Origin of the sequence: Novosphingobium sp. SG754 (genome assembly GCF_013149315.1) — a bacterium.
In the GTDB taxonomy this organism is placed as follows: domain Bacteria; phylum Pseudomonadota; class Alphaproteobacteria; order Sphingomonadales; family Sphingomonadaceae; genus Novosphingobium; species Novosphingobium capsulatum.
The window spans coordinates 460,902-634,945 of record NZ_JABGCC010000003.1 but is presented as its reverse complement, the minus strand read 5'-3'; the positions used below and the strand labels follow the sequence as shown (position 1 = coordinate 634,945).

Sequence of the window (174,044 nt, the reverse complement as noted above, 5' to 3'; positions counted from 1 at the left end):
GATCAACGGGCTCTACAAGGCCGAGGTGATCTGGCGCCAGCGCTCCTGGTCGGGCGCATCAGCCGTCGAAATGGCCACCCTGCGCTGGGTGGACTCGTTCAACAATCAACGCCTTTTCGGCCCCATCGGCTACATCCCGCCCGCCGAGGCCGAAGCCAATTACTATGCAGCACTTGAGAACCGCGATATGGCTGCATAACCCTATTGAAACTGCCTCCGGAAAACCCGGGACGGTTCAATCGTTTCCCATCCGCCCTCGGTGGGCTTCTATGAGGCGATGGGCGCGGTCGTCGTCGGTACGAAACCACTGACTGCCAAGGCAACGTGGAGCCGCCCGATCCTGTCGCTGGCGATCTAGCCGCTTTTCTCGATATTCGATCCTTTTCGGGAACGGCAATTATCGCCACCAGCCTCCTCAAAGCTGCCTGTCCGTTCCCCACCATTTTTCGACGCTAAGCGCCGTTCCGGACACGGAGTCATAGCCGTCATTTCAATTTCGACGGTGGCCAATCTGACGTGCTCCCCTGATTGTTACCAGTCAGAGGTAGAGTCCGGCCCCCTTCATGATCCGACACCGTTCTCTGGTCAGCCACTTCACGGACGTCTACGGACGTCCGTGGAATGAGAGATGGTGCCCAGGGTGGGCAACGAATGGGTCGGGCGGCTGTTCCGCCAGCTTTTCCCGACGCAGGAATAACATGAAAGCACAGGCAAATGCCTATACGAGATAGCGTGCGATCGAGGGGAGGGCATAGCATGGGGGCAAAGAACACAGGGCAGCGCGCCAGGAGGATCATGTCACAGGAAACCGGGAAAACCGGTACAGTCGGCGCCGGTGCGCGCCGGGCAAGGCGCCTGATGCGTGCCAGCGCGCTGCTGGGCCTTGCCATGCTGACTGCCGCCGCTGCGCCGCCTGCCAGCAATGCGCCGGGCAAGCTGGCCATCGGCCTGGATCAGCCAGAGCCCGGCCTGCCCGAACTGGCTGCGCCTGGCCCCTATGTACCGGGCACCATGACGCGCACGATCGTGGCCTCGGGGCAACTGGATGCGACGGCGTCGGTCGCGGCGGGGCAAGTCGTGCGCGGCACGCGCACCCTGCCGTTGCGCATCTGGTATCCCGCGCGCGGCGCGGCCGGCGCGCACACCGTGACCTATTCTGCCAGCCTGACGGCAGAGCCGCCGCAGCCGCCGGTGCACTTCACCATAGCCGGGCGCGCGGTGGCCGATGCGCCGGCGGCGGGCCAGGGCTTTCCCCTGGTGCTGCTCTCGCATGGGTTTGACAACGATCCGGTGATGCTGCGCTGGCTGGGCGAAAACCTGGCGAGCAAGGGCTATGTCGTGGTGGCCATCGCCCATCATGATGGGCCGATCACCGATCCGCGCGGCGCCGTGCCGATGATGCTGCGCCGCCCGCTCGATATCGTGCTGACGCTGCAGCGCCTGCGCGCCGGGCTGCTGGGGCCGCTGGCCGATCCGGCGCAGGTGGCGCTGATTGGCTATTCGTTTGGTGGCTATGGCGTGTTGACGGCGGCAGGCGCCCGGCTCGATCCCGCAGCCGCGTGGCTGGCGCGCATGCCGGCCGCCCTGCGCGCCGCCTATGCCGGCAATGGCCCGGCCGCGGCCGATCTGCGCGCCGATGGCATTGCTGCTGTCGTGGCGATTTCGCCTGCTGGCGGCGGGCCATCGCCGGTGTGGGGCAGCGGCGTGGCGCAAATCCATGCGCCGCTCATGGTGGTGACCGGAACGGCCGATCGCACGGTCGGCTTTGATCCCGGCCCGGCCACGATCTTTGCCGGCGCCACGGGCAGCGATCGCACCATGCTGGCGTTCGAGGGGGCCGGCCATTCGATCGGCACCGATCCCGCGCCGCCGCAGATGCGCCAGGCCTTGTGGGACATGGACTGGTTCGAAGATCCGGTGTGGCGCAAGGCGCGGCTCAACGGCATCAGCCTGCATTTCATTACCGCCTTTCTGGCGGTGCATCTCAAGCATCAGGCGGCGATGCAGGCCTATCTCACCGTGCCGGCCGAACGCTCTGACCGGGCGGGGTGGACTGGCCCTGGCACACCCTATGCAGCGGTGAGCCAGGGGGGCGACAACCCCACCTGGAAAGGCTTTGTGCGCAACCATCAGGACGGCCTGATCCTGCGCCACCTGGCCCCCGCGCCATGAGCCTGGCGCGCGCCAAGGCCCTGCTGTCCAGCGATCCTGCCCAGGCGCGCGATCTGGCCCTGGCGGCAGGGCAGGGGTTGGAGGCGCGCTTCGTGGCGGCGGCTGCCATGCGCCGCTGCGGCGATGCCACTGGGGCGCTGCGTCTGCTGGCGCCGCTGGCGCAAAGCACGGCCTGGGGCGTGCACTATGAACGCGGTGCTGCCCATGCCATGGCGGGGGAGGATGCCGCTGCGCTGGATGCTTTTAGTCTGGCACATCGCTTCAACCCGCAATCGGCGATCGCAGCCCATGCCCTGGCCGGCCAGCACGCCGTGCTGGGCCAGGCGCTGCCCCCGGCGCTGGCGCAGGCACAGCAACAGATCGTGGCGCAGGGCCATGCGCTCGCGGGGATAGACCGCGCCGATCCATGCTGGCTGCGCCTGCTGGCGGCGGCAAGCCTGGTCCAAGGTGGGCAGGATGCCGCCGAAGAATGGCTGCTTGCCGCCCTGGCCCGCGCCCCGGCCTTTTCTGCCGCCGCGCTCGATCTGGCGCTGCTCTATGAACGGCAGCAGCGCGGGCCAGAGGCGCTGGCCCTGGTGGCGCCGCTCGCCGCTCGCCATCCCGGCAATCCGGCACTACACGGCCTCGTGGCGGCAGCGCAGCTGCATGGCGGCGATGTCGATGCCGCCCTCGCCGCGCTGGATGCGGCCCTGGCATTGTCGCCTCATGACGCCGGTTTTTGGCACGTGCGTGGCCATGCCCTGGCCGCAGCCGGCGATGTGGCCGGCGCGGTCTTGGCCTACCGCCGCGCGCTGGCGCTGCGACCCGATCAGGCAGAGCCGTGGTGGAGCCTGGCCAATCTCAAGACCTTCCGCTTTGCGCCCGAGGATCACGCCGCGATGACAGCGGCACTGGCCGCGCCGGGCCTGGCGCCGGCCCAGGCCGCGCATCTCCATTTCGCGCTGGGCCGCGCGCTGCTCGATGCGCAGGAGCCGGCCGGGGCAGTGGACCATCTGCACTGCGCCAATGCTCTGCGCCGCGCGCAGGTGCCGTTCGATATCGCCGCGCACGAGCGCTTTGTCGCCGATACGATCGCCGCCACTCCCGCGTCGTTTTTCGCCGCGCGCGCCACCTGCGGCGATCCGCGCCCTGGCCCGGTATTCATCGTCGGCCTGCCGCGCAGTGGGTCAACCCTGATCGAACAGATCCTGGCCAGCCACCCGGCGGTCGAAGGTCTTTCCGAGCTGGCCGATTTCACGCTGCTGGCGCGGCAATGGACCACGCGGCTGATCCGCGAAGGGCGCGCCCACGATCGCGCGTCGGCCCTGGCGGCACTGACCGCACCCGAAGCGCGCGCGCTGGGCGAAGCCTATCTGGCGCGGGTGGCGCGCGTGCGGCAGACCGATCGGCCGCTGTTCATCGACAAGGCGCCGGGCAACCTGTTCAACCTGGCGCTGATCCGCGTGGCGCTGCCCCAGGCGCGCATCATCCACGTTTCGCGCGATCCCATGGCCTGTGGTTTCTCGCTTTATGCCCAGGATTTCGCGGACGGGCAGGGCTATAGCTATGATCTTGTCACGCTGGGCCGCTATTGTCGCGCCGCTGCCGCATTGGCGGCGCATATGCACAAGGGTTTGGGCCAGGCGATGATGGCAGTTGCCTATGAAGAGCTTGTCGAGGACGCGGAAGGCACGGTACGCCGCCTGCTGCGTCATTGCGGGCTGCCCTTTGCGCCCGAAACCCTGCACTTTTTCGACAATCCGCGCGCCGTGCGCACGATCAGCGCGCAGCAGGTGCGCCAGCCGCTGCACCGCCAGGGCCTGTCGCGCTGGCAGGCCTGTGCGCCCTGGCTTGGCCCGCTCGCTCAGGCGCTTGGCCTGGCGGATGACAAAATCCGATGAGCGCATGCGATTAACACAGTTGTTGCACGCCAGCTTGGTGCGAAGCTGGCAAGGCTCAAGACGAGTACCGGCCCAGACGCGGTCGAGCGGGTGGCGAGCGCCCGCACGGGGAGTCAAATCAGAAAGTGCGAGGGGTATAATGAACAATAGCGACCTCCTGTCCGCCATGCACCGTGCGCGCCTGTCCGCGCGGCTCCTGGCATCCACCGCCGTGGTTTCCGCCGCGATGCTGGCCACGGCGCCCGCCTGGGCCGATGAACAGGCCACCCAGCCCAGCGGCAAGATCGAAGACATCGTCGTCACCGCCAGCCGTTCGGGCGCGGAATCGGTGCAGAAGGTGCCGATCGCGATTTCGGTGGTGAACGTCGACACGATCACCAAGTCTGGCCAGGGCAACCTGTCTGATCTGCAGCGCTTTGTCCCCTCGCTCTCGATCACCGAAAGCGCGCCGGGCTTCAACAAGTTCAACATGCGCGGCCTGTCGACCGGCGGCTATCGCACGTCCGACACCTCGGACCGCTCGCTCGTGGCGGTCTATCTCGATGATACGCCGATCTCGGTGCAAGGGCAGACGCCCGATCTCAAGGTCTATGACCTCGAACGCGTGGAAGTGCTGCGCGGCCCGCAAGGCACGCTCTACGGCGCGGGCTCGATGGCCGGTACGGTGCGCTTCGTCACCGCCAAGCCGCGTGCCGATGAAGTGTCCGGCTCGATCGAAGGCACGGCGGCTTCCACCGAGCACGGCGCGGCCAGCGGCAGCGTGCGGGGCATGATCAACCTGCCGCTGGTGAAGGACCAGCTGGCCGTGCGCGCCAATGTCTATGTCGGCCGCGATGGCGGGTTCATCGACAATGTCGGCGCCTATGCCGGGCAGAACCGCAACAGCAACACCACCGAACAGGCGCGCGTTGCCCTGCGCTGGACGCCCAGCACCGCCTTCACCTTTGACGCCGCGTTCACCTATGAACACAGCAAGGCCAATGGCCTCAACACCGGCATGAGCGGGTTGGCGGACTACACCACCTTCACCAACGGGCCGGAAGGCACCAGCGACAAGTTCCGCCTCTACCAGGCCTCGGGCGATTATGACCTGGGCGGCGTGCACCTGATCATCAGCGGCGCGCATACCGATCGCGAGGTTGGCTATCTGGCCAGCACCGAGCCGACCATCGGCTATTTCTTCCAGGATTACAGCGGCGGTACGCTGCCGGTCAGCAGCACGACCTATCCGCTCTACAAGGCGCCGACCAGCTTCGATCCGGCGGTCAGCAAGCTGATCCCCTATGAACAGTATTCGATCAACCAGAAGATCAAGGACACCATGCTGGAAGCGCGCCTCGCTTCCGACAATACCGGCCCGGTGAAATGGACCGCCGGCGTGTTCTATGAAAAGCAGATCCGCCACCTGGTCCAGGACATTCCCGTCGCCGGGTTCGATACCCTGTCGTACATGAACTATTTCTATGGCCCGTTCCCGCAGACGGCCAATGGCCTTTATGATTCCAAGGCTGTGGACAAAGCGTTCAATTCCAATGACATCTTCTCGGGTCTTCAGGATACGGACGAACATCAGTTCGCCGCTTATGCCGATGCCACCTGGCACATCACCGACAAGCTCGATCTGTCGGGCGGCCTGCGCTACTTCAACTTCAAGGAAAAGTATTACCTGTTTGAAAGCGGCGTCTATGGCGTGATCAATCACGTGCCGCTGGAACAGAACGCCACGCTCAAGTCAAACGGCGTGAACCCGCGCGCCAACGTGTCGTACAAGGCCAGCCAGGACTTCATGGTCTATGCCGAAGTCGCCAAGGGCTTCCGCTATGGCGGGGCCAACCAGCCCGTGCCGATCGGCGACACCGGCATCTCGCAGACCTGCAAGAACAACCTGGCGTCCTATGGCTATTCCTCGGCCCCCAGTACGTTCGGCCCGGACAAGCTGTGGAACTATACTATTGGTGAAAAGGCGCGCCTGGCCGATGGCAAGGTGACGTTCAACGCCAGCGCGTTCTGGATCGACTGGAGCGACGTGCAAACGCGCCTGCTGCTCGATTGCTCGTACTTCTTCACCGACAACAAGGGCAAGATCCGCTCCAAGGGCCTGGAGCTGGAAACCACGGTGAAGCTTAGCCCGGAAATCACCTTCTCGGGCTTTGCCTCCTACACGGACTCGCGCGCCAACGGGAATATCCCCACGGTCGGCGCGTTTGACGGCAACCGCACGCCCTATTTCCCGCAATGGACCGCGTCGGCCTCGCTGTTCTATGATGCCAATGTTGGCACCGATCAGTCGATCCACCTGCGCGCCAGCTATCAGTACCAGGGCGACCAGTTCACCACGTTCAACCCCTACAAGACCACGATCACCAATGGTCAGCTGGTGACCGATGGCCCCAGCGCCACTTATGCGCGCATCCCCGCGCAGAACAATGTCAGCGCCTCGATCAGCTATGACATCGGCCGCCTGGAAATTGGCCTGTTCGGCAACAACCTGATCAACGGCGTGAAGTATGTCGATGTGGCACGGGCAACCTATTACAAGGTCTATCAGCCCGGCGACCGCATCTCGTGGGCACGTCCCCGCACGATCGGCGTGCGCGCGCGCTACGCGTTCTGATGATGTGATCGGGGGAAGCGGCTTGTGCCTGCTTCCCCCTGACATTGCCGCCGGCCGGGCCTTGGCATAGGGTCAGGGTCATGCCGGCGCCCGATCCTTTGCTGCCCAATCCCTTGTTTGCCACCCAGGTCGATTGGAACCTGCTGCGCCTGTTTGCCGATATCGTGAAGGCAGGCGGCATCGGCGCGGCGGCGCGCCGCCTCAACAAGCAGCAGCCCACAATCAGTGCCGCGCTCAAGCGGCTGGAAGAGCACGCTGGCGCGCGCCTGCTGCATCGCAGTGCCAGTGGCGTGGAACTGACCGCAGCCGGCCGCGCGCTTTATCTGCTGTGCGAAGACATGGCGCAAGCGGCCCGTGCCGCGCCCCATCGCATTGCCCAGGCGCTGCAGCAGGTCGAAGGGCTGGCGCGCATCCAGGTCGTGTCCTCGATCGTGTCGCCCGCCTTTGACGCCGCGATCGCCAGTCTGCATGCCCGCCACCCCGCGATCCGCATCGAAATCCGCGTCTCGCCCTGGCGCAGCGTGCTCGATGTGCTGGAACGCGGCGAGGCGGAACTGGGCGTGGGCACCGACAGCGGCGTGCGCGCCGGGCTGACCTACGAGCCGCTGTTTACCGAAACCCAGCAACTCTACTGCGCGCGCAGCAGCCCGCTCTACGGCACGCGCGTGGCGACCATGGCCAGCCTGCGCGAACAAGGCTTTGTGCTGACCGGGCAGGACGAGGTCGACACGATCACCCACCTGCGCCAGCGCTATCGCCTCGGCACGGTGGTGACGGGCCTGGCTGAAGACATTCACGAGGCACTGCGCCTGATCCGGCTGGGCACCGGCATCGGCTTCCTCCCGACCCTCGCCGCCGCGCCCGCCGTGGCGAGCGGGGACTTGTGGCCGCTGCTGCCCGACGACCTGGCGCCATCCTATCCGATGTACCTGCTCACCCGCCAGGCGCCCGAGCGCGGCACGCCGGCGCAGCTGTTCCTCGACGAGATCACCGGCCACCTGCGCGCGCGGGAGGTCTAGGTAGCAAGGCAGCGGGACGCCGTATCAAGTCCGGGGTGACGTAGGTGCATGTAATATATTGTATTTTTCGTCACCCCGGACTTGATCCGGGATCCCGCTTTCTCAACGCAAAACCCGCGCATTGCGCTCCAGATGCCCGCGTTCGGCCTCCAGCCAGGCTTGCCCCTCGGGTGTGGTGGGCGTCTGCGTGACAAAGGCGAAGTCGGGCTCGTGCACGTCGATGGTATAAGCCAGCGTGCAGGCCATGCCGTCGATCGTGCAGTGCTGGTGCACCTGGCCATCGGCCTGGAGCGCGAAGTCACCGTGGAGCAGCAGTGCCCCGTGCCGCGCCGGGATGGTGGTATGCGTGATGTGGGCGCCGTCCAGCGCGACCGAGACTTCGTAGCTGGCGACCTGCGCCGCGCTGGCGATGCCCTGGGCCAGGGCGTGGTCCAGGCTCGGGGTGCTGGAGAGCGCGGCGTCGATCGCTGGCAGGCGTGATCGCGCGAGGGCCATGTGCGCGCCGGCCACGATCAGCCCGCCGTCCATGGCATGGTCTGTCCCGGTGGCATGCTCGCGCAGCAGATGCAGCCGCAGCCCAAGCAGCCGGCCAGGCGCGGCGAGTTGCCGCCAATCCTCGACATAGGCGCCCGATGGCGCAAACTCGAGCACGCTGTTGCCGATGAACGCCAGGCGCGCCGGTTCGGGCCACTGGTTGCGCGGTTGATAGCTGCGCGCCACCGACCACGACATTTCGCCGCGCTGCGCATCCCACAGCGTGTCGCCCACCCAGCCCTGGCGGTGGGTCAGTGCCGTGTCATCTAGGCCGGGCAGGCGCAGGTCGAGCGTGAAGCTGCGTGACTGGAACCAATAAACCGGCGTTACCTCGTCAGTCAGCCCGGTGCAGAAGGTGATGCTCTTGCGCCGGAACGCGCCGAGCAGGTGGCGCGGAAACGGCACCGCGCCCAGCGGCCGGGGCGGCAGCGCGGCCAGTAGATCGGCAACTTTCATGCACCGGCCTCTGGCCGGCCGAACGAGGCCAGTGGCACTGGATCGTTGAGCGCCAGGTCGCCGCGCGCAATGCGCTGCTTGAGATAGGCGAAGGTCTGCGCCGTCTGGTTGAACAGGTGTTCCCCGCCCTTGATCGGGCGATAGCGCGGGGCTTCGCCGCGCACCACCGGGGCGATGACGTGATCGTAATCGCACGAGCAGAACAGCGGGAAGGAATAGCGCTCCTGCGCCACGGTCTTCACCCGGTGCTTGGTGGCCAGATAGCGGCCGTTGGACATGATCTCCATCATGTCGCCTACGTTCATGATCAGCGCGCCATCGATCAGCGGCACATCGAACCAGGCGCCGTGCCGATCCACCACCTGCAGCCCCGGCGCGGTAACGTGCAGCAGGGTGAAGCATTCGTAATCGGTATGCGCGCCAATCCCGGGGCGGTCTTGCGCGGCGGGATCGTGGGGATAGTGGATCAGCCGCAACTGGCTGGGCGGGTGGCGCAGGTGCGCGTCGAAATGCGTTTCATCAAGGCCCAGCGCCAGGGCAAAGGCACGGAACAGCTGGTGGCTGATCCCGGTAAGATGGGCATACCAGGCCTGCACATCGGCGCGAAAGCCGGGCATCGCCGGCCACAGGTTTGGCCCCAGCAGCGGGCGGCGCTCGCTGCCGTGATAGTCTATGTTGATGTCATAGGCTTCCTTGAGATCGGGCGGGCCGCTGCCGAAATGTTCCTCGCCCATCGGCACATAGCCGCTGTGGTTGTGCGACAGGCCGATATAGCCTTGCATCTTGGTGGCGAGATCCTGCGCGAAATAGTCCTGCGCCCGCGCCACCAGCCGCGCGCGCAGCCCGGCGTCGATCTGCGATCCGGTGACGTAGAGAAACCCCGCCTCGACACAGGCGCGGTCCAATTCCTGCGCCACGGCCAGGCGATCGGCGCGGTCCGGGCTTTGCAGGCGGGAGATATCGACAAGGAGCAGGGCGTGATCGGGCATGGCCGATCTTCTTCCCCTTCTGCCTGCCCCACGCCAGCCGGCAAATGCCGATGCCGGCCATCAATCTGGTCTATGGGCTCAGGCGGCCGCGAAATAGGCGGTGCACATCCGCCCGAGCTCACGCTTGAGCACGTTCCAGTCATAGTTGGTGACCGACTCGCTGCTCGAACCCAGGCTCAACTGGCGGGCAAGGGTGGCAAAGATGATATGGTGCGCGGCCTTGGCGCACATTTCCGGGTCTGGCCCGGCAATTTCATCGCGATAGCGCATGAACGCCGCCAGCGCCTTTGATTCGGCGAGCAGCGCGGCGCGCTTGCCCAGCGCGGAAATGGGCGGGTCGTGCTCGGCCCGCATCATCGTCAACCGCAGCAGCGGCGCGTTGCGGCGCAGCACTTCGGAATAGGCTTCCACATAGTGCGGAACGAATTCCTTGAGCGTGGCGCACGAGGCGGCCAGCGCGGCCTGCATCGTGTCTTCTTCCTGCGCCAGGGTCTGCGTCGCGCGATAGAGCACGGCGCGCACCAGGCTGTCCTTGTTCTCGAACCGCAAGTAGATCGACCCGATCGAGACCTTGCCCCGGCTGCTCACCTCCTGCAGGGTGAAATCCTCGTTGCCGCGCTCCACCATCAGGGTTCGCGCGGTGGCCAGCATACGCTCGAGCGAGGCCTTGCTGCGCCCCTGCAACGGCGCACGGCCCATGGATTCAAGCGACAACTCGACGGCATCCGCCAAGGCGGACATGTCCTGCGGCATCAAGGCAACCCCATGCTGGCACACGCTGAAACGGCGCGCGCATCCCTCTGCGCCTTAAAGGCATTTGTGGCGAACGCCAACCGGCCTGTCATACCGCTGCCACAGGACGCCGCCAGGCCCGGCCCAAGCCCATGCCCAGGCCCGGTGCGCCGCGTGGCTGCGGCGCTCAAGCGGGCTGCAACGCTGCTGGCCGGCGCAGGCCCAGGACGCCGCCCGCAATGGCGGCGATCAGCGCGACCACGCCGGCGACCAGGAACGCACCCTGCATCGATCCCGCACCCCGCGCCACCAGGCCCACCACGACCGGCGAGACGGCCTGGCCCAGGAAGAAGCAGCTGGTCCACACCCCCATGCCCCGGCCGCGATGGCGGAACGAGAACTTGGTCTGTGCCCAGGCGATCAGCGCCGGCACGGCCATGCCCGCGCCGGTCTGCTGCACCGCCAGCGCCAGCTGCATTTCCAGGATCGAATGCGCCAGGCCCACGCCAGCCAGGCCGAGGGCGAACAGCACCAGGAACGTGGCGATCTGCACCGCATTGCCAAAGCGCGAGACGATGCGGAACAGCACCGCGCCGGCCAGGATGAAGAAGCTGGGCACGAAGGTGGCCTTGCTGACCGCCATCGGGCTGGTCACGCCCACTTCGGCCCAGGCGATGCTGCCATTGACGATGAACACGTAATAGAGAACCGAGCAGAACAGCGTCAGCCCGCCGACCAGGAAGGCCGTGCCGAACGGGAACGGGCCATCGGCCGCCGTGGTCGCCGGTGCACCGGCCGTACGAGTCTTGTCCTTAGCCTGGTCGGGCTCGAAAATGCACAGATACATCGCAACAAAGATCGGCAGGGCGATGAGATAGACCAGGAAGCTGCCGTTCCAGCGCCACGCCGCCACCGCTGCCACCAGCAGGAACACCATGGACTGGAACGCCGGACCGACCAGGCCCTGCAGCATCAGCCAGGTGCGGCGCTGGCCATCTTCCCAATAATCCGCGATCAGGGTGTTGACGATGGTGAGGATGCCGGCCTCGCACACGCCCAGCAGCAGGCGCGTGGCAAAGATCACATCAAGGTTTTCCAGGAAGAACGGCAAGGTGCCGACGATGCCGTAGAAAAACGTGCAGATCAGCAGCAGCGGCCGCCGGCCAAAGCGATCGACGAACAGCCCGGCAAACGGCGCCAGCACGGCAATGGCATAGCCGGGTGCGGTGACCATGGCCGGCACGCGGATCGCGGCATCGGGCACGTTCTTGAAATGGGTGATCATCGCGGCAACCACCGGGAACATCGCGATGATGGCAAAGACCGGCAGGAAGCCCGCCACGATCATCGTGGCGCCCTGGGGCTTGAGCGTGAGCGAGCCGTAAAACTTGCGGGCGAGCTGCATTCGATATTCTCCCGTCGGGGCCGTTCAGCCGCGGCCATTCCTGCTTGACGACGCAGGCCCTATCAAACTAGAATTTGGATTACAAACGAAACTGCGCGGGGAGAGTGACTTGCAGCGTCTGCGAATGGGCATGATCGGGGGTGGGCCAGGCGCCTTCATCGGGCCGGTGCACCGCTATGCGGCGGAAATGGACCGTGAGATCGAGCTGGTTGCCGGGGTTTTCTCCAGCGATGCCGCGCGTGGCAAGGCTGCCGCCGATGTCTATCGCGTCGATCCGGAACGCGCCTATCCCACGCTTGAGGCGATGTTTGCCGCAGAACGCGAGCGGACCGATGGCATCGATTTCGTGGCGATCGTCTCGCCCAATCACCACCACTTGCCCGCCGCCCGCGCGGCGCTGGTCGCAGGCCTGCCGGTGATGACCGACAAGCCGCTGACCGCCACGCTGGACGAGGCAGACGAACTGGCTGGCCTGGTGCGTGCCGCCGGGCTGCCGTTCGGCGTCACCTATACCTATTCCGGCTATCCCCTGGTGCGCGAGGCGCGGGCGCGGGTGGCGTCGGGCGCGCTTGGCACCGTGCGCAAGATCGTGGTGGAATATCCCCAGGGCTGGCTTGCGACGGAGGCCACCGGCAAGCAGGCCGAATGGCGTGTCGATCCCGCGCGCGCCGGGCTGGGCGGCTGCATCGGCGACATCGGGGTTCACGCGTTTCACCTGGCTGAATTCATCAGCGGGCTGAAAGTCGCCTCGCTGCTGGCCGATCTGGGCACTGTGGTGCCGGGCCGCGCGCTGGATGATGATTGCACGGTGCTGCTGCGTTTCGACAACGGCGCGCGCGGCGTGCTGCTGGCCAGCCAGATCGAAGTGGGCGAGCGCAACGGCCTGCGCATCCGGCTCTATGGCGATCGCGGCGGGCTGGCCTGGCGCCAGGAAGTGCCCAACATGCTGGAACTGACCACGCTGGACGGGCGCACCGAAATCGTTCACGCCGGCAGTGGCCAGTTGGGCCCCGATGCCCTGGCCCGCACGCGCACGCCGGCTGGCCATCCCGAAGGCTATCTCGAGGCCTTTGCCAATCTCTATCGCGATTTTGCCGCCCGGCTGCGGGGCGAACCCGCGCCCTTGCTGCCCGGCCTCGATGACGGGCTGCGCGGCATGGCGTTCATTGCCACTGCCGTTTCCGCCAGCCGCGCCGGTGCCGGCTGGGTGCCCCTGACTGTTCGACGGAGCCTGACACCATGAAGACCATCAAGGGGCCAGGCATTTTCCTGGCCCAGTTCGCCGGCGACGCCGCCCCGTTCAACAGCCTGGATGCGATCGGCACCTATATGGCCGGGCTGGGCTACAAAGGCGTGCAGATCCCCAGCTGGGACAAGCGCCTGTTCGATCTCGACCTTGCTGCGGAAAGCCAGACCTATTGCGACGAGGTGAAAGGCATGCTGGCCGACAAGGGGCTGGCGATCACCGAGCTTTCCACCCATTTGCAGGGACAGTTGGTCGCGGTGCATCCCGCGTTCGATGCGCAGTTTGACGCCTTTGCCCCGGCTGCCGTGCATGGCAACCCGGCCGCGCGCCAGGCCTGGGCGGTGGACCAGGTGAAGAAGGCGGCGATCGCCAGCCGGCGCCTGGGCCTGTCGGCCCATGCCACCTTTTCCGGGGCACTGGCCTGGCCCTATTTCTATCCCTGGCCGGCGCGCCCAGCGGGGCTGGTCGAGGATGCGTTTGACGAACTGGCGCGACGGTGGAAGCCGATCCTGGATGTGTTCGAGGACAATGGCGTTGATGCCGCCTATGAAATCCATCCCGGTGAAGACCTGCACGATGGCGTGACGTTCGAGATGTTCCTGGAACGCACCGGCAACCATCCGCGCGCCAAGATCCTCTATGATCCCAGCCACTTCGTGCTGCAGTGCCTGGATTACCTGGCCTACATCGACATCTATCACGAACGCATCGCCTGCTTCCACGTCAAGGATGCCGAATTCCGCCCCAGCGGCCGCAGCGGCGTCTATGGCGGCTATCAGGCCTGGGTCGATCGGCCCGGCCGGTTTCGCAGCCTCGGCGATGGGCAGGTCGATTTCCCCGCGATCTTTTCCAAGATGGCGCAATACGATTTCGCTGGCTGGGCCGTGCTGGAATGGGAATGCGCGCTCAAGCATCCCGAACAGGGCGCGGCCGAAGGCGCCCCGTTCATTGCCCGCCACATCATTCGCGTGACCGAGCATGCGTTTGATGATTTCGCCGCGGGTGGGGCCGATCGCGCGCTCAATCGCCAGCTGATGGGCTTTTGAGCGCGCCACGATCAAGTGCCTGTCATGCAAGCGTTTGCCCATTTGTGTCGGCGGGGCAGGCTTGACAGGCATGATGCAGAACAATAATTGAAATTCTAATTAAACGGGCGCACGTGCCGCGCTGGCGCCCGCACGATCGTACACCGGGAGGATGCATGACTGTCGCCGCCGATTCTCCACATCCAGCCGATACGGGATGGCAGCGCCGGGATTTCCTCGCCGGGTTGGTGTTGCTGGGCCTTGCCGTTGGGCCGGCCGCTGCAGCCGTCGCCGCTTCTGCGCCGCAGGACGCGAACATCGTGCGCTACCAGGGCCTGATGCGCGATGTGGCACAGATCGTCATTCCGCGTACCGACACGGCGGGCGCGGGGGATGTGGGCGCAGGCGCTTTCGTCTTGCTGGGCCTGGCGCACGGGCTGGGCGGCGCGCACCAGCCGGTGACCACATCGGGGCTGGAGGGCTTTTCCAGCGCCGATGGACGCTTTGACCATGCACGCTGGCTGGCTCTCGAACTCGATCGCCGCGCCGGCGGTGATTTTGCCCATGCCGGGTTGCCGGCGCGGCAGGCGGCCGTGGCGGGCCTGGATCGCGATGCCTTTGCCGACGCGCCGATGGCGCAGCCCTGGCACACCATCAAGAACCTCGTTCTTACAGGCTATTACACCTCGGAAATCGGCGGTTCCAAGGAACTCAACTATGAACTCGTGCCCGGCCGGTGGGACCCCGACGTGCCCGTGACGCCCACCACGCGCGCCTATTCCAGCGACTGGACGGCGATCGACTTCGGCTGATGAGCAGACAGGATTTTCCCATGGATTTCGATGCAATTGTGGTGGGCTCGGGGATCAGCGGCGGCTGGGCGGCCAAGGAGCTGACCCAGGCCGGGCTCAAGGTGCTGATGATCGAGCGGGGGCGCGAGATCCGGCACCAGCAGGACTATGACACCGAGATGAAGGCGCCGTGGGAGATGCCGTTTCGCGGGGAGGGCGATACTGCGCTCTATGAACGCGAATATCCCGTGCAGATGCTCAACCGCCATTTCAACGAATTTACCGAAGGCCACTTCGTCAACGACGCGCAGAACCCCTATCAGACCGGGGACGGCACCGATTTCACCTGGTTTCGCAGCTATCAACTGGGCGGGCGCTCGCTCACCTGGGGGCGGCAGTGCTATCGCTGGTCAGACTATGACTTTGGCGCCAACGCGCGCGACGGGCACGGCACCGATTGGCCGATCCGCTATGCCGATCTGGCGCCGTGGTATGACAAGGTCGAGCGCTTCGTGGGCGTTTCGGGCGCGAACGAGGGCCTCAAGCAATTGCCCGATGGGCAGTTCCAGCCGCCCATGGCGCTCAACGTGGTGGAACAGCACGCCCGCGCCGAAATCGCCAAGCGCTGGCCCGAACGCTGCCTGACCGTGGGGCGGACCGCCAACCTGACCGAGGCCAAGACCGAGGAAGGGCGCGCGCCGTGCCAGTATCGCTCGATCTGCGCGCGCGGCTGCTCGTATGGCGCCTATTTCTCCACGCAATCGAGCACGTTGCCTGCCGCGATGGCCACCGGCAACCTGACCGTGATCACCGACGCCGTGGTAGAGGCGGTGGATTTCGATCCCGCGACCCAGCGCGCGCGGGGCGTGCGCTATTTCGATACCAAGGCCCGCGTGCACAAGACCGCGAGCGCGCGGCTGGTGTTCCTCAACGCCGGTGCGTTCAATTCGGTGCACGTGCTGCTCAATTCCGCCACCGATGCCATGCCGCAGGGCCTGGCCAATTCCAGCGGCGTGCTGGGCACGCACATCATGGACCACGCCAATACCCTCTCGGCCGCGGCGATCATGCCGGGGTTCGAGGGCCATACTTCGTTCGGCAATCGCCCGACCGGCATCGTCATCCCGCGCTACCGCAACATGGACACGCTGGACGGCATTGGCCACACGCGCGGCTATTCGTTCCAGGGTGGCGCGCTGCAAAGCACGTGGACGCAGGGCAAGCGGCTGGCGGGCACCGGCACCGATTACAAGAACACGCTGCGCAAGCCCGGGCCGTGGCGCATGGTGTTGGTGACCTTTGCCGATTGCGTGCCGCGGCCGACCAACCGCCTCACGCTTGATCGCGCCAAGACCGACGCCAATGGCCTGCCGCAGCTCAAGGTGGACTTTGCCTATGGCAAGGAAGAGCATGCCGCCCTGGCCCAGGCCAAGGCCGATGCAGCCGAAATGCTGACGGCGGCCGGCGGCCATGTGATCATGGGCTTTGACCGGCCGGGCGCGGGCGGCAGTTCCATCCACGAGATGGGCGGCGCGCGCATGGGCCGCGATCCCAAGACCAGCGTGCTCAATCAGTGGAGCCAGGCCCACGACGTGGCCAACCTGTTCGTCACCGATGGCGCGCAGATGAGCTCTTCGGCATCCCAGAACCCGTCGCTCACCTATATGGCCTTGACCGCGCGCGCGGCCGATGCCGCCGTATCGATGTTGCGCGAAGGCAAGATCTGAGCGTGATCGACCCCCATAGCCTGACCCACCGCCAAAAGACCCTTGCGCTTGCCACCCTGATCATTGCCCTGGTGCTTGAGATCGTCGACATGACGATCGTCAACACCGCGTTGCCGGCAATCAAGGCCAGCCTGGGTGCCGATGCCCAGGCATCGCAGTGGATTGTGGCGGGCTATTCGCTGGCCTTTGCCGTGCTGCTGATGGCTGGCGGGCGGCTGGGAGATACCTTTGGCTATCGCCGCATGTTCCTGGTGGGGGTCACCGGTTTTACCCTGGCCTCGGCCGCCTGTGGGCTGGCGCATACCGGCACTGCCCTGGTGGCGGCGCGCCTGTTGCAGGGCGCGACCGGGGCGGTGATGGCGCCCCAGGCGATGGCCATGGTGCAGGTGATGTTTTCCCCGCTGGAGCGGGTGTCGCGCATGGCGCTGTTCGGCGTGATCGGCGGGCTTGCCGCCATTGCCGGGCCGGTGCTGGGTGGCCTGCTGATCGAGGCTAACCTGTTCGATCTGGGCTGGCGCGCGGTATTCCTGATCAACCTGCCGGTGGGCGTGGGCGCGGTGATCGCCGGGCTGGTATTCCTGCCCGAGGCGCGTTCGGGCCGGCCGGCGGGGTACGACCTGATCGGCATGGCGCTGTTCGGCCTGGCCATGGCGGCGCTGCTTCATCCCCTGATCGGCGCGGCGGAAACCGGGCATGGCGGCGCCATGCTGTGGCCCCTGGTGGCGGTGGTGCCGTTGGGCGTGCTCGCCTGGCGCCACGCCGGCAAGCGTGTGCGCGCCGGGCGGCCGGCGCTGTTCGATCCGGCGCTGTTCACCATTGCCAGCTTTCGCCAGGGGCTGGCGCTGGCCATCGTGTTCGGCGCGGTGGGCGCGGGCTTTCTGCTGGTCTTTGCCTTTGCCATGCAGGCCGAACGCGGCCAGACGCCGCTGTTCACCGGGCTGCTCCACGTGCCTTATGGGCTTGGCGCGATGTTTGGCATCGGGGTGATGAGCCGCAATCTGCTGCCCCGCCTCGGCCGTTGGGTGCTGGTGCTGGGTGCAGGCGTGATGCTGCCGGCAACGGCGCTGGTGCTATGGGGGATTACCATGGCGCACTTGCCCTGGCTTGCCGTGGGGCTGTGCCTGATGCTGGCAGGCGCAGGCATGGGCATGACCTCGGGTTGCGTCGGCCCCGTCGTGGTCTCGCGCGTCGATCGCGATCATGCGGGGGCGGCCAGCGCGCTGTTGAAGACCAGCCAGCAGTTTGGCGCGGCATTGGGCGTGGCCCTGGTCGGCAGCCTTTATTTTGCTGCCGGCGCAAGGGCATTCGCCCCGCCCGCCATGGCCGCCCTGGCCGTGATCGCGGCATTGCAACTGGCGTGCATCGGCCTTGCCTGGCGCCTACCGCACCGGCTGTTCGACTAGGCCGAAAAACGCCGGGATCGGCCTGCGCCCTGGGGCATTGAAGCGGCCATGGACAAGCAAGCGGCAGACCCGTCGATCGAGCAGGAGCGCCTGCGCCACATCATTGGCGGCCTGAGCGAGGGGGTGCTGCTGGTTGACGCGGAGCAGCGCATCGTCTGGGCCAACCCCGCAGCCCTTGTCATGCATGGCGTGGAACGGCTGGCAGATCTGGGCGCGGACGTTGACGATTATCGCCGCCGCTTCCAGCTGCGCTATCGCAACAACCACCGCCTGGAGCGCGGTGACTATCCGCTCGATCGCGTGATCGCCGGCGAGGCGTTCGACGAGGTGGTGGTCGAGGTAATCCCGCAAGGCGAGGACGAGCCGCGCTGGATCCACCAGATCCGCAGCCTGATCCTGTCTGACTCTGGTGGCACACCCGATCTGCTGGTGCTGATCATCCAGGACGTGTCCTTGCGGTATGAGGCCGAGTTGCGGTTCGAACGGGCATTCAACGTCAACCCCGCGCCGGCGGTGATCATGCGGCTGTCTGACCTGCGCTATGTCAAGGTCAACCAGGGTTTCCTCGATCTGACCGGCTACCAGAAGGACGAAGTGCTGGGCCGCACGCTCTATGAGATCGACGTGCTCAAGGACGCGGCCGATATCGACACGGCCAAGGAGCGCATCCGCGAAGCGCGCACCGTGCCGCAGATGCAGGCCGATTTGGAATTGCCCGATGGCGGGCGCAAGCTGGTGATCGTGGCCGGGCAACCGGTGGACCTGGGCGACGAGCCCTGCATGCTGTTCTCGTTTGCCGACCTGGAGCCGCGCCGCCAGGCCGAAAACGAACTGCGCCACAGCGAAGAACGCTTTGTCACCACGTTCCGCCTAGCGCCGGTGGCCATGGCGATCACCACGCGCGGCGATCACACGCTGTGCGATACCAACGATGCGTTCCACCAGTTGACCGGGTGGTCATCGGACGAGGCGATGGGCAAGACCATGCCCGCGCTCAAGCTGTGGGCCGATGCCACGTTCCTGTCGTCGGTGGCCGAGCAACTGGTCGAACGCAGCGCCTTTCGCGGGCGCGATGCGCAAGTGCGCGGCAAGGATGGCGGGGTAACCGACTGCCTGGTTTCGGCCGCCGCGATTCCCTTGCGGCGCGATACCTGCACACTGTGGGTGATCCAGGATATTCACGAACGCCGCCACAGCGAGCTGGAACTGATCGGCGCGATCGAGGCGGTGATGAAGGACACCAACTGGTTCAGCCGCACCGTGGTGGAAAAGCTCGCCAACCTGCGCGCGCCGCACGGCAGCGAGCGCCCTGCCGAAACCAGCGAACTGACCCGGCGCGAAAAGGAGGTGCTCAGCTTGCTATGCGAAGGTGGCGACGATGCCACGATCGCACGCGAAATGGGCGTCTCGCGCAACACGCTGCGCAACCACGTGGCGCGGGTCTATGCCAAGATCGGCGTCAACCGCCGGGCGCAAGCGGTGCTGTGGGCACGCGAGCGCGGCTACCCGCTGCAGCGCCCGATCCGCTGACTCAAAGGATAGCGGGACCCCGGATCAAGTCCGGGGTGACGGCAATCTATAGCTAGATGTTCTTCGTCACCCCGGACTTGATCCGGGGTCCCGCTTGATGTTTCGCAGAACGGCCGCCAGCACCAAACCCGCCCCGCCGATTTGGCCAGTTTGTACCATACGATTTGGTACTTCTGCATCTCTCGCGGGCGATTGGGGCGGCTTATCTCTCCATCATCGGCGCGATGGTCGCGCTACGTGATGGGAGGTTCCCATGAACGAAGACCGCATCGAAGGCGAAGTGCGCAGGTGAAGGGCTCGATCCTGGAAGCGATCGGCAAGATCACCGGCAATGACCAGACCCGTGCCCAAGGCACGGCGGAAAAGCTGGCCGGCAAGGTGCAGGCCAAGGCGGCCAGCGCCGCCGAGACCGTGCGCAAGCGCACCGGCAAGTAAGCCGCGGCCACGCCGCGCACCCTTTTTACCACCACACGAAGATACCTACCTTCCCGCAGGAGATTTGCATGGCAACGACCATGATTGACGGTCGCATTGACGACCGTCTGGCCCCGCGCATGAACTGGTCGGCCCTGATGGCCGGCACCGTGATCGCGCTGGCCATTGAAGTGACGCTGGGCCTGCTGGGCGCCGGCATCGGCTTTTCGGCGATCAATCCCGGTTCGGCCAGTGGCGCGAGCGCCGGTGGGCTTGGCCTGGGCGCGCTGGTCTGGTGGACGGTCAGCAGCATTCTGGCGCTGGCCGCCGGTGCCTATGGCGCCACGCTGGTATCGCGCAGCCGCCGCCCGGTCGATGGCGTGATGCATGGCCTGGCAATTTGGGGCCTGACCCTGTTGCTGACCTTCTACCTGCTTTCTTCGGCGGTGGGCGGCATCGTTGGCGGGGCGTTCCGCGCGGTGGGCAGCGTGGCCACGGCAGCGGCCAGTGGTGCCAGCGCGGTCACGCCCACGGTGGCCAAGGCGGCCGGCGTGGACCAGGCCGATGTCGACGCGCAGGTTTCTGCGCTGCTCGATACCACGCCCAACGATCCGGCCGCGATGACGCCGGAACAGGGCCGCAAGGCGATCCTGGCGGAACTGCCGGCCATGGCCAAGGGCGGTGAAGAGGGGCGCGCGGCCGAACAGCGCGTGGCGATGATCGTGGCGGCGCAGAACAAGATCTCGCCCGACGAAGCCATGGCGCGCGTCGAAAAGGCCCGCCAGCAGTTCCTGGCCGCCAAGCAGAGCGCGATCGATACCGCGATCGACGCTGGCAGCAAGGGCGCCGATCTGGCCGCCGGCACGGCCTTTGCCCTGTTCGTGGTGATGATGCTGGGCGCCAGCGCTGCCGCCGCCGGGGGTGTTGCCGCCACCCGCCGCAACGACGCCTGAGCCAAGCCATCACGACTTTGACCAACGTTCCAGCGCAAGGAGCATGATCATGAACGAACATCGCATTTCCGGCGCGATCGAGGAAGCCGCCGGCACCATCGAGCAGGGCATCGGCACGGTTACCGGTGACGAGGGCACCCGCCTGCGCGGCCAGAGCCGCCGCATCGAAGGCCGCGTGGAAGGCCTGGTCGGCAAGACGATCGACCGGGCGATCGACCGGGCAGTGGTTCTGATCGAACGCGGCGAGCAGCTGGTGCGCAACCATCCCCGGGCCAGTGCCATCGTTGCCGGCGTGGTCGCGCTTTCGCTCGGCCGCCGGTTGAGCGCGGCAACGCGGGGCTGATTGACGGAACCAGCGCGGCGGCGCGGAAGGGAGCGATCCTTTCCGCGCCGCTTTGCGCATGGTCACTGCACCGGTTCGAGCGTCGCCAGCGTGACATCGTTGCTATGCATCGCAACGTCGCGCATCAGTTGGCCATCGGCGCTGACGGTCACCGTCTCGCTCGCTTCGGGCTTGTCCTGGGCCAGCGCGGCCAGGCTGGCAAGCTGGGCCGGGGTCAGCCGCTCGGGCGCGCCCATGTCGATATAGGCGGAATAGGCATCGTTGGCGCGATAGCCGGTGCGATGCAGGGTATAGCGATAGCGACCGGGCGCGAGGTGGCTGAACGCCAGGCGCACCGGCGCTGCCGGATGATTGGGCACCAGCTTGCCAAAGAAGCTGCGGTTGCTGGTCGGCTGGGCGGGCTGCTCGAAATCCCACACCACGGCGGCCACCTTGCGTCCGTCGCGCGCGATCCAGCTTTGCGCGTCGTCAGCCGGCACGCGGCGGCCCTGCAGGGCATGGAGGTATTTGTAAGCAAACCATGCCGGCTTGCGGATGCCGTCCTTGGTCATCAGGCCAAAGCCGCCGTGAAATTCGGTGGTCGGCGGGCCCGGCTCCTCGAACAGGTCGGAGTAGACCCAATAGCTCATCCCTTGCGCCGCGCCTTCCACGCTTTTGAGCTTGGACAGGATATAGGGCGCGCTGACGTAGGAATCGTGCACCAGGTCGCGCGGGGTATAGCTGGTGCTCCATTCGGTGAAATAGAGCGGCAAGCCGGGAAAGGCCGAGGCGTCGATCTGCTGGCGCACACGCCGCACATCGCCGGTGATCGCCTGCGGGCTGGGATCGAGCTTGGTATCGTCCTTGCCCATTTCATCCAGGAAGCCGCCATTCACGCCATAGGTGTGGGTGGTGACGAAATCGATCGTGCCGCCCTTGGCTTTCACTGCGGCGAGAAGTTCGGGCACCCAGGCCGCGCCGGCGGTGGACGGGCCACCAACCCTGAGCTGGGGATCGATCGCCTTGATAGTCCTGGCAGTCAGCAGATAGAGATCGAAATAGGCCTGTTGATCGGCGTTTTCCCAGAAGCCGGCCAGGTTTGGCTCGTTCCACACCTCGAAATACCATTGCCGCACGTCGTCCTGGCCATAGCGCGCGATCATGTGCCGCACGAAGGCATCGACCAGATCGCGCCACGGGCCGGGCTGCGGGTGCGAGGTATTGCCTTTCCAGTAGAAGATCGTCTGATCAGAGGTTTTCAGCGCATCGGGGGTAAAGCCAAGTTCCACGAAGGGGCGCAGGTGCCGCGCCTTGAGATCATCGTAGAGCGCGTCGATCGCGGTCCAGTCATAGACGATCTTGCCGTTGACGCGCTTTACCGTGCCCAGCGCATCGTGGAAAATGTCGTGGAAGCGGATGGTGCGAAAGCCCAGTTCTTCGCTCGCGAGCTTGAGCTGCGCCATGTTTTCCGGGCGACGCAGCGTGCCGGGATAGTCTGACCCGATCGAGAGATCGAAGAACCGATCGATCGGCCCACCATCGCGCGCCACGTCAACGGCGATCTGGCGAGTGGCGGTGGCGGCAGGGACGGAGGCAGATGCGGCGGCTGCACCCGGTGCCGCGCCGGCCACGGGCAGCGGCTTGTTGGCCGGCATGCCCACCATGATGCCGCGCCCATGCGGCGCCAGATAGAGCGTGCCGGGATCGAGCATGTCCCCCGCGATCGCGCGCAAGGTGCCGAACTGCTGGTCCGGGCTGTTGATCCGCACCCAGTTGGCGCCGGCATCGTCAGACCGCCACAGCCCTTCCTGGCCCATGACCTTGCCCCACAGGAACACCGCGGGATACGCGTCCTTGACCACCGGCGCGCCAAAGCTGACGAGCCAGGCCTCGGTCACCTTGCGCATTTGGGTAACCTTGGTCTTGCTGTCGGGCGAATGGAACAGCCCCATCGGCAGCGCCAGCCACAGGTCTCTCACCAGGCCGGGCACCACTGCCAGCGTGCCCTTCTGCCAGCTTTCCACCTTGGGCAGGCCTGCGATCAGGGTGGTAAAGCTGCTGCCGCCATCGCCGCTGGCCAGCACCGCCGAACTGGCCTGGTCATAGACATAGAACAGCCCATCGGCGGCCTTGTCGGCCACGGGCAGATAGGACGTATCGGCCCGCGCGGCGATGCCGGTGGAAGGCTGCCAGGTCTTGCCCATGTCTTTCGAGACATAGAGCCCATCCTTCTCCGGCGCCCAGACCAGCGTGGTGCCCTTGGCCGATATCGCTGCCACGCCCGGCCTGCGCCAATCGCCGCCAGGGGCGGGCGGGTGATAGGCGGCGCTGGCAAACGGTGTCCACGTCGCGCCGCCATCGGTGGTGGTATAGCCATAGCTGGGACCATGATCGACCAGGCGCACCATGCTGCCCGGCTTGGCCCCGGCATAGTCGATGCTGAAATTGGTCTCGCTTGCCGGGGTGAACAGGCCCTTGCGCGGCGGGGTGCGCGCCAGGTCTTCCCAGGCGCCGCCACCCACGTCGCCAAAGGCGGCCAGCACGGCCGCGCCGCCGGTGGGAGAGGCCATCTGCAGCGTGGCGGCCTCTTCCAGATTGCCCACGGTAAAATCGAACGTCACCGGCTCGCCCGGCTTGGCCGAAGCAAGGTTGCGGCTGATCCACAGGCCATAGCCGGTGCCATAGATCATCTCGTCGGACTTGAACGGGTTGAATTTCAAATCGGCCAGCCAGTGGCCCATGGTGTCGCGGCCCTTCATGTAATCGACCAGCCAGGGATAGGCACCGGGATCGTGCCGCGCATGGGCCGAAAGCGCATCCCAGTGCGCGCCGCCATCGCGCGAAAGGTAGATATCATCGCCCGGCGCCCAGCGATCGATGGTCGAGACCGCCAGCGTGCCGTCGCTGGCGAGGTCCACGCCGGAAAAGCCGCCAGGCAGGCCAGGCGCGGGCGGGGTGGGGGTGATGTCGTGCCAGCGCCTATCGCGGCCATCACGCTTCCACACGGCGCCGGTCTTGATATTGCTGGGGTTGAGCGTGCTGGCCTGGTCACCGCCGGCAAAGGTGACATAGAGGCTGCCATCGCGGCCGAACACCAGGTGTTGCGGCACCATCGCGGGCAGGCCCGGCACGGCGGAAAAGCTGGCGCCGCCATCGCGGCTCAGCATCAGCGCGCCGGTACCATCGGTCGATCCGGCCCAGACCTGGCCGGGCACCGCGGGATCGACCGCCACCAGGCTAAACCCGCCGACCTTTGCGCCGGTGCGGGCGAAAGTAAGGCCGCGATCGGTGCTCTTCCACAGGCCGTCGCGGTTGGAGCCGAAATAGAGCACGTCGCCCTGGCGCGGATCGACCGCCAGCCGCTCCCCCGTGCCGCGCCCGTCGCTGTTGCCACCTACGCCGATCGGCAGTTCGGTTTTCTGCCAGGTGCGGCCGCGATCGTCTGAGCGCAGGATCGCGCCCTTGCGGCTCCACTGCGACAGGTAAAGCCCGGCAGCGGCATAGACGCGGTCGGGCGCGTTGGGATCAACGGCAAAGCTCAGGATGCCCATCAGATCGCCATCGTCGCGGCCCAGGTGATCGAGCAGGGGAATCCAGCGTTTGTTCTCGAAATCAAAGCGGTACATGCCGCCGATATCGGTGCGGGCATAGAGAATGCCCGGCGTGCGCGGATGATAGAGAAACCCGTCGACAAAACCGCCCGCGCCAAATGGCACTGTCTGCCAGTGATAAGGCCCGCTCGCCAGCGGCGTAGCGGCGGCGTTGGCCGCAGCCGGCGCTTGCGCGTGGAGCGGCGCGGCCACGCCGAGCGCCAGGACGCTGGCCAGGGTAGTGCAGGCCAACCGGCGCGCGCCACGGAACGGGATTCCAGGCATGACATTCTCCTTCCCTGGCGGTGGCTGGGCGAGCGGTGCGCTGCCTGGCCTTTGCCGTTGTGTTTTTGTTTGCGGGGACGAGGCATAATTTGCGCTCGAAATGCCGTCAAGATAGCGCTAACAATTCCGCTACAAGCAAACTGCCCCGGGCCGCCATAACGATGGTGGCGGCCGGGCGGTAAGAGAGGAGCCCTGTCGGCCATGCGTCCATTTCGCCTTGCGGTGCCTGTCATTGCCGCCGCCGTTCCGCTGCTGGCCTGGCCCGTGGCGGCGCAGGCCGCGCCCTTTGCCCTGGCACCGGTCCTGACCGACAACGTGGTGTTGCAGCGGGGCAAGCCGGTGCCCCTGCGCGGCATGGGGGAGCCGGGCAGCGTGGTCCATGCCAGCCTGGACGGTGGCGCGCTGCCCGATGCGACCGTGGCGGCCGATGGAACATGGCAGATTGCCTTGCCGCCCCAGGCTGCGGGCGGCGGCCACCACCTTCGCTTTGCCACGTCGACCGGGCAGCAGACGCAGCTTGCCAATGTGGCATTTGGCGACGTGTTCCTGTGTTCGGGCCAGTCGAACATGGAGTTCACGCTGCGCCATGCCACCAATGCCGACGTGGTGATTGCGGGCAGCGCCAATCCCGATCTGCGCCTGTTCAACGTGCCCAAGCAAAACAGCCTGACACCGCAGCCGCAATTCGGTGCGGGCGTAGCCTGGGCACCTGCTGGCCCGGCAAGCACGCCGGATTTTTCTGCCGTCTGCTATTTCATGGGCGCCAGCCTTCAGGCGACGCGCAAGGTGCCCGTGGGCCTGATCGCGGCATCGTGGGGCGGTTCGATCATCGAGGATTGGATGTCACTGGCGGCCGTGCGCCAAGCTGGTGGGCACGACGATGATTTGGAGTTGCTGGCCCTGCGCCGGCGCGATCCGGCTGCGGCCGAGCAGGCCTGGGGCAAGCAGTTGCGTGCCTTTTTCGCGCGCACGGCGGGGAAGGGGGCGGCCCGCAGCGCCGACGTGGGCAAGCTGTGGGAAGACTGGGGCGATCCAGCCTATGCCCGGTTTGACGGCACCGCCACCTATACCGCCACGGTCAGGCTCAGCGCGCAACAGGCCCGGGCCGCCCGCGCGCTGCGTCTGGGCGTGGTCGACGATATCGACCAGACGCTGGTCAACGGCGTGGCGGTGGGCGCGGGGGTGGGCTGGAACACGCAGCGCCACTATGCGCTGCCGGCCGGCAGCCTGCACGCTGGGACCAATACGATCACGGTCAACGTGCTCGATACCGGCAGCGGCGGCGGCCTGCATGGCGATAGCCTGCCGGCCCTGGAACTGGCCGATGGCAGCATCCCGATTGCCGGATGGCAGGTGGTCCAGGGCATGCCGCTGGCGCGCGCCGGCAAGATTCCGATGCCGCCCTGGATCGCGGCGAGCGGGCTGACCACGCTGTACAACGGCATGATCGCCCCGCTGGGCGATATCCCGCTGGCCGGCATCGCCTGGTACCAGGGGGAATCGAATGCCGGCGATGCAACCGGCTATCGTGGCTTGCTGCGCGCGCTGATCGCCGATTGGCGCAGCCGCTTTGCCACGCGGCCTTTCGGTATCGTGCAGATTGCCGGTTATGGGCCACTGGTGGCTGGCCCAACCGATGCCTTCTGGCCCCGGATCCGCGAGGCGCAGCGCGAGGTAGCGGCCAGCGATCCCGACGCCGGCCTGGCCGTGGCGATCGACGTAGGTGACCCTGACGATATCCACCCCACGCGCAAGAAGCCGGTGGGTCAACGGCTGGCCCAGGCCCTGGCCGGCAAGCCGGTTGCCGCGCTGCCGGTGGTGCTGCGCGAGGGCAACGACCAGGTGCGGCTGCGCTTCAACCGGCCATTGCGGGTGATCGGCGATGCCGTGCCGATCGGCTTTGAGCTGTGCGATGCGGCAGGCCATTGCCGGTTTGCCCCGGCAAAGCTCGACGCCCCCGATACGGTGGCCATCCCCGTGCGCACTGGTGACGTGACGCTGCGGTATCTCTGGGCAGATAGCCCGGTCGCCAACCTGTTCGATGCCGATGGCAGCCCGCTGAGCCCCTTCACCATGCCGATACCCTGATCGCCCCGTCTCTCGCCTGGTCGATACGCGCCGCGCGATAGCGGTATCAATTTGGTATCGGGTTGGCCGTTTCGCTTGCATGCCGCATTGGCGGGGCTTAGGACGGCGGGGATGACTGATCAGGACAACGGCCGCGTCAAGCGTGGGCAACGCCGGGGGGCGCGTGGGCCGACGGTGGCCGATGTCGCGCGCCTGGCGCAGGTTTCGCCGATGACGGTGTCGCGCGTGGTCAACAGCGATCCCAAAGTGCACGAGGCCACCCGCGCCAAGGTGGAAAAGGCCATTGCCGAACTGGGCTATGTCCCCAATCTTGCCGCGCGCAGCCTGGCCGGCGGCCGGCAGTGCCGCATCGGCCTGCTCCATTCCAACCCGAGTTCGGCCTATCTCAGCGAGTTCCTGGTCGGATCGAACGAGCAGGCCAACGCCATGGGCGCGCAGTTGCTGGTCGAGCATTTCGAGGAAGAGGCCAGCCGCGAAGCGCTGGCAGCCAAGCTCTTGTCGCACCGTGTCGATGCCGTGCTGCTGCCGCCGCCCCTGTCTGACGATGTGCTGCTGCTGGAATGCATCAACCGCGCCGGGCTCGTCATGGCGCAGGTCGCCACCGGGGCACCTTCGCCGCTGGCCCATGCCGTAACCATCGATGACGAGGCGGCCGCCTATGCGCTGACCGCGCGGCTCACCGGGCTGGGGCATCGGCGGATCGGCTTTATCGGCGGCGCGCCCAACCAGACCGCCAGCGCCCTGCGCCGCAACGGCTATCGCCGCGCCTTGGCCGAAGCGGGCATCGATGGCGATCGGCGCCTGGAAACCACCGGCGATTTCACGTTCCGTTCGGGCATGGATTGCGCGCTGGCGCTGCTCTCGCTCGACGAGCCGCCCACGGCGATCTTTGCCAGCAACGACGACATGGCCGCCGCCACCGTCGCCGCGGCGCACCGTATGGGGCTGGACGTGCCGCGCCAGCTATCGGTCTGCGGGTTCGACGATACGGCATCGGCGACCAATGTCTGGCCGGAACTCACCACCGCGCGCCAGCCGGTGGCCGATATGGCACGCGAAGCCGTGCGCCTCTTGGTGGACAGCGTGTTTGACCCCAAGGCCCGCGCGCCGCGCCATGTGCGGGTCGATTTCTCGCTGGTGCTGCGCGCATCCGACGCCACGTTGACCGCGCCTCGCGCCGGTTAATCCGTACCCGGCCATCCCGCGCAATGCGGGGGAACGGATCACGCCATTTTCGCTACGCGCGCTTGCGGTGACCACGCACGAATAGTGGGTGACCGTTGCGGCTTTGCCACAGTCCTGCAATCGTTTTAGCGCTATCGCCAGGCCATTTGCTGCGCCTCTCGCACCGCAAAAGAGCGTGCGATAAATCCTAGTTATCTCATTGATACGATAATTCTAAGTAATTGAATTAAAACAAATGATGCAAAGCGGCATAAATTGCCGATTTGTTGCCGAATGCGGCTGTCCAGCGGCAAGCCCGCAGCACGGCGGGCGTTTGGCAATAATCCGGTTTGCGAATCGTGTGTTGAAATGGTAGCGTTAACGCAGATGAGGTGCTCTGACACACGGAGCAATCAGGAGGGGGCTCTAAGGGAAATAGATCTGTTTCTCGCCATTGCCGCGCGTCTCTCACGACGCTGAGATCGGCATGGAAATATCTGTAAAAACTACATTTCTTTAGAGATAGCCTTAATTGGGAGGGGTTATGCACAACGTTTTCGGGCGCAGCACGCGCCGCAATGCGCGCAAGATCGGTTTTCTTGTCACGTCCAGCATGGTGATGGCCGCCTCGCTGGTGGCCGGCACCGCCCATGCGCAGGAAGCCGCTGCCGCCACAGACGCCGGCAAGGCCGCCGCTGCCGATGAGCCCGGCGTGCCGTCGATCATCGTTACCGGTATTCGCGGCTCGCTGAGCAACGCTCTCAACACCAAGCGCAATTCGCAGGTGATCGTGGACTCGATCTCTGCCCAGGACATCGGCGCGCTGCCCGACCGCACCGTTTCCGAAGCCCTGCAGCGCGTGCCCGGCATCACCCTGCAGCGTACCGGTGACGTCAACACCCTGGAAGGCAGCGACCCCGGCCGCGTGCCGGCCGAAGGTGGCGGCGTGTTTATCCGTGGCCTTTCCTGGACGCGCAGCGAAATCAATGGCCACGACGTGTTCTCGGCCAACAGCGGCCGTGGCCTGAGCTTTGAAGACGTCTCGCCTGACCTGATGGGCGCGGTCGACGTCTACAAGACCCCGTCGGCCGACATGGTCGAAGGCGGCATTGCCGGCATCGTCGACCTGCGCACCCGCAAGCCGCTCGACAGCAAGAACTTCGTCGCCGTTTCGGGTGACTGGAACTATGCCGACAAGCGCAAGGAAGGCTTCTTCTCGGGCAATGCCGTGGTAAGCCACCGCTGGGACACGCCCGGCGGCACCCAGATCGGCCTGCAGCTTTCCGCATCCACCGGCAAGACCGGCAACCGCACCGATGCGATCCAGACCGGATCGATCAGCACGACAACGCTGCCAGCGGCGCAATCGGGTCTCCCGGCCGGCACCACCGTGGCCCTGCCCAGTGGCCTGGGCTATCGCTCGGTCGAATGGACGCAGGTGCGCCACTCGTATGACGCGGTGCTGCAGATCAAGCCGTCGTCCAGCCTGCTGTTCACCTTTGAAGGCATGATTGCCAAGGTGACGCCGCGTGACGCTGAAAATGCCGTGCAGATCAACGACCAGAACGGCGGTTTCAGCCTCGATCCCAGCTTCACCTTCACTGGGCCGCAGCACACCCTGGCCTCGGGCACGCTAAGCAACGCGCAGCTGGTCTATGACAGCCGCGTTGGCCAGCAGGACAAGGTCACCCGCGAATTCTATGGCAGCATGTTCTGGACGCCGACCGATCACCTGACGGTGAGCGTCGATGTCGATCACGTCAACTCGCACGCCAGCGTTTACAGCATGACCGCGTTCGACGGTTTCGGCCTGAACGGCGGCCGGCCCAACGTGGCGTTCAACCTGACTGGTGACCGGCCCAGCCTCACCTTCAGCGAAAATGGCCTGAGCCTGAGCGATCCGGCTAACTATTTCTGGTACGCTGCCATGCAGCACAACGAGAACAACCGCGCCTCCTCGTGGGCGGAGCGTGCCGACGTGACCTACACGCTCGATGACGGCAACTTCTTCAAGTCGTTCAAGGTTGGCCTGCGAAACACTGCCAAGGACTTGGTCACCCAATCGACCAACTACAACTGGGGCCTGCTCAGCACCGCCTATTGGGGTGGCGGCACGCCGATCTACCTTAACCAGGACCCGGGCAACGTGGGCCTGCCGGGCCAGACCACGCGCCTCAATTTCGGCAACTTCATGGGCGGTAACGTCAATGTGCCGGGCGGCTGGTTCCCTTCGGTTGGCTTGCTCGACAAGGGGGCAGCCAATGCCTACAAGTATCTGGTTACCACGCAGAGCGGCAATGGCGGCTGGTCGCCGCTGACCGATGCGGCCTTCAATGGCAGCGCTGGCAACAACAACGCCTATGGCACCAATACCCAGACCGAAAAGACGCTGGCCGGTTATGCCATGGCGAGCTTTGGCGAAGACAGCGGCCTGCTCGGCCGGTTCGATGGCAACATCGGCGTCCGCGTGATCCGCACCCGCACCACGGCGGTTGGCGCCATCTTCCTGCCCTCGCTCAGCTCTTCGTCGTCGAACTCGCAGACGGCGGCGGCGTGTATCGCCACCAATGGCGCCGCGGCGTGCCAGGCGCTGGTCAATGCCGCGACGTTCGTGGGCGATGGCAGCAAGACCCCGGTCGACGCGCGCAACAGCTATACCGACGTGCTGCCGACGCTCAACACGCGGTTCTACCTGAACGACAAGACCATCCTGCGCTTTGCGGTGGGCAAGACGATTTATCGCCCGAGCTTCACCGACCTGCAGGCCAACCAAACCTATGCCTATACCTTCCAGGCGGACGGCTTCACCCCGGCGGTGGTCGCCCCCCGTACCCTGACGGGCGGCAACCCCTATCTCAAGCCGATCCGCGCCTGGAACTTTGACGCCAGCTTCGAATACTATTTCGGCAAGGCCAATGCCGTGACGCTGGCCGCGTTCTTCAAGGACGTGTCGAACTACATCAGCCCCCAGGCATCGACCGTTACGCTGACGCGCAATGGCGTGACGCAGGATTTCCAGGTCAACATCCCGGTCAACGGCGGGCATGGCACGATCAAGGGCGTGGAAGCGGGTTACACCATGTTCTTCGATAGCCTGCCCGGTGCGCTGTCGGGCCTGGGCTTCAACGGCAACTATACGTTCATCGCCAGCACCGGTGGGCGCAACCCGTCCAACCCGCAGCTGGCGCCGGGCAGCCTGCTGCCGGGCAACCTGCCGATGCAGGGCCTGTCCAAGCATTCGTTCAACGCGGCGCTGCTCTATGAAAAGTATGGGGTTTCGGCGCGCCTCGCTTACAACTGGCGCTCGGAATACTTGGCCAACGCCAACGGTGCCAACGTCAACCAGCCGGTATGGAACGAAGCCTATGGCCAGCTCGACGCATCGTTCATCGTCGATGTAAACAGCCATCTCAAGGTCGGCCTCCAGGCGCAGAACCTGCTCAAGGCCAAGACCTATATCGATGTCGGCCCGGCGAGCCTGCACCCGCGCTATGCCTGGGAAGAAACCGACCGCCACATCGCGTTCCTCGTCCGCTCGAAGTTCTGATAGCGGCGGTATCTTGCTCCACACGGCCGGCTCCGGTTATCTCATGCCCCTGTTCCGCACAGGCGCATGAGACCGGGGCCGGAACGGGGAAGAGGATGTGATGAACGAGGCAGCGATCCGATCGATCACCATCCTGGGCGGTGGCACGGCCGGTTGGATGGCGGCCACGCTTCTGGCCAAGGCGTTCGATGGGCAACCCTTGCGCATTACCCTGGTGGAATCCGAAGAGATCGGGATCATCGGGGTGGGCGAGGCGACCGTGCCGCTGTTCCGCCTGTTCAACGACAGGCTTGGCCTGGATGAGCATGCCTTCCTGCAGGCGACGATGGGCAGCTACAAGCTGGGCATCGAGTTCTGCGATTGGGGGCAGGTGGGCAATACCCACTTCCATGGCTTTGGCGATTATGGCGAGCCGATCGGCGGGATTGCCCCGCACCATCATTGGCTGCGCCTGGCCCGATCGGGCGAAACCGCACCGATCGAAGATTATTCCGCGCCCTATGCCCTGGCGCAGCGTGGCAAGTTCACGCCGGCCGACCCGCGCCAGCCGCGCTATGCCCACGCCTATCATTTCGATGCGGTGCTCTATGCCCGCTATCTGCGCAACCTGGCGGAAAGCTGGGGCGTGACGCGGGTGGAAGGGCGCGTGGTCGATGTGCCGCTCGATCCGCAGACCGGGCATATCCGCGCCTTGCACCTGGCCGATGGGCAGGTGGTGGATGGCGAATTCTTCATCGACTGCACCGGCTTTGCCGCCGAGCTGATCGGCAAGCGCCTGGGCACGGGCTATGTCGATTGGTCGCACTGGCTGCCGTGCGACAGCGCCATTGCGGTGCCATCGGCGCGGCACGATCCGCCCGCGCCGTTCACCCGCTCCACCGCGCTGGCGGCTGGCTGGCAATGGCGCATTCCGTTGCAGCACCGCGAGGGCAACGGCATCGTCTATGCCTCGGCCCACATGAGCGATGCCGCCGCGGAGGACGCGCTGCTCGGCAGCCTGGGCGGCGCGCCACTGGCCAATCCGCGCCGCTTCCGCTTTACCGCCGGGCGGCGCGAGGCATTCTGGCAGCGCAATTGCGTGGCGCTGGGTTTTGCCAGCGGGTTCTTGGAGCCGCTGGAATCCACCGGCATCCAGCTGATCCAGAACGGCATCGGCCGCTTGATCGAGTTTTTCCCCGACAAGCATTTCGATCCGCGCGTGGCGGCCGAATACAACCGCGTGTGCCAGGTGGAATGGGACCGCATCCGCGATTTCATCATCGCGCACTATTGCGTGTCGCAGCGGCCCGAGCCGTTCTGGCAGGCGGTGCGCGCCATGGACCTGCCCGATACCCTGCAGCAAAAGCTCGATAGCTGGCACGCGACGGGCAAGATCCCGCTGCTCGATGGGGAATCCTATCAAGAGCCGAGCTGGGCGGCGATCCTGCTGGGCAATGGCGTCTGGCCACAGCGCCACGATCCGCTGATCGACGCGCTGCCGATCGACATGCTGCGCGCGCACATGGCACGCCGCCGCGAGGATCTGGCGCGCATGGGCCGGTCTGCACCCGATCACCGCTTTTACCTTGCCCGCCATTGCCAGGCCGCGGCCTGACCGATCGGATCACCCCATGCCGCACGACACCGCGCCTTCCCACATCCGTTCCATCGTCATCGCCGGTGGCGGCACCGCTGGCTGGATGGTGGCTGCCGCGCTTTCGCGCACGATTGCCCCGCACCGTTGCCGCATTACGCTGGTCGAATCCGAAACCATCGGCACGATCGGGGTGGGCGAAGCGACCATCCCGCCGATCCAGACGTTCAACCAGGTTATCGGGCTGGACGAGGCGGCGTTTCTCCAGGCGACCAAGGGTACGTTCAAGCTGGGCATCGAATTTGCCGGCTGGCGCGCCAGGGAGCACCGCTATTTCCATCCGTTCGGCCGGCAGGGCAACGATTTTGGCGGCACGCAATTCCACCAGCACTGGTTGCGCGCCCAGGCGCTGGGTGATGATACCCCACTCGGCGCGTTCTCGCTCAATGAACAGGCCGCCTATGCCGGCAAGATGCGGCAGCCCGATGGCGATCCACGCTCGGTCTATTCGACATTTTCCTATGCCTATCATTTCGATGCCACGCTCTATGGCCAGCATCTGCGTACCTTGGCCGAAGCGCGCGGGGTGGAGCGCCGCGAAGGGCTGATCGAAGAGGTCGTGCTCGACGGCGAGAGCGGCGGCATCGCCAGTCTGCGGCTGGACGATGGCGGCATGCTGGATGGCGATCTGTTCATCGATTGCACCGGCCTGCGCAGCCTGTTGCTGGGCGAGGCGCTAGGCGTGCCTTTCGAAGACTGGACGCACTACCTGCCGTGCAACCGGGCCTTGGCCGTGCCGACCGACTGCGTTGATCTCATGCGCCCTTATACGCGCTCGACCGCTCATGAGGCCGGCTGGCAATGGCGCATTCCGCTGCAACATCGCATGGGCAACGGCATGGTCTATAGCGCCGAACATTGGAGCGATGACCAGGCCCATGCCGCGCTGATGGCCAATTTGGATGGCCAGCCGCTGGCCGATCCGCGCCTGATCCGCTTTACCACCGGCCGCCGGGTGGAGAGCTGGGCCAAGAACTGCGTGGCGATCGGCCTTTCGGCCGGATTTCTGGAGCCGCTGGAATCGACCAGCATCCATCTGGTCCAGATTGCCGTGGCCAAGTTGCTCAACTGGTTTCCCGACATGGGCTTCGACCCCATGACCATGGCCGAGTTCAACCGCCAGATTGCCAACGAATACGACCGTATCCGCGATTTTCTGGTGCTGCACTATCACGCCAACGAGCGCGAAGGGGAACCGTTCTGGGACCAGTGCCGGACCGGCGCGATCCCGGATTCGCTGGCGGAAAAGATCGCCATGTTCCGCCGCAGCGGGCGGCTGCTGTCACGCGAAACCGATCTGTTTCAAGACGCCAGCTGGCTGGCGGTGCTGCTCGGCCAGGGCGTCATGCCCCAGGCCCACGATCCGCTGACCGAAAGCCTGCGCCCGCTGGAACTGGACCAGATGCTGCGCGGCATGCGTGACCTGATTGGGCGCGCAGCACAGGCCATGCCCAGCCAGGCCGATCACCTTGCTAGGATCGGCGGGACGATCGCCAACGCCCAGCGGGAAGCGGCGCTGGGCTGACCACCGGCCGGGAAAAGGCAAGGCGCGATAACCAGTTGCCAAGCCAGCATCGGCACCATAATGATAGCGCTATCACTCGACTGCGCGGGTTGAACCACGGTTTGGCTGCGACAGAATTAACGAGACGGGAAGGGACCAATCGCATGAAGGCCAAGGCACGTATTTTCACCCTCGCGCTGCTGTTGCAGGCCGGTTGCGCGGTGCCGGCCCTGGCCGCGCCGCTGGCGGTGCTCGATCGCAACGGCGCGGCGGTGAGCATCGAACCCTATGCCCCCAATATCGTGCGCGTCACCATCGCCACTGATCCCGACGTGGCGCGTAGCGCGCCGGGCGAAGGGCCCAATGCCACGCCCGATGCCGCTGGCTGGACCCATGCCAGCGACAACGGGGCTGACGTGTTCCGTTCCGGCGACCTGGAAGTGCGCGTCGATGCGCAGCCCTGGCCCAGCGCGCCGACGATGATGGCCCGCTATTTCGCGCCGTCGCTGCCCAGCGTCTCGATCGGCTTTGCCAAGCCCGGCGGCGCCGCGCTCACGCGCATGAACAGCTGGGAAATGAGCCCGCACGATGTTTCGGGCGAGCACACGTTCCGCGTGGGCGCGAGCTTTTCCACCACGGCTGATGAGCATTTCTGGGGCCTGGGCCAGAACCAGCAGGGCTTTGCCGATCTGCGCGGGCGCACCATCGATTGCCGCCACAACTATGACGCGCCCGAGGGCGAAAGCGTGTGCGTGCCCTTCATGGTCACGAGCAAGGGCTATGGCATCGTCTGGGACAATCCTTCCGCCACCACGGTTTCGGCCGGGGTCAACGGCAAGACGCACTGGCAATCCAACGTGGGTGAGCGCGTCAGCTTTTTCGTGATCACCGGCAAGACCACCGACGAGATCTATGCCGGCTATGCCCGCCTGACCGGCACCACGCCGCTGCCGCCCAAGGCCGCGCTGGGCCTGATCCAGTCCAAGGCGCGCTATGAAACGCAGGCCGAGCTGCTCGACATTGCCAAGGGCTATCGCGCGCGCAACCTGCCGCTCGATATCATGGTGCTCGACTGGTTCTATTGGACGGCGCTGGGCAACCTCGACATCGATCGCAGCGCCTTTCCCGATCCCAAGGGCATGAATGCCCAGCTCAACGCCATGGGCATGCGCTCTTTGATCAGCGTGTGGCCGCGTTTCGAAAAGGTTTCCAAGAACTTCGATACGCTCGCCGCCAAGGGCTGGCTGCTGCACGACAAGGATGGCAAGCCGGTCGATGGCCTGCCGATCCGCTCTGACCGGGCGGGCGCGCTGATCGATCCCACCGTGCCGGCCGCGCGCAAGTGGTTCTGGAGCCAGATCCGCGACAATATCCTGAGCCAGGGTTTTGACTGGACCTGGCTGGACGAGACCGAGCCCGATCTGGTGCCGGACGGCTATTTCTATTCGATCGGTTCGGGCGATCGCTATCACAACCTGTTCCCGCTGTTGCACACGCAAAGCGTGGCCGATGGCTCGGCGCAGGACCGGCCCAACAAGCGCAACATGATCCTGTGTCGCGCGGCCTATCTCGGCGCGCAGCGCAATGGCTGCCTGTTCTGGTCGAGCGACGTGGACGCCACGTGGGAAGCGCTGCAGCGCCAGATCCCTACCGGGATCAACGCCGCCGCGTCGGGCATGACCTATTGGAGCAGCGACACCGGCGGCTGGCAGTATCCCGGCGGCGCGGGCGAAGCGACGACGGCGCCGCTGGTCGATCCGGCCGGCGCCACGGCGATGGCGCCCGATTACAAGGACTATCCCGAGCTATTCGTGCGGTGGTTCCAGTACAACACCTTTACCCCCACGCTGCGCATCCATGGCCAGCGGCCGGGCACGGCGCTGTGGCAATATGGCCCGGCGGCAGAGGCGATCCTGGCTGACACGCTGCGCCTGCGCTATGCGCTGCTGCCCTATACCTATGCCGCCGCGCGCCATGCCTATGACACCGGCGCGCCGATCATGCGCGGGCTGTTCATGGATTTCCCCGGCGATGTCCAGGCCTTGACGGTGAAGGATCAATATATGTTCGGCCCGGCGTTCCTGGTGGCGCCGGTCACGCGGCAGGGGCAGACCCACCGCCCGGTCTATCTGCCCAAGGGCACCGACTGGTATGACTGGTGGACCGGGCGCAAGTTTGCCGGCGGGCAGACGATCGAGGCCGATGCCCCGATCGCCCATATCCCGCTGTTCGTGCGCGCGGGCAGCTTGGTGCCGCTGGGCACGCCGATCCTTTCCACCGTGGAAAAGCAGGGCATTGCCAAGCTGCGCGCCTTTGCCGGCGCCAATGGCGAGGCCACGCTCTATGACGATGATGGCCAGACCAATGCCTACAAGACCAGCCAGGCCGGCAAGACCGTGGTGCGCTGGAACGATGCCAGCGGTCAGGTGGAATGGCCCGCCGGCATGAAGGGCAGTGCGGCGCGTCCGCCGGTCGAGGTGGTGCGCTGATGGCCGGGGGATGGCTCGGCGCCAGCCGGCGCGGCGTGCTCGGTGGCGGGCTGGCGGCGCTGGCCGTGGGTGGCGCGGGCCAGGCGCGCGTTGCTGCCGACCATCGCGCCCGGTCGGGCACCCTGGCGCCCGACTGGCAGTCTCTGGCCGCCGGCTATCAGGTGCCGGCGTGGTTCAGGGAGGCGCGCTTTGGCATCTGGGCGCATTGGGGCCCGCAGTGCCAGCCCGAGCGTGGCGACTGGTATGGCCGCTCGATGTATATCCCCGGGACGCCGGCCTATCAGCATCAGGTTGCCACCTACGGCCATCCCACGGCCCACGGTTTCATCGACGTGATCGGCGACTGGCGCGGTGAGCATTGGGATCCCGATTTCCTCGTGCAACGCTACAAGGCGGCGGGTGCACGCTATTTCATGGCGATGGCCTGCCACCATGACAACCTGGACCTGTTCACCAGCGATCATCATGGCTGGAACAGCACCCGTGTGGGGCCAAAGCGTGATCTGATCGCCGGCTGGGAAAAGGCGGCACGCGGGGCGGGCCTCAAGTTCGGCGTGTCGAACCATGCCAGCCACGCGTGGCACTGGTGGCAGACCGCCTATGGCTATGATGCGCAAGGGCCCCATGCCGGGCAGCGCTATGACGCCTGGCACCTGCGCCGCGAGCACGGGCAGGGTACCTGGTGGCAGGGCCTCGATCCGCAGGCGCTTTACACCGGGCCCAACATGGCCCCGCCCGATGGCATCACCAGCGATGCCGCGATGGACAAGTGGCACCAGGCCAACGATGGGCAGTGGCTGGAAACCGTGCCGCCGCGCAACCCGGCCTTCGCCGCGCGCTGGCTGGCGCGGCAAAAGAACCTGGTGGAGCGCTACCGCCCCGACATGGTCTATTTTGACGATTACGGCCTGCCGTTCGACCACTACGGCCTGGAAGCCGCCGCGCATTTCTACAACCAGGCGACTGCCTGGCACGGCAGCCCCGACGTGGTGCTGACGGCCAAGCGGCTGAGCGAGGACCAGCAGCGCGCCGTGGTGGAAGACGTGGAGCGCGGCTTTGCCGCCGATATTCGCCCACGCCCGTGGCAGACCTGCACCTGCATCGGCGATTGGCATTACAACCGCGACCGGTTCGCGCAGAAATCCTATGTGCCGGCCCATCAGGTGATCCAGCGCCTGGTCGACGTGGTATCGAAGAACGGCAACCTGCTGCTGTCGATTCCGCTACGCGGCGATGGCACCTATGATGCCGAAGAGAGCAAGATCCTGGACGGCATCACCGCCTGGATGGCGGTGCACGGCGATGCCATGATTCATGGCAGCCGCCCGTGGCGGCGCTATGGCGAAGGGCCGACCAAGCTGGACACCGGCATCATGGCAGAGGGCAAGTCTGGCCCATTCACCGCGCAGGATATCCGCTTTACCACCAAGGGCGGCGCACTGTTTGCCGCGATGCTGGAATGGCCCGGCGCGCCGGTGCGGATCGCATCACTGGGGCCGCAGGCCGGCCAGGTCTCTGCCGCGCGCCTGCTTGGGGGTGGGCCGGTGCCGTTCCGCCAGGATGCCAATGGCCTGGTCCTGACCCTGCCGCCGCGCCCGGCAGGCGGCATGGTGCCCGTGGTGCAGTTGGACGGGGCCGGCCTGATCTGACGCATCAACGTCTGTGGCCGGCCGCCTGCCTCAATGCTCGGCGCCGGCTGCGATCACGCCGGTGCCTTTCATCCGCGCATAGCGCACCTTGAGCACCTGGCCGATGCTGGTGAAGTTGAAGCCATAGTCAATCTGATCACCGTTCCACACCCGATCGAACACCCAGGTCTGCCCGCCCTTGCCGTCCGGGGCGTAATGCCCTTCCTCGGCACGCAGCAGGGTTAGCGTTTCGCCGGGCGCGGGCGTGGCGAGGTTGAGCGTGACGCGGGTATCGAACCCGGTGATCAGGAATTCATCCGGGCCAAGCTGGGCAATGGCCGCGCCGCCGGTGGGATGCGGATTGCCGCGCGGCGGATCGAAACCAAACGCATCCTGGCCAAAGCCCAGCGTCGCCTTGTAGCGGCCGATCAGCAGTTCGCGCTTGTGGCCCGCCGCCGGATCGGCCGGTTCGCTGGCCGCGTGCACCAGTCCTTGCGCCGCCGCCTTGGCCCAGACCGCCTGCATCGGGGCAAACAGGTGATAGATGCGGGCAAAGCCGTTGATCGTGTCGTCGATCCCCTTGGCGCCCAGCGGAAAGTTGTAATAGCCGGTCTGGTCCATCCCGAACGGGGAATAGCCGATCGTGCCCTTGCCCAGCGCGTCCCAGAAAAAGCGCGCATATTCCGCGTCGTTGCCGATTTCGGGGACCATCAACGGGTTGTCTGGCCGGTCATAGAGATCGAGATAGGCGTGCACCGCCTTTTCGTCGCGGTTATAGATATCGGGCGCCACCAGATCGAGCGCGGGCGCGGCCACCTTGTAGATATCGATCACGTGGTGCACCGGTCCGCCGCTGGAATAGGTCGTCGCGCTCTGTCGGCCAAATGCCGATGCGAGCGCGGCATTGGCGTACATCGGCAGGTTCTTTTCCGCTTTGCCGGCCTTGGCCACGGTATTGAGATAGCTGGCGACATACCACGCCTGGAAATATTCGTCGGCATCGCTGCCAAAGGCCTGGGCCCAGCTCGATCCAGCCGGCTTGCCATAGTGCTTGAGCAGGGCCTGCGGCGCCGGGCCGGCAAACAGCTTTTGCGCCATCGGCGAAAAGTCGCGCACGTTGCCATAGCTGCCGACCTCGTTTTCCACCTGCATCATGATGACGGTGTTCTGCGGGTCGATCTGGGCGATGTGGTGCATCAGCGCGGTAAAAGCGCGGGTATCGGCCTTGAGCGTTTCGCTGCCCAGCGGGCTCATCGCATAGTGCACATCGCCCTTGGCCGTGAGCATATGGGGAAAGCGCTTGGGATCGAGCTTGACCCATTCCGGGGCATAGGCCGGCGCAGTGTTCTTCCACGTGGCAAACCACAGCAGGATCAGGCGCTTGTCATGCTTGCGCGCCTCCCCCACGACATGATCGACCCAGGAAAAGTCGAACTGTCCCTCGCGCGGCTCGATCTGCTCCCAGGCGACCGGGATTTCCAGCGTGTTGGCGCCCATGGCATCGATCGTGGGCCACACTTTCTTGAGCGGCTCGGGATAGTTGCTGGAATTGTTGGCCTGGGCGCCCAGCATCAGGAACGGCGCGCCATCGACCATCAGCATGGCGCCCTTTGCCGTGCGCTCTATGCGGGGAAGGGGGGCGGCGGCCGGCGAAGCAGCGCCTTGCGCGTGCGCCGCCATCGGCGCCATCAGGCTGGCCAGGGCCGCGATCAGGGTCTTGGCCGCGCGCCGGCGAGGCCGAATTTCCGTTTGGCTGTTGGGCACAACACAAAGCATCGTCTTCTCCCTGTTGGTAAGTTCGGCTCTGGCCCAGGGCGGACCGGCCGTGTTCTTTGCCGTGCCAATTCAAAACCACTTGACAGCGAGCCGCATTGCATGATGGTAGCGCTATCAGAATTTGTCAACGATTGCCCGAGGGTTGGGGAGAAGGAAATGGACGGGGTGTCATCCATCGCAGCGCTGCTGCCGGCAGACTGGGAATCCGGGCGATTCCTCGGGCGGGTGGAAACCGCGGCCGGGCCAAGCCCGATTCTGGTGGAACAGGGCGTGGCCTATGACATGGCCGGCGTGGCGCCCACCGTTGCCCAGCTCGTCGACATGCTGCCGCTCGACGCCAGCGCCGGGGTGGCGCTCGGCCGGCTCGATTCGCTGGCGCTGCCGCTGCTCAGCCCGATCGACCTGCAGTGCGTGAAAGCCTGCGGGGTGACTTTCGCCACCTCCACCCTGGAACGCGTGATCGAAGAGCGCGCGCGCGGCGATGCTGGCAAGGCGCAGGAAATCCGCGCCCGCATCGAAGACCGCGTTGGCGGCTCGATCCGCTCGGTCGTGCCCGGCTCGGCCGAGGCCGAGGCGCTCAAGGCGCTGCTGATCGAGGATGGCCTGTGGTCGCAATACCTGGAAGTGGCGATCGGGCCCTATGCCGAGGTATTTACCAAGGCGCCGGTTCTCGCGACCGTTGGCCCGCTGGCCGAAATCGGCGTGCGCAGCGATTCGACCTGGAACAATCCCGAACCCGAAGTGGTCCTGCTGGTCAATGCTGCCGGCACGGTGGTGGGCGCCACGCTGGGCAATGACGTGAACCTGCGCGATATCGAAGGGCGCAGCGCACTCTTGCTGGGCAAGGCCAAGGACAACAACGCCTCGTGCTCGCTCGGGCCGCTGGTGCGCCTGTTCGACGCCGGCTTCACGCTCGACGATGTGCGCCAGGCCGAAGTGGACCTGCTGATCGAAGGTACCGATGGCTATCGCCTGGAAGGCCATTCCAGTATGAACCAGATCAGCCGCGATCCGCTCGACCTGGTGCGCCAGACCTTGAGCGAACATCACTATCCCGATGGTTTCTGCCTGTTCCTGGGCACGCTGTTTGCCCCGGTGCAGGATCGCGACGATCCCGGCCGCGGCTTTACCCACAAGGTGGGCGATGTGGTGACGATCGCCACCCCGCGCCTGGGCAAGCTGGTCAATACCGTGGTCACCTGTCCGCAGGCCGCGCCCTGGACCATGGGCATCACCGCGTTTTATGCCAACCTGGCGCAGCGCGGCCTGCTGGGGCGCGCGGCATGAGCGGCGCCAACGGCGCGCTCAACGGTGCATCCCAGCGCGCGATCTATCCGAGCCTGGCGGGCAAGCGCGTGTTTATCAGCGGTGGCAGCAGCGGCATCGGGGAAGGCCTGGTCGAAGCCTTCGTGGCCCAGGGCGCACATGTAGCGTTCTGCGACATCGCACAGGAGCAGGGCGAGGCCGTGGCAGCGCGGCTGGGCAACAGCGCCGCGCCCGCGCCGCTGTTCCTGCCCTGCGACTTGCGCGATGCCGATGCGATCGCCGCGATGATGGCGCAGGTAGAGGCGCAGTTGGGCGGGATCGACGTGGTGATCAACAACGCCGCCAACGATGATCGCCATGCCGTGGACGAGGTTTCGCCCGCCTATTGGGACGAGCGGATGGCGGTGAACCTCAAGCACCAGTTCTTCGTGACCCAGGCCGCCGTGCCGGCGATGAAGCGCGCCGGTGGCGGTGCCGTGATCAACCTCGGGTCGATCAGCTGGCACCTGGGCCTGCCCGATCTGGTGATCTACCAGACGGCGAAAGCAGCGATCGAGGGATTGACCCGTGGCCTGGCGCGCGAGCTGGGCCGCGACAACATCCGCGTGACCGCGATCATTCCCGGCAACGTCAAGACTCCGCGCCAGGAACAGTGGTATACGCCCGAGGGTGAGGCCGAGATCGTGGCCTCGCAATGCCTTGATGGGCGGCTGATGCCGGCCGATGTGGCGGCGCTGGCGCTGTTCCTGGCCTCTGACGATGCGCGCCTGATCACCGGGCACGAATACTGGGTCGACGCCGGATGGCGCTGAGCGCAGCGCACGTTCCGGCCCATATCCCGGTCATCGCCGGGGCGACGCCGCAGGCGGTGTGGCCACTGGCGGCCACGCTGGGTGAAGGCCCGGTATGGGCCGCGCACGAAGGCGCGCTGTGGTTCGTCGATATCAAGGCGCCGGCGATCCATCGCTTTGTCCCGGCAAGCGGTGAAACCGCCACGTGGCCGGCGCCCGCGCAAGTGGGCTGGGTGTTGCCCTGCGCCGATGGCACGCTGCTGGCCGGCCTGCAAACCGGCGTGCACCGCTTCGATCCGGCAAGCGGCGCCTTTACCCTGCTCTGCGCGCCCGAGGCGCATCTGCCGGGCAACCGCCTCAACGATGCCACGGTCGCGGCCGATGGCGCGGTGTGGCTGGGCTCGATGGACGATGCCGAAACCGACGAAAGCGGGCGGATCTATCGCCTCGATCAAGATGGCTGCAACGATAGCGGGCTGCCGCCGGTTTCGATCACCAATGGGCCCGCCTTTTCGCCCGATGGGCACACGCTCTACCACCACGATACGCTGGGCCGGCGCATCTGGGCGAGCACGGTGCACGACGGGCGCGTGACCGGCACCCGCCTGTTCGCGCAAATCGAGGACGGCGCCGGCTATCCGGATGGACCGGTGGTGGACGCGCAAGGCTGCCTGTGGGTGGGCCTCTTCGCCGGTTGGGCCGTGCGCCGCTATGACCCGGCGGGGAAATTGATCGGCATCGTGCCATTTCCCGTGGCCAACGTGACCAAGGTTGCGTTCGGTGGCCCGGATCTGCGCACCGCCTATGCCACCACGGCAACCAAGGGCCTGAGCACGGCAGAGCGCGCAGCCCAGCCATTGGCGGGTGCGCTCTTCGCCTTCGATCCCGGGGTGGCCGGCTTACCGGCCCATCTCGCGCGGGTATAAAAAGACATATGGGAGAGGACAGGATGAACGATTTGGCACCAGGCGCGGTCAACATGCGCCTGATCGGCGCCATCGTGGCGGTGGCCACGATCGGCGGCTTCATGTTCGGCTATGATTCCGGGGTGATCAACGGCACGCAAAAGGGCCTGGAGGCTGCGTTCGAACTGGGCAAGGTGGGCATCGGTGTCAATGTCGGCGCCATTCTCGTCGGCTCTTCGATCGGCGCATTCGGGGCCGGGCGCCTGGCCGACAACATCGGCCGGCGCGGCGTGATGAAGCTGGCGGCAGTGCTGTTTCTGGCCAGCGCGATCCTCGCCGGGGCTGCCGGCTCTTCGCTCATCTTCATCATCGCACGGGTGATCGGCGGGCTGGGCGTGGGCGCGGCCAGCGTGATTTCGCCGGTCTATATTTCCGAAGTGGTGCCCGCCAACGTGCGCGGGCGCCTGTCGAGCGTGCAGCAGGTGATGATCATCACCGGGCTGACCGGCGCCTTTATCGTCAACTATATCCTGGCGCATGTTGCGGGAGAATCCACGGCGATCCTATGGGCCGGGCAGCCGGCGTGGCGCTGGATGTTCTGGCTGCAGGCGCTGCCGGCGGCGATCTATTTCCTCGCGCTCATGGGCATTCCGGAGAGCCCGCGCTATCTGGTGGCCAAGGACGAGGAAGCTGGCGCGCATGCCGTGCTCACCCGCCTGCTCGGCGCCGCCAGTGCCACCCGCACCGTTGCCGAAATCCGCCAGAGCCTGGCAGCAGACCACCACCGTCCCAAGCTTTCTGACCTGATCGACCGCGCCACCGGGCGCATCCGTCCGATCGTGTGGACGGGCATCGGCCTGGCCGTGTTCCAGCAGCTGGTCGGCATCAACGTGGTGTTCTATTATGGCGCCACGCTGTGGCAGGCCGTGGGCTTTTCCGAAAGCTATGCGCTGCAAACCAACATCATTTCGGGCGTGGTGTCCATCGCGGGCTGCCTCGCCACGCTGCTGCTGGTCGATCGCATCGGGCGCAAGCCGCTGCTGCTCACCGGCTCGGCCGGCATGGCGGTGACGCTGGGGATCGTTGCCTGGGCGTTTTCGACGGCGGTGCATGGCGCCGGTGGCGCGGTGTCGCTGCCGGGCAACAATGGCGTGATCGCACTGCTGGCCGCCAATGCCTATGTCGTGTTCTTCAACATGAGCTGGGGACCGATCATGTGGGTCATGCTGGGTGAAATGTTCCCCAACCAGATCCGTGGTTCGGGCCTGGCGGTTTCGGGCTTTGCCCAATGGATCGCCAACGCCGCCATTTCCGTCAGCTTCCCGGCGCTGGTCGTGTCGCCGGGCCTGGCGGTCACCTATTCGTTCTATGCGGCGGCGGCGGCCGTGTCGTTCTTCTTCGTGCGCGCCATGGTCAACGAAACCAAGGGCGTGGAGCTCGAACAGATGCAAGGCTGATTGCCGCGCGCCGGGCCTGTTTCCGCCATGTGGAGCAGGCCCGGTCAGCGCTTGGGGCTGGTTTCCTGCAGACCGATCGCGCCGCGCAGGCCGGGAATCCATTGCCCCTTGTGGGAATCGAAAAACGGAAACGTGTTGGTATAGGCCCAGACGCAGATCGGCACGCCCAGCGGGCGGAACGTTTTGAAAACGCTGCGGTAATAGGCGATGCGCTGATCTGTGGGAATGGATTCGAACGCACCGGTTTCGCCCATCAGCGGGATCTTGCCGGTGCGCGCGACATAGGCCTTGATCCGCTGCACATCCACCGGCAGCCGGGCAAGATCGACCGGCGTGCCATAGACGCGGCCCAGCGGCGGGGAGGGCGACACCCAGGTGGCGCCCTGGTGGGTGAAGGCAAAGGGTTCGTAATAGTGGAACGTGGGCCAGACCTGCGGATCATCGGGCAGGTTCAGCGTGGCGAGCGAGGTGATATTGCTCCATTTCTCGCCGCCGATGATCACCGGGCGATTGGGATTGTGGCGGCGAATAGCTGCCAGCGCCGGCGCAAACGTGGCCACCAGGTTGGCGTTGTCGAGCGCATCCTTGGGTTCGTTCTCGATCTCGAACCACAGCGTCTGGCGCGAGCGGTTGGCATAGTGATCGGCGATCTGCTGCCAGACGGCAGTAAACCACGGTTGGGCGCCAACCGGATCGGTGTTGATCGCCTCGAAATTGTGGCTGTTGAGAATGACTTTGAGCCCGGCGTGCAGGGCGCCATCCACCACCTGGTCCACCCGCACAAACCACGCCGGATCAATCGTGTAGGGCGGCGTTACCAGGCTGTGGCTCGACCAATTGACCGGCAGGCGCACCGTGTCGAAACCGGCTGCCTTGATCCGTACGAAATCGGCCGGGCCAAGGCGATTGTGCTGAATTTCCCCGCCATGGGCCATGTCCAGGTGGTTGCCCAGGTTGATGCAGGTGGCTATCGGCAGGCTGGCCGGCTTGCGGGCCATGGCGATGTGCGGGACAAGCGCGGCACCGGCGAGCAGCAGCGTGGCGAGAGCCTGGCGCATCGGCGCAGGAAAGCGAGGCATTGCAGGCATCGTCATTCGCCTCCATCATCGCTGGACAGCGGCCACGTGGCCGGTCGGCGGGTTTGCAGTGCCAGCTATGGCGTGCCAAGCCTGTGACGGCAAAGGATTATGTGGCAAAGTCAGGCCGGTGCCACATGACATAGCGCGCGCCGCAAGTTCCATAATAAAGGTTATGTTAAATGGAGCTTTTGGTCAGTTGCATGCCGTGCAACCGCACTGGCCTGTTTCGCACTTGCGGAATATGCTGAAATCACCCATTTGGAACGGGCCTTTCAGGCATCCTCTCCCAAACTTTCAAAGGCCAGCCTTCGGGCTGGCCATTTTTTTGTCTGCAGCACGCGTCAATCAGGTGTTGGTGGTTCAGGCCGCGTGGCCAAGCGCGCGTTTGACCGCTGGTATAATAGTATAAACCGCTTCGCGCTGCGCGCCGCGGTTTTCATGGTCGACGCAATAGCCCTGATAATGCCGCCGGATCAGCCCTGCGCGCACCAGATCGGACACTGCACGGCTGACATTGGTTCGCCCGGAATGGCGCAGCCGATCCCGCAATTCGGTAGCGATGGCCTGTTCGGCCTGCGCCGGATCAGCCGGCAATGTCCCTTTCCGCGCCAGTTGTGCGCGCACTTCTTCCACCACCGCGCGCCGCCGGGCATCACGCTGTGCCATCGGGATCAGGGCATCGCTCAACCAGTCGCGCACGGGAATGGCCTGGCCCCCTTCGCGCACATAGGGGCCGGCGCTGTCTGACGTGCCGGCGGCTCGGGCAATCAGATTCAGTACCATGAAGGTATAGCGCGGCCGGGTGGATACTTCGGCCAGCTTTTCCAGTACGGCCGGCAGATCGATGTCATGCGGCGGCTGGACCCGCGCCGCATCGGCGCCGCCATCCGGCCCAGCCACGGGCGCGCCCTTCCCCGCCAGCGCACGCCTTGGCCGCCGTCCGGCCCGTGAGGGCGGCAGCGACGTGGCAGGCTCCGAGGCAAAGAGATCGGGCTGAAACATGCGAACATTTCAAGCACAAACCGCCGCCCTTGTGAATCCCCTGGATGCACGCGCGGCCGGGCCCATGTCGATTAGCCAGTGGTGACACTTTACCCAAGCGCCTGGGTAAAGTGTCAGTCGTGGCGCTTCGCGGGGCGCGCTGCTGCCAAACATGGTGGCCGCGCAGCCAAACTGGGCGCCTGACCTGCTGCGCCCTTGACGGCGGCCGGCGTAGCGGCCAGTCCGCGATCGGTTTGGTTTCGATAGAGGGCAGCGCGGATATGGGTTTCAAGGTCTTGGCGCAAAGCCTGGCGACCGCGATGGTTGCAGCGCTGCTCGTTCCCGGTGCGGCCGGGGCCGAACCGCTGCTGGTCGGTGGCTATACCGGCGGGGGCGGCCAAGGCATTGCCGTCTATGATTTCGATGCCCGCACCGGCCATATCGCCGCACGGCCGCAGCAGGTCATGCCGGCGAGCAATCCGTCGTGGCTGACGCTTTCGGCAGACAAGCACCACCTCTATGCGGTGAACGAAAACAGCGACGGCCAGCCCGATCCGGTTGGCCGGGCATCGGCCTATCGCGTCGATCCGCGCAGCGGGCGCCTCGCGTTCCTCAACCGCGTCGGGTCACTGGGTGCAGAACCCACCCACGCCAGCCTCAGCCGCGATGGCCGTTTCCTGTTCATTGCCAACTATTCGGTTTCGGCCGATCCGGGCGGCACGCTGGCCGTGGTCCCGGTCCTCGCCGATGGCCGCCTGGCGCCAGTGGTGCAGGTCAAGACCCACCGCGCCAGCATGGTCGACGTCGATCGCCAGGCCTCGCCTCATGTTCACTCGGTGGTCTCGTCGCCGGATGGCCAGTTTGTGTTTGCCCAGGATCTGGGCGCCGATCGCATCCAGATCTACCGCTATGACGCGGCGCATGCCGAGCATCCGCTCAGCGCGCTGCCGGGGCAGCCGTTCCTGGCCCTGCCGCCGGGTTCGGGGCCGCGCCACATGGTCTTTGCCCCCGGTGGGCGGCAGGCCTATGTCACGCTGGAAATGGCCGGCGCGGTGGCCGTGCTCGATCATGCCGATGGGCATCTTACCCTGCGCAAGGTGATCCCGCTCACCCCGCCCGGCTTTGCCGGCAAGGTAGGCGCTGCTGCGCTGCATCTCTCGCCCGATGGCCGCTTTCTGGCTGTAACCGATCGCGGCACTGACAACGTGCTGGTCAGCTTTGCGATCGACCCGGCCGATGGCAGCCTGCGCCAGGTGGATCGCCACGCGGTCGATGGCGTGCAGCCGCGCGAATTCACCTTTTCGCCCGACGGGCGCTTCGTGCTGGTGGGCAACCAAGGCAGCGATGCCATTGTCGTGTTCCGCCGCGATCCGCAGACCGGGGTGATCGGCGAAAAGGTCCAGACGGTGGCGTTCAGTCAGCCGTCGGCGCTGTTGTTCCTGCGCTGAAACGCCAGCGCCACACTAGCGCGGGCAAAAGCAGCAGGGTCAGCAGCAGCGAGGTGGCCAGCCCGCCCAGGATCACCACGGCCATCGGTCCCTGGATCTCGCGGCCGGATTGGCCGGTCTCGATCGCCACGGGCAGCAGGGCAAAGGCGGTGACCAGCGCGGTGAGCAGGATCGGCGTCACCCGCTCGCGCGTCGCTTCCAGCAGAGTGTCGAGCGTCCATGGGCGCCCTTCGCCCAGCACCAGTTGATCGACATGGGCGACCAGCAGGATGGCATTGCGCGCCGAAATCCCGAACAGCGCGATAAAGCCAACCAGCGCGCCCAGCGAAACCACGCCCCCGGTCAGCGCCACGGCCAGCACGCCACCGGCCATTGCCGGCGGCATCCCCGCCAGGATCAGCAAGGCCGGCCGCACCCCGCCAAAGGCCAGGATCAACAGCGCCACCATCGCCACGCCGGCCAGCGCGACATGCGCGAGCAACTGGCGCTGCGCCGCAGCCGCACCTTCGGCCGTGCCCGCCCAGGACAGGAACACGCCGGGCGGCAAGGCCACATCGCGGGCGATGCGGCCTTGCGCGGCCTTGACCACATCGGCCACGGCATGGCCGGGCACGACATTGGCCGTGACAATCTGCCGACGCAGCCCGCCCTCATGGGCGATCAGCGCGCGCGCCTCCCCCGGTGAGATCGTGGCGATATCAGCGAGGCGCACCGCGCCGCCGCTGGCCCCGCCGGCCGAGGCGCGCACCAGTGTGTCGCCCAAGGCCTCGGGATCGCGGCGCAAGTCTGGCGGCAGCGTGACGGCAACATCGATCGCGCGATCGGCCAGCACGACCTGGCCCACCGTCTGCCCGGCGAAGGTGGCGCGAATGGCATCGCCAGCATCGGCCGCGGTCACGCCATGCAGCGCCATGCGTGCCGGATCGAGCGTAACCCCCAGCATCGGCGTGCCGGGTGCAGCCTTCATCGTCACATCGGTGGCGCCGGGCACGCCGCGCAGCGCCGCGGCAATCGTGGCCCCGGTGCGATCCAGAGTGTCGAGATCGGTCCCCTGCACGCTGATCGCGATGGCGGCGGTTTCGCCCGAGAGACTTTCGCTGATGCGGTCACCCAGGAATGTCGTCACTTCGCCCTGCAAGGCCGGGGTGGCGGCCAGGGCGGCGCGAATTTCAGCGAGGGCAGCGTCTTCGCCGCGCCCGCCCACCGATTTCAGGCGCAAATGGAACTCGCCCTGGCTCGGCGGCCAGGTATCCTCCCCGGCTTCGGCGCGGCCGATCTGTTCTTCCACACTCAAGACTTCGGGAATGGCGAGCAGGCGGCGCGACAGCTCTTCCCCGGTGCCGCGCATCCAGGCGAGCGAGGCGCCCGGCGGCCCGCTCCCCTGCAAGACATAGTGCCGCTCGCGAAACGTGGGCAAAAGCTCGCTGCCGAACGACAGCGTTCCGACGAGTGCAAGCGCGCCCAGCGTCGCAATCGCCCCCGCGGCCACGCCGGGCCGCGCGCAAAGCCGGCGCATCAGCCTTTCGTGCCAGTTCTTGAACCGTTCGAGCAGCGCCGGTTCGGCCACCGGGTTGCGCCCGCGCAATAGCATCAGCGCCAGCGCCGGCGTTACCGACAGCGCGACCACCAGCGAGGCCATCGTGGCGAGCAGGAACGCCAGGCCCAGCGGCGCGAAGAATGCGCCTTGCAGGCCGGTCAACAGGATAACCGGCAGCATGGTCAGCGCCAGGACGAACGTGGCATGGACCACCGGCGCGCGCACCTCGATCGAGGCGGCGGCGATGATCGCGCGGCGGTCGGCCTCGTCCGTCACGCCGCGCAGCCGGCGCACGATATTCTCGATATCGACGATGGCGTCATCGATCACCACGCCCAGCGCCACGGCCAGGCCTCCCAGTGTCATCGTATTGATGGTCTGCCCCGTGCGATCGAGCACGATCAGCGCAGCCAGCAGCGACAGCGGGATCGACACGAACGCGATCATCACCACGCGCACATCGCGCAGGAATACCAGCAGCACGACAAAGACCATCACCGCGCCGATCGCGAGATCGACGGTGATGCCCGAAAGCGCCACTTCGACGAAGTTGGCCGGGCGATGCAGCGCCGGGTAAAGTGTCACGCCCTGCGCGCGCAAGGCGGGGGCGAGGTCATCGATCGCCCGTTCGAGCGCGCGCGTGGTGTCGAGCGTGTTGGCGCCATACTGGCTCGACAGCGTCATCAGCACGCCGGGCTTGCCCATGATCAGCGCATCGCCCACCGGCGGCGCAGCGGCGTCCGCCACTTGCGCGACATCGCCGATGCGCACGGTTCCGCCCGGGCCAGTGGTCAACACGGCAGCGGCAATCTGCGCGCCGGTGGTGGCGCTGGGGCCGGGATCGACCAGGATGCGCTGGTTGGGCGTATCGGCAAAGCCGCCGCCGTTGACATTGACCGCCGCGCTCACTGCCTGGCCCAGATCGGCAAAGGTGATGCCGCGCGCGAGCAGGCGGGCGGGATCGGCGCGGACCTCGATGCGGCGCTGTTCCCCGCCAAACACGTTGGCCCGCGCCACGCCCGGCACCGAAAGCAGGCGCGGCTTGATCGTCCATTCCGCCAGATCGCGCAGCTGCATCGGCGACAGGCGCTGGGACACCAAGCCGATCTTGAGCAGGTCCATCGTGGACGACACCAGCGGCGTCAGGCGCGGGGTATCGACGCCGGGCGGCAGGCGCGGAATCGCATCGGCCAGTGCTTCGGAAACCTGCTGGCGCGCGCGATAGGCGTCGTTGCCCTCGCGGAAGGTGATGTCGATTACCGACAGGCCCTGGATCGATTGCGAGCGCACCGTCTCCACGCCATTGGCGCCGTTGATCACCGCCTCGAGCGGGCGGGTGACCAGCATTTCCACCTGTTGCGGCGAAAGGCCCGGTGCCTCGGTCTGCACGCTGGCCTGGGGCGGCACGAATTCGGGAAACACGTCATAGGCTGCGCTGCGCAGCGTGGTCACGCCCAGCGCCAGCAGCACCACCGCGCCCAGCAGCACGAGCCAGGGATGGCGCAGCGATTGCCTGACCAGCGCCGACAGCATCAATCGTCCCCGCCGTCGGCCGAGGGCTGCGGCGCGGCGTGATCCAGGCCGAGCAGCGTGCCGGCGCCGGCGACGACCACCTGATCGCCGCCGTGCAGGCGCCCGATCGGCACGAACCAGCCGGGTGCCAGGGCGCGACCGTCTTCCAGCGGCACGCGTTCAAAGCGATCGGGGCTAGTGGCGCGCCACACGAACAGGCCGGCATCGGTGCGCACGATCGCGCTGCGCGGCACGATCACGCCCTGCCGCACCGGCCCGGTGGCCGAGGTGGTGGCCGCCAGAATGCGGCCCACGCCGATGCGCGGCGCTTGCGGGCCGGTCAGCAGCGCCAGCGCGCCGCCGCTTTGCAACTGGGTGTCCCCCGCTGCGGCCGGGCCAAGCACGCGCACCTGCGCGGCGCTTGGCGCCAGGTCGATCTGCACCATGGCCCCCGCAGGCGGCGCGCCAGCGGGGAAATCGAGGCGCAGGATCGCGACCTCGCCCCGGCTGGCCTGCCGCGCCAGTGCCTCGGCCGCGCCGCAGCCCAGGTGCGACAGGCCAGCCCCGAATTCAAAAGTCACGCGCTGGCACGCCAGGTTGAGGCGGGCGGCGTCGGCGCGGGCCTGGGCGCGCGCGCTTTCCACCTCGCGCTGCGCGGCGCCGGCATCGGCCCCCGCCAATGCGGCCAGACGCGCGGCCTCCCTGGCAGAGGCGGACGCGGCCGCCCGCGCGCTGTCGATTTCTGCCCCGATAGCGGCCAGCGGGCCCAGATCGAGCGCGCGGGCATAGCCGGTTTCGCCCTGGCTCTGCGTCGTGGTGGCAAGCGCTGCGGTCACGATCCCGGCGCGCCGGCGCGTGGCATCGTCCACCACGAGTGCGCCCGTCGTGTTGGCGGGTGCGGCCGGCGCCGCGTGGGGCGCATCACCGCCATCGGGCGCCGCGAAATGGGCATAGCCCCACCCGCCCAACGCGCCCAGGGCAATGCCCAGCAGCAGCGCGGAAAAGGCGCCGCGACCTAGAGCCATGGCTGCACCAGTGCGGGGTCGATCATCGTTTCGGGTCCATCAAGCGGGCGCCGCAGCGCGTCTTCCAGGGCAAGATCGGCGCTGCGCACGCGGGTAAGCGCGTCGACCTGAGCCAGTTGCGCTTCCTGCGCGGCAATCTGTGCGGCGGCCCAATCGGCCGTGCCGATCGCGCCGAGTTTCAACTGCAGGTTGGCCTTGTCCGCCGCGCGGGCCGTGGCGGGCAGCTCTTCCCCGCGCAGTCGGGCGAGCGCGCCTTGCGCGGCCGTGCGCTCGGTCTGCGCCGCCTCGATCGCGGCCTGGGCGTTGGCCAGCGTGGTCTCGATCGTGGCGCCGGCCTGGGCACGGTGCGCTTCAGCTGCGGCAATGGCAGCGCGGTTCAAGTCCCACGAGGGCAGCGAAAGGTTGAGCGCGAACGGCAGCTTCACCAGCCCACGCTCCCAGGTATAGCCCGGCCCCAGGCTGACGGCGGGATAGCGCTGCGCCACTTGCGCGCGCAGGTCAGCCTCGGCCTGGTCATAGCTGGCGAGCGCGCGCAGCACATCGGCGCGCGCGGCAATCGCCCTTGCCCGCTCCGCCGCCGACAGCGCCGGCAGGTTGGCCTGGGGCTCGGTGAAATCGTTCCACAGCAGCGCTTTACCATCAAGCGCACTGACTGGCACGCCCAGCACGCCGGCCACGGCCGCGCGCCCGCCAGCGGCCCGTGCGTGCGCATCATTGAGCGTGCGCAGCGCCGCCGCCCGGGCCGCGCGATAGGGATAGAGGTCAAGACTGGCGATCTCCCCGCGCCGCGCGCGGTCTTCCAGCACGGCCAGCTGTCGATCGCGCAGCGCCAGGATGTCGGTGCCCAGCCGCACTTGCTCGGCCCCGGCCATGGCATCGATCAAGCCGCGCTGCAGCGCCACGCGTTCCGACCAGACCATTTCGGCCAGATCCTGCCGCGCCACCAGCACGGCCAGGTCGGCTTTGGCCAGGCGCGCCGATCGCCGCCCGCCGATATCGAGCGGCAGGTTGACCGATCCGCCCAGCAGCCACGGGGAAGATGTGCTGGGATCGTTGGCATATTCGCTCGACAGCGTGAACGTGGGCGCGGCCACCTTGTGCGCGGCGCGGGCATCGCGCTGGGCGGAAAGCACCGCCGCGCGCGCTTCGGCCACGCGCGGGTCTTGCGCCAGGATCGCGGCGAAGAGGTCGAGCCGGTCGAGGCCATCGGCCATATGCGGCGCGGCAGGGGCAATGCCTTGGGCGATCTGGCGCAGCTTTGGCTCTTCAAGCTGTGTTGTAACCCGCGCTGCGCTGCGGGCCGTCAGGTTGACCGGCGCGGGCGGCACCGGCGCGCAGCCGGCCGTGGCGGTGAGCAAGGCAGCGGTGATGGATAGTCTGCGCCTCACTGGTTTCGCTTTTCGTATGTCGCGCATGGCCCAGCACCACCCCCAACCCCCTCCTCTGAAGAGGAGGGGGTTGGGGGTGGTGAGAAGCCTCACGCAATGTCTGCCATTCCGTAGCAACAAGGCGTAACCGCCCTGCCGCTTCAAGAAAAGTGACCATTGCGCAACATTGGCCCGATCAGAACGTGATGCGCGCATCCACCATGAATGAGCGCGGCGCCAGGAACTGGAACTGGTCGTCCACGCCATAGGTCTTGCCATTGGCGATCGAGGTGATCGCGCGGTTGTTGAACACGTTCGACACCGTGGCGCCGATGCGGAAGCGGTTGGCGATCATCTGGCTGATGGCAAACTCGCCCACGCCATAGGGCGCAATGCGATAGCTGCGTGGGCCAGTGGCGCCAGCGGTCGCTTCGGTGGCGTATTGCGGGCCGGTGAACTTCTGGCTGAACGATACGCGCGTGCCGTTGTGGTTGTAGAACGCACCCAGCGCGGCAGTGGAGAACGGCGCGCTGGCGATCTGTGCCCCGCTCGTGACCGAATGGGCATAGTTGTACGAACCATTGGCAAACAGCGTCAGGCCGGTGACGGGCACGAAGCTGACCTGGCCTTCCACACCCTTGTAGCGGACCTGGCCGATATTGACGAGCGCGTTGGAGGGCGCCCCGGTAGAGGTATCGGCGGCGATCTTGTTGTTGACGTTGATGATATAGCCATCGACGTCAACCGAGACGTGGCTGCCGTGCCACACCGTGCCGACCTGATAGTTGGTGGAGGTCTGCGGTTGCAGCTTGGCCAGGTTCTGCTGCTGCACGGCCTGGTCGGTCGAGGTGCCCGACGGCGTGTAGAAGCTCGACAGGTCAGGCACATACATGCCTTGCGCATACTGGCCGTAGAACGACCAGTTCTCCTTGGCCTGCCAGTTGATCGTAGCGAACGGCAGCGTCTTGGTCCAGGTCGCGGCCGTGTCGATCGGGTTGCGGCTCTTCTGGTTGACCGGCCCGCTGATCGAACGGTTGAAGTGCACGTATTTCACACCGGGCGTGATCGACAGCGCCTCGATCGGGTGGAACTCGAACTCGGCAAAGAGTTGGTACTGGTTCCACTTGGAATATTGCAGGTAGTTGATGTTGGCATAGGCCGCGCTGGGCAGCGTGCCGACGCCGGTTACCGGCGCAAACTTTTCATTGTACGAGGGCATGCCGGTGGTGCGATCGAGGTCAAACCGCGCGCGGTCGGTATCGGCGTGTTCGTACCAGCCGCCCACGCGGATCTTGCCGAGCGCGAAATCATAGTTGACCTGGCCGATATAACCCAGCACGCGATACTTGTTGAGCTTGTAGTACCCCGGAATATCGCCCGCCACCGTCGTGGTCTTGTAGGGCGAAGCCACCGTGCCAGCGCCGCTCAGCGCCAGAACCGAGCCGGTGTTCCCCGACAGCGTGTTGTTGGTATAGCCATACATATAGGCGCGGTTGTCCATCGACAGGCCGGGCGCCAGCTTGCTCTGCAGGCGGATGTACGAGAAATCGGTGGTCTTGTCGGTACGGTTGTACTTCCAGTAATCCTGCTTGGTCGGATCACTGCCCAGGCCATAGTTGAGGCCATATTGCCCGATCTGCGAGGTGGGCGTGCAGTTGTCGGCGGTCAGCTGCGTGCCGGCGGCCAGCGCCGTGCCGCCGGTGCCACAGGTGGCGCCCTTCTGCAGATCAGACTGGTAATAGAAGTTGCGGTTCCACGTGCTGAGCAGCGTCAGCGTGTTGGCCGTGCCGATCGGGATCACCGCCTTGGCGAACAGGTTCTTGGAATTGACCGGCGAATTGGTCAGCGCGCCGTCCGAACGCAGGAACTGGCCAGCGACCACGAACTTGGCGCCGCCCAGCTTGTCGATCGCGCCGCTCTGGAATTCGGCGCGGCCGATGAAAGTATTCCAGTTGCCGAGCAGGCCCTGGACCTGGCCGCCCATCTGGTCGCTTACCGCGCGCGAATACATGTTGATGTTGCCGCCATAGGTGGCCTGGCCCAGTTGGCTGGCGTTGCCCGGGCCGCGATCGACCACCACGGTTTCGATCGTGGTGGTGGGGAAGAACGCGGTGGAATGGTGCGTCGGGTTGTTGGTGTCGGCAAACGGGATCGAGTCATAGGTGACGTTGTAATCGCCATCCTGGAAGCCGCGGATCGTCGCCTTGGTTTCGGTAAAGCCGGTGCCGTTGTTGCTGCCCGAAATGCTCACGCTGGGGGTCAGCGCGATCAGCTGGTTGAAATCCGACGCGGCGTTGGCGTTGTCGATGAATTCGCGGCTGACCGCGGCCTGCGGCTGCGTGGTGGTGAGCGAGGCGGTGATCGGCGCCACTTGCGCGGCGCGGCTTCCGGTCACGATGATGTCGGACGAGGTGAGCGACTGCGCGTCGTTGGCCTGGCCGGCCTGGTTGGCGGTGGTTGATTGCGGATCGGATGCGGCCGGGGCCGCTTCTGCGGCAGCAGTGGCAGGGGCATCGGCAGCGTGGGCCGTGCAGGCGAGCAGGCTGGAGGCGGCCAGCAGGGCGGCGCGCAAGGGGTGCTTGATCATGATGTTCCTCAATTTATCATCAGGAAGAAGGGGATCGGGTGTCAGTGCGCCGGCCACTCGGCGCGGGCAGCCGCAACCATCGGGGCAAGGCGGGGATCGGAAAGCAGCGCCTGCGCGGCGGCGGTCGCCATGCCGTGGGCGGCCTCTACGTCGGTGGCAAAGTGCACGCCGCAGATCTCGCGGCTCAGCGTGTAATCCTGCGCCTTGGCCATCAGTGCGGCAGCGCGGTCGGGCGCGAGCTGCGCCAGGGTCCAGGCGACCGACCAGGCAAAGGCGGAATGCCCGCTGGGATAGGCCTTGAGCGCCTGTTCGCCTTTGCCGCAATGCGGCAGCGCGGGATCGACCATGAACGGACGGGCGCGGTGGAAATGGTGCTTGGCAGCAGCGACCACGCGCTCCACTTCGTCCTGCACTAGGTTGGCCAGCGCCAGGGTGTGGGGCAGCGTGGCAATGTCCCTGCCCAACGCCTTGTCAAAGATCGCCGGCTCCTTGTGCTCGCCATCCCAATCGGCCTGGGTGATCCGCGCGGGCGAAGACGCCGCGATCAGCGCGCGCAGGCGATCGAGATCGAGCTTTTCCTCCAGCGAGCCGGGCGCGGGCGGCGGGGCAAAGGCATGGTCGGGCGCAAACGTCGTTGCCGAAAGCCAGCGCGGCGCGGGATCGGCATGATCGGCCGCGTGGGCCGCAGGCACGACCATGCAGGCAGCCGCCAGCGCGGCCACAGACCGGAAGAATCGCATCGTGTGAAACCCCATGGGCGCCGGGCCATTCCCGTTGCGCCTGCCGACCCGCTAGGCACCGTCCATGACATTTGTGCGACAAGTTCCGCACCTGGCATGATTTGCCCGCAACATTGCAAATTGAGAATGTTTTGGAGCGTGGGTGTCAGGGTTCGCACCACCCCCCGACCCCCTCCTCTGAAGAGGAGGGGGAGAGCCACTTTAAGCCCCATCCTCTTTAGAGGAGGGGGTTGGGGGTGGTGGAAACCTAACGCAAACGCCGCAATCACCCAGGAAACATCATCCGCACTTCCAGCCCCGGCGCATTGTCGGCCAGGGCCAGCGTGCCGCCGTGAAAGCGCACGATGGCTTGGGCGATCGACAGGCCCAGCCCGCTGCCGCGCCGGCCGGCAGTTTCCGGGCCGCGTTCGAACGGGCGCACCACGCGGCTGCGATCCTCCGGGGCCAGGCCGGGGCCATCGTCGGCCAGGATCACCATCGCGCCTTCCGCGCGCTGCTCCACCCGCAGCGTGGCCGTGGTGCCCGGCGGGGTGTGCGTCGCCACGTTTTCAAGCAGGTTGACCAGCAACTGGTTGACCAGCCCGGCATCGGCCCGCACCACCGATGAGTCCACCCGTCCCAGGCGCAGCGCGCCGCCGTGATCGGCCAGCACCGGCTCCATCGTTTCGGCCACGTCGGCCACCAAGGCACCCAGGTCGAGCGGGGCGACGGCAGTGGGATGGCGACCCGATTCCAGCTCGGCCAGGCGCAGCAGCGCATCGAAAATGGCGATGACCGAGGCGCACTCGCGCTCTGCCCGCTCGACCAGCGCATCGGTATCGGCAGTGGCATTGGCCGCGGCCAGCAGGCCGCGCAGCCGGGTCAGCGGCGTGCGAAGATCGTGCGCCAGGGCGCTGGAAAACTGGCGCTGCGCGTTGACCAGTTCCTCCATGCGATCGAGCATGCGGTTAAGGCTGGCCGCCTGCTGGGCAAACATGCCATCAAGCCGATCGGTGGCAATGCGGCGGGAAAGATCGCCGCGCGCGATGGCATCGGCTGCGGCCTGGGTTTCCGCCAGGCGCAGCGCGGTCTGCCGGGCAAACAGCATCGTCGCGGCGAGCCCCGCCAATAGCGCACTGGCAAAGATCGCCACGATCACGCCAGGCAGGATCGCCTGCAGGCTTTCGGCCGCCTCGCTGTGCTGCACCACCACGAACAGCGCGCCATCGGGCAGCCGCGTGGCCAGCGCCCGCCCCTTGTGCACCACATGCGCGCGGCTGACATAGCGCACCGGTGAAAAGCCCGGCGGCGGCGGCGGAATGCGCAGCCGCCCGGCCAAGAGGCGGCCATCGGCGGCAAACAGGATATAGGTGCGCTCGCTCAGCGCCTTCTGCTGCTGCCACGCCTCGATCCGCGCGGCGACGATCGCGGCGTTCACCGACTGGCCGTTCTCCGGCGCCAGGTACTTGCTGCTGTGGTATTCCAGCGCGTCATCGATCCGCCGGGCAATGCGCTGTTGTGCCACGGCAAAGACCACCAGCCCCATCGCCAGCATGGCCAGCGCAAACAGCGCGCCGAACTGGATTGCCAGGCGGCCCATACCCAGTGGGAACGCCGCCGCGCGCCCGCCGCGTGCGGAAGCGATGCTGCCGGCGATCACGTGCACAGCCCGCTGCGCAGCACATAGCCATGCCCGCGCTGCGTCTCGATCGGATCGATGCCCAGGTCGAGCAGGCGGGTGCGCAGCCGGCTCATGTTGCTTTCGACGATGTTGGTGGTGGGCGCAAAGGCATATCCCCAGACATGTTCGAGCAGCATGTCGCGCGTCACTACCTTGTCGGCATGGCGCATCATGTGGGCCAGCAGCGAATAGAGCTTGCGGTTGAGCAGCGCCTGTTGCCCGGCGAACGCCGCGCTATGGCGCGAGGGATCGAGTTCCAGCCGCCCCACGGCCAGGCGCGCCGCCTCGGCCGGGCCTGGTCGCCGCCGCGTGATGGCATTGAGGCGGGCGAGCAGTTCTTCCATGGCAAAGGGTTTGGCCAGGTAATCGTCTCCGCCCGCTTCCAGCCCCTCGATCCGGTCGGCCAGGGAGCCAAGCGCGCTCAGCACCAGCACCGGCGGCCGCGCCTCTCCGGCCGCACGCATCGCGCTCAACACCTCCAGCCCGCCCAGATCGGGCAACATGCGATCAAGCACCACGGCGTCATAGCGCCCGTGTGACAGCCGCTCCAGCGCAGCACGCCCGGTCGCGGCATGATCGGCCGATCGCCCCGCCGCACACAAGCCGTCGAGCACGTGCGCGGCAATTACCGGATCGTCTTCCACCACCAGGCAATGCATCGCCACCCCCCATGGAAAAGGCGTGACCTAGGGCGGGAATGTTGCCGTGGTATGACGACAATCGAACGATTGCGCGCGATCCCCGCCGGTCAACGCCAAATGCCCGGCACCGATCATGTTTTGCTGCGTTATCTGGCGCATGACCTCCCCCACACCGTCTTTTCGCCCCGCCTCCGTCGCCATCGTGACCGGAGGGGAATCCGGTATTGGCCGGGCCACCGCGCTCAAGCTGGGCAAGGCCGGCGTGCCGGTGGTGCTGACCTATTTCAAGGATGCCGATGCCGCCGATGCGGTGGTGGGCGCCATTGCCGAGGGCGGTGGGCAGGCGGCCGCGATCGCTGCCGATGTCGGGCAGGAAGACGCGGTGGAACGCCTGTTCGATCTGGCCGAGCGCCGCTTTGGCCCGGTCAATCTGCTGGTCAATTCCGCCGGCCTCAACATGACCGGGGTGATGATCGAGGATATGGCGCTGGCCCAGTTCGATCGCTTGATCCGCGCCGATCTCTATGGCCCGTTCCTGACCTGCCGGCGCCTGGTGCGCGGCTTGGCTTCGGCCGCCCCGCCGCACGGCGGGCGCATCGTCAACATCTCGTCAATCCACGAAAACGCGCCGCGTCCCGGCGGGGTGGATTATGACGCGGCCAAGGGGGGCCTGGCCCAATTGACCAAGACCCTGGCGTTGGAACTCGCGCCCAAGGCCATCGCGGTCAACGGCGTGGCGCCAGGCATGATCCTGACCCCGATGAACCAGTCCGCGCTCGATCACCCGGATGAATTGCGGCGCAAGCAGGCGGCCATTCCCTGGGGCCGCGCCGGCACGCCAGAGGAAGTGGCCGATCTCGTGCTGTTCCTGCTCTCGCCGCAGGCCGATTACATCACCGGCACCACCGTCACCATCGACGGCGCGCTGTCGCTCACCGTTGCGCAGGGAGCCTGAGCCATGGTTGCCTATGTGGTGGAAGAACTCCAGGACGTGACGCTGGATATCGCCGGGCCGGAAGGCCGGCTTGCGCATTACGATCTGATGAGCCCGTTCGTCTGGACCGAAGGCAGCACTTACCGTCTCTTGGTAAGAGTGCTGCCCAATCCATTGGAACAGCACGATCCCACCGGTATCATCTGGGCGGGCGATTCCACCGATGGGCGCTGCTTCAGGATGCGGGACGCCCCCGCGATCGTGCCGGGCCCCCACCCCGACGACGCTGGCGGATGCGAAGATCCCACCGTGGTGCATGGCGAAGACGGCAACTATACGATCTTCTACACCGGCGTGGACGCCAAGCGGTCGCAAGGATCGCTGCTGGTGGCGCAAGGGCCCTCACTGACTGACCTGCATGAGCATCGCGTGCTGCTCAAGGCGCCAGAGGGCGAAGGCAACATCAAGGAAGCCACCGTCGCCCAGGCGCCGGACGGCACGTTTCGCCTGTTCTACGAATATGCCAAGGACAATGCCTCGCGCATTGGCCTGGCCACCGGGCCATCGCTGGAAGGGCCGTGGACGGTGATCGACGATCCCTTCACCGTGCGCGACGACAGCTGGGACAATTGGCACCTGTCGACCGGGCCGATCGTGCAGCGCGATGGCCAGGACCCGGTGATGTTCTACAACGGCGCCACCGCCGATGCGCGCTGGCGCATTGGCTGGATCAGCTTCTCGCCGGATTTCTCGCACGTCACCGGCCGCGGGATCGAGCCGATCCTGCTGCCTCCGCCTGCGCGCAGCCGCGACGCGACCGACATTGCCTTTGCCGCTTCGTGCCTTGTCATGGGCGATGCAATCTGGCTCTATTATTCGTTGGAAGACAAGATCCTGCGCCGCGCGCGCATCGCCTGCTACGGCTGATCGCGGTCAGTCTATGGCGATGCCCTGCTCGGCAAAGAACGCCGCTACTTCGCCTAGCGCATCCTCGTGTCGTTTCCATCGCGCCAGGGCATCGCGATAGATCGGGCGGCGGACCTGGGCCGCGCTGGGCGTGGAAACCGGGGCCTGGTTGCGGTGGAAATCGAGGCAGGCCGCGTCCCACGGCAGCCCGGCGTGATCGAGCATGCGGCGCGTCACGCCTTCCTGGTCTGCCACGAGATCCTCGTAGGACACCTCCAGGATGCGGCCGGGCATGGCCGCTTGCCAGAAGCGCATCAGCCGGTCGAAGCGCGCATAATAGCGGGCGATGTCCATCAGGTCATAGCTGTAGTCGTAATAGCGCGAGGTGATCGCAAACAGGTTGCGGAAGTTGCTCAGCACCGTGTCCATCGGATGGCGGCGCAGGCATATGATGCGCGCGTTTGGCAAAGAACCGGCCACTATTCCGGCATAATGGAAATTTCCGGGAAATTTGTCGACAAAGCGCCGCGTCGTGTCGCGCCGGTGATGGCGCGCGCGGGCCAGGTAATCATGGCCGATGGCGCCCAGATCGGCTTCACGCAGCGCGGCGATGGTTTCGGGATCGAGCACGGTGCGCGTGCGCGTGCCGGCGGCGTGCTTCACCGCCAGCGGCATGGCCTGCAGTTCGCCGGCGCTTTCCACTTCAGGATGCGAAGACAGGATGCGATCGACCAGCGTGGTGCCGGTGCGCGGCATGCCAATGACGAAGATCGGCGCCTCTGTCGGCGCACCAGTAACGGTCGCGTGCGCCAACGCCGGCCAGGCCGCCTCGATCGCGTCGAAATTGGCGGCATCGCTGGCAAAGCGATAGGGCAGCCGGGCGCGATGCTCCGCATTGGCAGCGGCCAGCGCGGTGAACGCGGCGTCGTGCTCGCCAAGATCGTCAAGCTCCTTGGCCAGGGCATAGCCCAGCAGCAGCCGATCGCGCGGATCGTGCGCCGCGTCCAGTTGCGCGCGCAGGCGTGGCACATGGTGGCTGTCTGCCGTGTGCCGCTTGAGGCTGGCCAGCAGATGGTGCGCGCGGCCATGGCCCGGCGCGCGCGCGATGAGCGCTTCGAGCGCGGCCTCCGCCTCGCTCACCTGCCCGACGAAATTGAGCGCGGCAGCGTGGTTGTAGCGGTATTCGAGAATGTCGGGCGCCTGTGCCACGGCATGGGCAAAATGGGGCAGCGAGGCGGCATGGTCGCCCAGGCGGGCATAGACGCAGCCCATGGTATCGCGGCTCAGCGCATCATCGGGCAGTGCGTGTTCGGCCTCGGCCAGGGCCTGCGCGGCGGCGCTGTCCTGCCGGGTCATGATCAACAGGCGGGCAAGCTGCGCGCGGTATTCGCCCTGGGGATCGCGCGCCACGGCCTGGCGCAGCAGGGCGGTCGCGGCGCTGATCCGTCCCTGCCCGGCTTCGGCCAGGCCCAGCAGGAACAGCGCCTCCGCCCGCTGCGGGGCCGCATCGCCAACCATCTGCGCCGCGCGCGCAACGGCCGGCCAATCACCCCGCGCCAAGGCGGCACGCGCGGTGGCAATCTGCGGATCGGTCTTGCTCATCCCGCCCTGTGCCATGGGCGCGGTGGAACTGGCAAGCGTCGCCACGGGGTCAGCGCTGCACCGCTTCCTCATTGCCCGCGCGGCGCTGCTTGATCGCATCGATCACCGGCACGAAGGGAAACATGAACTGTTCGCGGATGGTCAGGCGGCGTCGCTCGTCCTGGCCAACCAGGATCCCCTCGCCCTCGCGATAGGTGCCCAGCACGCGATCGATCAGGATCATCGAGTTGGCATAGTTGCAGCGGGTTTCTTCATAGCCGACCGAATGGTGCAGGCTGTGATGGCGGATCGTGGTGAAGAAGAACGAATAGAACCACGGCGGGTCAGACTTGACGTTGGCATGGGCAAAGCCAGCCACCACGTTGCCCACGCTCGCCGCACACAGGATCGCCACCGGGCTGAAATCGAGCAGCGTAATCACGCCCAGGCTGATCAAGAACAGCTCCAGCGGATTGCCGACATAGCCTTTCAGCGCGTTCAACTGGGTAATATGATGGTGCGGCGCATGGGTCAGCCACAGCGGCGTCCAGTTGTGCATCGCGCGATGCATCCAGTATTGGCCAAATTCGAACAGGAAGAAGATCAGCCCCACCTGTGCCAGGAACGGCAGGTGTTCCAGCCAGGGCGTGGCCAGCCCGGCGCTGGCCTTGGCGGCCTTCATCGGCGCATCGGCAAAGAAATCGGTGGCACGGGAAATCACGGTGGAACTGAGCACGACATAAAAGGTGTCGGTAAAGAACTCGCGCCAGTTCATCCGCCAATCGGCGTGGCGTTCGAACAGCCATTCCAGCAGCAGCAGCCAGGCGGAAATCGCCGTGGCCACGATCGTGAGAGTCCACGGGTAATCGATCACGCTCTTGGGCGCATAGGCCCAGAACAGGATCACTGCCAAAAGCGTGGCGGGCGGAATCAGCCCGATCAGCCGCTGTTTCATGTCTGTCCCATCCATGGCGAAGCTCTGTTACGAAATTCTGGGAAATAGCGGGACCCCGGATCAAGTCCGGGGTCCCGCTTCCTGTCGTCACGATCCATTCACGCAGCAACAGGAAGCGGGCTTTTCACGTCACTTGTAGTGGAAGGTCATTTCCAGGCCGACACGGCGCGGCGTCAGGACACCATAGGCATAGAACCGTTCCACCACGCCGCTGCGGGCGCGGTTGTAGGAACTGGTGTCGTTCTCCACCGCCGTCACGGCATACTTGTCAAAGATATTGTCGGCATAGACGCCCACATCGAACATCGGGCTGTGATAGGTGACCGAGGCGCGGTGCGTGGTATAGGCCGGGATGACTTCGCCATTGCCGCGCAGGCCGACGCGGGAATAGATGTCGCCGGTATAGGTCATCGCCCAGGTCGCTTCGATATCGCGGCCCTCGGTCAGCGGGTAGGTATAGGTGGCCCCAACGCTGCCCGAATGCTTGGTCGAACCCGGCAGACGATCGCCGGCAAAGGCATCATAGTTGACCCCACTGCTCACCACGATGCCCGGGGCATCGGCGGTAAGGTGCGCGTCGTTGTAGGAATAGGTGCCATCGATCGTCAGTTGCGGCGTGATCTTGAGGTGGCCCGAGAAATCGATGCCCTTCGACACGGCGGTGCTGCCGTTTACAGTGATGCCCACCGCGCCGTTGACCGTCTGGCTGGGCACCTGCACGCCCGCCCAGGTGACGATGAAGCCGCTCAAGGTGAACTGGAACTTCCGGTCAAACAACGACCCGCGCAGGCCCAGTTCACGGTTGCGCGTCTTGTCCGGGCCATAGGCCAGCTCGTTGGGCAGTGCGCAGACGTTCTGCACCTTGGGATCAAGCGGCAGCACGCATGGCGCCACGCGGTTCACGTTGCCGGTGCGATAACCCGTGCTGTAGGTGAAATAGGCCATGAGATCGGGGCTGAACTTGTAAGACGTGTTGGCCTTCCAGACAAAGCCGTCCTTGCCCGTGCTGCCCGACTTGATGCGCTGCGGGGCGAAGACCACCAGCGGATACGGCGTATATTTGCTGAACAGCGGCGTATCCGTGCCGCCCTCGGCAAAGGCGTCATACTTGAAGTAGCGCAAGCCGCCGGTAACCTGCCAGTCCTTGGTGATGTGGAACGTGCCTTCGCCATAGGCCGCCTTTTCCTTGGTGCGGGTGTTGACGAACGACATGTATTCCAGGTTGTCAGGCCGATAGATGCCGGCCCAGTCGGGATAACCGGGCACATATTCGCGATACTGCGAACCATAGCGCATATTGTTGTAAAAGCCGCCAAGCACCCAGCTGAACGGGCCGCCATGGGTCGAAACCAGGCGCACTTCCTCGTTGAACTGGTGATACTTCGAGGTCGCCTGATTGTAGGACGAAAACTCTGGAAAGGCTTCATAGCCATAGTCCAGGTCCAGCAGCAGGTCGGTGTTGTCGCGCTGGGTATAGATCTTCTGGTTGGTAAAGGCCGTGGTCGCCACCAGCTGGGCCACGTCGAACACGTTGACGTTGAACTCGGCCGAATAGAGGTCCGACGTGCGGTTGGTCGGTTCCAGATAGCGCCAGGGCGCTTCATACTTGCCAGTGCCCAGCACGCCAGCGCCGTTGGCCTGGCGGCCCTGCGTCTTGGTGATCTGGTGGGCGTAGGTCAGATAGACCTTGAAGTCCGGGCTGGCTTCCAGCAGCAGCTGGTTGCGCGTGGTGAAGGTGTGTTCATAGTTCACATCCTTCTTGGAATAGAAGTTCGCGGCCTGCTGGGCCGGTGTGCCAAACGAGCCATCGGCCGCCGTCGTGCCGCGCACCGGCTGCGGGTTGGACACGCCCGGCTGGCGCAGCAGGTAGTTGTAATCCATGAAACCGGGGTTGTCGTAATACCCCACGGTGCTGCGCAGCGCGATGTGGTCCTTCACGATCGGGATATTGACCGTGCCATCGGCATTCACGCCCGCTTCGCTGCTGTGGCTTTCGCCGAACCAGCGGCCGTGCAGATCGACGCTGTAGTGGTCGGTATCGGGTCGGTTGGGCATGTAGCGCACCGCGCCGGCCAGCGTACCCAGGCCATAGAGCGTGCCCTGCGGGCCCTGCAGCACTTCAACGTGGTCGATATCGAGCAGCTTGAAATCGAGATAGAGCGGCACTTCGCCGAGATAGACACCCACCGCGCTGTTGGCGCTAGCGCCTTCCACGCTGGAATCGCCCGAATTGATGCCGCGCAGCACGATCTTGCCGGTGGAGCCTGGCCCGGTATCGGCCACAGTCATGCCCGGCGTGAACGCGGCAAGCGACTTGACGTCGTCGATACGCTGGCGGGCAAGTTCCTGCGGGCTGACCGCGCTGATGTTGATCGGCGCATCCTGCAAGGTGGTGGCACGCCGCGTGGCCGTCACCACGATGTAGTTGGCGTCGCTGCCAGACGCGGCCGCGGCATCGGCCGCTGGCTCTCCTTGCGGTTGCGGGGCTGCCTGCGCGTAGGCCGAATTCGGCGCCAAGGCCGGGATGAGCAGCATCGTGGCGCCCAGCAGGTTCGTTCGGAAAGATCGCTTGGTCACTTCAGCCCCTCGCTTTGTTCTCAAAAAGCCTGTGCTGTGACATCCCCTCCCAGGGATCAGCCCGCTTGCCGGGCAAGTGCCGACCGCTAACCGGCCTGGCACCAAGATTTGCGTGGCAAGCGAACCCATCCGGCTCACTTGCGCCTGCCTTGCCAAAAGTGGTCGGGATCAAAACGCGGCGCCAGGCCCTGGCAGGGTGGGAGCGCTTGCTGTCGCTCCGGCAGTCAACAACCGGCCTGAAATCCGCACTATTACCCATCGCCCGCACCGCAACGCGGCGTGGCTCTGGTGACCCGCTCTTGGTATATTTATTGTGTCGCCCTGAACTATCGACACCTGCCACGGTACCGATATTACATAATCGGTCAAGCGTAATAATTTTCGTGGCATTCAGTATGATTCACTCACAGGAAATACGAGGAAACCCGCCATTTTTCCTCGCACTTGCGGCATAGCGGGGTACCGTCACCGCACACGCACGGCCCACAGCGATGCCATTGCTGGCCCAAATTGCCGCTTGATTCGCGACTCAACCTGGCGTCAAAGTGTGATCGCTGCACAGCATGCAGCTCACGCGATATCGCGATGAACGCTGGATAGGCGGCGTATATGTCGCTTCCAGCATGGCGATGCCAGAACGCGTGGCTGCATTTCTCACCCATGGGGCGCGTTATTACAAAAATGACGATGGGTAATATTTTTGCCATGGACAAGGGTGGGCTTTGCAACCATGGTGCAGTGCGAAAGGGGCGCGAATCATGATGAAGATGATCGGCACGGCGGGTAAGATCGCACTTCTGGCCAGCACACTGATGATGGCGTCATGCTCCTCGGCACCCGATGCCGGAGCCGCGAAGAAAACCGAATTCAATATCGGCTGGTCGATCTATGCTGGCTGGATGCCATGGCCCTATGCGCAGCAGGCAGGTATCGTCAAGAAATGGGCCGACAAATACGGCATCAAGATCAATATTGTTCAGGTGAACGACTATGTCGAATCCGTGAACCAATATAACGCCGGCAAGTTTGATGGTGTTACCGTCACCAACATGGATGCGCTGACCATCCCTGCCGCCGGGGGCAAGGATACCAGCGCGATCATCGTCGGTGACTATTCCAACGGCAACGATGGCGTCCTGCTCAAAGGTGCCAATTCGGTTTCCGCCCTCAAGGGCAAGCAGATCTACTTGGTCGAGCTCTCGGTGTCGCACTACCTGCTCGCCCGCGCCCTGGGATCGGCCGGCCTGTCGCTCAGCGATGTCAAGACAGTCAATACGTCAGACGCTGATATCGTGGGCGCCTTTTCCAGCCCCGATGCCCAGGCCGCAGTGGCCTGGAACCCGCAGCTGTCGGTCATGCGCGGGCAGCCTGGCGCCAACGAGGTGTTTTCCTCAGCCCAGATTCCGGGCGAAATCCTCGATCTGATGGCGGTGGACACCGCCACGCTCAAGGCCAATCCCGCGCTGGGCAAGGCACTGGCCGGCATCTGGTATGAAACCATGGCGCTGATGAAACGCCAGGACGCCCAGGGCAAGGAAGCGCGCGCCGCCATGGCCAAGCTGGCCGGGACCACGCCCGATGTGTTTGACAAGCAGCTGACCACCACGTTCCTCTATGACCAGCCTACAGCGGCGGTGGCTGCGGCAGACAGCCCGGCGCTGGTCACCACGATGACGCGGGTGCGCGATTTCAGCTTTTCCAAGGGTCTGTTCAAGGGCGCCAGTTCGGCTGACGCGGTTGGCATGGCCTTTCCGGGTGGCAAGACGCTGGGCGATCCCGCCCATGTCACGCTGCGCTTTGACGACAGCTTCATGAAGCTGGCAGCCGCCGGCAAGCTCTGATCCGGCGGTTCTAATCCGGCAGGCCCGGCACGCTGCCGGGGCTTGCCGTCTGTTTCCAAGGGGTTCACGCGATGCGCTGGGTCAACCGCAAGATGCGCCGCAATGACAGGATGATCGCTGGCGCGGTCCCGATCCTGGCGCTGCTGGTGCTCTATCTCGTCATGGCGGCGCAGCGCCACGCGATCAACCCCAGTGACAAGATCCTGCCGCTGCCCGACGCCATGGCGCGCGGCCTTTCGGCCCTGCTGTTTCAGGCCGATCCGCTTTCGGGCCATTTCCTGTTCTGGACCGACACGTTCGCCAGCCTTGAGCGCCTGGGGCTGGGCCTGGGCATCGCCACGCTGGGCGCGCTGGTCGCCGGGCTGGTGCTGGGCGTGTTACCGCCGGTGCGCGCCACGCTGGGGCCACTGGTCACCGCGATTGCGGTGATCCCGCCAATCGCGCTGCTGCCGGTCTTGTTCATCGCGCTGGGCCTGGGTGAAACGGCCAAGGTGGCGCTGATCGTGGTGGGCATCGCCCCGCCGATGATCCGCGACATCACCGATCATATCGCCAGCCTGCCGCGCGAACAGATTATCAAGGCGCAGACCCTGGGGGCCAGCAGCTGGCAGATCATGATCCGCGTTGCCCTGCCCCAGGCCATGCCGCGCCTGATCCAGGCGGTGCGCTTGGCGCTTGGGCCGGCCTGGGTGTTCCTCATCTCGGCCGAGGCGATCGCCGCCGATACTGGCCTCGGCTATCGCATCTTCCTGGTGCGGCGCTACCTCGCGATGGACGTGATCATCCCCTACGTCGCGTGGATCGCGCTTCTGGCGATTACCCTGGACTTTGCCCTGTCCCTCGCCAGCCGCCGCCTGTTTCCCTGGGCTCATGGAGCAAGCCATTGACCGCGCTCCTTTCCCTTCGCGATATCTGGGTCGAATTCGGGGACAAGATCGTCCTGGAAAAGATCAATCTCGATGTGGCGGCCGGCAGTTTCGTCTCGATCGTCGGGCCATCGGGCGCGGGCAAGAGCAGCCTGCTACGCCTGGTCCTGGGGCAAGAGGCGCCAAGCCGGGGCACGATCAGCCTGGATGGCGCGGTGCTGCCGCCCGAATGCGGCCCCGATCGCGGTGTGGTGTTTCAGCGCTATTCGGTGTTTCCCCATCTCACCGCCTTGCAGAACACCATGTTCGGCCTGGAATGCGCGCAAGCGCCGCTGCTCGCGCGCCTGTTTGGCAGCGCCCGTCGCGCTGCGCGCGACGAGGCTGTCGCCATGCTCGAGGCGGTTGGCCTGGGCGATGCACTGCAGCTCTATCCGGCGCAGATGTCGGGCGGGATGCAGCAGCGCCTGGCGATTGCCCAGGCCCTGCTCAAGCGGCCGCGCATCCTCTTGCTGGATGAGCCGTTCGGCGCGCTCGATCCCGGTATCCGTGCCGACATGCACGTGCTGATCCGCCGTCTGTGGCGCGAACACGCGCTGACGGTGATCATGGTCACCCACGACATCCGCGAGGCGTTCTCGCTCGGCACCCGCGTGCTGGCGCTCGACAAGCGGCGCCACGATCCCCACGCCCCGCACCGCTATGGCGCCACCGTGGTCTATGACCTGCCGCTGCGCCCGCGCGAAGACGAAGCGCCGGCCGAAACCGCCGCGCCGGAAGACAAGACGCCGCCGCAAAAGGTGGCCGTATGACAAGAGAGGAACTCGCATGAGCAGCGAACCCGCCAGCCTGGCGCGGCTCAGCATGAGCTTGCCGGCCGATCTGTTCCGCAAGCTCGACATGATGGTGGAAGAGCGCCAGCTGCCCTCGCGCTCGCAACTGATTGCCGAGCTGATCCGCCATGCCCTGGCCGACCACGAAGCGCTGACCCGCCCGGACGAGATGCTCGCCGGCACGATCACCATGGTCTATCGCGGCGACCGGGGCCGGGTGCGCCACCAGTTGGCGCAGACCCAGGCCGATTACCTCAAGGAGGTGATTTCCGCCCAGCACGTGTTCCTGGAAGACGACCAGAGCCTGGAAGTCTTGCTGGTGCAGGGCCCGGCCGTGCGGCTGAAAGAACTTTCCGATGCGCTGCGCCGCGTGCGCGGCGTGCAACAGCTCGAACTCGTCACCACCACTGCCCTGCTGCCGCCGATCTATGTTCAGGACGACGGCAAGAGCGCCAGCAATGGAGCGGCCGCATGACCGATACGCTCACCCCTTCCCCGGCCCCAACCCCGGCAGCCGCCGGAGCCAACCTCGCCAACCCGCTCGCCGCGCGCGATCATGCCCGCAGCATGGGCGGCACGGTGGTGGAAACCATGCCGGTGCTGCCGCCCAAGGCTGATGATCTGCCCGAGGGTGTCGATCCGGCAGACCTGGTGTGGGAAGAAACCATCGCCGCCGGCGGCTATGCCACGCGGCTTCTGGCACGCGGCACGCGGCTGCGCCTGATCGATACGCGTGGCGATGCCTGTGCCGGGCTGCAGGTCTTCAACGCCGCCATGCCGACCGAGCGGCTCAACGTGGCCGATACGGTCAAGGTGCAGTGGAACGCCTATCTCGGCGCGGGCAAGCTCTTGCTGTCGGACATGGGCCGCGTGCTGCTCAGCATCGTGGAGGATGATGCCGGTACGCACGATTGCTTTGCCGGCACATCGAACGCGGCCAGCAATGCTGCCAAATATGGCGAAGGCCGCAACAGCGGCGCCTGCCCCAACGGGCGCGACCGGTTCCTGCTCGGCGCAGCCAAGCATGGCCTCACGCGGCGCGACGTGCATCCCTGCATCAACCTGTTCAAGGGCACGCGGATCGAGGAAGACGGCACGATCACGCCGCTGGTCGGCCCGTTCGCGGCCGGCCGGCAGGTGCTGCTGCGCGCCGAAATGGACGTGATCGTGGTCATTGCCAATGTGCCCCACGTGCTTGATCCGCGCGCGGAATACAGCGTCACGCCGCTGCGCGCCACGGCCTGGCGCGGGCCTGCAACGCTGGGCAACGATCCCATCCGCAACGCGACACCCGAAGGCCTGCGCGCCTTCCTCAATGTCGAAGACTATTTCCGCCGCTAAACGCGAAGGACGGATTGCGATGTCAACCGATACCCACCTTGCCGGCCTGTCCGGCACTATCGTTCACGACGAGATCGTGCCGGCCCGCGCCCCCTGGCTCTATCATGTCGCCAAGGGGCAGACGCTGCGCATCGTCGATCTGGAGGGCAACCAGGCGGTCGATTTCCTGCTCTACAGCGCGGCCGACGATGCCGAACGCTATTCCGCGCAGGATACCGTGGCGGCGCAGGGCAACCTGTTCCTGCGCACGGGCACCACGCTCTTGTCCAACGAAGGGCGCCCGATGATGACCATCGCGGCCAGCGCGGTGGACTATCACGATACGATTGGCGGGGCCTGTTCCTGTGAATCCAATACCTTGCGCTATGGTCATCATACCAAGTGGCAACATGCCTGTGTCGAAAACTTCCTGGAGGCCAACCTGTGGGAAGGGCGCGGCAAGCGGGACATCGTGTCGAACATCAACTTCTTCATGAACGTGCCGGTGGAAGCCGATGGCGCGCTGGGCATCGTCGACGGGATTTCCGCGCCGGGCCTAACGGTGGACCTCAAGGCCGAGATGGACGTGGTCGTGGTGGTGTCCAACTGCCCGCAGATCAACAATCCCTGCAATGCGTTCAATCCCACCCCCGTGCGCATGATCGTGGCGGCATGATGTTCGATACCGTCCTCATCGCCAATCGTGGCGCGATCGCCACCCGGATCATCCGCACCCTGCGCCAGCTGGGCCTGCGCTCTGTCACTGTCTATTCCGAGGCGGACGAGGGATCGGCCCATGTCGCCCTGGCGGACGAGGCCGTGTGCATCGGCCCGGCACGCGCCAGCGAAAGCTATCTCAACATTCCCGCGATCATCGCTGCGGCCAAGCAGACCGGCGCCGGCGCGATCCACCCCGGCTATGGCTTCCTGGCGGAAAACGTCGAATTTGCCGATGCCTGCGCGGCAGAGGGCATTGTCTTCATCGGCCCCACGCCCGACAATATCCGCACTTTCGGCCTCAAGCACAGCGCGCGCGAACTGGCCAAGGCCCATGGCGTGCCGCTGGCGCCGGGGAGCGACCTGCTGACCAGCGAGGACGAGGCGGTGGAGGCGGCTGAGGCCATCGGCTATCCCATCATGCTCAAGGCCACGGCGGGCGGTGGCGGCATCGGCATGCGCGTGTGCGAGACCGAGGCCGACGTGCGCGAGGGCTTTGCCACCGTGGCGCGCCTGGGGCAGAGCAATTTCGGCGACGCCGGCGTGTTCCTGGAACGCTATGTGCGCCGCGCCCGCCATGTCGAAGTGCAGATCTTTGGCGATGGCGCGGGGCGCATCGTCGCCCTGGGGGAGCGCGATTGCTCGCTGCAACGCCGCAACCAGAAGGTGGTGGAAGAAGCCCCCGCGCCGCTGCTGCCCGAAAGCGTCCGCGCGGATCTCTATGCCGCCGCCATCCGCCTGGGCGAGGCGGCGCGCTACCGCTCGGCCGGGACGGTAGAATTTCTCTACGATGCCGATCGTAAGGAGTTCTTTTTCCTGGAAATGAACACCCGGCTTCAGGTCGAACACGGCGTGACCGAAGAGGTTATGGGGCTAGACCTGGTCGCATGGATGGTGCGCGGCGGCGCGGGTGACTTCACGTTTCTGGACAGCGCACCCACCACGCCGTCGGGCCATTCGGTGCAAGTGCGCCTCTATGCCGAGGATCCCGCGCTGGACTACCGACCAACCTCCGGCACGCTGACGGCGGTGGAATTTCCCGCCGATATCCGCACCGAAACCTGGGTGGTCGCGGGCACCGAAGTGAGCGCATGGTACGATCCCATGCTGGCCAAGCTGATCGTGCATGCCCCCACGCGCGAAGCGGCCGTGGCGGCGATGCAGCAGGCACTGGCCGCCACGCGCATCGACGGCATCGAAACCAACCTGCGCTGGCTGCGCCAGGTGGTGGCGAGCCCGGCGTTCACCAGCGGGGAGGTTTCGACCCGCGTGCTCGACACGATCAGCTTCGTGCCCGCCAGCCTGCGCGTGATCGCCGGCGGCACGGCCACCACGGTGCAGGACTGGCCGGGCCGCCAGCACCTGTGGGCCGTGGGCGTGCCGCCCTCGGGGCCGATGGACGATCAATCGTTCCGCCTGGGCAACCGTCTGCTCGGCAATCCCGAAGGCATGGCTGGCCTCGAAATGACGCACACCGGGCCAACCCTGGCGTTCACCGCACCGGCGCGTATCTGCCTGACCGGGGCCGATTTCGGCGCGACGCTCGATGGCGTGGCGGTGCCGCTGGGCGAGGTTATTGCCGTGGCCGCCGGGCAGACGCTGGCCACCGGCCGCACGCGCGGCGGTGGCATGCGCGGCTATCTGCTGATCGGCGGTGGCCTCGATATCGCGCCCTACCTGGGCAGCCGCGCCACGTTCGAACTGGGCCAGTTCGGCGGCCATGCCGCGCGGCGCCTGGTGGCAGGCGATGTGCTGCACCTGGGCGACGAGGAAACCGCTGCGCCGCTGCCGGCGGTGGCCCTGCCCGCCATGGGCAGCGAATGGACGCTGCGCGTGCTCTATGGCCCGCATGGCGCGCCCGATTTCTTCACCGATGAAGACATCGCGATGGTGGTGGGCGCCGATTGGCAGGTCCACTACAACTCCAACCGCACCGGGGTGCGCCTGATCGGCCCCAAGCCACAATGGGCGCGCGCCGATGGCGGGGAGGCCGGACTGCATCCCTCGAACATCCACGACAATCCTTATGCCATCGGCGCGGTGGATTTCACCGGCGACATGCCGATCATCCTTGGCCCTGATGGCCCCTCGCTCGGCGGCTTCGTCTGCCCCTTCGTGGTGATCGCGGCCGATCGCTGGAAGATCGGGCAACTCGTGCCGGGCGATCGCCTGCGCTTCGTGCCGGTATCCATCGCCGATGCGCAGGCCGCCGATGCGGCGCAGCGCGCGCTGGTGGCCGATGGCACGCCCCCGGCGCCGCGCCCCGCGCGCGAGATCGAGACGCTTTCGCCTATCCTGGCGGAGATCGCCGGGCACGGCACGCGCCCGCGCACGGTCTATCGCCAGCAGGGTGATCGCAATATCCTGGTCGAATACGGCCCGATCACGCTGGATATCGAGTTGCGCATCCGCGTGCATGCCTTGATGACCGAGCTGGAACGCATGGCGTTGCCCGGTGTGATCGACGTTGTGCCGGGCATCCGCTCGCTGCAGGTCCATTTCGACGGGCAAAGCCTCGATCAGCAGGCCATGCTCGCCGCGCTGGTGGAGGCGGAGGAGCGCCTGGGCGATCTGGAAGATTTCACCATCCCCTCGCGCATCGTCCACCTGCCGTTGAGCTGGCGCGACCCCGCCACGCTGGAAACCATCCAGAAGTACATGGGCGCGGTGCGCGACGATGCGCCTTGGTGCCCCGACAACATCGAGTTCATCCGTCGCGTCAACGGCTTGCCCGATGCCGCCGCCGTGGAGAACCTGATCTTCGAGGCTAACTACCTCGTCATGGGCCTGGGTGACGTGTACCTGGGCGCGCCGGTGGCCACCCCGGTCGATCCACGCCACCGCCTGGTTACCACCAAGTACAACCCCGCCCGCACCTGGACCCCGCCCAATGTGGTTGGCATCGGCGGCGCCTATATGTGCATCTATGGCATGGAGGGGCCGGGCGGATACCAGCTGTTTGGCCGCACCATCCAGGTGTGGAACACCCACCGCCAGACCGACGCCTTTATCGAGGGCAAGCCCTGGCTGCTGCGCTTCTTCGACCAGATCCGGTTCTATCCGGTGAGCGCCGATGAACTGGTGGAATGGCGCCGCGACTTTCCCACTGGGCGCCGGTCGATCCAGATCGAGCCATCGGAGTTTCGCCTCGCCGATTACCGCCAGTTCCTGGCCGACAATGCCGCTGAAATCGCCGCGTTCGAAGCCCAGCGCGTGGCCGCTTTCGACGCGGAACGCGCCGATTGGCAGCGCCGTGGCGAGTTCGACCGCGTGACGGACCTGGCCGATGCCGATGCCCCCGTGGCCGGCAGCGTGGACGTGCCCGATGGCGCCGATCTGGTGGAAGCGCCCTTTGGCGGCAGCGTGTGGAAGCTGCTCGTCGCCGAAGGAGACGAGGTCAAGGCTGGCGATACCATCGCCGTGCTGGAGGCGATGAAGATGGAGTGCGCGGTGGAAAGCCCCGGCAGCGGCGTGGTCGCCGCGCTCTACATGCAGGAAAAGCAGGCCCTGCAACCCGGCGCGCCGATGCTCGCCCTGCGCCGGCACGCGGCATGAGCGGGCCGGCACCGCGCCTTTCGGCCGCCGCCCTCGCCCAGGCGGTTGGCAGCGGGCAAACCACAGCGCTCGCCGCGATGGAGCAGGCACTGGCGCGCATCGCGGCCTATGATGCCGTGCAGCCGCAGATCTGGATCAGCCGCCCGGCCGATGCCGCCCTGCTGGACGCTGCCCGCGCCGTCGATGCTCGCGTGGCGGCGGGCGAACACCTGCCGCTGGCCGGCGTGCCCTTTGCGGTGAAAGACAATATCGACGTGGCGGGCCTTGCGACCACCGCCGCCTGCCCGGCCTTTGCCTATAGCCCATCAGGATCGGCGACAGTCGTGGCCCGGCTTGAGGCGGCCGGCGCGATCTGCGTGGGCAAGACCAACCTCGATCAGTTTGCTACCGGCCTGGTCGGCACGCGCAGCCCCTATGGCATTCCGCGCAATGCCAGCAACCTCGCCTATGTCTCGGGCGGGTCCAGTTCTGGCTCGTCAATCGCAGTGGCCGCTGGACTGGTGCCGTTCGCGCTCGGCACCGATACTGCCGGTTCGGGCCGCGTGCCCGCCGCGTTCAACCATCTTATCGGCATGAAGCCCAGCAAGGGGCGCTGGTCCACATCTGGCCTCGTGCCAGCCTGCCGCTCGCTCGATTGCATTTCGGTTTTCACCGGCGATACCGCCGATGCGCGACTGATCGATCATGTCGTCGCCGGCTATGACGCCGCCGATCCCTGGTCGAAATCGCTGGCCGACAAGCCGATTGCTGGCCGCGTGATCGGCGTGCCCAGGCGCGCACAGCGCCAGTGGTTTGGTGATGCGGAATCGGAATTTCTCTATGACCGCGCGCTGGGTCAGCTTGCCGAAATCGGCACCTTGGTCGAAATCGACTATGCCCCGCTGCAAGAGGCCGCGCTGCTGCTCTATGGCGGGCCGTGGGTGGCGGAACGCACCGCCGCGCTGGCGTCGCTGCTGGCCAGCAATCCCGGCGCGATCGATCCCACCGTGCGCGCCGTGGTCGAACCCGGCCTGGAAAAAAGCGCGGTCGAGCTGTTCAACGGCATCTATCGTCTGGCCGAATTGAAGCGCCATGCCGACCAGCTGTGGGACGAGATCGACGCACTGGCGTTCCCCACCACCGGCACGGCCTATCGCGTCGCCGAATTGCAGGCCGCGCCCATCGCGCTCAACAGCAACCTTGGCGCCTATACCAACTTCGTCAATCTGCTCGACATGGCGGCGCTCGCCGTGCCGGCCGGGGTGCGCCACAACGCCACCGGCTTTGGCATCACGCTGATCGGCCCGGCCGACAGCGACCGCGCGCTGCTCGATCTGGCCGATGCCTATCTTTCGGTGGCGCAGCTGCCACCCCCACCCCCGCTCGATCTGGAGGGCAAGATGCAGACCGTGAAACTCGCCGTGGTTGGCGCCCATTTGAAGGACATGCCGCTGCACTGGCAGCTGACCAGCCGCAACGCCACTTTCGTGGAAGCGACCACCACCGCGCCCAGCTATCGCCTCTATGCCATGGCCGACAGCGTGCCGCCCAAGCCGGCGCTGATCCATGCCGGAGACGAAGGCGCGGCGATTGCGGTGGAAGTTTACGAGTTGGGCGTGGCCGAGTTCGGCAGCTTTACCGTCGAAGTGCCCGCGCCGCTGGCGATCGGTACGGTCACCCTGGCTGATGGCAGCAGCGTCAAAGGCTTCGTTGCCGAACCGCGCGCGATCACCGGCGCGCAAGACATTACCGACCTGGGTGGCTGGCGCGCCTTCATCGCGCAGAAGGCCTGACCACCATCATATTTCGTCACCCCGGACTTGATCCGGGGTCCCGCTTCCTTTGAGCGGCGGGAAAGGAAGCAAGCTGGACCTCGGATCAAGTCCGGGGTGACGAAGAGGAGGAAAGCCGATGAAGCGCTTTGTTGCCGCCACGCTCCTGGCGCTCGCCCCATTTGCGGCCCCCATTGCCGCCCACGCCGCCCCCAAACCCAAGGTCATCGCCGTCCCCGGCTTTGCCGATTTCCTCGCCGTCGATGGCGACACCGTCTGGGCCACCAATCGCGGCCGGGTGGAGCAATGGTCACTCACCGGCATGAAGGCGACAGTGCCGCTGGCCCATCCCTGCGGCGGCATGGCTATTGCCGATGGCGCACTGTGGGTGGCCAATTGCGCCGATCGCACCGTCAACCGCATCGACACCGCAACGGGCAAGCTTGTCGCCACGATTGCCAGCGGCATTGCCAACGACAAGGAAGGCGAACTCAATGTCGTGGCCGGCGCAGGCTCGATCTGGGTGGCGAGCGATGCCAAGGGCGTGGTCTCGCGCATCGATCCGGCCACCAACACGGTGATTGCCACCGTGCCGGTCGATCCCGGCAGCTGGTACATGGCCGCTGGCGAAGGCGCGATCTGGGTGGTCAGCGCCGCGCAACAGAGCCTGCAGCGCATTGATCCGGCCACCAACACCGTCACCGCGCGCACCCCGCTGGGCAAGGCGCCGGGTTTCCTGGCGGCCGGCAAAGGCAGCGTCTGGGTGCAGGAACAGGGCGATGGCACCCTGGCGCGCATCGACCCGAAGACCGGCGCGCTGCTTGGCCGGGTAAAGGTGGGCGAAAATCTCAAGTGGGGGGATATCGATACCGGCGCCGGCAAGGTGTGGCTGCGCACCACCGATGATCAGGTCTTTGCCGTGATCGACGCGCAAACCATGGCGATCGACGCCCGCGTGGGCAAGCCTGCCGGCAGCGGTGGCCTGCGGTTCAGCCCAGCCGGCATCTGGACCTCGGCGCATGATGCCCACACGCTAACATGGTGGCCAGAGCCGGGTAGTTATGGGAAGTAGGCGCTAGGGTTCCACCACCCCCCGCCCCCCTCCTCTGAAGAGGAGGGGGAGTTAACATCCTGTTTTTAAGCCCCATCCTCTTTAGAGGAGGGGGTAGGGGGGTGGTGGAAGCCACACACCAACATCACCCATCACTCCGTCACCCACCCCCCAGCCGTCGCCACATAAAGCCGCGCGACATTGAGGAACTGCTGCGCGCGCGCCTGCACCAGCGCGGTGCTGGCGCGCTGCCAGGTGCGCTGGCTGTCGATCACCTGCAACACGCCGCTGTTGCCCACGTCAAAGCTCTTGCGCGACAGCGTGCGGGCGCGATCGGCCACGGCCAGGGCATCCTGCTGCATCGCCACGCCTTGCGCATCGTTGTCGAGCGCGTGGAGCAGTTCCGCCACCTGGGCAAAGGCTGTTAGCACCGTCTGGCGATAAGTGTGGTCGGCCGCCCGCGCCCGCGCCACGGCCGCCTCGCGCTGCGCCTTGAGCGTGCCGCCGTGAAAGATCGGCGCAGTAAGCCCGGCGAAGATATCATATCCGCGAAAGGCATTGGCGGTAAGATCGCCCAGCCCCGGCGCACCCTGTTCCAGCGTCGCGCCCAGGGTGATGTTGGGATAGAGCCGCGCAGTGGCCACGCCAATCTCGGCCGTCGCGGCATGCAACTGCGCCTCGGCCGCGAGGATATCGGGCCGCTTGTGCACCAGCGCCGAAGGCAGCGAGACCGGCACCTGCGCCGGCAGGGCAAACTGCTCCAGCGTGAAATCGGTGGCACCCAGCGCATCGGGCGTGATGCCCAGCAATGTCGACAGCATCGCCCGCGCCTGGGCCAGTTGCTGCTGCAAGGCAGGCAAGGCCGGCCGGTCTGCGGCGAGCTGCGCCTGCGCGCTCAGGACTTCTACCGCCGTGCCCTCGCCCCCCTGCTGGCGCTTTTGCATGAGGTCGAGATTGCGCGCGTCATCGCTGAGCAGCGCCTGCTGCGCGGCCATCTGGCTGCGGATCGCGGCGATGGTCAGCACCTGGTTCACCACCTGGCCGGCCAGCGCCAGATGCGCGGCCTCGGTCTGGCGCTGCTGCGCCAGGGCCAGCGCGCCGCTTTGTTCAGCCTGGCGCTTGAGGCCACCGAACAGATCGAGGTCATAGCTGACGCCGCCGCCCACCGAATAGAGATGGAAATCGGGATTGCCATCCAGCCCCAGCGCGGGTGACGCGCCAAATCCGAACGCCGCCAGGTTCACCTGCTGCTGTTCCGCGCGGGCATTGGCATCGATCTGCGGCGCGCGGCGGCCCAGCACGGCGCGCCATTGCGCCTGCGCCGCCGCCAATGTCGCATCGCTGGCGGCCAGGCTCTCGTTATGGGCCAGCGCCTGATCGACCAGCTGGTCGAGCGCATCGGAACCGAACGCGCGCCACCATTGCGCCTGCGGCCCTTCGCCCAGCGTGGCCTGCGGCGCGGCGCCCGCAGCAGGCGCGACATCGTCGGCCGCACGATAGGCCGTGGCCACAGGGGCGGCCGGACGATGGAAATCGGGGCCGACCGTGCATCCGGCGACCAGCGCAGCCGGGAAGAAAGCCAACGGAACAAGGCATCGTCTGGCGCGCATCGGTCAATCCATGTGCAGATGAAGATCGTCACCATCCCGGCTGCGGCGTGGCCCGCGCAGGAACAGCAGCAGCGGAATGGCCAGCAGCGTGACCAGGAACAGTGCCCAGAACGCATCGATATAGCCGACCATGGCTGCCTGGTTGGTGATTGCCGCGTTGATCCGCGCCACCTGGTCTGCCGCATGGAAATCCAGCCCCGGCGCTGTCCAGGCCAGCACGGGGTTGTCGGGCCGCACGCCTTCGACCAGGCGGGCATGCACCGTGGCGGTGTTGCGCACGGTCATCGCCTGCAGCACCGAAATGCCGATGGCCGAGCCGATGTTGCGGATCAGCGTGAACATCGCCGCACCTTCGTTGCGGAACCGGGGATCGAGCGTGGCAAACGTGATGGTGGACAGTGGCACAAAGATCATGCCGGTCCCCAAACCCTGGATGAAGCCCGACCAGATCATCAGGCTTTCATCCATGCCCAGCGAAAACGCGCTCATCCGATACATCGACCAGGCGCTCAGGATAAACCCGATCAGAATCAGCAGCCGCGCATCGACACGCTTGATCAGCCGGCCGGCCAGCATCATCGCGATCAGCGACCCCACCCCGCGCGGCGCGGTGACGAGGCCGGTCAGCACCACGGGATAGTGCATCAGCCCTTCCAACATGGGCGGCAGCAGGGCGAGCACCGAAAAGACCAGCACGCCCAGGAAAAAGCCGAAGATCGAACCCAGCGTGAAATTGCGGTTGGCAAACAAGGCCAGATCGATGAACGGGCGCCGCGCTGTCAGGATGTGCACCACGAACAGATAGGCAAAGAGCAGCGCGAGCATGGCCTCGACCACGATCTCGGTGGCACTGAACCAGTCCTTGGTCTGTCCGCGATCAAGCATCAGTTGCAGCGAACCCACCGCCAGGCCCAGCATGGCAAAGCCGAACAGGTCGAGCCGGGTCTGCGTACGTTGCGGGCTTTCCTTGAGGAATAGCGACAAGCCGGCAAAGGCCAGCGCGCCGATCGGCAGGTTGATGAAAAACACCCACCGCCACGTCAGGTTATCGGTCAGCCAGCCACCCAGCGCCGGCCCCACGATCGGTCCCAGCACCGCGCCCATCGACCACACCGACATGGCCGGGCCATGGCGTTCGGGCGGGTTGATATCGAGCAGGATGGCCTGGCTCATCGGCACCAGCGCCGCGCCGAACACGCCCTGCAACAGGCGGAATCCCACGATTTCGGTAAGATTGGTGGCCATGCCACACAGGCCCGAGGCGATGGTGAACCCCACGATCGACCACAGCATCAGCCGCCGTCGGCCAAACCGTCCGGCCAGCCACCCGGTCAGCGGCGTGCAGATCGCGGCGGCGACGATGTACGACGTCAGCACCCAGGTGATCTCGTCGGCCGAGGCCGAAACGCTGCCCTGGATATGCGGCAGGGCGACGTTGGCGATCGTGCTGTCCAGCGAGTTCATCACCGTCGCGGCCATGACCGAGGCGGTGACCATGCGCCGCACCCCGGCCGGCGGATAGCCCGCGGTCATCGCCGTGGTCATGGGCGCGCGGCCTGCCCGCTGCCGGCACCCCTGGTATCGACCGTCACTTCCGCGCTCAAACCGGCATGGAGCGGCACCCCGGCCGGCGGGTTCTCGATCTCGAACTCCACCGGCAGGCGCTGCACCACCTTTACCCAGTTGCCCGTGGCGTTTTCGGCCGGCAGCAGGGCAAAGCTGTTGCCCGTGCCGGGACTGAAGCTGGCCAGGCGCGCGCGCAGGTGGAGCGAGGGGAAAGCATCGAGCCGGACCGTCGCCCGCTGCCCGATGCGCATCTGATCAAGCTGGTTTTCCTTGAAATTCGCCTCGATCCACAGATGCGTGCCGGCCAGGGTGAACACCGGCTTGGCTGCCGTGACATAGCTGCCCACCTGCAATTGCGGCACCTTGGTCACCACGCCATCCTGCGCGGCGCGCACCACCGTGTAAGACAGGTTGAGCCGCGCCTGGTCGAGCGCGGCCTGCGCGCGGCGGACGGCAGGTTGGTCGGCGATCGGCGCATCGACCTTGCCCGAAAGCCCGGCGGCAAGGCTGGCATTATGCTGTTGCGCGGCGGCCACGGCGGCGCGCGCGGTGCGCTCGGCCAGCACGGCCTGATCGGCCTGGTTCTGCGACGAAATGCTCTGCGCCAGCAAGGCCTTCTGCCGCGCCGCCTCGCGCATGGCATAGTCCAGTTGGGCGCGCGCCGTCGTCAGTTCCGATTGGCCTTGAGCATAAGTGGCGCGCTGCGCCTCTACCTGGGTGCGGGCATTGGCCAAGTCTGCCTCGGCCGCCGCCACGGCCACCTGGAACGGCGCGGGATCGATGCGGAACAGCACGTCGCCTTTCTTGACGCGGCTGTTTTCATGCACCTCCACCGCGATCACCGGCCCGCTGACGTTGGCGCTGACGGCAACAAGGCCGGCCTGGATATAGGCGTTGTCGGTGGTTTCGTGCCCCTGGCTGCCCAGATAGAGCCAGGTTCCCACCGCCGCTGTGATTACCACCCCGCCGATCAACAGGGGCAGGCGCCACCGCTGCCGCCGTGCCGGCGGTGCCGGATCTGCCACCACGCTGGCGTTCGGGCCACTGCCCGCCACATCATCTCGTGCCATTCTTTTGCCCACATCGCGCCCCGGCGCGCAAAGACGCCGTTTCGGGGCTCTCGTATCGCTGCATGCCCATAAGTCGAATGATTATTTGGCGATTTAGATATAAGCAGTGTGCATGATGGCTCTCGACCTCAACCTGCTGCGCGTGTTCGATGCGCTGATGGAAACCCGCAGCGTGACCCGCGCCGCGCGCCAGCTCGGGCTGACCCAGCCCGCGGTCAGCCATGCCCTGGCGCGCCTGCGCCGCGCGATGGACGATCCGCTGTTCCTGCGTCAGCAAAGCGGCTTGCAACCCACTGCGCGCGCAGAGGAAATTGCCGGCGGCGTGCGGCGCGGCCTGGTCCAGTTCCAGGCCGCCCTGGCCCCCACTGCGTTCGAACCGGCGCGCGCCGATCGCACGTTCACCTTGGCGGCCAGCCCCTATTTCTGCCACCTGATGGTGCCGGCCCTGGTGGCGCATGTGCGGCAGGTCGCGCCCGGCGTCAGCCTGCGGATCGTCCCTTCCGGGGAGGCGGTGGTCACCCTGCTGGACCACGGCACGGCTGATCTGGCCCTAGGCGCCGCGATGAGCCTGCCCGAACGGATCGTGGTCGAACCGTTTTACGAAGAACAGATGGTGTGGATCGCCGCGCCGGATAATCCCGTGGTGACCCAGCGCCTGCCACTGGCCGCGATCGATCCGGCCGCGCGGATCACCATTACGCCCGGCGGCCCGGCGCCGCTGCCGGGCTTTCCCGCCGGGATCGGCGCCACGGCGCAGGCGGATCTGGGCGATTGGCGCACCACCCCCACCGTACCCAGCCGCATCACCGTCTATGAATCGCAGACCGCCGTGGCCCTGGTGGCGCGCACCGATCTGGTCGCCCGCGTTTCCGCGCGCATCGCCGCGCCGGCGGTGGCGCGCGGCGATGTCGTCGTGCTCGATCGGGTGGATGAGGAAGTGCGCATTCCCATCGCGTTGATCTGGCACGCCCGCCAGCGCGCAGACCAGGGCCTAGCCTGGCTGCGCGCGACGATCCGCGCCTTATAGCTTAGACCAGGCGCTCCACGATCGTGACGTTCGCCACCCCGCCGCCCTCACACATGGTCTGCAGGCCATAGCGACCACCCGTGGCCGACAGGGCGTGCAACAGCGTGGTCATCAGCTTGGTGCCCGACGCCCCCAGCGGATGGCCCAGGGCAATCGCGCCGCCGCGCACGTTGAGGCGCGCCGGATCGGCCCCGAGCGCGGCCAGCCACGCCATCGGGATGGAGGCAAACGCCTCGTTCACTTCGAACAGGTCGATGTCGCCCAGCGCCATGCCGGCGCGTTGCAGCGCGCGGCGCGTGGCCGGGATCGGTTCTTCCAGCATGATCACCGGATCGCCGGCGGTCACCGTCAGGTTGACGATCCGCGCGATAGGCGAAAGATTGTAGCGCTTGAGCGCCGCTTCGCTCGCCACCAACACGCCCGATGCGCCATCGGTCATCTGGCTGGCGTTGCCCGCCGTGAGCGAGCCGCCTTCGGTCAAGGGCTTGAGGCCGGCCAGCGCATCCAGCGAGGCATCGGCGCGCACGCCTTCGTCGCGTGCAAACGGGCCCTCTGCCGTCATCACCGGCACGATTTCAGCGTCGAAATGCCCTGCCGCGATCGCTGCAGCGGCCTTCTCGTGGCTGGCCAGGGCATAGGCGTCCATCGCCTCGCGGCTGAAGCCATACTTATCGGCAATCGCCTGGGCGCCATGGAACTGGTTGAAGGCCGGCACGCCAAAGCGGCTCTGCACCGATTCCGGCCAGGGGCCCTGGCCCAGCCCCGCCGCTGTGTGCAGCGCCACGTTCGACCCCATCGGCACGCGAGTCATGCTTTCCACGCCGGCCGCGATGACCACGTCCTGGGTTCCGCTCATCACCGCTTGCGCGGCAAAGTGCAGCGCCTGTTGCGACGATCCGCACTGGCGATCGATCGTCACGCCCGGCACCGATTGCGGCAGGTTGGATGCCAGCACCACGTTGCGGCCCAGGGCCGAACCCTGCTCGCCCGCCTGGGTAACGCAGCCCAGGATCACGTCATCCACGCCGGCCGGGTCCATCCCCGCGCGCGCGATCAGGGCATTGAGCACCACGGCGCCAAGATCGGCCGGATGCACGCCAGACAGCGCGCCCTTGCGCCGGCCGCCGGCAGTGCGCGCGGCGGCCACGATATAGGCTTCAGGCATAAGTCATCTGTCCTTGTTGCTCGGGAAAAGGCACGCCGCCACTCAGCGCGGCGCCATGCGGATGCCGCCATCGAGGCGCACATCCTCACCATTGAAATAGCTGTTTTCGATCAGCCCGATCGCCGCCGCGGCGTATTCGGCCGGCATGCCAAAGCGCTTGGGAAACGGCACCGATGCCGCCAGCGTTTCCTTCACCGCGTCGGGCGCGGCATTCATCAGCGGGGTATCGAAAATGCCCGGCAGGATAGTGTTGATCCGCACGCCATCGCCCATAAGATCGCGTGCAATGGGTAGGGTCATGCCGACGATGCCACCCTTGGAAGCCGAATAGGCGGCCTGGCCCACCTGGCCATCCTCGGCCGCGACCGAGGCGGTCATCACGATTGCGCCGCGCTCGCCATCCTCGCCAGGTTCCAGCGTAAGCATGCCGGCTGCCGCCTTGGCAACGCAGCGGAACGTGCCGACCAGGTTTACCTGAATAACCGAATTGAACGCATCGAGCGGGAAATGCCCGATCGTGCCATCCTTGCGCGATCGTGCGGCGGTCTTGGCGGGAAAGCCGATGCCGGCGCAGCACACCAGCACGCTTTCCTGGCCATGGGCGGCGCGTGCGGCGGCAAACCCGGCATCGACCGATGCTTCGTTGGTCACGTCAACCTGCGCGAAATGGCCGTCGATTTCCGCCGCCAGGCTGCTGCCCAGGGTTGCATTGAGATCGAACAGCGTCACCTTGGCGCCGCGTGCTGCCAAGGCGCGCGCAGTCGCGGCGCCCAGGCCCGATGCGCCGCCGGTGACCACGGCAACAGTGGATGGTCCAATTTTCATCTGATCGGCTTCCTCTCGATTAGGCGTAAGCGGTAATGCGCTCGATGATGATCGCCGGGGCCATGCCGCCGGCCGCGCACATCGTGGCGAGGCCCAGGCGCTGGCCGGTGCGCTCCAGCTCGTCCAGCAACGTGCCCACCAGGATAGCGCCGGTCGCGCCGATTGGGTGGCCCAGCGCGATCGCCCCGCCGTTGACGTTGACCTTGTCGCGATCGAGCCCCAGGTCGCGGATGACCTTTTCCGGCACCACGGCAAACGCCTCGTTGATTTCCCACAGATCGATGTCCGCCACGCCCAGGCCAGCACGGGCCAGGGCCTTGCGGGCGGCGGGCACCGGCGCGTTGAGCATCAGCGTGGGATCATCGCCCGCGTTCACCGCCGCCACCACCCGGGCGCGGGGCACCAGGCCATGACGCTCGCCAAATGCGCGCGAGCCGACCAGTACGGCTGCGGCGCCATCGACCACGCCCGAACTGCTGCCGGCATGGTGCACCGGCACGATCTCCAGATCGTGATAGCGCCGCGCGATCTGCCGGCGAAAGGTATCGCCGGCCTCATTGTAGGGCATGTCCATCAAGTCGGCGAAGGCAGGCTTGAGCTGTGCCAGGCTTTCGGCCGTGGTCTGCGGGCGGGGAAACTCCTCGTGGTCGAGCACCACCGCCCCGGCGTCGTCGCGCACGGGCACGACCGAACGGGCAAAGCGCTTTTCGGCGATGGCAATCGCCGCGCGACGCTGGCTTTCGGCAGCAAATGCGTCAAGCGCCTCGCGCGTGATCCCCTCCATGCTGGCGACCGCATCGGCACACACGCCCTGGTGTGATTGCGGATGCCGCTGGTCGAGCCGGTCATTACCCGCCCCCATCATCGTCGGGCCAAGCCCGGCCGCCACTTCGGCCCTTTCGCGATCGGCGGTGAAGCTCATCATTTCGGTGCCGCCGGCGATCACCGCGTCTTCCAGACCGGCCATCACCTGCCCGGCGGCGAGCGCTATGGCGGTGATCCCCCCACCGCAGAACCGATCGAGCGTCATGCCCGAGGTCTGCACGTCCATCCCGGCGTCGAGCAGGGCCATGCGGGCAAGGTCGCCGCCCTGCTTGCCGCGCTGCGAGGAGGTGGACCAGATCACATCGTCGATCACGGCGCCCGCGAGACCGTTGCGGGCGACGAGAGCCTCAAGCACTGTTGCCGCGAGGTGCTGCGGGTGAAGATGGGCGAGTGCGCCCTTGCCCGACTTGCCGATGCCGCGCGGCGTCCGCACCGCGTCAAAGATATACGCATTGCCCATGGCGAGTCGGTCTCCTCTGGCTGCATCGATCTTTATTAATCGATTGATTGGTTTTGTAGAGCGCCTTTTACGCAAACCGCGTCGCTTGTAAACCGCCTTGACGCGCGCATTCGCTCCCGACGCGCGCAGTCGAGGAAAAAAGATCAATTTCTCAGCGGTTCAGTCTTTGTCCGGGCGCAGTCCGCGCAGGAACAGGTCGCGCAGCAGCGTGGCGTAGGCCTGCTTGATTCCCACGTCGACCTTGGCCACACCCAGCGTGGTGGGCACGGAATAGGCGGCGAAGAAGATATGATCGGCCGCGCCGACCAGCGCGTAATAGAGCAAGGCCGGATCGACATCGACCATTGTGCCTTCGCGCACGCCCTGGGCCACGATCTGGCGATAGGCGGCCATCATCGGCGTGATGAACATGTCCGACACGCGCGCGCTGGCTTCCGGTCCGCCGGCTTCGACCATGTAATGCACCAGCCGGTTGAGATAGGGCGAGCGGTAATAGGCGTTGACGATCCCCTCGACGTGGATCGTCATCTTGCGCTCGGCCGAGACATCCATCGCCACCAGCGCGTCGAGACCGCTCATTTCCCGTTCGGCCTCGCGCTCCAGCAAGGCCATCAGCAGTCCCTGCTTGTCGCCGAAATAATACTTGATCATCGCGGAGTTGACGCCGGATCGCCGCGAGATTTCGCTCAGCGATGCTTCGATCTGGGTGGCTTCAGACAGGATTCCTGCCGTGGCATTGAGCAGCGCGGTACGTGCCGTCTCGCGCCGAGCGGCACGCAGGGTTCCTTCGCGGGCGATTTCGGATGCCGTCGTCATCCCAGCAGTCATAAACCGATCAATTAACATCGCAAGGGGGGATGCAGGCGGGCGCTTCGGAGAATACTCCGAAGCAGGCGTATTGACACCGCCGCGCGACCGCCGATAGAAGTTAGCCAATCGATCGATTAACTTTGACGAATGGGCGCGCCGGACTTCCTGCCGATCAGACGCCCGCCATACCGAGAGAGGATACCCCATGAGGCTTCAGGTGGTTACCGCGCGACTCGCATTCCTGCTAGGATGTGCATGGTCCCCCGCTTTGGTTCACGCGCAAGCTATGCCTGAGGCGTCGGCCGAAGCCACGCCCGCAGCCGCGCCCGGCGACATTATCGTCACCGCGCAGCGGCGCTCGCAGTCGATCCAGACCGTGCCGATCGCGATCACCGCGCTCAGCGGCGACCAGTTGGGCAACAAGGGCGTGACCAATGCCAATCAGCTTGGCCAGATCGTGCCCAACCTGCAGATCAACAGCGCCATGGGCGATACCCAGCCCAACTTTGCGCTGCGCGGGGTCAGCGTGGCCAACGAATATAACCCGAACCAGGTCTCGCCGATTGGCGTCTACATCGACGACGTCAACATGGTGAACCGCGTGGGCCAGGGCGGCGGGCTCTATGATCTTCAGCGCGTGGAAGTGCTGCGCGGGCCACAGGGCACCCTGTTTGGCCGCAATACCACAGGTGGTGCGATCAACTTCATCACCAACACCCCGACGCTGTCGGGCAATCGCGGCTATGCCGAAGCCGGATATGGCAATTTCAACACGTTCAAGGCGCAAGGCGCGCTCGAAACGACGATGGTGGAAGACGAACTCGGCTTCCGCGTGGCCGCCACTTATGAAAAGGGCGACGGCAAGTTCCGCAACATCTATCCCGGCCAGCCCGACGCCGGCTCGGTCGATAGCCTCCAGGTGCGCGGCACGCTGCATATCCGCCCCGGCGCAGGCCCGCTGGATATCGTGATCAAGGCCTATGCCAGCCGCGCCAATGGCACGCAGCAGCCGATCAAGGGGCTTGCCGCCACCGCCGCGCCCGGTTTCTTTGAAATCAACGAAAATCGCATCGGTCAAAACCGCACGCGGCAATACGGCACCTCGGCCAAGATTTCCTACGAACTGTCGCCGCGCCTCTCGTTCACGTCGATCACCGCCATCGGCAATGGCCTGCTCGACGCCGCATTCGATGCCGACGGTTCGCCGCTCGATATCCTCGATCTTCAACAGAAGGCCAAGTTCGACCAGTTCAGCGAGGAAGCCCGCTTCAACTACGAAGGCAAGGCGGTCAAGGCCGTGGCCGGCGTGTTCTATGGCTGGGACAAGACCGTCTCTGACAACGGCTTCGATATCGGCAGCGCCATCGCGCCAGGCGTGGACGGTGGGTTCTTCCAACATTTCCGCCAGGTGCGGCGTACTTATGCGGTGTTCGGGCAGACCGACGTGAACCTGACGCCCAGGCTCGTGGCCACGATCGGCCTGCGCTACAGCGCCGATCGCTCGGCCTATGACGATGGCTACGCCTATCTCTTCATGGGCGCTTTCGGCGGCACGCGCACGCCGCTGTTCACCACGGTGCCCTGCACCACCGGCGTCGGCACCTGCCCTTATGACGCCAACGCGCGCTATGCCATCAAGGGGCGCAACAACGCACTTACCGGCCGCGCCGCGCTGACCTATACGTTCGACAGCGGTACGCTGCTCTATGCCAGCTATAACCGCGGCTATCGTTCCGGCGCGTTCAACGGCGGTGGCTACACCAATTCGGCCGGGATTACCTATATCAAGCCGGAATACGTCAACGCCTATGAAATCGGCGCCAAGGGCCGTTTCCTCGATCGCCGGCTGTCCCTCGCCCTCGCCGCCTTCTATTACGATTACCAGAACCAGCAGTTGCAGGATACGCGGACTGGCCCGGTCTCGTTCCTGCTCAACGCGCCCAAGTCGGAAAGCTATGGCTTCGAAGGCGAGGCGACCTATCGCGCCTCTTCGCGCTTCTCGGTCAATGCGTCGGTCGGCTATCTCCACGCCACCTACAAGGAACTCACGCTTTCCGGCACGAACCTTGCCGGCAACGACCTGCCTTTCGCGCCGCGCTGGACGGCGCAGGGCGGGTTTGACTGGGCACCGCTCGACATTGCCGGCGGGCCGCTGACCTTCTCTCCCAACCTCAACTACGTCAGCCGCCAGTTCTTCTCGCCGTTCAACGCCGTCAACGCCGCTGGCGGTGCCCAGGTCAATTCCGAATTGCAGCAGGGTGCCTACGTCAAGGTCAACGGCGCGATCACCTGGACGCGCGGCAATGTCACGCTGCGGGCCTGGGTGCAGAACCTGTTGCAGGAAAAAACCCTGGCTTACGGCCTCGATCTGCGCGGAGCCGGCTTCCCGTTCAACTATCTCGTCCCGGCCCAGCCCCGTACCTATGGCGGGTCGGTTCGTTTCACGTTCTGATCCCGGCACCAGGAGCCTTCATGATCCCTATCGAGACCCGGCCCGCCGCCAGCGACGAACTCGCGCTGTTCCGTGATGCCGTGCGCAAGTTCTTCGTCGCCCACTTGCTCCCCAACCTTGACCGTTGGGAGGAGCAGGGCATTGTCGACCGCGCCTTCTGGCACGCTGCCGGGGAAGCGGGCCTGCTCTGCCCCACCGCGCCCGAAGACCATGGCGGGCTGGGTCTCGATTACCGTTACAACGCCGTCATCGGCGAGGAACTGGCCTATACCGGCAGTTCGGCGGGCCTGGTCCTGCAATCGGACATCGTGCTGGACTACATCGTCCACTATGCGTCCGACGAACTCAAGGCACGCTGGCTGCCGCGCATGATCACCGGAGAAGCGATCGTCGCCATCGCCATGACCGAGCCGGGCACGGGCAGCGATCTTCAGGGCATCCGCACCACGGCGGTGCGGGATGGCGACGCCTATGTGATCAACGGCAACAAGACCTACATCACCAACGGCCAGCTCGCCGACCTGGTGATCGTGGTGGCCAAGACCGATCCCGCGGCCGGGGGCAAAGGCATTTCCCTGATCCTGGTGGAGGCCGAGCGGCCCGGTTTTTCCCGTGGGCGCAATCTCGACAAGATCGGCCAGCATTCGGCCGATACTTCCGAACTGTTCTTCAGCGATGTGCGTGTGCCGATCGAAAACCGGCTGGGCGAGGAAGGCGCCGGCTTTGTCTATCTCATGGCCCAATTGCCGCAGGAACGCCTGTCGATCGCCATCAGCGCGCAGGCCCTGGCGCAGCGCGCGTTCGACGAGGCTGTGGCGTTCACCAAGGATCGCAAGGCTTTCGGCAAGACGGTGTTCGATTTCCAGAACACCCGGTTTCAGCTGGCAGCGCTTCAGGCAGAACTGCAAGTGGGCTGGAGCCATATCGACTGGGCGCTGGATCGCCACGTGGCGGGGAAGCTGACCACGGCCGAGGCTTCTGCGGCCAAGCTCTATCACACCGAGTTGCTCGGCCGCGTGGCGGACGAGGCGCTGCAACTGCATGGTGGCGCGGGCTACATGAACGAGTATCCGATCGCCCGGATCTGGCGCGACGCGCGCGTGATGCGGATCTATGGCGGCACGTCGGAAATCATGAAGGAGTTGATTGCCCGCAGTCTTTGACGGCTGTTCGGCAATCCGGGAAAAAGGCGCCGCCCGATCGTTGCATCGGGCGGCACCTTCTTGCGTTCAGAGGAAAGTTTCGCCAGCAGCGGCCTTGGTGCGCAGCAGGTTGGACACCGTGATCGGCGCACCTTGGGCAATCTGCTCGTCCAGCGCGGCCACGATCCGCGCCAGGCCGCAGTGGTCACCCCAGATCATCGGCCCACCGGTATAGACCGGCCAGGCATAGCCCGCCACAAGCGCCATATCGATGTCTGACGCGCGCAGCGCGATGCCTTCTTCCAGCAGCTTGGCCCCTTCGTTTACCACCGGGAAGAGCAGGCTCTCGATGATATCCTGCGCCGACAGCGTGGGTACAGGCTGGCCCGAGCGCGCGGCAAAATCGCGGATCGTGGCTTCGGCGAAAGCCGAGGGCGTGCCACGCCGCTGCGCGTCATAGTCGTAATAGCCGCTGCCCGATTTCTGGCCCAGGCGTCCGGCTTCGCACAGCACTTCCTGCACCGTGCGCCCGGCGGTGTTTTCCTTGTCCCAGCCGATCACATCCAGGCCAACAAGGTCCATCATCTGGAACGGCCCCATCGGAAAGCCATAGCCGACCATGGCCGCGTCCACGTCCCACGGCATTACGCCCTGCTCCAGCAGGCGATCGGCCGCTTCGCTGCGACGCGCCATCGCCCGGTTGGCAATGAAGCCATCACACACACCCGACAGCACCGCCACCTTGCCCAGCTTGCGGCCCAGCGTCATGGCGGTCTGGATCACGCGGTCGCTGGTCCTGGCCCCGCGCACCACCTCGAGCAGGCGCATGATGTTCGCCGGCGCAAAGAAGTGCAGCCCGACCACGTCCGCCGGGCGGGCGGTGACGGCGGCAATCGCGTCAAGATCGAGGAACGAGGTGTTGGACGCCAGCACCGCGCCCGGCTTGGCCAGCGCATCGATCTGGCGGAACACCTGCTGCTTCAAGTCAAGCCGTTCGAACACGGCTTCCACCACCAGATCGGCATGCGACACGGCATCGAGCGCCGCGGCCGAGGCAAAGGCGGCCAGGCGCGCGTCGCGCACGCCTGGCGTGATCCGGCCCTTGCTGGCCAGCGCCTCCAGCGTGGCGCGCACATGCGCGGCGCCACGCTCCAGCGCTGCCGGGTTCACGTCGATCATCGTCACCGGAAAGCCGGCGTTGAGGAACGCCAGCATGATGCCGCTGCCCATCGTGCCCGCGCCCACCACCGCGACCGAGGCGATCGCCACTTCGCCGCAATCGCGTGCCACCGGCACTTTGGCGGCGGCGCGTTCGGCGAAGAAGATGTGGCGCTGGGCGGCCGATTCCGGGCTGGCCATCAGTTCATCAAACAGTTCCCATTCGCGGGTCAGCCCGGCCTCGAACGGACGGTCGGTGGCCGCCTCGATCGCGCGCACGATGTTGCCCGGCGCCTTGAAGCCGACGAAGCTTTTCGCATGGCGGGCGCGATAGTCGGCGATCGTGGCGGAGGCCTCCTGCGGGGTAAGGTCGGCCGGCAAGTCGCGCGTGCGGCGCAGCGGGGCGCCGCTTGCCACCAGTTCGCGGGCGTAGGCCACGGCCTCGGCGCGCATGTCCTGGCCTTCCAGCACGCGATCGATCAGGCCGATGCGCAGGGCCTGCGCCGCACCGACCGGTTTGCCGCCGACGATCAGGTCCAGCGCATGGGCCACGCCGATCAGACGCGGGGCGCGCTGCGTGCCGCCGGCGCCAGGCAGCAGGCCTAGCGCCACTTCGGGCAGCCCGAGCTTGGCGGTGGGCACGGCGACGCGATAATGGCAGGCCAGCGCCAGTTCCAGCCCGCCACCCAGCGCCGTGCCATGGATCGCGGCGACGATCGGTTTGCTGGCACCGTCGAACCGGTCGAACATGTCATGCAGGCCAGGCGCGGCAAAGGGCTTGCCGAACTCGGTGATATCGGCCCCGGCAAAGAACGTGCGACCCGCACACAAGATCACCACGGCGGTCACTGACGGATCGGCCAGAGCCTTGCCCATGGTTTCGTGGATCGCCTGGCGCACCGCCTGGCCCAGCGCATTGACCGGGGGCGAATCGATGGCGAGCACGGCCACGCCGTCCTCGTGCGACAGGGTGCAAAGCGGATTGGTCATCGATCGGAAAGCCTCTCACCATGGCGGCCGGAAACAGCCCCAGCCTGCCTTGATGGCTGGCTTAAAAACTCCACATGACGAAGTCAATTGATCGATCAGTTAAGTTCATGGTTGCACCCCCGGCCCGGTCATGGCTATGCTGCTGTGCAGACGATCGCCGGCCACGGCGCGCGTCCGCAACGGCGCTCCTGCAAGAAACCGCGCCGCCCGAAACGAGAGGTTGTCGATGCACCCCAGCGAGTTTGCCCGCGCCATGCCGGACAAGGCAGCCATCATCATGGCCGGCTCGGGCCAGACCATCACCTTCGCGCAGCTGGAAGCCCGTTCCAACCAGGGCGCACATCTGTTGCGCGGCGCCGGGCTGCAACAGGGCGCGGTGGTGGCGATCATGCTGGAAAACGACGCGCGCTATCTCGAGATTACCTGCGCGGCCCATCGCGCCGGGCTCTATTTCGTGTGCCTGTCCACCCGTCTCGCCCCTGCCGAGATCGCCTATATCCTGCAGGACAGTGGTGCCCAGATGCTGATCGCCTCAGGCACGCTGGCGCCGCTGCTGCAGACGCTGGGTGATGCCGCGCCAGCCTTGCGCTATACGCTTGGGCCGGCTGTTCCGGGCTGGCAGACTTGGGAAGACGCTACCGCCTCGCTGCCCACCACGCCGATCGCGGACGAGCGCGCCGGGATCGACATGCTCTATTCCTCGGGCACCACCGGCCGTCCCAAGGGCATCAAGCCGCCCCTGCCGAGCGATCCCGCGATCACCACGCCCTCTCCGCTGGGCACCGTCTGCGCGCGCCTGGGGTTCGGGGTGGAGACGGTCTATCTCAATCCCGCGCCGCTCTATCACGCTGCGCCGCTGCGCTGGTGCCGCGAAGTGCTGGCGCTGGGCGGCACGGTGGTGATCATGGAAAAGTTCGATCCCGAAGCGGCCCTGGCGCTGATCGCGCGCTATCGCGTCACGCACAGCCAGTGGGTGCCCACCCATTTCGTGCGCATGCTCAAGCTACCGGACGAAGCGCGCGCGCGCCACGATTGCTCGTCGCTGCGCCTCGCGATCCACGCCGCTGCACCCTGCCCGGTGCCGGTCAAGCAGGCGATGATCGACTGGTGGGGCCCGATCCTGTTGGAATACTATTCCGGCACCGAGGCGATCGGCATGACACTGATCACCGCGCCCGAATGGCTGGCCCATCCCGGTTCGGTAGGACGCGCGATGATCGGCACGCTGCACATCTGCGATGAGGACGACACCCCCCTGCCCCCGCGCCAGGAAGGGCTGGTGTGCTTTGCCGATGGCCCGGCCTTTTCCTATCACAACGATCCCGAAAAGACCGCCGCAGCCCACAATCGCCATGGCTGGGCCACGTTTGGCGACGTGGGCTGGCTTGACGAGCACGGCTATCTCTATCTCACCGATCGCAAGAGCTTCATGATCATCTCGGGCGGGGTCAACATCTATCCGCAGGAAATCGAGAACGCCCTGGTGGTCCACCCGCGCATCGCCGATGCTGCCGTGGTTGGCGCGCCCGATGCGGAAATGGGCGAATGCGTGGTCGCGGTGATCCAGCCCATGGACATGGCCGATGCCACCCCGGCTTTTGCCCGCGCGCTGATCGACTGGCTGCGGCCACAGCTTTCCGGGGTCAAGATCCCGCGCCGCGTGGAATTCATGGCCGAACTGCCGCGCCATCCCACCGGCAAGCTCTACAAGCGCCTGCTACACGATCGCTATCGCCAGCCTGACGCCGCACTGCCGGCGCTGCTGGCATAGCAGCCTGCCAATTTGACCAGACACAAGACCGGAGAGTGCCAAGATGAGCGGGTTTGTCGTCAACCAGATCGCCGATCCCACGTTGTATGGAGACCCGCAGCGGCTGCACCAGTTCTATGACTGGCTGCGCCGCGAACATCCGGTCGCCTGGGCCGATCCCGAGGGGTTCCGCCCGTTCTGGGTGGTCTCGCGCCACGCCGATATCCGCGAACTGGAACGCCAGCCCGAAATCTTCAACGCCGGCCCGCGCATGACTCTGCTGCCGATCCCGGTGGAGCAGGCCAACGTCGCGATCTTCGGCGTCGAATCCGGGGTTTTCCCACTCACCGCGATGGACGGCGCCCACCACCAGGCGATGCGCGCGCTGACCCAGGATTTCTTCCTGCCCAAGAACATCCGCAAGCTGGAAAGCGCCATCGCGCAGCATGCTGCCGCGTTTGTGGCGCGCATGGCGCAGGATGAAGGGCAATGCGACCTCGCCACCGATATCGCCTTCTGGTATCCGCTGCGCGTCGCCATGGCGATCCTGGGCATCGACGAGCAGGACGAAGCGCGCATGCTGCGCCTCACCCACGAGTTGTTCGGCGCGTCCGATCCGGCAGTGCGCCGTCCCGGCCTGACCGAGGCCGAACATATCGTGGCGGTCAAGCAGGACTACATCGCCTTCTTCGATGCGATCACGCGCGATCGCCAGGCCAACCCGCGCGATGACGTGGCCACGCTAATCGCCACCGGCATGCCCGGCGGCGCCGAGATGAGCGCGGAAGAGCGCTTGGGCTATTACGTGATCGTTGCCACGGCCGGCCACGATACCACCGCTGCCTCGATCGTGGGCGGCATGCAGGCGCTGCTCGACAATCCCGAGCAGATGGCCCTGCTCAAGGCCCATCCCGAACTGATGAAGACTTTCGTCAACGAGGCGATCCGCTGGACCGCGCCGGTCAAGCATTTCATGCGCAATGTGACGCAGGACTATACGCTGCACGGCCAGACCTTGCGCGCGGGCGATCATGTCTTGCTCTCGTTCGGCGCGGCGACGCGCGATCCCGAGGCCTTTGGCGATGCCGACCAGTTCCGCATCGATCGCGCACTCAACAACCACCTCGCTTTCGGACACGGCCCGCACACCTGCCTTGGCCAATATCTCGCCAAGCTGGAGATCGAGGCGTTCTTCACGGCCTTCTTCGCGCAGATCGCCACGATCGAGCCGGCCGGCCCGCCGATCTATACCGAAGGCTCTTTCGTCAGCGGCATCCGCGCCATGCCGGTGCGCTATTCCCGCCTGCCGCAGCCGGTGGAACCGGCATGACCGCCGCCGCATTCGAACAGATCACGCTCGCGGTTGACCAGGGCGTCGCCACGCTCACGCTGTACCGGCCGGACAAGCTCAACGCCTTCACCACGCAGATGATGCACGAGATGGTCGCAGCGTTCGACGCGATCGATGCCGATGACGCGATCCGCGCGGTGATCGTCACCGGCAGCGGCCGCGCATTCTGCGCCGGGGCAGACATTTCCGGCGGTGCCGCCAACTTCCGGGTCGACGCCAGCGCGACCAGCGCGCCCGATTACAGCGATCCGGCCACGCGCGATGGCGGCGGCATTCTGGCCCTGCGCATCTTCCAGCTGAAGAAGCCGATCATTGCCGCGATCAACGGCCCGGCGATCGGTATTGGCGCCACCATGCTGCTGCCGATGGACCTGCGCATTGCCAGCGACACCGCGCGTTTCGGTTTCGTCTTTGCGCGGCGTGGCATCGTGCCCGAAGCGGCATCGAGCTATTTCCTCCCCCGCCTGGTCGGCATCAGCCGCGCGCTGCGCTGGTGCTATACTGGCGCGGTGTTCGGCGCCGATGAGGCGCTGGCAGGCAGCCTGGTGGAACAGGTCGTGCCGCCCGCAGACCTCTTGCCCACCGCCCAGGCCCTGGCGCGCGAGATTGCCGACAACGCCGCGCCAGTTTCCGTCGCGCTCACCCGCCAGATGCTATGGCGTGGCCTCGGCATGAACGATCCGATGGAAGCCCATCGCATCGAAAGCCGTGGCATTCTCACCCGTAGCCAGAGCGCCGACGCCCAGGAGGGTGTCGCCGCCTTCCTCCAAAAGCGCCCGGCCCGCTTCCCCGACCGCGTCTCGGCCGACATGCCGGACTATTTCCCGTGGTGGGAAGAAATGCCCTATGGCTGAGGCGCGATAAGCGCGAGCGCCTGCGCTTCGTTCACCACCTCGGCATACTTCGCCTGCAGATCGAACAGATTGGCCTGGTGCGGCGCGGGGTGGCGGTCGCCGCAGGCATCGGCCACTACGAACGGCAGGAAACCATGCTGGCACGCATCGAGCGCGGTGGCGCGGATGCAGCCGGAGGTGGAGGTGCCGCAGATCAGCACCGTATCCACGCCCATCGCCGTCAGCGTGGCGGCCAGATGCGTGGCGAAAAACGCCGAGGCATAGCGCTTGGTGATCACCACATCACCCGCCTGGGGCGACAACACCGCGGGAAAGGCGCCCAGCGGAGAGCCCTTTTCGAACACCTTGAGCGCGGGCACCTTGCGATAGAAGACCCCGCCATCGGCCCCGCCGGGCTGGTATTCCACGTTGGTGAAAATCACCGGCAGCCCGGCAGCGCGTGCGGCGGCCGTAATCCGCACGGCGCTGTCCAGCGCGCTTTCGATCCCGGCATAGAGCGGCGATCCCGGCTGGAGATAGGCCTCCACCAGATCGACTAGCAGCAGCGCCGGGCGCTTTCCGAACGGCAGGCGTCCATCAAACGCGCCGGCATAGTTGGCATCGAGATCACCGGCGTCGCGGGCCATCGCCTCAGATCACCCCGCGCGCGGCCAGGTCGACCAGGTCATCAGTGCCCAGGCCCAGCAATTCGCCATAGATTTCCGCATTATGCTGCCCCACCACCGATGGTGCGGGGCGGCGAACGCCGCCGGGCGTGGCGGAAAACTTGGGGAACGTCGATTGCATCTTGAGCGGGCCGAACCGCTCGGTCTCCACCTCGATGATCGCCTCGCGCGCCTGGAAATGCGGATCGTCCAGCATGTCGGGGGCGCGATAGACGCGGCCGGCGGGGATCGAATGCGCGATCATCAGCGCGTCCACCTCATCCATGGTCAGCGTGCTGGTCCAGGCATTGATCAGCGCGTCCAGTTCGGTCTGGTTCTCGCCCCGCGCCAAATGCGTGGCATAGCGCGGATCATCGCCCAGTTCCGCCCGGCCCATCGCCGTGGCCAGGCGCTTCCACAGCGAATCCTTGTTGGCCCCGATCATGAACTCGCCGTCCTTGCAGGAATAGACGTTGGACGGCGCGATACCCTTGAGGATGGAGCCCGATCGTTCGCGGATCAGGCCCATGCGATCGTATTCCGGCACCAGGCCTTCCATCACCTGCAGCACGCTTTCATAGAGCGCGGTGTCGATCACCTGGCCCTGCCCGGTCTTGTCCTTGACGTGCAGCGCCGCCAGCACGCCCATGCAGCCATAGGTGGCGGTCAGCGTATCGCCGATCGAAACGCCCATGCGGCTGGGCGGCCGATCGGGTTCCCCCACGATATAGCGCCAGCCGCCCATCGCCTCGCCAATCCCGCCAAAGCCGGCGCGATCGGAATAGGGGCCGGTCTGGCCATAGCCAGACATGCGCGCGATGATCAGATGCGGGAATTCAGCCAGCAGCACGTCAGGCCCCATGCCCCACTTTTCCAGCGTGCCGGGCTTGAAGTTCTCGATCACGACATCGGCGTGGGCGATCAGCCGCCTGACCAGCGCCTGGCCTTCGGGCACGCGCAAGTTGGCGCTGACCGAGCGCTTGTTGCGCGCGATCACTTCCCACTGCACCTTTTCGTTGCCCTGGCCCCACTCGCGCATGGGATCGCCGGTGACGGGCGGTTCCACCTTGATCACGTCGGCGCCCATGTCGCCCAGCAACTGGCCGCAGAATGGGCCGGCCAAAAGCTGGCCCAGTTCGACGACGCGGATATCCTGCAAAGCACCTTTGGTCATGTTCACTCCGCCGCTTCTGCTTGCGGCCACACCGGCGGGATGGGCGCCGGCAGCCCGGTTTCCGCCTGGCAGGCCGCGCGCAGGGCATCAAGCCCCGGCCCGGTGTTGAACACCGGCAAGGCGCCGCCACGGTCGGCCGTCATCGCGTCGCGCAGGGCTTGGGTTGCTGCCGTGTCAACCACGCCGGCGTCATCGGCCACCACGCCATAGGCGCGCGCGCCATGCGGCGTGACCAGCCCCTGGACGATCTCCTTGCCCACCAGCGCCGGATCGCGCGCCAGCGGGTCGCCCCAGCCACCGCCACCCCAGGTGATGAAGTGCAACTGGTCGCCTTCCTCCACGGCCAGGTCCTCCACCTTGTTGCCCACGATCACCTGGCTGCCATCGGCCTTTTCCAGGATCTTGCGCGCGCGCTTGCCCGGATCGCCGCCGTTCACGCCCCAGGGCGGCACGAACCAGCGATCGTCATGGATGGCGATCGTGCCCGCGCTCAGAAAACGATAGGTCATGTGAATGCCGTTGCCGCCGCGATGCAGCCCCGCCCCGCCCGAATCCGGCTCGGTGGAATAGCGCTCGATCATCATCGGGAAATAGCGTTCGAGGAACTCGTTGGGCACGTTGGTAAACCCCGGCCACAGCGAATGGCCATCCGGCCCATCGCCAAGCGGCCGGCCGGGAATGCCGCCAAAGCCGATCTGGAAGAGCTGGAACCAGGCGTGCCCCTTGCCCGGCCGCGTATCGTTGCCGGCATAGAACAGGTGCGGCGACGACGAGAACCCGGCGGCGTTGAGAAACTCTGGCGTCTTCTGCCCCAACAGACCCCCCAGGATATCGAAAATCCGGCCCAGCGCATGGGTGCGGCCCGATAGCGCGGCCGGAAAGCGCGGCTTGAGCAGGCTGCCTTCGGGAATGCGCACATCGATCAGGTCATAGAACCCGTCGTTGAACAGGATCTGCGGATCGAACACCATGATCATGTAGATGCCGAAGAACATCTTGAACATGTTTTCATTGAGATAGAAATTGATCGAGGCCACGCTCTGCGGATCGGTACCATCGAAATCGAGCACGACGGTCTCGCCATCGCGCCACATCGTGCACTTGATGCGATAGGGGCCAAAGCCCATGCCATCGTCGCAGATATAGTCTTCAAAGCTGACCGGCTCTTCGCTCACCGCCTGGCCCAGCAAGGTCTTCATGGCGCGGTGGTTGCGGGCCAAGAGTTCCTGCGTCGCCGAAACATATACATCGTCGCCAAACCGCTCGGCCATTTCCACCACGCGGCGCGCGGCCACCCGGCAGCTGGCGATCAAGGCATTGAGATCTGCCGCGCACCAATCGGGCTTGCGCGTCTGGTGCATCACCAGCTTCATCAAGTCGGCGTTGTATTCGCCCTTTTTCCAGATCTTGACCGGCGGAATGCGCACCCCTTCTTCATAGATGGAGCGGGCGTTGATCGGCATCGATCCCACCACTTTGCCGCCGATGTCGCTCTGGTGCCCGAACATCGAGGTATAGGCGATCAGCCGCCCGTCCTTGAACACTGGCAACAGCACCAGCCAATCGTTGGAATGGCTGATCGCTCCATCCACCGAATAGGGATCGGACAGGAAGATCATGTCGCCATCTTCCAGCGTCCCGTCATAGTTGGACAGGAACCCGCCGATGAAGCTGCCGAACTGGCCAACGATCATCTTGCCGGTGTGATCGGCAATCAGCGGAAAGGCATCGCCCTGCTCGCGAATGCCCGGTGACATCGCGGTGCGCACCAGGGTGGCATCCATTTCCACGCGGGCATTGCGCAGCGCGTTTTCGATGATGTCGAGCGTGACCGGATCGATCGCCACCTTGGCAAACGGGGTGTGGTTGGTCTGGACGATTGTTGCAGGCATCGGGCTTCCCTTTCGTCAGGCCAGGGTGATGAGGATATTGCCCACGGTATCGACCGTGGCGATGCAGCCGGTCTCGATCAGCGTGGTCGAATCCATTTCGCACACGATCGCCGGGCCATGAATCACGTCACCGGCCTTGAGCCGCGCGCGGTCATAGATCACCGCGGCCTGCTCGGTCCCATCCATCCACAGCACATGATCGCGGATCTTGGCGGCGGCAGGATCACCGTTGCCCTGCTCGAGCGGTGCTGCCGGCAGATCGAGCGCGCGACCCAGTGCCACGGCGCGCAGGTTCACGATCTCGTGCGGGGTGTCCATGTTGAACGTGAACAGTCGCTTGTGCTCTTCGTCAAAGCGGGCGAGCACGCCGGCAATGCCATCGTCGGCCAGGGTCTGCGCGGTGATCGACAGCGGCACTTCAAAGGCCTGGCCGGCATAGCGCACGTCGATTTCAAAGCTGGTGGTGATTTCCGCCTCGGGCACGCCATCGGCGAGAAGCTCGCCGCGCACGTGGGTGGCCATTTCCTCCAGCACCGCGACCAGATCGGCCGGCGCGGTATCGCGCGCCAGGCGCGACCACGATCGCGCGGTTTCGGTGCGCATGCGCGTGGTGGCATCGCCCAGCGCACACAGCACGCCGGGGCTGACCGGCGACACCGCCGGCCACGATCCCATCAGCCGCGCCACGGCGTTGACATGCAGTGGACCCGCGCCGCCAAACCCCATCAGCGCAAAATCGCGCGGGTCATAGCCCTGCTGCACCGAAATCATCCGCAGCGCGCCGAACATGTTCTCGTTGACGATATCGATGATGCCGCGCGCCGCTTCCATCAGGCCAATGCCCAGCGCATCGGCAATGGTCTGCACCGCCGCCTTGGCGCCCTCCCGATCGAGCTGGAATGTGCCGCCCAGCAGGTTTTCCGGCAGATAGCCCAGCACAACATTGGCATCGGTTACGGTGGGGGCCGTGCCGCCTTTTCCATAGGCGACCGGCCCCGGCACCGCTCCTGCGCTCTGTGGCCCGACCCGAAGGGCTCTGGTCAGCGCGGGAACATAAGCGATCGAGCCACCCCCGGCGCCCACCGTCTTCACGTCCAGCGCCGAGGCGCGAACAGACAGGTGGCCCACTTCGGTGGTGCGCTGGCGGCGCGGCTCGAGGTTTTCGATCAGGGCAACGTCGGTGCTCGTGCCGCCCACATCGAGCGTAAGGATATTGCGGATACCGGCATTGCGCCCCACCCAGATCGCCCCGGTCACGCCGCCCGCCGGGCCCGACATGAGGATGTTGACCGGATGCTCCTCGGCCTTTTGCGCACTCATCAGCCCGCCGTCCGAGCGCAGCAGCGACAGCTTGCCGGTCATCCCCTCGGCCGCCAGGCGATTGCGCAGGTTGGAGACATACTTGCCCACCACCGGGCGCACGCTGGCATTGGCCACCGTGGTCAGCGTGCGTTCGTACTCCTGCATTTCGGGCAGCACTTCATGGCTGAGCGACACCGGCACGCCGGGCAGCACCTGCGCGGCCAATTCGCCGATCCGCGCCTCGTGCGCGCCGTTGGCATAGGCGTTGATCAGGCTGACCGTCACGGCCTCCACGCCTTGCGCCTTGAGCCTGGCCAGCTGCGTGCGCACGTCCGCCTCGTCCAGCGGGCGCACTTCGTGGCCTTCGGCGTTCATGCGGCCTTTCACCGTCACGGTATCTTCCAGCGCGGCGAGCGGCTGTGGCTTGGGCCAGATGATCCAGCCCGCCAGGCCGCCGGGCACATAGCTGCGCGCGATCTGCATGATATCGCGATAGCCTTCGGTGGTGACCAGGCCGACGCGCGCACCCTTGCCTTCCAGCACGGCATTGGTGGCAACGGTGGTACCGTGCAGGAAATAGTCGATCGCGCCGGCGGTGATCCCCGCCTTGGCGCAAACGGCGGTCACACCGTTGAGAATGCCTTCGGAACTGTCGTGCGGGGTCGATGGCGTCTTGTGCCGCCAGAACGCGCCGCTGTCGGTGTCGAACAGCAAGAGGTCGGTAAACGTGCCGCCAACGTCGACGCCAAGCCGGTAACCCATCGATCAACCACCCTTTCCAAAAAGCGTTCGTGCGTGCCAGTGCATCCTGCGGTTCAGGCTTGCGCCGGCCGGGGGAACGGCGGCGCCTTGGCCACCATGCCCGGAAGCGTGCGATCCATCACCGTGCCCAGCCAGTGATTGGCCTCGACCAGCGCGGCCAGGTCCAGCCCGGTGCCCACTCCGGCGCGTTCGAGCATGTAGACCACGTCCTCGGTCGAAACGTTGCCGGCCGCGCCCGGCGCAAACGGGCAACCGCCCAAGCCACCGATCGCGGCATCGACCGTCACGGCGCCCGCGCCGATCGCCGCCCAGACATTGGCCAGACCTGTGCCGCGCGTATTGTGGAAATGCACCCGCACCGGAATGGCCGGCACCGCCGCACGCACTTTGCCCACCAGCGTGGCGACGTGAGCCGGGTTGGCCACGCCGATCGTATCAGCCAGCCCGATCTCAACCGGAGCCGCCTGCGCCAGCGCCACGGCCATGGCCACCACGCGGTCCTCGCTCACTTCGCCTTCGAACGGGCAGCCAAAGGCAGCGGCAATGGTCACCTGGCCGGTCTTGCCTGCCTGGCGCGCCATGGCGATGATCTCGCTGGCGGCCACCACCGAGCCGTCGCTGGTCTGGCCCTGGTTGGCCTTGGCAAAGGTGTCGGTCGCCACCGAGACCGCGCCCAACTGGTCGATCCGCCCGGTCTCGATCGCGCGGGCCGCGCCGCGCGCGTTCATCACCAGACCGATATAGGTCACGTCGTCGCGGCGTGGCAGGCCGGCGCAGACCGCCTCGGCATCGGCCATCTGCGGCACCGCCTTGGGATTGACGAAACTGGTCACCTCAATCCTCCGCGCGCCGGCTGCGATGGCGCGCTCCACCAGCGCGATCTTGTCGGCGGTGGAAATCAAGGTCTTCTCGTTCTGCAGCCCGTCTCGCGGGGCAACCTCGACCATTTCGATGGATTCTGTATACATTACTCGGCAGCCTCCCGCTGGGCCTGCTCCGCCAACCCACGATGGGCATCGGCATAGGCGTGATAGGCACGCAGGATGTGCCCGGTCATGATCGCCTCAGCCCAGGGGCCATCGCGGCGGGCAAAGGCAGCGATCAGTTCCTCGTGCTCGCCATAGGAGCGGTGCAAGGCCTCGGGCCCATAGTGATGCGCCGTGCGCCACACCACCGGCTGCTCGATCAGCGTGGCCAGCAGCGCGGCCAGGCGGCGCGATGCCGCCACGTCCAGGATCGCCGCATGGAAATCGCGATTGCCTTCAAGGAACCCGGCCACATCGGGCACGGGCTTGCGAATCGCCTCGCCCAGCCGGCGATTCGCCGCCCGGATGCGCTCCAGCGCTTCATCGCTCATCCGCTCGGCGGCGCGGCGCGCGGCCTTGCCTTCCAGCATCGCGCGCAGCTCGAACGCATCGGCCACATCGTCGATCGACCAATCCGCCACAAAGCTGCGCTGGGTATCGGTGCGCGTCACCAAAAGGTCGGACTCCAGCCGGCGCAGCGCCTCGCGCACCGGGGTGCGCGATACGCCGCAGCGCTCGGCCAGCGCCTCTTCCGCCAATTGCGCGCCGGCGGGCAGTTCGCCCGACAGGATCATGCTGCGGATCGCCTCATAGGCGCGGTCAGAAGCGCGTGACACATCCTTCTCCAAAGACCTTGACCTGAGATTTGTATACAATACTATTTGTATCCATCAAGCCGCGTCAGCCATGGGGGCACGAAAAAGACCGGCGGGTGATATCGGCGCCAAGCCCTGGGTGGGGCCGCGCCAGCGAACAGGGAGAATGCAATGCGACTTTCCCACTCGAGCTTCCTTGCCACCGTTTCGGTGCTGGCCGCCATGGCCACCACAACGCCCGCTTTTGCGCAAGAGGCGCCACAGTCTGGCGCCGCGTCTGGCGACGATAGCGGCATCATCGTCACCGCGCGCCGCCAGAACGAGCGCCTGCAGGACGTGCCCGCCTCGGTGGCGGTGCTCACCGCCGATGCCCTGCAGCGCACCGGCGCCGTCAAGGCCGAGGATTTCGTCAAGCTGACGCCCGGCGTCACCATCGTCACCGGCACTGCCGAGGCTGGCGATACCCAGATCAACATCCGCGGTATGAACGGCGCGCGCGACGCGGAAAGCTCGGTCGCGCTGGTGGTCGATGGCATCCTCAAGACCAATACCGCCCAGCTCAACCAGCCGCAGGGCACGCTGCAGCAGGTGGAACTGCTCAAGGGGCCGCAGGGCGCGCTCTATGGTCGCAACGCGGCCGCCGGCGCCATCGTGATCCAGTCGCTCAAGCCCACCGACACGATGACCGGCGCGGCCAAGCTGTCCTATGCCGATTATAACACCTGGGAAGCGAGCGCGCACATCGCCGGCCCGGTGGCAGACAATGTCGGCTTCGTACTGGCGGGCTATTACTACAAGACCGACGGGTTCTACAAAAACACCTTCACCAATTCCAAGACGGTGGATGACAAGGAAAACTGGGCGGTCGATGGCCGCGTGATGGTGGGCCAGGGCGGCCGCACGCAGCTGGATATCAAGGCGCGCTACAGCGAGTTTCACGGGGCCTCCTTGCCATTCAATGCCGCGTTCCACCTGCCCAATTTCGGCGGGGCGTTCTATGAAAACGTCAACACCCACCCGTTCCATTTCTACAACAACATCCGCCCCACCAACGACCAGACCAGCTTTGACGCCTCGATCAAGCTGGACCATCAGCTGACCGACAAGATCAAGCTGGTGGGCTGGGCGCTCTATTCCAACGTCAACCAGGATCTGGTCGCCGATGGCACCTCGGCCGATTTCGGCCGCTTCCTCAGCGCTGCCAATCCCCAGGCGCAGGCCGCGGTCAATTCCTGCTTTTCCAGCACGGCCGCGCTTACCGGTTATCCGGTCAATCCGCCCGGCTTCATCGGCCAGACCCCGGTGCCGTTCATCTTTGCGCCGACCACGGGTTCAACCTTTGGCCCCTATAGCCCGACCACCTGCGACGGCACGCAGTATCAGGTGCGCAAGCAGCAGGATTTCAGCACCGAATGGCGCCTGATCGGCGATGCCGGCGCGATCAACTGGCAGCTGGGCGGCTATTACCTGCACATCAAGCGCACGGTCGGCGTCAGTCTGGGTGCCGATACCGGCAACGGCGTGATCAAGCAGCTCTATAATGCGCCCGATTCCACCAACCCCACCACGCTGCTGCTGGCTGACCGGTTCAAGACCAATGTCTATGCCGCGTTCGGCTCGGTGGAGTGGAAGCCGAATGACAAGTTCGATGCCGGCCTCGCACTGCGCTACGATATCGAGGATCGCAAGTCGTCCTCGCTGGTGCCCACCGCCACCGATCCGTTCACTGGCGGCCCGATCAATCCGGGCCAGGCATTCGGCCCGCTGACCGACAAGCATGCCCGCTTCGAACAGTTCGAGCCCAAGGTCACGGTCAGCTACAAGCCCACCCGCGAATTCAACCTCTATGCCAACTGGGGCATCGGCTTCAAATCCGGCGGGTTCAACAACCAGGGTTCGGCGCAGATCATCAAGGACAACTTCGTCAACGCCTTTGGCGCCAATGTCACGGTCAACGACCAGTATCGCAAGGAATGGTCGAGCGCGTGGGAGGCCGGCCTCAAGGGCAATCTGCTCAATGGCGCGCTCACGTTCGACCTGGCCGGGTATTACACCCAGGTCCACGACATGCAGTTCTTCGAATTCTTCGTCGGCAGCTTCGGCCTGCTGCGCGTGGTCTCGAATATCGATCGGGTGGACCTCAAGGGCATCGAGGCCAGCGTCACGGTCAAGCCGGTCAAGGGCGTCAAGCTGTTCGGATCGTTCAACTATACCGACAGCGAGATCAAGAAGAACTCCTCGCGGCCCTATACCGTGGGCAACAAGTCTCCCTATACCGCCGATTACACGCTCAACGTGGGGGGAGAGTTCGAGCAGGCAATCAGCAGCGGCGATCTGCGCTTCTTCACCCGCGCCGATTATCGCCTGACCGGGCCCACCTGGTTCCACACCGTGCAGAACCAGTCGGTGCCCACGGTGTTTTCGGGCCTGCTGCCGATTTCGGCGCTGCAGCTGCCGGCCTTTGTCGGCGATGGCAAGTATGACGTGGCGCGGCGCGATGCCTTTGGCATCGTCAACCTGCGCGCTGGCATCCAGACCGACCGCTTCAGCCTGGCGGTCTTCGCCAACAACCTGCTCGACAAGCAATATCTCAATGAAGTGATCACGGCGGTGGAATTTGGCGGGTCGTTCATCACGCCCGGCACCCGCCGCCTGGTCGGCGTGGAAGGCAGCGTGAAGTTCTAAGGTTTCCCCAACCCTTCATGCCTGCCAACCATGAACCCGGCCGCATCCGGATCGGTGCGGCCGGGTTTTTCCTGCATGATCAGCCCTGGCGCGCGATGGCAACCGGCGCGACATCGCTTTGGCCCGGCGCGATCGGCACGGCCTGGCCGGCAATCACCGCCGTGCCGCGCTCGCGGCGCTTGGCGGCATAGAGCGCGGCATCGGCATTGCGCAGCAGGTCGCTGCGGCTCGCGGTTTGCGCATCGAGCCAGGCAGCACCGATCGTTGCGGAAACACGGAACGTCTGCTTGTCGGCGCGGATCGAATAGCGCAGGTCGAGCAACAGCCGGCGCAACAGACCGCGCAGATCGCGCAGCAGGGCCTGGTCGGTGATCAGCAGCACGAATTCATCGCCGCCCAGCCGCGCGGCAAAGCTGCCGGCCAGATAGGGCGCCTGCAGGCGCGAGGCGATCACCCGCAGCACATCGTCACCCGCCTGGTGGCCCAGGCGATCGTTCACCGCCTTGAAGTGATCGAGATCGATCAGCAGCAGCGCACAGCGTTGCCCGGCGGCCGCAGTCGTCTTGATGCTGTCATCGATCACCTGGTTGCACCGCCCACGGCTGGCGATCCGGGTCAGATCGTCGGTATGGGCGGCGTGGCGCAGCGCCTCTTCCATCTTGTGGCGCTCGGTAATGTCCTGGAAAACGCCAATCAGCGCAACCGGCTTGCCGTTTTCCAGTTCCAATTCACCCATGCTGCGCACGCGGCGATAGTTGCCACGTGCGGTGGTGAAATCGGCTTCGACATCGAATGGCTCGCCCGTCACCAGCGTCTGCTCGATCGTGCTCACCAGGATTTCACGCGACTTTTCGGCATAAAAATCGAGTGCGGCTTTCAGCGATATCTCCGCGCCACACTCCATCTCATGAATGGCATAGGTCTGGTCGGACCATTCCAGCTGGTTGTCCCCCAGCGTCAGCCGCCACGAGCCGATGTTGGCAATGCGCTCGGCCTGGCGCAGTTGCCGGTGCTTGCGGCTCAGATCGCGCAAGTTGTGCCCGCGCTCTTCGGCCATCTGTACGGCCAGCGCGGCCGTGCGTCGCGCCGAAATAAGCGTTTCCACCAAGGTGGCCAAATGCCCCAGCATCTTGAGTCCGGCCGGATCGATCGTGCGCGGCTGGTCATCGATCACGCACAGCGTGCCCAGCGGCAGGCGCGGCGACGTGTCATCGCTTGCGTCCTCGGCGGCATGGATCGGCACGCCCGCGTAGAACCGGATATCGGGCGCACCGGTGACCAGCGGATTGTCCGCAAAGCGGTCATCCTGCCGCGCATCGGGAACGACAAGCACGTCGTCAGCAGCCACGGCGTGGGCGCAAAAGGCGATGTCGCGCGGGGTTTCGTTCACGTCCAGGCCGGCCTTGGCCTTGAACCACTGCCGGTGTGCATCGACCAGCGAAACCAGCGCAATCTTGCAGCCCGTCAGCTGCTGCGCCAGTTGCACCACCGCGTCGAATTCCTGCTCTGGCGCGCTGTCGAGCAGTTCCAGGCGTTCCAGCAGCGCAAGCCGTGCCTCTTCCGATGTGTCTACCACATCCTGTCCCTTTCCTGTCCCGACCCTTTGCCAAGAAATTAACGAACCAGGGTAAACTTTTCCCTAATCCCTGCACTTCGGGTGGCAGCATAGGGCCGGTCGTATTGCTATTTATTGTTATAAGTCAAAGCTTTGTGGCAAAGGGGAAAAATCTATCCGCCTAGCCGGGCAAAACCCGATATCTTAAGGCGCGCGCCCAACCCAAACCGGTTCGGCTCATTCGGAATGTCCGCTGATTTCCGCCCCGGCATCGGGCGCGAAGCGGCGGTTCCAGATCGTGGCGCACAGCGATATGGCGGTCACCGTCCAGAACGCCGCGGCAAAATCGTCGAGCAGCGGCCGCGCATGGCCGTGCAGCAGCATCGCCACGTGCAGCGCTGCCGCCGCCAGGCAGATGCCCAAGGACAGCATCAGCTGCTGGAACGTGGCATAGAACGCGGTGGCGCTGCTCATCTGCTGCGGGGCGATGCCGTCATAGGCGATGGTGTTATAGGCGGTGAACTGCAACGACATGAAAAAGCCCGAGAGCACCAGCACGCCAAACATCGCCCATACCGGCCAGCCAGGCCCGAACAGCCCGCAGATGGCATAACCCGCCGTGCCGATCACGCCATTCCACACCAGGGTGCGGCGAAAGCCCAGCGCCCGCAGCACGCGCGGCGCAGCAGCCTTCATCGCCAGCGAGCCGATCGCCGTCGCCACCGTGATCATCCCGCTGCGCGCTGCGGAAAAGCCGAAACCCACCTGCATCATCAAGGGCAACAGAAATGGCTGCGCCCCTTGCGTGATCCGCGTGACCGAGCCGGCAATCACCGACAGGCGGAACGTGCGATCCTGCAACAGCGCGAGGTTGAGGATTGCCCCTTCCCGGCCGCGCGCATGGCGGACATAGAACACGCCGGCGACGGCGCCGACCGCGAGCAGGCTGCCGGCCAGTGCCCCCTGGCCGGCACGGCTGGCCATTTCAAAGCCGAACAGCAGGCAACCCAGCGATACGCCGCTGAGCACGAAGCCGGCCCAATCGATCGTGGCCGGCACGTCTTCGCGAAAGTTGGCGATATAGCGACTGACCAGCCAGAGGCCGAGCACGCCGACCGGCAGGTTGAGGTAGAAAATCCAGCGCCAATCGAGATAGGTGACGATGAAACCGCCCAGCGGCGGCCCGATCACCGGCCCGATCAATGCGGGCACCAGCAGCCACGACATGGCGTTGACCATATCCTGCTTGGCCACGCTGCGCAGCAGCACGAGCCGGCCAACCGGGATCATCATCGCCCCGCCCATGCCCTGGAGAAAGCGCGCCGCGACCATCAAGGAAAGGCTCGGCGCCTGGCCACAGGCAAAGCTGCCCGCCATGAACAAGGCAATCGCGGCGCGGAACACGGTGCGCGATCCGAACCGGTCTGCCAGCAGGCCCGAGGCGGGGATGAACACCGCCAGCGCCAGCAGGTAAGAGGTCAGCGCAATGCTCATTTCCGATGGCCGCACGCCGAAATCGCGCGCCATCGTCGGCAGCGCGGTGGCGAGCACCGTCGCATCGACGAATTCCATGAACAACGCCGAGGCGACGATCAGCGCCACCAGGCGATAGTTCGCGCCCGATGCCTCTGGCCCGCCGGGATCGCGCGCCGGGGTCAGCGCATGGGCAGCAGGCACGATGCCATCGCGGATTTCCGCGTTGACAGTGGCAATCCCCCGGCGGCGCGGCGCTAGCATGGGCGGCCCCACGGGCCGGGCCGGGTGCAGGCAGGAAAGATCATGGGCAAACGTTCACTTCTGGTCTGGCGAGACAGCGCACCACCATCGCCGGGAAGCGGGGCGCGCAGCAACGGGAAAGGCCACGGGCAACCCCGCCAGCCTTATGCTTGCCCGCGATATAGGCACCATGGCAGGATTTGGAACCCTGCCCCATTGGCCCGCTTTAGGCTTGCCGATCAACGCTTGCCGGGCGGATCGGCGACAAACGCGGGCGGCGTCGCCTCGTCGGCAAAACGCCAGGCAGAAAGATAGGCCAGCTTGAGGATGCGCGTCATCTTGCCGTAGTTGATCTTGTCGGCCGTGTCGGTGGTGTGGTGATAATCGGGATGAAACCCGGTGAAAAACCAGAACGCGGGAATGTTGTTGAGCACGAAGGGAAACTGGTCGCTGCGGAAAAACACGTTGAGCGCGTTTTCGTGGTCGAACCGGTCATCCAGCACCAAGCCCACGCTGCGGTTGGCCACTGCCACGGTGCGCGCGTAATCCGGGCTATAGGCTGCGCCGATCAGGTTGAGGCGGTTGGTGGTGTCGGCGGGAATGTCGATCAGGCCGGTGGTCTGGTCGCTGGGCGCCTCGTTGCGGCCGATCATGTCGAAGTTGATCATCGCGCGTGTCGTCGCCAGTGGGCGCAGCGGATGGGCGGCCATGTAATAAGCACCGAGCAGCCCGCGCTCTTCGGCGGCAAACACCGTGAACAGGATCGATCGGCGCGGCCGCGCGCCATTGGCCATGAACGCGCGCGCCAGTTCGACCACGCCCACCGTGCCCGAGCCATTGTCATCCGCGCCATGCCAGATTTCCGGGCCGCTGGACCCGTCGTGATCGTGATGTGCGCTGATGATCACGGTTTCGGGCGCCAGGGTGGGGTCCGATCCCTTGAGCAGCCCGGCGACGTTCCAGGTGGTCCCGCGAATTCGCACGGTGTTTTCCAGGTGCAGCGTTACCTCGGCCCCGGGCACGGCGCGCGATTGTGGCACCAGCGCGCGGTCGATCGCGGCTTGCAGCGCACTGGCACTTTGCCCCGTGCCGGCCAGCAGCGCCGCCCCGGCCTCGTCGTCCACGGTGATCACCGGAATATGCAGCGCGTCGTCCACCAGGGCCTGCGCCGGGATCGGCGGCGTACGCTTGGCGCTGCCGCCAATGCGCATCATGCGGTCGAAATTCGAGGGATGCTTGCGGTTGGGCTCGGCCATCACCACCAGCGCCAGCGCGCCATGGGCCTGCGCGTTCAAGGCCTTGACCCGGTTGGTGGCATAGCGGGTGTTGCCCGTGCCGCCAAAGCGCGAGGCGGGATCGTTTTCCTGCGGCTCGTGCTCGAATACCACCACGATCCGCCCCTTGGCGTCGATCCCGCGATAATCGTCATAGCTCACGCCAGGGGCGGTGATGCCATAGCCGGCAAAGACCAGCGGCGCGGTGATATCCACGTCATCGCGATAGCCGCCCACCAGGTGGGGCGCCTGCCAGCGGCGCGTGGCACTGCCGCTACGCAGGGCCACGAAATTGGCCGCTGCATTGGGCCGGTATTCCACCAGCGGCACGCTTTGCAGGAAGCTCGGCGCGCCAGCGGCGTCCTGCGCCGCCGGTTCGAGGCCCGCCTTGGCAAATTCGGCCGCAACCCACTGCACCGTGGCATCGTCACCGGGCTGCAACGACATGCGCCCTTGCAATGCATCCGACGCCACCAGGCCCAGATCGGCGCGCAGATCGCCCTCGCGAATGCGGTCAAAACCGGCGGCTTGGTTGGCCGGAACCGGCACGCCGGCGCCATCCTGGGCCAGGGCAGCAGCAGGCAGGGCCACTGACAGCAAAAGGGTGAGTGCGGCCTGTTTCATGGGGGGCATGCTCCACGACGATTGGGGGGTATGGCCCAGCTATACCCCCCTGATCATCGCTGGCAATCATGCCCGCCCACGCAGCGGTTCAAAACCGGTAGCTGATCCAGCCGGCAATGAAATCCGAACTGCGATAGCCGGCATCGGTCAATGCCGCGCGCGCCATCAGGTGTTCATAGCGCCCGGTCAGCGTCAGGCGCGGCGTGGCGTTCCACACCATCTGCGCGCGCACCACATCGGCAATCTTGCGCCCGCGCCCGTTCTGCGTGCCGGCAAAGGGCTGGCCATTGGCGCGATAGACCGCGTCGTGCACATCATCGCGCCAGGCCAGTTCGTATTCCGCGCTGATCCGCGCATTGCGAAACGGGGTGAAACTGGCGTTGGGCGTCACCGCCACCAGGTTCGACGGGGTGAGATAGAGCTGATAGCTGAAATAGATGTTGTTGCCGAACGGGGCATAGGCATTGCGCAGCTTGCCCTGGCCATAGCCGCCACCGCCGCTGGCATAGTCGACATGCACGCCCAGGCGCGGCGCGGTCTTGGCCGGGCCATTGCCGATCCGCCAGGTCTGCGCCAGGAACGCCTGCCAGGCATCGATGCCCTGGTTCATGAACGTGCCCCACTGGTGGTTGACCGACCAGTCCAGCCCCAGCCGCCCGACATCGCCGCGCAGCTGCGCCCCGGCGTAATAGCGCGTGGCCGGGCCGATCCGCCCGCCCCAGGTGCCCACCAGGTTGCGCCGCCGCCAGGCAAACAGATCGAGATAGAGCTGCGAGCCGCCGAGCAGGGTCTTGGGCAGGACAAACCCCGCCGTCGCCCCGGAAAAGCGCCGCGCGGGATCGATCACGTCATCATCAGTGCCCAGGTCGCCATAGGCCGTGGGCTTGAGATCGAACACCGTCAGCCGCGCCTTGGCCCCGCGCACCCAGCCGCGAAAGCCGTTGAGGGTATAGCGGATGGTGTTGTTGTCGCGCTGGGAAACCAGGATATTGGGGCCGTCGGTAAATTCCTGCCGGCCATAGCGCGCACCCACTTCGGCGCTGCCGATGTCTGCCCCCACTTCGACGAAATGCTGGAGCAGAACCAGATCGTTGCGCAGCGTGGCCGCCGGCGTGCCCAGATTGCGCCCACCCAGCCCGCCGTGCGAAACTTCGCCATAGAGGCGCAGGTGTGGCCCGACATGCAGATCGGCGCCCAGCGTTTCGCGGTTGATATCCTGCCGCTGCGCCTGGGCATCGCGCAAGTTGGGGTTCGTCGTCAGGTTCATGCGCAGGCGCAATTCGCCCGAGACCGTGAGATAGATATCGCCATCGTCATCCAGCGGGATGAACTTGAGCCGGTCGAGCGGATCGTCGCGCTTGGCCGGGTTCTGCATCACCCGCCAATCCTCTGCCCAGCGCGACAGGGCATAGCCGCCCGGTGCCGCCGCCGCATCGCCATTATAGGCGGCCGGATAGCTCTTGCGCTGGGCTTCGCCAGCCGGTTCGGCGGTGGTTTCGGCCAGGGCCGGAGTGGCGGAAAGCAGGCAAAGCGGGGCCGTGGCGGCCCGCAGCCGCGAAAAACGCAGGTCCATGATGGTTTCTCTCCCTAGATGCGCCGCTGCTTAGGCAGCGTGCGCCTGTTCCACCGCGGCCGGCAGCGACCGGCCGTGCAGCGCAGCGTCGAGGCGTTCATGATCGAGCGCGTTTTCCCAGCGCGAGACGACCACGGTGGCCACGGCATTGCCGATGAAGTTGGTCAGGCTGCGGCATTCCGACATGAAGCGGTCGATGCCCAGGATCAGCGCCATGCCCGCCACCGGCACGCTCGGCACGATCGACAGCGTGGCGGCCAGCGTGATGAAGCCCGCGCCGGTAACCCCGGCCGCGCCCTTGGACGAGAGCATCGCCACGCCCAGCAGCAGCAGTTGCTGGCCCAGCGTCAATTCCACGTTGCACGCCTGGGCGATGAACAGCGCTGCCAGCGTCATGTAGATATTGGTGCCATCGAGGTTGAAGCTGTAGCCCGTGGGCACGACCAGGCCGACCACCGTCTTGGAACAGCCGGCCCGCTCCATCTTCTCGATCAGTGCGGGCAGCGCGCTTTCCGAAGACGAGGTGCCGAGCACCAGCAGCAGTTCTTCGCGCAGATAGGCAATCAGGCGCAGGATCGAAAAACCCGCCAGCCGCGCCACCACGCCCAGCACCACGAGCACGAACAGCGCGGAGGTGACGTAGAACGCGGCCACCAGCTGCGCGAGATTGGCCAGGCTGCCCACGCCATACTTGCCGATGGTGAATGCCATGGCCCCAAAGGCACCGATCGGCGCCGCCTTCATCACGATGGACACCAGCTTGAACACCACGCCCGAAACGTCTTCGAGCAGATCGAGCACGCGCTGTCCGCGATCGCCGACCGAGGCCAGGGCAATGCCGAACAGTACCGCCACCACCAGCACTTGCAGGATGTTGCCCTGGGTCAGCGCCGAAAGGAACGTGTCCGGGATCATCGCGCCCAAAAAGCCCACGATCGTGCTTTCATGCGCCTTGGCGGCATAATCGGCCACCTTGCCGGCATCGAGCGTGGCGGGGTTGATATTCAGCCCCGCCCCCGGCCGCAGCACATTGGCCACGATCAGGCCCACGATCAGCGCCAGCGTCGAAAAAAACAGGAAATAGGCAAAGGCCTTGGCCGCCACGCGGCCCACTGCCGCCAGATCGCGCATGCCGGCAATCCCGGTGACGATGGTGAGGAAGATCACCGGGGCGATCACCATCTTGACCAGCTTGATGAACATATCGCCCAGCGGCTTGAGCGCCTCGCCCGCCGCCGGATGGAAATGCCCCAGCAGCACACCTGCCGCAATCGCGGTCAAGACCTGGACATAGAGGTGGCGATACCACTTGCGAGGCCGCTGTGGCCCATGCCCGGCTACGGGCGCAGACGGAGTGGTGACAGCGAGGTTCATCGTGGGAAAGCCTTTCGTCCTCTCGGCAGGGCGCGTTGCTCGGTCCTGCTCGGCCATTACCATAGGCGGCGGCCATGCCCACCGAAAGCTTTTGCTACGCCCCGAATAAGTGACGCTTTTTCAGAATCTTGCCAAATCGCGATGGCATTCTTTGTCCAGAAATCGGCACACTCGAAAATCCCGATGTGCAGATTTTGACACATTATGCTATGCGTCTGGCGTGGGTAGTTTGAACCGATTCCGCGCCGTGGCGATGGTGCTGGTGGCCGCCGTGCTGGTGGCCATGGCGGCGGCCGGGGTGGCCGGTGCGATCACGCGCCATGTCATGCTGGCCCGACTGCAAACACGCGCCGGGCAAGACCTGCGGCTGCGCCAGGCCCTGCTCACCAGCGAAATCGCGCGGTTCCGCCTGCTGCCTCGCGCGCTGGCTGATGACCGGGACCTGGTGGCAGCCACGCCTGTCCCTGGCCATACGCCCGCCCCGGCAGCGCAAGCCGCGCTCAACCGCAAGCTGGAGGCACTGGCCCAGGAATTCGGCGCGGCAGCGATCTATGTGATCGATCGCCAGGGCATGGCCTTTGGCGCCAGCAACTGGCGCCAGCCGCACAGCTTCATCGGGCGCGACTACACCTTCCGCCCCTATTTCCAGCAGGCCCTGCAAACCGGGCAGGCACAGCAGTTTGCCCTGGGCACTGCCAGCCACCGGCCTGGGCTCTACCTCGCCACCCGCGCCGCCGGCGGGGCGGCGGTGGTGGTGGTCAAGCTGGAGTTCGACGGCATCGAAAGCGCGTGGCGCCGCGCGGGCGGGATCACCTATGTCACCGATCGCGCCGGCGTGATCCTGGTGGCGAGCCGTCCGGCCTGGCGCTTTGCCGCAACAACCCCGCTCGATCCTGGCCTGGCGCGGGTCGAACGGCTGTCGCTGGGTGTGGCAGCCCTGCCCACGGCGCCCTTTGCCCTGGCCCGCGACGGCATGGTGGTGCCCGCCGGCACGGATACGCCGCACCTTGCGGTCGCGACGGCGCCAGATGCAGCGGGCTGGCGGGTCAACCTGGCGCTGCCCTTGGCCGGCGCGGTCTATCCCGCCGTGCGCGTGGCCCAGGCGATCACCGCGCTGATCGTGCTGCTGATCGGCGCCGTGGCCGCCGCGCTGGTGGAGCGCGCGCGGCAACGGCGCCGCCGCACTGCCCAGTTGGAAAGCGCGGTGGCCCAGGCGACAGCTGAACTGCGCAGCGAAATACACGAGCGCGCCGCGGCCGAAGCCCGCGCCGCCACTTTGCGCGAAGGGCTGCGCCAGGCCAACCGCCTGGCCACGCTGGGCCAGGTCACGGCCAGCGTCGCCCACGAAACCGCGCAACCTGTCGCCGCGATCCGCAACTATGCCGCCAGCGCCGCGCTGCTGCTCAACCGCGGCGAGAGCGCCGAAGTTGCGCACAACCTGGCGGCGATCACCCGCCTGGCCGATCGCATCGGCGCCGTGACCGAGCATCTGCGCGGCTTTGCCCGCAAGGGCAGCCGGGGCGATCGCGCGGTGCCCCTGGCCGAGGCGATCGATGGCGCGCGGCTGATCCTGAAAGAACAGCTGGGCCGTGTGGCGCTGTCCCTTCCCGCGCCCGATCCGGCCTGGCAGGTACGGGCGGAAAAGACCCGGCTGGAACAGGTGCTGGTGATCGTGCTGCAAAACGCGATCGAGGCGCTGGCCGGCACCGCCGCTCCGGCGATCCGCCTGGATATCCGCCGCGATGGCGCGATGGTCGACGTGGACATCGCCGACAATGGCCCCGGCCTTGCCCCCGATATCGCCCCGCGGCTGTTCACGCCCTTTGCCACCAGCCGGCCGATGGGCCTTGGCTTGGGGCTGGTGATCGCCAAGGACATCATGGAAGAATTCGGCGGCAGCCTGGTCCAGGTGCCCAGCCCCACCGGCGCTTGTTTCCGCATCAGCCTGGCCGTGGCGGAATAGCCAGTGGCAGAACCTGCCCGCCTGATCGCCCTGGTCGAAGACGACGAGGATCTGCGCGCCTCCACTGCGCAACTGCTGCGCCTGGCCGACTTTACCGTGGAAGCCTTTGCCGACGCGCCCGCAGCGCTGGGGGCGGTGGGTGCTGCCTGGCCTGGCCTGGTGATCAGCGACGTGCGCATGCCCGGTCTTTCGGGCATAGACCTGTTCCGCGCGCTGCATGCCCGCGATGCCGAACTCCCGGTGATCCTCATCACCGGGCATGGTGATGTTGGCATGGCGGTCGATGCGCTGAAAGCTGGCGTTTGGGATTTCCTGACCAAGCCTTTTGCCGCAGAGGCCCTGATCGCGGCGGCAGAGCGCGCCGCCCATGCCCGCGCCCTGGCCCTGGAAAACCGCCGGCTTCAGGCCCTGGCGCAAGACAGCGGCGGCAGCGCGCTGATCGGCGCCTCCCCGGCCATCCGGCGCCTGCGCGACATGATCCCGACGCTCGCCGATGCCGATCTCGACCTGCTGATCGAGGGTGAAACCGGCACGGGCAAGGAACTTCTGGCGCGGTTGATCCACCAGGGCGGCAAACGCCGCCGCCACCGCCTGGCCACGATCAACTGCGCCGGTCTGGCGCCCGCGCTGGAAGACGAGATATTCTCGCTGTCAGGCGGGGCCAGCCTGGTCCACGCCAGCTATGGCACCGTGCTGCTCGACGATATCGACGGCGCCAGCAGCCGCTTTCACAACCTGCTCGTGCCTGTGCTGGAAGAGCGTGCCCTGGCCGTGCCGGGCAAGGCGCCGGTGCCGCTCGACCTGCGCGTGATTGCCACGGCCGGCGCGGGCGGCCAAGGCAGCGAGGCTGCCGCCCCCCTGCCCCCAGCCCTGTTGCACCGCATTGCCGGCATGCGCATCGCCATCCCGCCGCTGCGCGCCCGGCGCGAGGATATTCCCCTGCTTTTCGCCCACTTCGCGCAAGAGGCCGCTGCCCGCGCGCGTCTGCCGGTGCCGCGCCTGGTGCCCGCCGTACAGGATCGGCTCGATCATCACGCATGGCCCGGCAACGCCCACGAACTGGCCCGCTTTGCCCAGCAGTTCGTGCTGGGTCTGGTCACGCCCGACAGCAGCGACAACGGCGCGCCTGCCCCGCAACCCTTGGCAGACCGCGTCGATGCGTTCGAGCGCGAGGCGATCATCGCCGCTGTGCGCGCCGCGCAAGGGCGCATTGCCACGGCGATCGCCACGCTGGGCCTGCCGCGCAAGACCTTTTACTACAAGATCAACAAGCTGGGCATCGATCTTCAGGCCCTGCGGCAAGAATGACAGCGCCACGCGAAAACGGAACGATGCCGTTCAATTGAGCAGGGCGGCTTCTCCCCACACCACCGGATCGGGCGCCACGCTGGCCTTGGCGGGGCGGGCAACCAGCTCAATCAGCTTGACGCCGCGCACGTTGGCCACCAGCGGCACCAGCGCGCTGCCCGCACGCATCGGCGCAGACTGCGCGAGCAGGCGCCCGTCACCATAGACCAGGAACGTCACCGCGCCGCTGTTGCCCCAGGCCGCATCATCCACCCCGACGCGCGCGGTGAAGCGGGCATGGCCGGCGTTGCGCACTTCCATACGCGATCCAGCCAGGATGCCGATCCCGGTATCAAGCTTTTCGTGGCCGGCCTGCAACTGCTGGCCATAGGGGCCGGTATCGACCGCCGCCCCGCCCCAGCCGCCATAACGCGGATGCTCGCCGACCCCGCGCGTATCGTTCCACGGCAGCAAGCCGCGATGAACCAGCGGATCGGGCTGGGGCTGCACCACGCCATCGATCGCCGGATTCACACTGCCCGGCATTTCCGAAAGATAGAGACCATTGGCCAGGCGATGGCGGCCCACCAGCTTGAGCAGCACGGTTTCATGCGGGCCAAGCGGCACAGTGATTTCGCCGGTGAAGCTGCCGGTCTTGCCGGTCCACAGGTCGGTCGTGGCAATCGTTCCGGTCAGCTTGGCATGCTCGGCCGTCAAGGTGGCGTGGGTCGGCGCGTCGCTGCGGTTGAGCAGGGCCACCGCCTTGCTGCCATCGGCCAGCGTCTTGACGTAGATCTGCACTTCGGCGCTGTCATAGGCGAGCACGGCCTGGTTGCCGGCACGATCCTGGTTGAGCGCAATCGCCTGGGCCCAGCCGAGCAGCGCGATCTGGTCGGGCGTGGCCTGGCGCAGGTCCATCCCGATCAGCAGCGGGGCATTGAGCATGGCCCACAGCGCCAGGTGCGAGCGCGCCTCCACCATATGCGCGGCATCGAATTCGCCCTTGCCGATGAACAGCATGTCGGGATCGTTCCAGCTGCCGGGATGGGCATAGAGCGCGCGCCGCGCCGTGGTATCGAGGTTGTGCAGCATCCGCGCCCAGGTGGGCGAGATATCTTCGCTGGTGCGGCTCATGTTGCCGATGTCCTTGCCCCAGCTGCGCACGTCGGCCGAACCCCACAGGCACAGCGACAGCACATAGTCGCCCGCCGGGCGGGTGCGCGCCAGGGCCTGGGCCACCGCGCCATAGAGCCGGCGCACTTCGGCAATGTCGGTGCGTGGCAGGTCATCGAAATCGATCACCGGCCCGAGCGGGCGATAGAGCCCGGCCTTGACCCGCGGATTGTCTGGCCCAAGCCCGCGGATGCCGCAGCCATCCACCTTGATCAGGTCGAAATTCCACTCGCGGAAATAGAGTGCGATATCCTGCTCGACATGGCCATAAAGGCCGGTTTCGCGCTCGGCCTGGGTGCCTTCGGGCAGATTGGGCGCATCCGCGCCGCCGAACACCTGGCTGCAGGTGTTGCGGCCAATGTCGGAATAGATTCCGGCCTTCAGGCCCATGGCATGCAGCCGATCGGTCAACGGGCGCAAGGAGGTGCCGCCATCGGCCGTTGTGGCAGACGGGAAGTTGGCCGTGCGCACCAGCATGCGGCCATCGGGCATGCGCCGCTTGAGCCACCAGCCATCGTCGATATCGACATAGCGATAGCCCTTGGCCGCCAGGCCACTGTCGACCAGCAAGCGGGCCGAGGCCATCAGCTTGGTTTCATCGACCGCCGCGCCAAAGGCATTCCAGCTGTTCCACCCCATCGGCGGCGTGGCGGCTTGCCCGCGCGTGTTGGCGCTCCACCGGCCAGTGGGCGCCAGCGGATCGGGCGCCGCTGCGGCGTGGCAGCCCGGCGTCAGGCAGGCAAGCACGGCAAGAAACGACGCAAGAGGCAGCTTGGTCATGGGGCGGTCCGTTCGGCAGGGGCAATCGCGCTGATATCGCTACCATGCAACGCAGCGCCCTTGGGCGCAACCATCCGCTACGCCCCCGCCCTAAATCGAACCGCAGGTCAGCCGAACGCGGCGTCATCCTCGTCCATGCCGCCAGCCGACAGATCAAGTGCAAAGCCCTGGAGCCGGGCCTGCTGATCGCCCAGCGATCCAGCCGCAGCGGTCAGCCGTGGCATGCGCGCCGGGGGCGCTGGCCGCGCACGCGGGGCGGCCGGGTTTGCGATGGGCGGCTTGGCCCGTGCCTTGCCGCCGCGCGCGCCGCCGGCCGGGCGTGCCGCGCGCGGGATGGCATCAAGCGTGAAATACCCAAGGCTGGCCTGCAATTCGTCCGCCTGCTCGGCCAGTTGTTCCGAGGTAGCCGAAACCTGTTCCGAAGCGCCGGCATTCTGCTGGGTCACCTGGTCAAGCTGCTGGATCGCCTGGTTGATCTGCGCCGCGCCGATATCCTGCTCGCGGCAGGCGGCGCTGATCTCGCTGATCAGCTCGGCCGTGCGGCGGATATCGGGCACCAGGCGGCCGAGCATGTCACCTGCCTCGCTCGCGGCTTTGACGGTATCGGCAGAAACCGCGCCGATTTCCGAAGCGGCGGTCTGGCTGCGTTCGGCCAGCTTGCGCACTTCGCTGGCCACCACGGCAAAGCCCTTGCCATGCTCGCCGGCCCGTGCGGCCTCGACCGCGGCATTCAACGCCAAGAGGTCGGTCTGCCGGGCGATTTCCTGGACGATGCCGATCTTGTCGGCAATGGTGCGCATGGCTTCGACCGCCCGGCTGACCACCACGCCCGAGCTTTCGGCATCCTTGGATGATTGCCGAGCGATCTTTTCGGTCTGGGCGGCGTTGTCGGCGTTCTGCTTGATGTTGGCGGCCATCTCTTCCATCGCGGAAGAAGCCTGCTCGCTCGCGGCCGCCTGCTCTGCCGCGCCTTGGGAAACCTGTTGCGAACTCGCGGCCAGTTCCTGGCTGCTCGACGAGACGGTTTCGCTGGCGTCGCTGATCTGGCCGGCAAAGGTGCGCAGATTGTCCACCAGGGCGTTGATGGCGTTCTTCATGCGCTGGTGATCGCCTTCGCAGGCGATTTCGACCTTTTCGCGCAGATCACCCTCGCTGACATTGGCGAGCACGCGGTTGCCTTCGGCAATGGGCAGCAGGATCGCGTCGAGCATGCTGTTGATGCCCTGGATCAGCCCGGCAAAATCGCCGGAAAAGCGCTGCGCCTCGCCACGCCGGGTCAGCTCGCCCGCGGTGGAGGCCTTGATCAACTGCCCGATCTCGCCGGTGATCGCGCGCAGGTTGCGGCGCAGCCCTTCGATATTGTCGTTGATGAAGGCCTTCTTGCCGGGGAACTGCTCGATCGGCGCATCGAAATCGCCTTCGCCAAACGCCTTGATACAGGCCATGGCCTTTCTCTTGACGGCAATATGTTCGCCCACCATCGTATTGATGCCCTGCGCCATCGTGGCGAAATCGCCGTGATACCGCTCCATCGGCAGGACCACATCGATATCGCCCTGGTCGTGCGCTGCGCTCATCGCGTTCATGTCGCGGATCAGACCAATAAGGTTGCTGCGCAGGGTTTCGATCACCTCGTTGATGAAGGCTTTCTTGCCGGGGAAGGCTTCGAGCGGCGCGTTGAAATCGCCCACGCCGATCGCCTGGACGCAGGCCATGGCCTTTTTCTTCACGGTGATATGTTCGCCCACCATGGCGTTGATCGCGCCGGCAACCTGGTGCAATTCGCCCTTGAAGCGATCGGCAGCGATGGTCGCGTCGATATCGCCGCGTGCATGCTCGCTGGCCATGGCCTGTACCGCCGCGCCCAGATCGCGCGCAGGGGCAGTGGCGCTGTCGAGCAGCTGGTTGATCGCCTCGGCCAGGGCGGCGGAGCGGCGATTGCCGAACGGAACCGCCAACCGGGCACCGAGATCACCGCTGGCGAGCGCAGCCTCGACCCGGGCGATGTCGCGATAGGTGGGGTCGAGCGACCCGATGAAGAATGTTGAGCCGGCCATAAATCCTCGCCTTTACCATGCCTGGGCAGGCCCGCTGATCTAGCCGGGCGCGCTGAAGGCGGCGTAAAGCGGCGATGCGCCGGACTACGCAGCCAGGCGGCACGCCGTTATTAGGCATCGCCCAGGCCCATGATTCTGGCGGCAAATTGGTATCGTTTCCACACCCGCACAGCGCGCGGGCGAGAGCTGCGGAAAGCCACGCGGAACGGCGCCTCAGACTCCGCTGGCCGACACGACAGGCAAATTGCATGTGATACCATTGCAGGGCCGATTGCACGGCTGGGTCGGCGCATGATGGCTCCTTTCGTCCCGCAGGACCGCGCTGGCGATCCGCTGACCGTATGCGGGACGACGCCAGCCCCCATGCTCATTTGTCATGGTATTTATATAAATCAGTTATGTAAGTTCGCACGCCTTCCCACAAAATGCCGCTTGTGCCGCTGCGCTTTGCAGAGTTTCGACAACGCATGCGAAAGCGGCTTGGCCCCACCCCTTTGCAGCGAAACCAAGGCTTTCGCCATATAGTGCGGGAGACGGCACAAGGACAAAAAAATACCTATTTGCTACCATTGCACTCATTTGCCTGGCATGTATAACAAACCTGTCTTGCACGGCGCAGCCGGTAGGGCACGCGACAGACCACGATCCCATCGTTCAACCAACCCGAAAGGTTATTGCGTGGAGGCCAAGTTGATCACGCCCACAAGTTCCCCTGAACCGGGCGCAGGCGCCACGGCCACCTGGATGCACCGCGAAGCGGCCGAGGCCGGCGCGGCGGTTGCCCGCTTCATGGCCCACAATGCCCAGGCCCTGGCAGACCTTGGCGCGCGGCTGCGCCAGGCGCCGCCGTCTTTGGTGCTGACCTGTGCGCGCGGATCGTCGGACCATGCCGCAACCTATGCCAAGTACATGATCGAAACGCTGCTCGGCGTGCCGACTGCCTCGGCGGCGTTCTCCACCGTCTCGCTCTATGATGCACCGATGCGCGCCGCGGCCGGCAACGCGCCGCTGTGCATCGCCATTTCGCAGTCGGGCCACAGCCCCGACATGCTCGCCACGGTAGAGCGCTATCAGGCCGCTGGCGCCCTGGTGGTGGCCTTGGTCAACAATGATCAATCGCCGCTGGCACAGATGGCCGACGTGGCCCTGCCGCTGTGCGCCGGGCCGGAAATCTCGGTGGCGGCGACCAAGTCGTTCATCACCTCGCTGGCCGGCATTGCCGCGCTGGTCGCCGCATGGAGCCAGGACGAAGCGCTGAATGCGGCTCTGGCCACTCTGCCCGCCGCGCTCGATGAAAGCTTTGCCCTGGATTGGGACGTGGCCCGCGCCGGCCTGCAGGATGCCACCAACCTGTTCCTGATCAGCCGCGGCTATGGCCTGTCGATCGCGCAGGAAGCCGCGCTCAAGCTCAAGGAAACCAGCGGCCTGCATGGCGAAGCGTTCAGCTCTGCCGAAGTGCGCCATGGCCCGATGGCGATCGTGCGCGATGGTTTCCCGGTGCTGGGTTTCGACATCGGCGGCCAGGCCGGGGCCGACGTGCGCCAGGTCTGCGCCGATTTCGCCGAACGCGGTGCGCAGGTGTTCCTGGCCACGCCCGAGCCTGAGGCCGTTCCCGCCGGGCCGAACCTGACCGTGCTGCCCGCCGTGGCTGCCGACGAGGCGATCGCGCCGCTGCTGCGCATTGCGAGCTTTTATCGCATGGTCAATGCGCTATCCATCAGCCGGGGTTTCAATCCCGACGAGCCTCCGTTCCTGGCGAAAGTGACCCGCACGCGATGACCGTTCTGGCGTTTACCAACGGCCATATCCTGCTGGGTGATCGCATCGTTCCTTCGGCTACGGTGCGGATCGAGGCCGGGCGCATCGCGGATATTGCGGCCGATGTGCCGGTTGATGGCACCGTGGTTGATCTCGACGGCGGCTGGTTGCTGCCTGGCTTTGTCGATAGCCAGGTCAATGGCGGTGGCGGGGCCCTGCTCAACAACGATATCACGGTTGAAGGGCTGGCGACGATTGCCCAGGCGCACGCGCGCTTTGGCACCACGGCCCTGATGCCCACGCTGATCACCGATACGCCGGCGGCGATTTCCGCAGCGCTCGACGTGGTCGATGCCGCCATTGCCCAGGGCCTGCCGGGCATCGTCGGCCTGCATATCGAAGGGCCGTTCATCAATGCCGTGCGCAAGGGCGTGCACGATCCGGCGCTGATCCGCCATCTGGATGAAGACCTGCTGGCCGAACTGTGCCGCCCGCGGCGCGGCAAGGTCATGCTGACCATCGCGCCCGAACAGGTGGAGCCGCAGGCGCTGGAACGTCTGCGCGCGGCCGGCGTGATCATCAGCGCGGGGCATACCAATGCCACGTTTGCCGAGGCGCAGGCCGGCTTTGCCGCCGGGCTGACCGGGGTGACGCACCTTTATAACGCCATGTCACCCTTGCTGCATCGCGCGCCTGGCGTGGTCGGCGCCGCGCTGCTCAACGATGCGGTGTGGTGCGGCATCATTGCCGATGGCGTGCACGTGGCCGGGCCAGCGCTGGAAATCGCGCTGCGCATGAAAGGCACCGAGCGGCTGATGCTGGTGACCGACGCCATGCCCAGCGTGGGGATGAGCGCCGGTTCGTTCGAGTTGAACGGCCGTACCATCACCGTGACCGATGGCGTGTGCCAGGACGAGAACGGCACGCTGGCCGGCTCCAGCCTCGACATGGCGGGCGCGGTGCGCACGATGGTGGCTCTGACCAGCGCTGACGTGCCGATGGCCAGCCGCATGGCCAGCGCCACGCCGGCCGCGTTCCTGGGCCTGGCCGACGAGATCGGCACCCTGGCCACCGGGCAGCGCGCCGATATGGTGTGGCTGGACGCCGCCCTGCAGCCGGTGCAGTGCTGGATCGGCGGCGGCGCCGTGATCTGATCTGCGTGGCAGGTGGCGCGCCAGCGATGCTGCCCCCCTGCCACGGCCTGCCTGAACAAAGCCCCAGAAGAAAGCTGATGCAGCCCATGTCCAGCCTGATCCTTGCCGCGCCGTTCGATGGCTGGCTCTCTCCGCTCGACGATGTGCCCGATCCGGTCTTTGCGCAAAGGCTGCTGGGCGATGGCATGGCGATCGATCCGCTCGATGGCACGCTGCACGCCCCCGCCGATGGCACGGTGGTGTCGGTTCACGCCGCCCGCCACGCCATCACACTGCGTCTGGCCGGCGGGGTGGAAGTGCTGATGCACATCGGGCTGGAAACCGTGCGCCTTAATGGCGAGGGCTTTGTCGCCCATGTGCAGGCGGGCGATACCGTGGCTGCCGGTGACCGGCTGATCAGCGTGGACCTGGGCACCGTGGCGCCGCGCGTCAAAGGCATGATCACCCCGATCGTGATCACCGAAACCGCCGGCCATGCCGTGATCGAGCGCGCCGTGCCCGGCTGCATCGCCCGTGGCGCGCCGCTGCTGGTGCTGGGTTCCGCGCAAGCTGAAAGCGCCGCGCCCGCTGCTGCCTTTGCCGCCACCGCACAGGCCACGCTGCGCCTGCCGCTCGCCCATGGCCTGCACGCGCGCCCGGCCGCGCGGCTGGCAGAATTGGCCAAAAGCTATGACGCCGATGTGCGCATCGTGCCGGCCGCCACGCCCCAAGCCACGCCCTGCCGCCTGCGCAGCCCCAGCTCGGTCATGGCCCTGGGCCTGCGCCATGGCGACGAATTGACGCTTCTGGCCAGCGGCCCGGCCGCGGCGGCCGTGATCGAGGCCCTGGCCGACCTGATCGCCACCGGCATGGGTGAATTACGCCCGCTCGACCAACAGGCCGCGCCCACGTCGGCCCCGGCGCACAAGCCGGCCGAAAGCACCGATACCAGCCCGATCGCGCCGGGCGAGCGGCTGATGGCAGTAACTGCTGCGGCCGGCTATGCCATTGGCCAGGCGGCCTGGCTGGAACGCCCCGAACCGCCGCGCACCGCGCATGCGAGCGGCGATGCCGGCGCCGAAATCGCCCACTTCACCCAGGCCCTCGCCGCCTTTCGCACGGCCCTGGAACAGCGCGCGCAGGAACAGGCCGGCAGCGAGCAGGCCGCGATCCTGACCGCCCATCGCCAGTTGCTGGACGATGAAGACATCCTGGAAAGCGTCGGCGATGCCATGGCGCGCGGTGACAGCGCCAGCCTGGCCTGGCAGCGCACCATGCAGGCCCGCGCCGCCACGCTGCGCGCCGCGCCCGATCCGCACATTGCCCAGCGTGCCGACGATTTCATCGACCTGGAATGGCAACTGCAATGGCATCTCGCCGGCCAGGAACCGCCCGCCGTCTCGCTGCCCGAGGCGGCGATCGTGATCGCGCGCGATCTCGTACCTTCGCAAGTCGCGGCGCTTTCACCCGCGCAAGTGGCTGGCCTGGTTACTGCGCAAGGCGGGCCAACCTCGCACGTGGCGATCATCGCCGCCAGCAAGGGCATCCCCGCGCTGGTCGCGGCCGGGCAGCGCGTGCTGTCGATCGCGCCGGGCACGCCGCTGCTGCTCGATGCCACCGGCGCCACGCTGACGGTTGATCCCGATGCCGCCACTTGGGCCACGGCCCAGGCCGAAGCGGCACGGCGCCAGGCACGCAAGGCCGCCGCGCAGGCCGCATCAGGCCTTGAGGGTCGCACCAGCGATGGCTTGCGGATCGAGGTCTGCGCCAACCTCGGCAAGCGCAGCGAGGCCGCCCCGGCCGTAGCCAGTGGCGCCGAAGGCTGCGGCTTGCTGCGCACCGAATTCCTGTTCCTCGATCGCGCCAGCGCGCCCGATGAAGACGAGCAGACCGCCGATTACACCGCCATTGCCCAGGCGCTTGACGGGCGGCCGCTGATCATCCGCCTGCTCGATATCGGCGGAGACAAGCCGGCGCCCTATCTGCCAATGGCGGCAGAGGAAAACCCGGCGCTGGGCCTGCGCGGCATTCGCGTGGGGCTGGCCCAGCGCGAGATGCTGGTGCCACAGTTGCGCGCCGTGCTGCGCGCGGGCGCCGGGGCAGCGGCAGGCGCGGTCAAGGTCATGGCGCCGATGATCGCGCGGGTCGAGGAACTGCGCGCCGTGCGCGCTGCCCTTGATGCCGAGGCCGCCAAGCTGGGCGTGGCCGCAGTGCCGCTGGGCGTGATGGTGGAAACACCCGCCGCTGCCGTGATGGCCGATGCCCTGGCCGCCGAATGCGATTTCCTGTCGATCGGCACCAACGATCTGACGCAATATGCCCTGGCCATGGATCGCGGGAATCCCGCGGTTGCGGGCAGCATCGACGGGCTCGACCCTGCCGTGCTGCGCCTGATCGGCCTGTGCTGCGAAGGCGCGCAAAGCCACGGCAAGTGGGTGGGCGTGTGCGGCGGCCTGGCATCCGATCCGCTGGCCGTGCCGATCCTGATCGGCCTTGGCGTGACCGAACTTTCCGCCGCGCCAGCGATGGTGCCGGAAATCAAGGCGCTGGTGCGCGCGCTCTCTGCCCAGGATTGCCGGGGCCTGGCCAGTGCCGTGCTCCAGGCCTCGAGCGCCGCGCAAGTGCGCGTGCTGGCCACACAGATGATCGAAGGGGTTACCCAATGAGCCAAGCCGTGAACAACGCGCTGCAACATCTGCAAAGCCTGGGCCGCGCCTTGATGCTGCCGATCGCCGTGCTGCCGGTGGCGGCGCTGCTTCTGCGGCTGGGCCAGCCCGATCTGCTGGGCCTCGATTTCGTCAGCGCGGCGGGCAATGCCATGTTTGCCAATCTCGGTCTGCTGTTTGCCATTGGCGTGGCCACCGGCTTTGCCAAGGATGGCAACGGCGCCGCGCCGCTTGCCGGCGTGGTGTGCTTCCTGGTGGCGAGCGAAGGCGCCAAGGCGCTGCTGGCCGTGCCGGCCGATGTGGTGGCGGGCGTTGCCAAGGCGGCGCTGCCGGCAGTGACGGCGGCCTGGCGCAGCGCGCAAGTCGATCATGTTGCCGTGCCGCTGGGCATTGTCTCGGGGATCATCGGCGGGATCGGCTACAACCGCTTTTCCACGGTCAAGCCGCCCGAATACCTCGCCTTCTTCGGCGGCCGGCGGTTCGTGCCGATCATCAGCGGGGTTGCCGGCGTGGCGCTGGCCGGGCTGCTGGGCGCCAGCCTGGCCAGCATCAATGCCGGCGCCAATGCCGCGAGCGAGGCGGCGCTGGCCAGCGGCGGGATCGGGCTGTTCATCTTCGGCACGCTCAACCGCCTGCTGCTGGTGACGGGCTTGCACCACATTCTCAACAACATCGCCTGGTTCGTGCTGGGCGATTACCACGGCACCACGGGCGATCTGCGCCGCTTCTTTGCCGGCGATCCGACTGCTGGCGCGTTCATGAGCGGGTTCTTCCCGGTGATGATGTTTGGCCTGCCTGCCGCGTGCCTGGCGATGTATCACACCGCGCGGCCCGAGCGGCGCAAAGCCACCGGCGGCATGCTGCTGAGCCTTGCCGCCACCTCGTTCCTGACCGGGGTGACCGAGCCGATCGAGTTCAGCTTCATGTTCCTGGCGCCGGTGCTCTATGCGTTCCACGCGGTGCTGACCGGCATTGCGATGGCGCTGATGGCGGCGCTGGGCGTGCACATGGGCTTTGGCTTTTCGGCCGGACTGCTTGATTACGTGCTCAATTTCTCCAAGGCGCAGAAGCCCTTGCTGCTGATCCCGGTGGGCCTGATCTATGCCAGCGTCTATTATGGCGTGTTCCGCTGGGCGATCCTGCGCTTTGACCTCAAGACGCCGGGCCGCGATGACGTGCCCATGGGCAACGGCGGCGCGCCGGTGCTGGCGGGCGAACGCGGCCAGGCCTTTGTCGCGGCGCTGGGCGGCGCGGCCAATCTGGTGGAAGTGGGCGCCTGCACCACGCGGCTGCGCCTGGTGGTGGCCGATCAGGCCAGCATCGACGAAGCCGCGCTGCGTGGCCTGGGAGCTAAAGGCCTGATCCGCCCCTCTCCGCGCGCCCTGCAGGTCGTGCTCGGCCCGCAGGCCGATCAGGTGGCGGTGGAAATCCGCGCCGCCATGGGCGCGCCTGCACCCAGCGCGGCACCGGCCAAGGCCCCGATTACCGAGGCCGGCAGCTTTGCCAGCGCGATCGATCCCGCCAGCGTTCCGGCCGAGTTGGCGCAGGCGCTGGGCGGTACGGCGGCCCTGGCCCAGGCTCGCAGCGTGCATGGGCGCCTGCTGCTGCCGGCCGGCACGGTGGTGGATGAAAGCGCCCTTGCCGCGCTGGGCGCGCGCGGCGTGGTGGCCACGCCCACCGGCCCGCAGGTGCTCTTTGCCGAGGCCGCGATCGCTCCCTGGCGCGCCTGAGCTACGTCAGGGACGATGCGGCAGCGCCATCAGGGGATGGCGCAGGCACAGCAGCGTTCCGCCCAGCACCACGAAGGCGGTCAACGCCAGCGGCAGCGCCAGCCCGGTGTGCAGCACCAGCACGGCGCCGGCCGCCGCGCCAATAAAGATCATGGTGATCGCCAAAAGGCGCGTGCGCAGGTTGGGCCCGCCCGCGTCAGAGGCAATGCCGGTGATCGTCAGGGTCAACACGGTGGTGGTCAGATCGGGCACTTTGAGCTGGCGCACCGTGGCATTGCGAAAACCCATGGCCCCTGCCGTCAGCCCGATCATCACCAGCACGGCCCAGGCGGGATGCGCCACGATGCCGTCGGTGCCGGGCACCAGCGCCACGGCGGCAGCCCCCAGGAACAGCACGGCTTCGAGCAAGGCCGCGCGCAGCAGCCAATAGCGCAGCGGATGGCTCGACGCGTGGCGCCACAGCCGCCCCGCCACGCTCGCGCCCACCATGAACAGGCCCAGCGCCACCAGATAGGGCACGGGCGTGAAACCCGGCGCGCGGGCCAGCGCGAAGGCCAGGAACACCACGTTGCCGGTCATGTTCGCAGTAAACACCTTGCCCAGGCCAAGGACGCTGACCGCGTCGACAAAGCCGGTCGTGGCCGACAGCAACAGCAGCAGGCGCGGCAGCGGCGATGGTGTGCGCACCGCCACAGGCGCGCCGGCGACGGGGGGCGATGGTGGGGGATGAGAGTCCATGGCACTTTCCCTTTCAGAACCGGAACGAAGCTTCACCGGCAAACAGATCGATCGGCCGGCCGGCACCGGCCTGGACCAGAAAGCCGCCGGGCACGAAATGGCTGGCAGAGGCAGTCAGCGCCAGTTCGCGCGTGGCCTGCCAGGTTACCACCGCCTCTGCCTGCTTGCCGAGAAAGCGCGCCTGGCCGGCCGTGGCGGGGTGCAGCTGGCGGCCGGGCACATCATAGACGCCGTCGCCCCGGCTTTGCCGCCAATAGGCCATGCCCGTAACACCCAGTTGCACCGCGCCGCCGTTCAGCTTGCCCAGCGCGAGCGTAAGCGCGGGGTGCACGTCGATCAGGTTGCGCGGACCCAGCGGCGAAAGCTCGCCAAAATACTTGCCTTTGGGAAACAGCGGGTTGAAGCCGTTGACCCGGCCATCGGCGGGCGCCTTGTCGCCACTCGCGAGATCGACATGGAGCGACAGATCGGGCGTGGCCGGCAAGGCCGGAAAGCGGCGCCCGGCGCGCAGCGCCACCGACCAGGCATGGATCGGCGCGCCGGCCAGGCGCCCGCCCTGGGCCATCGCCTCGATATCCCAATAGGCAGACCCGGCACGCCCGGCGCTGCGCAGGCCCAGGGTAATGCGCCGTTCGTCACCCAGTCCGCCGGCAAACCCGGCCTGTTGCCGGCTGGCGGCGCGATCGTGATAGACCATGGCATAGGCATCGATCCTCACGGCATGCCCGCTACCCAGCCAGCGCGTGGCATAGATCCCCCACAGCGCCTTTTGCCGCGATCGCCGATCGTCCATGCTGTGCGGCCCGGCCGCGACCGGCACCAGGTAGAACAGGCTGGCGGTATAAGGGCCGGAATCGAGCAGCGCCCGCGTGCCATCGAACGGCAGCGGCGTATTGGGGCCATAGCGCGTGCCGACCAGCCGCTCGCTGCCCAGGCTGACCAGCTGGCGCCCGCCTTCCAGGCGCAGCGTGGTGCCCGCAGCGATCGGCACGGTCACATCGGCAAAGGCCTGCAACAGATCAACGCCGGTGCGATCGACCGGCGACGGTCCGCCGACCACGCCCTGCGCCGCATTGGCCAGGCCCTGAACAAACACGCGAAAGCGGCCGACGTGCAGATCGGCATGGGGCATCGCCCGCCAATAGCGCGCGGTCTGACCCTGGGTTGCCTCAACCCGCGCGCGCAGTTCCAGGCCGGTCGACAGCCACACCTGCGGCGGCGCCAGGGGAATGTATTTCAGCGGCGCGGTCCACCGCGCCTGGCGGGCGGCGGGGTCTGCCAGGCTCGACCAATCTTCGGTATAGCGCGTGATGGTCAGGGTGGGCGGGCGCCAGGCCTCGATCACGCTGCGTGGCAAGGCATCCTGGTCCGCCGACTGCTGCGCGCGCGCAACCCCCTGCGGCAAAAGCGCCGCCAGCATGGCCGTGACGACGGCCCGGCCGGCGCGGGGCACGCTCACATGCGTCCCTCGCGCCGCGCATGTTCGGCCACCAACGCCGCCAGGACAAAGCCGCCGGCCAGGCCGAGATGCTCGAAAAACGCGTTGGTGGCGGCAAAGCGCGCCGGCCCCTGCAGCGCCCAGAACGGATTGGCGAGGCAGGCCGCCAGCACCGTGAACACGCCCAGCATCCCCGCGCCCAGCCACACCAGCCGGCCCGCCAGGATCAGCGCCGGGCCGATCAGTTCCACCGCGATGGTCACGCCGGCCCACAGCGCCGGCGGCGTCATGCCGAAATGCGCCTGTTCGGCAACGGCGCCGGGCCAGTCACCCAGCTTGGCCAGCGCCCCCACCAGATAGGCGCCAACCAGCAGCAGCCGGGCAACAAACCAGGTGGGCGGCCAATCGAGAATGGCATCGACAAAGCGCGGATCGGCCGGGGCAGCGAGACGACCAGGCGTGGGTTTTACCATGATGCTTAACGCATCGCGTTCTGGTGGATTTCGGCGATGTAGCCGCCCGGGAAGCGCACCAGCGCGGCACGGCGGCCGCCCACTTCGCGCGCCGGCACCAGGGTTTCCACGCCAGCGGCGGTCGCCTTGGCCAGAGTGGCGGCCAGATCGGGCACGGCATAACCGGTCATGTCGCGGCCCCAGGGCCAGGGCAACTGGCCATTGGACACCAGCACCGTCAATTTGCCATAGCCGCTGTCGATCATCACGCGGCGGATCGGGGCCGGCAGACCAGCCTCGGCGCCCGGCGCGGTCTTGTCGTCAGACACCACGTGGCCATGGGCAAAGCGGGTCCATGCCGCGATGAACGCGTCGGCGGCATCGGCGGTCAGGTACACGCGGTTTTCCGGCACCGTGGCCAGCGGCGCATAGTGCGGCGTGGCGGTGTGCCAATAGAGCTGCATGTTCACGCCGCCCGGCCACTGCACCACCACGTCGCGGCCGATCGGATCGGGAAAGGTTTCAATCAGGCGCGTGGCACCGGCGGCGCGTGCGGCCTGCACCGCCGCGTCCATGTCCGTGACCAGATAGCCGGTGCGTTCGGCGCCAAACGGATAGGGGATCGGCGTCTTGAACCCGAACACCGAAACCGTGCCTGCTGGCGTGAGTACGAGTTGCGACTTGGTCAGGCTGGGCGTGGGGGTAACCTGGAATTCGCCCTGCTTGCTGGTGGTGCCGCCAAACGTGGCCTGGAACGCGGTGACGAACGCGTCGAACTGCTCCTGCGGCACATAGACGTGGGTGGTATCGTATTGCGGGCCCACGGCATAATCGGCCATCGGCACCGGCTTGGCCGCCAGCGGGGCCGAGGCCGTCAACAGCGCGGTCGCAAGGGCGAGGGAAAGGCGCAGCTTCATCATCGTTTCTCCTGTCAAACCGCCCAGCAGCCGCAGCCCAGTGCGCCCCAGAACGTTTGCACATCGGCAACCGGCGCGGCCTGACCCAGCGCAGCGGCATGATCGTGGCCATGGACACCGCAGGCGGTGGCGCAGCCGCAGGCATTGGCCAGCATGTTCCGTGCCTGGTCGGTCTGGTAATAGCCGCCGAACGTTTTGACCGGCGACCAATCGGGCATGGCCGGGGGCAGATCCGGGGCCAGCGGGGCAAAGTCCCCCTGCCCGTGCACCACTTCGCCGCCCAGCAGCGTCAGCACGCTGCGGATATGGGCAATGTCATGTTCGGGCACGGCGAAGTAATCGGCGCTCAAGAGCGCGCAATCGGCCAGCTGGCCGGCCATGATCTGGCCCTTCTTCCCCACCTCGTTGGAAAACCAGGTGTTCTCGTGCGTCCACATGGCCAGCGCCTTTTCGCGGGAAACGCGGTTGGCGCCGGGATAGAGCGCCATGCCGCCCACCGTGCGGCCCGTGACCAGCCACGAGAGCGATACCCACGGGTTGTAGCTCGCCACGCGGGTGGCATCGGTGCCGGCGCCCACGGGAATGCCCGCCGCGATCATCCGCGCGATCGGCGGCGTGCGCTCTGCAGCGCGGTGGCCATAGCGTTCGACGAAGTATTCGCCCTGATAGGCCATGCGGTGCTGCACGGCGATGCCGCCGCCCAGCGCTGCGATGCGATCGATGTTGCGGTCGCTGATCGTCTCGGCATGGTCGAAGAACCAGTTGATACCCGTCAGCGGGATATCGCGGTTGACCTTTTCATATACATCGAGCGCGCGCGAAATCGTCTGGTCATAGGTGGCGTGCAGCCGCCAGGGCCAGCGATGCTCGGCCAAGAGGCGGATGACCGGCTCCAGATCGCCCTCCATGCTCGGCGGCATGTCGGGGCGCTCCACCCGGAAGTCCTCGAAATCGGCAGCCGAATAGACCAACATCTCGCCCGCGCCGTTGTGGCGATAGGTGTCATCGCCCTGTCCGGGCGAAACCTGTTTCACCCAGCCGGCAAAATCGGCCAGCTCTTCCTTGGGCTTTTGCGTGAACAGGTTGTAGCTGATGCGCACGGTAAGCTGGTTGTCGGCGTGCAGCTTTTCGATGATGGCGTAATCGTCGGGATAGTTCTGGAAACCGCCACCGGCATCGATCACCCCGGTCACGCCCAGGCTGTTGACCTCACGCATGAAATGGCGGGTGGAATTGACCTGGTAATCCTCGGGCAGCTTGGGCCCCTTGGCCAGCGTGGAATAGAGGATCGTGGCATTGGGCTGGGCCAGCAGCAGCCCGGTAGGATTGCCAGCGGCATCGCGCACGATCTCGCCGCCGGGCGGATTGGGCGTGTCCTTGCCATAGCCCACCACGCGCAGCGCGGCAGCATTGAGCAGCGCGCGATCATAGAGATGCAGGATGAACACCGGCGTATCGGGCGCCACGGCGTTGAGTTCGGCCAGCGTCGGCAGGCGCTTTTCGGCAAACTGGTGCTCGGTAAAGCCGCCAACCACGCGCACCCATTGCGGCGCGGGGGTGCGGGCAACCTGGGCTTTGAGCATGGCCATGGCATCGGCCAGGCTGGGCACGCCGTCCCAGCGCAGCTCCATGTTGTAATTGAGGCCGCCCCGGATGATGTGCATGTGGCTGTCGATGAGGCCGGGGATCAAGCGGCGCCCGCCGGCATCGATCACGCGCGCCTGGGGCGCGGCAGCGGCGCGCACGTCGGCCTCGCTGCCCACCGCCAGGAAGCGCCCGTCGCGAATGGCCACGGCCTGCGCCTGGGGGTTGGCGCGATCCAGCGTGGTGACCTTGGCGTTGACGATCAGGGTATCGGCCATGGCCTTACGCGTCCTTTTCCGGCGCGGAGCCATCGGGCAGGCGGCCGAACACGTGGCTGCGGCAATCGGTGCGGACAAAGGCAGTGATCGAATGGCCGGCAGCGGCATGGCGCACCAGCGGCACCACCTGTTCGCCCACCAGGATGCCCAGCAGCCCGACCAGCGCGATGACCGGCGGCGCGGGGGAACGCACCCCGATCAGCGAATAGACAATGCCGACCAGTAGGCCGGCCGCCAGCGACGCGAGATATGCCTTCATGGCGCAGTTTCCTTGGGGAAACGGCCCGCCCCGCAAGAGGGATGGGACGGGCCGCCGGGGGGATTGGTAACAAAGTCTGCAATTTCGCCTGATCGTCACCCCGGGCTTGGCCCGGGGCCCCGCTTCCCTGTCAGCGCACGGCCAGAAGCGAACGGGATCCCGGATCAAGTCCGGGATGACGGAGACAGGATCAATGCTCCGCGCCGCCCACCACTTCGTGCGCGAACTGGCCGCGCTGCGGCGCGCCGTGCAGCATGGTATAGGCATAATCGACGCCCATGCCGTAGGCACCGAAATGCTCGCGCGCGATGGCCATGACGCCGTCATAGGTTCCGCGCCGCGCCCAGTCACGCTGCAGTTCCAGCACGGCGTTGATCGTGGTCAGCGAGTGGGCGCCGGCCTGCTCCATGCGGCGGATCGCCACATCGTGCGCTTCGGGCGAGGTGCCGCCCGAGGCGTCGGTGATGATATAGACCTCGAACCCTTCCTCGATCGCGCTGAGCGTGGGGAAGAGCAGGCAGGCTTCGGTCCACAGCGCGGCGATCACCAGCTTCTTGCGGCCGGTGGCCTTGACGGTGGCGACCAGTTCATCGCTGTCCCAGCTGTTCATCGAGGTACGTTCGATCGGGGTCTGCTGCACCACGTCGAGCAGTTCGGGCCAGATATAGCCGGAGAACGACTTGGTCTCCACCGCCGTCAGGATGATCGGCGCGCCGAACAGCTTGGCCGCCTTGGCCAGGGCCACGGTGTTGTTCTTGAGCTGCTGGCGATCGATGCTGGTGACGCCAAAGGCCATCTGCGGCTGGTGATCGACGAAGATGAACACGGTGTCGTCAGGATTGATCAGCGACTTGGCATGAAAGGTCATGGGATCTGTCCTTGAAGGAGTAAGGGTGTGGGTCAGTCGGCCAGCAGATGGGCTTCGAGCAGCCACAGCTGCTTGTCGCTCTCGCGCGAGATCTGGGTGAACAGGTCGGCCGTGGTGGCATCGCCCTCAGCCGCCGCGCTGTCGATCGCGGCGCGCACGGCCTTGCCGAACAGCGCCAGGCTGGCCGCCAGCGCGCGGATATGCGCGTCACCGCCATGGGCGGCGAGCGGATATTCATAGAGCGTGGTGGCGCCGGCGGTGGTCTGCACCCGGCCATCGGCGACATGGCCCAGCGTGGTTATCCGCTCGGCCAGGAGATCGACGAATTCCTCTACCTGGCCATGCACGGCATCGAACAGGCCGTGCAATTGCAGGAAGTGGCGGCCGCGCACGTTCCAGTGCGCCTGCTTGGCCTGCGCTTCCAGGTCGAGCGCATCGGACAGCCGGGCCTGGAGCAGCGCCACAGATGCCTTGCGGACGTGTGCGGAAAGATCGATGCTGGTTTCGTAGGTCATCGGCTCAGGCCTTGAAGAAGCTGAGCAGATCGGCGTTGATCACCTCGGGGTGGGTCGAGGCCATGCCGTGGGGGAAGCCGGCATAAGTCTTGAGCGTGCCGTGCTTGACCAGCTTGATCGCCAGGTGCGCCGAATCCGCGATCGGCACGATCTGGTCGTCTTCGCCGTGCATGATCAGCACGGGCACATCGATCGCCTTCAGGTCTTCGGTGAAATCGGTTTCGGAAAAGGCCTTGATGCAGTCATAGTGCGCCTTGGCCCCGCCCATCATGCCCTGGCGCCACCAGTTGTCGATCAGGCCTTGCGAAACCTTGGCATCGGGGCGGTTGAAGCCGAAGAACGGACCTTCGGGCACATCGCGGAAGAACTGCGCGCGGTTGGCAAGCAGTGCCGAACGGAACCCGTCGAACACTTCCATCGGCAGGCCGTCGGGGTTGGCCGGGGTTTGCAGCATGATGGGCGGCACCGCGCCGATCAGCACGGCCTTGGCCACGCGGCCGGGCTTGGCCCGTGCCACATAGTGCGCCACTTCGCCGCCGCCGGTGGAATGGCCAACGTGGATCGCATCCTTGAGATCGAGATGATCGGCCAGCGCCGCGACATCGGCAGCATAGGTGTCCATCTCGTTGCCGTCGTCGGTCTGGGTGGAGCGGCCGTGGCCGCGGCGATCGTGCGCGATCACGCGATAACCTTCGCCCAGGAAGAACATCATCTGGGCATCCCAATCGTCGGCAGAAAGCGGCCAGCCATGGTGGAAAACCACCGGCTGCGCGGTCTTGCTGCCCCAGTCCTTGTAGAAGATTTCGGTGCCATCGGCGGTGGTGATCGTGGGCATGACGTGAAGGCTCCCCTTCCGGCCGCAACACCAGGGGCAACCTTTGCCCGGTGCGGCCAGCTTTGTGTTCCAGCCCAAGTGTGCGCCCTCGCGCCTGCCCTGCCAGCCCCAGCATGGGGGCTGGGCGCACCCCCATTTCGGGTGGCTACCCAGGCCGCGACGCGCGTGGTATCGGCTTCCTCCATGCCCGCGCGCACCGATACCACGATAGGCATCCTGATTGCCGACGATCACCCGATGCTGCGCGAAGGGGTGGCCGCCGTCATCGCGATGCAGCCCGACATGGCCGTGGTGGGCGAGGCAGCGACCGGCGATGAAGCCGTGGCGATGTACGATGCCCTGCGCCCGGCGGTGGTGCTGATGGACCTGCGCATGCCGGGGATGACCGGCCTTCAGGCGATCGAGGCGATCCGCGCCCGCCATCCCCAGGCGCGCATCCTGGTATTGACCACCTATTCCGGTGACGCGCAGGCGCTGCAGGCGCTGCGCGCGGGAGCGGCGGGTTTCCTGCTCAAAAGCAGCCTGCGCCGCGAACTTCTCGGCGCGATCCGCACCGTGCACGAAGGCCAGCGCCACCTGGCGCCCGACGTGGCGCAGGAAATCGCGCTGCACGCGATCGACGAGCAGCTGACCCCGCGCGAAACCCAGATCCTGCAACTGATCGCCTCGGGCCACGCCAACAAGCAGATCGCCTGGACGCTCAACCTGGCCGAGGAAACGGTCAAGTCCGGCATCAAGAACATCTTTGGCAAGCTGCATGTCAACGATCGGACCCACGCCGTGACCAAGGCCGCGCGCCGGGGCATCATTGAACTGTAGGCGCGGCATTGCCGTGCTGGCGGCCGGCGGGCTGGCGCTCATGGCCAGTGCGCCGATGGCCCAGCGGCAGGGCCAGGCGCCGGTTCAGGCCCAAGGGGGTGTGCTGGCGGGATACAAGCACGAACACTGGACCCTGGAAGAAGGTGCGCCGGGCCGGATCAACGCGCTGACGCAATCGCGCGACGGGTTCCTGTGGATCGGCAGCGTGGAAGGACTGTTCCGCTTTGACGGGTTGACGTTCGAACCCGTGCCCCAGCCCGGCGGCCAGGGCGCGCGGCTGGTGGTGTCGCAACTGGCCAACGCGCAGGATGGCACCGTGTGGGTCGGGCTGGGCCGCGGGCGCGGAGTGATGGCCTGGCGCGATGGGCGGCTGGTCGACATGGCAATGCCGCATCCCTCGCGCCAGGTCACCGACATGGCCCAGGCGCCCGACGGCGCGATGTGGGTGGTGCGGGGCGGCCGCAGTGATGGCACCCTGGCCCGCTATGCCGATGGGCGCTGGCAGGAATTCGGCCAGGACGCCGGCTTGCCCGCCGAACAGGCGTGGAGCACGGCGTTTTCCGCCGATGGCACGCAATGGCTGGTAACCGAACGCCAGGTGCTGATCCGCCCGCGCGGCAGCCAGCGCTTTGCCGCAACCGGCATCGCGGTTACCCCGCGCGCCAGCCTTGCCGCCGGGCCCAACGGGGCGATGTGGCTGTCAGACGCGGCCGGCACCCGCCGGCTGACCCTGGCGCAAGGCCGCGTCACGGCCGGGGCGCGGCTGGCTATCAACCCCGATCCGGTGGGCGGCACGCGCATGCTGTTCACCACCGACGGCGCGCTGTGGGAAACCACCTGGAACAGCGGCGTGCAGCGCCTGACCACGCCCGACAAAGCCACCGGCAGTGCCCAGGCCGCGCCTGCGGCGATGCGCCGTTTCACCTTCGATGCCACGCAAGGGCTGACCTCTGACCAGACCCATGCCCTGTTGCAGGATCGCGAGGGGAACCTGTGGATCGGCACGGAAATGGGGCTGGACAAGCTGCGCCGCGTGCCGATCGTGGTGGAAACCGCGATCCCTGCCAATTCGCCCACCAGCTATCGCCTGGCCGGCGGCGATGATGGCGTGGTCTATGTTGGCGATGCCCGCGCCGCCTATGCCATTGCCCCTGGCCAGGCGGCGCGCACGATCCTGCGCTTGGCCAGCCCCGCTGGCGCATTGTGCACGGCGCGCGGGGGCGGCGCATGGCTGGTGACGGGTGAACGCCTGGTGCGGCTGAACCCGCGCGGCGCGGCCGGGCCGGCCATTGCCCTGCCGCGCGGCCTGATGCCGCTGGCCTGCGGGCAGGATGGCGCGGGCCGCATCTGGCTGGCGGCGCTGGACCAGGGGCTGTGGTGGCACGAAGGCGGCGGCTGGCACACCCTGGCGACACCCCGCGCGCTGCCCGCCAACATCGCGATTGGCGGCGATGGCCGGGCGATCGTGGCATTTCGCGGGCCGGCGCCGCGCGGGGCAGATCTGCCGTTCGTGGCGATTTCGCCCACGCAGTTGCAGGTCGACGGGATCGAAGGCCTGCTGCCCAGCCCCCTCGGCGATGGTCCGCTGATCAGCGGCGCGCGTGGTCTCCAGGCGCCATTCGCGCGGGGCAGCACACCCGTGCTGGCAAGCGCAAACCCCTGGGCAGCCTCGCTCAATGGCCTGGTGTGGACGCGCAGCGGCGATGGCTGGGGCATTGGCGATAGCGGCATCGTGCAGATCCACCGCACCGATCTGGTGCAGGCGTTGACGCACCCCGGCCAGGCGGTGCCCTGGCGCCGGTTCGATTTTCGCGATGGCCTCAACAGCTTTGCCCAGAAGGCCGCCGGCGCCCAGGTGGCGCAGGGCGGCGACGGGCGTATCTGGTTCCTCACGCGCCGCAACTTGGTGTGGATCGATCCGGCCGCGCTGCGCCGCAATCTGCTGCCGCCCGCAGTCATGGTGCGCAGCCTGGTGGCTGGCGGCACGGCGCGGGCGCCGAGCGCCGGGCTGCGCCTGTCGCCGGGCACGCGATCGGTGCGGATCGATTTCACCGCCACGAGCCTGACCGTGCCGCAACGCGTGCAGTTCCGCACCCGCCTGTCTGGCCCGGGCCTGCCAGGGCAATGGACCGCACCATCGACCGAGCGCAGCGTGACGTTCAGCGATCTGGGGCCGGGCCGCTATACGTTCCAAGTCATCGCTGCCAACGAGGACGGCGTGTGGAACGCGGGCGGCCAGACCATGCAGTTTGCCATCGCCCAGCGGTTCTACCAGACCTGGTGGTTCCCCCTGGCCGCGATCGTGGCGCTCTCGGCCATGCTCTATCTGCTCTACATCGCGCGGGTGCAGTATCTCGGCCGGTTGATCCGCGATCGCATGGCCGAACGCACCAGCGAGCGCGAACGCATTGCCCGCGAACTGCACGACACCCTGATCCAGGGCGTGCAGGGCCTGATCATGCGCTTTCAGTCGGTGGCCGATCACCTTTCGCACGATCCCGCCGCGCAAGCCGTGCTGACCCCGGCGCTGGACCGGGCCGAGGAAATGCTGATCGAGGGACGCGACCGGGTGAAAGGCCTGCGCCGCCTGGAAGACCGCCACCTGCGCCGCGAACTGCAACGCCTGCTCGACAACCTGGTCACCGGTTCCAGCCTGACACTGAACGTCAAAGGCGAAGTGCGGCCGCTGCACCCCGATATCGTCGATGAAATCCTCGCCATCGTCGGCGAGGCGCTGTGCAACGCGGCGCGCCATGCCCAGGCCGACGCGATCGACGTTAACGTGGAGTATGGCGCGCGGGCGCTGGCGGTGTTTGTCAGCGACGATGGCATCGGCATTGCCAGCATCGATGGCGAGGACGGCGCGAACGGCAGGGCGGTAAGCGCGGCGCTGATGAAGGGCCATTATGGCCTGATCGGCATGCGCGAGCGGGCGCGGCGCATTGGCGCATCGTTTTCCATCGAAAGCGGGCATCGCCTCGGCACGCTGGTGCGCCTGTCGGTGCCCGCGCGCCTGGCCTACGCCGCCTGAATATCGTCAGGGCGCGGTGGGCAAGGCAGGTTCGGGCGTGGCGCTCTTGTGCGGATGGCGCAGGTTCTCGATCTCGGCAGCGCGGCGCTTGAGATAGAAATCGCGCGTGGCGTTGTAGGGATCGGCCGATTCCGCGCGGAACTTCTTGAGCTGGCCATCGATCGCCACGCGGTCATCCAGCCCGCCGATCACCGTGACGGCCAGGCCATACGGCACGGTATCGAGTGGCTCGCCCACAGCCAGCGGGAACCAGGAGCGATCGACCGTGGTGCCAATCAGATCGCGCAGCGTGGTCGGCCCGATCAGCGGCAGGAACAGGTATGGCCCCGATTTCACGCCGTAAAAGCCCAGCACATCGGCCAGGCCATTGGGCCGATAGGGTATCTTGAGCGGCTTGGCCTTGGCCACGTCGATCAGCCCAGCGAGGCCAATGGTGGAATTGACGGTAAAGCGCACCAGCACCTGCCCGGCCTTGCCAAACTTGTGTTCGAGCAGGAACGCCACGAAGTTCGACGGCTCACGCAAGTTGTAGAGCGCATTGTGCAGCCCGTGGCGCAGCGGCGATGGCAGGCCGTGGACATAGAGCCGCGCCACTGGCGCCACCACCAGCTTGTCGCCCTTCTGGATCGCCTCGTAAGACTTTTCGTTGACGGCGTGGACCGGGTCCTGCCGCGAATAGGCATCGCCCTGCACCACGATGCCGGGTTCTTCCTGCACATCTGCAGGTTCGGACGGGGGCATGGCGGCCGGCGGCGCCGTAGGCGCAGGCGTGGTGGGCCCAGGCGTGGCGGGCGCAACCGCGGGCGGGGAAACAGGCGCGACGACAGATGGGGCAGGCGTTGCGACCGGCGCTGCCTGCGCCACGGGGGGCTGGCTTGGCGGCATGGCGCTGGATGGCGCCTGGGCATGCGCGGTTCCTGCCAGCAGCAAGCCGGGCGCCGCGACCATGGCCGCCGCCCACTTGCAGCCGGCCGACTTTGCTTTTCCCATCGTCGTCATATCCTGCCACTTGGCCGGATTTCCTGTACGCCAGATGAACTGAAAGCCGCATTTCCGTAAATTACGGGCAGTCCCCGCAGGTGTAACAATGCTGCGTCAATACGCGACAAGTTGAGTGCTGAAAGCCGGTCCAAATCGCGGCAAAATGGGACAAGATCCCCCAGGTGTGCGCCCGGCCAGTGGCCCGCGCCATGCGGAAAACCCGTAGATTTCCATATAACAGAACCTTAAGCATGCGGCCGGCATGATCCATGGCTGCTGCAAAGGGCTGGCCTTGACGCGATGCGCGATTTTCAAAGCACCATTCTGGAAATGATCGCCCGCGGCGCGCCGCTGGCCGCCACCATCGACCGGCTGTGCCGCGAGGTGGAGCGCCGCGCGCCCGGCGTGGTCTGCTCGGTGGTGACAGTCGATGCCATGCGCCGCCTGCGCCCACTGGCTGCGCCCAGCCTGCCGCCTGCCATGCGCGCGGCGTTCGACGGCATTGACATCGGCCCTGGTGTCGGCGCCTGCGGCACCGCGACGGCGCTGGGCATCGAGGTTGTCTCTGCCGATATTGCCACCGATCCCGCCTGGGCGCCCTATCGCGATCTGGTGCTGCCCCTGGGCATCAAGGCATGCTGGTCGCGGCCGATCATGGCAGGCAATGACCAGCCGGTGGGTGCCTTTGCCTTTTACTATCACGAAGCGCGCGGGCCTTCGGCGCTGGAGCGCGTGCTGGTGGACCGCTCCATCGCGCTGTGTGCCATCGCGCTCGACCGGCAACGGCGGGTGGAAGAGCGGGATCGCCGTGCCAATACCGATGGGCTGACCGGCCTGCCCAACCGCGCCGCGTTCAACACCGCGATGGCCACCGTCGATTGCAGCCAGCCCGGCAACTGGGCGCTGTTCCTGATCGACCTGGATGGCTTCAAGGCGGTGAACGATACCTATGGCCACCACGCTGGTGACCGCTTGCTGGTGCAGGTAGGGCAGCGGCTGGCACAAATGGCCGCGCCAGACACGGTGTTCCGCATCGGCGGCGACGAATTTGCCGTGCTGGTGCAGGATGACGAGCACCTGCGCACGCTCGATGCCCTGGCAGAGCGGCTGCTCGACGGCTTGAAAGTGCCCATCACCATACCAGGCCACGTGCTGCGCCCGGCCGGCACCATGGGCATCGCCATCTTCAACGCCGGCGATGTGACGCCCGAACGCGTGCAGCAGAACGCCGACTTTGCGCTCTATCACGCCAAGGACGTGGCGCGCGGTGGTTCTATCCGCTTTTGGCCGGGCATCGGCACGCGGATGACACGGCGCATTACCGCGGTGCGCGAGTTGGACGCCGCGCTGCGCGAGGGCCGCCTGGTGGCGCATTACCAGCCGGTGGTAGACCTTGCCACCGGCACGGTGAGCGGGCTGGAGGCGCTGTGCCGCATCCGCATGGGGCAGCGCCTGCTATCGGCAATGGCGTTTCACGATGCCACCAGCGATCCGCAGACCGCCAATACCCTGACGCGCGAGATGATCCGCCAGGTGGCGCGCGATGCCCGCACCTGGCTCGATCTAAATGTGCCCTTTGCCCGCGTGGGCATCAATGTCAGTTCAACCGACCTGCACAGCGCCGGCTTTTTCGACGCCACCGCCACCGCGTTCGAGGAACACGGCGTGCCGCTGGACATGATCATTCTGGAAGTGACCGAGGCGGTCTATATGGATGATGATGGCGGCGTCATTCGCCGCTCGGTCGCGGCGCTGCGCGAACGTGGGCTGAAAGTCGCGCTCGACGATTTCGGCACCGGCTTTGCCTCGCTCACCCATCTGATGACCGTGCCGGTCGATTACATCAAGATCGACAAGTCGTTCGTGGATCGCATCGCCACGCACCGGCCCAGCCAGATCATCGTCGAAGGCGTGATCGACATCGCCACCAAGCTGGGCATCCAGGTGGTGGCCGAAGGCATCGAGGCGGCTGACCAGGCGCAGATCCTGCAAAGCCTCGGCTGCGTCCTGGGCCAAGGCTATCTCTATTCGCACGCGGTCGATTGCGATGCGATGACCGCGCTGTTGCGCGGCGGGCCGCTGCGGACCCTGCCTGCCCCGCGCGTGCAGCAGCAGGCCTGATCACCCGTCAATCGCGCGGGCGGGTGGCGCGCGGTGGCTCTGCCCCGGTTGTCCCGAACAGCGCCATGTCGGCCCAATGGGGCCAGGCAATCACGGCCGGCTGCTCTCCCAGCCAGACCAGGCGCGGGCGACGCGGATCGAGCGCGGGCCAGGTGCCGATCGGCGCGCTGGCCGGAATGCCGCTGCGGGCAAAGGCCAAGAGCGCGCCTGCCATGGTGTCTTCCAGCGCCTGATCCACCCCCTGCCAATCGCGCGTCACGCGAAACAGGTTGAGCGCCTCGCGCGTGCGCAGCCAATAGGGCACGTCACCGGTGTGATAGGCGCCGACGGTGGCCGGATCATGATCGGAAAAGACCACCCCCGGGGCATAGGGCTGCCGCCGGGCAAAGAGATAGGCATAGACCGGCTGCGTGCCAAAGCGGCGCTGCGCCGCCGCCCAGTCGGCCATCTGCCGGCCCACGGTGGCATCGCGGGCGATATCGGCCGCCGCGCGGGCCGGATCAGGCCCTGCATAGGCTGCCAGGATGGCATCCGCCTCGCCACCGAACCGGGCCTTGACCGCTGCGGCCAGATCCTGCGCCGTGGTCACCGGCCCCAGCGGGCGAAAGCTTTCGTCGCGGGTATAGCCGATCAGCACGGGCACATCGTTTTGCCCATGGGCGGCAAACACCGCTTCCGCGCTGCCGGTAATCACCTGTCCATCGCGCACGATCGGGCTGCGCGGGCTGGCAGCGGCAATGATGCGGTCACCGGGCAAGGTACGCAGCTGCGCCAGCGAGGTCGCGCCCAGTTCCTTTTGCAGGGCCAGCCCTTGCGCCTCTCCCTCGGCCAGGGGCGCGGGGCCGAGCATGCCGCCAAACGGGCTGCCGCTCATCGCCACGGCACGGGCAAACAGACCGCGCGCCATCGGGCTGATCTGCAACAGCGCCACCGACATGGCCCCGGCCGATTGGCCCACGATCGTGACGTTATCGGGATCGCCGCCAAAGCGGGCGATGTTGCGCTTCACCCATTGCAGCGCGGCGATCTGGTCCATCAGGCCATAGTTGCCCGAGCCATGCCCGCTTTCGGCCGACAGCGCGGGATGCGCCAGGAAGCCGAGAGCCCCGACGCGGTAGGCGATATTGACGCGCACCACGCCCTCGCGCGCCATCGGCTCTCCCGAATAGTTCGCCATCGAGGCAGAGCCGATGTTGAACCCGCCGCCATAGATCCACACCACCACGGGGGCTTTGCCCGCCGCCTTGGCCTGTGGCGCCGGCGCCCAGATGTTGAGGTAGAGGCAGTCCTCGCTCGTCGCCTCGTTGCCGAAATAGTGGTTCTGCAGCGATCCGCGCAGCGGTTGCAAGCATTCGGGGGCATAGCGATCGGTGTGCAACGTGCCGGCCCACGGGACAACCGGCTGCGGCGCGCGCCAGCGCAATTCGCGCAAGGGCGGCGCGGCAAACGGCACGCCCAGCCATGCCTGGATGCCCGAGGGCAGCGTGGTGCCCTCGATCATCCCGCCATCGACGGCGATGGGCGCGGCCTGCGCCGGGGCCGCGAGGCCGAGCGCCAGCGCCGCCAACAGGCGCCGGATCACTTGCCCGTCCCGCCTGGCGCAGGAACCTTGAGCACGCGGTGGAAGAAATCGAACGTGGCATTGAGCGCCTGCATCGATGCGGCGTGGGTTTCGGCCGGCGTGCGGCCGATGAAGCTGTGATCGACATGGGGGATGTAGATCGCCGTGACCGGCACGCCCGCTGCCTTCAATGCCGCCTCGCCCAGGTGCGATTGCGCCACGGGCACGGTCTTGTCTTCCTCGCCATGGATCAGCAGGAACGGCGGATCTTTCGCGTCGATATAGGCGACCGGGCTGACACTGCGGAGCTTGTCGGCACTGCACGGGCCATCGCATCCCAGCAGGCGGGAACCGGCCGAATTGCCATCGGGCGTGGCATTCATGCCGGCAAAGTCATAGACGCCGTACCACGTCACCGCGCCCTGCACGCAAGCATCGCCACCGGCGGCCGGATCGAGCGCGGTGTTCTTGCAGGTCAGCGCGGTCAAGGCGGTGAGGTGCCCGCCGGCAGAGCCACCCCACAGCGCCACGCGCGCCGGGTCGATGGCATATTGGGCGGCGTGCCCGCGCAGGAAGCGCAGCGCGGCATTGGCGTCCTGCAGCTGGGCGGGAAACTTCGCCTCGCCCGACAGGCGGTATTCCAGGCTGGCCACGGTGAAGCCTTCGGCCGCGAGCGCAGCAAGCACCTTGGGCCAATCGGCAAAGGCACCGGAATGGCGGGTGTGCCCGGCCATCCAGCCACCGCCGTGGATATAGAGCACCAGCGGATGCGGCCCCTTGGTGGCCGGCACATAGATATCCAGCGCTTGCGGGCGATAGCCGGGCAATTGCTGATAGGTCACATCGCGCCAGGCCTTGACCCCGCCGGGAAAGGCCACCGGCACTTGCGGAAAGCGATCGGCCAGAACCGGCGCGGCTGCGGTGGGGAAATCGCGCGTCGGGGCGGCGGTAGCGGGCGTGGTGAGCAGGGCCAGCAGCCCCAGCGCAGCGGGAAGGCGTGCAAACATCAGGTCTCTCTCCATGGTCTTTGTTATCGTTGTGTCGTGCCGGGCGTGCCCGGCCGGTCAGTCGGGAAAATCGGGCTTGTGGCGGGCCTGGGCGGCCAGGCGGATCGGCGCGTTGACCGCGCCATAACCGGCATAGCCGCGCCGCTCGACCACCTCGAAAAACACCCGGCGGGCAAAGGCGCGGCTGTAGAATTGCAGATATTCGGCCTCGCCATCGCGGTCGTAGAGAATGTCGCGCGCGGCCATGGCCTCGATCAGCTCGGGCTCCAGCCCCCAGCGCGCTTCCAGATCGTCGAAGTAGTTGCGCGGGATCGCCAGGCGCGGCAGGCCCTGGGCATGGGCGGCATCGGCCACGGCCACGATATCGTCGGTGGCAAAGGCGATGTGCTGCACCCCGGCGCCGAAATAGTTCTGGATGAAGCGCGAGGTGAGCGATTGCGCCGCCAGCGAGCCATTGAGCGTGAAGCGCACCGAGCGATCGGCGTTTTCCACCGCCTGGCTCTGGATCAGGCCCATCGGATCGGCAATGTCGAGCTGCGGCGTCTTGCCCACGTCGAACAGCGCGACATAGAACAGCAGCCAGCTGAGGAATTCCTCGTACTGCATGGTCTGCGCAATGTGATCGATCGCCAGGCGCGGGCCGAGCACGGGATCTTCCAGCCGGTGGGGAAATTCGTGTGCCCACATCGCCGCGCGGGTGGCGGCATCGACGAAATAGATCAGGCTGCCACCCACGCCGCGCACGCTGGGGATCGGCCATTCATCGGGCGCCAGCGCCTGGATGAAACGCGGCACGCGCAGGAAATCGGCGCGCGCCAGCGCGCCGGGCACATCGTCCACCGCCAGGCCGAGCGCGCAGACCGAAGCGCCGTGGACCACGTCGAAGCTGTGGGCGAGGCCTTCGGGTTCGCAGTTGATCACGATGTTGACCGGGTTTTCCAGCCCCTGCGTCCAGCGCGTCACGTCCTTGCTGCGATGGCGCGCGGTGGGGCGAAAGCCCAGGGGGCGCAGCATCGCCGCCAGATTTCCCGCCTCTTCATGGCTGGCGGCAAATTCGATGAATTCGACCCCGCTGGTCTTCACGCGCGGTGGCAGGCTGGCGGCGCTGGCCGAAGGGCGGGTGATCCCGCCTTCCAGCAGGCGCAGCGCGCGATAGCCATCGACCGCCACCCCGCTCGCCGATCCGGCACGGAACCGGTCGTTGAAGATTTCCAGGCTCCAATAGCCCTGATAGCCGATCTTGCGGATCGCGGCGGCCCAGTCATCGAGCGGGAAATCGCCCTGGCCGGGCATGGAGCGGAAATGGCGGCTCCACCCCAGGTGGTCCATGTCGAGCATGGGAGCGTCGGCCACCTGCACAATGAACAGCTTGTCGGCGCGGATATCGCCGATGCTGGACGAGGGAATCTTGCGCGACAGCGAATGGAACGAATCCAGCACCAGACCCAGCGCGGGATGATCGGCATCGCGCACGATGCCCCAGGCCTCGCGGTGATCGTGCACGTGCCGGCCCCAGGCGAGCGCTTCATAGCCCAGGCGCAGGCCGCGGGCGGCGGCGCGCTCGGCCGCCTCGGTCAGGTCGGCAATGGTCCGCTCGCGGTTGCCATCGGCGATCGGCGAACAGCTGGAGCAGACCAGCAGCAAGTCGGTGCCGAGTTCCTGCATCACGTCGAACTTGCGCTCCAGCCGGTCAAACGCGCGGGCGCGCTGCGGCTCGGGCAGGCCATCGAGATCGCGGAACGGCTGGAACATCGTGCAGACGAGGCCCAGGTCACCCATCAGCGCGGCAATCTCGCGCGCGGAGAGGTGCGTCGAGAGCAGGTCGTTCTCGAAGATTTCGGCGCCGTCATAGCCGGCCGCAGCGATCGCCTGCAGCTTGGCCTCGAGCGTGCCCGAAATCGATACGGTGGCGATGGATGTCTTGAATGCGGGATTCGTCATGGCCGCCTGCCGTTTGTTGCCTTTGGTTTCCTGCCCCGGCCACGGGCCTATCACGGGCCGCTGCTTGACAAAAGCAAAAATGTTAGGGACTAGTTCGTTACATAAATTGAACTGGCCCAGGGAGCGGAAACGAACCTGCCGGGCCTTGCAACGAGGGACAGGTGCGGCAAGGAAGGGCATACGGCGCAACCAGGACGGCGCCCGCAGCAGTGCGGGACCAGGCCGATGCGCGCGCGATTGCCCAGGAGAGTTCCTTGCCGGAAGACGACGCCCCCGCCCCGCTTGCCGAGGCTTCTGCCGCCACCGCTGCAAAGCCGCCCCGCCGCTCCCGCGCCGAAACGCGCGAGGCCGCGATCAACCAGATCGTGGACATCGCCACGCAGGAGTTCGTGGAAAAGGGCCTGGCCGGCGCGCGGATCGACGAGATCGCCGGCAAGGCCACCAAGCGCAAGATCTACTACTATTTCGACGGCAAGGAAGAGCTTTACCGCGCCGTGCTGGAGCGCGCTTATCGCCGCGTGCGCGACAGCGAGGCGCAGGTGGATATCACCACCGGCACTGCCGAGCAGGCGCTGCGCCGCCTGATCGAGCATGACGTGCACTATCACGCGCGCCATCCCGAACTGGTGCGCCTGGTGATGAACGAAAACATCCACCACGCGCAGCATCTCAAGCAGATCACCGAACTGCCCAGCCGCAACCACAGCGTGATCGATATCCTGCGGCAACTGATCAGCCGGGGCGAGGCTGAGGGCAGCTTTCGCGTCGGGATCGACCCGGTCGATCTGCATTTCAACATGACGGCGCTGGCGTTCTACAACGTTTCCAACCAGTTCACCTTTGCCCACAATTTCGGCGTGGACATGACCAGCGATAGCGCGCTGGCCCACCGGGCACGCCAGGTGGCAGACATCATAATCGCCTGGGTGACGCGCAAGGATTGAGCGCCTGACCGTGGCCTGCAAAGGCTGCGGCCGCGCCAGCCTGCACCGTCATCCGCGCATGCGGGAGAGAGACAGGCATGGCCACACCCATCACAGCAAGCGCCGGCACGTGCCCGGCGCAATGGAGCCGCACGGGCCTGGCCATCGTGGCCCTGTGCTTTGCCATCAACATGGCCGACGGCATCGACGTGACGATCCTGTCGTTCATCGCGCCGCGCATCCAGGCCGACTGGGCGATCGGTGCCGATACCATGGGCCTGCTGTTTGGCGCAGGGCTGGTCGGCATGGCGATCGGCGGCATGGGTATTGCCCCGCTGGCCGACCGGCTGGGCCGCCGCCGCATCATCCTGGCAGCATTGGGGCTGATGTCGGCCGGCATGGTCGCCAGCGGTTTTGCCGGCTCTGTGCCCATGCTCTATGGCTTGCGCGTCGTGGTGGGCATGGGCATCGGCACCGTCCTGGCGGCGATGGCCGCGCTGGCCGCTGAATCCGCGCCGGCCGCGCAGCGCAACCTGGCGGTGGGCATCGTCCAGGCCGGCTATCCGTTTGCCGCGGTGTTTACCGCGCTGCTGACGGCGCATCTCCTGCCGCTGTGGGGCTGGCACCGCCTGCTGCTGATGGCGGGCGGGTTGACGGTAGTGCTGTTTCCCGCCGCGCTGCTGATCCTGCCGCGCGCCGGTGCAGCGCGGAAGGCCGATGGCCCGGCGCGCGAACCGGCAGGGCGGATCGGTGACCTGCTTTCTCCCGCCTTCCGTGCCCGCACGCTCACGCTGTGGGCGGCGGTGTTCTGCGGGCTGATGGTGCTCTATTTCATCGTCAGCTGGATCACCAAGCTGTCGATCGCGGCCGGCCTTTCCGAAACCGACGGCATCTATGCCGGGGCGCTCTACAATTTCGGGGCATTCGTGGGCACGGCGGGGATGAGCATGCTGGCCGTGCGCGTGCCACTGGGGCGCCTGGTGCCCGGCATGCTGGTCAGCGCGGGCGTCGCCATGCTGGTATTCGGATCGCTCGCCATGCCGGTCGCGGCAACGCTCGCCCTCGCCTTCCTCATCGGGGTCACGCTGCAGGGTGGCTACAACGGCGTGTGGCCGCTCGCCGCCTCGGTCTATCCGGCGCGGATGCGCGCCACGGGCGTGGGCTGGGCGATCGGCCTCGGCCGCGCAGGCGCGGTGATCGGTCCGATGATGGGCGGTTGGCTGATGGCGGCCAAGGCGCCGCTGCCGCTGCTGTTTGCCGCCTATTGCCTGCCGCTGCTGGCCTGCGCCGCCGCCGCATTTGCCGTTGACCGGATGTCTCGGCGTGTTGCGGAATAATTTGACAGGAACTAGTTCGTAACATAAATGAGTCGTCGGAAGGCGAAACGGCAAACGTTCGCCAGGGAGGATGACCATGCGTTTGGAAGGCACTCGTCTCGTGCTGTCCGCGTCTGCGCTGAGCGTGGCCGTGGCCCTTACAACCCCGGCTCTGGCGCAGGCTGCGCCGCAAGCCAATGCCGCGCCCGATACGGCGCCGGCGGCCGAAGCGGCCCAGCCCGATGTCAAGGAAATCGTGGTGACCGGCTCGCTGATCCAGCGGCCCAACAACACCGCGGTCAGCCCGATCGTGTCGGTCAGCAACGAAGCGATCAAGGCCAGCGGCAACGTCAACCTGCAGGATGCGCTCAACCAGTTTCCCGGCTTCACCCCCGCCGGCAATTCCGGCACCGGCGGCCAGGGCACCGGCGGGCGCGCCTCGGTCAACCTGCATGGCCTTGGCCCCAACCGCAACCTCGTGCTGCTTGATGGCAAGCGCCTGCCGCTCTCGGATATCTCCGGCACGGTCGATACCAACATCATCCCGGAATCGATCATCGGCGGGGTTGACGTGATCACCGGCGGCGCATCGGCCGTCTATGGTTCGGATGCCATGTCGGGCGTGGTCAATTTCAAGACCCTGCGCAGCTTTGACGGGGTCAAGGCCGACGTCCAGAACAGCCTGAGCGAAAAGGGCGACGCCTACAAGTTCTCGGGCTCGATCGCGTTCGGCAGCAGCTTTGCCCAGGATCGCGGCCACGTCATCGCCGCGTTCAGCTATACCGACCAGGATCCGATCAACGGCAAGGCGCGCAGCTTCTTTTCCGACAAGACGCCCTCGTCCTATATCGGCACCGGCACGTTCGTTCCCAACGCCACCAACGCGCCCAATGCTGCCGTCGTGCAATCGGTGTTCGCCGGCTATGGCGTGACCAAGACGATCAACCCGCTGCTCAACCTGGGCTTCAACAACGACGGCTCGCTGTTCGTGCAGACCGGCGCGGTCAACTACAAGGGCCAGACCAACAGCGGCGGCTATGCCCTGGTCGGCGGCAACGTGCGCATGCCGGTGGGCCAGCAGGTCGATTTCATGAACGGCCTCAAGCGCAAGACCGCCTTCATCAAGGCGGACTATGACCTGACGCCCAACCTGACCCTTTATGGCCAGTTCCTGTTCGTCGATCTCAACGTCCACACTGCCAGCGGCAACACGCTGACGCAGTTTGGCCAGCTGACCACCATTCCGGTCACCAACCCGTTCATTCCGCAAGACCTGCGCACGGTGCTCGCCTCGCGCCCCAATCCCACGGCCAATTTCCTGTGGAACGGGCGCTATGTCGGCCTGCCGTACAAGAGCTGGGATGAAGACTATACCGTCCAGCAATACATGGCGGGGCTGAAGGGCAATATTGCCCCGGGCTGGACCTTCGATGTCTATGCCTCGTACGATCAGTCGGTCCACAACCAGACGATGCACAATGCCGTGGTCAAGAGCCGGGTGCAGAGCCTGCTGAGCGCTGCCGATGGCGGCAACTCGCTGTGCCAGGGCGGCTTCAATCCGTTTGGCGATGCGAACATGCGCTCCGTCTCGGCCGCCTGTGCCGCCTATATGACCAAGGACGCATTCAGCGCCGAGCGCCTGGGGCAGACCCAGTTCCAGGGCCAGATCAACGGCAAGCTGTTCGATCTGGGCGCAGGCCCGGCGCAGATCGCGCTGGTCGCCGGCTATCGCAAGAACACCTACAACTATCGCCCCGACAGCGACCTGCAGGCGCAGAACCTGGAAGCGGTGACCGCCTCGCAGCCCGCCTCGGGCCGCATCTCGGTCAAGGAACTGGCCGGGCAGATCGATATTCCTCTGGTGGCCGACAAGCCGTTCATCCGCGAACTGGGCATCGGCGCGGCCGCGCGCGTATCGAACTATTCGGTCAGCGGCACGGTCACCAGCTACGAAGCCGATATGCGCTGGCGCCCGACCGACACGATCATGCTGCGCGGCGGCTATCAGCGCGCGGTGCGTGCGCCCAATATCGGCGAGCTGTTCTCGCCGCAGCAGGGCACGCAGCTGGTGATCGGCACCCCGCCCGGCTCGCTCGGCGATCCGTGCGACTATCGCTCCACGGCGCGCACCGGTGCTAATGGCGCCCAGGTGGCCGCGCTCTGCGTGGCGCAGGGCGTACCGCAGGCGGCGATCGGCAGCTATTCGTTCCCCACCACCGCCACCGGGCAGCTGGTGTCGGGCAACATCGGCCTGCGCCCCGAACATGCCGATACGTTCAACGCCGGGATGGTGTTCAACGCCCCGCGCGGCGGCGGTCTGTTCGGCGATTTCTCGTTCTCGGTCGATTACTACAACATCTCGATCAAGAACGTGATTTCCACCGTGCCTGGCCTCACCGTGCTGTCCAAGTGCTATAATCTCGATGGCAGCAATCCGGGCTATGCCGCCAGCAACCCCTATTGCGCGCTGATCCAGCGTGACAGCAACGGGCAGCTGGTGAACGTCGCCACGCCCTATCTCAACCTCGGTTCGCTCAAGACCGACGGCGTGGAAGCGCAGGTCAACTGGGCAACCCCGGCGCCGTTCCTGGGCCGCACCGGCAAGATCTATGCCACCACCACGGTGGGCTGGCTCCATGCCTACAAGGTGCAGCTGCTGCCCGGCGCTGCGGAAATGAACTATACCAACATCAGCAATGGCGCAGCCAACCCCAGCTCCGTCCCGCCGCGCGCCACGCCGCGGTGGAAGGCGCTGACCACGCTGGGCTATCGCTCTGACAACATGGGCATCGGCCTGCGCTGGCGCTTCCAGAGCGCGATGCAGGATGTCAGTTCGGTGCTCACGCCCAACAACACGCAGGTGGGCATTGCCGCCTACAACCTCTACGACCTGTTCGGGAATGTGAAGGTCGGCAAGATGTTCGAGCTGCGCGCCGGCATCAACAACCTGCTCAACGCCAAGCTGCCCTACGTCGCCAGTTCGCAGAACGGCACCGACGTGGCGCTCTATGACCCCATCGGCCGCTCGTTCTATATCGGCGCGCGGGTTAGCTTCTGATCCACCCTGCCCCGGCGCTGCATCCCTGGTGGTGCAGCGCCGGCGCCTTTTTGCAAAGACACAGGTTTTGATGATCCGCTCCGGGCTTCTTGGTCGCGCCATCCTGGCATCCAGCTCTCCACGCCTGCACGAGGAAGAGGCCCGCGCCCTGGGGCTGGACCTGACCTACGAGCTGTTCGATTTCACCCAGCGTGGCCTTGCCGATGCCGACCTTGCCGGCGTGGTCGACAGCCTCAAGCGCCAAGGCTTTGCCGGCTTCAACGTGACCTATCCGTTCAAGCAGGCGATCATGCCGCTGATGGATGAACTCGCGCCCAGTGCCCAAGCGGCCGGCGCGGTCAACACCGTGGCGATCCGCGATGGCCGGCTGATCGGCCACAACACCGATATGCCCGGCTTTCGCGACAGCCTGCTGGCCGGGCTGCCCGGCGCGGCACTCGGCCATGTCATCCAGTTGGGCGCAGGCGGTGCGGGTTCGGCCGTGGCCAACGCGCTGCTTTCGCTTGGCGTGGCGCGGCTGGAACTGGTCGATCCCGATGCCGCACGCGCCGGCGCTCTCGCCACTGACTTGGCGGCACGCTATCCCAGCGCCCGCGTGCTGGTCACGCCGCTGGCCGATCTCGATACCGCGCCGGCCGATGGCATAGTCAACGCCACGCCGATCGGCATGGCCGCCAAGCCCGGCACGCCGATCCCGGCCGAGGCCATCGCCGCACACCACTGGTTGGCCGATATCATCTATTTCCCGCTGGAAACCGAGCTGCTTCGGGTCGCACGAAGCAAGGGCTGCCGCGCCATCAACGGCATCGGCATGGTCGTGGGCCAGGCCGCGCTGGCGCTTGGCATCATCACCGGCCACACGCCCGATGCCGAACGGATGAAGCAAAGCCTGGCCTGATCGGCCGGCTCAGCCGGCGGCGCGCGCCACCGCGTTGATCAGCTGTTCGGTGGCAAAGGGCTTGCGCAGCACTTGCACATCCGGGCCGGCGACGGCCTCGATCGCGGCTAGATCGGCAAAGCCGCTCATGAACACCACGCGCAGGGCGGGGTGGTGGCGGGCGAGCTTGGCCGCCAGTTCCGCCCCGGTCATCCCCGGCATGGCGAAATCGATCGCGGCCACTTCGGGCAGCGCCTCTCCGGCCTGTTGCGCGCGTTCCAGCAGGGCCAGGGCCGCCGGACCATCGGCCGCCACGTCAACCACATGGCCGTGATCAGCCAGCGCCGCCGCCAGCGCACGGCGCAGATCGGGATCATCGTCAACCAGCAAGACGCGCGCCAGGCGGGTGCCGGGGCCGGCGGGCGCGGCCGGCGTATCATCATCCTGTGCGGCGCTGGCCGTGCGCGGCAGGAACAGGCGCACCGTGGTGCCCTGGCCCGGCGCGCTGTCGATCCGCACCGCGCCGCCAATCTGGCGCATGCTGCCATAGATCTGTGCCAGGCCCAGGCCGGTGCCCTTGCCCACCGGCTTGGTGGTAAAGAACGGCTCCATCGCGCGGCGCAGGGTTTCCTCGTCCATCCCCGCGCCGGTATCGGCCACTTCGACCATGACATAGCGACCATCGGCAAGATCGGCCGCGCCCTGCGCCAGATAGGGATGCAGCGCGATGGTCAGCGCGCCGCCCGCCGGCATGGCATCGCGGCCGTTAACCGCCAGGTTGAGCACCGCCATTTCCAGCTGCGTGGGATCGGCCAGCACCGCCCAGCCCTCGCCAGCCGGATCGGCCAGATGGCAATCCAGGGTGATCAGCGGGCCCAGCGTGCGCATCAGCATTGGGCGCAGGCGCTCGATCACTAGCGCCGGATCGAGCGCCTGGGTGGCCAGGCGCTGCGTGCGGGAAAAGGCCAGCAGCTGCGCAATCAGGTTGGCCGCACGCTGCGCTGCCTGGCGCCCTTCGCCGGCCAGACGCTCCACCCGCGCGGCATCGCCGCTGCGCCGGGCGATGAGATCGAACGAAGCCAGGATCGCGCCCAGCACGTTGTTGAAATCGTGCGAGAGGCCGGCGACGAGCTGGCCCATCGCCTCCATCTTCTGGCTTTGCACCAGGGCTTCCTGCGCGGCGCGCAATTCGCTGGTGCGCGCTTCCACCCGTGCCTCCAGCGTGGCGTTCAACTCGCGCAGCTGTTCGGCGATCGCTGCCCGCTCGCTCACCAGGCGGGTGCGCTCGGCGATCTCCTCCATGAAGGCAACGTCATCGGGATGCCAATCGCGCGTCGTCCGGCTGTTGAGATAGACGATCGTGCGCAGCCGCCCTTCGCGCAGGAATGGCACGACCAGGATGGCGCGGGTATCGACCGTGCGCGCGGTTTCCAGGCTGCGCGCGTCGACCCGCGGATCGGCGGCGAACAGATCGCCCACCACCACCGTCTCTCCCCGGTTGAGCGCGGCCACGATGCGGGCGCCGAAATCGGCCGCCGGCATGCGCCCCAGCAGCGGCGGGGCCGTGCCATCGGTCCAGCAGATATCGTAATCGAACACGTCCTCTTCGGCCAGCAGTTGGCCAAAGCCGGTGCGGCTCACCCCGAAATGCTCGCCCATCAGCGCGGCAATCTCGTCCAGCGCGGCGGTGGTATCGTAATCGCGCAAGACATCGGCGATCTTGAGCCGCAGCGCAATGCGCGCCTCGCGCCGGGCGATCTTGTGAAACACCCGCTCCAGCCAGGCTGCGCCCAGCGCGATGGCCAGAATCAGCAGCGTGATCGTGGCGATCAGCACGGCCAGAAACGTTTGGCCGATGCCGCTGGTGACCATGTGCGCGTGCGCCGCGCTGTCCATGGTGATCACAGCAGCATGCATGCCGGCATAGTGCATTCCGGCAATCGCCAGGCCCATCAGCCCCGCCGCGCCCAGACGCATCCCCAGTGCCTGGTCCCGAGCGGCAAACCACAGCGCCGCCGTGGCCGCACCGATCGCGATCAGCACCGAAATGCCCACCCACAGCCGGTCATAATGCATGGTGCCGGGCATGCGCATCGCCGCCATGCCCACGTAATGCATCGCGACAACGCCCAGACCCATCAATAGCCCGGCAGAGGCGATGCGCCGGGATGACAGGCCGGTGCGGCCCAGCGCGGCAAAGCCCGCGCCGGTAAAGCCGATGGCGATGGCCAGCGACAGCAGCGTCAGCCCCAGGTCATAGCCCATCGCCATGCCCGGCACGCGAAATGCCAGCATGGCCACGAAATGCATCGACCAGATGCCGCCACCCAGCGCGATCGAGGCCGCTGCCAGCCACACCCGGCGCGCCCAACCCTGGCCCACGCGCACCCGGCCCGCCAGGCTCAACGCCGTGAACGAGGCGAACACCGCGATCAGAATCGATAGAATGACCAGATTGGCCTCGTGCGTTCCGGTCGTGTTCATGGCCCCCCTGCTCCCACAGAACCACGACCCCGGCAATGGCCATCTAGGGACATGCCGCGGTGGCGGATCGGGGTGCGCAACGCACGGGGCAGGCTTTGGTGCCCGCAATCAATCTCGCGTGGTTGCGCGCGCCTTGAGCCGGGCATGGATCGCCACGGCCTCGTTGCGATCAGCCAGGGGCACAGGCCCTTGCGCCAGGGCATGGGATGGCGGCAAACGCAGGCCTTGCGCCGCGATGCCGCGCGCCAGCCCCAACCGCCGCGCCAGGGCGGCGCGCGGCGCGTCGTGGCCCTGCGCCAGGCGATCGTAATCGACAAAGCATTGGCGCGCCGCCACCGTGGCCGGCTGTTCCAGCAGATGGCGATAGACCCCGCACCAGGTGCGCAGCCAGAATACCAGCGTATCGGGATCGCCCGCAACCGGCGCACCGGTGGGCAGGCAGAACGGGCGCTGGTGCACGCCGAATTCGTGATGGCCCAGCCAGCGCATGTAATCGGCGCGAAAGCGGTCGCCCGCCGCCAGGGCGCAGGCGCGGCGGTGCTGGGCCAGCAGGCTGGCGGCCTGTTGCAGCGGATCACGAAACGGATGGACCAGCACCGCGCCGGGCAGCGGGGCCAGCGCGCCCACGCGCAGCACATTGGCGTTGTTCTTGGACAGGTAGCGCCCCTGCCCGCGTGCGAGGCAGACCAGCGCCATCATCTGCCCGAATGCAGCGAGCGTGGCGGCATCGGGCTGGTGCGCGCACAGCCCGCGATCGGTGTGGTAATCGGGCCCGCAGTGCAGGCGCCAGAACACCTCCTCGATCGCCTCTGCCGTATCGAGATCGTGTTCCAGCCCATCGCCATGGCCGCGCGGCGTGCGCGCCAGCCGGCGCCGATGGCGTGCCACCAGCCCGGCCCAGGTGTTGGGCGCCAGGGGAAACGGCATGTCGGCATAGCGCAGGCTGGCGAAGTGATCGGCCGCCTCCAGCCGCTGCATCAGCACGGTGGTGCCCGCCCGCGCGAGGCCCGCCACGAAGACCGGGGGGCGCAGCGTCAAGGCCGCCGCCGCCCGCCCGAACCGCGCGCGTTCCAGGTCAAAGCTAAGGTCCAGCGCGGCTCGGCTGCCCAGGGCCAGCCGATGCAGCAGCCGGTCAAGCCGGCGATAGGCGGGCGCGCCGGCCGGCGCCGCTGCGGGCAAGGGCAAATCGGACGAAGGCAAGACAGATCCCCGCAACAAGAATGGCCAGGCGCACCAGCGGATCAAGCAAGGCCGCAGTGGTCGGCACGCCCAGCTGCGGCCCCAGGCTCAGCGCCAGTGCCAGCGGCAGGGCGGCCAGGGCCAGTGCGCCCCCGGCCACGAGCGAACGGCCCATCAGGTGGATGGCCAGCAGCCGCGCGGCGCGTTCCTTCCAGCAGTCAGAAGCGCGGCGCCGCGCGAGGACACGCAGCGCACGCCGGCCCGCAAGGCCCAGCGCGGCAAAGCGGCGCAGCACGCCCCAGCGCCGCACCAGGTGCAGCGTGGCCAGCAGCGCGCCGGCCAGAACCAGCGCCGCGGCAATCACCGCCGGCCAGCTCCACCACCACGCGCGGCCTTGCGCGCCAGGCGGATCAGCCGCTTGACCGGATACCACACGAAGGCCAGCAGCCCGAGCAGGATCGCGCCCACCACGCCCAGCGCGGTGGAGGCCGCGCCCAGGCCCAGCCCCGGCCCGACATAGGCCTGCGCGGGATCGGCGGTGGCGGCCAGCAACAGGATCGCCGGCAACAGCAGGCGCGACGCGGGGGCGATCGGCAGAACGGTCATTCGCATCGGGCATTCTCCGCAGCTTGGATGCCGATCTTGTCGGCGACGGGATCGATGTAACGGGTCCAGCGCAGCTCGAACCGGTTGCGGTCCGCGTCGGCACTGATGAAGTTCCAGCGCACGGTGCCATCGGCGGCCAGGCGCACGACGCGGCCCAGTTCGGTCTCTTCCACCATGGTATCGCCACCGGGCAGCGGCGTGGCACGGCCCTGCGCGCGGGTGTGGATGTTCAAATCGCGAAAGGCGCGGGCCAGCGGTTCGCTCACCTGGTCGGTGGCGAAATCATAGACCAGCATGCGGTTGGTGCCGTCGGGTTCGGCCTGTTCGGGCTGGTCCCAGGCAAAGCGCCAGTGGTTGTCGAACACCGAGATGCGGTGATCATCGAGCACGCTAACATCGTGCTGAAACCGCCAGGGCAGGCCGCGGCTCCACACCACCTTGCCGGTGGACGGGCGATAGAGCAGCAACAGCGACAGGTTGCGCAGGCTGATCAGCAGATCGCCCGAGCGCCAATAGTGGCCATCGCCGGGCACCGGCTGAATATCGTTGAGGTGAATGGGATCATCCGAATAGGGGCGGCCGCGCCAGAGCTGGCCCATATTGTTGGCATCGAGCAGGTCGATCACGGCGGTGCGGCCGAGCACCTTGCCCGCAGCGGTCAGGTGCATCAGCCCTTCGTCGGCAAATTGCGGGCCAAGGCCGGGGCGCGTGGTGCGCGGCAGGCGGTAGGACGCCCATAGCGTGCCATCGGGCGCGCGTTCCAGCGAGTGGTGGAAAATGCCATCGATCATCCATTCCGGCCGGCCGCAGGCATCGATCCGCACCAGGGGCGATGTATCGTGCACGATCAGCCCGCCATCGGGCATCAGCATCGGATGCATCGCCATGAAGCGCTGGTTGGTCTTGTCTCGCGCCAGATCGATCAGCGCCGAGCGGAACGTGGAATGCGCCAGGATCGCGGCGATGTCCGGGGCATAGGTGCGCACCACGTGCCCATCGCGCAGCCGTAACAGCTGCACCACCCAGCGCCGGCGCGCGGTATCGAACACGGTCAGCAGGATATAGCCGGGATCGACAAAGCCGGGCCGGCGCCACAGGCCGCCGGGCAGCGGCTCATAGGGTTGGCCGATCGTGGGGTGATAGGGCAGCAAGGCGCCTACTGCGCGCCCGACGGTATCGGGAATGCTGGCCACCTGCACCGCCAGTTCGCCCAGCGCGCCATGGCGGCGCGGCGCCAGCAGCACGAACCCGAAGCCCAGCAGCACCAGCGCGCCCAGCGCCAGGGTCAACCCCAATGCCCACAACGGCACCGGGCGGCTCATCAGGCGCTCCCACCGCGATGGCGCCGGGGCGCGCGGTGATGGGGCAACAGGATCAACAGGCAGTGCAGGTATTTGGGGCAACGCCGGGCGGTTCATGGCCACGGCATCTAGCGCGCAGTTGTATCACCGCAATTTCGCCGGGCTACAGGCCTGCAATCTTTACTGACACAGTGAAACATCAACAGCGACGGGCACATCCAATAGGGATGAAATAGTATTTTGTATCAAGGCAATGCCGCAGAAGAAAGGCCATGCTGCAGCCCGTGGGACTGCGGCATGGCCATACAACTTGTTACAAAATTGCCGTCCGGCGTCAGGCCGGCAGGCTGACCGCGTTGATGATGTGCGCCTGGGTATATTCGAGCAGGCCGGCCTCGCCCAGTTCACCGCCCAGCCCCGATTGCTTGACACCGCGGAACGGGATGGCGGGGTCGATCGCCAGGTGCTGGTTGACCCACACCGTGCCGGTATCGATCCGCCGCGCCACGTCCATCGCGCGGGCCACGTCCTTGCCCCAGACGGTGCCACCCAGGCCGTAATCGCTGTCGTTGGCGCGGGCGATCACATCGTCCACGTCAGAGAACTTGAGCACCGGCAACACGGGGCCGAACTGTTCTTCGCGCACCAGCGGCGCATCGTCATCGAGATCGGCGACGATGGTCGGCGCGATGAAGTAGCCCGGCCGATCGAGCGGCGCGCCGCCGGCCAGCACGGTGCCGCGTTCGCGCGCATCGGCCAGCAGGGCGGAAACCTTGTCGAACTGCATCTTGTTCTGCACCGGGCCGATCGTCACGCCCTGGCGGGTGCCTTCGTCCACCACGGCGTCCTGCGCCAGGCGGGTGATCTCTTCCAGGAATTCGTCATAGACGGTTTCGTGCACATAGGCGCGCTTGATCGCCACGCAGACCTGCCCGGCATTGACCATGGCGCCCTGATAGACCTTTTCGGCGGCCAGCTTGGCCGGCATGTCATCCAGCACGATCGCGGCATCGTTGCCGCCCAGTTCCAGCGTCACGCGCTTCACGCCGCTCGCGGCCGAGGCCATGACCTTCTTGCCGGTCGCGGTCGATCCGGTGAAGGCAACCTTGGCCACGTCGGCATGGGTGGACAGCGCGCCGCCCAGATCGTTGACATCGGCAATCACGTTGACCACGCCCGGCGGCAGGATCTGGGCGATCACCTCGCCCAGCAGCAGCGTGGTGAGCGGGGTGGTCGGCGCAGGCTTGGCCACCATGGTATTGCCGGTGAGCAGGCACGGGCCCAGCTTGTTGGCCAGCAGCACCACCGGGAAATTCCACGGCGTGATCGCGGCACACACGCCCAGCGGGGTGCGGTGCTCGATCACCGTGTTGCCGCCCTCTTCGCGCAGCACCTTGTCGGTCACGCGCATGCCGGCAAAGGCCTTGAGCACGAAATAGGTGGCCATCATCTCGCCACGTGCCTGGTCCAGCGGCTTGCCCTGCTCGGCGGTCAAGAGCTGCGCGAAATCCTCCTGCCGGGCGTGCACCGCCTCGGCCAGCTGGTCGATCAGCGCGGCGCGATCATCCTGGCTGCGCGCCGCCCAGGCGGGAAACGCGCGCTTGGCGGCGGCGACCGCAGCATCGAGCTGGGCCATGTCAGCCCGTGGCGCCTGGGCCAGCACGGTTTCCGTCGCGGGGTTGATTACGTCAAACATGGCCGCGCCGGGCACCAGCTGGCCATCGATCAACAGGCTGAATTGCTTGTCCATAGGGGGATTTCCTTTGCCGTTGAGGCTATAGTGGGAAGCGCTCAGGGAATGCGCAAGATGGGCTTGACCACATGGCCGGCTTCGCCCTGAGCGATGGCATCGGCAATGTCGGCAAATGCGAAGAAGCGCACCAGGCGATCGAACGGAAAGCGCCCGGCGCGATAATGGGCCAGCAGTTCGGGGATGAACGTCTGCGGATCGGCGCCGCCTTCGACAACGCCGCGGATCACACGCCCGCCGCTCATCAGGAACGTCGCATCGGCGGCGATGTCACCCGGGCCATAGGCCCCTACCAGCGCCATCTGCCCGCGCGGGGCCAGCGCTGCCATCGCGGCGTTGACCACGTCGGGCCGGCCGGTGGTGTCGATCACGCAGTCGAACCCCTGCGCCAGGCCGGCGCTGCGGGCATGATCGGCCAGGCTACCGGCGCGCGCGTCAAAGCCATGGGTGGCGCCCAGTTCCTGCGCCAGGGCAATGCGCGCGGGGTTGATATCCACCGCCGCGACCACGCCCGCCCCGGCAATGCCGCAGGCCATGATCGCGGAAAGCCCGACCGCGCCGGTGCCGATCACCGCCACGCTGGCGCCGGGGCGCGGGCGCAGTTCGTTGAGCACGGCGCCAGCCCCGGTCTGGATGCCGCAGCCCAGCGGGCCGAGCAGGTCGAGCGGCAGATCGGCATCGACCTTTACCGCATTGCGCCCATGCACGATGGCATGGGTGGCAAACGACGATTGCCCGAACACGTGGCTGTGGATCACCGCGCCTTCGGGCGTTGCCAGCGCCGTGGTGCCATCGCTGCGGCTGCCGCCAAAGTTATAGGCAAACCAGTCGTGGCAATAGGCTGGGGCATGATCGTCGCACGAGGGGCAGTGGCCACACGAATCAAAGCTGAGCACGACATGATCGCCCGGTGCCAGCCCGGTCACCGCCGTACCGACCTGCTCGACCACGCCAGACCCTTCGTGCCCCAGCACCACCGGAAACGGCAGCGGCAGGTGCCCATCGCGCAGCACCATGTCGGTGTGGCACACCCCCACGCCCACCAGGCGCACCACCACCTCGTCTTCGCGCGGATCATCGAGCACGACCGGCTCGATCACCGGCGGCGCGCCGGGCTGGCGGAAAACAGCGGCATGGGCAGCAGTGGGCATGGGGGCGTATCCTTGCAGTGAAACGGCAATCACGGGGTACAAAAAGAAGCGCCGGACCGGGGGATTTTCGTGGAGGAAGCGGCCCGGCGCCAGTGGGTGGATCGATCAGAACTTGAAGCCGGCGCGCAGATACCATTCGCGCGGGCGGTTATAGCTGCCAAAGATCGCGCCGGCCGAAAGGTTGGTATTGCCGCTGACGAGATAGCGGGTGTCGGTCAGGTTGGTGCCACCCACGGTCAGCGACCAGCGATCGCCGGGCGTGTTGTAGGTGAGGCTGGCGTTGATCATGTCGTTCGTGGGCCGGCGCAGCAGCAGGGTGCGGGCAATGTCATTCCACACCGGCGTGGTGTGCGTCCAGTCGGCCAGCGCCACCACGTTGCCCCCGTTCGCCAGGTTGAATTGATAGCGCGGCGACAGGTTGATCTTCCAGTTGGCCGCCTTGGGCAGCGGCGCGCCCAGATAGATGCCCGCCTGGATGCCCGGGATCGTGCCGGCATTGACCAGCGCGGCGGGATCGATCTGGGTATAGTGCGCATCGATATAGCCGACAGAGCCATTGATGGTCAGGCCGGTAACCGGCGCCAGCACCATTTCGGCCTCGACCCCCTTGATCCGCGCGCGCCCGGCGTTGGCGATCGTGGGCGAGGTGCCGATCTGGATATTGAGCTGCACCCCTTCATAGTCGGTGGTGAAAGCGGCCAGGTTCAGCTGCAGCTTGCGATCGAGCAGGGTCGATTTCACCCCCACTTCCCAGGTCGTGGCCTTTTCCGGGCCAAAGCCGGGCGCCACATTGCCCTGCGGGTTGGTCAACCGCGTGGTCCAGCCGCCGGTCTTGTAGCCCTTGGACCACGAACCATAGACCATGACGCGCTCGGCGGGATAGAGCTGCACCCCGACCTTGGGCGAGAAGTTATTGAAGTTCTTGTGGTTTACCCCAGGGGCATAGACCTGCACGGGATTGGCCGGGTTGGGATAGCCGATGCCGTTCTGGCAAGAGACCGGCGCCAGCGGGAACGGCCCGTTCGGCGTGACATTGCCATTGGCATCGCTGCATCCGAACAGCTTGTAGTTGAAGCCGTTCAATTCCTGCTGGCCGCCTTCGAACTGCTTGGCTTCGTGCGTATAGCGGCCGCCCACGGTGATGCCCAGGATCTCTACCGGGCGATAATCGACCTGGCCAAAGAACGCATAGTTTTCGGTGTTGAAGCGGTTGGGGCCATCCACCTGCACCAGGCCTTCGTCAAACGTCACGTAATCGTGCAGGCTGCCCTTTTCCTTGAAGTAATAGCCGCCCAGCACATAGTTCAGCTTCTTGTCGAGCGCCTTGCCCAGGATCTGCACTTCCTGGCTGAACTGCCACTGGTTCTGCTGGAACGACAGCTCGAGGAACGAGAGCGGCGATCCATCGGCATCCAGCCCGGCGCGCCAGTGCGTGTTGCGATAGGCGGTGATGGACTTAATCGTCAGGTCATCGCTCACCTGCGCCTGCACCGTCGCGCCCAGGCCCCAGGTCGTCAGCTTGTTGAAGCTGGGCCCGGTGGCATAGCTGGTGTCGGGGTCTGCGGTGACGAAGCGGGAATCCCATGGCAGGCGATCGTTGGTGGGATCGCCATCCACGTTCACGCTGGCCAGCGGGGAAAGCCGGCGGCCGAACTGGGTGCCGCGCGCGCCGCACAGCGCCTGGGCATTGCGCGCGGCGATCTGCTGCGCGGTTGAGCCGATGCAGAAGTTGTAGAGACCGGAAAACAGGAAGCCGGTGTTGCCCGAGGCCGACAGCGCCGTGCCGGGCAGGTTGTCAGTGCCGGCAAATGGCCCGGGCAGGTTGAGCGCGGCCAGGAGCTTGCTCGCCTGCGAGGAACTGTCCTGCCGCGTCCAGTCGCCGGTGAGCGTGGCCGTGATCGCGCCGCCATTGTCCCACTTGAGCTTGCCGCGCAGCGAGGCGGTATTGTCGCCGCCTTCGCGGCTGGAGCTGGCATAATCGGCGTGGTTGAAGTTCAGGAACGTGTCGGAATTGCTCGCGCGCTGATCGGGATAGGGAATGCGCTTCAGGAACCCCTCGCGGTTGGTGACGGCAAAGGTCACCGACGAAAACAGCGAGGGCGCCAGCGGCACGTCCACCGTGCCGCGCACCTTGACGAGGTTGTAGCTGCCGGTGGTGGCGTCGATCGAACCCTTGAATTCCTTGCCCGGCTCGTGCGTGACGATCGAGATCGCGCCGCCGATGGTATTGCGCCCGAACAGCGTGCCCTGTGGGCCCTTGAGCACTTCCACGCGTTCCACGTCGGGTAGGTCCTGGTTGGCGCCCACGGTGCGCGCCAGATAGACGCCGTCGAGGTAGATGCCCACGCCCGGATCGATGTTGAACGCAAAGTCATCCGAACCGATGCCACGGATCGTGGCCGACAGTACGGCCGAAGAACCCGAAAACGGCGTGCCGCCATCGAGGTTGACGTTGGGCGCCAGGGCCGAGAGCGACGCCACGCTGGTCACCGCGCGCTCCTTGAGCGAAGAGGCGGTGAACGCGGAAATCGCGATCGGCACGTTCTGGACGTTCTGCGCGCGCTTTTGCGCGGTGACGACGATTTCCTGAATGCCCCCCTGCGGCGCGGCGGCCGCAGTATCAGCCGGCGACGCGGCATCCTGGGCATGGGCCAGGCCGGGCACGGTGGTGGCCACGGCCAGGGCCACCAGGCTCGATCGAGTGAAAACCTGCGGCATCCTGCACTCCCTTGCGATGTGTTATCGCCATGGGAGCTACCGCCCTGTCCCGCCGCCATCTTGGACGATCGCGCGAAAAGCATGGACAAAAACGACGAGGCAACGACCGCTGTTTTATACGGCGGCAGGCCGGATCAATGCATGGCGCGATAGCGGCGCGGGGTTTCGCCAAAGCGTTCCTGGAACCGCCGGCTGAAATAGGAACTGTCGGAAAAGCCGCAGTCGAACGCGATCTGGGTAATGCTGCGCTGGGGTTCCAGCGTCAGCTTCTGCGCGGCCAATGCCAGGCGGCGTTCATTGATATAGCCGCCCAGCGTCACGCCCTGGCCAGCGGCAGCGGCCTGCAAGCGGCGCAGCGACACGCCCATTTCCGCAGCGATCGTGGCCGGGGACAAGGTGTGATCGGCCAGCCGCGCCGCCACGATCGCCCGCGCGCGTTCCAGCAGGCCGTGGCGGCTGGGCTGCACCCTCGCCCCGCCCGGACGCAGGCTGGCGAGCAGCAGTGAGCAAAATACGCCGTCATAGCCGTCATCGGGCAAGCCCTGCGGGCTAGCCTCGCACTCACGCCACAGCGACAGCAGGAAATCGTGCAGCAGACGGGTCGACGGCGCCTCGCGCGGGATGCAGGTTGCCACGGCATCATCCACCCAGCCCGGCATATCGGCCAGCACCGCGCGGTCGAATTCGGCCACGATCAGTTCGTGATCGTTGCGCAGATCAAAGCGATAGACCTCTTCGCTGGCGCACAGCACCATGTCGCCGGCGCGCACGTCCATCTCGCGGCGGCGATGCACCACGCGCCCCTGCCCCGAACGGAACACGTGCAGCTTGAGCCGCGGGCCGCCGGCATGCCCGGCTTCCATCAGGCGCCGTTCCACCGAAACCGGCGTGGCGCGCGGGCGCGTCATGGTAATCCCGCCCATCTGCCAACGCGATACGGTCGCTTCGAAATGCGGGCTGAGCGGCTGGGTGGACAGGCCGGAATAGGTGCGCGCCATCAGGCTGCGCCAATAGCTCAGCTTGTCTGTCCCGGTCAGGCTGCGCGTCGAAAAATGCTCGATCATCTGCCTCGATCCACCACCCTCTGCCGCCATGTCACATGGCGCGTGCGGACTCGGTCTGGCGCCAAGTCTCTCCTGGTGAATTAGTCAGCAATACATACAAATGCAATGACACGTCCGATCGGGCAGCGTGATCGCCCGCGTATCAGGCGACCAGCACGGCGCGGATATCGTTGACGTTGGTGTGGCTGGGGCCGGTGATCAGCAGATCATCGATCGCGGCAAAGAAGCTGTAGCTGTCATGCCCGGCCAGGGCCTGGGCCGCGCTGGCACCAGCCGCGCCAGCACGGGTCAGCGTATCGGGCGCGACGAAAGCGCCGGCGGCATCATCGCTGCCATCGATCCCGTCGCTGTCGGCCGCCAGTGCCCAGATCCCCGGCGCGCCATCCAGCGCGACACCCATGGCCAGGGCAAATTCGCAATTGCGCCCGCCCCGGCCATAGGCACCACCTGCCAGCGTGACCGTGGTTTCCCCGCCCGAGAGGATCACGCCCGGTGCACGCAGCGGATCGCCCCAGGTCTGTGCCGAGCGGGCAATGCCGGCCATCGCCCTGCCCAGTTCGCGCGCCTCCCCCTCCAGCGCGTCGCCCAGGATCAACGGGGTGAGCCCGGCCTGACGCGCGCAGTCGGCCGCCGCGGTCAGCGCCTGGCGGGGCGAGGCGATGATGCGATGCTCGCCACGCGTGGGCGGCAGCGGTGGCGCGGCGCGCAAGGCGGCCAGTGCCGCTGCAGGCACGGGCAGGCGGTGGTGCGCGATGATCGCCAGGGCATCGGCGGCACGCGTTGCATCGGCCAGCGTCGGGCCCGAGGCGATCGCCGCCGGATCATCGCCCGGCACATCGCTGATCAACAGGGTCAGCACGGGCGCAGGCGCGGCCAGCGCCGCCAGGCGCCCGCCTTTCACCCGCGAGAGATGGCGGCGCACCGTGTTGATCTCGGCAATGCTTGCGCCCGATTCCAGCATGGCGCGGGTCAAGGCCTGCAAGGCGTCGAGGTCCATGCCATCGACTGGCCATTCCATGCACGCCGAACCGCCGCCCGATATCAGCGCGATGACCAGGTCTTGCGACGTAAGGCCATGCAACGCCGCCACGATCTGCTGCGCGGCCAGCAGGCTGTGCTGATCGGGCACGGGGTGCCCCGCTTCGACCACGGCGATGCGCGCGGGAGGAGGCAGACCGGCGGCATGGCCGTGGCGCGTGGCAACCACGCCCGAAACCGGCACCTGCGCCCCCCATTGCGCCAAGAGCGCGGCATCGAGCGCGCTGGCCATGGCCGCAGCGGCCTTGCCCGCGCCGATCACCACGCAGCGCCCGGCGGGCGGCGGTGGCACATGCCGGTGCATGATCGCGGCCGGCTGGCTGGCGGCGATGGCGGCATCGTGGATCAGGCGCAACAGACGGCGGGCGGCGGCATCGTCGATGGCAATCCGGTCTGACATTTTCCCTCCCGCGGGCGGCCCGTTGCATTGGCGCATATACGGCCAGGATATTCCTGCCTATCATGCGCTTGAGCGATCGCGAAGGAGACACCGCGTGGGGGCATGGGGCGCGCTGATCATGGGCTTTTTCGGCGCGGTCTTTGCCGCGCTGACGCTGGCCTGGCACTGGCATGTGACGGGCGCGGCGCTGGCCCTGCCCTTCGTGCCGTTCGTGGCGATTGCGCTGGCGGCATGGGTGGTCATCCGCCGGCCGGGCAAAGGGATCAAGCCTGCCCCGCACGTGGAAAAGGCCATCATGTGGAGCAGCATCGGCGAAGGCCTGGGCCTGTTCTTGGCGGGCAACATCGTGATGAACCTGCACCGCCCCGATCTCTTGCTGCCGGCGATGGCGCTGGTGGTGGGGCTGCATTTCCTGCCAATCGCCCAGGCTGCGCGCTTCCGCCCGTTTTTCCTGCTGGGCGGCGCGCTGATCGTGGCAGCACTGGCCGGATTTGCCCTGGCCGCGCCCCTGGGCGGCAGCCTTGCCGGCTTTTCCGCCGCAGCGGCGCTGTGGCTGGCCGCGGCCATGGCGGTCCGCCGCGATCATCGCGCCAAGGCGCTGGGCGCCCATTGACGAACACAGACATACCACGGGAGAGGACAACAGGATGATCGGGCGGACATGGGCGATGGCCCTGGCCATGACAGTGGCCACCACCATTTCAGGCATCGCGCCAGCCGCGCGGGCGGCCCCGGCAGCGCCAGCGCCCACCCTGGAATACGCGTTCACCGCCAAGGTCACGCTGGCCCCGGCGGTGGAGCAGGGCGAGATCGGCGGCGGGCGTAGGCGGTTCATCGCCATCACCGGCGGCAGCGTGGATGGGCCGCTGTTCCACGGCCGCGTCCTGCCCGGCGGCGGTGATTGGCAGACCATCCTGCCCGATGGATTGACCCAGGTGGATGCCCGCTATTTCCTGCAGGCGGCCGATGGCACGGTGGTGGATGTCAACAACCCCGGCGTGCGCGTGGCCAGCACCGCAGTGACCGAGCGCATTGCACGGGGCGAAGATGTGCCGAGCGACGCCTATTACTTCCGCACCACACCCCGCCTGGCCGCCCGGGCCGGCCCGTTCGCGTGGATGAACCGCGCCGTGTTCGTCGCGCGGGGCATCCGCAAGCCCGACCATGTGGAGATCGATTTCTACGTGGTGCGCTAGGGTGTGTGGGGATTGCGCCCATGGCGGGCTGCGAACGGCCGCTTTTCGCGCTTCCGGTGCTCACGTACCAAAAGTACGCTGCGCTCCAGGTCGCGAAAATCAGCCATTCTCGCGCCACCCTGGCCTGAATCCCCACACACCCTAGGCGCGGCGCGATCAGCGCGGTGATGGCGCGGGCAGAAACGCCTTGGGAGCAAGCGCCGCAGTGGTGAACCGCGCCAGGGCAATCGCGCCGTGGAAGTGGTTCACCCCATTGCGGCGCATGCCCACGCTGCTGCTGCCCGGCCCCTGCGGCGCAAAGGCCACGCGCGCCTCGCCTTCCAGCACGCCGTTGACATAGCTGCGATAGGTGGTGCCGTCATAGGTCTGCGCGACATGGTACCAGCGCCCTAGCGGATGCAGCCGGGCCGGATCGACCAGGACCTGGCTATAGCCGGCGCCTTTGACAAAGGTGTCGAGATACCACGAGGCGCCCACCACGCGGATTTCGAACAACATGCGGGTTTCGCCGGGCGGACGGCCGGGCACATCGTCGCTGGCGAGGTGCAGCCAGCGCTGCTCGAACGCGCCGCCATCGGGGCGGAACACGGCCTCGGCGGTAAAGCGCGCCGCGCCGGCCAGCGGGTGGCGCGGCAGGATCAGCGCATCGTTCTGCCCGTCGAACGCCACGGCCTTGCCCACCGCGCTGCGCTCCACGCGGGGATGGCCCAGCACCTTGGGCGCCAAGTGGCCGATGCGGGCCAGATTGTCGAACCGCCACACCACCTGGCGCGCCATGGCCAGGCCCGGCGCCAATGCCAGCGCGGCCAAGGCCAGCGCACCCAGCCGCCGCGCGATCATGTCTCGGCATCCAGCATGACCACGTTGTTGCGCTGGGTCACTTCGGCTGCGCCCATATCCACGCGCACACGCAGGCCGGTGGCTGGCGCGCCAGGCGGGATCGCCAACGTGACACTGGCCGTGCGCGGCGCCAGATCGGCGGGCGCGGCCAGGGCCGGCACCGGCGCGCTGGCCAGCACGCGGCCATCGGCGGTTTCCAGGCGCACCTGCCCGGCCGGTGCGGCAACGCTGCCCAGGCTGTGCACGCGCACCGTCAGCTTGCGGCCCTGCCGCACCACGTCGTCGGCTCCGATACCGAGGTCAGGGCGGTGTTCGGGTTGGATGGCGGCACGCCGCGCCAGACGGAAGGTCATCACCGTGGTCTGCCCCGGAGCCAGACGCACCGGAATGGAACCGCCGCGTTCCATTTCCACCTCGCGCGTAGTGACCGGCCCGCTTGCCACGTCGGCCTGGCCCGCCGCGATGCCTTGCGTCATCGTCCAGGTGCCGGCCACCACGTTCCAGGTGCCCATATCGGCCAGCTGTTCGTGCGCGGTGGTGTTGTGGGCCAGCACGGTAAAGCCTTCGGGCGTGGCATCACGCACCAGGATCGCCACCTGCACCGCTGCCTCGGGATCGGCAAAACGCCAGCTCACGGCATTGCCCGGCCAGGTCTGGTTGCGCTTGAGCGCAATGCCGCCCAGCCGCTCGCGCTGGAGCAGTTCGTTGGGCGCTTCCACCCGATCGGTCCACCAATGGCCCTGGGTATACATATACATGTGCTGCGCCTTGTCGGCGATGCCGGCGGCGTTGAGCGCTTCGAGCCAGGCGCGGTTTCCGGTGGTGTTCCATGCCTCGAACCGGGCGATATCGTTGCCGGCCTGCGCGGCTTTCAGCGTCGCCTCTTGCCATTCGCGGCGCTTGCCCAGCACGGTCAGCGCGTTTTCGTTGAGTTCTCCCAACGCCGAGAAATTGCCGGGCGTCAGGCGGCCCAGCACCGGGCGCAGGTATTTGTCATCGCCGGTAAAGCGCCAGGCCGCCCAGGCCGATTGCATCGGCAGGCTGGCGCCGCCGCCATCGCCGGCCCGCTCCGCATCGCTGTTCCAGCTGATATCGTTGGGAAAGCGCCACAGCCCATCGGCGCCCTGCTTGCCATGGGCGAGCAGACCATCGATCAACCCGGTAACCAAATGGCGCGCGGTGGGATCGGCATTGTACAGCCCGAGCAGCACCGGCGTGTGCATGATGACAAAGCCATAGGGCTTTTGCCAGGCCCAGGGCTCGTCGCGATAGATGTGCCGCCCGCCATACCAGCTTGACGAGATGTGCATGTGCCCGGCCGGATTGGTGCGGATCAGGCCGCCCAGCGCCTTGACCGTGGCCATCATCCGCTCGACCGCCTTGGGTTCTCCCCAATTGAGGTAGAGCCGCTCGGCATCGGAATTGATGCCTTCTTCATAGACGTGCAGTTCGTCGCTGGTGATATAGCTCAAGCCGTTGACGATCATGCCGTTCTTGTAGACCGCATCAGACAGCGCGCGCAGCGAGGCGTTGATCTTGTCGGGATCGACCCCCATCAGCGCCAGCCCCGGCCATTGCTGCGTCAGGTCGGTATCGTCGGAAATGCCGCCGCCGAAATCGCCATAGGGCACCTGGCGGTTGTCGATCCACCAATTGACGAACTGCCGCGCCAGCTTGAGGTCTTCGAGCTGGCGGAACGCCCACAGCGGCATGCCGGCCGGCGGCGTGGGCTGGACGAAGGGGGGCAACTGGTTGGCCGAATAGCCGATATCGGCCCAATAGCGCCGCGCCTCCAGGTTATCGGGATCGACCCGTAGCAGATCGCTGATATCGCCATAGAGCCGGCGATAGAGCGCGGCGCGTTTCGACGCGGTGTGCTCCTCCACCAGGAAGGCCCAGTTGTCTTTCACCTGGTTGAAGCGATCGGCCACGTGTTCCTTGAGCGCCGCGGCGCGATCCTTGAACACCAGCCGCACGCCCATGCCATCGAGCGTATCGGCCCCGAAATCGGGCGCGGCCGAAGCAACGGTGAGATAGAGGCTGTCGCCAGTGAGGATGCGGTCGCGCAGATCGAGCCACAGCGTGCGCGCCTCTCCCGGCTTTACCGACACCTGCACGTCGATCATGTCGCGCTCGGGCCAGATCGGGTCTTTGACGCGGATATCCAGCGGGATCAGCCCCTGCGCGTTGGGCGTGGCATGCAG

Annotated in this window: 122 protein-coding genes and 1 pseudogene (1 of these 123 only partly in view); 59 read left to right on the top strand and 64 right to left on the bottom strand. The window is 66.5% G+C overall.

Features of this window, described 5'->3' with window-relative positions:
- From FHW97_RS10655 to FHW97_RS10635, 5 genes and pseudogenes are all read left to right on the top strand, one after another.
- Positions 1-199, top strand: a pseudogene (locus FHW97_RS10655) (IS3 family transposase); the annotation flags it as partial.
- Positions 200-795: 596 nt separating this feature from the next.
- Positions 796-2,172, top strand: coding sequence for a dienelactone hydrolase (locus tag FHW97_RS10650; protein WP_171798920.1), 1,377 nt, complete (start codon positions 796-798; stop codon positions 2,170-2,172).
- Positions 2,169-4,052 carry a sulfotransferase gene (locus tag FHW97_RS10645; RefSeq protein WP_171798919.1) on the top strand — a complete coding sequence of 628 codons (1,884 nt, stop codon included), beginning with the start codon at positions 2,169-2,171 and terminating at the stop codon, positions 4,050-4,052. Before FHW97_RS10650 ends, FHW97_RS10645 begins: the two co-directional genes overlap by 4 nt.
- Positions 4,053-4,191: 139 nt before the next feature.
- Positions 4,192-6,666 (top strand): TonB-dependent receptor, encoded by a 2,475-nt coding sequence (locus tag FHW97_RS10640; protein ID WP_253941715.1) that lies wholly within the window; start codon positions 4,192-4,194, stop codon positions 6,664-6,666.
- 80 nt (positions 6,667-6,746) lie between these two features.
- Positions 6,747-7,685, top strand: a complete 939-nt coding sequence (locus FHW97_RS10635; protein ID WP_169048553.1) for a LysR family transcriptional regulator — start codon at positions 6,747-6,749, stop codon at positions 7,683-7,685.
- Positions 7,686-7,787: 102 nt separating this feature from the next.
- Here the strand turns inward: FHW97_RS10635 and FHW97_RS10630 are convergent, their stop codons facing one another.
- From FHW97_RS10630 to FHW97_RS10615, 4 genes are all read right to left on the bottom strand, one after another.
- On the bottom strand, positions 7,788-8,675 hold the full coding sequence (locus tag FHW97_RS10630) for a hypothetical protein (protein ID WP_171798918.1): 888 nt from the start codon (positions 8,673-8,675) through the stop codon (positions 7,788-7,790).
- A complete protein-coding gene (locus FHW97_RS10625; RefSeq protein WP_171798917.1) occupies positions 8,672-9,664 on the bottom strand; it encodes an isopenicillin N synthase family oxygenase in 993 nt (330 codons plus the stop codon). The genes FHW97_RS10630 and FHW97_RS10625 overlap by 4 nt, the downstream gene beginning before the upstream one ends.
- 78 nt (positions 9,665-9,742) lie before the next feature.
- Positions 9,743-10,405, bottom strand: coding sequence for a TetR/AcrR family transcriptional regulator (locus FHW97_RS10620; RefSeq protein ID WP_231627601.1), 663 nt, complete (start codon positions 10,403-10,405; stop codon positions 9,743-9,745).
- A gap of 178 nt (positions 10,406-10,583) precedes the next feature.
- Positions 10,584-11,801, bottom strand: a complete 1,218-nt coding sequence (locus FHW97_RS10615; protein WP_171798916.1) for an MFS transporter — start codon at positions 11,799-11,801, stop codon at positions 10,584-10,586.
- A 124-nt stretch (positions 11,802-11,925) separates the two neighbouring features.
- Between FHW97_RS10615 and FHW97_RS10610 the strand changes: the two genes are divergently transcribed.
- The 9 genes from FHW97_RS10610 (at position 11,926) to FHW97_RS10570 (ending at position 21,233) form a co-directional block, all read left to right on the top strand.
- Positions 11,926-13,044: a Gfo/Idh/MocA family protein gene (locus FHW97_RS10610; RefSeq protein ID WP_171798915.1), complete on the top strand. Its 1,119-nt coding sequence runs from the start codon at positions 11,926-11,928 to the stop codon at positions 13,042-13,044.
- The gene (locus FHW97_RS10605; RefSeq protein ID WP_062783799.1) at positions 13,041-14,093 is read left to right on the top strand and encodes a sugar phosphate isomerase/epimerase; all 1,053 of its coding nucleotides are present in this window, start codon (positions 13,041-13,043) and stop codon (positions 14,091-14,093) included. The genes FHW97_RS10610 and FHW97_RS10605 overlap by 4 nt, the downstream gene beginning before the upstream one ends.
- Positions 14,094-14,248: 155 nt before the next feature.
- On the top strand, positions 14,249-14,884 hold the full coding sequence (locus FHW97_RS10600; protein ID WP_171798914.1) for a gluconate 2-dehydrogenase subunit 3 family protein: 636 nt from the start codon (positions 14,249-14,251) through the stop codon (positions 14,882-14,884).
- A gap of 20 nt (positions 14,885-14,904) precedes the next feature.
- Positions 14,905-16,590 carry a GMC oxidoreductase gene (locus FHW97_RS10595; protein ID WP_171798913.1) on the top strand — a complete coding sequence of 562 codons (1,686 nt, stop codon included), beginning with the start codon at positions 14,905-14,907 and terminating at the stop codon, positions 16,588-16,590.
- Between the two features lie 2 nt (positions 16,591-16,592).
- Positions 16,593-17,993, top strand: a complete 1,401-nt coding sequence (locus FHW97_RS10590; protein WP_171793303.1) for an MFS transporter — start codon at positions 16,593-16,595, stop codon at positions 17,991-17,993.
- A gap of 48 nt (positions 17,994-18,041) precedes the next feature.
- Positions 18,042-19,523, top strand: a complete 1,482-nt coding sequence (locus tag FHW97_RS10585) for a PAS domain S-box protein (RefSeq protein WP_171798912.1) — start codon at positions 18,042-18,044, stop codon at positions 19,521-19,523.
- Positions 19,524-19,811: 288 nt separating this feature from the next.
- Positions 19,812-19,958: a CsbD family protein gene (locus FHW97_RS10580; RefSeq protein ID WP_370525350.1), complete on the top strand. Its 147-nt coding sequence runs from the start codon at positions 19,812-19,814 to the stop codon at positions 19,956-19,958.
- Between the two features lie 68 nt (positions 19,959-20,026).
- Positions 20,027-20,890 (top strand): hypothetical protein, encoded by an 864-nt coding sequence (locus tag FHW97_RS10575; RefSeq protein ID WP_171798911.1) that lies wholly within the window; start codon positions 20,027-20,029, stop codon positions 20,888-20,890.
- A 49-nt stretch (positions 20,891-20,939) separates the two neighbouring features.
- A complete protein-coding gene (locus tag FHW97_RS10570) occupies positions 20,940-21,233 on the top strand; it encodes a CsbD family protein (protein WP_171798910.1) in 294 nt (97 codons plus the stop codon).
- A 62-nt stretch (positions 21,234-21,295) separates the two neighbouring features.
- Here the strand turns inward: FHW97_RS10570 and FHW97_RS22055 are convergent, their stop codons facing one another.
- The gene (locus FHW97_RS22055; RefSeq protein ID WP_253941713.1) at positions 21,296-25,087 is read right to left on the bottom strand and encodes a hypothetical protein; all 3,792 of its coding nucleotides are present in this window, start codon (positions 25,085-25,087) and stop codon (positions 21,296-21,298) included.
- Between the two features lie 201 nt (positions 25,088-25,288).
- On the opposite strand from FHW97_RS22055, the gene FHW97_RS10560 reads away from it, so the two are divergent.
- The 7 genes from FHW97_RS10560 to FHW97_RS10530 all read left to right on the top strand — a co-directional run bounded on the left by FHW97_RS10560 (position 25,289) and on the right by FHW97_RS10530 (position 39,161).
- Positions 25,289-27,175 carry a sialate O-acetylesterase gene (locus FHW97_RS10560; RefSeq protein WP_171798909.1) on the top strand — a complete coding sequence of 629 codons (1,887 nt, stop codon included), beginning with the start codon at positions 25,289-25,291 and terminating at the stop codon, positions 27,173-27,175.
- A 111-nt stretch (positions 27,176-27,286) separates the two neighbouring features.
- A complete protein-coding gene (locus FHW97_RS10555; protein WP_169041428.1) occupies positions 27,287-28,360 on the top strand; it encodes a LacI family DNA-binding transcriptional regulator in 1,074 nt (357 codons plus the stop codon).
- A 523-nt stretch (positions 28,361-28,883) separates the two neighbouring features.
- The gene (locus FHW97_RS10550) at positions 28,884-31,886 is read left to right on the top strand and encodes a TonB-dependent receptor (protein WP_253941712.1); all 3,003 of its coding nucleotides are present in this window, start codon (positions 28,884-28,886) and stop codon (positions 31,884-31,886) included.
- Between the two features lie 100 nt (positions 31,887-31,986).
- Positions 31,987-33,480 (top strand): tryptophan halogenase family protein, encoded by a 1,494-nt coding sequence (locus FHW97_RS10545; protein WP_171798908.1) that lies wholly within the window; start codon positions 31,987-31,989, stop codon positions 33,478-33,480.
- A 16-nt stretch (positions 33,481-33,496) separates the two neighbouring features.
- Positions 33,497-35,044: a tryptophan halogenase family protein gene (locus FHW97_RS10540; protein ID WP_171798907.1), complete on the top strand. Its 1,548-nt coding sequence runs from the start codon at positions 33,497-33,499 to the stop codon at positions 35,042-35,044.
- A 143-nt stretch (positions 35,045-35,187) separates the two neighbouring features.
- Positions 35,188-37,512, top strand: a complete 2,325-nt coding sequence (locus FHW97_RS10535; RefSeq protein ID WP_171798906.1) for a TIM-barrel domain-containing protein — start codon at positions 35,188-35,190, stop codon at positions 37,510-37,512.
- A complete protein-coding gene (locus FHW97_RS10530; protein ID WP_171798905.1) occupies positions 37,512-39,161 on the top strand; it encodes an alpha-L-fucosidase in 1,650 nt (549 codons plus the stop codon). Before FHW97_RS10535 ends, FHW97_RS10530 begins: the two co-directional genes overlap by 1 nt.
- Before the next feature lie 30 nt (positions 39,162-39,191).
- On the opposite strand, the gene FHW97_RS10525 is transcribed toward FHW97_RS10530, so the two are convergent.
- Positions 39,192-40,916, bottom strand: coding sequence for a DUF5597 domain-containing protein (locus FHW97_RS10525; RefSeq protein WP_171798904.1), 1,725 nt, complete (start codon positions 40,914-40,916; stop codon positions 39,192-39,194).
- A gap of 156 nt (positions 40,917-41,072) precedes the next feature.
- Here FHW97_RS10525 and FHW97_RS10520 point away from each other — a divergent pair, with 156 nt between their 5' ends.
- Genes FHW97_RS10520 through FHW97_RS10505 form a run of 4 tightly spaced genes read left to right on the top strand, consistent with a single transcriptional unit; the run spans position 41,073 to position 45,335 of the window.
- Positions 41,073-42,203 carry a fumarylacetoacetate hydrolase family protein gene (locus FHW97_RS10520; RefSeq protein WP_171796733.1) on the top strand — a complete coding sequence of 377 codons (1,131 nt, stop codon included), beginning with the start codon at positions 41,073-41,075 and terminating at the stop codon, positions 42,201-42,203.
- Positions 42,200-42,994, top strand: a complete 795-nt coding sequence (locus tag FHW97_RS10515; protein WP_168352938.1) for an SDR family NAD(P)-dependent oxidoreductase — start codon at positions 42,200-42,202, stop codon at positions 42,992-42,994. Before FHW97_RS10520 ends, FHW97_RS10515 begins: the two co-directional genes overlap by 4 nt.
- Positions 42,985-43,899 carry an SMP-30/gluconolactonase/LRE family protein gene (locus FHW97_RS10510; RefSeq protein WP_216647716.1) on the top strand — a complete coding sequence of 305 codons (915 nt, stop codon included), beginning with the start codon at positions 42,985-42,987 and terminating at the stop codon, positions 43,897-43,899. The genes FHW97_RS10515 and FHW97_RS10510 overlap by 10 nt, the downstream gene beginning before the upstream one ends.
- A gap of 23 nt (positions 43,900-43,922) precedes the next feature.
- Positions 43,923-45,335, top strand: a complete 1,413-nt coding sequence (locus tag FHW97_RS10505) for a sugar porter family MFS transporter (RefSeq protein WP_171798903.1) — start codon at positions 43,923-43,925, stop codon at positions 45,333-45,335.
- Between the two features lie 44 nt (positions 45,336-45,379).
- On the opposite strand, the gene FHW97_RS10500 is transcribed toward FHW97_RS10505, so the two are convergent.
- Both FHW97_RS10500 and FHW97_RS10495 read right to left on the bottom strand, forming a co-directional pair.
- Positions 45,380-46,423 carry a glycoside hydrolase family 5 protein gene (locus FHW97_RS10500; RefSeq protein WP_253941711.1) on the bottom strand — a complete coding sequence of 348 codons (1,044 nt, stop codon included), beginning with the start codon at positions 46,421-46,423 and terminating at the stop codon, positions 45,380-45,382.
- A gap of 351 nt (positions 46,424-46,774) precedes the next feature.
- A complete protein-coding gene (locus tag FHW97_RS10495) occupies positions 46,775-47,416 on the bottom strand; it encodes a hypothetical protein (protein ID WP_084390801.1) in 642 nt (213 codons plus the stop codon).
- Positions 47,417-47,676: 260 nt separating this feature from the next.
- On the opposite strand from FHW97_RS10495, the gene FHW97_RS10490 reads away from it, so the two are divergent.
- Positions 47,677-48,843, top strand: a complete 1,167-nt coding sequence (locus FHW97_RS10490; RefSeq protein ID WP_216647715.1) for a lactonase family protein — start codon at positions 47,677-47,679, stop codon at positions 48,841-48,843.
- Here FHW97_RS10490 and FHW97_RS10485 read toward each other — a convergent pair.
- The 7 genes from FHW97_RS10485 to FHW97_RS10455 form a co-directional block, all read right to left on the bottom strand.
- A complete protein-coding gene (locus FHW97_RS10485; protein WP_171798902.1) occupies positions 48,809-51,913 on the bottom strand; it encodes an efflux RND transporter permease subunit in 3,105 nt (1,034 codons plus the stop codon). The genes FHW97_RS10490 and FHW97_RS10485 overlap by 35 nt on opposite strands.
- Entirely contained in the window at positions 51,913-52,917 is a 1,005-nt protein-coding gene (locus FHW97_RS10480; RefSeq protein WP_171798901.1) for a hypothetical protein, read from the bottom strand. Before FHW97_RS10480 ends, FHW97_RS10485 begins: the two co-directional genes overlap by 1 nt.
- Positions 52,908-54,305: a TolC family protein gene (locus FHW97_RS10475; RefSeq protein WP_370525351.1), complete on the bottom strand. Its 1,398-nt coding sequence runs from the start codon at positions 54,303-54,305 to the stop codon at positions 52,908-52,910. Before FHW97_RS10475 ends, FHW97_RS10480 begins: the two co-directional genes overlap by 10 nt.
- Positions 54,306-54,480: 175 nt before the next feature.
- Complete coding sequence (locus FHW97_RS10470) at positions 54,481-56,871, bottom strand: TonB-dependent receptor (protein WP_171798899.1); 2,391 nt, start codon at positions 56,869-56,871, stop codon at positions 54,481-54,483.
- Positions 56,872-56,912: 41 nt separating this feature from the next.
- A complete protein-coding gene (locus tag FHW97_RS10465; RefSeq protein WP_171798898.1) occupies positions 56,913-57,611 on the bottom strand; it encodes a phosphatase PAP2 family protein in 699 nt (232 codons plus the stop codon).
- Between the two features lie 265 nt (positions 57,612-57,876).
- The gene (locus FHW97_RS10460) at positions 57,877-59,250 is read right to left on the bottom strand and encodes an ATP-binding protein (protein WP_370525352.1); all 1,374 of its coding nucleotides are present in this window, start codon (positions 59,248-59,250) and stop codon (positions 57,877-57,879) included.
- Positions 59,247-59,930: a response regulator transcription factor gene (locus FHW97_RS10455; protein ID WP_171798897.1), complete on the bottom strand. Its 684-nt coding sequence runs from the start codon at positions 59,928-59,930 to the stop codon at positions 59,247-59,249. Before FHW97_RS10455 ends, FHW97_RS10460 begins: the two co-directional genes overlap by 4 nt.
- A gap of 139 nt (positions 59,931-60,069) precedes the next feature.
- Here FHW97_RS10455 and FHW97_RS10450 point away from each other — a divergent pair, with 139 nt between their 5' ends.
- Together FHW97_RS10450 and FHW97_RS10445 are read left to right on the top strand one after the other, a co-directional pair.
- Complete coding sequence (locus FHW97_RS10450) at positions 60,070-60,867, top strand: SDR family NAD(P)-dependent oxidoreductase (RefSeq protein WP_171793320.1); 798 nt, start codon at positions 60,070-60,072, stop codon at positions 60,865-60,867.
- 3 nt (positions 60,868-60,870) lie between these two features.
- The gene (locus tag FHW97_RS10445; RefSeq protein WP_171798896.1) at positions 60,871-61,773 is read left to right on the top strand and encodes a glycosidase; all 903 of its coding nucleotides are present in this window, start codon (positions 60,871-60,873) and stop codon (positions 61,771-61,773) included.
- Between the two features lie 6 nt (positions 61,774-61,779).
- Here the strand turns inward: FHW97_RS10445 and FHW97_RS10440 are convergent, their stop codons facing one another.
- The 3 genes from FHW97_RS10440 to FHW97_RS10430 form a co-directional block, all read right to left on the bottom strand.
- Complete coding sequence (locus FHW97_RS10440; RefSeq protein WP_171798895.1) at positions 61,780-63,354, bottom strand: sulfotransferase; 1,575 nt, start codon at positions 63,352-63,354, stop codon at positions 61,780-61,782.
- Between the two features lie 49 nt (positions 63,355-63,403).
- Positions 63,404-64,288: a sterol desaturase family protein gene (locus tag FHW97_RS10435; protein ID WP_107715416.1), complete on the bottom strand. Its 885-nt coding sequence runs from the start codon at positions 64,286-64,288 to the stop codon at positions 63,404-63,406.
- Between the two features lie 129 nt (positions 64,289-64,417).
- Complete coding sequence (locus FHW97_RS10430) at positions 64,418-66,823, bottom strand: TonB-dependent receptor (protein WP_171798962.1); 2,406 nt, start codon at positions 66,821-66,823, stop codon at positions 64,418-64,420.
- A gap of 800 nt (positions 66,824-67,623) precedes the next feature.
- Between FHW97_RS10430 and FHW97_RS10425 the strand changes: the two genes are divergently transcribed.
- The 9 genes from FHW97_RS10425 to FHW97_RS10385 all read left to right on the top strand — a co-directional run bounded on the left by FHW97_RS10425 (position 67,624) and on the right by FHW97_RS10385 (position 78,817).
- Entirely contained in the window at positions 67,624-68,706 is a 1,083-nt protein-coding gene (locus FHW97_RS10425) for a putative urea ABC transporter substrate-binding protein (protein WP_107715414.1), read from the top strand.
- A 71-nt stretch (positions 68,707-68,777) separates the two neighbouring features.
- The gene (locus FHW97_RS10420; protein ID WP_171798894.1) at positions 68,778-69,593 is read left to right on the top strand and encodes an ABC transporter permease; all 816 of its coding nucleotides are present in this window, start codon (positions 68,778-68,780) and stop codon (positions 69,591-69,593) included.
- Complete coding sequence (locus tag FHW97_RS10415; RefSeq protein WP_107715412.1) at positions 69,590-70,381, top strand: ABC transporter ATP-binding protein; 792 nt, start codon at positions 69,590-69,592, stop codon at positions 70,379-70,381. The genes FHW97_RS10420 and FHW97_RS10415 overlap by 4 nt, the downstream gene beginning before the upstream one ends.
- A 16-nt stretch (positions 70,382-70,397) precedes the next feature.
- Positions 70,398-70,877, top strand: a complete 480-nt coding sequence (locus FHW97_RS10410; protein ID WP_107715411.1) for a CopG family ribbon-helix-helix protein — start codon at positions 70,398-70,400, stop codon at positions 70,875-70,877.
- Positions 70,874-71,743: an urea amidolyase associated protein UAAP1 gene (locus FHW97_RS10405; RefSeq protein WP_171798893.1), complete on the top strand. Its 870-nt coding sequence runs from the start codon at positions 70,874-70,876 to the stop codon at positions 71,741-71,743. The genes FHW97_RS10410 and FHW97_RS10405 overlap by 4 nt, the downstream gene beginning before the upstream one ends.
- 19 nt (positions 71,744-71,762) lie before the next feature.
- Entirely contained in the window at positions 71,763-72,398 is a 636-nt protein-coding gene (locus FHW97_RS10400) for an urea amidolyase associated protein UAAP2 (protein WP_168352952.1), read from the top strand.
- Positions 72,395-75,994 carry an urea carboxylase gene (gene uca, locus FHW97_RS10395; protein ID WP_171798892.1) on the top strand — a complete coding sequence of 1,200 codons (3,600 nt, stop codon included), beginning with the start codon at positions 72,395-72,397 and terminating at the stop codon, positions 75,992-75,994. The genes FHW97_RS10400 and uca overlap by 4 nt, the downstream gene beginning before the upstream one ends.
- Entirely contained in the window at positions 75,991-77,766 is a 1,776-nt protein-coding gene (atzF, locus tag FHW97_RS10390) for an allophanate hydrolase (protein WP_171798891.1), read from the top strand. The genes uca and atzF overlap by 4 nt, the downstream gene beginning before the upstream one ends.
- 118 nt (positions 77,767-77,884) lie before the next feature.
- Positions 77,885-78,817, top strand: coding sequence for a DUF5074 domain-containing protein (locus tag FHW97_RS10385; protein WP_171798890.1), 933 nt, complete (start codon positions 77,885-77,887; stop codon positions 78,815-78,817).
- Between the two features lie 131 nt (positions 78,818-78,948).
- Here FHW97_RS10385 and FHW97_RS10380 read toward each other — a convergent pair whose 3' ends face one another.
- From FHW97_RS10380 to FHW97_RS10370, 3 genes are read right to left on the bottom strand one after another with little or no spacing between them, the layout of a single operon-like run.
- Positions 78,949-80,406, bottom strand: a complete 1,458-nt coding sequence (locus tag FHW97_RS10380; RefSeq protein WP_171798889.1) for an efflux transporter outer membrane subunit — start codon at positions 80,404-80,406, stop codon at positions 78,949-78,951.
- A 3-nt stretch (positions 80,407-80,409) separates the two neighbouring features.
- Positions 80,410-81,951, bottom strand: a complete 1,542-nt coding sequence (locus FHW97_RS10375; RefSeq protein ID WP_253941710.1) for a DHA2 family efflux MFS transporter permease subunit — start codon at positions 81,949-81,951, stop codon at positions 80,410-80,412.
- Entirely contained in the window at positions 81,948-83,042 is a 1,095-nt protein-coding gene (locus FHW97_RS10370) for an HlyD family secretion protein (protein ID WP_171798888.1), read from the bottom strand. Before FHW97_RS10370 ends, FHW97_RS10375 begins: the two co-directional genes overlap by 4 nt.
- Before the next feature lie 112 nt (positions 83,043-83,154).
- Between FHW97_RS10370 and FHW97_RS10365 the strand changes: the two genes are divergently transcribed.
- The gene (locus FHW97_RS10365) at positions 83,155-84,069 is read left to right on the top strand and encodes a LysR family transcriptional regulator (RefSeq protein WP_171798887.1); all 915 of its coding nucleotides are present in this window, start codon (positions 83,155-83,157) and stop codon (positions 84,067-84,069) included.
- A gap of 1 nt (position 84,070) precedes the next feature.
- Here the strand turns inward: FHW97_RS10365 and FHW97_RS10360 are convergent, their stop codons facing one another.
- The 4 genes from FHW97_RS10360 to FHW97_RS10345 all read right to left on the bottom strand — a co-directional run bounded on the left by FHW97_RS10360 (position 84,071) and on the right by FHW97_RS10345 (position 88,160).
- The gene (locus tag FHW97_RS10360) at positions 84,071-85,234 is read right to left on the bottom strand and encodes an acetyl-CoA C-acetyltransferase (RefSeq protein WP_171798886.1); all 1,164 of its coding nucleotides are present in this window, start codon (positions 85,232-85,234) and stop codon (positions 84,071-84,073) included.
- A gap of 42 nt (positions 85,235-85,276) precedes the next feature.
- On the bottom strand, positions 85,277-86,059 hold the full coding sequence (locus FHW97_RS10355; protein WP_171798885.1) for an SDR family NAD(P)-dependent oxidoreductase: 783 nt from the start codon (positions 86,057-86,059) through the stop codon (positions 85,277-85,279).
- Positions 86,060-86,078: 19 nt separating this feature from the next.
- Positions 86,079-87,344 (bottom strand): acetyl-CoA C-acetyltransferase, encoded by a 1,266-nt coding sequence (locus FHW97_RS10350; RefSeq protein ID WP_171798884.1) that lies wholly within the window; start codon positions 87,342-87,344, stop codon positions 86,079-86,081.
- 159 nt (positions 87,345-87,503) lie between these two features.
- The gene (locus FHW97_RS10345; RefSeq protein WP_183533792.1) at positions 87,504-88,160 is read right to left on the bottom strand and encodes a TetR family transcriptional regulator; all 657 of its coding nucleotides are present in this window, start codon (positions 88,158-88,160) and stop codon (positions 87,504-87,506) included.
- Between the two features lie 280 nt (positions 88,161-88,440).
- Between FHW97_RS10345 and FHW97_RS10340 the strand changes: the two genes are divergently transcribed.
- Complete coding sequence (locus FHW97_RS10340) at positions 88,441-90,606, top strand: TonB-dependent receptor (RefSeq protein ID WP_253941709.1); 2,166 nt, start codon at positions 88,441-88,443, stop codon at positions 90,604-90,606.
- 20 nt (positions 90,607-90,626) lie between these two features.
- Positions 90,627-91,769 carry an acyl-CoA dehydrogenase family protein gene (locus FHW97_RS10335; RefSeq protein WP_171798881.1) on the top strand — a complete coding sequence of 381 codons (1,143 nt, stop codon included), beginning with the start codon at positions 90,627-90,629 and terminating at the stop codon, positions 91,767-91,769.
- Positions 91,770-91,835: 66 nt separating this feature from the next.
- On the opposite strand, the gene FHW97_RS10330 is transcribed toward FHW97_RS10335, so the two are convergent.
- The gene (locus FHW97_RS10330) at positions 91,836-93,896 is read right to left on the bottom strand and encodes a 3-hydroxyacyl-CoA dehydrogenase NAD-binding domain-containing protein (RefSeq protein WP_171798880.1); all 2,061 of its coding nucleotides are present in this window, start codon (positions 93,894-93,896) and stop codon (positions 91,836-91,838) included.
- A gap of 226 nt (positions 93,897-94,122) precedes the next feature.
- Here FHW97_RS10330 and FHW97_RS10325 point away from each other — a divergent pair, with 226 nt between their 5' ends.
- From FHW97_RS10325 to FHW97_RS10315, 3 genes are read left to right on the top strand one after another with little or no spacing between them, the layout of a single operon-like run.
- On the top strand, positions 94,123-95,667 hold the full coding sequence (locus tag FHW97_RS10325) for an acyl-CoA synthetase (RefSeq protein ID WP_171798879.1): 1,545 nt from the start codon (positions 94,123-94,125) through the stop codon (positions 95,665-95,667).
- A 43-nt stretch (positions 95,668-95,710) separates the two neighbouring features.
- Positions 95,711-96,976 (top strand): cytochrome P450, encoded by a 1,266-nt coding sequence (locus FHW97_RS10320; protein WP_171798878.1) that lies wholly within the window; start codon positions 95,711-95,713, stop codon positions 96,974-96,976.
- Positions 96,973-97,851, top strand: coding sequence for a crotonase/enoyl-CoA hydratase family protein (locus FHW97_RS10315; RefSeq protein WP_171798877.1), 879 nt, complete (start codon positions 96,973-96,975; stop codon positions 97,849-97,851). The genes FHW97_RS10320 and FHW97_RS10315 overlap by 4 nt, the downstream gene beginning before the upstream one ends.
- Here the strand turns inward: FHW97_RS10315 and FHW97_RS10310 are convergent.
- Genes FHW97_RS10310 through FHW97_RS10285 form a run of 6 tightly spaced genes read right to left on the bottom strand, consistent with a single transcriptional unit; the run spans position 97,842 to position 105,267 of the window.
- Complete coding sequence (locus FHW97_RS10310) at positions 97,842-98,477, bottom strand: N-carbamoylsarcosine amidohydrolase (protein WP_171798876.1); 636 nt, start codon at positions 98,475-98,477, stop codon at positions 97,842-97,844. The two genes, FHW97_RS10315 and FHW97_RS10310, sit on opposite strands and share 10 nt — an antisense overlap.
- Positions 98,478-98,481: 4 nt before the next feature.
- The gene (locus tag FHW97_RS10305) at positions 98,482-99,669 is read right to left on the bottom strand and encodes a CaiB/BaiF CoA-transferase family protein (protein ID WP_171798875.1); all 1,188 of its coding nucleotides are present in this window, start codon (positions 99,667-99,669) and stop codon (positions 98,482-98,484) included.
- Between the two features lie 2 nt (positions 99,670-99,671).
- Positions 99,672-101,561, bottom strand: a complete 1,890-nt coding sequence (locus FHW97_RS10300; RefSeq protein WP_171798874.1) for a hydantoinase B/oxoprolinase family protein — start codon at positions 101,559-101,561, stop codon at positions 99,672-99,674.
- Between the two features lie 15 nt (positions 101,562-101,576).
- On the bottom strand, positions 101,577-103,625 hold the full coding sequence (locus tag FHW97_RS10295; RefSeq protein ID WP_171798873.1) for a hydantoinase/oxoprolinase family protein: 2,049 nt from the start codon (positions 103,623-103,625) through the stop codon (positions 101,577-101,579).
- 53 nt (positions 103,626-103,678) lie between these two features.
- Positions 103,679-104,593, bottom strand: a complete 915-nt coding sequence (locus FHW97_RS10290) for a hydroxymethylglutaryl-CoA lyase (RefSeq protein WP_171798872.1) — start codon at positions 104,591-104,593, stop codon at positions 103,679-103,681.
- Complete coding sequence (locus tag FHW97_RS10285; protein WP_171798871.1) at positions 104,593-105,267, bottom strand: GntR family transcriptional regulator; 675 nt, start codon at positions 105,265-105,267, stop codon at positions 104,593-104,595. The genes FHW97_RS10290 and FHW97_RS10285 overlap by 1 nt, the downstream gene beginning before the upstream one ends.
- A gap of 150 nt (positions 105,268-105,417) precedes the next feature.
- Here FHW97_RS10285 and FHW97_RS10280 point away from each other — a divergent pair, with 150 nt between their 5' ends.
- Positions 105,418-107,931, top strand: a complete 2,514-nt coding sequence (locus FHW97_RS10280) for a TonB-dependent receptor (protein ID WP_253941708.1) — start codon at positions 105,418-105,420, stop codon at positions 107,929-107,931.
- Positions 107,932-108,010: 79 nt separating this feature from the next.
- Here FHW97_RS10280 and FHW97_RS10275 read toward each other — a convergent pair whose 3' ends face one another.
- The 5 genes from FHW97_RS10275 to FHW97_RS10255 form a co-directional block, all read right to left on the bottom strand.
- Positions 108,011-109,507, bottom strand: a complete 1,497-nt coding sequence (locus FHW97_RS10275; RefSeq protein ID WP_231627607.1) for a diguanylate cyclase domain-containing protein — start codon at positions 109,505-109,507, stop codon at positions 108,011-108,013.
- 216 nt (positions 109,508-109,723) lie between these two features.
- Complete coding sequence (locus FHW97_RS10270) at positions 109,724-111,223, bottom strand: MDR family MFS transporter (protein WP_171798870.1); 1,500 nt, start codon at positions 111,221-111,223, stop codon at positions 109,724-109,726.
- Between the two features lie 218 nt (positions 111,224-111,441).
- Complete coding sequence (locus FHW97_RS10265) at positions 111,442-113,100, bottom strand: M20/M25/M40 family metallo-hydrolase (RefSeq protein ID WP_171798869.1); 1,659 nt, start codon at positions 113,098-113,100, stop codon at positions 111,442-111,444.
- Between the two features lie 88 nt (positions 113,101-113,188).
- Complete coding sequence (locus tag FHW97_RS10260) at positions 113,189-114,673, bottom strand: alginate export family protein (RefSeq protein WP_171798868.1); 1,485 nt, start codon at positions 114,671-114,673, stop codon at positions 113,189-113,191.
- A 30-nt stretch (positions 114,674-114,703) separates the two neighbouring features.
- Positions 114,704-116,047, bottom strand: a complete 1,344-nt coding sequence (locus FHW97_RS10255) for a dicarboxylate/amino acid:cation symporter (protein WP_171798867.1) — start codon at positions 116,045-116,047, stop codon at positions 114,704-114,706.
- Between the two features lie 229 nt (positions 116,048-116,276).
- On the opposite strand from FHW97_RS10255, the gene FHW97_RS10250 reads away from it, so the two are divergent.
- Both FHW97_RS10250 and FHW97_RS10245 read left to right on the top strand, forming a co-directional pair.
- The gene (locus tag FHW97_RS10250; RefSeq protein ID WP_253941707.1) at positions 116,277-118,010 is read left to right on the top strand and encodes an ATP-binding protein; all 1,734 of its coding nucleotides are present in this window, start codon (positions 116,277-116,279) and stop codon (positions 118,008-118,010) included.
- 3 nt (positions 118,011-118,013) lie between these two features.
- A complete protein-coding gene (locus tag FHW97_RS10245) occupies positions 118,014-119,318 on the top strand; it encodes a sigma-54 dependent transcriptional regulator (RefSeq protein ID WP_171796698.1) in 1,305 nt (434 codons plus the stop codon).
- 30 nt (positions 119,319-119,348) lie between these two features.
- Here the strand turns inward: FHW97_RS10245 and FHW97_RS10240 are convergent, their stop codons facing one another.
- Together FHW97_RS10240 and FHW97_RS10235 are read right to left on the bottom strand one after the other, a co-directional pair.
- On the bottom strand, positions 119,349-121,250 hold the full coding sequence (locus tag FHW97_RS10240) for an NPCBM/NEW2 domain-containing protein (protein WP_171796697.1): 1,902 nt from the start codon (positions 121,248-121,250) through the stop codon (positions 119,349-119,351).
- Between the two features lie 107 nt (positions 121,251-121,357).
- Complete coding sequence (locus FHW97_RS10235; RefSeq protein ID WP_171798866.1) at positions 121,358-123,307, bottom strand: methyl-accepting chemotaxis protein; 1,950 nt, start codon at positions 123,305-123,307, stop codon at positions 121,358-121,360.
- Positions 123,308-124,051: 744 nt separating this feature from the next.
- On the opposite strand from FHW97_RS10235, the gene FHW97_RS10230 reads away from it, so the two are divergent.
- The 4 genes from FHW97_RS10230 (at position 124,052) to nagE (ending at position 130,594) form a co-directional block, all read left to right on the top strand.
- On the top strand, positions 124,052-125,086 hold the full coding sequence (locus FHW97_RS10230; RefSeq protein ID WP_171798958.1) for an SIS domain-containing protein: 1,035 nt from the start codon (positions 124,052-124,054) through the stop codon (positions 125,084-125,086).
- Entirely contained in the window at positions 125,083-126,219 is a 1,137-nt protein-coding gene (gene nagA, locus FHW97_RS10225; protein ID WP_171798865.1) for an N-acetylglucosamine-6-phosphate deacetylase, read from the top strand. The genes FHW97_RS10230 and nagA overlap by 4 nt, the downstream gene beginning before the upstream one ends.
- Before the next feature lie 86 nt (positions 126,220-126,305).
- Positions 126,306-128,864, top strand: a complete 2,559-nt coding sequence (ptsP, locus tag FHW97_RS10220; protein ID WP_171798864.1) for a phosphoenolpyruvate--protein phosphotransferase — start codon at positions 126,306-126,308, stop codon at positions 128,862-128,864.
- Complete coding sequence (nagE, locus tag FHW97_RS10215) at positions 128,861-130,594, top strand: N-acetylglucosamine-specific PTS transporter subunit IIBC (RefSeq protein ID WP_062783965.1); 1,734 nt, start codon at positions 128,861-128,863, stop codon at positions 130,592-130,594. The genes ptsP and nagE overlap by 4 nt, the downstream gene beginning before the upstream one ends.
- A 6-nt stretch (positions 130,595-130,600) precedes the next feature.
- On the opposite strand, the gene FHW97_RS10210 is transcribed toward nagE, so the two are convergent.
- From FHW97_RS10210 to FHW97_RS10170, 9 genes are all read right to left on the bottom strand, one after another.
- A complete protein-coding gene (locus FHW97_RS10210; protein WP_062783968.1) occupies positions 130,601-131,332 on the bottom strand; it encodes a YoaK family protein in 732 nt (243 codons plus the stop codon).
- Between the two features lie 13 nt (positions 131,333-131,345).
- On the bottom strand, positions 131,346-132,791 hold the full coding sequence (locus tag FHW97_RS10205; RefSeq protein WP_370525353.1) for an alginate export family protein: 1,446 nt from the start codon (positions 132,789-132,791) through the stop codon (positions 131,346-131,348).
- Complete coding sequence (locus FHW97_RS10200; protein WP_171798863.1) at positions 132,788-133,243, bottom strand: DoxX family protein; 456 nt, start codon at positions 133,241-133,243, stop codon at positions 132,788-132,790. The genes FHW97_RS10205 and FHW97_RS10200 overlap by 4 nt, the downstream gene beginning before the upstream one ends.
- Before the next feature lie 5 nt (positions 133,244-133,248).
- The gene (locus FHW97_RS10195) at positions 133,249-134,139 is read right to left on the bottom strand and encodes a glyoxalase (RefSeq protein ID WP_107715381.1); all 891 of its coding nucleotides are present in this window, start codon (positions 134,137-134,139) and stop codon (positions 133,249-133,251) included.
- 14 nt (positions 134,140-134,153) lie between these two features.
- Entirely contained in the window at positions 134,154-136,001 is a 1,848-nt protein-coding gene (locus FHW97_RS10190; RefSeq protein ID WP_171798862.1) for an amidohydrolase, read from the bottom strand.
- Positions 136,002-136,005: 4 nt separating this feature from the next.
- Positions 136,006-136,260, bottom strand: a complete 255-nt coding sequence (locus tag FHW97_RS10185) for a XapX domain-containing protein (RefSeq protein WP_022677548.1) — start codon at positions 136,258-136,260, stop codon at positions 136,006-136,008.
- 190 nt (positions 136,261-136,450) lie between these two features.
- A complete protein-coding gene (locus FHW97_RS10180; protein ID WP_022677547.1) occupies positions 136,451-137,128 on the bottom strand; it encodes a hydrolase in 678 nt (225 codons plus the stop codon).
- A 32-nt stretch (positions 137,129-137,160) separates the two neighbouring features.
- On the bottom strand, positions 137,161-137,643 hold the full coding sequence (dps, locus tag FHW97_RS10175) for a DNA starvation/stationary phase protection protein Dps (RefSeq protein ID WP_107715378.1): 483 nt from the start codon (positions 137,641-137,643) through the stop codon (positions 137,161-137,163).
- A gap of 4 nt (positions 137,644-137,647) precedes the next feature.
- Positions 137,648-138,478, bottom strand: coding sequence for an alpha/beta fold hydrolase (locus tag FHW97_RS10170; protein WP_171793354.1), 831 nt, complete (start codon positions 138,476-138,478; stop codon positions 137,648-137,650).
- A gap of 183 nt (positions 138,479-138,661) precedes the next feature.
- Between FHW97_RS10170 and FHW97_RS10165 the strand changes: the two genes are divergently transcribed.
- Together FHW97_RS10165 and FHW97_RS10160 are read left to right on the top strand one after the other, a co-directional pair.
- Positions 138,662-139,297 (top strand): response regulator transcription factor, encoded by a 636-nt coding sequence (locus tag FHW97_RS10165; protein WP_171793355.1) that lies wholly within the window; start codon positions 138,662-138,664, stop codon positions 139,295-139,297.
- Positions 139,287-142,328 carry a sensor histidine kinase gene (locus tag FHW97_RS10160; RefSeq protein ID WP_171798861.1) on the top strand — a complete coding sequence of 1,014 codons (3,042 nt, stop codon included), beginning with the start codon at positions 139,287-139,289 and terminating at the stop codon, positions 142,326-142,328. The genes FHW97_RS10165 and FHW97_RS10160 overlap by 11 nt, the downstream gene beginning before the upstream one ends.
- A 6-nt stretch (positions 142,329-142,334) precedes the next feature.
- Here the strand turns inward: FHW97_RS10160 and FHW97_RS10155 are convergent, their stop codons facing one another.
- Complete coding sequence (locus FHW97_RS10155) at positions 142,335-143,318, bottom strand: VacJ family lipoprotein (protein ID WP_156306474.1); 984 nt, start codon at positions 143,316-143,318, stop codon at positions 142,335-142,337.
- Positions 143,319-143,609: 291 nt separating this feature from the next.
- Between FHW97_RS10155 and FHW97_RS10150 the strand changes: the two genes are divergently transcribed.
- Positions 143,610-145,430, top strand: coding sequence for a bifunctional diguanylate cyclase/phosphodiesterase (locus FHW97_RS10150; protein ID WP_062783991.1), 1,821 nt, complete (start codon positions 143,610-143,612; stop codon positions 145,428-145,430).
- Positions 145,431-145,437: 7 nt separating this feature from the next.
- Here FHW97_RS10150 and FHW97_RS10145 read toward each other — a convergent pair whose 3' ends face one another.
- Genes FHW97_RS10145 through FHW97_RS10135 form a run of 3 tightly spaced genes read right to left on the bottom strand, consistent with a single transcriptional unit; the run spans position 145,438 to position 149,939 of the window.
- Positions 145,438-147,012, bottom strand: coding sequence for a carboxylesterase family protein (locus tag FHW97_RS10145; protein WP_171798860.1), 1,575 nt, complete (start codon positions 147,010-147,012; stop codon positions 145,438-145,440).
- A complete protein-coding gene (locus tag FHW97_RS10140; protein ID WP_171798859.1) occupies positions 147,009-147,998 on the bottom strand; it encodes an alpha/beta hydrolase in 990 nt (329 codons plus the stop codon). Before FHW97_RS10140 ends, FHW97_RS10145 begins: the two co-directional genes overlap by 4 nt.
- A gap of 57 nt (positions 147,999-148,055) precedes the next feature.
- Positions 148,056-149,939, bottom strand: a complete 1,884-nt coding sequence (locus tag FHW97_RS10135) for a bifunctional sugar phosphate isomerase/epimerase/4-hydroxyphenylpyruvate dioxygenase family protein (RefSeq protein WP_171798858.1) — start codon at positions 149,937-149,939, stop codon at positions 148,056-148,058.
- 209 nt (positions 149,940-150,148) lie between these two features.
- On the opposite strand from FHW97_RS10135, the gene FHW97_RS10130 reads away from it, so the two are divergent.
- The 4 genes from FHW97_RS10130 to FHW97_RS10115 all read left to right on the top strand — a co-directional run bounded on the left by FHW97_RS10130 (position 150,149) and on the right by FHW97_RS10115 (position 156,134).
- Complete coding sequence (locus FHW97_RS10130; protein WP_168352987.1) at positions 150,149-150,883, top strand: TetR family transcriptional regulator; 735 nt, start codon at positions 150,149-150,151, stop codon at positions 150,881-150,883.
- A gap of 77 nt (positions 150,884-150,960) precedes the next feature.
- Positions 150,961-152,199 (top strand): MFS transporter, encoded by a 1,239-nt coding sequence (locus FHW97_RS10125; RefSeq protein WP_171798857.1) that lies wholly within the window; start codon positions 150,961-150,963, stop codon positions 152,197-152,199.
- A gap of 76 nt (positions 152,200-152,275) precedes the next feature.
- Positions 152,276-155,236, top strand: a complete 2,961-nt coding sequence (locus FHW97_RS10120) for a TonB-dependent receptor domain-containing protein (RefSeq protein WP_253941706.1) — start codon at positions 152,276-152,278, stop codon at positions 155,234-155,236.
- 70 nt (positions 155,237-155,306) lie between these two features.
- Positions 155,307-156,134, top strand: coding sequence for a shikimate dehydrogenase (locus tag FHW97_RS10115; protein ID WP_171798855.1), 828 nt, complete (start codon positions 155,307-155,309; stop codon positions 156,132-156,134).
- 9 nt (positions 156,135-156,143) lie between these two features.
- Here FHW97_RS10115 and FHW97_RS10110 read toward each other — a convergent pair whose 3' ends face one another.
- The 10 genes from FHW97_RS10110 to FHW97_RS10065 form a co-directional block, all read right to left on the bottom strand.
- Positions 156,144-158,597: an MHYT domain-containing protein gene (locus FHW97_RS10110; RefSeq protein WP_171798854.1), complete on the bottom strand. Its 2,454-nt coding sequence runs from the start codon at positions 158,595-158,597 to the stop codon at positions 156,144-156,146.
- Between the two features lie 108 nt (positions 158,598-158,705).
- Positions 158,706-159,776: a sulfotransferase gene (locus tag FHW97_RS10105; RefSeq protein ID WP_171798853.1), complete on the bottom strand. Its 1,071-nt coding sequence runs from the start codon at positions 159,774-159,776 to the stop codon at positions 158,706-158,708.
- The gene (locus FHW97_RS10100) at positions 159,730-160,140 is read right to left on the bottom strand and encodes a hypothetical protein (protein WP_062784014.1); all 411 of its coding nucleotides are present in this window, start codon (positions 160,138-160,140) and stop codon (positions 159,730-159,732) included. The genes FHW97_RS10105 and FHW97_RS10100 overlap by 47 nt, the downstream gene beginning before the upstream one ends.
- Positions 160,137-160,388: a hypothetical protein gene (locus tag FHW97_RS10095; protein WP_211188998.1), complete on the bottom strand. Its 252-nt coding sequence runs from the start codon at positions 160,386-160,388 to the stop codon at positions 160,137-160,139. Before FHW97_RS10095 ends, FHW97_RS10100 begins: the two co-directional genes overlap by 4 nt.
- Entirely contained in the window at positions 160,379-161,704 is a 1,326-nt protein-coding gene (locus FHW97_RS10090; protein ID WP_171798852.1) for an arylsulfotransferase family protein, read from the bottom strand. Before FHW97_RS10090 ends, FHW97_RS10095 begins: the two co-directional genes overlap by 10 nt.
- Positions 161,705-162,017: 313 nt before the next feature.
- The gene (locus FHW97_RS10085; protein WP_054131353.1) at positions 162,018-163,433 is read right to left on the bottom strand and encodes an aldehyde dehydrogenase family protein; all 1,416 of its coding nucleotides are present in this window, start codon (positions 163,431-163,433) and stop codon (positions 162,018-162,020) included.
- 41 nt (positions 163,434-163,474) lie between these two features.
- Entirely contained in the window at positions 163,475-164,584 is a 1,110-nt protein-coding gene (locus tag FHW97_RS10080) for an NAD(P)-dependent alcohol dehydrogenase (RefSeq protein WP_062784021.1), read from the bottom strand.
- Between the two features lie 105 nt (positions 164,585-164,689).
- A complete protein-coding gene (locus FHW97_RS10075; protein WP_171798851.1) occupies positions 164,690-167,302 on the bottom strand; it encodes a TonB-dependent receptor in 2,613 nt (870 codons plus the stop codon).
- Positions 167,303-167,436: 134 nt separating this feature from the next.
- Complete coding sequence (locus FHW97_RS10070) at positions 167,437-168,366, bottom strand: helix-turn-helix domain-containing protein (protein ID WP_022675173.1); 930 nt, start codon at positions 168,364-168,366, stop codon at positions 167,437-167,439.
- A gap of 142 nt (positions 168,367-168,508) precedes the next feature.
- Positions 168,509-169,804 carry a glycerate kinase gene (locus tag FHW97_RS10065; RefSeq protein ID WP_171798850.1) on the bottom strand — a complete coding sequence of 432 codons (1,296 nt, stop codon included), beginning with the start codon at positions 169,802-169,804 and terminating at the stop codon, positions 168,509-168,511.
- 94 nt (positions 169,805-169,898) lie between these two features.
- On the opposite strand from FHW97_RS10065, the gene FHW97_RS10060 reads away from it, so the two are divergent.
- Both FHW97_RS10060 and FHW97_RS10055 read left to right on the top strand, forming a co-directional pair.
- Positions 169,899-170,417: a hypothetical protein gene (locus FHW97_RS10060; protein ID WP_169041403.1), complete on the top strand. Its 519-nt coding sequence runs from the start codon at positions 169,899-169,901 to the stop codon at positions 170,415-170,417.
- A 34-nt stretch (positions 170,418-170,451) separates the two neighbouring features.
- On the top strand, positions 170,452-171,000 hold the full coding sequence (locus FHW97_RS10055; RefSeq protein WP_253941705.1) for a DUF3237 domain-containing protein: 549 nt from the start codon (positions 170,452-170,454) through the stop codon (positions 170,998-171,000).
- Between the two features lie 156 nt (positions 171,001-171,156).
- On the opposite strand, the gene FHW97_RS10050 is transcribed toward FHW97_RS10055, so the two are convergent.
- Together FHW97_RS10050 and FHW97_RS10045 are read right to left on the bottom strand one after the other, a co-directional pair.
- Positions 171,157-171,840, bottom strand: a complete 684-nt coding sequence (locus tag FHW97_RS10050; RefSeq protein WP_062784029.1) for a LamG domain-containing protein — start codon at positions 171,838-171,840, stop codon at positions 171,157-171,159.
- A protein-coding gene (locus FHW97_RS10045; RefSeq protein WP_370525354.1) for a LamG-like jellyroll fold domain-containing protein crosses the window boundary here: on the bottom strand, positions 171,837-174,044 show its 3' portion. The gene runs 1,623 nt beyond the window's last position; the window shows 2,208 of its 3,831 coding nt (coding positions 1,624-3,831); its start codon lies beyond the right edge, outside the window — the gene reads right to left on this strand; it ends in the stop codon at positions 171,837-171,839. The genes FHW97_RS10050 and FHW97_RS10045 overlap by 4 nt, the downstream gene beginning before the upstream one ends.

Coding starts and splice junctions, on each gene's coding strand:
- FHW97_RS10650 (WP_171798920.1), top strand. CDS start 796: ATGTCACAGGAAACCGGGAAAACCGGTACAGTCGGCGCCGGTGCGCGC.
- FHW97_RS10645 (WP_171798919.1), top strand. CDS start 2,169: ATGAGCCTGGCGCGCGCCAAGGCCCTGCTGTCCAGCGATCCTGCCCAG.
- FHW97_RS10640 (WP_253941715.1), top strand. CDS start 4,192: ATGAACAATAGCGACCTCCTGTCCGCCATGCACCGTGCGCGCCTGTCC.
- FHW97_RS10635 (WP_169048553.1), top strand. CDS start 6,747: ATGCCGGCGCCCGATCCTTTGCTGCCCAATCCCTTGTTTGCCACCCAG.
- FHW97_RS10630 (WP_171798918.1), bottom strand. CDS start 8,675: ATGAAAGTTGCCGATCTACTGGCCGCGCTGCCGCCCCGGCCGCTGGGC.
- FHW97_RS10625 (WP_171798917.1), bottom strand. CDS start 9,664: ATGCCCGATCACGCCCTGCTCCTTGTCGATATCTCCCGCCTGCAAAGC.
- FHW97_RS10620 (WP_231627601.1), bottom strand. CDS start 10,405: ATGTCCGCCTTGGCGGATGCCGTCGAGTTGTCGCTTGAATCCATGGGC.
- FHW97_RS10615 (WP_171798916.1), bottom strand. CDS start 11,801: ATGCAGCTCGCCCGCAAGTTTTACGGCTCGCTCACGCTCAAGCCCCAG.
- FHW97_RS10610 (WP_171798915.1), top strand. CDS start 11,926: ATGGGCATGATCGGGGGTGGGCCAGGCGCCTTCATCGGGCCGGTGCAC.
- FHW97_RS10605 (WP_062783799.1), top strand. CDS start 13,041: ATGAAGACCATCAAGGGGCCAGGCATTTTCCTGGCCCAGTTCGCCGGC.
- FHW97_RS10600 (WP_171798914.1), top strand. CDS start 14,249: ATGACTGTCGCCGCCGATTCTCCACATCCAGCCGATACGGGATGGCAG.
- FHW97_RS10595 (WP_171798913.1), top strand. CDS start 14,905: ATGGATTTCGATGCAATTGTGGTGGGCTCGGGGATCAGCGGCGGCTGG.
- FHW97_RS10585 (WP_171798912.1), top strand. CDS start 18,042: ATGGACAAGCAAGCGGCAGACCCGTCGATCGAGCAGGAGCGCCTGCGC.
- FHW97_RS10575 (WP_171798911.1), top strand. CDS start 20,027: ATGGCAACGACCATGATTGACGGTCGCATTGACGACCGTCTGGCCCCG.
- FHW97_RS10570 (WP_171798910.1), top strand. CDS start 20,940: ATGAACGAACATCGCATTTCCGGCGCGATCGAGGAAGCCGCCGGCACC.
- FHW97_RS22055 (WP_253941713.1), bottom strand. CDS start 25,087: ATGCCTGGAATCCCGTTCCGTGGCGCGCGCCGGTTGGCCTGCACTACC.
- FHW97_RS10560 (WP_171798909.1), top strand. CDS start 25,289: ATGCGTCCATTTCGCCTTGCGGTGCCTGTCATTGCCGCCGCCGTTCCG.
- FHW97_RS10555 (WP_169041428.1), top strand. CDS start 27,287: ATGACTGATCAGGACAACGGCCGCGTCAAGCGTGGGCAACGCCGGGGG.
- FHW97_RS10550 (WP_253941712.1), top strand. CDS start 28,884: ATGCACAACGTTTTCGGGCGCAGCACGCGCCGCAATGCGCGCAAGATC.
- FHW97_RS10545 (WP_171798908.1), top strand. CDS start 31,987: ATGAACGAGGCAGCGATCCGATCGATCACCATCCTGGGCGGTGGCACG.
- FHW97_RS10540 (WP_171798907.1), top strand. CDS start 33,497: ATGCCGCACGACACCGCGCCTTCCCACATCCGTTCCATCGTCATCGCC.
- FHW97_RS10535 (WP_171798906.1), top strand. CDS start 35,188: ATGAAGGCCAAGGCACGTATTTTCACCCTCGCGCTGCTGTTGCAGGCC.
- FHW97_RS10530 (WP_171798905.1), top strand. CDS start 37,512: ATGGCCGGGGGATGGCTCGGCGCCAGCCGGCGCGGCGTGCTCGGTGGC.
- FHW97_RS10525 (WP_171798904.1), bottom strand. CDS start 40,916: ATGCTTTGTGTTGTGCCCAACAGCCAAACGGAAATTCGGCCTCGCCGG.
- FHW97_RS10520 (WP_171796733.1), top strand. CDS start 41,073: ATGGACGGGGTGTCATCCATCGCAGCGCTGCTGCCGGCAGACTGGGAA.
- FHW97_RS10515 (WP_168352938.1), top strand. CDS start 42,200: ATGAGCGGCGCCAACGGCGCGCTCAACGGTGCATCCCAGCGCGCGATC.
- FHW97_RS10510 (WP_216647716.1), top strand. CDS start 42,985: ATGGCGCTGAGCGCAGCGCACGTTCCGGCCCATATCCCGGTCATCGCC.
- FHW97_RS10505 (WP_171798903.1), top strand. CDS start 43,923: ATGAACGATTTGGCACCAGGCGCGGTCAACATGCGCCTGATCGGCGCC.
- FHW97_RS10500 (WP_253941711.1), bottom strand. CDS start 46,423: ATGCCTGCAATGCCTCGCTTTCCTGCGCCGATGCGCCAGGCTCTCGCC.
- FHW97_RS10495 (WP_084390801.1), bottom strand. CDS start 47,416: ATGTTTCAGCCCGATCTCTTTGCCTCGGAGCCTGCCACGTCGCTGCCG.
- FHW97_RS10490 (WP_216647715.1), top strand. CDS start 47,677: ATGGGTTTCAAGGTCTTGGCGCAAAGCCTGGCGACCGCGATGGTTGCA.
- FHW97_RS10485 (WP_171798902.1), bottom strand. CDS start 51,913: ATGCTGTCGGCGCTGGTCAGGCAATCGCTGCGCCATCCCTGGCTCGTG.
- FHW97_RS10480 (WP_171798901.1), bottom strand. CDS start 52,917: ATGGCTCTAGGTCGCGGCGCCTTTTCCGCGCTGCTGCTGGGCATTGCC.
- FHW97_RS10470 (WP_171798899.1), bottom strand. CDS start 56,871: ATGATCAAGCACCCCTTGCGCGCCGCCCTGCTGGCCGCCTCCAGCCTG.
- FHW97_RS10465 (WP_171798898.1), bottom strand. CDS start 57,611: ATGCGATTCTTCCGGTCTGTGGCCGCGCTGGCGGCTGCCTGCATGGTC.
- FHW97_RS10455 (WP_171798897.1), bottom strand. CDS start 59,930: ATGCATTGCCTGGTGGTGGAAGACGATCCGGTAATTGCCGCGCACGTG.
- FHW97_RS10450 (WP_171793320.1), top strand. CDS start 60,070: ATGACCTCCCCCACACCGTCTTTTCGCCCCGCCTCCGTCGCCATCGTG.
- FHW97_RS10445 (WP_171798896.1), top strand. CDS start 60,871: ATGGTTGCCTATGTGGTGGAAGAACTCCAGGACGTGACGCTGGATATC.
- FHW97_RS10440 (WP_171798895.1), bottom strand. CDS start 63,354: ATGAGCAAGACCGATCCGCAGATTGCCACCGCGCGTGCCGCCTTGGCG.
- FHW97_RS10435 (WP_107715416.1), bottom strand. CDS start 64,288: ATGAAACAGCGGCTGATCGGGCTGATTCCGCCCGCCACGCTTTTGGCA.
- FHW97_RS10430 (WP_171798962.1), bottom strand. CDS start 66,823: ATGCTGCTCATCCCGGCCTTGGCGCCGAATTCGGCCTACGCGCAGGCA.
- FHW97_RS10425 (WP_107715414.1), top strand. CDS start 67,624: ATGATGAAGATGATCGGCACGGCGGGTAAGATCGCACTTCTGGCCAGC.
- FHW97_RS10420 (WP_171798894.1), top strand. CDS start 68,778: ATGCGCTGGGTCAACCGCAAGATGCGCCGCAATGACAGGATGATCGCT.
- FHW97_RS10410 (WP_107715411.1), top strand. CDS start 70,398: ATGAGCAGCGAACCCGCCAGCCTGGCGCGGCTCAGCATGAGCTTGCCG.
- FHW97_RS10405 (WP_171798893.1), top strand. CDS start 70,874: ATGACCGATACGCTCACCCCTTCCCCGGCCCCAACCCCGGCAGCCGCC.
- FHW97_RS10400 (WP_168352952.1), top strand. CDS start 71,763: ATGTCAACCGATACCCACCTTGCCGGCCTGTCCGGCACTATCGTTCAC.
- uca (WP_171798892.1), top strand. CDS start 72,395: ATGATGTTCGATACCGTCCTCATCGCCAATCGTGGCGCGATCGCCACC.
- atzF (WP_171798891.1), top strand. CDS start 75,991: ATGAGCGGGCCGGCACCGCGCCTTTCGGCCGCCGCCCTCGCCCAGGCG.
- FHW97_RS10385 (WP_171798890.1), top strand. CDS start 77,885: ATGAAGCGCTTTGTTGCCGCCACGCTCCTGGCGCTCGCCCCATTTGCG.
- FHW97_RS10380 (WP_171798889.1), bottom strand. CDS start 80,406: ATGCGCGCCAGACGATGCCTTGTTCCGTTGGCTTTCTTCCCGGCTGCG.
- FHW97_RS10375 (WP_253941710.1), bottom strand. CDS start 81,951: ATGACCACGGCGATGACCGCGGGCTATCCGCCGGCCGGGGTGCGGCGC.
- FHW97_RS10370 (WP_171798888.1), bottom strand. CDS start 83,042: ATGGCACGAGATGATGTGGCGGGCAGTGGCCCGAACGCCAGCGTGGTG.
- FHW97_RS10365 (WP_171798887.1), top strand. CDS start 83,155: ATGATGGCTCTCGACCTCAACCTGCTGCGCGTGTTCGATGCGCTGATG.
- FHW97_RS10360 (WP_171798886.1), bottom strand. CDS start 85,234: ATGCCTGAAGCCTATATCGTGGCCGCCGCGCGCACTGCCGGCGGCCGG.
- FHW97_RS10355 (WP_171798885.1), bottom strand. CDS start 86,059: ATGAAAATTGGACCATCCACTGTTGCCGTGGTCACCGGCGGCGCATCG.
- FHW97_RS10350 (WP_171798884.1), bottom strand. CDS start 87,344: ATGGGCAATGCGTATATCTTTGACGCGGTGCGGACGCCGCGCGGCATC.
- FHW97_RS10345 (WP_183533792.1), bottom strand. CDS start 88,160: ATGACGACGGCATCCGAAATCGCCCGCGAAGGAACCCTGCGTGCCGCT.
- FHW97_RS10340 (WP_253941709.1), top strand. CDS start 88,441: ATGCCTGAGGCGTCGGCCGAAGCCACGCCCGCAGCCGCGCCCGGCGAC.
- FHW97_RS10335 (WP_171798881.1), top strand. CDS start 90,627: ATGATCCCTATCGAGACCCGGCCCGCCGCCAGCGACGAACTCGCGCTG.
- FHW97_RS10330 (WP_171798880.1), bottom strand. CDS start 93,896: ATGACCAATCCGCTTTGCACCCTGTCGCACGAGGACGGCGTGGCCGTG.
- FHW97_RS10325 (WP_171798879.1), top strand. CDS start 94,123: ATGCACCCCAGCGAGTTTGCCCGCGCCATGCCGGACAAGGCAGCCATC.
- FHW97_RS10320 (WP_171798878.1), top strand. CDS start 95,711: ATGAGCGGGTTTGTCGTCAACCAGATCGCCGATCCCACGTTGTATGGA.
- FHW97_RS10315 (WP_171798877.1), top strand. CDS start 96,973: ATGACCGCCGCCGCATTCGAACAGATCACGCTCGCGGTTGACCAGGGC.
- FHW97_RS10310 (WP_171798876.1), bottom strand. CDS start 98,477: ATGGCCCGCGACGCCGGTGATCTCGATGCCAACTATGCCGGCGCGTTT.
- FHW97_RS10305 (WP_171798875.1), bottom strand. CDS start 99,669: ATGACCAAAGGTGCTTTGCAGGATATCCGCGTCGTCGAACTGGGCCAG.
- FHW97_RS10300 (WP_171798874.1), bottom strand. CDS start 101,561: ATGCCTGCAACAATCGTCCAGACCAACCACACCCCGTTTGCCAAGGTG.
- FHW97_RS10295 (WP_171798873.1), bottom strand. CDS start 103,625: ATGGGTTACCGGCTTGGCGTCGACGTTGGCGGCACGTTTACCGACCTC.
- FHW97_RS10290 (WP_171798872.1), bottom strand. CDS start 104,593: ATGTATACAGAATCCATCGAAATGGTCGAGGTTGCCCCGCGAGACGGG.
- FHW97_RS10280 (WP_253941708.1), top strand. CDS start 105,418: ATGCGACTTTCCCACTCGAGCTTCCTTGCCACCGTTTCGGTGCTGGCC.
- FHW97_RS10270 (WP_171798870.1), bottom strand. CDS start 111,223: ATGCTAGCGCCGCGCCGCCGGGGGATTGCCACTGTCAACGCGGAAATC.
- FHW97_RS10265 (WP_171798869.1), bottom strand. CDS start 113,100: ATGAAACAGGCCGCACTCACCCTTTTGCTGTCAGTGGCCCTGCCTGCT.
- FHW97_RS10260 (WP_171798868.1), bottom strand. CDS start 114,673: ATGGACCTGCGTTTTTCGCGGCTGCGGGCCGCCACGGCCCCGCTTTGC.
- FHW97_RS10255 (WP_171798867.1), bottom strand. CDS start 116,047: ATGAACCTCGCTGTCACCACTCCGTCTGCGCCCGTAGCCGGGCATGGG.
- FHW97_RS10240 (WP_171796697.1), bottom strand. CDS start 121,250: ATGACCAAGCTGCCTCTTGCGTCGTTTCTTGCCGTGCTTGCCTGCCTG.
- FHW97_RS10235 (WP_171798866.1), bottom strand. CDS start 123,307: ATGGCCGGCTCAACATTCTTCATCGGGTCGCTCGACCCCACCTATCGC.
- FHW97_RS10230 (WP_171798958.1), top strand. CDS start 124,052: ATGCACCGCGAAGCGGCCGAGGCCGGCGCGGCGGTTGCCCGCTTCATG.
- nagA (WP_171798865.1), top strand. CDS start 125,083: ATGACCGTTCTGGCGTTTACCAACGGCCATATCCTGCTGGGTGATCGC.
- ptsP (WP_171798864.1), top strand. CDS start 126,306: ATGTCCAGCCTGATCCTTGCCGCGCCGTTCGATGGCTGGCTCTCTCCG.
- nagE (WP_062783965.1), top strand. CDS start 128,861: ATGAGCCAAGCCGTGAACAACGCGCTGCAACATCTGCAAAGCCTGGGC.
- FHW97_RS10210 (WP_062783968.1), bottom strand. CDS start 131,332: ATGGACTCTCATCCCCCACCATCGCCCCCCGTCGCCGGCGCGCCTGTG.
- FHW97_RS10200 (WP_171798863.1), bottom strand. CDS start 133,243: ATGGTAAAACCCACGCCTGGTCGTCTCGCTGCCCCGGCCGATCCGCGC.
- FHW97_RS10195 (WP_107715381.1), bottom strand. CDS start 134,139: ATGAAGCTGCGCCTTTCCCTCGCCCTTGCGACCGCGCTGTTGACGGCC.
- FHW97_RS10190 (WP_171798862.1), bottom strand. CDS start 136,001: ATGGCCGATACCCTGATCGTCAACGCCAAGGTCACCACGCTGGATCGC.
- FHW97_RS10185 (WP_022677548.1), bottom strand. CDS start 136,260: ATGAAGGCATATCTCGCGTCGCTGGCGGCCGGCCTACTGGTCGGCATT.
- FHW97_RS10180 (WP_022677547.1), bottom strand. CDS start 137,128: ATGACCTTTCATGCCAAGTCGCTGATCAATCCTGACGACACCGTGTTC.
- dps (WP_107715378.1), bottom strand. CDS start 137,643: ATGACCTACGAAACCAGCATCGATCTTTCCGCACACGTCCGCAAGGCA.
- FHW97_RS10170 (WP_171793354.1), bottom strand. CDS start 138,478: ATGCCCACGATCACCACCGCCGATGGCACCGAAATCTTCTACAAGGAC.
- FHW97_RS10165 (WP_171793355.1), top strand. CDS start 138,662: ATGCCCGCGCGCACCGATACCACGATAGGCATCCTGATTGCCGACGAT.
- FHW97_RS10155 (WP_156306474.1), bottom strand. CDS start 143,318: ATGGGAAAAGCAAAGTCGGCCGGCTGCAAGTGGGCGGCGGCCATGGTC.
- FHW97_RS10150 (WP_062783991.1), top strand. CDS start 143,610: ATGCGCGATTTTCAAAGCACCATTCTGGAAATGATCGCCCGCGGCGCG.
- FHW97_RS10140 (WP_171798859.1), bottom strand. CDS start 147,998: ATGTTTGCACGCCTTCCCGCTGCGCTGGGGCTGCTGGCCCTGCTCACC.
- FHW97_RS10135 (WP_171798858.1), bottom strand. CDS start 149,939: ATGACGAATCCCGCATTCAAGACATCCATCGCCACCGTATCGATTTCG.
- FHW97_RS10125 (WP_171798857.1), top strand. CDS start 150,961: ATGGCCACACCCATCACAGCAAGCGCCGGCACGTGCCCGGCGCAATGG.
- FHW97_RS10120 (WP_253941706.1), top strand. CDS start 152,276: ATGCGTTTGGAAGGCACTCGTCTCGTGCTGTCCGCGTCTGCGCTGAGC.
- FHW97_RS10115 (WP_171798855.1), top strand. CDS start 155,307: ATGATCCGCTCCGGGCTTCTTGGTCGCGCCATCCTGGCATCCAGCTCT.
- FHW97_RS10110 (WP_171798854.1), bottom strand. CDS start 158,597: ATGAACACGACCGGAACGCACGAGGCCAATCTGGTCATTCTATCGATT.
- FHW97_RS10095 (WP_211188998.1), bottom strand. CDS start 160,388: ATGCGAATGACCGTTCTGCCGATCGCCCCCGCGTCGCGCCTGCTGTTG.
- FHW97_RS10090 (WP_171798852.1), bottom strand. CDS start 161,704: ATGAGCCGCCCGGTGCCGTTGTGGGCATTGGGGTTGACCCTGGCGCTG.
- FHW97_RS10085 (WP_054131353.1), bottom strand. CDS start 163,433: ATGGACAAGCAATTCAGCCTGTTGATCGATGGCCAGCTGGTGCCCGGC.
- FHW97_RS10080 (WP_062784021.1), bottom strand. CDS start 164,584: ATGCCCACTGCTGCCCATGCCGCTGTTTTCCGCCAGCCCGGCGCGCCG.
- FHW97_RS10075 (WP_171798851.1), bottom strand. CDS start 167,302: ATGCCGCAGGTTTTCACTCGATCGAGCCTGGTGGCCCTGGCCGTGGCC.
- FHW97_RS10070 (WP_022675173.1), bottom strand. CDS start 168,366: ATGATCGAGCATTTTTCGACGCGCAGCCTGACCGGGACAGACAAGCTG.
- FHW97_RS10065 (WP_171798850.1), bottom strand. CDS start 169,804: ATGTCAGACCGGATTGCCATCGACGATGCCGCCGCCCGCCGTCTGTTG.
- FHW97_RS10055 (WP_253941705.1), top strand. CDS start 170,452: ATGATCGGGCGGACATGGGCGATGGCCCTGGCCATGACAGTGGCCACC.
- FHW97_RS10050 (WP_062784029.1), bottom strand. CDS start 171,840: ATGATCGCGCGGCGGCTGGGTGCGCTGGCCTTGGCCGCGCTGGCATTG.